181 protein-coding genes, 6 tRNA genes, 6 rRNA genes and 2 pseudogenes (2 of these 195 cut by a window edge) are annotated in these 230686 nt (G+C 62.9%); 82 read left to right on the forward strand and 113 right to left on the reverse strand.

Features of this window, described 5'->3' with window-relative positions; genetic code table 11:
* Positions 1–380, reverse strand: partial view of an aminotransferase-like domain-containing protein gene (locus AC5WNJ_RS14865; protein ID WP_495930082.1) — the beginning only. 1072 nt of this gene lie to the left of the window's left edge; the window shows 380 of its 1452 coding nt (coding positions 1–380); its start codon is at positions 378–380; its stop codon lies beyond the left edge, outside the window.
* A 157-nt stretch (positions 381–537) separates the two neighbouring features.
* Here AC5WNJ_RS14865 and AC5WNJ_RS14870 point away from each other — a divergent pair, with 157 nt between their 5' ends.
* The 6 genes from AC5WNJ_RS14870 (at position 538) to AC5WNJ_RS14895 (ending at position 4587) form a co-directional block, all read left to right on the forward strand.
* Positions 538–1140, forward strand: coding sequence for a LysE family translocator (locus AC5WNJ_RS14870; RefSeq protein ID WP_176677998.1), 603 nt, complete (start codon positions 538–540; stop codon positions 1138–1140).
* Positions 1141–1273: 133 nt separating this feature from the next.
* Entirely contained in the window at positions 1274–1879 is a 606-nt protein-coding gene (locus AC5WNJ_RS14875; RefSeq protein WP_176677999.1) for a glutathione S-transferase family protein, read from the forward strand.
* A gap of 43 nt (positions 1880–1922) precedes the next feature.
* Positions 1923–2366 (forward strand): GNAT family N-acetyltransferase, encoded by a 444-nt coding sequence (locus AC5WNJ_RS14880; protein ID WP_495930083.1) that lies wholly within the window; start codon positions 1923–1925, stop codon positions 2364–2366.
* A gap of 66 nt (positions 2367–2432) precedes the next feature.
* On the forward strand, positions 2433–2837 hold the full coding sequence (locus tag AC5WNJ_RS14885) for a DoxX family protein (RefSeq protein WP_495930084.1): 405 nt from the start codon (positions 2433–2435) through the stop codon (positions 2835–2837).
* Entirely contained in the window at positions 2837–3421 is a 585-nt protein-coding gene (locus AC5WNJ_RS14890; protein WP_495930085.1) for a DNA-3-methyladenine glycosylase I, read from the forward strand. The genes AC5WNJ_RS14885 and AC5WNJ_RS14890 overlap by 1 nt, the downstream gene beginning before the upstream one ends.
* A gap of 50 nt (positions 3422–3471) precedes the next feature.
* Complete coding sequence (locus AC5WNJ_RS14895) at positions 3472–4587, forward strand: metal-dependent hydrolase (protein WP_495930086.1); 1116 nt, start codon at positions 3472–3474, stop codon at positions 4585–4587.
* A gap of 76 nt (positions 4588–4663) precedes the next feature.
* Here the strand turns inward: AC5WNJ_RS14895 and AC5WNJ_RS14900 are convergent, their stop codons facing one another.
* The 3 genes from AC5WNJ_RS14900 to AC5WNJ_RS14910 all read right to left on the reverse strand — a co-directional run bounded on the left by AC5WNJ_RS14900 (position 4664) and on the right by AC5WNJ_RS14910 (position 8361).
* On the reverse strand, positions 4664–5983 hold the full coding sequence (locus AC5WNJ_RS14900; protein ID WP_176678003.1) for a sodium ion-translocating decarboxylase subunit beta: 1320 nt from the start codon (positions 5981–5983) through the stop codon (positions 4664–4666).
* A 70-nt stretch (positions 5984–6053) separates the two neighbouring features.
* Entirely contained in the window at positions 6054–7889 is a 1836-nt protein-coding gene (oadA, locus tag AC5WNJ_RS14905) for a sodium-extruding oxaloacetate decarboxylase subunit alpha (protein WP_495930087.1), read from the reverse strand.
* A 205-nt stretch (positions 7890–8094) separates the two neighbouring features.
* Positions 8095–8361 (reverse strand): OadG family protein, encoded by a 267-nt coding sequence (locus AC5WNJ_RS14910; protein WP_495930088.1) that lies wholly within the window; start codon positions 8359–8361, stop codon positions 8095–8097.
* A gap of 196 nt (positions 8362–8557) precedes the next feature.
* Between AC5WNJ_RS14910 and AC5WNJ_RS14915 the strand changes: the two genes are divergently transcribed.
* Positions 8558–9676 carry a tRNA dihydrouridine synthase gene (locus AC5WNJ_RS14915; RefSeq protein ID WP_495930089.1) on the forward strand — a complete coding sequence of 373 codons (1119 nt, stop codon included), beginning with the start codon at positions 8558–8560 and terminating at the stop codon, positions 9674–9676.
* Between the two features lie 341 nt (positions 9677–10017).
* Here AC5WNJ_RS14915 and AC5WNJ_RS14920 read toward each other — a convergent pair.
* From AC5WNJ_RS14920 to AC5WNJ_RS14960, 9 genes are all read right to left on the reverse strand, one after another.
* Positions 10018–10094 (reverse strand) — tRNA-Arg (locus AC5WNJ_RS14920).
* A 96-nt stretch (positions 10095–10190) separates the two neighbouring features.
* Positions 10191–10267, reverse strand: a tRNA-Arg gene (locus AC5WNJ_RS14925).
* A gap of 22 nt (positions 10268–10289) precedes the next feature.
* Positions 10290–10382 (reverse strand) — tRNA-Ser (locus AC5WNJ_RS14930).
* A gap of 463 nt (positions 10383–10845) precedes the next feature.
* On the reverse strand, positions 10846–11037 hold the full coding sequence (csrA, locus tag AC5WNJ_RS14935) for a carbon storage regulator CsrA (RefSeq protein ID WP_043332937.1): 192 nt from the start codon (positions 11035–11037) through the stop codon (positions 10846–10848).
* A gap of 358 nt (positions 11038–11395) precedes the next feature.
* Complete coding sequence (locus tag AC5WNJ_RS14940) at positions 11396–12643, reverse strand: aspartate kinase (RefSeq protein ID WP_176678005.1); 1248 nt, start codon at positions 12641–12643, stop codon at positions 11396–11398.
* 109 nt (positions 12644–12752) lie between these two features.
* Complete coding sequence (gene alaS, locus AC5WNJ_RS14945; protein WP_495930090.1) at positions 12753–15356, reverse strand: alanine--tRNA ligase; 2604 nt, start codon at positions 15354–15356, stop codon at positions 12753–12755.
* Between the two features lie 242 nt (positions 15357–15598).
* Positions 15599–16243: a regulatory protein RecX gene (locus AC5WNJ_RS14950; RefSeq protein ID WP_495930091.1), complete on the reverse strand. Its 645-nt coding sequence runs from the start codon at positions 16241–16243 to the stop codon at positions 15599–15601.
* A 165-nt stretch (positions 16244–16408) separates the two neighbouring features.
* Positions 16409–17476 (reverse strand): recombinase RecA, encoded by a 1068-nt coding sequence (gene recA / locus AC5WNJ_RS14955; RefSeq protein WP_176678006.1) that lies wholly within the window; start codon positions 17474–17476, stop codon positions 16409–16411.
* A gap of 215 nt (positions 17477–17691) precedes the next feature.
* Positions 17692–18228, reverse strand: a complete 537-nt coding sequence (locus AC5WNJ_RS14960; protein ID WP_495930092.1) for a CinA family protein — start codon at positions 18226–18228, stop codon at positions 17692–17694.
* A 166-nt stretch (positions 18229–18394) separates the two neighbouring features.
* On the opposite strand from AC5WNJ_RS14960, the gene mutS reads away from it, so the two are divergent.
* Both mutS and fdxA read left to right on the forward strand, forming a co-directional pair.
* Positions 18395–20974: a DNA mismatch repair protein MutS gene (gene mutS, locus AC5WNJ_RS14965; protein ID WP_495930093.1), complete on the forward strand. Its 2580-nt coding sequence runs from the start codon at positions 18395–18397 to the stop codon at positions 20972–20974.
* 259 nt (positions 20975–21233) lie between these two features.
* Positions 21234–21557, forward strand: coding sequence for a ferredoxin FdxA (gene fdxA / locus AC5WNJ_RS14970; protein ID WP_043333067.1), 324 nt, complete (start codon positions 21234–21236; stop codon positions 21555–21557).
* A 1253-nt stretch (positions 21558–22810) separates the two neighbouring features.
* Here the strand turns inward: fdxA and eno are convergent.
* The 12 genes from eno to pilM all read right to left on the reverse strand — a co-directional run bounded on the left by eno (position 22811) and on the right by pilM (position 40283).
* The gene (gene eno, locus AC5WNJ_RS14975; RefSeq protein WP_176678008.1) at positions 22811–24100 is read right to left on the reverse strand and encodes a phosphopyruvate hydratase; all 1290 of its coding nucleotides are present in this window, start codon (positions 24098–24100) and stop codon (positions 22811–22813) included.
* 102 nt (positions 24101–24202) lie between these two features.
* Positions 24203–25054: a 3-deoxy-8-phosphooctulonate synthase gene (kdsA, locus tag AC5WNJ_RS14980; protein WP_495930094.1), complete on the reverse strand. Its 852-nt coding sequence runs from the start codon at positions 25052–25054 to the stop codon at positions 24203–24205.
* Between the two features lie 131 nt (positions 25055–25185).
* Positions 25186–26826, reverse strand: coding sequence for a CTP synthase (gene pyrG, locus AC5WNJ_RS14985; protein ID WP_495930095.1), 1641 nt, complete (start codon positions 26824–26826; stop codon positions 25186–25188).
* A gap of 194 nt (positions 26827–27020) precedes the next feature.
* Positions 27021–28436, reverse strand: a complete 1416-nt coding sequence (locus AC5WNJ_RS14990; RefSeq protein ID WP_043332950.1) for an FAD-dependent oxidoreductase — start codon at positions 28434–28436, stop codon at positions 27021–27023.
* Positions 28437–28513: 77 nt separating this feature from the next.
* Positions 28514–32965 (reverse strand): glutamate synthase large subunit, encoded by a 4452-nt coding sequence (gltB, locus tag AC5WNJ_RS14995; protein WP_495930096.1) that lies wholly within the window; start codon positions 32963–32965, stop codon positions 28514–28516.
* 555 nt (positions 32966–33520) lie between these two features.
* Positions 33521–34627 carry a 3-dehydroquinate synthase gene (gene aroB / locus AC5WNJ_RS15000; RefSeq protein ID WP_253064128.1) on the reverse strand — a complete coding sequence of 369 codons (1107 nt, stop codon included), beginning with the start codon at positions 34625–34627 and terminating at the stop codon, positions 33521–33523.
* Positions 34628–34696: 69 nt separating this feature from the next.
* On the reverse strand, positions 34697–35239 hold the full coding sequence (gene aroK, locus AC5WNJ_RS15005) for a shikimate kinase AroK (RefSeq protein ID WP_495930097.1): 543 nt from the start codon (positions 35237–35239) through the stop codon (positions 34697–34699).
* Entirely contained in the window at positions 35239–37302 is a 2064-nt protein-coding gene (locus tag AC5WNJ_RS15010) for a type IV pilus secretin PilQ (RefSeq protein WP_495930098.1), read from the reverse strand. Before AC5WNJ_RS15010 ends, aroK begins: the two co-directional genes overlap by 1 nt.
* Positions 37303–37454: 152 nt before the next feature.
* On the reverse strand, positions 37455–38006 hold the full coding sequence (locus AC5WNJ_RS15015; protein WP_495930099.1) for a pilus assembly protein PilP: 552 nt from the start codon (positions 38004–38006) through the stop codon (positions 37455–37457).
* Positions 38003–38635, reverse strand: a complete 633-nt coding sequence (locus tag AC5WNJ_RS15020; protein WP_176678016.1) for a type 4a pilus biogenesis protein PilO — start codon at positions 38633–38635, stop codon at positions 38003–38005. Before AC5WNJ_RS15020 ends, AC5WNJ_RS15015 begins: the two co-directional genes overlap by 4 nt.
* Entirely contained in the window at positions 38632–39222 is a 591-nt protein-coding gene (locus AC5WNJ_RS15025) for a PilN domain-containing protein (RefSeq protein ID WP_495930100.1), read from the reverse strand. The genes AC5WNJ_RS15020 and AC5WNJ_RS15025 overlap by 4 nt, the downstream gene beginning before the upstream one ends.
* The gene (gene pilM, locus AC5WNJ_RS15030; protein WP_175089640.1) at positions 39219–40283 is read right to left on the reverse strand and encodes a type IV pilus assembly protein PilM; all 1065 of its coding nucleotides are present in this window, start codon (positions 40281–40283) and stop codon (positions 39219–39221) included. The genes AC5WNJ_RS15025 and pilM overlap by 4 nt, the downstream gene beginning before the upstream one ends.
* 248 nt (positions 40284–40531) lie before the next feature.
* Here pilM and AC5WNJ_RS15035 point away from each other — a divergent pair, with 248 nt between their 5' ends.
* Both AC5WNJ_RS15035 and AC5WNJ_RS15040 read left to right on the forward strand, forming a co-directional pair.
* Positions 40532–43048: a penicillin-binding protein 1A gene (locus tag AC5WNJ_RS15035; RefSeq protein WP_495930101.1), complete on the forward strand. Its 2517-nt coding sequence runs from the start codon at positions 40532–40534 to the stop codon at positions 43046–43048.
* Between the two features lie 263 nt (positions 43049–43311).
* Positions 43312–44034, forward strand: a complete 723-nt coding sequence (locus AC5WNJ_RS15040; RefSeq protein WP_253064138.1) for a DUF481 domain-containing protein — start codon at positions 43312–43314, stop codon at positions 44032–44034.
* A gap of 173 nt (positions 44035–44207) precedes the next feature.
* Here the strand turns inward: AC5WNJ_RS15040 and AC5WNJ_RS15045 are convergent, their stop codons facing one another.
* Positions 44208–45476 (reverse strand): malic enzyme-like NAD(P)-binding protein, encoded by a 1269-nt coding sequence (locus AC5WNJ_RS15045; protein WP_495930102.1) that lies wholly within the window; start codon positions 45474–45476, stop codon positions 44208–44210.
* Between the two features lie 513 nt (positions 45477–45989).
* Positions 45990–46202: a 50S ribosomal protein L31 gene (gene rpmE, locus AC5WNJ_RS15050; protein WP_176678021.1), complete on the reverse strand. Its 213-nt coding sequence runs from the start codon at positions 46200–46202 to the stop codon at positions 45990–45992.
* 240 nt (positions 46203–46442) lie between these two features.
* Between rpmE and AC5WNJ_RS15055 the strand changes: the two genes are divergently transcribed.
* The 13 genes from AC5WNJ_RS15055 to tatC all read left to right on the forward strand — a co-directional run bounded on the left by AC5WNJ_RS15055 (position 46443) and on the right by tatC (position 59457).
* Complete coding sequence (locus tag AC5WNJ_RS15055) at positions 46443–48701, forward strand: primosomal protein N' (RefSeq protein WP_495930103.1); 2259 nt, start codon at positions 46443–46445, stop codon at positions 48699–48701.
* 239 nt (positions 48702–48940) lie between these two features.
* On the forward strand, positions 48941–50626 hold the full coding sequence (argS, locus tag AC5WNJ_RS15060) for an arginine--tRNA ligase (RefSeq protein WP_495930104.1): 1686 nt from the start codon (positions 48941–48943) through the stop codon (positions 50624–50626).
* Positions 50627–50629: 3 nt separating this feature from the next.
* A complete protein-coding gene (locus AC5WNJ_RS15065; protein WP_495930105.1) occupies positions 50630–51283 on the forward strand; it encodes an SPOR domain-containing protein in 654 nt (217 codons plus the stop codon).
* Positions 51284–51614: 331 nt separating this feature from the next.
* Positions 51615–52136: an ATP-dependent protease subunit HslV gene (gene hslV / locus AC5WNJ_RS15070; RefSeq protein WP_043332970.1), complete on the forward strand. Its 522-nt coding sequence runs from the start codon at positions 51615–51617 to the stop codon at positions 52134–52136.
* A 1-nt stretch (position 52137) separates the two neighbouring features.
* On the forward strand, positions 52138–53463 hold the full coding sequence (gene hslU, locus AC5WNJ_RS15075) for an ATP-dependent protease ATPase subunit HslU (RefSeq protein WP_495930106.1): 1326 nt from the start codon (positions 52138–52140) through the stop codon (positions 53461–53463).
* Positions 53464–53807: 344 nt separating this feature from the next.
* The gene (locus AC5WNJ_RS15080) at positions 53808–54167 is read left to right on the forward strand and encodes a gamma-butyrobetaine hydroxylase family protein (RefSeq protein ID WP_495931063.1); all 360 of its coding nucleotides are present in this window, start codon (positions 53808–53810) and stop codon (positions 54165–54167) included.
* 146 nt (positions 54168–54313) lie between these two features.
* On the forward strand, positions 54314–55060 hold the full coding sequence (ubiE, locus tag AC5WNJ_RS15085) for a bifunctional demethylmenaquinone methyltransferase/2-methoxy-6-polyprenyl-1,4-benzoquinol methylase UbiE (RefSeq protein WP_043332974.1): 747 nt from the start codon (positions 54314–54316) through the stop codon (positions 55058–55060).
* A 7-nt stretch (positions 55061–55067) separates the two neighbouring features.
* Complete coding sequence (locus tag AC5WNJ_RS15090) at positions 55068–55736, forward strand: ubiquinone biosynthesis accessory factor UbiJ (protein WP_495930107.1); 669 nt, start codon at positions 55068–55070, stop codon at positions 55734–55736.
* Positions 55733–57361: a ubiquinone biosynthesis regulatory protein kinase UbiB gene (gene ubiB / locus AC5WNJ_RS15095; RefSeq protein WP_176678027.1), complete on the forward strand. Its 1629-nt coding sequence runs from the start codon at positions 55733–55735 to the stop codon at positions 57359–57361. Before AC5WNJ_RS15090 ends, ubiB begins: the two co-directional genes overlap by 4 nt.
* Positions 57362–57562: 201 nt before the next feature.
* Positions 57563–57898, forward strand: coding sequence for a phosphoribosyl-ATP diphosphatase (locus AC5WNJ_RS15100; RefSeq protein WP_043332980.1), 336 nt, complete (start codon positions 57563–57565; stop codon positions 57896–57898).
* Between the two features lie 109 nt (positions 57899–58007).
* On the forward strand, positions 58008–58262 hold the full coding sequence (gene tatA / locus AC5WNJ_RS15105; protein ID WP_176678028.1) for a Sec-independent protein translocase subunit TatA: 255 nt from the start codon (positions 58008–58010) through the stop codon (positions 58260–58262).
* A gap of 5 nt (positions 58263–58267) precedes the next feature.
* Positions 58268–58666, forward strand: coding sequence for a Sec-independent protein translocase protein TatB (gene tatB / locus AC5WNJ_RS15110; protein ID WP_131432769.1), 399 nt, complete (start codon positions 58268–58270; stop codon positions 58664–58666).
* The gene (gene tatC / locus AC5WNJ_RS15115) at positions 58666–59457 is read left to right on the forward strand and encodes a twin-arginine translocase subunit TatC (protein WP_253064154.1); all 792 of its coding nucleotides are present in this window, start codon (positions 58666–58668) and stop codon (positions 59455–59457) included. Before tatB ends, tatC begins: the two co-directional genes overlap by 1 nt.
* A 196-nt stretch (positions 59458–59653) precedes the next feature.
* On the opposite strand, the gene elbB is transcribed toward tatC, so the two are convergent.
* Positions 59654–60340 (reverse strand): isoprenoid biosynthesis glyoxalase ElbB, encoded by a 687-nt coding sequence (gene elbB, locus AC5WNJ_RS15120; RefSeq protein WP_176678030.1) that lies wholly within the window; start codon positions 60338–60340, stop codon positions 59654–59656.
* Positions 60341–60993: 653 nt separating this feature from the next.
* Between elbB and hemB the strand changes: the two genes are divergently transcribed.
* Together hemB and ppk1 are read left to right on the forward strand one after the other, a co-directional pair.
* The gene (hemB, locus tag AC5WNJ_RS15125) at positions 60994–62013 is read left to right on the forward strand and encodes a porphobilinogen synthase (protein WP_054556515.1); all 1020 of its coding nucleotides are present in this window, start codon (positions 60994–60996) and stop codon (positions 62011–62013) included.
* Between the two features lie 48 nt (positions 62014–62061).
* Positions 62062–64347, forward strand: a complete 2286-nt coding sequence (gene ppk1, locus AC5WNJ_RS15130; RefSeq protein WP_495930108.1) for a polyphosphate kinase 1 — start codon at positions 62062–62064, stop codon at positions 64345–64347.
* A gap of 200 nt (positions 64348–64547) precedes the next feature.
* Here the strand turns inward: ppk1 and AC5WNJ_RS15135 are convergent, their stop codons facing one another.
* Entirely contained in the window at positions 64548–66689 is a 2142-nt protein-coding gene (locus tag AC5WNJ_RS15135) for a PhoX family protein (RefSeq protein ID WP_495930109.1), read from the reverse strand.
* Positions 66690–66943: 254 nt separating this feature from the next.
* Positions 66944–68104, reverse strand: a complete 1161-nt coding sequence (locus AC5WNJ_RS15140; protein ID WP_495930110.1) for a 3-deoxy-7-phosphoheptulonate synthase — start codon at positions 68102–68104, stop codon at positions 66944–66946.
* Between the two features lie 727 nt (positions 68105–68831).
* On the opposite strand from AC5WNJ_RS15140, the gene AC5WNJ_RS15145 reads away from it, so the two are divergent.
* Both AC5WNJ_RS15145 and AC5WNJ_RS15150 read left to right on the forward strand, forming a co-directional pair.
* The gene (locus AC5WNJ_RS15145) at positions 68832–69386 is read left to right on the forward strand and encodes a sigma-70 family RNA polymerase sigma factor (RefSeq protein WP_176678033.1); all 555 of its coding nucleotides are present in this window, start codon (positions 68832–68834) and stop codon (positions 69384–69386) included.
* Positions 69365–70075 carry an anti-sigma factor gene (locus tag AC5WNJ_RS15150; RefSeq protein ID WP_176678034.1) on the forward strand — a complete coding sequence of 237 codons (711 nt, stop codon included), beginning with the start codon at positions 69365–69367 and terminating at the stop codon, positions 70073–70075. The genes AC5WNJ_RS15145 and AC5WNJ_RS15150 overlap by 22 nt, the downstream gene beginning before the upstream one ends.
* A gap of 152 nt (positions 70076–70227) precedes the next feature.
* Here the strand turns inward: AC5WNJ_RS15150 and folM are convergent, their stop codons facing one another.
* The 5 genes from folM to trxA all read right to left on the reverse strand — a co-directional run bounded on the left by folM (position 70228) and on the right by trxA (position 75663).
* Complete coding sequence (gene folM / locus AC5WNJ_RS15155; RefSeq protein WP_176678035.1) at positions 70228–70941, reverse strand: dihydromonapterin reductase; 714 nt, start codon at positions 70939–70941, stop codon at positions 70228–70230.
* A 29-nt stretch (positions 70942–70970) separates the two neighbouring features.
* On the reverse strand, positions 70971–71765 hold the full coding sequence (locus AC5WNJ_RS15160) for an FAD-binding oxidoreductase (protein WP_176678036.1): 795 nt from the start codon (positions 71763–71765) through the stop codon (positions 70971–70973).
* A gap of 86 nt (positions 71766–71851) precedes the next feature.
* Positions 71852–73321, reverse strand: a complete 1470-nt coding sequence (gene ubiD, locus AC5WNJ_RS15165; RefSeq protein WP_175089660.1) for a 4-hydroxy-3-polyprenylbenzoate decarboxylase — start codon at positions 73319–73321, stop codon at positions 71852–71854.
* A 160-nt stretch (positions 73322–73481) separates the two neighbouring features.
* A complete protein-coding gene (gene rho / locus AC5WNJ_RS15170; protein WP_077377862.1) occupies positions 73482–74741 on the reverse strand; it encodes a transcription termination factor Rho in 1260 nt (419 codons plus the stop codon).
* Positions 74742–75336: 595 nt separating this feature from the next.
* Complete coding sequence (gene trxA / locus AC5WNJ_RS15175; RefSeq protein WP_166018619.1) at positions 75337–75663, reverse strand: thioredoxin; 327 nt, start codon at positions 75661–75663, stop codon at positions 75337–75339.
* 406 nt (positions 75664–76069) lie between these two features.
* Here trxA and ppx point away from each other — a divergent pair, with 406 nt between their 5' ends.
* Entirely contained in the window at positions 76070–77629 is a 1560-nt protein-coding gene (gene ppx, locus AC5WNJ_RS15180; protein WP_495930111.1) for an exopolyphosphatase, read from the forward strand.
* Between the two features lie 41 nt (positions 77630–77670).
* Here the strand turns inward: ppx and tilS are convergent, their stop codons facing one another.
* From tilS to rpsB, 18 genes and pseudogenes are all read right to left on the reverse strand, one after another.
* Positions 77671–79191 carry a tRNA lysidine(34) synthetase TilS gene (gene tilS, locus AC5WNJ_RS15185; protein ID WP_176678039.1) on the reverse strand — a complete coding sequence of 507 codons (1521 nt, stop codon included), beginning with the start codon at positions 79189–79191 and terminating at the stop codon, positions 77671–77673.
* A 159-nt stretch (positions 79192–79350) separates the two neighbouring features.
* The gene (gene accA, locus AC5WNJ_RS15190) at positions 79351–80304 is read right to left on the reverse strand and encodes an acetyl-CoA carboxylase carboxyl transferase subunit alpha (RefSeq protein WP_176678040.1); all 954 of its coding nucleotides are present in this window, start codon (positions 80302–80304) and stop codon (positions 79351–79353) included.
* A 276-nt stretch (positions 80305–80580) separates the two neighbouring features.
* Positions 80581–84081, reverse strand: coding sequence for a DNA polymerase III subunit alpha (dnaE, locus tag AC5WNJ_RS15195; protein WP_495930112.1), 3501 nt, complete (start codon positions 84079–84081; stop codon positions 80581–80583).
* A gap of 350 nt (positions 84082–84431) precedes the next feature.
* A pseudogene (rnhB, locus tag AC5WNJ_RS15200) lies at positions 84432–85076 on the reverse strand (ribonuclease HII); the annotation flags it as partial.
* A gap of 101 nt (positions 85077–85177) precedes the next feature.
* The gene (lpxB, locus tag AC5WNJ_RS15205; RefSeq protein ID WP_253064169.1) at positions 85178–86329 is read right to left on the reverse strand and encodes a lipid-A-disaccharide synthase; all 1152 of its coding nucleotides are present in this window, start codon (positions 86327–86329) and stop codon (positions 85178–85180) included.
* Between the two features lie 2 nt (positions 86330–86331).
* A complete protein-coding gene (gene lpxA, locus AC5WNJ_RS15210; protein WP_043333008.1) occupies positions 86332–87099 on the reverse strand; it encodes an acyl-ACP--UDP-N-acetylglucosamine O-acyltransferase in 768 nt (255 codons plus the stop codon).
* Positions 87096–87539, reverse strand: a complete 444-nt coding sequence (gene fabZ / locus AC5WNJ_RS15215) for a 3-hydroxyacyl-ACP dehydratase FabZ (RefSeq protein ID WP_175089667.1) — start codon at positions 87537–87539, stop codon at positions 87096–87098. The genes lpxA and fabZ overlap by 4 nt, the downstream gene beginning before the upstream one ends.
* A gap of 193 nt (positions 87540–87732) precedes the next feature.
* Positions 87733–88770, reverse strand: a complete 1038-nt coding sequence (gene lpxD / locus AC5WNJ_RS15220; RefSeq protein WP_176678044.1) for a UDP-3-O-(3-hydroxymyristoyl)glucosamine N-acyltransferase — start codon at positions 88768–88770, stop codon at positions 87733–87735.
* 92 nt (positions 88771–88862) lie between these two features.
* Positions 88863–89375, reverse strand: a complete 513-nt coding sequence (locus tag AC5WNJ_RS15225; protein ID WP_175089669.1) for an OmpH/Skp family outer membrane protein — start codon at positions 89373–89375, stop codon at positions 88863–88865.
* A 145-nt stretch (positions 89376–89520) separates the two neighbouring features.
* Positions 89521–91857 (reverse strand): outer membrane protein assembly factor BamA, encoded by a 2337-nt coding sequence (bamA, locus tag AC5WNJ_RS15230; RefSeq protein WP_495930113.1) that lies wholly within the window; start codon positions 91855–91857, stop codon positions 89521–89523.
* Between the two features lie 245 nt (positions 91858–92102).
* Positions 92103–93458, reverse strand: a complete 1356-nt coding sequence (gene rseP, locus AC5WNJ_RS15235; protein ID WP_495930114.1) for a sigma E protease regulator RseP — start codon at positions 93456–93458, stop codon at positions 92103–92105.
* 88 nt (positions 93459–93546) lie between these two features.
* Positions 93547–94800 (reverse strand): 1-deoxy-D-xylulose-5-phosphate reductoisomerase, encoded by a 1254-nt coding sequence (gene ispC / locus AC5WNJ_RS15240; RefSeq protein ID WP_495930115.1) that lies wholly within the window; start codon positions 94798–94800, stop codon positions 93547–93549.
* Positions 94797–95600 carry a phosphatidate cytidylyltransferase gene (locus tag AC5WNJ_RS15245; protein ID WP_054556524.1) on the reverse strand — a complete coding sequence of 268 codons (804 nt, stop codon included), beginning with the start codon at positions 95598–95600 and terminating at the stop codon, positions 94797–94799. Before AC5WNJ_RS15245 ends, ispC begins: the two co-directional genes overlap by 4 nt.
* Positions 95600–96343, reverse strand: coding sequence for a polyprenyl diphosphate synthase (uppS, locus tag AC5WNJ_RS15250; protein ID WP_176678048.1), 744 nt, complete (start codon positions 96341–96343; stop codon positions 95600–95602). The genes AC5WNJ_RS15245 and uppS overlap by 1 nt, the downstream gene beginning before the upstream one ends.
* A 54-nt stretch (positions 96344–96397) precedes the next feature.
* On the reverse strand, positions 96398–96955 hold the full coding sequence (gene frr / locus AC5WNJ_RS15255) for a ribosome recycling factor (protein ID WP_176678049.1): 558 nt from the start codon (positions 96953–96955) through the stop codon (positions 96398–96400).
* A gap of 4 nt (positions 96956–96959) precedes the next feature.
* Positions 96960–97697 (reverse strand): UMP kinase, encoded by a 738-nt coding sequence (pyrH, locus tag AC5WNJ_RS15260; protein ID WP_253064173.1) that lies wholly within the window; start codon positions 97695–97697, stop codon positions 96960–96962.
* A 115-nt stretch (positions 97698–97812) separates the two neighbouring features.
* Positions 97813–98682: a translation elongation factor Ts gene (gene tsf / locus AC5WNJ_RS15265; RefSeq protein WP_176678050.1), complete on the reverse strand. Its 870-nt coding sequence runs from the start codon at positions 98680–98682 to the stop codon at positions 97813–97815.
* A gap of 178 nt (positions 98683–98860) precedes the next feature.
* Complete coding sequence (gene rpsB, locus AC5WNJ_RS15270) at positions 98861–99595, reverse strand: 30S ribosomal protein S2 (RefSeq protein ID WP_175089676.1); 735 nt, start codon at positions 99593–99595, stop codon at positions 98861–98863.
* Positions 99596–99910: 315 nt separating this feature from the next.
* Here rpsB and map point away from each other — a divergent pair, with 315 nt between their 5' ends.
* The 7 genes from map to AC5WNJ_RS15305 all read left to right on the forward strand — a co-directional run bounded on the left by map (position 99911) and on the right by AC5WNJ_RS15305 (position 108082).
* Positions 99911–100702, forward strand: a complete 792-nt coding sequence (gene map, locus AC5WNJ_RS15275; protein WP_176678051.1) for a type I methionyl aminopeptidase — start codon at positions 99911–99913, stop codon at positions 100700–100702.
* Between the two features lie 5 nt (positions 100703–100707).
* Complete coding sequence (locus AC5WNJ_RS15280; protein WP_176678052.1) at positions 100708–103419, forward strand: [protein-PII] uridylyltransferase; 2712 nt, start codon at positions 100708–100710, stop codon at positions 103417–103419.
* A 195-nt stretch (positions 103420–103614) separates the two neighbouring features.
* Positions 103615–104814, forward strand: a complete 1200-nt coding sequence (gene dapC, locus AC5WNJ_RS15285; protein ID WP_495930116.1) for a succinyldiaminopimelate transaminase — start codon at positions 103615–103617, stop codon at positions 104812–104814.
* 39 nt (positions 104815–104853) lie between these two features.
* On the forward strand, positions 104854–105255 hold the full coding sequence (locus AC5WNJ_RS15290) for an ArsC family reductase (RefSeq protein WP_495930117.1): 402 nt from the start codon (positions 104854–104856) through the stop codon (positions 105253–105255).
* Positions 105256–105295: 40 nt separating this feature from the next.
* Positions 105296–106321 carry a 2,3,4,5-tetrahydropyridine-2,6-dicarboxylate N-succinyltransferase gene (dapD, locus tag AC5WNJ_RS15295; protein WP_495930118.1) on the forward strand — a complete coding sequence of 342 codons (1026 nt, stop codon included), beginning with the start codon at positions 105296–105298 and terminating at the stop codon, positions 106319–106321.
* A gap of 154 nt (positions 106322–106475) precedes the next feature.
* Positions 106476–107672 (forward strand): succinyl-diaminopimelate desuccinylase, encoded by a 1197-nt coding sequence (gene dapE / locus AC5WNJ_RS15300; RefSeq protein WP_495930119.1) that lies wholly within the window; start codon positions 106476–106478, stop codon positions 107670–107672.
* Positions 107669–108082, forward strand: coding sequence for a hypothetical protein (locus AC5WNJ_RS15305; protein WP_176678055.1), 414 nt, complete (start codon positions 107669–107671; stop codon positions 108080–108082). The genes dapE and AC5WNJ_RS15305 overlap by 4 nt, the downstream gene beginning before the upstream one ends.
* A 94-nt stretch (positions 108083–108176) precedes the next feature.
* Here the strand turns inward: AC5WNJ_RS15305 and AC5WNJ_RS15310 are convergent, their stop codons facing one another.
* On the reverse strand, positions 108177–108641 hold the full coding sequence (locus AC5WNJ_RS15310; RefSeq protein WP_043333039.1) for a cold-shock protein: 465 nt from the start codon (positions 108639–108641) through the stop codon (positions 108177–108179).
* A gap of 584 nt (positions 108642–109225) precedes the next feature.
* Between AC5WNJ_RS15310 and AC5WNJ_RS15315 the strand changes: the two genes are divergently transcribed.
* Positions 109226–109477: a SlyX family protein gene (locus AC5WNJ_RS15315; RefSeq protein WP_176678056.1), complete on the forward strand. Its 252-nt coding sequence runs from the start codon at positions 109226–109228 to the stop codon at positions 109475–109477.
* Positions 109478–109626: 149 nt separating this feature from the next.
* On the opposite strand, the gene trxB is transcribed toward AC5WNJ_RS15315, so the two are convergent.
* The 3 genes from trxB to AC5WNJ_RS15330 all read right to left on the reverse strand — a co-directional run bounded on the left by trxB (position 109627) and on the right by AC5WNJ_RS15330 (position 112161).
* A complete protein-coding gene (trxB, locus tag AC5WNJ_RS15320; protein ID WP_495930120.1) occupies positions 109627–110583 on the reverse strand; it encodes a thioredoxin-disulfide reductase in 957 nt (318 codons plus the stop codon).
* A 351-nt stretch (positions 110584–110934) separates the two neighbouring features.
* Entirely contained in the window at positions 110935–111537 is a 603-nt protein-coding gene (locus tag AC5WNJ_RS15325) for a peroxiredoxin (protein ID WP_176678058.1), read from the reverse strand.
* 261 nt (positions 111538–111798) lie between these two features.
* The gene (locus tag AC5WNJ_RS15330; RefSeq protein ID WP_176678059.1) at positions 111799–112161 is read right to left on the reverse strand and encodes a zinc ribbon domain-containing protein; all 363 of its coding nucleotides are present in this window, start codon (positions 112159–112161) and stop codon (positions 111799–111801) included.
* A gap of 347 nt (positions 112162–112508) precedes the next feature.
* On the opposite strand from AC5WNJ_RS15330, the gene acnA reads away from it, so the two are divergent.
* A complete protein-coding gene (acnA, locus tag AC5WNJ_RS15335; RefSeq protein ID WP_495930121.1) occupies positions 112509–115268 on the forward strand; it encodes an aconitate hydratase AcnA in 2760 nt (919 codons plus the stop codon).
* Positions 115269–115386: 118 nt separating this feature from the next.
* Here acnA and AC5WNJ_RS15340 read toward each other — a convergent pair whose 3' ends face one another.
* From AC5WNJ_RS15340 to radC, 11 genes are all read right to left on the reverse strand, one after another.
* On the reverse strand, positions 115387–117066 hold the full coding sequence (locus tag AC5WNJ_RS15340; RefSeq protein WP_176678061.1) for an oxaloacetate-decarboxylating malate dehydrogenase: 1680 nt from the start codon (positions 117064–117066) through the stop codon (positions 115387–115389).
* Between the two features lie 311 nt (positions 117067–117377).
* The gene (locus AC5WNJ_RS15345; RefSeq protein WP_495930122.1) at positions 117378–118622 is read right to left on the reverse strand and encodes a YeeE/YedE family protein; all 1245 of its coding nucleotides are present in this window, start codon (positions 118620–118622) and stop codon (positions 117378–117380) included.
* 251 nt (positions 118623–118873) lie between these two features.
* Complete coding sequence (locus AC5WNJ_RS15350) at positions 118874–119887, reverse strand: tryptophan--tRNA ligase (protein ID WP_175089686.1); 1014 nt, start codon at positions 119885–119887, stop codon at positions 118874–118876.
* Positions 119888–120086: 199 nt separating this feature from the next.
* Positions 120087–121208 carry an alanine dehydrogenase gene (ald, locus tag AC5WNJ_RS15355; protein ID WP_495930123.1) on the reverse strand — a complete coding sequence of 374 codons (1122 nt, stop codon included), beginning with the start codon at positions 121206–121208 and terminating at the stop codon, positions 120087–120089.
* A 143-nt stretch (positions 121209–121351) separates the two neighbouring features.
* A complete protein-coding gene (locus tag AC5WNJ_RS15360; protein ID WP_495930124.1) occupies positions 121352–121858 on the reverse strand; it encodes an acyl-CoA thioesterase in 507 nt (168 codons plus the stop codon).
* Entirely contained in the window at positions 121855–122211 is a 357-nt protein-coding gene (locus AC5WNJ_RS15365) for a putative signal transducing protein (protein ID WP_176678065.1), read from the reverse strand. The genes AC5WNJ_RS15360 and AC5WNJ_RS15365 overlap by 4 nt, the downstream gene beginning before the upstream one ends.
* Positions 122212–122421: 210 nt before the next feature.
* Positions 122422–123612, reverse strand: a complete 1191-nt coding sequence (locus tag AC5WNJ_RS15370; RefSeq protein ID WP_495930125.1) for a class I SAM-dependent rRNA methyltransferase — start codon at positions 123610–123612, stop codon at positions 122422–122424.
* A 130-nt stretch (positions 123613–123742) separates the two neighbouring features.
* Positions 123743–124558 carry a bifunctional DNA-formamidopyrimidine glycosylase/DNA-(apurinic or apyrimidinic site) lyase gene (gene mutM, locus AC5WNJ_RS15375; protein ID WP_495930126.1) on the reverse strand — a complete coding sequence of 272 codons (816 nt, stop codon included), beginning with the start codon at positions 124556–124558 and terminating at the stop codon, positions 123743–123745.
* A 156-nt stretch (positions 124559–124714) separates the two neighbouring features.
* Entirely contained in the window at positions 124715–124870 is a 156-nt protein-coding gene (gene rpmG / locus AC5WNJ_RS15380) for a 50S ribosomal protein L33 (RefSeq protein ID WP_016417370.1), read from the reverse strand.
* Between the two features lie 92 nt (positions 124871–124962).
* Positions 124963–125199, reverse strand: coding sequence for a 50S ribosomal protein L28 (gene rpmB / locus AC5WNJ_RS15385; protein ID WP_043336270.1), 237 nt, complete (start codon positions 125197–125199; stop codon positions 124963–124965).
* Positions 125200–125641: 442 nt separating this feature from the next.
* Positions 125642–126316 (reverse strand): RadC family protein, encoded by a 675-nt coding sequence (radC, locus tag AC5WNJ_RS15390; RefSeq protein ID WP_495930127.1) that lies wholly within the window; start codon positions 126314–126316, stop codon positions 125642–125644.
* A gap of 298 nt (positions 126317–126614) precedes the next feature.
* Between radC and coaBC the strand changes: the two genes are divergently transcribed.
* From coaBC to slmA, 5 genes are all read left to right on the forward strand, one after another.
* Positions 126615–127976 (forward strand): bifunctional phosphopantothenoylcysteine decarboxylase/phosphopantothenate--cysteine ligase CoaBC, encoded by a 1362-nt coding sequence (coaBC, locus tag AC5WNJ_RS15395; protein WP_495930128.1) that lies wholly within the window; start codon positions 126615–126617, stop codon positions 127974–127976.
* Complete coding sequence (gene dut / locus AC5WNJ_RS15400) at positions 127977–128435, forward strand: dUTP diphosphatase (RefSeq protein ID WP_043336274.1); 459 nt, start codon at positions 127977–127979, stop codon at positions 128433–128435. It begins immediately after the preceding gene.
* A 170-nt stretch (positions 128436–128605) separates the two neighbouring features.
* On the forward strand, positions 128606–129988 hold the full coding sequence (locus tag AC5WNJ_RS15405) for a phosphomannomutase/phosphoglucomutase (RefSeq protein ID WP_253064195.1): 1383 nt from the start codon (positions 128606–128608) through the stop codon (positions 129986–129988).
* Positions 129989–130218: 230 nt separating this feature from the next.
* Positions 130219–131136: an acetylglutamate kinase gene (argB, locus tag AC5WNJ_RS15410; protein WP_495930129.1), complete on the forward strand. Its 918-nt coding sequence runs from the start codon at positions 130219–130221 to the stop codon at positions 131134–131136.
* Positions 131137–131248: 112 nt separating this feature from the next.
* Complete coding sequence (slmA, locus tag AC5WNJ_RS15415) at positions 131249–131866, forward strand: nucleoid occlusion factor SlmA (RefSeq protein ID WP_176678072.1); 618 nt, start codon at positions 131249–131251, stop codon at positions 131864–131866.
* A 155-nt stretch (positions 131867–132021) separates the two neighbouring features.
* On the opposite strand, the gene AC5WNJ_RS15420 is transcribed toward slmA, so the two are convergent.
* The 5 genes from AC5WNJ_RS15420 to ftsY all read right to left on the reverse strand — a co-directional run bounded on the left by AC5WNJ_RS15420 (position 132022) and on the right by ftsY (position 139121).
* A complete protein-coding gene (locus AC5WNJ_RS15420) occupies positions 132022–134580 on the reverse strand; it encodes a putative bifunctional diguanylate cyclase/phosphodiesterase (protein ID WP_495930130.1) in 2559 nt (852 codons plus the stop codon).
* Positions 134581–134845: 265 nt separating this feature from the next.
* A complete protein-coding gene (gene rpoH / locus AC5WNJ_RS15425; RefSeq protein WP_253064197.1) occupies positions 134846–135721 on the reverse strand; it encodes an RNA polymerase sigma factor RpoH in 876 nt (291 codons plus the stop codon).
* A 258-nt stretch (positions 135722–135979) separates the two neighbouring features.
* On the reverse strand, positions 135980–137059 hold the full coding sequence (gene ftsX, locus AC5WNJ_RS15430; RefSeq protein WP_495930131.1) for a permease-like cell division protein FtsX: 1080 nt from the start codon (positions 137057–137059) through the stop codon (positions 135980–135982).
* Positions 137056–137724, reverse strand: a complete 669-nt coding sequence (ftsE, locus tag AC5WNJ_RS15435; RefSeq protein ID WP_495930132.1) for a cell division ATP-binding protein FtsE — start codon at positions 137722–137724, stop codon at positions 137056–137058. The genes ftsX and ftsE overlap by 4 nt, the downstream gene beginning before the upstream one ends.
* Positions 137721–139121 (reverse strand): signal recognition particle-docking protein FtsY, encoded by a 1401-nt coding sequence (gene ftsY, locus AC5WNJ_RS15440; RefSeq protein WP_495931064.1) that lies wholly within the window; start codon positions 139119–139121, stop codon positions 137721–137723. Before ftsY ends, ftsE begins: the two co-directional genes overlap by 4 nt.
* 406 nt (positions 139122–139527) lie before the next feature.
* On the opposite strand from ftsY, the gene rsmD reads away from it, so the two are divergent.
* Together rsmD and zapB are read left to right on the forward strand one after the other, a co-directional pair.
* Entirely contained in the window at positions 139528–140214 is a 687-nt protein-coding gene (gene rsmD / locus AC5WNJ_RS15445; RefSeq protein WP_253064202.1) for a 16S rRNA (guanine(966)-N(2))-methyltransferase RsmD, read from the forward strand.
* A 182-nt stretch (positions 140215–140396) separates the two neighbouring features.
* On the forward strand, positions 140397–140657 hold the full coding sequence (zapB, locus tag AC5WNJ_RS15450) for a cell division protein ZapB (RefSeq protein ID WP_176678078.1): 261 nt from the start codon (positions 140397–140399) through the stop codon (positions 140655–140657).
* Positions 140658–140811: 154 nt separating this feature from the next.
* Here zapB and AC5WNJ_RS15455 read toward each other — a convergent pair whose 3' ends face one another.
* The 6 genes from AC5WNJ_RS15455 to prfB all read right to left on the reverse strand — a co-directional run bounded on the left by AC5WNJ_RS15455 (position 140812) and on the right by prfB (position 146374).
* The gene (locus AC5WNJ_RS15455; protein WP_495930133.1) at positions 140812–141330 is read right to left on the reverse strand and encodes a GNAT family N-acetyltransferase; all 519 of its coding nucleotides are present in this window, start codon (positions 141328–141330) and stop codon (positions 140812–140814) included.
* Positions 141327–142298 carry a hypothetical protein gene (locus AC5WNJ_RS15460; RefSeq protein WP_495930134.1) on the reverse strand — a complete coding sequence of 324 codons (972 nt, stop codon included), beginning with the start codon at positions 142296–142298 and terminating at the stop codon, positions 141327–141329. The genes AC5WNJ_RS15455 and AC5WNJ_RS15460 overlap by 4 nt, the downstream gene beginning before the upstream one ends.
* A 2-nt stretch (positions 142299–142300) precedes the next feature.
* Positions 142301–142612 carry a BolA family protein gene (locus AC5WNJ_RS15465; RefSeq protein WP_043336297.1) on the reverse strand — a complete coding sequence of 104 codons (312 nt, stop codon included), beginning with the start codon at positions 142610–142612 and terminating at the stop codon, positions 142301–142303.
* Positions 142613–142817: 205 nt separating this feature from the next.
* Complete coding sequence (locus AC5WNJ_RS15470; RefSeq protein ID WP_253064210.1) at positions 142818–143201, reverse strand: hypothetical protein; 384 nt, start codon at positions 143199–143201, stop codon at positions 142818–142820.
* A 367-nt stretch (positions 143202–143568) separates the two neighbouring features.
* Positions 143569–145107 (reverse strand): lysine--tRNA ligase, encoded by a 1539-nt coding sequence (lysS, locus tag AC5WNJ_RS15475; RefSeq protein ID WP_176678082.1) that lies wholly within the window; start codon positions 145105–145107, stop codon positions 143569–143571.
* 168 nt (positions 145108–145275) lie between these two features.
* Positions 145276–146374, reverse strand: a protein-coding gene (gene prfB / locus AC5WNJ_RS15480; RefSeq protein WP_176678083.1) for a peptide chain release factor 2 whose coding sequence is annotated in 2 segments (ribosomal slippage) — positions 145276–146298 and positions 146300–146374 — 1098 coding nt in all. Because the reading frame shifts where the segments join, the coding sequence is not laid out codon by codon here.
* A gap of 430 nt (positions 146375–146804) precedes the next feature.
* On the opposite strand from prfB, the gene AC5WNJ_RS15485 reads away from it, so the two are divergent.
* The 6 genes from AC5WNJ_RS15485 to AC5WNJ_RS15510 all read left to right on the forward strand — a co-directional run bounded on the left by AC5WNJ_RS15485 (position 146805) and on the right by AC5WNJ_RS15510 (position 154442).
* Positions 146805–148430: a peptide ABC transporter substrate-binding protein gene (locus AC5WNJ_RS15485; RefSeq protein ID WP_495930135.1), complete on the forward strand. Its 1626-nt coding sequence runs from the start codon at positions 146805–146807 to the stop codon at positions 148428–148430.
* A 150-nt stretch (positions 148431–148580) separates the two neighbouring features.
* Positions 148581–150227, forward strand: a complete 1647-nt coding sequence (locus AC5WNJ_RS15490) for a peptide ABC transporter substrate-binding protein (RefSeq protein WP_495930136.1) — start codon at positions 148581–148583, stop codon at positions 150225–150227.
* A gap of 59 nt (positions 150228–150286) precedes the next feature.
* Positions 150287–151213, forward strand: coding sequence for an oligopeptide ABC transporter permease OppB (gene oppB, locus AC5WNJ_RS15495; protein WP_253064218.1), 927 nt, complete (start codon positions 150287–150289; stop codon positions 151211–151213).
* Positions 151214–151227: 14 nt separating this feature from the next.
* On the forward strand, positions 151228–152151 hold the full coding sequence (locus AC5WNJ_RS15500; protein WP_495930137.1) for an ABC transporter permease: 924 nt from the start codon (positions 151228–151230) through the stop codon (positions 152149–152151).
* A 147-nt stretch (positions 152152–152298) separates the two neighbouring features.
* A complete protein-coding gene (locus tag AC5WNJ_RS15505; protein WP_495931065.1) occupies positions 152299–153894 on the forward strand; it encodes an ABC transporter ATP-binding protein in 1596 nt (531 codons plus the stop codon).
* A 143-nt stretch (positions 153895–154037) separates the two neighbouring features.
* Positions 154038–154442, forward strand: coding sequence for a hypothetical protein (locus AC5WNJ_RS15510; protein WP_253064228.1), 405 nt, complete (start codon positions 154038–154040; stop codon positions 154440–154442).
* Positions 154443–154619: 177 nt separating this feature from the next.
* Here AC5WNJ_RS15510 and AC5WNJ_RS15515 read toward each other — a convergent pair whose 3' ends face one another.
* On the reverse strand, positions 154620–155888 hold the full coding sequence (locus AC5WNJ_RS15515) for an OmpP1/FadL family transporter (protein WP_253064230.1): 1269 nt from the start codon (positions 155886–155888) through the stop codon (positions 154620–154622).
* 443 nt (positions 155889–156331) lie between these two features.
* Here AC5WNJ_RS15515 and AC5WNJ_RS15520 point away from each other — a divergent pair, with 443 nt between their 5' ends.
* From AC5WNJ_RS15520 to AC5WNJ_RS15530, 3 genes are all read left to right on the forward strand, one after another.
* The gene (locus AC5WNJ_RS15520; RefSeq protein ID WP_253064232.1) at positions 156332–156787 is read left to right on the forward strand and encodes a MerR family DNA-binding protein; all 456 of its coding nucleotides are present in this window, start codon (positions 156332–156334) and stop codon (positions 156785–156787) included.
* Positions 156784–159594: a heavy metal translocating P-type ATPase gene (locus AC5WNJ_RS15525; protein WP_495930138.1), complete on the forward strand. Its 2811-nt coding sequence runs from the start codon at positions 156784–156786 to the stop codon at positions 159592–159594. Before AC5WNJ_RS15520 ends, AC5WNJ_RS15525 begins: the two co-directional genes overlap by 4 nt.
* A 274-nt stretch (positions 159595–159868) precedes the next feature.
* Positions 159869–161125, forward strand: coding sequence for an ISL3 family transposase (locus AC5WNJ_RS15530; protein ID WP_495930139.1), 1257 nt, complete (start codon positions 159869–159871; stop codon positions 161123–161125).
* 385 nt (positions 161126–161510) lie between these two features.
* On the opposite strand, the gene rrf (AC5WNJ_RS15535) is transcribed toward AC5WNJ_RS15530, so the two are convergent.
* From rrf (AC5WNJ_RS15535) to ffh, 13 genes are all read right to left on the reverse strand, one after another.
* Positions 161511–161626 (reverse strand): 5S ribosomal RNA (rrf, locus tag AC5WNJ_RS15535).
* 138 nt (positions 161627–161764) lie between these two features.
* Positions 161765–164652: ribosomal RNA gene (locus AC5WNJ_RS15540) — 23S ribosomal RNA — on the reverse strand.
* Between the two features lie 241 nt (positions 164653–164893).
* Positions 164894–166434 (reverse strand): 16S ribosomal RNA (locus AC5WNJ_RS15545).
* Together the 16S, 23S and 5S rRNA genes form the textbook arrangement of a ribosomal RNA operon.
* 482 nt (positions 166435–166916) lie before the next feature.
* Positions 166917–168722, reverse strand: a complete 1806-nt coding sequence (locus AC5WNJ_RS15550; protein WP_495931066.1) for a single-stranded-DNA-specific exonuclease RecJ — start codon at positions 168720–168722, stop codon at positions 166917–166919.
* Positions 168723–168881: 159 nt separating this feature from the next.
* Positions 168882–170273 carry a threonine synthase gene (gene thrC / locus AC5WNJ_RS15555; protein ID WP_495930140.1) on the reverse strand — a complete coding sequence of 464 codons (1392 nt, stop codon included), beginning with the start codon at positions 170271–170273 and terminating at the stop codon, positions 168882–168884.
* 115 nt (positions 170274–170388) lie between these two features.
* Positions 170389–171705, reverse strand: coding sequence for a homoserine dehydrogenase (locus tag AC5WNJ_RS15560; protein WP_166017814.1), 1317 nt, complete (start codon positions 171703–171705; stop codon positions 170389–170391).
* Between the two features lie 190 nt (positions 171706–171895).
* Positions 171896–172666, reverse strand: a complete 771-nt coding sequence (locus AC5WNJ_RS15565; protein ID WP_176678094.1) for a DsbC family protein — start codon at positions 172664–172666, stop codon at positions 171896–171898.
* A gap of 39 nt (positions 172667–172705) precedes the next feature.
* On the reverse strand, positions 172706–173611 hold the full coding sequence (xerD, locus tag AC5WNJ_RS15570) for a site-specific tyrosine recombinase XerD (RefSeq protein ID WP_176678496.1): 906 nt from the start codon (positions 173609–173611) through the stop codon (positions 172706–172708).
* Positions 173612–173881: 270 nt separating this feature from the next.
* Positions 173882–174238 (reverse strand): 50S ribosomal protein L19, encoded by a 357-nt coding sequence (gene rplS / locus AC5WNJ_RS15575; RefSeq protein ID WP_176678095.1) that lies wholly within the window; start codon positions 174236–174238, stop codon positions 173882–173884.
* 196 nt (positions 174239–174434) lie between these two features.
* A complete protein-coding gene (trmD, locus tag AC5WNJ_RS15580; RefSeq protein WP_175090722.1) occupies positions 174435–175187 on the reverse strand; it encodes a tRNA (guanosine(37)-N1)-methyltransferase TrmD in 753 nt (250 codons plus the stop codon).
* A gap of 25 nt (positions 175188–175212) precedes the next feature.
* Positions 175213–175779: a ribosome maturation factor RimM gene (gene rimM / locus AC5WNJ_RS15585; RefSeq protein WP_495930141.1), complete on the reverse strand. Its 567-nt coding sequence runs from the start codon at positions 175777–175779 to the stop codon at positions 175213–175215.
* A 7-nt stretch (positions 175780–175786) separates the two neighbouring features.
* Positions 175787–176038 carry a 30S ribosomal protein S16 gene (gene rpsP, locus AC5WNJ_RS15590; protein WP_175090724.1) on the reverse strand — a complete coding sequence of 84 codons (252 nt, stop codon included), beginning with the start codon at positions 176036–176038 and terminating at the stop codon, positions 175787–175789.
* Between the two features lie 223 nt (positions 176039–176261).
* A complete protein-coding gene (gene ffh, locus AC5WNJ_RS15595; protein WP_495930142.1) occupies positions 176262–177707 on the reverse strand; it encodes a signal recognition particle protein in 1446 nt (481 codons plus the stop codon).
* A 384-nt stretch (positions 177708–178091) separates the two neighbouring features.
* Between ffh and AC5WNJ_RS15600 the strand changes: the two genes are divergently transcribed.
* The 3 genes from AC5WNJ_RS15600 (at position 178092) to AC5WNJ_RS15610 (ending at position 181772) form a co-directional block, all read left to right on the forward strand.
* Positions 178092–178889, forward strand: a complete 798-nt coding sequence (locus AC5WNJ_RS15600; RefSeq protein ID WP_495930143.1) for a cytochrome C assembly family protein — start codon at positions 178092–178094, stop codon at positions 178887–178889.
* A 99-nt stretch (positions 178890–178988) separates the two neighbouring features.
* A complete protein-coding gene (locus tag AC5WNJ_RS15605; protein ID WP_176678098.1) occupies positions 178989–180266 on the forward strand; it encodes an HlyC/CorC family transporter in 1278 nt (425 codons plus the stop codon).
* A 249-nt stretch (positions 180267–180515) separates the two neighbouring features.
* A complete protein-coding gene (locus tag AC5WNJ_RS15610) occupies positions 180516–181772 on the forward strand; it encodes a multidrug effflux MFS transporter (RefSeq protein WP_495930144.1) in 1257 nt (418 codons plus the stop codon).
* 146 nt (positions 181773–181918) lie between these two features.
* Here the strand turns inward: AC5WNJ_RS15610 and AC5WNJ_RS15615 are convergent, their stop codons facing one another.
* Entirely contained in the window at positions 181919–183811 is a 1893-nt protein-coding gene (locus AC5WNJ_RS15615) for an MFS transporter (RefSeq protein WP_495930145.1), read from the reverse strand.
* Positions 183808–184452 carry a TetR/AcrR family transcriptional regulator gene (locus AC5WNJ_RS15620; RefSeq protein WP_176678101.1) on the reverse strand — a complete coding sequence of 215 codons (645 nt, stop codon included), beginning with the start codon at positions 184450–184452 and terminating at the stop codon, positions 183808–183810. The genes AC5WNJ_RS15615 and AC5WNJ_RS15620 overlap by 4 nt, the downstream gene beginning before the upstream one ends.
* Positions 184453–184747: 295 nt before the next feature.
* Between AC5WNJ_RS15620 and AC5WNJ_RS15625 the strand changes: the two genes are divergently transcribed.
* Both AC5WNJ_RS15625 and AC5WNJ_RS15630 read left to right on the forward strand, forming a co-directional pair.
* Positions 184748–185458, forward strand: coding sequence for an SOS response-associated peptidase (locus AC5WNJ_RS15625; RefSeq protein ID WP_495930146.1), 711 nt, complete (start codon positions 184748–184750; stop codon positions 185456–185458).
* Between the two features lie 140 nt (positions 185459–185598).
* Positions 185599–188583, forward strand: coding sequence for an insulinase family protein (locus tag AC5WNJ_RS15630; protein ID WP_495930147.1), 2985 nt, complete (start codon positions 185599–185601; stop codon positions 188581–188583).
* Positions 188584–188747: 164 nt separating this feature from the next.
* Here AC5WNJ_RS15630 and sbcB read toward each other — a convergent pair whose 3' ends face one another.
* The 4 genes from sbcB to minC form a co-directional block, all read right to left on the reverse strand.
* Entirely contained in the window at positions 188748–190223 is a 1476-nt protein-coding gene (gene sbcB, locus AC5WNJ_RS15635) for an exodeoxyribonuclease I (RefSeq protein ID WP_495930148.1), read from the reverse strand.
* A 165-nt stretch (positions 190224–190388) separates the two neighbouring features.
* Positions 190389–190649, reverse strand: a complete 261-nt coding sequence (gene minE, locus AC5WNJ_RS15640; RefSeq protein ID WP_043336475.1) for a cell division topological specificity factor MinE — start codon at positions 190647–190649, stop codon at positions 190389–190391.
* Positions 190646–191464: a septum site-determining protein MinD gene (gene minD, locus AC5WNJ_RS15645; RefSeq protein WP_176678104.1), complete on the reverse strand. Its 819-nt coding sequence runs from the start codon at positions 191462–191464 to the stop codon at positions 190646–190648. The genes minE and minD overlap by 4 nt, the downstream gene beginning before the upstream one ends.
* A 112-nt stretch (positions 191465–191576) precedes the next feature.
* On the reverse strand, positions 191577–192335 hold the full coding sequence (gene minC, locus AC5WNJ_RS15650; RefSeq protein ID WP_176678105.1) for a septum site-determining protein MinC: 759 nt from the start codon (positions 192333–192335) through the stop codon (positions 191577–191579).
* Positions 192336–192861: 526 nt separating this feature from the next.
* Between minC and AC5WNJ_RS15655 the strand changes: the two genes are divergently transcribed.
* Positions 192862–195714, forward strand: coding sequence for a DUF349 domain-containing protein (locus AC5WNJ_RS15655; RefSeq protein WP_495930149.1), 2853 nt, complete (start codon positions 192862–192864; stop codon positions 195712–195714).
* Between the two features lie 150 nt (positions 195715–195864).
* On the opposite strand, the gene phbB is transcribed toward AC5WNJ_RS15655, so the two are convergent.
* A complete protein-coding gene (gene phbB, locus AC5WNJ_RS15660) occupies positions 195865–196611 on the reverse strand; it encodes an acetoacetyl-CoA reductase (RefSeq protein ID WP_495930150.1) in 747 nt (248 codons plus the stop codon).
* 369 nt (positions 196612–196980) lie between these two features.
* On the opposite strand from phbB, the gene AC5WNJ_RS15665 reads away from it, so the two are divergent.
* The 5 genes from AC5WNJ_RS15665 (at position 196981) to AC5WNJ_RS15685 (ending at position 199045) form a co-directional block, all read left to right on the forward strand.
* Positions 196981–197057 (forward strand) — tRNA-Met (locus tag AC5WNJ_RS15665).
* 53 nt (positions 197058–197110) lie between these two features.
* Positions 197111–197187: transfer RNA gene (locus AC5WNJ_RS15670), tRNA-Met, on the forward strand.
* Positions 197188–197230: 43 nt separating this feature from the next.
* Positions 197231–197307, forward strand: a tRNA-Met gene (locus AC5WNJ_RS15675).
* A gap of 158 nt (positions 197308–197465) precedes the next feature.
* Positions 197466–197945 carry an EVE domain-containing protein gene (locus tag AC5WNJ_RS15680; RefSeq protein ID WP_495930151.1) on the forward strand — a complete coding sequence of 160 codons (480 nt, stop codon included), beginning with the start codon at positions 197466–197468 and terminating at the stop codon, positions 197943–197945.
* Between the two features lie 134 nt (positions 197946–198079).
* The gene (locus AC5WNJ_RS15685; RefSeq protein ID WP_495930152.1) at positions 198080–199045 is read left to right on the forward strand and encodes a tetratricopeptide repeat protein; all 966 of its coding nucleotides are present in this window, start codon (positions 198080–198082) and stop codon (positions 199043–199045) included.
* A gap of 596 nt (positions 199046–199641) precedes the next feature.
* Here AC5WNJ_RS15685 and AC5WNJ_RS15690 read toward each other — a convergent pair.
* Positions 199642–200796, reverse strand: coding sequence for a MalY/PatB family protein (locus tag AC5WNJ_RS15690; RefSeq protein ID WP_495930153.1), 1155 nt, complete (start codon positions 200794–200796; stop codon positions 199642–199644).
* A 120-nt stretch (positions 200797–200916) separates the two neighbouring features.
* Here AC5WNJ_RS15690 and AC5WNJ_RS15695 point away from each other — a divergent pair, with 120 nt between their 5' ends.
* From AC5WNJ_RS15695 to AC5WNJ_RS15735, 9 genes and pseudogenes are all read left to right on the forward strand, one after another.
* Positions 200917–201342, forward strand: coding sequence for a hypothetical protein (locus AC5WNJ_RS15695; protein WP_495930154.1), 426 nt, complete (start codon positions 200917–200919; stop codon positions 201340–201342).
* A gap of 569 nt (positions 201343–201911) precedes the next feature.
* Positions 201912–202349 carry a universal stress protein gene (locus AC5WNJ_RS15700; protein ID WP_495930155.1) on the forward strand — a complete coding sequence of 146 codons (438 nt, stop codon included), beginning with the start codon at positions 201912–201914 and terminating at the stop codon, positions 202347–202349.
* A gap of 80 nt (positions 202350–202429) precedes the next feature.
* Positions 202430–203971: an alanine/glycine:cation symporter family protein gene (locus tag AC5WNJ_RS15705; protein ID WP_495930156.1), complete on the forward strand. Its 1542-nt coding sequence runs from the start codon at positions 202430–202432 to the stop codon at positions 203969–203971.
* A gap of 215 nt (positions 203972–204186) precedes the next feature.
* Positions 204187–205209 carry a zinc-binding dehydrogenase gene (locus AC5WNJ_RS15710; protein WP_495930157.1) on the forward strand — a complete coding sequence of 341 codons (1023 nt, stop codon included), beginning with the start codon at positions 204187–204189 and terminating at the stop codon, positions 205207–205209.
* Positions 205206–206027: a hypothetical protein gene (locus tag AC5WNJ_RS15715; RefSeq protein WP_175090758.1), complete on the forward strand. Its 822-nt coding sequence runs from the start codon at positions 205206–205208 to the stop codon at positions 206025–206027. Before AC5WNJ_RS15710 ends, AC5WNJ_RS15715 begins: the two co-directional genes overlap by 4 nt.
* 46 nt (positions 206028–206073) lie before the next feature.
* Positions 206074–206463 (forward strand): annotated as a pseudogene (locus AC5WNJ_RS15720) (acyl-CoA thioesterase); the annotation flags it as partial.
* A gap of 95 nt (positions 206464–206558) precedes the next feature.
* The gene (locus AC5WNJ_RS15725; RefSeq protein WP_495930158.1) at positions 206559–207038 is read left to right on the forward strand and encodes an aminoacyl-tRNA deacylase; all 480 of its coding nucleotides are present in this window, start codon (positions 206559–206561) and stop codon (positions 207036–207038) included.
* Between the two features lie 106 nt (positions 207039–207144).
* On the forward strand, positions 207145–207474 hold the full coding sequence (locus tag AC5WNJ_RS15730; protein WP_176678116.1) for a hypothetical protein: 330 nt from the start codon (positions 207145–207147) through the stop codon (positions 207472–207474).
* Positions 207452–207979, forward strand: coding sequence for a DUF501 domain-containing protein (locus AC5WNJ_RS15735; protein WP_176678117.1), 528 nt, complete (start codon positions 207452–207454; stop codon positions 207977–207979). Before AC5WNJ_RS15730 ends, AC5WNJ_RS15735 begins: the two co-directional genes overlap by 23 nt.
* 97 nt (positions 207980–208076) lie before the next feature.
* Here AC5WNJ_RS15735 and AC5WNJ_RS15740 read toward each other — a convergent pair whose 3' ends face one another.
* On the reverse strand, positions 208077–209417 hold the full coding sequence (locus AC5WNJ_RS15740; protein ID WP_495930159.1) for a sodium-dependent transporter: 1341 nt from the start codon (positions 209415–209417) through the stop codon (positions 208077–208079).
* 318 nt (positions 209418–209735) lie between these two features.
* Between AC5WNJ_RS15740 and AC5WNJ_RS15745 the strand changes: the two genes are divergently transcribed.
* Positions 209736–210278, forward strand: a complete 543-nt coding sequence (locus AC5WNJ_RS15745; protein WP_495930160.1) for an LOG family protein — start codon at positions 209736–209738, stop codon at positions 210276–210278.
* Positions 210279–210350: 72 nt separating this feature from the next.
* Here the strand turns inward: AC5WNJ_RS15745 and olsF are convergent, their stop codons facing one another.
* Positions 210351–212132, reverse strand: a complete 1782-nt coding sequence (gene olsF, locus AC5WNJ_RS15750; protein WP_495930161.1) for a bifunctional ornithine lipid synthase OlsF — start codon at positions 212130–212132, stop codon at positions 210351–210353.
* 212 nt (positions 212133–212344) lie between these two features.
* Between olsF and AC5WNJ_RS15755 the strand changes: the two genes are divergently transcribed.
* Positions 212345–213313, forward strand: coding sequence for an NAD(P)H-quinone oxidoreductase (locus AC5WNJ_RS15755; protein WP_043336555.1), 969 nt, complete (start codon positions 212345–212347; stop codon positions 213311–213313).
* A 191-nt stretch (positions 213314–213504) separates the two neighbouring features.
* Here AC5WNJ_RS15755 and AC5WNJ_RS15760 read toward each other — a convergent pair whose 3' ends face one another.
* Both AC5WNJ_RS15760 and AC5WNJ_RS15765 read right to left on the reverse strand, forming a co-directional pair.
* Positions 213505–214005 carry a 3'-5' exonuclease gene (locus AC5WNJ_RS15760; protein ID WP_043336558.1) on the reverse strand — a complete coding sequence of 167 codons (501 nt, stop codon included), beginning with the start codon at positions 214003–214005 and terminating at the stop codon, positions 213505–213507.
* Positions 214006–214271: 266 nt separating this feature from the next.
* A complete protein-coding gene (locus tag AC5WNJ_RS15765) occupies positions 214272–214757 on the reverse strand; it encodes a tetratricopeptide repeat protein (RefSeq protein WP_495930162.1) in 486 nt (161 codons plus the stop codon).
* 310 nt (positions 214758–215067) lie between these two features.
* Between AC5WNJ_RS15765 and AC5WNJ_RS15770 the strand changes: the two genes are divergently transcribed.
* From AC5WNJ_RS15770 to yaaA, 3 genes are all read left to right on the forward strand, one after another.
* Positions 215068–216099: an NADP(H)-dependent aldo-keto reductase gene (locus AC5WNJ_RS15770; protein WP_176678121.1), complete on the forward strand. Its 1032-nt coding sequence runs from the start codon at positions 215068–215070 to the stop codon at positions 216097–216099.
* A gap of 81 nt (positions 216100–216180) precedes the next feature.
* Positions 216181–216633, forward strand: a complete 453-nt coding sequence (locus tag AC5WNJ_RS15775) for a DMT family transporter (protein WP_175090767.1) — start codon at positions 216181–216183, stop codon at positions 216631–216633.
* 107 nt (positions 216634–216740) lie between these two features.
* Positions 216741–217529 carry a peroxide stress protein YaaA gene (gene yaaA, locus AC5WNJ_RS15780; RefSeq protein WP_495930163.1) on the forward strand — a complete coding sequence of 263 codons (789 nt, stop codon included), beginning with the start codon at positions 216741–216743 and terminating at the stop codon, positions 217527–217529.
* A gap of 25 nt (positions 217530–217554) precedes the next feature.
* Here the strand turns inward: yaaA and AC5WNJ_RS15785 are convergent, their stop codons facing one another.
* A complete protein-coding gene (locus tag AC5WNJ_RS15785) occupies positions 217555–218160 on the reverse strand; it encodes an isochorismatase family protein (protein WP_495930164.1) in 606 nt (201 codons plus the stop codon).
* 74 nt (positions 218161–218234) lie between these two features.
* On the opposite strand from AC5WNJ_RS15785, the gene AC5WNJ_RS15790 reads away from it, so the two are divergent.
* Complete coding sequence (locus AC5WNJ_RS15790) at positions 218235–219134, forward strand: Tim44 domain-containing protein (protein WP_495930165.1); 900 nt, start codon at positions 218235–218237, stop codon at positions 219132–219134.
* A 776-nt stretch (positions 219135–219910) separates the two neighbouring features.
* Here the strand turns inward: AC5WNJ_RS15790 and rrf (AC5WNJ_RS15795) are convergent.
* The 3 genes from rrf (AC5WNJ_RS15795) to AC5WNJ_RS15805 all read right to left on the reverse strand — a co-directional run bounded on the left by rrf (AC5WNJ_RS15795) (position 219911) and on the right by AC5WNJ_RS15805 (position 224834).
* A 5S ribosomal RNA gene (gene rrf / locus AC5WNJ_RS15795) occupies positions 219911–220026 on the reverse strand.
* A 138-nt stretch (positions 220027–220164) separates the two neighbouring features.
* Positions 220165–223052, reverse strand: a 23S ribosomal RNA gene (locus AC5WNJ_RS15800).
* A gap of 241 nt (positions 223053–223293) precedes the next feature.
* Positions 223294–224834 (reverse strand): 16S ribosomal RNA (locus AC5WNJ_RS15805).
* A 202-nt stretch (positions 224835–225036) separates the two neighbouring features.
* Here AC5WNJ_RS15805 and AC5WNJ_RS15810 point away from each other — a divergent pair.
* Positions 225037–225477: a hypothetical protein gene (locus AC5WNJ_RS15810; RefSeq protein WP_495930166.1), complete on the forward strand. Its 441-nt coding sequence runs from the start codon at positions 225037–225039 to the stop codon at positions 225475–225477.
* A 3-nt stretch (positions 225478–225480) separates the two neighbouring features.
* Here AC5WNJ_RS15810 and pssA read toward each other — a convergent pair whose 3' ends face one another.
* Complete coding sequence (gene pssA / locus AC5WNJ_RS15815; RefSeq protein WP_253064735.1) at positions 225481–226332, reverse strand: CDP-diacylglycerol--serine O-phosphatidyltransferase; 852 nt, start codon at positions 226330–226332, stop codon at positions 225481–225483.
* 208 nt (positions 226333–226540) lie between these two features.
* Entirely contained in the window at positions 226541–227557 is a 1017-nt protein-coding gene (ilvC, locus tag AC5WNJ_RS15820; RefSeq protein ID WP_043337232.1) for a ketol-acid reductoisomerase, read from the reverse strand.
* A 319-nt stretch (positions 227558–227876) separates the two neighbouring features.
* On the opposite strand from ilvC, the gene ilvY reads away from it, so the two are divergent.
* Positions 227877–228806 carry an HTH-type transcriptional activator IlvY gene (ilvY, locus tag AC5WNJ_RS15825; protein WP_176678127.1) on the forward strand — a complete coding sequence of 310 codons (930 nt, stop codon included), beginning with the start codon at positions 227877–227879 and terminating at the stop codon, positions 228804–228806.
* A gap of 91 nt (positions 228807–228897) precedes the next feature.
* Here the strand turns inward: ilvY and ilvN are convergent, their stop codons facing one another.
* Both ilvN and AC5WNJ_RS15835 read right to left on the reverse strand, forming a co-directional pair.
* Complete coding sequence (ilvN, locus tag AC5WNJ_RS15830) at positions 228898–229389, reverse strand: acetolactate synthase small subunit (RefSeq protein ID WP_176678128.1); 492 nt, start codon at positions 229387–229389, stop codon at positions 228898–228900.
* Positions 229389–230686, reverse strand: partial view of an acetolactate synthase 3 large subunit gene (locus AC5WNJ_RS15835; protein ID WP_176678129.1) — the 3' portion only. Its footprint extends 427 nt past the window's final position; only the last 1298 of its 1725 coding nucleotides appear in the window; its start codon lies off the right edge, out of view — the gene reads right to left on this strand; it ends in the stop codon at positions 229389–229391. Before AC5WNJ_RS15835 ends, ilvN begins: the two co-directional genes overlap by 1 nt.

Genomic DNA, 230686 nt, shown 5'->3' on the forward strand with positions numbered 1-230686 from the left:
GGCGGTGGCAGGCTCATGGTGAGATCGATCACGCCGGCCGCTGCCGACAGCACGCCCTCCTGTTCTGACGCCAATCCATAGGCCTTTCTGGCCCGCAGGGCATGCCCGAAGCTGCTGGAGGATCCATGCGCGCTCCGGGTGGCGCCGTTGATGTAGGTGCCGCTCCCGACACGCGCCGATACCAGGCCACTCCGCTCGGCCTCGGCGTAGCCTCGCGTCACCGTGCCGATGGTCACGCCCAGCGCATCCGCCAGCCGACGCTGAGGCGGCAGTCGCTCGCCTTCCTTGAGCTGGCCTGAGGCGATATCGAGGCGGATGGCCTCCGCCAGAGCACGGTAACGCGGCATGGCGGGGTCCAGGGTCGGAATCCACATTGTCATGGTGACAAAAAACCTGTTGACGGTAATTGTCATCAGATTATGCTCAAAACATGCCGCCAACAAGCCATAAAACACAGGAATGTGCCGGCACTCGCAAATTGAATCCATACAATCAGATATGCGACCTCGACAACGCCCACCACGCTGAAGGACACCCATGGAATCCCTCGCCTTTCTGGCCCCCGCCACGCTTTTCATGCTGTCGATGACCCTGACACCCGGCCCCAACAACGTGATGTTGACGGCCTCGGGGGCCAACTATGGTTACTGGCGCACCCTGCCGCATATCTTCGGCATCCTGATCGGCTGCCTGGTGCTGTTCATCGCCATCGCGCTGGGCCTGGGGCTGGTCTTCGAGCGTTATCCCATCGTGCAGACGCTGCTGAAGGTGCTGGGCAGTGCCTACCTGCTCTACCTGGCCTGGAAGATCGCCACCGCCCCGCCACCTGACTTCGCCAGCCAGCAGGATGCACGCCCGATGACCTTTCTCGCGGCAAGCCTGTTCCAGTTCGCCAATCCCAAGGCCTGGGTGATGGGCATGGCGCTGATGGCGAGCTTTCTGCCCGAGGAAGGCCCGGCACTGCTCAACGCCGTATTGCTGGCAGGCTTCGCGGAACTGGTCGCGCTGCCCTGCATCTCGCTATGGGCGGGCTTCGGGACCGCCATCGGGCGCCTGCTGAATACCGAACGCGCCTGGAAGATCTTCAATCGCGTGATGGGCGTACTGACCGCTTCCTGCGTGGTGATGATCCTCGGCTGACCCACAGCCTGCGTCTGGAGCACGCGAATGACACCGATTCGTCGAACACTGTTCGAATGATCACTGTTCATGCAGGCGAGGTTGGTTAGACTGTCGAGACGCCAATTCCACGCTCGCACAGGACGCTCCCTGCATGCTGACACTCTACGGTGATCGCCGCTCCGGCAACTGCTACAAGGTCGAGCTTCTGCTGCACCTGCTCGAACGTCATCATCACTACATCGAGGTCGACATTCTGGCCGGCGACACCCGCACGCCGGAATTTTTGACCCGCAACGTCAATGGCAAGATTCCGCTGCTGGAGCTGCATCGCGGCGAGACGCTGTCAGAGTCGAACGCCATCCTGAATTATCTCGCCGATGGCAGCGACTACCTGCCGAGTGACCCCTTCCTGCGCGCCAAGGTGCTGCAGTGGCAGTTCTTCGAGCAGTACAGCCATGAGCCGTACATCGCCACTGCCCGCTTCATCAATCGCTACCTCGGCCTCCCCGACGAGCGCCGCGCCGAGTATGCCGCCAAGCAGGAAGGCGGCAAGCGCGCCCTGCGCGTGATGGAGCACCATCTCGCCGAGCATGACTGGCTGGCCGGGGATCGATTCACGATCGCCGACATTTCCCTTTATGCTTATACGCATGTCGCCGATGAAGGCGGCTTCGCGCTGGACGACTATCCCGCCATTCAGGCGTGGCTGGCACGTGTCGCGGCGCAGCCGAGACATTTCGATATCCCGCGGGACTGATAGGATAAGGCATCCCCGACGACCGCTGCTGCCAGGACACACAATGCCAACCTTGACCTATCGCCCGATGACACCGGAAGACCACCCTGCCTTCATCGCCATGATGGAGGCGACCCCGGGAGTGGTCATCCGCGATGCCGACCGCCATGCCCCTGTCGCCCGCTATCTGGCGCGCAACCCCGGCATCAGCCACCTGGCCTTTCTCGATGAGCGCCTGGTCGGCTGCGCCATGGCGGGCCATGACGGCAAGCGCGGCTATCTTCAGCATGTGATGACGGCGCCGGACATGCGTGGCCAGGGCATCGCCAGCACGCTGGTCGACCGCTGCCTGGCGGCCTTGGCCTGTGAAGGCATCGACAAGGTGCATCTGGATACCCTGCACGACAACCATGACGCTCATCGCTTCTGGGAGCATCTTGGCTGGTCCAACCGCAATGCCGAGATCGTGCGCTTCTCGCGCATTCTGGTGGACAACCCCAACGCCTGAGGCAGCCGCCTTGTATCCGGACGACCGCTAAGCAAGCCCGACGACCGCTGAGCAAGGAGCTCTACCGTGCAATTTCTCGAAAATGACGACCTCGGCAAGCTGATACTGCGCCTGATGCTGGGCCTGCTGTTGCTGTTTCATGGCCTTTCGAAGCTGCTGGGGGATGGTGGCACGCTGAGCTGGATCGCCGGCGAGCTGGAGAGCATGGGAATCCCGGGCGTGGTGGCCTATGGCGTCTATATCGGCGAGATCATCGCGCCCATCATGCTGGTGCTCGGCGTGCACTCGCGCATCGCCGGGCTGATCGTGGTCGCCAACATGCTATTCGCCTTTGCCGTGGCGCACATGGGCCAGCTGTTGAGCCTGTCACCCTCCGGCGGCTGGGCGCTGGAGCTGCAAGGCTTCTTCCTCGCCAGCGCCCTGGCCATCGTCTTTCTCGGCAGCGGTCGCTACGCGGTACAGGAGGACTGATGGCCGACGTCGTCACCGCCAGCACCTATTGCGAGAATGCTCCTAAGCACCCGATTCATGGCCCATATCATGATCATGAATACGGCTTTCCGGTCAGCGATGACCGGGTGCTGTTCGAACGCTTCGTGCTCGAGATCAATCAGGCCGGCCTCTCCTGGCTGACAGTGCTCAAGAAGCGCGCGGCCTTCCGCGAGGCATTCGAGGATTACGATATCGCGCGCATCGCCGCCTACGGGGACGAGGATCGCGCGCGCCTGCTCAGCAATGCCGGCATCATTCGCAACCGGCTCAAGATCAATGCCGTGATCCACAACGCAGGCGTGGTGATGCAGCTCAAGGATTCCCACGGCAGCTTCAACGGCTGGCTGGATGCCCACCATCCTCAACCGCTGTCAGCCTGGATCAAGCTGTTCAAGAAGACCTTCCGCTTCACCGGCCCCGAGATCGTCAACGAGCTGCTGATGAGCTGCGGCTATCTGCCCGGCTGTCATCGTGATGACTGCCCGGTGCAGGCGCGCGTGCTGGATGCCGGCCCACGCTGGGCCGAGCCGGGCGCCCTGGCGGCGATCCGCGCAGATGACTGACGCCTGCTCCCACGCCTCCCGCTTTCTTCTTCCTCACAGGTAGCCCACGCATGGACTCCCTTACCCAGATCTGCCTCGGGGCCGTCGTTGGCGGCGCCGTCATGACACCGGCCATTCGCCGCCTGCCCAGCCCGAAACGCGGCGCGGCCATCCGCCATGCGCTGCTCGGCGGTGCGGCGCTCGGCACCCTGCCCGACCTCGACGTGATGATCGACTACGGCGACGCGGTCGCCAATTACACCCATCACCGTGGCTTCAGCCATTCCCTGCCGGTATTGGCGCTTCTGGGCATCGTACTCGGCTGGCTGCTGGCTCGCCTGCCACGTCTGGCGAGTCTTGGCCGTGGTCGGCTGATCGCCTACTGCGTACTGTGCCTGATCACCCACCCGCTGCTGGACAGCTTCACCACCTATGGCACCCAGCTGCTGTGGCCGTGGCCCAGCCGCCCCATCAGCCTGGCCAGCATCTTCATCATCGACCCGCTCTACACCCTGCCGCTGCTGATTACCGGCCTGTGGGTGGCGATTCGTGGTCGCGCCGGGCGCCTTCTGACCACGGGCCTCATGCTCTCGAGCCTCTATCTGGGCTGGGGGCTGGCCGCCAAGAGCTGGGTCGAACATCGCGTGGCGCCGCTGCTGGCGAGCCAGGGCTTCGCCGACGCTCCGCGCATGGTGCAGCCGACTCCCTTCAACAGCCTGCTGTGGCGTGTCAGCGCCACCACGCCGCAGGCGGATCACGAGTGGATGGTCAGCGTGTTTGACTCCGACGCGCAGCTGGCGTCTCTCGCACGCCGCGATTTTCCGCGCCATCCGGCGCTGGATGCCGAGGTCGCGAAGCTGGAGGACGGCCAGCGTCTGCGCTGGTTCGCGGCGCCCTATCTACGTGCGAGCCGCGATCGGACACCAGAGGGTGAGACGCTGCTGGCAGTGACCGATACACGCCTGGGCTCACCCGGCTATCACCCCTTCCGCTTTGCCCTCGCACGCCAGAACGCCGCGGGGGAATGGCAAGGGCTCGAGGACAGCCAGCGCCTGCCCAGCCGACGCGTCGATCGCGCCGCCCTGCTAAGCCTCTGGCAGGCCGTCCATGACCCACAGACACGCATGCAGCCGAATCAGCGCACCGTCTCTGCCACGCCCTCAAATCCCGCGGCCGAGACACGATAAAACGCCGCTGATTAAGGCCCGAGATACGACAACGCCCGCCATGGCGGGCGTTGTCGTATCAGTGCAGTGGAGACGATCAGCCGAGGTACTTGATCATCACCCCCGCGGCAACCGCCGAGCCGATCACGCCGGCCACGTTCGGCCCCATGGCATGCATCAGCAGGAAGTTGTGCGGGTTGTACTCGAGCCCGACCTTGTTGGAGACACGTGCCGCCATCGGTACCGCCGAGACACCGGCCGACCCGATCAGCGGATTGATCGGTGTCTTGGAGATCTTGTTCATCAGCTTGGCCATCAGTACCCCGCAGGCCGTGCCAATGCCGAAGGCCACCACGCCGAGGGCCAGAATGCCCAGTGTCTCCACCGCCAGGAACTTGTCGGCCTGCAGCTTGGAGCCCACCGACAGTCCCAGGAAGATGGTGGTGATGTTGATCAGCGCGTTCTGGGCGGTATCCGACAGACGCTCCACCACACCACACTCGCGCATCAGGTTACCGAAACAGAACATGCCCAGCAGCGGTGCAGCGTCCGGCAGCAGCATCGCCACCATGATCAGCAGCACCAGCGGGAAGAGGATCTTCTCGGTCTTGGACACCGGCCGCAGCTGGGTCATGACCAGACTGCGTTCCTTGGCGGTGGTCAGCGCGCGCATGATCGGCGGCTGGATCATCGGCACCAGTGCCATGTAGGAGTAGGACGCCACGGCGATCGCGCCCAGCAGCTCCGGCGCCAGCAGACTGGCGACATAGATGGAGGTCGGACCGTCCGCACCACCGATGATGCCGATGGCCGCCGACTGCTGCAGGCTGAAGTCCATCAGGCCCATCGAGGTCAACGCCACCGCGCCCAGCAGGGTCGCGAAGATGCCGAACTGCGCCGCCGCGCCGAGGAACAGCGTCTTGGGATTGGCCAGCAGCGGGCCGAAGTCCGTCATCGCGCCCACGCCCATGAAGATCACCAGCGGCGCGATGCCGGAGGCGATCGCCACGCTGTAGAAGCTGTAGAGCATGCCGTTGGAGAAGCCGCCATCCAGCGCCATGTTGCTGGCCTGCTGCTTGAGCGCGGCGGGAATCTCGCCATGCAGCGCCTGCTCCACCGCGTGGCGCGCCTCATCCAGCGGCAGGCTGGCGATGTTGACGTTGAGCAGATTGGCCATCGAAGCCAACAGCTCCGGCTTGCCGAGATGGGCCGCCTGCTCGGCGGCAGACAACGCCAGCCCGGCTTCCGGGATGTTGGCAAGAATGCCGCCGAAGCCGATTGGCACCAGCAGCAGCGGTTCGAAGTTCTTGCGGATCGCCAGGTAAAGCAGGCCAAGGCCGATGACGATCATCGCCAGCTGGCCGAAGCTCATGTTGTAGAGCCCCGAGCCGTGCCAGAGGTTGAGTATCTTGTCCATGTCGTGTCGCCTTGCAGAGGAGCATCACAGACCGGCCCGCCGTGCATGACGACGGGCCGGATACACCGGCTCAGAGGGTGATCAGAACGTCGCCGACACTGACACTGTCGCCTTCCTTGACCTTCACCGCGGAGACGGTACCGGCCTGGTGGGCACGGATCTCGGTCTCCATCTTCATGGCCTCGAGGATGATGACCACATCACCCTCGGCCACGCTGTCACCGACACTGACATTGACCTTGAAGATGTTGCCCGCCAACGGGGCACTCACCGGCTCGCCGGAGGCGGCCTGCGCGGCGGGTGCCGCTGCAGGAGCAGGCGCCGCTGGCTCACTGGCCTGCACCTGGGTGATGTCTCCGCCTTCGGCGACCTCGACCACATACTGCTTGCCGTTGACGTTCAGGGTGTAGGTCTGCGGGCCGCTCGATGCGGCTGGAGCACTGGCGACCGGCGATCCGGCGGCCGGCGCTGCGGCGACCGGCGCACTGGCCGCTGCCTTGCCATCGACCGCCTGCGGGGCGGGCTCGAAGGCATTCGGGTTGCCGCGGTTGCGCAGGAACTTGAGGCCGATCTGCGGGAAGAGCGCGTAGGTCAGCACGTCATCGGTCTCGCGCTCGCCGCTCTCCAGCGTGATGCCCTCCTCACGGGCCTTGCCCTTGAGCTCGTCACGCAGGCGCTCCATCTCCGGCGTCAGGTTGTCTGCCGGACGGCAGGTGATCGGCTCGGCTCCCTCCAGCACGCGAGACTGGAGCTCGCTGTCGAAGGCAGCCGGAGCCGCACCATATTCCCCCTTGAGCAACGCCTGCACTTCCTTGGAGATCGACTTGTATCGCTCGCCCATCATCACGTTCATCACCGACTGGGTGCCGACGATCTGCGACGTCGGGGTCACCAGCGGGATATAGCCCAGGTCCTTGCGTACACGCGGAATCTCGGCGAGCACGTCATCCAGCTTTTCGCCGGCGCCCTGCTCCTTGAGCTGATTTTCCATGTTGGTGAGCATGCCACCCGGCACCTGCGCGACCAGGATGCGCGAGTCGATACCGCGCAGACTGCCCTCGAAGGCCGCGTATTTCTTGCGCACTTCGCGGAAATAGCCGGCGATATCCTCGAGTTTCTCGAGATCGAGCCCAGTATCGCGCTCGGTTCCCGCCAGCATCGCGACGACCGATTCCGTCGGGCTGTGGCCATAGGTCATCGACATGGAAGAGATGGAGGTATCGACGTTGTCGATGCCCGCCTCGATGGCCTTGAGCGCCGTGGCGGTAGAAAGGCCGGTGGTGGCATGGGACTGCATGTGGATCGGGATCGACAGGCTCGCCTTGAGGCGCGACACCAGCTCGAAGGCGGTGTACGGCGTCAACAGCCCCGCCATGTCCTTGATCGCCAATGACTGGGCACCCATCGACTCCAGCTGCTGGGCCAGTTCGACCCACATCTCCAGGGTGTGCACTGGGCTCACGGTGTAGGAGATGGTGCCCTGGGCATGCTTGCCCTGGTCCAGCACCGCCTTGAGCGGACGCTCGAGGTTGCGCGGGTCATTCATGGCATCGAAGACACGGAAGACATCGACACCGCTGGTCGCGGCACGCTTGACGAAGGTATCCACCACATCATCGGCGTAATGACGATAGCCGAGCAGGTTCTGGGCGCGCAGCAGCATCTGCTGCTGGGTCTTGGGCATCGCTTCCTTCAAGGCTCGAATGCGCGCCCAGGGGTCTTCGCCCAGGTAGCGAATGCAGGCGTCGAAGGTCGCGCCGCCCCAGCTCTCCAGCGACCAGAAGCCGATATCGTCCAGCTTGGCGGCGATCGGCAGCATGTCATCGAGGCGCATGCGCGTGGCCAACAGTGACTGATGCGCGTCGCGCAGTACCACATCCGTGATGCCCAGCGGTTGCTTGTCCATGAGTGATCCCTTGTTCTTTATATTGTGGATATCGAGTTCTGCGCGCGCTGCAGACAGCCTGTTGCGTCAGCCTGCAACACGGAATATTGCACTCGGGGGGAGGTCTACCCACCGTACTGCTCGTGATAGAATCGCCGCCTGCTACTCTTGGCAGTGGTCAGACGCTCAGCAGAACCCAGACGCTATCGGCGAAGCCGCAAAAGCGTCAGTGCCGGTGCTGGTCCTGCCGGAAGCGGTGAATCGCCGCGGCCATGACGGCCGTCAGTTCGCTGTCGCCCTCTGCCGCAGGTGCCGGGGCAGCCGGCGCCCGCGCGGCACCTGGCGCAGCGGGCACTGGTGCGGGCGAAAAGCGACCCACCAGCCTGGCCATCGCCATCATGGCGACCACCAGCAGACTTAGAAACACGAACACGAACCCCATCCCGAACACCATCAGGTTCAAGCCTTCACCGAGCAGATCATTCTCTTGCATGCCAGTGTCCTCGAGTCTTTCTCGTTATCGAGCCGCACTACGGCGCAGCGCCTGCGCTGAACGCCAATGCCTTCGGTCACGCCGGACACGGCACGACGGATAGACTCCGCCGCCGATAGCCTCTGTCGGTATGCCCATGCAGCTGCATTCAATGCTTGTTGGTCGCTCTAAAGTGCCTGATTCCACGGCAATTGCAATGACACCATCGTTGACCCCACAGGCCCTCGCGCGGGCCGGCCGCATCGGCATCGCGCCGATGGAAGGCGTGATAGATGACATCACGCGCGAATGTCTCACTGGCCTTGGCGGCTACGACTGGTGCGTGACGGAATTCGTGCGCGTGACCCACGTCAAGTTACCGCCGCGCGTCTTCAAGCGCATCTGTCCGGAGCTGCTCGACGCCTCCCCGATACAGACGGCACAAACACGACACGAGACCCCGGTCGCCCTGCAGCTGCTGGGTGCCGATCCCGAGGCGCTGGGCATCAATGCCCGCGTCGCGGCGCGCCTGGGGGCCCCAAGCGTCGATATCAATTTCGGCTGCCCGGCCAAGACCGTCAACCGACATGATGGTGGCGCGGCATTGCTGCGCTCGCCGGAACGCGTCTTCCGCGCAGTGGAAGGCGTGCGCAAGGCACTCGAGGGCACGGGCGTACCGGTCACCGCCAAGATTCGTCTCGGCTTCAATGATCGGCGCCTGGCGCTGGCCTGCGCTCAGGCTGCCGAGGCAGGCGGGGCGACTCAGCTGGTGGTGCATGGCCGCACCAAACAGGAAGGCTATCGCCCACCGGCGCACTGGGAATGGATTGGCAAGATCACCTCCGAGCTCTCCATTCCGGTGGTCGCCAATGGCGATATCTGGGATATGCACTGCTACTGGCGGGCGCGCTCCCTGTCCGGCTGTCGCGATGTCATGCTGGGTCGCGCCGCCCTGGCCGACCCCTTCCTGGCGGCACGCATCAAGCATTGGCAGGCGAGCGGCGAGCTGCTGCCCGAGACGGACTGGACACAGCGTGCGCAGGTGCTGCTCTCTCACGCCGAGCGCTGCGCTCACCTCCCTGACAAGGTGATGGTGCCGCTGCTCAAGCAGTGGATGAACATGATGCGCCAGAGCGGCAACGCGGAAGCCGAAAGCCGTTTCCAGGCCATCAAGCGTCACAAGGGGCGTGCAGAGTTCTTCACCGGCCTGGTGGCCGGCACTGCGCTGGAGCTGGCGCCGAGTCTTCTCACCTCAGTGACTCGCATGGCGGAACCGGCTCAGGCATCGGAATCGACCCAGGCATCGCAAACAGAAGCCGTGAACACCCTAGCCTGAGCCTGAACATCAGCACCGGCCAACACCCGATCCGGCCGCTGCCCCGATCACTGAACCAAAAAAAAGGGCGCCCCTCGCGAAAAGGGCGCCCTGGCGATCGTCCGCCCGAAGGCGTGACATCACAGTCAAGGAAAGCGGTAGAACACCAAGATCGTCGGCAATGCGGGGATCGGGGCCGTGCAGGCAGCGATCACTCGGCGCTGACCTTGCCTCATGGACTTGCTTCAGAGCCTTGTTTCAGAACCTTGTTTCAGAACCTGGCCTCAAAGCCTGGCTTCTTTCATTGCCTGACTTTTCTTCAGACGAAGAAAAACCCGCTTCGTTGAAGCGGGTTTTTCAATTGGCGCGCCCTGGAGGATTCGAACCTCCGACCGCCTGATTCGTAGTCAGGTACTCTATCCAGCTGAGCTAAGGGCGCATAAACCTTGAAATCTGTGGCCTGAGCATTTCAAATGACTTCAGGACTTTATCGTGCGAGTACTGCGTCTTGCCAACTTCATGTCTTGCGTTGCAGTGGCGCGCCCTGGAGGATTCGAACCTCCGACCGCCTGATTCGTAGTCAGGTACTCTATCCAGCTGAGCTAAGGGCGCATCTTACTGCATTTGTACCTAATGGCGGAGAGAGAGGGATTCGAACCCTCGATAGGGCTATAAACCCTATACTCCCTTAGCAGGGGAGCGCCTTCAGCCACTCGGCCACCTCTCCTCATCAGGTACGGCGCATATATTACTCATTTGATTGGGCTTTGTCCAGCCCCTGTGTCGATTTTTTGGCTTCGATGCTGAACATCTCATCACCACTCGACAACAGGCTCGAGGCTGCGCGCCCCCAAGCAATCTCCCCGCATGAACCAGAACATGACGATGGCTAGCCTGTCGTCGCGTCTCGTTCGAGGGAGCGGGCATATTACCGAACCAGAATCGGCTTGTCTCCCCCTTTTTGAGAAAAAAGCCAAATTTTTCCCTTACGGAACACAGACTTGAACATGCCGCCCTCTCATCACCTCGCATGAGCCGCTGCTCATGGAGGTAAGTACGCCGTTTTTCATGAGCTAGGCGGGCCGCCCTCACCTGCCGCAAGCCCACACACGCGAACGCCAGCCATGGGGACAATGGCTGGCGTTCATCGGGTCGTGCAGTGTTGTGCGACGTGCAGGCGCAGCATGCCGTCAGGCAATGGCATCGCCATTGTCTTCTTTCTCACGCTGGATGCGCTGATAGATCTCTTCTCGATGGACGGCAACGTCCTTGGGCGCGTTCACACCGATACGCACCTGATTACCTTTCACTCCGAGAACGGTGACAGTGATGTCGTCTCCGATCATCAGAGTTTCACCCACTCTACGGGTCAGGATGAGCATGACTGATCTCCTTGTCAGAAATTCAAAACAGCTGGGACTTCAACGGGATGTGGAGGCGGCGATCGACCGGGACAAGTCGGCCACCCTGATGCATGAAGCTCGAATTATGCGCCATGCATGCTCCGACGGCCAATGCCATACCTTCATCACACCCGATAGACACGTTGAATGAAAGCGCCCGATGCACAGACTGACATTCAGAAGAATGACAGAAAATGCATCGGGCGCTGTCGACTTCACGTACCGCACGTCTGCCAGACCAATATCCCCGGCCTGGGCACCGACGCTTCACGACTTGGGCAAGTCATTGATTGTCGGTGCCTTTACGACTTACTTGCTGCACGCTCCGTGGTGAGACTCAGGCAGTCTCGTCGCTGATCGCTTCTGCATCCAACCCGAAAGCGGTGTGCAGAGAGCGAACCGCCAGTTCCATGAATTTCTCGTCGATCAGGACGGAAATCTTGATCTCTGAAGTGGAGACCATGCGGATATTGATGCCTTCTTCCGCCAGTACGCGGAACATCTTGGAGGCGACACCGGCGTGAGAACGCATGCCGACACCGACCAGCGAGACCTTGGCGATGTTGTCATCACCGCGCATCTCACCACCACCGACGGACGGAATCACCGTCTCGGTCAGGATGCGCTGGGTCGCCTTGAAGTCGGTCTTGGCGACGGTGAAGGAGAAGTCAGTGGTATTGCCGTCCGGAGAGACGTTCTGGACAATCATGTCGATTTCGATGTTGGAATCGGCGATCGGGCCCAGAATCTTGGAAGCGACACCCGGGATATCCGGCGTGTTGAGCAGAGTCAGCTTGGCTTCGTTGACATTGAAGGCGATGCCGGAGATCAGCGGTTCTTCCATGTTGTCTTCTTCCTCAGCGACGATCAGGGTACCCGGGCCATCCTCGAAGGAAGACAGCACACGCAGGGGAACATTGTACTTGCCGGCGAATTCCACCGAACGGATCTGCAGGATCTTGGAGCCCAGGCTCGCCATTTCCAGCATTTCCTCGACGGTCACCGTTTCCAGACGACGTGCCTTGGAGCACACGCGCGGGTCAGTGGTATAGACACCATCGACATCGGTGTAGATCTGGCACTCATCCGCCTTCAGTGCGGCAGCCAGGGCGACACCGGTGGTGTCAGAGCCACCACGACCCAGCGTCGTGATATTGCCCTCTTCATCGACACCCTGGAAGCCTGCCACCACGACCACCTTGCCATCGTCGAGGTCTTCACGCAGGTCATCGGTATCGATGCGCTGGATACGCGCCTTGGTGTGCGCGCTATCGGTGCGGATGCCCACCTGGGCCCCCGTGTAGGAGGTCGCGTCGACGCCGATCTTCTGCAGCGCCATGGCCAGCAGGGAAATGGTGACCTGCTCGCCAGTGGAGACCAGCATGTCCATCTCGCGCGGTGTCGGGTCATCATTGATCTCGCTGGCGAGACCGATCAGTCGGTTGGTCTCGCCACTCATGGCAGAGACGACCACGACAACCTGATGCCCTTCATCGCGGAATCGCTTGACCTTCTCGGCGACGGCCTTGATCCGCTCCACCGAGCCGACCGAAGTGCCTCCGAACTTCTGAACGTATAGCGCCATGTGCGTTTCCGTTATCCGTGTCCGTTTGCGTTGTCCCCACATGAAGCTCATGTGAGCCCAAAAAGAAGCCGGGTCTCCCCAAGAGGAGCCCGGCCTTCATCTTGTACCGTCAGCCCAGCTGGGCGTCTACCCATGATGGCACACCGGCCAGTGCGCCCGGAAGCGAGGTGGCATCACTGCCACCGGCCTGGGCCATGTCAGCACGACCGCCACCCTTGCCACCGACCTGCTCGGCCACGTGGCGTACCAGGTCACCCGCCTTGACGCGCGAGGTCAGGTCGTCGGTGACACCGGCGATCAGGCTGACCTTGTCACCATCCGCGACGCCGAGCACCAGGATGCCGGAGCCGAGCTTGGACTTGAGGTCATCCATCAGGCCGCGCAGCTCCTTGCCGGAGACGCCTTCGACCTGCTTGGCCAGCACCTTGATGCCCTGGACATTCGCGATGTCGCTGAGCATGTCGCTGGCCGAGGCAGACGCCAGCTTGGCCTTGAGGCGCTCAAGCTCCTTCTCGAGGCCGCGGTTGCGCTCCAGCAGGCTGCCAACGCGCTCCTCGACCTGTTCCGGCTTGGCCTTGAGACGCTCACCGAGGCGAGTCAGGGTCGCTTCCTGCGCAAGCAGGAAGTCACGCGCGGCGCGACCGGTGATGGCCTCGATACGACGCACGCCGGACGCGATACCGGTTTCGGCGAGAATGTGCATCTGGCCGATGTCGCCGCTGCGCTTGACGTGAGTCCCGCCGCACAGCTCGATGGAGAAGGCATCCTGACCGATGGTCAGCACGCGGACTTCCTCACCATACTTGGCATCGAAGAGTGCCGCTGCGCCGCGCGCCTTGGCCTCATCGAGACTCATGAACTCGATGGTGGTCTCGGCATTGGCCAGGATCTGCGCGTTGACGATGCGCTCGACCTCGGACAGCTGCTCGGCCGTCATCGCCTCAAAGTGGCTGAAGTCGAAGCGCAGACGCTCGGCCGTGACCAGCGACCCCTTCTGTTGAACGTGCTCACCCAGCACCAGACGCAGCGCTTCGTGCAGCAGGTGCGTGGCGGAGTGGTTGCGCACGGAAGCCGCCCGCAGCTCGGCATCGACCTGCGGACGTACCTTGTCACCGACCTTGAGAGCGCCTTCGATCAGCACACCGTGGTGCAGGTGATGGCCGGTCTGCTTCTGGGTATCGCTGACCTGAAAGCGGCCGCCATCCAGATGCAGATAGCCAGTGTCACCGGCCTGGCCACCTGACTCGCCGTAGAACGGGGTGGTATCGAGCACCACGATGCCCCTGGTATCCACCTCAAGCTGCTCGACGGCATTGCCTTCGGCGTCGAACAGCGAGGTGACGGTGGCTTCCCCTTCCAACTGGTCGTAACCGGTGAAGACAGTCTCGCCTTCCAGCACCAGGTTGGCGGAGTAGTCGCCGCCGAAGTTGCTGGCGGCACGGGCGCGATCACGCTGTGCTTCCAGGGCCGCCTGGAAACCTGCCTCATCGAGGATCAGCTCGCGCTCGCGGCAGATGTCGGCGGTCAGGTCATACGGGAAGCCGTAGGTGTCATAGAGCTTGAAGATGGTCTCGCCGTCGAGGGTATTGCCCTCGAGGCCAGCGATGGCTTCTTCCAGAAGCTTCATGCCATGTTCCAGCGTACGCGCGAACTGCTCCTCTTCCTTGAGCAGCACCCGTTCGATCTGCTCGCGTGCGGCGCGCAGTTCCGGATAGGCATCGCCCATCTCGCTGTCGAGAGCCGCGACCAGCTTGTAGAAGAAGCTGCCACGCGCGCCCAGCTTGTGACCGTGACGCACGGCGCGACGGATGATGCGACGCAGCACGTAGCCACGGCCTTCGTTGGAGGGCAGCACGCCATCGGCGATCAGGAAGGCGCACGAGCGGATGTGGTCAGCCACCACGCGCAGTGACGGCGTGGCGATGTTGTCGTGACCGATGATCTCGGCCGCGGCGGCCAGCAGATTCTGGAACAGGTCGATCTCGTAGTTGGAGTGCACGCCCTGCATCACGGCCGCGACACGCTCCAGGCCCATGCCGGTGTCGATGGACGGCTTGGGCAGCGGGTGCAGCGTGCCCTCGGCGTCGCGGTCGAACTGCATGAAGACCAGGTTCCAGATCTCGATGTAGCGATCGCCATCTTCGTCCGGGCTGCCCGGCGGGCCACCGGCGACGTCTTCGCCGTGGTCATAGAAGATCTCGGAGGACGGGCCACACGGGCCGGTGTCGCCCATCTGCCAGAAGTTGTCCTCGCCGAGACGCGAGAAGCGGTTCTGATCGATGCCGACCTCGTTGAACCAGATGTCACGGGCTTCGTCATCGCTGACGTGCACGGTGACCCACAGCTTCTCCTTCGGCAGGCCGAGTTCTTCGGTCAGAAACTTCCAGGCGAACTGGATGGCTTCGCGCTTGAAGTAGTCGCCGAAGCTGAAGTTGCCCAGCATCTCGAAGAAGGTGTGGTGGCGGGCGGTATAGCCGACGTTATCCAGGTCATTGTGCTTGCCACCGGCGCGCACGCAGCGCTGCGCGGAGGTCGCACGGCTGTAGCCACGCGGGTCACGGCCCAGGAAGACATCCTTAAAGGGCACCATGCCAGCGTTGGTGAACAGCAGTGTCGGGTCATTGTTCGGCACCAGAGAGCTGGTGGGCACGATGGTATGGCCTTGCTTCTCGAAATAGGTCAGGAAGGCGTTTCTGATTTCTGCGCTTTTCATAAAGGTTCCGTAGCGATGTGCGTAAAGACGCTCCGGGGGTCTTCTGCATGACTTCCGCATGGTTTCTGCATGTTCATCCATGTGGGTATGCATGGAGGTGCAATGAAAAGCATGAAAGAAGGCGCCTGCCCCGTGCCGTCGCAAGACGACCTAGTATAACGCCTGTTCGCGCAAGCTAAAGGGGGGGAAATGTCCTGAAGCGCCGGTTTACGCGCCATGAGAGCCAAACAGTCGCCCGCCAGCTAGCCTTCTTCCCCCTCATCACTCCAGGCGGACTCCATGGCATAGCGCAGCTGCTCATAGTCGAAGCCGCGCTGGAGCAGAAAGCGTTCGCGCCGTGCGCGCTCCTTGTGCCCCTCGCCGGGGCCGGAAAAGCGCCTGGCCAGCGTCTCGCGCGCCAGTTCGAAGAAATCCACCACCTCGACATGACCGAAGACATCCGGCGTCGGGTCACTGGCGGCACGCATCACGGCATTGAGCGTCTCGTTATCGATACCACGCTGGCGCAGCTCCTGCTGAATACGCCTGGGCCCCTGCCCGCGCAGGACGCGCATCCGCAGGAAGCTGGCGGCAAAACGCTCATCGGACTGCAGGCCTTCCTCGGCCATGCGCTCCAGCACCTCCTCGATCAGCAGTTCGACCTCATCGCGACTCAAGGCCGCCGGTGCACCCTCCTCGCCCGCAGCTTGCCGTTCTGCCAACTCGTCATCGCTGAGCGCCCGCAGATAGTCACGCTCTCGGAGATAGTCGTGCAGTTCGCGGCGGCTATGTTCGCGGCGCGCCAGACGCGCGATGGCATCATTGCGCGCACGCCGTTGCGGCGTCATCGCGCCTGAGTCGAGCGGTTGATACTCAGGCCCGCCCAGTGATGTGCTGTCATCGTGCATGGTCATGCTCCCCGGGTTGAGCAGAAGGGCATAGAGGGAGGTGAACGCAAGGCGCCCGCCTCCGAGTCATCGGGGCGGGCGCCTTGGGACCAGCGCAACGGGTCGTTCTCGACCCGCTGCGCTGACGCCAGCCTGGCGGCCGGCGTACTTGCTCAGGAGCGATCCTCAGTCGAGATCGATATCCAGATCGTCCTCACTCTCGGCGGCCGCGGTTTCCTGCGGCTCTTCCTTGGCTTCCGGTGCTGCCAGCAACTGGGCGCGGATCTGGTTTTCAATCTCCTCCATGATGGCGGGATTGTCTTCCAGGTACTGAGCGGAGTTGGCCTTGCCCTGACCGATCTTGCTGCCCTGATAGCTGTACCAGGCACCTGACTTGCCGACCAGACCGCACTGCACACCCAGGTCGATCACCTCACCGGCGTGATAGATGCCCTTGCCGTAGAGAATCTGGAACTCGGCCTGACGGAACGGCGGCGCAACCTTGTTCTTGACGACCTTGACGCGGGTCTCGTTGCCGGTGACTTCATCACCGGACTTCACGGAACCGGTACGGCGGATATCCAGACGCACACTGGAGTAGAACTTCAGGGCGTTGCCGCCAGTCGTGGTCTCGGGGCTGCCGAACATCACGCCGATCTTCATGCGGATCTGGTTGATGAACACCACCATGCAGTTGGCGTTCTTGATGTGCCCCGTCACCTTGCGCAGTGCCTGGGACATCAGACGCGCCTGCAGGCCAACGTGGGAGTCACCCATCTCGCCTTCGATCTCGGCACGCGGCGTCAGTGCCGCCACGGAGTCGACGATGATGACATCGACGCCGCCGGAGCGCACCAGCATGTCGACGATCTCGAGCGCCTGCTCACCGGTATCGGGCTGGGAGACCAGCATCTCATCCAGGTTGACGCCCAGCTTCTCGGCGTAGGACGGATCCAGCGCGTGCTCGGCATCGATGAAGGCACAGACCTTGCCCTGCTTCTGCGCCTGGGCGATGACCGAGAGAGTCAGGGTCGTCTTGCCCGAGGATTCCGGGCCATAGATCTCGACCACGCGCCCGAAGGGCAGGCCGCCGATGCCGAGTGCGATATCCAACCCCAGAGAACCGGTGGAAACCGACGGGATGGCCACACGCGGGGCATCACCCATGCGCATGACGGCGCCCTTGCCGAACTGGCGCTCGATCTGGGACAGCGCCGCGTTCAGCGCCTTGGTACGATTGTCGTCCTTTGCCATGTGGCCTCCTGTCGAACGGCGGAGCCACACGGGCTGCCACCTGGAATAGAGAATTCTGTCACTGGGAGCTGAGCAGACACCGTCAGACTAGCGGCTGAGGTGTCATGGCAAAACCCTGTATACATGGACAGTATAATGCCGCAAGTTGCGTCGCTCTGCCAGTCCGGTGGTGCGCTTTTTCAGGCAGCACCCTCATCGCGGGGCCTGCACCTGGCTCACGCGTCTTCGGTGCCGACCTGCAAGGCCTCCACGCGCTTGATCAAGCCCTGCAACGCCTCCCGCACGGCGGCGTCACGCACTGCCTGTCGGTCGCCGGAAAAGTGACAGCAGCGTGCCTGCTGGCGCGTCTCGCTCCCCCACGCCAGCCATACGGTGCCGACGGGCTTCTCGTCACTTCCCCCGCCGGGGCCGGCCACGCCGCTGATGGCCACCCCCAGCTCAGCGCCGCTTTCGCGACAGGCGCCCCGCACCATCTCGCACACGACCGCCTCGGAGACAGCGCCGAAAGTTTCAAGCGATGCCTCACTGACCCCCAGCAAGCGCTGCTTGGTGGCATTGGAATAAGTCACGTAGCCCGCATCGAAATAGCGGGAGCTGCCGGCAATCGCCGTGATCGCGGCACTCACCCCGCCTCCGGTGCACGACTCGGCGGTGGTGACGCGCACGCCGCGCGCGACTGCCAGTGCCTGCAACTGCTCAGCCAGGGTATTCGCGCACGCAGCCTCGGGGGCCGTACCAGTCAATTGACTCACGAACTTTCTCCTTGTGGAGGTCATCGGGTGAAAAAGGCAGCGAGCATGAGACATCACAGGCATTGGAGCCGGCCGCGCCAGTCCGTAGAATATCGCGCATCCCGCATGCCGTGCTCTCGCATGTGTGCTTTTTCCCATTGCAGTGCAGTCAAGGAAGTCCATGGCCATGGCCAAGAACAGCGCGCCCCAGATGACGCCGATGATGACGCAGTACATGAAGATCAAACGCGAGCACCCCGGCGTGCTGCTGTTCTATCGCATGGGCGACTTCTATGAACTGTTTCATGAGGACGCCAAGCGCGCAGCACAACTGCTCGATATCACGTTGACGGCGCGCGGCAGCTCCGGTGGCTCACCGATTCCCATGGCAGGGGTGCCCTATCACAGCGCCGAAGGCTATCTGGCACGCCTGGTCAAGATGGGTGAATCGGTGGCCATCTGCGAGCAGATCGGTGACCCGGCGACCAGCAAGGGCCCCGTCGAGCGCAAGGTGGTGCGTATCGTCACGCCGGGCACCCTGCATGATGAAGCGCTGCTGGATGCCAACCGCGACAACCTGCTGGTAGCGCTGCACCGCGACGGGGACACCTGGGGCCTGGCGGCACTCGAGCTGTCCTCCGGTCGCTTCAGCGTGCTCGAGGTCAACGGTGATGATGAGCTGCAGGCAGAGATCCAGCGCCTGTCACCTGCCGAGGTCATGGTCGGTGAAAGCCGTACCCTCCCCGCCAGCCTGGCCTCGCGCCCGGGGCTGACGCGTCAGAGCGACTGGCACTTCGATCACGAGACAGCCCTGCGCCTGCTGTGCGACCAGTTCGGCGTCCAGGACCTCAACGGCTTCGGCTGCAGCCATCTGACGCGCGCCGTCACGGCTGCCGGTGCCCTGCTCGACTATGCTCGCGATACCCAGCGCACCGGGCTGCCCCATGTGACCGCACTGGCGGTCGAAAGCCGCGATGACTCGGTGGTGATCGATGCCGCCAGCCGTCGCAACCTCGAGATCGACACCAACCTGGGCGGCACCAGCGACAACACGCTGGCCAACGTACTGGATGTCACCGCGACCGCGATGGGCTCGCGCCTGCTCAAGCGCTGGCTGAATCGTCCGTTGCGCGATCAGCGTCAGATCGGCCAGCGCCAGGCGGCGGTACAACGCCTGCTGGATGGCGACTATCCCTTCGAGCTGCACGGCCTGCTCAAGCGTATCGGTGATGTGGAGCGTATCCTCGCCCGTGTCGCACTGCGCAGCGCACGCCCGCGCGACCTGGCCCGCCTGCGCGATGGCCTCAACACCCTGCCCGAACTGCGCGCCGTGCTCGCCAGCGTCGAGAAAGGCAGCGCCATCGACGACCTGCGCGATGCCATCCGCCTGTTCCCGGCACTTTCCGCGATGCTCAGCGAGGCGCTGGTCGAGAACCCGCCAGTGGTGCTGCGCGATGGCGGCGTGATCGCCGATGGGTACGACGATGAGCTGGACGAGTATCGCGGCCTGTCCGAGAACGCCGGCCAGTATCTGGTCGCACTCGAGACTCGCGAGCGCGAGCGCACCGGCCTGAGCAACCTCAAGGTCGGCTACAACCGCGTGCATGGCTACTTCATCGAACTGCCGCGCTCGCAATCGGCCGAGGCCCCGCCGGAATACATCCGCCGCCAGACCCTCAAGAATGCCGAGCGCTTCATCATCCCCGAGCTCAAGGAATTCGAGGACAAGGCGCTGTCCGCCAAGTCCAAGTCACTGGCGCGCGAGAAGCTGCTGTATGAGCACCTGCTGGATGATCTGAATACCGAACTGGATGGCCTGCAGCAGACGGCCCGTGCGCTGGCATCACTGGATGTGCTGACCGCCTTCGCCGATCGCGCCGCCGCGCTCGATTTCGTGCGCCCCGAACTCAGCGAGACCCCGGGCATCGACATCGAAGGCGGCCGCCATCCGGTGGTCGAACATGTCAGCGATCATCCCTTCGTTCCCAACGATGTGCGCTTCGATGATACGCGGCGCATGCTGGTGATCACCGGCCCCAACATGGGCGGTAAATCCACCTACATGCGCCAGACGGCACTGATCGCTCTGCTCGCGCATACCGGCAGCTTCGTGCCGGCATCACGCGCCTGCATCGGCCCGCTGGATCGCATCTTCACGCGCATCGGCTCCTCGGACGACCTGGCCGGCGGCCGCTCGACCTTCATGGTCGAGATGACCGAGACCGCCAGCATCCTGCACAACGCCACTGACGAGAGCCTGGTGTTGATGGATGAGATCGGCCGCGGCACCTCGACCTTCGATGGTCTGTCACTGGCATGGGCCAGTGCCGAGCATCTGGCGCGCACGCGTGCCTTCACCCTGTTCGCGACCCATTACTTCGAGATGACAGCGCTGCCCGAGCATGCCGATGCCGTCGCCAACGTGCACCTGACGGCCGCTGAGCACGGCGATGGCATCGTCTTCATGCACCGCGTCGAGGAAGGCCCTGCCAGCCAGAGCTATGGCCTGCAGGTAGCCCAGCTGGCCGGGGTGCCGCAGAGCGTCATCCTGCGCGCGCGCGAGAAGCTGACCAGTCTGGAGCAGCAGGAAATCGATCGTCCGCAGGTGGCACGCGAGGATGCGCTGGGCCAGCCGGTACCGCAGCAGAATGACCTGTTCGCGGCACCGCCGCATCCGGTCGTCGAGGCCCTCAACGGCCTTGACCCGGATGACCTGAGCCCCAAGCGAGCGCTGGAGCTGATCTACGAATGGCACCGTCAGCGCTGAGCGCCCTCACACCGAGCCAGCGTTGGCGCGCCTGGCTCGAGAATGAGCGGCAAGGCTCGACAGCAACCTTCGGGCATAGCACCATTCCAAAACGATCCGCCCCAGCTGATTGCGGGGGCGGCAGAGCGCCACTAGAATAACGCCTTATAACATCTGCGCCGCTTATAACCTGAAGGCCATGATGTCGCCGAGACGGCACATGGTGGGCGCCTGGACCACGACCTACGAGAGAGACGCCAATCCGCGTCAGGAGACCTGCATGGCATTCATCGTCACCGAGAACTGCATTCGCTGCAAATACACCGACTGCGTGGAAGTCTGCCCGGTGGATTGCTTCTACGAAGGCCCGAACTTCCTGGTGATCAACCCGGATGAGTGCATTGACTGCGCGCTATGTGAGCCGGAATGCCCCGCCGAAGCCATCTTCTCCGAGGATGAAGTGCCGGAGAACCAGAAGGAATTCATCGAGCTGAATGCCGATCTGGCCGAAGTCTGGCCGAACATCAGCGAGAAGAAGGACGCCATGGAAGACGCCGAGAAGTGGGATGGTGTCGACGGCAAGCTTGAGTATCTGGAGCAGTAACCCCCTCAAGTCACCCGCATCTCGCGTGGCTAGCGGCTTGCCCGCCCTGACCGGGCCAGCTCGGCTCTGACGACAGAAACGGCAGCGATTCCCCCGGGAGCCGCTGCCGTTTCTGTATCTGATGCCTGAAGCCGGTGCCTGAAGAGCTCGCGCTGAGAACTCCTCCCCCCCGACCTCCAGACATAAAAAAGGGCGACCCCGTAAGGTCGCCCGCTCCAAGCGTGTCCCTGTCGATCCATCCTGGATCGCACTCCTGAGTGCTGTCCCTGCCCTTCACGACATCCTGTCATTCGGGGCGCACCGTCACGCGTGGCGGGCATTGCAGCACTGCTCGCGCAGCTGTCCCACCGCAATGCCCGTTAGTGCAGATATTTGCCTGTCCTGCTGTCCTGCCCATGCATTGCCCGGCGTCCTGCCTGTACCGCTCCCTGCCTGTGCAGCTGACAGCCTCACGACATTCCTTGTCCGACTTATCCTTGTCGTGGCTTCCTGCCACTTGATGCTGCCGCTGTCTGCCCCATCATTCCTGACGCGGATGATGTCCCGTCATCCGTCACTTCCTGTGAAGAGCAAGCTTCCTGACTGCATATCAGAGCCTGGGGCTCTTCGACACTCCGTGTCGTTATCGTGCTTCCTGCCTGTGTGGCGCTTCCCATCGCCGACGGATCATCCTGATCTTGACACACTCCGGTGTCATGCCCGCCATCCTTGCTTCCCTGGCATCTCTCGCCTGACTCCTTCAAGCGAAGATATACAGCTCTCTGCTACCGACGTCCATGCCAGGTCCTTTTCCGCCGAGCGTCCTGCTCAGCGGGGCGAAACGTCCTGTCTCGCCATCAAGTCTTTTCTGATCATCCCGTTGGCATCCTGCCGAGATTGCGGTGTCCCGCCGCACCCTCACGTCCATGTAGCCATTCTGGGCAGCATTCGCCGGCGAGGCAACTAGCCAAACCGCTTAACCCGCTATACCTGAACAGGCCGTCAAAGAAAATATTTTCAATAAAAACAGATGCATATTGGAGGACATACGTTCATATCCGCAGGCGACTCGCAGCCAGTGTCTCGATTGTCCTGCGGGATTTGTAAGAGATGACTTACATGAATTCAGTGCCTGAAAGCGGCCTGTTTCCTGCCCCTCCCACAAACGCACTCAATCATCGCCTGCAATGCACAACGGGGCCGTGCCAGAAGGCACGACCCCGTTGCAAGTTACCTCTGCAATGCTAGGCGCTGAGCCCTCACATCACAGGCGATTACTGACCCTTGATCTCTTTCAGGCCGTTGTAAGCCACATCACCCAGCTGCTGCTCGATCACCAGCAGACGGTTGTACTTGGCGACACGGTCAGAGCGGCACAGAGAGCCGGTCTTGATCTGGCCAGCACAGGTACCGACGGCGAGGTCGGCAATGGTGGTGTCTTCGGTCTCGCCACTGCGGTGGGAGATGACCGCGGTGAAGCCGGCGGCCTGCGCCATCTTGATCGCATCCAGGGTCTCGGACAGCGAGCCGATCTGGTTGAACTTGATCAGGATGGAGTTGCCGATGCCTTCCTCGATACCGCGGCTCAGGATGCGCGTGTTGGTGACGAAGAGGTCGTCGCCGACCAGCTGCACCTTGTCGCCCAGCTCGTCGGTCAGCATCTTCCAGCCTTCCCAGTCGGACTCATCCATGCCGTCTTCGATGGAGACGATCGGATATTCCGCGGCCAGGCCGGCCAGATAGTCGACGAAACCACGTGCGTCGAAGCTCTTGCCTTCGCCGGACAGGTTGTACTGACCGTCCTGGTAGAACTCGGAAGACGCGCAATCCAGCGCCAGGGTCACATCGGTGCCCAGGGTGTAGCCCGCATCGCTGACGGCCTGCTTGATGACGGCCAGTGCTTCGGAGTTGGACGCCAGGTTCGGTGCAAAGCCACCTTCATCACCCACGGAGGTGCTCAGCTCGCGACCCTGCAGCACCTTCTTCAGCGCGTGGAAGATCTCGGCACCGGTGCGCAGTGCTTCACGGAAGGTCGGCGCGCCGACCGGCTGGACCATGAACTCCTGGATGTCGACATTGTTGTCGGCATGCTCACCGCCGTTGATGATGTTCATCATCGGCACCGGCATGGAGTACTGACCCGGCTGGCCGTAGAGCTCAGCGATATGAGCGTAGAGCTCGATGCCCTTGGCCTGCGCTGCCGCCTTGGCAGCCGCCAGAGAGACGGCAAGAATCGCGTTGGCACCCAGCGATTCCTTGTTCTCGGTACCGTCCAGCGCCAGCATGGCATCGTCCAGCGCGCGCTGGTCGAGTGCATCCATGCCCACGAGGCGCTCGCGGATCGCGCCATTGACGGCGTCGACTGCCTTCAGCACGCCCTTGCCCAGATAACGGCTCTTGTCGCCATCACGCAATTCCAGCGCTTCACGCGAACCGGTGGAGGCACCGGAAGGCGCGCAGGCACTGGCGCGTTGGCCACCTTCCAGCACGACCTCGGCCTGTACGGTCGGGTTACCACGGGAATCGAGCACCTCAAGGGCGCGGATTTCGACGATATTGGCCATCTTGTGTCGTCCTCTACACGGGGGATTGAAACACCACGACGGGCATCTTGCCCATAGTGCAAAAAGGCCGCTCACACAGGGGTGAACGGCCAGTAGTCCTGCTCAACGAATGTTCAGCGGCGCGAAGCCCTTGACCAGCGCATCCAGCGATTGCAGCTGGCGCAGGAAGGGGTCGAGCTGATCCAGCGGCAGGGCGCAGGGGCCGTCACACTTGGCATTGTCCGGATCCGGGTGCGCCTCGAGGAACAGGCCCGCAAGCCCCAATGCGACACCGGAGCGTGCCAGATCGAAGACCTGCTCGCGGCGTCCGCCAGCGGAGTCGGCTCGCCCGCCCGGGCGCTGCAGCGAGTGGGTGACATCGAACAATACCGGTAGCCCCGTATCCTTCATCTCGGCCATGCCGAGCATGTCGACCACCAGGTTGTTGTAACCGAAGCTGGAGCCACGCTCGCACAGCAGAATCCTGTCATTGCCGGCTTCACCGCACTTGGCGACGATATGGCGCATCTCGTGCGGCGCGAGGAACTGCGGCTTCTTGACGTTGATGACGGCGCCGGTGCGCGCCATGGCCACGACCAGGTCGGTCTGCCGCGCCAGGAAGGCCGGCAGCTGGATGACATCGGCCACTTCCGCCACGGCTGCCGCCTGATGCGGCTCATGCACGTCCGTGATGATCGGCACACCGAAGCGCGACTTGATCTCGGCCAGAATCTCGAGCCCCTTCTCCATCCCGGGGCCACGGTAGGAGTGCATGGAGCTGCGGTTGGCCTTGTCGAAGCTGGCCTTGAAGACGTACGGCATGCCCAGGCGTGACGTCACTTCGACATACTGCTCGGCGACTTCCAGCGCCAGCTCCCTCGATTCGAGCACGTTCATGCCACCGAAAAGCGTCATCGGACGATCGTTGGCGACTTGCAGACCCGCAAATTCGATCACGCGTTGTTCGTTGCTCATCTCTGCACCGTCTCTCAAATCGTTGTCCATCGGCAGTCTGCCGGATGATGTTCTCGCGAGCATCAAGCCCTACGACCATCGCGGAGAAGACCTGCGGGCGCCACCCGAGGTGGCGCCCGCTCAACACCCTATCACTCGCCGCGAGTCCGCGCCGCCTTGTGATTGAGCGCGGCATTCACGAAGCCGGAGAACAGCGGATGGCCATCGCGCGGCGTGGAGGTGAATTCCGGGTGGAACTGACATGCCACGAACCACGGATGATCCGGCAGCTCGACCATCTCGACCAGCGAGTTGTCGACGCTGCGTCCGGAGAAGATCAGGCCCGCTTCTTCCAAGGCCGGCACGAACTGGTCGTTGACCTCATAACGGTGACGGTGACGCTCGACGATCTCGTCGCTGCCATAGGCCTGATGCGCCTTGGAGCCGTTGAGCAGAGTACAGGCCTGGCCGCCGAGACGCATGGTGCCGCCCAGGTCGGACGCCGCGTCGCGGGTCTCGATCTTGCCTTCTGGCGTCAGCCACTCGGTGATCAGACCGACCACCGGGTGCTGGGTGTCATGAGTGAACTCGGTAGAGTTGGCATCGCTCCAGCCCGCCACGTTGCGCGCGAACTCGATGACGGCAACCTGCATGCCCAGGCAGATGCCCAGATACGGCACCTTGTTCTCACGCGCGAAGCGCGCGGTGGCGATCTTGCCTTCCACACCACGCTCGCCGAAGCCGCCCGGTACCAGCACCGCGTCCTTGCCGATCAGACGGTCGGTGCCGTTGCGCTCGATTTCCTCGGAGTCGATGAAGTCGACGTTGACCTTCACACGCCCCTGGATACCGGCGTGGGTCAGCGCCTCGTTCAGCGACTTGTAGGCGTCGAGCAGCTCCATGTACTTGCCGACCATCGCGATGTTGATGGTCTTGAGCGGGTTGAGCTTGGCGTCGAGCACCGCGACCCACTCTGACATGTCGGCCTCTTTGGCCTCCAGGCGGAACTTGTCGCAGACGATCTCGTCGAGGCCGGCTTCGTGGAGCATCAACGGAATGCGATAGATGGTGTCGGCATCCTGCAGGGAGACGACAGCCCGCTCCTCGACGTTGGTGAACAGCGAGATCTTGCGACGCTCGCTTTCCTCGATCTCGACTTCGCTGCGGCAGATCAGGATATCCGGCTGGATACCGATGGAGCGCAGCTCCTTGACGCTGTGCTGGGTCGGCTTGGTCTTGGTCTCGCCGGCCGTCTTGATGTACGGCACCAGTGTCAGGTGCATGAAGAGTGCACGCTCGCCACCCAGCTGCGCACGCAGCTGACGGATGGACTCCAGGAACGGCAGCGACTCGATGTCACCTACGGTACCGCCGATCTCGACCAGTGCGACGTCATAGCCTTCACCGCCGGCGATCACGCGACGCTTGATCTCGTCGGTGATGTGCGGGATGACCTGCACCGTTCCGCCGAGGTAGTCACCGCGGCGCTCCTTGCGCAGCACGTGCTCGTAGACGCGACCGGTGGTGAAGTTGTTGCCCTGGGTCATGCGCGAGCGGATGAAACGCTCGTAGTGACCGAGGTCCAGATCGGTTTCCGCGCCATCTTCGGTGACAAAGACTTCGCCGTGCTGGAACGGGCTCATGGTGCCCGGATCGACGTTGATGTACGGATCCAGCTTGAGAATGGTGACCTTGAGGCCACGGGCCTCGAGAATAGCCGCCAGCGAAGCGGATGCGATGCCCTTGCCAAGCGAGGACACAACGCCGCCCGTCACGAAGATAAATCGTGTCATGGAAACCTGCCGAAAACGTGAGCTGTAGGAGAGACCCGGGGGAACGGATCAGGATGGGTCGCCAGTCTAGCGGAAAGGCTGCTCCGGCTCAATTTGAATGCCACCACCTGCCCATCTCGCGTCACCATCCGATGCACCCGTCATAACGCATCAGACCCGCCGTGGCGGGCCTGATGCGTGACGCCAGATGACCTTTACACTTCCAGGAAATCAAGAATCCCTTCAGCGGCACGGCGACCTTCATCGATGGCGGTCACCACCAGATCGGAGCCGCGCACCATGTCACCGCCAGCGAACACCTTGGCGTTGGTGGTCTGGAAGGCATGACGCTCGGCGCTGGTCGCGATGCGGCCACGCTCATCGACGGCGATGTCGAAGTCGGCGAACCACGGCGCAGGGCTTGCCTGGAAGCCGAAGGCCACGACCACGGCATCCGCCGGCAGAATCTCTTCAGAGCCCGGCACCACTTCCGGACGCTGACGACCATTGGCATCCGGCTCACCCAGACGGGTACGCACGACCTTGACGCCTTCGACCTTGCCATCGCCGACCACTGCCACCGGCTGACGGTTGAAGAGGAAGTCGACGCCCTCTTCGCGAGCATTGGTCACCTCACGGCGTGAGCCCGGCATGTTGGCCTCGTCACGACGGTAGGCACAGGTCACGCTTTCCGCGCCCTGACGGATGGAGGTGCGGTTGCAGTCCATCGCGGTATCACCACCGCCGAGCACCACGACCTTCTTGCCTTCCATGGAAACGTAATCCGCCGGGTCCTTCTCGAAGCCCAGGCAGTGATTGACGTTGGCGATCAGGAAGTCGAGCGCCTTGTGCACGCCCGGCAGATCCTCGCCCGGGAAGCCGCCACTCATGGCATTGTAGGTACCCATGCCCAGGAAGACGGCATCGTATTCCTCGAGCAGCGCATCGAAGGTCACATCACGCCCGACCTCGACGTTGAGACGGAACTCCATGCCCATCTCTTCGAAGATCTCGCGGCGACGCGTCATCACGCCCTTCTCGAGCTTGAACTCCGGGATACCGAAGGTCAGCAGGCCGCCGATTTCCGGATGGCGATCATAGATCACCGGACGCACGCCATTGCGCACCAGAATATCGGCAGCACCGAGCCCCGCCGGACCTGCACCGATGATGGCGACGCGCTTGTCGGTCCAGCTGACCTTGGACATGTCGGGACGCCAGCCCATGGCGAAGGCGGTGTCGGTGATGTATTTCTCCACCGAACCGATGGTGACGGCACCGAAGCCGTCATTCAGGGTGCAGTCGCCCTCGCAGAGACGGTCCTGCGGGCAGACGCGACCACAGACTTCCGGCAGCGAGTTGGTCTGGTGCGAAAGCTCGGCGGCCTCGAGGATATTGCCCTCGGAGACCAGCTTCAGCCAGTTGGGAATGTAGTTGTGTACCGGGCACTTCCACTCACAGTAGGGGTTGCCACAGCCCAGGCAGCGATGTGCCTGGCTGGCGGCTTCTACCGGCTTGAACTCGGCATAGATCTCGTTGAACTCACGTGCGCGTACGCGAGCATCTTTCTTCTGCGGGTCCTGACGACCCACATCGATGAACTGGAAGTCGTTGGCGAGCTGATTGGCCATGATGAATCCTCTCTCAAAATCCGGGCACCGTCGCGGTGCGGGCCCTCACCCGAGGCATGCTGGGGTGAGGGGTGCGATCACTCCGGCTGACGCCGTGACTGGTCCAGCAGGCCGTTGAGGCTTGCCGCCTTCGGCTTGACCAACCAGAAGTGACGCACGAAGTCAGGGAAATCGCGCAGGATGTCGCGCCCGCGCTCGGAGCCGGTCTCGGCCACATATTCCTCGATGACTTCGCGCAGGTGGCGACGATAGGCCTCCATGGCTTCGGTATTGATGCGGTGGATTTCCACCAGCTCGTGGTTGTACTTGTCGACGAAGTCGCGATTCTCGTCCAGCACGTAGGCGAAGCCGCCCGTCATGCCCGCGCCGAAGTTGACGCCTGTCTCGCCCAGCACGCACACCAGACCGCCGGTCATGTACTCACAACAGTGGTCACCCGCACCTTCGATCACGGCGTGCGCACCGGAGTTGCGCACCCCGAAGCGCTCGCCGGCGGTACCCGCGGCATACAGCCGCCCGCCGGTCGCGCCGTACAGGCAGGTGTTGCCGATGATGGCGGTCTTGTGGCTCTCGAAGCGCGAACCACGTGGCGGCACGATGGTCAGCTTGCCGCCGTTCATGCCCTTGCCGACATAGTCGTTGGCGTCGCCTTCCAGATGCATCTCGAGTCCATTCGCGTTCCAGACACCGAAGCTCTGACCGGCCACACCGGTCAGGCTGACCTTGAGCGGTGAGCCTGTCAGTCCGGCCTCGCCATAGCGCTTGGCGATTTCCCCCGAGACACGCGCGCCCACCGAGCGATCGCAGTTGGTGACATGGAAGCTGAACTCGCCACCGCTGCGGCTGTCGATCGCCGATTCCATCGCGGCCAGCATCTCGAGGTTCTTGGCACCGGGATCATGCGGCTCGTTGCGGCTGACCTGGCAGAACTGCGGCGCGTCCTTGGGCACGAAGTCATTGCCCAGCAATGGCGTGAGGTCGAGACGACGCTGTGCGTTGGTCTCGCCTTCCAGCACTGCGAGCAGATCGGTACGACCGATCAGGTCGGTGATCTGACGCACGCCCAGCAGCGCCATCAGCTCACGCACTTCCTCGGCGATGAAGCGGAAGTAATGCTTGACCATCTCGACGGTGCCGCGGAAATGCTCGTCACGCAGCGCCTGGTGCTGGGTCGCGACACCGGTGGCACAGTTGTTCAGGTGACAGATACGCAGGTACTTGCAGCCCAACGCGACCATCGGCGCGGTACCGAAGCCGAAGCTCTCTGCCCCCAGGATCGCGGCCTTGACCACGTCCAGGCCGGTCTTGAGGCCACCATCCGTCTGCAGACGGATCTTGTGGCGCAGCTGGTTGATGCGCAGCGCCTGATGCACCTCGGGCAGCCCCAGTTCCCACGGGGAGCCGGCGTGCTTGATCGAGGTGATCGGGCTGGCCGCGGTGCCGCCGTCATAGCCGGAGACAGTGATCAGGTCGGCATACGCCTTGGCGACACCGGTGGCGATGGTGCCGATCCCCGGCTCGGAGACCAGCTTGACCGAGACCTGCGCCGACGGGTTGACCTGCTTGAGATCGAAGATCAGCTGCGCCAGATCCTCGATGGAATAGATATCGTGGTGCGGCGGCGGCGAGATCAGTGTCACCCCCGGCACGGCGTAGCGCAGACGTGCGATCAGGTCGTTGACCTTGCCGCCCGGCAGCTGACCGCCTTCACCGGGCTTGGCGCCCTGGGCGACCTTGATCTGCAGTACCTCGGCATTGACCAGATACGCCGGTGTGACACCGAAGCGACCGGAGGCGATCTGCTTGATCTTGGAGGAGCGCACGGTGCCGTAACGCGCCGGGTCTTCGCCACCCTCACCGGAGTTGGAGCGCCCACCGGCCTCGTTCATGGCCTGGGCCAGCGCTTCATGTGCCTCGGGAGACAGGGCGCCAAGCGACATGCCGGCGCTGTCGAAGCGCGGCAGCAGTGACTCGACGGACTCGACTTCCTCGATCGGCAGCGGCTCGGCGACCGGCTTGAGGGTCAGCAGATCACGAATGGTCGCCACAGGGCGCTCGTTGACCAGGCGCGCGAATTCCTTCCACTTGCCGTAGTCGCCCTGCTGCACGGCCTGCTGCAGCTTCACCACCACATCCGGGTTGTAGGCGTGGTATTCACCGCCATGCACGTACTTGACCAGCCCGCCCTGCTTGATGCGCTTGCGCGGCAGCCAGGCTTCACGCGCCAGCAGTTCCTGCTGGAACTGCAGCTCGGCGAAGCCGGCACCTTCGATGCGCGAGGCCATGCCGGTGAAACACATGTCCATGACTTCACTGTTGAGGCCGACCGCCTCGAACAGCTGAGAGCCACGGTAGGAGCCGATATGCGAGATACCCATCTTGGACAGGATCTTGTAGAGGCCCTTCTGCATGCCCTTGCGATAGTTCTCGCGAGCATCCGCCGGGTTGCCGGACAGCTCGCCGGTACGATGCATGTCCGCCATCACCTGATAGGCGAGGTACGGATAGACCGCCGTGGCGCCGACCCCGAACAGCACTGCCATCTGGTGTGCATCACGCGCATAGCCGGTCTCGATCACCAGGTTGACGCGCGGGCGCAGGGCCAGCGCACCGAGGTGATGATGGATGGCGCCGGTCGCCAGGGCGGCGTGGATCGGCAGCTGACCCTTCTTCAGGCCACAGTCGCTGAGCACCAGGATCACCTTGCCGTTGCGCGCGGCTTCCTCGGCCTGCTGACAGATACCCTTGAGCGCCTGCTTGAGGGAGTCCTGTGCCGGATCGTAGTGCAGCTTGAGCGTCTGGGAGGTGAAGGCCGGGTCCTCGTGATTGACCAGCGCATTGAACTTGCGCGGTGACAGCACCGGCGTGGTCAGGATCAGGCGATGCGCGTGCTCCGGCGTCGCGTCGAAGATGTTGAGCTCGGCGCCACAGCAGGTCTCCAGCGACATCACGATCGCTTCGCGCAGCGGATCGATCGGCGGGTTGGTCACCTGGGCGAACTTCTGACGGAAGTAGTCAGTCAGCACGCGATTCTGGCGCGACAGCACGGCCATCGGCGTGTCATCGCCCATCGAGCCGACCGCCTCCTGACCGCTCTCGGCCAGCGGGCGCAGCAGCTGATCGCGCTCCTCGAAGCTGACCTGGAACATCTTCTGGTAGACATCCAGCTGATCGGCATCCATCGGCTGGAAGCGTGCCAGCTCGGTCAGTGCAGACTCGAGATAGTTGGCATTCTCGCGCAGCCAGCGCTTGTAGGGGTGGGCACCCTTGAGGCGCTCACTGACCTGGTCGGTGTGCAGCACTTCACCGGTTTCGGTATCGACACCCAGCACCTGACCCGGCCCGACGCGCCCCTTGGCGACGACATCTTCCGGCTTGTAGTCGTAGGTACCGATCTCGGAGGCCAGCGTGATGAAGCCATTGCGCGTGATGACCCAGCGCGCCGGACGCAGGCCGTTGCGGTCCAGCATGCACACGGCGTGGCGACCGTCGGTGAGCACGATGCCCGCCGGACCGTCCCAGGCCTCCATGTGCATGGAGTTGTATTCGTAGAAGGCACGCAGATCGGAGTCCATCTGCTCGACGTTCTGCCACGCCGGCGGCACCATCATGCGGATGGCGCGATAGATATCCATGCCACCGGTGAGCAGGACTTCCAGCATGTTGTCCATGCTGGAGGAGTCGGAGCCGACAGTGTTGACGATCTCGTCCAGCTCGGCGATCTCGGGCAGCTGCTCGGAGACGAAGTTCTCCTTGCGCGCGTTGGCCCAGCCGCGGTTGGCCTCGATGGTGTTGATCTCGCCGTTGTGGGCGAGGAAGCGGAACGGCTGGGCCAGCGGCCAGCGCGGCGCGGTGTTGGTCGAGAAGCGCTGGTGGAAGACACAGATCGCTGTCTCGAGGCGCGGGTCGCCCAGATCCTTGTAGAAGCGCGGAAGATCTTCCGGCATCACCAGGCCCTTGAAGGAGATGACCTTGCCGGAAAGCGAGCAGACGTAGAAGTCCTCTTCACTCTTCAGCGCCTGCTCGGCATAGCGACGCGCCATGAACAGATCGACATTGAAGGCGATGTCAGTGCGCTCGTCGGCGGCACCGACGAAGACCTGACGGATGCGCGGCAGGCAGTCGCGGGCCATCGGGCCGCACACGCTGTCATCTACCGGCATGTCGCGCCAGCCCAGCACCTCGATATTGCGCGCGCTCAGCGCCGACTCGAAGGCGTCACGCGCGGACTGTTCACGCGCGTCATCGTCGGGCAGGAAAAGCGTACCGACGGCATAGCGGGCGCCAAGTTCCAGCCCGAGGGTTTCTCGAGCGATCTGGCGCATGAAGCCGTCCGGCATCTTGAGCAGCAGGCCACAGCCATCGCCGGTCTTGCCGTCAGCGGCAATCCCGCCACGGTGGGTCATGCAGGTCAGGGATTCAATGGCTGTCTGCAGCAGTTCGTGGCTCGCCTGCCCTTCCATATGGGCGATCAGACCGAAGCCGCAGTTGTCGCGGAACTCTCCCGGATGGTGGAGACCTTTGTTCATGGGGCGTGCCTCACGGAGAAATCATGTGTCCAGATGCTTTTTTTCAAGCACTTTCCCGGTTATAGTTATCGGTTATCTTTATTTTTATACCTGCCGATAGTGGCGCCATCAGTGTCGCTACACGACGCCAGATTTCCCTCGAGCATATCCCCCAGCTTCCCGCCTGCGCAATTCTCCACAGGTCGCCCATCGACCAAAAAAACCTGACAAAACCGAAGGTTAGAAGAACCTTCAACCAAAAAACCCTGTAGGCTCAAGCGCTTAGCAGGTAGACATGCCTCATGAATTTCGCCTTGCAACTTTAGTATTGGTTAAATAAAAAACAGCGTTCTTATTCGCATCACCCCATACCGATTGCGCATACGGCATACCAATTCAGGAATCACGCACCTCGATACGCTCCCCGCTGCGAGCCATTCGCTCATCACGACGCGCTGACAGCCGCCAGAGAAAAGCCAGCCGCCAAAAGAAAAGCCGCCACCCGAAGGTGACGGCTTGCATGATCGTCGGCGCCCGTGAATCGACCAATGGCTGGCCAGAGCGCCGGTGTCGATATCAGCGAGAGCTGCGCGGCCAGTGCTCCAGCATGTCGGCCAGCACGCCAGCAGGCGCCTCTTCGCTGATCACCGCGCGGCCGATGCGCTCAAGCAGGATCAGGCGCAGACGACCATCGACATTCTTCTTGTCCAGCTGCATGTGCTTGAGGAAGTCCTCGACGCCCATGTCTTCCGGAGCCGCCAGCGGCAAGCCTGCCTTGGCGATGATGTGCGAGACACGCTCCACATCCGCACTCGACAGCCAGCCCATGCGCGCCGAAAGCTCAGCCGCCATCAGCATGCCGGTGCCGACGGCTTCACCGTGCAGCCAGGCGCCATAGCCCTGATCCGTCTCGATGGCATGCCCGAAGGTGTGGCCCAGATTGAGCAGCGCACGCACACCCTGCTCGGTCTCGTCCTGCGCCACGACATCCGCCTTGATGGCACAGCTGCGGCGAATGGCTTCACCGAGCAGGGTCTCGTCCAGCGCCATCAAGGCCGTCATGTTGTCTTCCAGCCAGCTCAGGAAGCTTTCATCCCACAGCAGACCATACTTGATGACCTCGGCCATGCCCGCCGACAGCTCACGCTGCGGCAATGTCTTGAGACTCGCGGTATCGATCAGCACCAGACGCGGCTGCCAGAAGGCGCCCAGCATGTTCTTGCCACGCGGATGATTGACGCCGGTCTTGCCGCCCACCGAGGAATCCACCTGCGACAGCAGCGTGGTCGGCACCTGGATGAAGGCCGCGCCCCGCTGATAGCAGGCCGCCGCGAAGCCGGTCATGTCACCGATCACACCGCCACCGAGGGCGATCAAGGTGCAGCGGCGATTGAAGCCGGCCTCGAGCAGGGCATCCCAGATCAGGCCGATGCTGGCCATGTGCTTGGTCTGCTCACCGTCGTCGAGGATGACCTCGCGGATATCGAGCCCCTCGCCCAACGAGGCCTTCAGTGCGTCCAGATACAGCGGTGCCACCACGGTGTTGGTGACGATCATCACCTGACGCCCCGCAAGGTGCTCACGAATCAGATCACCACGTGCGGTCAGGCCCGGCCCGATATGAATGGGGTAACTACGCTCGCCGAGCGCGACATCAAGACGATGAGCAGGTGCCAGGGACATCAGAATTCTCCTTGGGCGAAACAGGTGACAGCGACTGATGCCCGCCAGGGCCACCAGCCGCTGATGAGACTAGCCAGGGGCGTGCAACGGGTTCGCCAGTGCCTTGATGCGGCGACGGATCTCGTTGGTGACCGCCCGAGGACTGCGCCGATCGGTACGCACGATGATATCGGCCGTCTCGCGGTAGAGCGGGTCACGCAACTCGAACAGGCGCTTGAGCACCCGCCCGGGGTCATCCTGCTGCAACAGCGGACGATTGCGATCACGGCCGGCTCGCTTGAGCTGCTGCTCGACCGGCGCGTAGAGATACACGACAGTGCCGCGTTCGCGCAGTACGCGCCGATTGGCCTCCGCCATGATGGCGCCACCACCGGTGGCCATCACGACCTCCCTGAGCGAGGTCAGCTCATCGATGACAGCCTGCTCACGCTCACGAAAGCCGGACTCGCCCTCGACGTCGAAAATCCACGGAATGCTGGCTCCGCAGCGGTCTTCAATCACATGGTCGCTATCGCGAAATTCACGATGCAAGTCGGCCGCCAGCAGGCGGCCGATAGTGCTCTTGCCGGCCCCCATGGGGCCGACAAGGAATACGTTGGGAATCACATGCATCAGCGCACCGCCAGGCCGTCCTCGATGATCTTCGGGGTAATGAATACCAGCAATTCTACCTTCTCGTTGGACTCTTCGGTATAGCGGAACAGATTCCCGATCACCGGTAGGTCCCCGAGGAAGGGCGTCTTGAAGACGCTGCGAATCTGCTCGGAGGTCAGAATGCCACCCAGCACCACGGTTTCGCCATCATTGACCAGCACCTGCGTCTCGATTTCATTGGTATCGATGGCCGGTTCGCCATTGAAGCTGTCATCGGAGACATCGTCATTGTTGATCAACAGGTCCATGATGATGCGGTTGTCAGGCGTGATCTGTGGCGTCACTTCCAATGCCAGCACCGCTTCCTTGAACTCGATGTTGGTCGCGCCGCTGGAGGTCGCCTCCTCGTAGGGAATTTCCTGGCCCTGCTTGATGACGGCCTTCTTCTGATTGGCCGTGATGATCTTGGGCTGCGAAATGGTCTGGCTCTTGCCTTCGCTTTCCAGCGCCGAGAGCTCCAGGTCCAACAATACATCGCCGGAGAGATAACCAAAGCTGAAAGTATTGCTCGGACTAATATCATCCCCTAGATTGACGGACAGACCTCCTTCGCTTGCAGTGCCGTCTGATGCTCCAAATCGATCTATTTTACCCTTGGTATCCTCTTTTCCAGATATTCCCCAATTGACCCCTATTTCACTGGAGACACTGCTACGCGCGATGACGATGCGCGCTTCGATCTGCACCTGACGCACCGGGATATCGAGATATTCCAGCGTACCGCGAATGGACTCGAGCGTATCGCGGGTGTCCTGGATCAGCATGGTATTGGTGCGCTCATCGACCATCACGCGGCCCCGCTCGGACAGCAGACCGATACCGCCTTCACCGCGCAGCAACGCCGCCAGGTCCGCCGCCTTGGCATAACGCACCTGGATGTATTCGGTGGTCATCGGCGCCAGTTCCTTGACCTGCTGATTCGCCTCGAGCTCCTTGCGCTCGAGTGCCGCCAGCTCTTCGGCCGGTGCGACCATCAGCACGTTACCCATGCGACGACTGGCCAGACCGTTGGACTTGAGCACCAGATCCAGCGCCTGATCCCAAGGCACTTCCTTCAGGTTCAGGGTCACGTTGCCGGTGACGTTGTCACTGGCGACCAGATTGAGCCCCGTAAAGTCAGCGATGATCTGCAGCACGGAGCGCACTTCGATGTTCTGGAAGTTGAGCGAGATCTTCTTGCCGGTGTAGGGGAACTTGTCCTTGATGCGCTCCGCCTGCTCTTCACGCGTCAGCGGTTTGACCTCGAGCACCAGCTCGTTGCCTGCCTGGGTGGCCAGCTGGGTGTAGTAGCCACTGGCGTCCACCACCATACGCACACCATCACGGGTACGCTGCGGATCGATACGGGTCACCGGCGTGGCGAAATCGCCGACATCCAGCACCTGATTCATCTCCGGCGGCAGCTTCACGCCCTTGATGTCGACGTAGATCTTGCGCCCGCGCTCGGTGACACGTGACTCGACATTGGAGCGATTGAAGTTGATCACGACGCGGCCTTCACCATCCGTGCCACGACGGAAATCGATGCCACTGACGGCCGGCTCGCTTGCCACTTCCAGGGCACGGTTGTCCGGCGGTACGCTGGCGGCGTTCGCCTGGGAGGCAGTCGCAGGCTGAGCGCCCGGCGCACCGCCCTGCTCGCCGACGATGACGTAGAGGCTGTTGCCCTCGGTGCGCGTGACGTAAGGCTTGGACTGGTTGAGCTTCATGACCAGACGCGTGCGCGAGCCGGCCTCCAGCGCCACCAGCTCGTCCACGCCGCTGAGCCCCAGATCGAAGCGACGCTTGTCGAGCTGGCTGCTGGTATCCAGGAGATCGATGGTGATGCGCGGCGGCGTCTCGATACGGTAGCCCTTGACCTCCGGCACTCCGCCGACGAAGTCGAGCTTGAGCTCCATACGGTCGCCTCCGAGGGCGGTGAAGTTGAGGTCCTGCAGCGATGACGCGGCCATCGCCACATTTGCCATCAGACTTCCGACTGCCGCCAGCCCCAGCAGACTCATTCGTTGCAATCGCGTCATGTTCCCTAGTCCCCTGTCTCGCCGTGGCTCCGTTCAACCGTCGGGCTGATCGCGCCTTATTCTTATCGAAGCGTTATGGTGTCGGTCGTGAACTCTTGCGGGTCGACCGTTCGTCTTCCGTGACAATATGGCTACTGCCAACGCCAGTGATCTCAACCACCTGTCGACACGGGCTCTTTCAGCGCCATGGCGCGAGACCGCTCTATCCAACCGCCCTGACCATTGGGTACGATTTCCACCATATCGATCTGCGTATCACCGATACGGGTGATCCTGCCGAAGTTGCTGCCCATATGGTTGCCGACCCGCACACGCTGGATTTCTTGCTCCGGCGTCAGAATCAATGCCGAGCGCGCGCCATCGACATCCAGCGTCCCGACCATACTGAGCTGTTCCATCGGCCAGGCTTCCAGTGGTTCACGAGGGCGATCGAGGTCCGGTCGCACACCGTTGTCGACGGCCGTCAGCTCCTCTTCGGGCTCCGGCAGGCGTGACTGGAAAGGACTGCGTGCATCCGCCATGTCATAGGTGACGGGATGATACTCGGGTTGCGGCGGCAACTCCTGCACCTTGCCGGAAGGACGCCCTCTCAATGACTCGAGCTCCCCTTCCAGCGCGCCCAGCTGCGGGTCTCCACAACCCGCCAGCAGAGTGACCAGCAACACAGTTCCCATCACGGTATTTCGACGTGTCATCAGGCTCATTGCTTGCCTCCTGATGTTGCCGGGGTCTGACGATAATTGTAGGTCTTGGCCAGCAGCGACAGCTCGAGGTCATCGCTGTTGGCGACCGGCGTCAGCACGAAATCATGCAGCGTCACGATGCGTGAAAGCCCCGCGACACCGGAAATGAAGGCGGCGATACGATGATAGTCGCCGCGCACCTTGATATCGAAAGGTTGCTCGACGTAGAAGTTGCGATTCTCCGCCGGCTTCAGACGGATGTACTCGACCGCCAGCTGGTTGTTGATCGCCGTCTCGCTGATGTCATCCAGCAGCGCCGGGACTTCCGCGTCGGTGGGCAGCATTTCCAGCAGCTGGCCCATGCGGGACTCCAGCTCCACCATCTGCTCGCGCATGGCCGGCAGGTTGGCGGCCTTGAACGCCTTGCTCTCGAACTGCTGAAGCAACTGACTTTCCTGGGCACGCAGACGCTCGAGGTCATCCGCCTTGGGCGCCGCAAGAAACCAATGGGACGCCCAGAACAGGGCGCCCAGCACGATGAGCGCCAGCACGGCCTGCAGCGTGACCGGCCAGATGCCGGCTTCCTTCAGATCAAGATCACGAAAATCCGTCGACTTGAGGCGGCGGATTTCAGCATCGATGAAACTCATCGCCGACCTCCTTTCTTGTCATTTTCCGCATCGGAAGCGTTCAGCGCCGCCCCCATCGGGCGCTCCGGGATCATGATATTGAAGCTGCGCTGACCGTCGTCATTGCTCTGCACATCGGAAAGCGTCGGGGTGCCGAAGGAATCCGACAGGGCAATGGCACGCATCAGGCCGGAGACCTGACGCGTGCTTTCCGCCGTGCCATTCGCCTTGAGCTGGCGCCCGCTACGACTGATGCTCTGATACCAGGCGCCGTCCACCAGAGACGTCACCAGCTGATTGAAGATCCGAACCGTTTCCGGACGCGAGAACTGCAGACTTCGGATCAGCTCTATCTGGTCGAGCATCTGGGTGCGTCGTGCCTCGATGTCCTCGACTTCCTTGATATCACGATTGAGGCGGGCCATTTCCTTCTCGATGAAGGCATGGCGCTGCTGCTGCGCCTCGAGCTGGCTCTGGTAATACTCGCTCATGCCATAGCCGCCACCGATGCCGATGATGGCCGCCAACGCCAGTATGCCCATGAAGCGCTTGCTGCGCTTCTCACGCCGATCTTCACGCCAGGAAAGCAGGTTGATCTCGATGGTCATGAGCGCTTCCTCATCGCAAGACCGCAGGCCGTGAGCATCGCCGGGGCATCGCCCGCCAGCGCCTGGATGTCGACGCGCGGATTGACGCTCATGTGAGTGAATGGGTTGGCCATGATCACTTCAAGCCCGGTGTGCTCCGCCAGGCCTTCACGCAGCCCGGCGATGGCGGCCGTACCGCCCCCGAGCAGGATGCGCTGAACCTCGCGGCGCTTGCCAGCGGTGTAATAGAGCTGCAGTGAGCGTGCGATCTGCTGGATGAGCGTCTCGCGGAACGGACCCAGCACTTCGCTGTCATAGGTATCCGGCAGGCCGCCCCGCTTCTTGGCCAGACCCGCCTCATCATTGGAGAGATCGAAGCGATTCATGATCTCGTCCGTCAGCTGACGCCCCCCGAAGACGGCGTCGCGACTGTAGACGATGCGGCCATTCTGGATGACGTGGAAGGCGGTCATCGTCGCGCCGATATCGACGACGGCAACGCACTCTTCGTTGTCGTAGGTCGGCGGCAACTGATGACGCAGCTCGCCGAAGGCGCGCTCAAGGGAGAAGGTCTCGACATCGACGGCAGCCGGCTCGAGGCCGGCCTGGGAGAGTGCCGAGGTCAGCTGATCGACATCCAGGCTGCGACACGCCACCAGCAGCAGATCCTGCTGATCGGGATTGCGCGGATTGACGCCCAGATGCTGGAAGTCGAACGCGACATCGTTCAGCGGAAAGGGAAAGTGCTTCTCGGACTCGAGCGCGATGCGCTGCTCGATCTCATCATCGGCGAGGTTGGCCGGGAAGCTCAGTGTCTTGGTGATGGCAGCACTCGCGGGAACCGCGACCACGGCCCGCTTCGAGCGCGGCTGTGCCTGCTCGACCGCGCGCTTGATGGCGAGCACGACTTCGTCCATGTCCCGTATCCGTCGCTCCACGACTGCGCCTTCCTTGAGTGGACGCACCGCATAGCTATCGATCTGGTATCGATTTCCTTGCCTGGACAGCTCCAGGAGCTTCACCGTGGCCGACGTGATATCGACCCCGATGAGTCCCTTGCCGGCGGATTTGAGTCCCAGCAATTGGCGTTCCCCTGCTCTGATGACGATCTTGCCAGACTGGCTGGCCGCCGGTTCCCTGACGACGTTGCCGCGACACCCTCTATCATTCCAGGATGTTACATTATGTTTCCCAGAATAACACAACAGGCGCGCAAGTCAGGGTTCAACGCTGGCCGCACCTGAACCCGCTACTTATAATGCCCCAGCAATGGAATTGCCAATCACCGCGCAGCCACTCGCTTTTCTTACCCACGGACCCTGTCTTGCCCATGAAGCTATTGAGACGACTATTTTCGCCAGTGTTCTGGCTGCTGCTATCACTATGTGCCGCGGGACTTCTGGCCATCGTTGGCGCTTCGCTGTACTTCTCGCCGGGCCTGCCCGACGTCCATCAGCTTCAGGACACCAAGCTGCAGACGCCGCTGCGCATCTATACCCGCGATGGCAAGCTGATCGGCGAATACGGTGACCAGCGCCGCATCCCGGTCACCTACGACGAGATTCCCGAGACCTTCGTCGACGCCCTCCTCGCCGCCGAGGACAGCAACTTCTTCTCCCACCCGGGCATCGACCCCAAGGGGCTGGCGCGCGCGGCCGTGCAACTGGCCTCCAGCGGCAGCATCCAGTCCGGTGGCAGTACCATCACCATGCAGGTGGCGCGCAACTATCTGCTGACGCTGGACCAGACGTTCACGCGCAAGATTCGCGAGATTCTGCTGTCGCTGCAGATGGAAGAGATCCTCTCCAAGCAGGAGATCATGGAGCTCTACGTCAACAAGATCTTCCTGGGCCATCGCGCCTACGGGATCGCCGCCGCTGCGCGCACCTACTACGACAAGTCCCTGGATGAACTGACACTGGCCGAGCAGGCCATGCTGGCCGGCCTGCCCAAGGCGCCGTCGAGCTTCAACCCGCTGACCAATCCGCAGCGTGCACTGATCCGTCGCAACTGGATCCTGCTGCGCATGAAGGAGCTGGGCTACATCGAGCCGCAGGCCTATGACGAAGCCGTCAAGGCGCCGATCACCGCGGCACGCCACTCCTCCAGACCGGAGGTGCAGGCACCCTACGTCGCGGAAATGGCGCGCAGCTTCGCCGTCGACCGCTTCGGCGACAAGGCCTACACCGACAACGTCCGCATCACCACGACGCTGGACAGCTCGCTGCAGCCAATGGCACGTGATGCGCTGATCAAGGGGCTGATCGCCTACGATACCCGCCACGGTTGGCGCGGGGTCGAGGAATCCGACATCGCAGCCTCCCTGGCGGAAGCCCAGGACCAGACCGATCAGGCCGGCCTCGAGGAAGAACTCTCCAAGTCGCCGGAAGTACTGGAAACCGCCAGGCAGGCAGCCCAAAAGAGCGAGAAGCGCATCGCCGGCATCGACCGAGATGTCTCGAACTGGCTGAAAGTGCTCGACCGTACCCCGGATTACGGCCCGCTGAAGGCCGCCATCGTGGTGGAAAGCACCGGCAAGCAGATGAAGGTACTGCTGGCCGACGCCACAGCCGTGACCCTCGACTGGGACGGTCTGAAGTGGGCGCGTGAGTACAAGAGTGCCAAATGGCGTGGCGGCGTGCCGGGCTCGGCCGCCGAGATCGCCAAGACCGGCGACCTGGTGCGCGTGATCAAGCAGGATGACGGCTACCGTCTGGGCCAGCTGCCGGATGCGCAATCCGCCATCGTCTCACTGGACCCGGAAAGTGGTGCCATCCTCGCCCTGCAAGGTGGCTTCAGCTATTCCGCCAGCAAGTTCAACCGCGCCATCCAGGCACGCCGCCAGGCAGGCTCGATCTTCAAGCCGTTCGTCTATCTGTCCGGGCTCGAGCAGGCCGGCATGTCACCGGCGACCATCATCAACAACGCCCCCGTCGTGCTTCAGGATGGCGGCAAGGTATGGCGCCCGGAAAATGCCGGCGGCAAGTTCACCGGCCCGACCCGCATCCGCGTTGGCCTGTATCGCTCGCTGAACCTGGTCTCCGTGCGTCTGCTGCAGACGGTCGGCCTCGACAAGACCCTCGACTTCCTGGTCAAGCTGGGCTTCCAGCGTGACGAGCTGCCCAATGGCCTGTCACTGGCCCTGGGCAGCGCCTCACTGACCCCGCTGGAGATGGCACGCGGCTACGCCGTGCTCTCCAATGGCGGCTTCCGTGTCGAGCCCTGGTACATCGATACCATCACGCGTGGCGATGACGAGACCGACTACGAGGCACATCCGGCGGTCGCCTGCGCCAACTGTGCACCGGGCATGGTCACCGTCAATCGTGACGGTCGCCAGTACCCGCTGGCCGAGCGTGTCGCCTCCCCCGAAGCCATGTACCTGATCCGTGACATGATGCAGGATGTCATCAAGCGCGGTACTGGCCGTGGCGCGCTGACGCTGGGTCGCGATGATCTGGCTGGCAAGACCGGTACCACCAACGATCAGCGCGATGCCTGGTTCTCCGGCTTCAACAGCAAGCTGGTGGCCACTGTCTGGGTCGGCAAGGACTCCAACGACACCCTGGCCGAGTATGGCGCCCAGGCTGCCCTGCCCATCTGGGTCGACTACATGCGCGGCGCCCTCGAGGGCATGCCGTCCTCCACCATGGAGCGTCCGGACAACATCGTGACGGCGACCATCGACCCGGACTCTGGCAAGCGCCTGCGCAGCGGCCAGTCCGGCGGCATCAGTGAGCTGTTCCGCAAGGATAATCTGCCACCCTACAAGGAACGCACCATCCGCAAGGAACTGGAGCAGGAAAGCGGTTCGGAAGGTACCGGAACTTTCGAGGCCATCTTCTGATCTGATCTCCAGCCCTCGCCCACCAACCTAATCGGCAGGGGGAGAGCCCAAGGAAGAGCGGCCGCTGGTCGCTCTTCTGCCATCTGAGCATTCAAAAGGCTCCCCCGTGTCGCGCCCCACTGGTAGCATGCGGATGATGCGCCAGGCCGCCTCGCTCAGCACGCGTCATCTCGCAAGTCACATTCCCGATGATGATGTCATGCCACAACCATGCCGGAGTTCGCATGCTTCACCCACTGCCCACACTGCGCAGGACCGCGTTTATGTGCCTGGCCCTGCTTCCCCTCGACACGGCTGTCGCAGACGACCTCTTCTATGCACCACCACCCGCCAGCGAGGACTCTGAGCCCTTCAGCGGCCAGGCCGAGCTGGGCTTCACCAAGCTGTCGGGCAACTCGAACAGCGAGACCCTGCTGGGCAAGACAAGCCTGTCCTGGCACCTGAAGCCCTGGACTCACACCTTCCGAGTGGAGGCCAAGCGCGTCTCCAGCAGCGGCGAGACCACGACCGACAAATACCTGGTCGGCCAGCGCGAGCGCTACGACCTCAGCGACGACCACTACGCCTTCGGCCTGCTGCGCTGGGAGAAGGAGCGCTTCTCCGGCTACAACCACCAGGTCACCTCCATCGTCGGTCAAGGCGTCACACTGCTGGATGGCCCCGAACACAACCTATCCCTCGAGGCCGGGCCGGGCTATCGTTTCGATGACATCACAGCGGGGGATCACGAGAACTACCTGCTGGGCTATGGCGCCATGGACTATCGCTGGCAGCTGTCCGACACCTCCAAGTTCGAGCAGCAGTTCTCGGCGGAGGCCACGCGCGAGAACGTGATCAGTCGCAGCTATACCGCGCTGACGGTCGCCATCAATGCAAGCCTCGCCCTCAAGCTCTCGCATGAGATCGAGAACAACACCAACCCGCCCGATGAATCGGACGCCAACACCGATACCACCACGGCGGCCTCCATCCTCTACAGCTTCTAAGCAAAGCCTACCCTCGCCTAGGCACAAACCATGCCTGCCGGTGGCTCATCCCCGCAATGCATGACGGAAAGCAGCCACCAACAAAAAGCCCTCCCCGGAGGCTCCGGCGAGGGCTTTTTCATATCTTGCATCACCTTGGCGACGCTACCAACCGGCCATCAGGCCGTAGGCACTCAACCGTAGACCTGGTCTGTGCTGGTCAGCGGGTAATGCGCCGGGAACGGCTTGCGCGCGACACCGGAATCGATGGCCGCCTGGGCCACAGCAGCCGGCAGACGCTCGAGAAGACGCGAGTCCATCGGCGTCGGGATGATGTAACCCGGGCCGAATTCGAGGCTATCGATCTCGTAGGCATCCAGCACATCCTGGCTGACCGGCTCACGCGCCAGGTCTTTCAGAGCGTGGACGGCAGCCAGCTTCATCTCTTCATTGATACGCGTCGCACGCACATCCAGCGCGCCGCGGAAGATGAACGGGAAGCCCAGCACGTTGTTGACCTGGTTCGGGTAGTCGGAGCGACCTGTCGCCATGATGACGTCCGGGCGTGCTTCGCGAGCGGTATCCGGGTGAATTTCCGGATCCGGATTGGAGCAAGCAAAGACGATCGGGTTGGCGGCCATCTTCTTGAGCTGCTCAGCCTTGAGCAGGTTCGGGCCGGACAGGCCGACGAAGACGTCGGCGCCATCGATGGCGTCGTCCAGCGTGCGCAGCTCGGTCTCGGTGGCAAACATCGCCTTGTACTGGTTCAGGTCGTCCCGGCCGCTGTGGATCACGCCCTTGCGGTCGAGCATGAAGATGTTCTCGACCCTGGCACCACTGGAGACCAGCAGCTTCATGCAGGCGATGGCGGCAGCGCCGGCACCCAGGCAGACGATACGCGCGTCTTCCAGCTTCTTGCCGGCGATATCCAGGGCATTGAGCATGCCGGCCGCGGTGACGATGGCGGTACCGTGCTGATCGTCATGGAAAACCGGGATGTTGCACTGTTCGATCAGCGCCTGTTCGACTTCGAAGCACTCCGGTGCCTTGATGTCTTCCAGGTTGATGCCACCGTAAGTGGTATGGATGCGACGCACGGTGTCGATGAAGGCCTGCGGGCTTTCCGCATCCACTTCGACATCGACGGAGTTGATGCCAGCGAAGCGCTTGAACAGCACGCCCTTGCCTTCCATGACCGGCTTGGAAGCCAGCGGCCCCAGGTTGCCCAGGCCAAGGATGGCAGTCCCGTCAGAGATGACCGCGACCAGATTGCCCTTGCCGGTGTACAGGTAGGCGTTTTCCGGGTCGGCGGCGATTTCGCGGCACGGCTCGGCAACGCCCGGGCTGTAGGCCAGCGCCAGGTGCTTGGCGGTCTCGGTCGGCTTGGTCAGCTCGATGGAGAGCTTCCCGGGAATCGGTTCGGCGTGATATTGCAGTGCTGCTTTCTTCATGGCATCAGACATGCGTGTCATCCGGTATTTTGGCGGGGGTTGGCTGCTCCAGAATATAGAAAAAGACACTTCTGAACAACCGACGCAACTTGCTGTTATGCATGACTTTAAAACGATCGTTTAAAAAATGTTTTAGCCATTCGTCTAACGTTATGGATGCCCTATCCAGCCATAAACCTTTCCTTATCACTGACAGGATTTCTCGTCGATTTTGCCCCTTGCTGACGCCACGATTCGCGCAAGATCCTCGATTTTCGACCGCTCACCGACGCAACCCACCATTCCGGCGCGCTTAATGCAGAGGCAGAGCAGAAAAAGTGCCAAATCGGAAACAATCTTTCCCTTCAGCAAGCGCAGCGCAGAGGTGACATCTTCGCAAGGGCATCTCGAATCAGCTGTCGTGGTCGCGGCCCTCTTCAGAGGGGCCTGAACGACAGGCACAAAAAAACCCGCTCGTGAGCGGGTTTTTCGTCCATGACGCTGCAAGAGGCGCAGCGCCATGAAAGCGACAAGCAGCTGAAGGTATCAGCGCTTGATGGCAGCACCGAAACGCTTGTTGAAGCGCTCGACGCGACCACCGGTGGTAGCCTGCTTCTGCTTGCCGGTGTAGAACGGGTGGCACTCGGAGCACACGTCAAGCGCGAAAGCCTGCTTGGAAGTGGTACCGATTTCGTGCTGCGCGCCGCAGGAGCAAGTTGCGGTCTGTCGCTGGTAGTCCGGATGGATACCCTGTTTCATGATGTGTAACCTCAGGTCGCTGTGCACCGCCACCTGATCACTTGCCAGGCACCGTACACGGGTTTTGGATTGAACCGGTCATTCCGCCGTTTCCGACGGAAGGCCGCGCATTTTACCAGTCATCTGCCGCAAGACCAAACTTTGTGCCGTTTATTGCGAGCAACACTCTGTAGACTGCGTGCCACGGCATATTCCCGTTTTCCTGAATGCTTCATATCACCTCATATCCGGATACCTTGCGTGCCTGACACTACCGACAAGACTGCGACTCACCTGCCGGGACCTGTGCTGGGCATCGCGATTCCCGGCCCGCTGCGCGATCTGTTCGACTACCTGCCATCCCGCCAACCGCCCCGCCACGGCTGGCAGGTGGGCCTGCGCGTGCGCGTCGAATTCGGGCGTCGCCAGCTGGTCGGGGTGATCGCCGAGCTGCGCAGCGACTCAAGCTTCCCCATCGACAAGCTCAAGCCAGTCAGCGAAATCATCGATGACGAGCCGCTGCCGGCCGACTGGTTGTGGATATGTCAGTTTACCGCGCGCTATTACCAGCACTCGCTCGGCGACACCTTCGCCCAGGCGATGCCCTCGCTGCTGCGTCAGGGGCGCGCCCTGGAGGCGCGTACCCGTGAGCGCTGGACGCTGACCGACAAGGGCCGCACCACCGAGCCGGCAAGCCTCGGGCGAGCCACCCGCCAGATCGCGTTGCTGGGACTGCTCGCCCAGCATCGTCATGGCCTGGTGCACAGCGCCATCACCGCCCAGGGCTTCACCCGCCAGCAACTGGAAACCCTGCGCGGTCGCGGCTACATCGAATCCCGCGAGGAGCCGGTGACCGGCGCCACGCCGGAGCAGGCCAGCAAGGGCGTGCTCGCCGAACCCAGCCTGGCCCTCAACGATGAGCAGGGTCGCGCCCTCTCACGTCTGCACGACGGTCTGAGTCAATTCTCACCCACGCTGCTGGAGGGCGTGACCGGCTCCGGCAAGACCGAGGTCTACCTGCAGCTGATCGAGGCGGTGCTGGACCGCGGCGGCCAGGCGCTGGTGCTGGTGCCCGAGATCGGCCTGACGCCCCAGACGCTGGAGCGCTTTCGCAGACGCTTCCGTGTGCCGCAGGTGATGCTGCACTCCGGCGTCAGCGATGGTGAACGCCTCGATGGCTTCGAAGCCGCCCGCAGCGGCCGGGCGCGCATCGTGATCGGTACCCGCTCCGCCATCTTCACGCCGATGGCCAGACTCGGCGTGATCATCGTCGACGAGGAACACGACGGCTCCTTCAAGCAACAGGACGGCCTGCGCTATCACGCTCGCGATCTGGCGCTGGTGCGCGGCAAGCAGGAAGGCATCCCCGTGGTGCTCGGCAGCGCCACGCCATCCCTTGAGAGCCTGCGCCATGCCCGCGAGGGGCGCTTCACGCATCTGCACCTGCATCAGCGCGCCGGACGCAGCCAGCCGGCCCGACTGCATCCGGTCGACCTACGCGGCCGCATGACGCTGGGCGGTCTCTCGACCCAGAGTCTGGAAGCGATCGAGAAGCGCCTCGCCCAGGGCGATCAGGTGCTGGTATTCATCAATCGACGCGGCTTCGCGCCGACCCTGACCTGCCATGCCTGCGGCTGGATCGCCGAATGCGACAACTGCGATGCCCGCATGACCCTGCATCGCCATCCGCCCCAGCTGACCTGCCACCACTGCGAGCGCACCCGCCCGCTGCCGGACGCCTGCCCGGCCTGTGGCAGTGGCGACGTTCGCCCGCAGGGCGCAGGCACCGAGCGTACCGAAGAGCTGCTCGGCGAGAAATTCCCCAACGTGCCGGTGCTGCGCATCGACCGCGACAGCACCCAGCGCAAGGACGCCATGAGCGAGGCGCTGGCGGTGATCCGGCGCGGTGAGCCCTGCCTGCTGGTCGGCACCCAGATGCTGGCCAAGGGCCACCACTTTCCTCACGTCACCCTGGTGGTGGTAGTCAATGCGGACAGCGGCCTCTACGCCGCCGACTTTCGCGCGCTGGAGCAGTCCGCGCAGCTGCTGGTGCAGGTCGCGGGTCGCGCCGGACGTGCCGAGCGCCCCGGCGAGGTATTGATCCAGACCCGCCACCCGGAAGACCCCAACCTGCTGACACTGATCCAGGCCGGCTACCCGCAGCTGGCGGGAGAGTTGCTCGAGGAACGTCGCATCGCCCAGCTGCCGCCCTTCAGCCATCTGGCCTTGCTGCGCGCCGAGGCCAATGATCAGCAGCAGGTCGAACAATGGCTGTTGAAGGTGGGGGGTGCCCTGCGTCAGCACGTCGAGGCAGCCGGGCTCAAGGTGGATTGCCTCGGCCCGGTGCCCGCGCCGATGGAGCGCCGCCAGAATCGCTATCACGCCCAATTGCTGTTGCGCTGTGCGAAACGCGGCCCGCTGCATGAAGCGGCGGCCTGGCTGGTGACACTCTGCGAGCAGGACCGCGACGCACGCCGCCTGCGCTGGTCGCTGGATGTCGATCCCATCGGCATGGCCTGAAGGAAGCGCGAGCACCTCGAGGCCCTCGACGCCGCCCTCGCTGAACTGACCACTCTCCCTGCAGAGCCCGGAATGCGGCGCGATTGATCACGACGGTTTATGCAAGCCGCAGGATCGGTGATAATGCCCGCCATCGTGCAGCGACATCCGCACTCTCCCCTTGCCCGCAGGCCTGATGCCTGCAACCGCCTGCTGATTGGCACGCGGTGCGACCCGAGCCGTGAAGAGACCGATATTCCATGAAAGAGACGATCATCGAACTGCTGGGCCAGGCCCTGGAAACCCTCAAGGCCGACGGCACCCTGCCGGCCGACGCCAGCCCGCAGATCAAGGTCGACCCGACCAAGGACAAGAGCCACGGTGACTACGCCAGCAACCTGGCGATGATGAGCTCCAAGGCCGCCGGCATGAAGCCGCGTGATCTGGCCGAGAAGCTGATCGCGGCGCTGCCGGCCTCCGATGCCGTCTCCAAGGTCGAGATCGCCGGCCCCGGCTTCTTGAACTTCTTCGCCGATACCGGCGCGGTCGCCGATATCGTGCGTCGCGTCTTCAGCGAGAGCGACAGCTTCGGTCACAGCGATGCGGGCGCCGGCGAGAAGGTCCAGGTCGAGTTCGTCTCCGCCAACCCGACCGGCCCGCTGCACGTCGGTCACGGCCGCGGTGCTGCGGTCGGCGACGTGCTGTGCCGCCTGCTGGCCGCGACCGGTCACGATGTCACCCGCGAGTTCTACTACAACGACGCCGGCGCCCAGATCAACAATCTGGCACTCTCCGTCCAGGCACGCGCCAAGGGCCTGGGTCCGGACGACGCCAGCTGGCCGGCCGATGGCTACCGCGGTGACTACATCAGCGAACTGGCCGCCTCCTACATGGCCGGCGACACCGTCGAGGCCGATGGCAAGCAGGTCACCGGCGCCGCGGATACCGACGACCTGGAGGCCATTCGCGTCTTCGCCGTCGCCTATCTGCGTCACGAGCAGGACCTCGACCTCAAGGCTTTCGGTGTCGAATTCGATGTCTACTTCCTCGAGTCCTCCCTCTACAGCGACGGCAAGGTCGAGGAGACCGTCAAGCGTCTGGTCGACAACGGCTATACCTACGAAGACGATGGCGCCATGTGGCTGCGTACCACCGACTTCGGTGACGACAAGGACCGCGTGATGCGCAAGCGTGACGGCGGTTACACCTACTTCCTGCCCGATGTCGCCTACCACCTCGACAAGTGGCAGCGAGGCTTCACTCAGGTCATCAACGAGCAGGGTGCCGACCACCACTCCACCGTGACCCGCGTGCGTGCCGGCCTGCAGGCCTTGCAGGCGGACATCCCCAAGGGCTGGCCGGACTACGTGCTGCACCAGATGGTCACCGTGATGCGCTCCGGCGAGGAAGTGAAGCTCTCCAAGCGTGCCGGCAGCTACGTGACCCTGCGCGACCTGATCGAGGAAGTCGGCCGCGACGCGACCCGCTACTTCCTGGCCGCACGTCGTGCCGACTCCCAGCTGACTTTCGACATCGACCTGGCCCGCTCCCAGTCCAATGACAACCCGGTCTACTACATCCAGTACGCTCACGCCCGTGTGCACAGCGTGCTGCGCAAGGCCGAGCGTGAGGAGAAGCCCTTCGACGAGGCCCTGGCCATGGCGCAGCTCACCCTGCTGACCAGCGATCAGGAAAAGGCCGTGATGAACCGCATGGCGCAGTTCCCGGATGTCGTCGCCCATGCCGCCAAGGTGCGCGAGCCGCAGCAGCTCGCCCAGTACCTGCAGGACCTCTCCTCCGACTTCCACACCTGCTACAACGCGGTGAAGGTGATGGTCGAGGACGATGCGACCCGCAATGCGCGCCTGGCTCTCGGCCTGGCGACCGCTCAGGTCATCCGCAACGGTCTGGCCCTGCTGGGTGTCAGCGCGCCCGAGGAGATGTAAGCCATGGCCGCTCGCCGCTCCGCCAGCAAGAAGCCCGCCTCCCGCCAGGGGGCGAGCCCCCGTCGTCAGCCCGCCGCCAGCCAGAGTCGTGGTCTGCCCGGCTGGCTGTGGGGCATCATCGGTCTGATCGCCGGCTTCGCTCTCGCGCAATACTTCGAGAAACAGGCTCCGCGTCTGCCGGTCGCGGCCATCGTGCCCAAGGCCAACACTCAGCAGAACGGACAGCAGAGCGGGCAGCAGACCGCCAGACAGAGCAACCAGCAGCAGAAGGAAGCCGCCGAAGAGTCCGCCGGCAACATGCCGACCTTCGAGTTCTACACCCTGCTGCCGGAAACCGAGGTGATCGCGCCCAAGGTGGATGAGTACAAGTCCACGCCGCGACCGGGCAGCGCCGAGAGCACCAAGAAGTCCGAGGCCTCGCTGACCAACTACATGTTGCAGGCCGCGTCCTTCCGCGAGATGAGCGATGCCAAGAAGCTGGCCGGCAAGCTCAAGGACCTTGGTCTGCTGGCCAAGGTCAGTGACGTCAATGCCTCCGGCGGCACTGTTTGGCACCGGGTGCAGGTCGGCCCCTACAAGGACACCCGCGAGCTCAATCGCGCCCAGGACCTGATGAACACCCAGGGCATCGAGCCCCTGTTGATCAAGCTGCAGTAAGCCAGGCGTGAGCCTTGCGACAGACGGGCCCGCTCATTTTTGAGCGGGCCCGTTGCATGAGGGCGCAGACCAGGGCCGATCGCAATCAACGCTGAGTCGCCGATGACTTGAAACCCGTATCGGCGCCCCCATCTACAGCATTCCGGTGAGACATCAGGCCCGCGTGCCGCCCATCAGGCGGTGCAGGATCGCGGCAAGCAGTGGCAAGCGCCAGACTGACGATCACCACCCGTTTTACGCGACGAGGCCACGGCCTCGTCTGCCCAGAAATGCCATGCCCGGCCCCGTTCACCTTATTCCAATCGCCGGCATGCTCTCTCAGGAGTTATCCATGACCACGATCGTCTCCGTGCGTCGCAACGGCCAGGTCGCCCTGGCTGGTGACGGCCAGGTATCCCTTGGCAACACTGTCATGAAAGGCAACGCCGCCAAGGTGCGTCGTCTGTATCGCAATCAGGTACTGGCCGGCTTCGCCGGTGGTACCGCCGATGCCTTCACGCTGTTCGAACGCTTCGAAGCGCAGCTCGAGAAGTATCAGGGCCAGCTGGTGAAGTCCGCCGTGGAGCTTGCCAAGGAGTGGCGCTCAGACCGCGCTCTGCGCAAACTTGAGGCCATGCTGGTGGTCGCCGACAAGCATGCCTCCCTGATCATCACCGGCAATGGTGACGTGGTCGAGCCCGAGCACGGCGTGCTGGCCATCGGCTCCGGCGGCAACTACGCCGAGGCCGCCGCGCGTGCCCTGATCGAGAATACCGAGCTTTCCGCCCGCGAGATCACCGAGAAGTCCATCTCCATCGCGGCCGACATCTGCGTCTTCACCAACCACAATGCCATCATCGAGGAGCTGTCCTGAGATGTCCCAGATGACCCCGAAGGAAATCGTCAACGCCCTCGACCAGCACATCGTCGGCCAGCCGGAAGCCAAGCGCGCCGTGGCGGTTGCCATGCGCAACCGCTGGCGCCGCATGCAGCTCGATGACGATCTGCGCCCGGAAGTCACGCCGAAGAACATCCTGATGATCGGCCCGACCGGTGTCGGCAAGACCGAGATCGCCCGTCGTCTGGCCAAGCTGGCCGGCGCGCCCTTCCTCAAGATCGAGGCAACCAAGTTCACCGAGGTCGGCTATGTCGGCCGTGACGTGGAATCCATCATCCGCGACCTGGTCGAGGTCGCGATGAAGCTGGTGCGCGAAGACGCCATGAAGGAAGTGCGCGACAAGGCCGAAGATGCCGCCGAAGAGCGCATCCTCGACGCCCTGCTGCCGCGTGTGCGTGGCGAAGAGTACGACGCTGCCGCCAACAACAGCAGCACGCGCCAGATGTTCCGCAAGAAGCTGCGCGAAGGTCAGCTGGATGACAAGGAAATCGACATCGAGCTGAGCCCGGCCAGCCAGAGTCTCGATTTCGCCACCCCGCCGGGGATGGAAGAGATGACCAGCCAGCTGCAGTCCATGTTCTCCAACATGGGCAAGCAGCAGAAAGAGAGCCGTCGCATCACCGTCAAGGAAGCGCTCAAGCTGGTTCACGAGGAAGAAGCGGCCAGAATGGTCAGCGATGAAGACCTCAAGAGCCGTGCCATCGAGGCCGTCGAACAGAACGGCATCGTCTTCCTCGACGAGATCGACAAGGTCGCCAAGCGTGGCGAATCCGGCAGTGGCGGCGATGTGTCCCGTGAAGGCGTGCAGCGCGATCTGCTGCCGCTGATCGAAGGCTCCACCGTGTCCACCAAGCACGGCATGGTCAAGACCGACCACATCCTGTTCATCGCCTCCGGTGCCTTCCACCTGTCCAAGCCGTCAGACATGATTCCGGAGCTGCAGGGCCGTCTGCCGATCCGTGTCGAGCTCAACGCCCTGACGCCGGAAGACTTCAAGCGCATCCTGACCGAGCCGTCCGCCGCCCTGATCCGTCAGTACAAGGCATTGCTGGCGACCGAAGGCGTCGAGCTGAGCTTCGCGGATGACGCCATCGAGCGCATCGCCCAGATCGCCTATCAGGTCAACGAAGGCACCGAGAACATCGGCGCCCGCCGTCTGCACACCGTGATGGAACGTCTGCTGGAAGAGATCTCCTACGAGGGTGGCGATCAGCCCGGCGAACTCCAGGTCGATGCAGCCTACGTCGATGCCCGTCTGGGTGATCTGGCCCGTGATGAAGACCTGTCGCGCTACATCCTCTGACGACACGCTCACGCGCCCGACAGCCCTTCATGGAAGCCAGTCCCGTTCCTGAGGGGACTTCTGACGCCCGATCCGGCTTGGCCCGGATCGGGCGTCAGTGCATCATGCGCACAAGACACATCGACCGGCCAAGCGCCGCGCTCGACGCCTATCTGCCTTCGCCATGCCGCCCTGCGCCTACACGCCGCCGCGCGGCATGCAAGCCCGAGGATGCCCCGATGAGCCACGACACCCCCAGGAACGCCGCCGCGTCCCACGACGCTGATACCAGCGGCCAGCAACGCGACTACCGCCTCAACGAGCGCCATGCCCGCGATGGCGAAGAGGCCCCGGTACCGACGCGCGTGCACTACCATAAGTCACAGCGCGAACTGGAACTGGGCTACGCCGATGGCCAGAGCTTCCGCCTGAGCACCGAATTCCTGCGCGTGATGTCGCCGTCGGCGGAAGTGCGTGGCCACGGCGTCGGCCAGGAAACCCTGCAGGTCGGCATGCGCTACGTCGGGCTGGCCAACATCACCCAGAGCGGCCGCTACGCGCTGAAGCTGCACTTCGATGATGGCCATGACAGCGGCCTGTATACCTGGGAATACCTGTGGGAACTGGCCAATCGCCGCGACGCCATGTGGGCCTACTACCTGCGCCAGCTGGAAGAGGCCGGCGCCTCGCGCGAGCCACTGGGCATTCCGCTCAACCAGCTGTAAGCCACTGATGTCACTGGCGCGGCAAGATGTCCGAGTCGACGTCTTGCCAAAAGACAGCCCGCTGGCCAGCGGTTACAATCGAGCCACTGCGAAAGCTCACCATATCGTGCTGACGTCGCCACGGCGGCGTCACAACAGGGGAAGTCATGGACAAGCGTACGACTCACTTCGGTTATCAGGAAGTTGCCGTGGACGAGAAGGCAGGCCGCGTCGCGGATGTCTTCCACAGTGTCGCCGCCAAGTACGACGTGATGAATGACCTGATGTCGTTCGGCATCCACCGTCTGTGGAAGCGCATCACCCTGGAGCGTGCCGGCGCCCGTCCCGGCCAGTCGGTGCTGGACATCGCCGGCGGCACCGGTGACCTGACGCTGAAGTTCTCGCGTCTGGTCGGCCCGAAAGGCCGCGTGGTGCTGGCCGACATCAACGCCTCGATGCTCAACGTCGGTCGCGACAAGCTGCTCGACCGTGGCGTCGGTGGCAATGTCGAATACGTACAGGCCAATGCCGAAGCCCTGCCCTTCCCGGACAACACCTTCGACATCATCACCATCGCCTTCGGGCTGCGCAACGTCACCGATCAGGCCAAGGCCCTGCGCTCCATGCAGCGCATCCTCAAGCCGGGTGGCCGCCTGCTGGTGCTGGAATTCTCCAAGCCGGTCAACCCGCTGCTGTCCACCGCCTACGACCAGTACAGCTTCCGACTGCTGCCGAAGATGGGCGAGATGGTCGCCGGAGACGCCGACTCCTACCGCTACCTGGCCGAGTCCATTCGCATGCACCCCGACCAGAAGACCCTGGCCGGCATGATGGAAGAGGCCGGTCTCGAGCGTGTCGAGTACACCAACCTGACGGGCGGCATCGTCGCGTTGCACCGCGGTATCAAGCTCTGAGGCTGTCATGGCATTGCTGACCCCCCTGCTGTTGGCGACCGCTGAGCGGACGCTGAATCAGCTGCTGGCTCGCGACCCGGCCTCGACGTCGCGCCTTGAGGCACTGGCAGGCCGACGCCTGCTGGTACGTGTCGAACGCCCCGCCTTCGACCTGCTCGTGCATTTCGACCTGCAGGGCCTGCACCTGTTGCGCCTGCCCCAGGCCAACGAGAGCGATGGCGACGTGGTGGTGGAGCTCGACATGGAGACCGCCGCCGCCCTGCTGTCCGGTGAATCCATCGAGCGCCTGATGTTCGAGGGCCGCCTCGCGGTGCGTGGCCGCATCCATCTGCTGGAGAGCGCCCGTGACCTGGTGATGGACCTCGACCTGGATTGGGAAGGCGCGCTCAGTGAGTGGTTCGGCGAAGCCCCCGGCCATAGCCTGGCCACCGGCTTGCGCAGTCTCGGGCGTTTCGGCCTGATCAGTCGCCGCGAGCTGGAACTGGACCTGCGCGAATACCTCACCGAGGAAGTGCGCTGGCTGCCCGGTCAGGCGCAGATGCGCGTCGCGCGTGACGAGCTGACCGAGCTGACCCAGTGTCTGGATCGCACCGAAGCGCGTCTGGCGCGGCTGCGCCGTCATCTCGAGGCCGCCACCTCTCATCAACCTGCCGAGCGGGAGTGCCAGCCGTCGTGAGACTCTATCGCCTGCTGAGTATCCTGTGGGTCATCGCCCGCTACCGCCTCGACGACCTGGTGCCGCCGGGGCGCGTGCCGGCCCTGCTGCGCCCGCTGCTCAAGCTGTCGCCGCTGCGTCTGTTCCCCATCGGAAGACGCACGCGCGGCGAGCGTCTGCGTCTCGCGCTCGAGGCCCTCGGCCCGATCTTCATCAAGTTCGGTCAGATGCTCTCGACGCGCCGCGACCTGCTGCCGCCGGACATCGCCGACGAACTCAAGCGCCTGCAGGATCAGGTGCCACCGTTCGAGAACCAGGTCGCGCGGGAGCTGGTCGAGCAGGAACTCGAGATGTCGGTCGAGGAAGCCTTCGCCGAATTCGAGGCCCAACCCCTGGCCTCGGCCTCCATCGCTCAGGTACATGCCGCACGCCTGCACGATGGCTCGGACGTGGTGGTCAAGGTCATACGGCCGCGCATCGAGGAAGTGATGCGCAAGGATATCGGCCTGCTCTACATGTTCGCGCGCCTGTTGATGAAGGCCTCACCGGAGGCCCGCCGCCTGCGCCCGGTCGAAGTCGTCGCCGACTACGAAGCGACGCTGTTCGACGAGCTCGACATGCACAAGGAGGCCGCCAACACCTCCCAGCTCAAGCGCAACTTCCTCGACTCGCCGCTGCTCTACGTCCCGGCCATCCACTGGCCACTGACGGGCCGCCGCGTGATGGTGCAGGAACGCATCCGCGGCATCCCGGTGGCCGATATCGAGGAGCTGACCGCGCAGGGCACCGATCTCAAGAAGCTGGCCGAGCGCGGCGTGGAAATCTTCTTCACCCAGGTATTCCGCGACAACTTCTTCCACGCCGACATGCACCCCGGCAACATCTTCGTCTCGCGCGAGAACCCGCACGACCCGCAGTTCATCGCCATCGACTGCGGCATCGTCGGCAGCCTCACCCGCGAGGACCAGGACTATCTGGCCCGCAACCTGTTGGCCTTCTTCCGCCAGGATTACTACGAGGTCGCGGCGCTGCACATCGAGTCCGGCTGGGTCGGCGAAGGCACGCGCGCCAACGAGTTTGCCGCTGCCATCCGCGCCGTCTGCGAGCCGATTCTCGAGAAGCCGCTCAAGGACATCAGCTTCGGCCAGGTCCTGCTGGGGCTGTTCCAGACCGCGCGCCGCTTCAACATGGAAGTCCAGCCACAGCTGGTGTTGCTGCAGAAGACACTGCTCAACATCGAGGGCCTCGGCCGCCAGCTGTATCCGGACCTCGACCTGTGGGCCACCGCCCGCCCCTATCTGGAGCGCTGGATGAAGGAGCGCGCCGGCCCCAAGGCGTTCTGGGCCGAGATGGTCAAGCAGGCACCGGAGCTGTCACATCAGCTGCCCCAGCTGCCGGCGATGGCCTTCCAGGCCATGCAGCGCATCGAGGACGAGCATCGCGCCCGCCAGCGCCAGACCGAAGCTCTGGCGACCCTGCGGGACCGCGTCAACCACGCCTCCAGCACCGGCTGGCGCCTGCGTGCCGGCGGACTACTGCTCGCCATCGCCTTCGGCTGGCAGCCCCTGATGGCCTGGGCGGAGACCCAGCCCGTGACGGTACTGGTGGGCGCAGGCCTGGGAATCGTGTTATTGCTGTGGCGCTAGCCGCAGGCAGACATGATGGCCTGACTGGCCCGGCGCGCAACGACACTTGCCGCCCCATGGGACGCAGTGCAATATGAATGACATATAACACTTGCATCCTGAGTCGCCTGCCCACGCCGTGCCGTTTGCCTTGCAAGATGTGCCGTCAGCGCAGAACTCGATGACTTAACGCAAGACCCAAGCTTTCAGGAATGATGATTCATGAGTGATATTCTCAACCGTCTGTCAGTGGTACTGGCAGAACGGCGCGACGCTGACCCGACCTCCTCCTATGTCGCGAGCCTGCACCACAAGGGCCTCAACAAGGTACTGGAGAAGATTGGCGAAGAGGCGACCGAAACCGTACTGGCCGCCAAGGATTTCGCTCACGACGACGTGGACTCGCAGCGTGCAGTGATCGGTGAGACCGCTGACCTGTGGTTCCATTCACTGGTCATGCTGTCGCATCTGGGGCTGGATCATCAGGAAGTGCTGGATGAGCTGGCGCGCCGCTTCGGTGTATCCGGCCATGATGAAAAGGCCGCTCGCGGCCAGTGAAGGACCCATATTATTCCGGCGCAAGCCGGCTTTCCGGCAGAGGTGCCAGCACCCTGCAAGTCTCAAGGCCCAATGACCCGGTGTCAGCGGCCCAAATGGAGAATTCCCCATGTTAGGTGGCATCAGTATCTGGCAGCTTCTCATCGTGCTCGGCATCATCATCCTGATCTTCGGAACCAAGAAGCTGCGCAACGTCGGCTCTGATCTCGGCGGTGCCGTGAAGGGCTTCAAGGGCGCGATGAAGGAAGAAGAGAACAAGAGCGACGAGCCGACAGCCCAGCAGAAGGTCGCGCATGAGGAAAAGCGCGGCGACACCATCGATGTCGAGGCCGAGAGCCGCGATACCGCTGACAAGCGCTCGTAACCCGCATGTTCGATATCGGCTTTTTTGAACTGGCATTGATCGCGCTGCTGGCGCTGATCGTGCTCGGCCCGGAGCGTCTGCCCCGGGCCGCCCGCACTGCGGGTCTGTGGCTGGGACGCATCAAGCGCAGTGTCTCGGGCATTCAGCAGGAAATCAGTGCCCAGCTGGAAGCCGAGGAACTGCGTCAGACGCTCAACGAGCAGAAGAAGCAGCTCGATGAGACGCTCGCTCATGCGCGCAACGAGGCACGCGATGTCGAGCGCGGCATCACCGAGTCCAGCACGCCCCGCGATGCAGGCGCTTCCGGCGCTGAGACAAGCCCCCGTCCTGCCGAGAATGGTGCGCCGGCCACCGAGCCGAGTACTGCTTCCGACACCCGTGAATCACGAGAGCCACGTTCCTGATGAGTGATCCACATGCCTCACCGTCAGGTGGTCAGGGCGACGCCGCTCACGCGCCGCTCATCGAGCACCTGATCGAGCTACGCTCGCGCTTGCTGCGCGCCACCCTGGTGGTGCTGGTGGTATTCGCCGCGCTATACGGCTTTTCCAACCAGATCTACCTGTATGTCGCCGAACCGCTGATGGCATTGCTGCCACCGGGTTCGCAGATGATCGCCACCGAAGTGGCCTCACCCTTCCTGGCGCCCTTCAAGCTGACCCTGGTGGTGGCGCTGTTCCTGGCGATTCCCGCCGTGCTCCATCAGGCCTGGGCCTTCATCGCGCCGGGCCTCTACGAGAATGAGAAGGCGTTGGCGTTGCCACTGCTGGCCTCCAGCATCCTGCTGTTCTATGCCGGCGCGGCCTTCGCCTACTATGTCGTCTTCCCACTGTTGTTCCAGTTCTTCACTACCACGGGCCCCGAGAGCGTGGCGATCATGACGGACATCAATCAGTATCTGAATTTTGTCCTCAAGCTGTTCTTCGCCTTCGGGGTCGCCTTCGAGATCCCCATCGCGACCTTCCTGCTGATCTGGACTGGCGCGACGTCCGTGGAAGCCCTGAGCAAGAAGCGTCCCTACATCGTGATCGCCTGCTTCGTGGTCGGCATGCTGCTGACACCGCCGGACGTGATCTCACAGTCACTGCTGGCGATTCCGATGTGGTTGCTGTTCGAGGTCGGTATTCTGGCCTCGCGTCTCTTCAAGCGTCGGCGTGCGGTCTCAGACGATGAGGCATCGCAGGAAGCGCCCTGAACGTGGCTGCCAGCAGTTGGGCATTAGAAACAGGGCGCCAGAAACAGAGTCTCAGAATCAAAGCATCAAAACAGAAAGCCCCGCCGGTGAACCGACGGGGCTTTCTGTTTCTAGGGTTTTTTGTTTCTAGGGCTTTCTGAGGAACTTGCTCATACCAGGCGCGCGCTATCACGCCAGACGCACCGGCGTGTCGAGGTCAGTCCTGCTCGGCGGCACGCGCCTGGTCTTCCTCGATCCAGCTGTCGATACGCTCGACCAGCTTGAAGATGCCTTCGGCCGCCTCGGAGATGCGCTCCGCCAGCATGTAGGCGGGAGTGGTGACGATACGATTGGCGGCGTCGACCACGATATCCGTCACCTCACAGCTCTTGTGCAGGCCGCCCTGAGCGCTGATCGCCCCGGAGACACTGGCGTCGTTGCCGATGGTGAGCGAGATGCCCTCACCCAACAGCTTGGGCACCATCACCGGTGCGATGCACATCACGCCGATCGGCTTGCCGGCCGCGTGGAAGGGCTGTACCGCGTCCTGCAGGCCGTCGACGAGTTCGAGGTCCTCGCCCTTGACGGCAAAGTTGCTGAGGTTCTTGGCGGCGCCGAAGCCACCGGGCAGGATCAGTGCATCGAAGTCGTCCGCTGACAGCTCTTCCAGCGGGCGCACCTTGCCACGTGCCAGACGCGCGGACTCGACCAGCACGTTGCGGGTCTCCTCCATCTCGTCGCCAGTGCCGTGATTGATCACGTGATGCTGCGCGACATCCGGTGCAAAGCACTCATAGGCAATGCCCAGCTGATCGAGACGCAGCAGCGTCAGGGTAGTTTCGTAGATCTCGGAGCCATCAAAGACACCGCAACCGGATAGGATCAGGGCTACCTGCTTAGTCATGGGTTACTCCATTGACGATGAGCTGTGCGCGGCGATTGCCGGACAGGTCAGAAAAGACTAATACAAGCGCGTGACTGATTCGAATACCGAGCCTCATTTCATGCCCGGCGTCATGCCAAGCACAAGACGCTTCAGCGGCACCGAAGCTGCGCGACCGCCACGCGGCAGACAGTGACAGGCGTGCAGGCGAGGCATGTCACTGCGCATCCTCTCAAGACTATGGGCGGCCCTGGCACAACTCAAGTGCTGCTCCTCGTCCACTCGCATGTCATCAAGGCTCTGGTGCCGGAGGCTTGCCGCAGTTGTCCGGAGGGGTCTGTCAGGCCCAACACCCGCCCCATCAGGGCCGTGCATGAGGCGCGACACCGCGACACATCTCCTGCGCCTGTGGCCACAAGTCAACGCTGATATACTCAATTGACCCTGCCACAGGGACGACGGCTTCCGCCACGGGCCACCCACTTGCAGGCCGCAAGCCAGGCCTTCTCGTCGCCCGACAGACACCTTGTCGTCATGTTCAGCCCCTGCTGGCACCTCACGTGACCGGCCTTGCCCCATGACCGCTGGCATCACTGTAATATTAATGAAATATTATAGACCTAGACTGCCTGCGACCATCACGGGAGCGGACCACCCGACCCGGAGAGCATTTCTTGAGCCAACGTACCCCGCGCCAGTTTCCTGCGACTCGTATGCGCCGTATGCGCAAGGACGACTTCTCTCGCCGCCTGATGCGTGAAAATCAGCTGACGGCCGATGATCTGATCCTGCCGGTCTTCGTTCTCGAAGGCTCCCAGCGTCGTGAAGCCGTGCCCAGCATGCCGGGCGTCGAGCGCCTATCCATCGACCTCATGGTCGAAGAATGCCGCGCCGTCCACGCGCTGGGCGTACCGGCCATCGCGCTCTTCCCGGTGGTCGATGCCGAGGCCAAGACGCTGTATGCCGAAGAATCCTACAACGCCAACGGCCTGGTGCAGCGTTGCGTGCGCGCCTTGAAGGAAGCGCTGCCGGAGCTGGGCGTCATCACGGATGTCGCGCTCGACCCCTACACCGTTCACGGTCAGGACGGCATCCTCGACGAAGACGGCTACGTGCTCAACGACCGCACCGTCGAGACCTTGATCAAGCAGGCGCTGTCACACGCGGAAGCCGGTGCCGATGTCATCGCGCCCTCCGACATGATGGATGGCCGCATCGGCTCCATCCGCGCCATGCTGGAGCAGGAAGGCCTGATCAACACGCGCATCATGGCCTACTCGGCCAAATACGCCTCCAACTACTACGGCCCGTTCCGTGACGCGGTCGGTTCGAGCGGCAATCTGGGCAAGGCCGACAAGCAGACCTACCAGATGGACCCCGCCAACAGCGACGAAGCCCTGCATGAGGTGGCGATGGACATCGCCGAGGGCGCTGACATGGTGATGGTCAAGCCGGGCATGCCCTATCTTGATGTGGTAACGCGTGTGAAGCGCGAACTGGAAGTGCCGACCTTCGCCTACCAGGTCAGTGGCGAATATGCCATGCACATGGCGGCCTTCCAGAACGGTTGGCTGGATGCCGACAAGGTCATTCTCGAGTCGCTGATGTGCTTCAAGCGTGCGGGTGCCGACGGCATCCTCACCTATTTTGCTCGCCAGGCGGCCGAGTTGCTGGCGCAGAAAAACCGCCTTTGACAACCCCGGCCATTGCGGATGCGGCTGACCGGGATCATGGAGTTGATGATGGAACAGACGCCCAAGCAAGACACCGACAACGACACGGCGACCCTGCCGAAAGTCGCTGACAGTCGCGACAAGGATGCTGCCCCCAAGGCAGCATCCACCCCACGGGAAGGCGAGATCGAGCTGGCGGCGGATGAGCCGCCGGCTCAGGAACCCCTGCCCCTGCGCGTCAACCGGACGCGTACCGGTATCCATGCCAAGGCCACCCCCTCCCCCGAAGCTGATCTCAGCGATCCGGCGCTGTACTTCAATCGCGAGCTGTCCAACCTGCAGTTCAACATCCGCGTACTCGAGCAGGCCAGGGATACCTCGCATCCGCTGCTCAACCGCTTGATGTTCCTGCTGATCTTCACGTCCAACATGGACGAGTTCTTCGAGATTCGCGTGGCAGGTCTCAAGCATCAGATCGCCTTCGATCGCACCGATCCCGGCTGTGACGGCATGCTGCCGAGCAAGGTACTGGATGAAGTGTCCCGCATCACGCATGAGCAGGTCGAACGCCAGTACCGCATGCTCAACGAGGACCTGATCCCCGCGCTGGAAGAGCAGCACATCCGCTTCCGTCGCCGCAATCAATGGAACGATGCCCAGAAGGCCTGGGTACGCGACTACTTCGAGGAAGAGATCCAGCCGGTCATCAGCCCGATCGGTCTCGACCCGTCGCACCCGTTCCCGCGCCTGGTCAACAAAAGCCTCAACTTCATCGTCGAGCTGGAAGGCAAGGATGCCTTCGGCCGTGAAGGTGGCCTGGCCATCCTGCCGGCCCCGCGCTCGCTGCCGCGCCTGATCCGTATCCCGGATGGCCTCGTCGAGCCGGGGTATACCGAATACGTCTTCCTGTCCTCGATGATCCACGCTCACGCCCAGGAGCTGTTCCCGGGCATGAAGATCAAGGGCTGCTATCAGTTCCGCCTGACCCGCAACGCCGATCTCTCGGTGGATGCCGAGGATGTCTCCGACCTGGCCTCCGCGCTGCGTGGCGAGCTGCTGGCGCGCCGCTACGGCGATGGGGTGCGTCTCGAGGTGGCCGACAACTGCCCGGAAGCGCTCTACACCTTCCTGCTCCAGCAGTTCGATCTGGAAACGCGCGACCTCTATCAGGTCAAGGGCCCGGTCAACCTCAACCGTCTGATGGAAGTCATCGGCGACGTCGGCCGCGAGGACCTGCTCTACGCCCCGTTCACCCCGGGTATTCCGAAGGCGCTCAAGGGCGACAACAGCCTGTTCGATGCGATCCGTCGCGAAGACATCCTGCTGCATCACCCCTTCCAGTCCTTCTCCCCGGTCGAGAACCTGCTCGCCGAGGCGGCACGTGACCCGCACGTGCTGGCCATCAAGCAGACCCTCTATCGCACCGGCGCCGACTCCAACATCGTCTCCTCGCTGGTGGAAGCCGCACGTCAGGGCAAGGAGATCACCGTGGTGATCGAGCTGCGGGCGCGCTTCGATGAGGCCGACAACCTGCAGCTGGCCTCACGCCTGCAGGAAGCCGGCGCCATCGTCATCTACGGCGTGATGGCCTACAAGACCCACGCCAAGATGCTGCATATCGTGCGACGTGAACACGGCGAGCTGCGTCACTACGCGCACCTGGGCACCGGTAACTACCATGCCAAGACGGCGCGTCTGTATACCGATTACAGCCTGCTGACCGCCAACGAGACGCTGTGCGAGGACGTCCACAAGGTCTTCCAGCAACTGACCGGCATGGGCAAGCAGCGCAATATCGAGAAGCTGCTGCACGCGCCCTTCACGCTGCATGAGCGCATGGTGGAGATGATCGACCGTGAAGCGCGCAACGCCGAGAAAGGCAAGCGCGCCCACATCATCATCAAATGCAACTCACTGACCGAGCCCAAGCTGATTCGTGCCCTCTACCGCGCCTCGCGGGCTGGCGTGCAGTGTGACCTGATCATCCGCGGCGTCTGCTGTCTGCGCCCGGGCGTGCCGGGGATTTCCGACAATATCCGCGTACGCTCGGTGATCGGTCGCTTCCTCGAGCACACGCGCACCTTCCACTTCCACAATGCCGGTCAGCCGGAAACCTGGTGCTCCAGCGCGGATTACATGGAGCGCAACATGTTCCACCGCGTCGAGACCTGCTTCCCGCTGCTCGACAAGAAGCTGGCTCAGCGTATCCGCAAGGACCTGGACACCTATCTGGTCGACAACTGCCAGAGCTGGCGTCTGGAAAGCGATGGCCACTACACCCAGCTGGATGCCGGCGACGCGGAACCGATCAGCGTGCAGGAAACCCTGCTGTTCGCCTACGCTGCCAAGGCCTGATCGCGCTCGACGAGGTCAGGACAGAACAAAGCTCATGAACTCTCGGCCCTCACGCTTGCGTGGGGGCCGTTGTCGTTGGCCCTTTCCTTTGTTTGACCGACGCGCGTTCTCAGGCGAAAAGGCGCTAGATCCGGGCACACGAAAAAGCCCCCGTATCATCGATACGGGGGCTTCGCTTTACATCGGATCAGGTACTTGCATCAGACGCCGATCTTGCCGCCATCTTCGCGCTGGATGACCACGGTCGCGGCGCGGGCACGCACACTGCCGTCGGTCTCGGCGGTGGCGTCATCGCTCTGCGGCCAGTTGGCCGGGTGCTGGATGTTGATGAACATCGCGGTCTTGTCCGGGGTGGTGAAGATCCCGGTGACTTCACAGCCGTTCGGGCCCACCGCGAAGCGCTTGAGCTGCGCCTGGTTGTCGGCACCGATCACGGCCGCATCTCCCTCGGCCTGCTCGAGACCGGCCGGCACGACCGCCAGCAGCTGGTCATTGGTGACCTCAGTGATGCCTTCGTAGCCGTTGTCGGTCTGGATCCACAGGATGCCCTGCTCATCGTCACGGGCATCGAAGTAGAGACCATCCGGGCTGGCGAACTCGTTGTCTGCGGTCAGACCCGACAGGTTGTCGGCATCGCTGGCCGCTGCGCCGAACACGAAGATCTCCCAATCGAAGGCGACATTGTCACCGCCCTCACGCCAGCGGATGATCTGCCCCGCCTCGTTGTCGCCCCGCGGATTGGCCGCGTTGGTCGGTGCCGTCGCGTAGCCGACACCCGGCTCCTCGATGGCGGTGCCATCGTTAGTGAAGGCTGCTGCGGTGCCGTCTTCGGTGCGCTTGGAGTTGTTGGTCAGCGTCATGTAGACCTCACCGGATGCCGGGTCCACCGCGCCCCACTCCGGGCGGTCCATCGGAGTCGCGCCCATCAGGTCTGCCGCATCCGTGGTGTGGATGATGATGCCGGCCAGGTCATCGGCTGCCAGCCCCAGTGCCTTGGCCAGGGTGCGGCCATCCTTGGTCACGGCGTCCGGCGTCAGCTTCAGCCACTTGCCGGTGCCATCGGCGGAAAACTGGGCAACGTACAGCGTGCCCTTGTCCAGGTACTTGTCGCCGATCGCCAGACGGTCCTTGACGTCACCGGCGCCACGGGCATCCGCGGCGTCCCACTTGGCATCTGACACGAACTTGTAGATGTACTCGTTACGCGAATCGTGACCGGAGTAGAAGACCACCGGCTCGCCCTCGACCAGCTTGCCCGGCCAGCAACCTTCGTGACGGAAGCGGCCCAGCGCGGTGCGCTTGACGGCCTGCTCGCCGGTATAGGGGTCGATCTCGACGATATAGCCGAAGGTCCGCGGCTCGTTGCGATAATCCTTGTCGGCGCTGTCTGCCGTCGGCGTGTTGTCGAAGCGCGCGAATTCGCCATCGACCTCACTGGCGTCCCCCGCAGCGGTTTCCCAGCCATAACGGCCGCGCTCGGTCTCGATACCGAGACGATCGTCATCGGTATGGCGATCGCTGCGCTTGACGAAGTAACCCGGCCAGTTCTCTTCACAGGTCAGGTAGGTGCCCCACGGGGTGTAGCCGTTGGCGCAGTTGTTGTTGGTACCACGGGTGCGCATGCCATCCGGTGAGAAGGCCGTCTTGACGTAATCGCTGCCCGCCACCGGCCCGCTCAGCGTCATCTCGCTGGCGCTGGTGTAGCGGCGGTTGTAGCGCGAGTCGCCCACCACGTCCCACTTGCCGTTGCTGCCCTTCTTGACCTCGACGATGCTCACGCCGTGGGCATTGATCTCGGTGCGCACTTCATCGGCCGGACGCTTGCCGGAATCCGCATTGGTCGCGCCGCCCTTGGGGGCCCACAGAGCGTCCTGATCGATGTATTCGTTGTTCATGACCAGCAGGAAGTTGCTGGAGGCCGTGTCGTCACTCAAGGCGAAGTTGTGCATGCCATCGTGATGCATGCCGACGGTGTTGAGCTGGATCTCCGGCGTCATCGCCAGGTCCTTGCTCCACTTGGGTGCCTTGGCATTGAGCGGCGTGCCCCACGGCGCCAGTACCTGTGCGGTATACCCCTTGGGAACCACCACCGCATCCGTGCGTGAACCCTTGATCGATTCGAAGGCCAGCGCCAGGGCCGTCTTCTTGCCCGCAGCATCGCTGGCGGCGTTGGCCGTGGTGCTCAGCCCCGCAAGACCGAAACCACCCAGCATGCTGGCAGCCGCCATGCCCAGGCCACCCTGCAGGACACGACGACGCGAGATGTGTCGCTCGATGACGGATGAGAATGTCTCGTTGCTGCTGGGATTCAGCAGGCGATGGTCTTCGATTTCCTTGCTCATGTCGCTTCCCCGTAGTCAGGTATCGGGTTGTTCTGTTCAGGCATGCCGCATGCGGGCTTGCCAAAGGCAACAAGAGTGATACGCGAGCCCGATGACAATTCCGTGACGAACGAGCAACAAAGGCAAGAGACGACAGCGCCCAACGGCCTTTCGACCGTTGGGCGCTGGGGACCTCAGGGACATTCGGTGAATTCAGCAAATAGCGTGCAAGCGCTGAGTCATCTTCGGCCGTGACGAGTGGCTGACACCTGATGTCAGACTTGACGCAGACGCTCGGCGGCCAGGCTCAGCAGATGCTCGGTGGTCTCCCAGCCCAGACATGCATCAGTGACTGACACGCCATGACGCAGCTGGGAGAGCTTCTCTGCCGCCGGCAAGGCCTGCTTGCCTTCATTGAGGTGGCTCTCGAGCATCACGCCGATCAGGGCGTCATCCCCCGCCAGGCGCTGGGAGAGCACATCCAGCATCACTTCGCTCTGGCGGCGATGGTCCTTGCGCGAATTGGCGTGGCTGCAATCGACCATCAGGCGCGGCGTCAGGCCAGCGCCTTCCAGCTCACGCCGGCAGGCGGCCACCGAGGCGGCGTCATGGTTGGGCTGGCCATGGCCGCCGCGCAGCACCACATGGGTATGCGGGTTGCCCGCGGTCTCGATCAGCGCCGGACGTCCGCTGTCGTCCATGCCGAAGTGGCGATGCCCATGCGCCGCCGCCCCGATGGCCTGCACGGCGACCTCGACGCCTCCGTCAGTGCCGTTCTTGAAGCCCACCGCACAGCCGAGGCCGGAGGCCATCTCGCGATGGATCTGCGACTCAGTGGTGCGGGCGCCGATGGCCGCCCAGCCGAGCAGGTCTTCCAGGTAGGCGGCAGTCAGCGGCTGCAGCAGCTCGGTGGCCACCGGCAGGCCCAGCTGGTTGATCTCGCGCATCAGCTCGCGTGCCTGACGCAGGCCGGTGGCCATGTCATCGCTGCCATCCAGATGCGGGTCATAGGCCAGCCCCTTCCAGCCCACCGTGGTGCGCGGCTTCTCGACATAGACACGCATCACCAGCTTGAGACGATCACGTACCTGCGGCTCGATCACCGCCAGGCGCTGGGCGTACTCACGCGCGGCCTTTATGTCATGGATGGAGCACGGCCCGACCACCACCAGCAGACGATCATCGTCGCCGGCGAGAATGGCGTTGATCTCATCGCGATGCTGGCGAATCTGGCCGGCCAGGGCGGCGTCCACCGGCAGCTGCTCGCGCAATTCGCTGGCGCTGGGCAGGGCTTCACGACTGATGCGTCCGGGTGTGGTCAGTGTCTGGGCGGCATCAGAGCGGGTCACGGTGGCGTTCTCGGCAGTCAAGGGGTCAACAGTGGCGTCGGCAGTGTGCGGGTTGGCGGTCAACACGCGTTCAAGGCTGGCGTTCATGGTCTTCTCTCCTGTGATGAAGCCTCGGCTCCATCACGCAATATTCATTCTGACAGACAGGGACTTCGCGAATCGTCACCCCGGTGTTGCTCGCCCTGCCCCGCGGTGACAGCGGAAAGAGGCAGGACGCCGCTAAATCGCCAGCGCCAATAACCATGCACGACCCGAGCGGAGGCAAGAGAAAAGCGGGTAGTCAGGATAGTGGTGCGCATGGTCATTCCTCTCGTCATTCATGCTGCAATCATTGTCGGCACGTTAGGGTGACATGCCTCTCGTCATGGATTTCGCAAGGCCCGAAACGCAAGAACCCCCGGCCGTGGCTGCGACCGGGGGTTCTTCAAGGTGGTGGCAGCCCGTGCGAGACAGGCGCGCCGTAACCTCAGGCGCGCCCCTGTGTAAACCAATACCAATAGCCGGCCGCACACGCCGCCGTCACGACCTGGCCCGAAGGGCAGGCAGCGACAGTGAACGGGCGGTGGCTGGTGGTCTGATTCATGGGGCGGGCCGATATCCAGTGGTGACGATGAAAAAGGTGTTAGGCCTATCCTTGCACTCCAGATCGTCCTGCGCAAGCGTGAACCGGCAACAAACCGTTGCCCGCACGCATAAAGAAGGGCTATCAGCCTGAAGTGGCATCAGTATAATCTTTGGTTGTCGAGCAACATGATCGGCAACACGCATTCGTCCAGCGGTGCCTGACACCGCGCCCACAGCTTGGAATGCATGCATGCAGGATTCCCGAAATGATGCACTGATTGAGTATCTGTCGGGATGCGCCCGGCAGGATGCCAAGGCACTGGATCAGCTCTATCGAGCGACCAGTGCGCATCTATACGCTCAGTTGCTGCGTATCTTGAGACATGAGGCATCCGCGCAGGATTGTCTTCAGCAGGTCTACATCCGGGTATGGGCCGCCGCCAGCCAGTACGACGCCGGCCGCGCCCGCCCGATGACCTGGCTCGGCACCATGACCCGCAACATCGCCATCGACTGGATACGTCGACAGCGACCCAGCGAGCATGACAGCGATGAATTGATCGCCGCCATGCCGGGGCGGAGTGATATCGAGGCAGATGTCGACCTGGCCCAGCACAGTGGTGAACTCCACCAGTGCCTGGCCGAGCTGAATGACGATCAACGCCGCGCCCTGGAACTGGCCTACTTCGAAGGCCTCACCCACCAGGATCTGGCCAATCAACTGGACCAGCCCTTGGGCACCGTCAAGAGCTGGGTCCGTCGTGGACTCGAGAGGTTGAAGACATGCATGAGTCATTTGATCTGAGCGACCCGGAACTGCGCGAAGCCGCAGCGGGCGAGTATGCGCTCGGCACATTGACACGCGACGAGCGCGCGGCATTCGAGTCACTGCTGGCCGTCAGCCACGACCTGCAACGTGATGTGGAGCGCTGGCGCGAGCATCTCAACGTGTTCAATGAACAGCTTCCCCCCGTCACGCCACCGGCCCATGTCTGGCAAGGCATCGCCGAGGCGACGGGGACCGCCCGTCAGCCCTGGTGGCGTCGCCTGGGCCTGTGGCAGGGCATGACCGCCACGGCGTTCAGCCTGGCGCTGGCAGTCACCCTGACCTTCAGCCTGGGGCACAACGCAGGCATGGAGAGCGACTACGTGTTCGTGGTCAACAACCCTGACAGCAGCCCCGGCTGGATCGTCAACGCCTCCCACTCGGGCGAGATGATGGTACAGGCCGTCAGGCCCGAAGCGCCGGCCCCCGGCAAGGTCTGCGAGCTGTGGCTGATGGCCAAGGATGGCAAGGAACCGATGTCACTGGGCATCCTGCCGCACTCCGGCACCATGAAGGTCGAGGTGCCCAAGGAGTATCTGGCCGCCTTCCCCGACAGCGATCTGGTGATCACGCTGGAAAGCCCGCAGGGCGCGCCCTCCGGCAACCAGATGGGCCCGACCCTCAAGAAGGGTCAGCTGACGCCGGTCGAGGGCCGCCACATCCTGTAAGCGCTTCGCCAGTGCAGGATGTCATAACAACGGTCGCAACAACGAAAAAAGCCCCCGCTAAGAAGCGGGGGCTTTTTTGTGCGGTGCTCAGGTCTCGAATGTCACGCCTCGAAAATCAAAAGCGATAACCGAAAGACCACTGACACACGCTATCAGCGCAGGTGGCGCCCCCCATCCACCGGCAGGGTCGTGCCCGTGACATAGGGACTATCCAGCAGATAGCGCAGTGCCTGCCAGATGACGCCTGGCCCGGGCACCTGCTGCATCAACGACTTGGCGCGCGCACGCTCGGCATAGTCATCATCATCGCCTGGGCGCAGCATGATCAGCGCCGGCGCGATGGTATTGACCTGGATGCGCGGCGCGAACATCGACGCGAACGACAAGGTCAGGTTCTCGAGCCCGGCCTTGCTGGCCGCGTAGGCCGCATGCTTGCGCGAGCCCTTCTGGACCACGAAGTCACTCATGTGGACGATATCCGCCTGCGTCTCGACCCCGGCTTCCAGCAGGTCGCGCAATCCCAGGTTGATCAGATAAGGCGCCTGCATATGGACACGGAACAGATGCTCGAATACCTCATCCTGCCCCTCGCCGTCACCATCCGGTGCCCAGTCGCTGGCATTGTGCACGATGGCCCGCAGCGTCGGCGTCAGCTCGCGAATCGCGGCGATGAAAGTTCGGATGCCCGCCTCGCTGGAGAAATCCGCCTGAACGGTGCGGATACCCAGCGCACGCAGAGCATCGAGCTCTTCGCGTTCGCGTCGATAGCTGACGATGACGGGGTGCCCATCATCGATCAGTCGCTCGGCACAGTAACGCCCCAGCCGCTGGGCACCACCGGTGATCAGGATCGGGGACTGACTCATGTCACGCTTTCCTCGTACCGGAAACTCATTCAGGCAGGCATCAGAGCCGGGTCCAGCAGCGGCTCGCGTGGCGCATAGCTGAAGACATCGGAGCTCAGCGCGCTGGCCTCGACTCCCAGGGGCGTCAGTGCGTCGACGCAGGCATAGACCATGCCCGGCGACCCAGACAGATAGACACGCTTGCCTGCCATGCTGTCGGCGTGCTCACGCAGCGCCTGGTCGATACGACCGATATGGCCCTTGAAGCTCGCCTCGACCCCGGCCGCTTCCAGCGCGCGATGATGGGCGTCACCGTGTGTCGGTGCCTCCTCCAGCACCGGCACATAACGGAAATTCGGCTGGCTGGCAGCCCAGTTGAGTGCCGCACTCTCCAGATACAGATCGCGACGCTCACGCGCGGCCCACCACAGCTCGATGGGCTGGGTCAGGCCACGCGCAAACGCCGCCTGCAGCATGGCGTGCATCTGCGAAAACCCGGTGCCGGCACAGATCAGCACGATGGGGCTGGGGTCGTCGAGGTCCAGCACGCACTCACCACTGGGCAAGCGTAGCTCAAGTTGATTGGCCGCGACCAGCAGGCTGCGCAGACGCGCGGAATTACTGCGTTCCGGCCAATGCTGGATATGCAGCTCCAGCACGCCATCATCACTGGCGGCATTGGCGATGGAGAACGGTACCCAGGTGGTGTCATCGAGCTTCATCTCGAGATACTGGCCCGGCGCGTGCGCCAGGGCCTCGGGACGTGCGGCGAAGCGCACACGAAACACGTCCGGGGTCAGATCTTCCACACTCTCGACATGACAGGTCAGGGTCCGCGCCGTCATCGTATCCTCTTGTTGTCTGATGCCTGCCGCCAGCGCGCCGCGCGACGACAGGGTAAATGCATGGGTGTTGATGGTCTGTCGCGGAATCAGTCCAGAATGCCCAGACTGTCCCAGCGTTCATCGACACGGGATGTGATCTCTTCGCTCATCACGATAGGCTCGCCCCACTCGCGGTCCGTCTCGCCGGGCCACTTGTTGGTCGCGTCCATGCCCATCTTGGAGCCAAGCCCCGCCGTTGGCGAGGCGAAGTCCAGATAATCGATCGGCGTATTGTCGACCAGAACGGTATCACGGCTCGGGTCCATGCGCGTGGTGATGGCCCAGATGACATCTTCCCACTTGCGGGCATCGACATCATCATCCAGCACGATCACGAACTTGGTGTACATGAACTGACGCAGGAAGCTCCAGACTCCCATCATCACGCGCTTGGCGTGGCCGGGGTACTGCTTCTTCATCGTCACCACCGCCATGCGGTAGGAGCAGCCTTCCGGCGGCAGATAGAAGTCGACGATTTCCGGGAACTGCTTGCGCAGAATCGGTACGAAGACTTCATTGAGCGCCAGGCCGAGAATCGCCGGCTCATCCGGCGGACGCCCGGTATAGGTGGAGTGATAGATCGGGTCGCGCCGATGGGTGATGCGCTCGATGGTGAAGACAGGGAAGGTCTCCACCTCGTTGTAATAGCCGGTGTGATCGCCGTAGGGGCCTTCCGGTGCCACGTCATCCGGATACAGATAGCCTTCCAGGATGATCTCGGCGCTGGCCGGGACCTCGAGATCCGACAGGCCACATTTGACCAGCTCGGTGCGCGAGCCGCGCAGCAGACCGGCAAAGGCATACTCGGAGAGTGAATCCGGTACCGGCGTGACAGCGCCGAGAATGGTGGCCGGATCGGCACCCAGCGCCACCGCGACGGGGAAGGGTTCGCCCGGATGGGCCTTCTGCCACTCGCGGAAGTCCAGTGCACCGCCACGATGTGCCAGCCAGCGCATGATGAGGCGATTCTTGCCGAGCTTCTGCTGACGATAGATGCCGAGGTTCTGGCGCTCCTTGTGCGGACCGCGGGTGATCACCAGCGGCCAGGTCACCAGCGGCGCGGCATCCCCGGGCCAGCAGTGCTGGATCGGAATCATGTCGAGATCGACATCCTCCCCTTCCAGCACGATCTCCTGACAGGGCGCACGCTTGACCTTCTTCGGCCCCATGCTCATCACCTGCTTGAAGATCGGCAGCTTGTCCCAGGCATCGCGGAAGCCCTTGGGCGGCTCCGGCTCCTTGAGAAAGGCCAGCAGCTCGCCGACTTCACGCAGCGCCTCGACGGACTCCTGGCCCATGCCCAGCGCCACGCGCCGCGGTGTGCCGAACAGATTGCCCAGCACCGGCATGCTGTGGCCCTTGACGTTCTCGAACAGCAACGCCGGCCCCCCTGCCTTCAGGGTGCGATCGCAGATCTCGGTCATCTCCAGATAGGGGTCCACCTCGGCACGAATGCGCTTGAGTTCGCCCTTCTCTTCCAACGCCGCGATGAAATCGCGTAAGTCTCGATACTGCATGGGAGTTTCCGCTCGGCTTGATCAAGCCCCGAGCATACCATTGCCAGCCGGCACTCGGCAGACCAACAACGCAAGACGCCCACTTCCCGGGCGGGAAGTGGGCGTCTCAGGCAGCGCACGTCGTGGACATGGCCCGCCATCGCGGCAGGGCCGGCCTCGATCAGCGGCGCTTCATGGCCTCGAAGAACTCGAGGTTGGTCTTGGTATCTTTCAGGCGATCGATCAGGAACTCGGTGGCAGCCACATCTTCCATCGGGTTGAGCAGCTTGCGCAGGATCCACATGCGCTGCATTTCATCCTCGGACGCGATCAGGTCTTCACGACGCGTGCCGGAGCGACGGATGTTGAGGGCCGGGAAGACGCGTCGCTCGGCCAGCTTGCGGTCGAGGTGAGCTTCCATGTTACCGGTGCCCTTGAATTCCTCGAAGATGACTTCGTCCATCTTGGAGCCGGTATCGACCAGCGCCGTGGCGAGAATCGTCAGACTGCCGCCTTCTTCGATATTGCGCGCGGCACCGAAGAAGCGCTTCGGCTTCTCGAGGGCGTGGGCGTCGACACCACCGGTCAGAACCTTGCCGGAGGACGGCACCACGGTGTTGTAGGCACGTGCCAGACGCGTGATGGAATCGAGCAGGATGACGACATCCTTCTTGTGCTCGACTAGGCGCTTGGCCTTCTCGATCACCATCTCGGCGACCTGGACGTGACGGGCCGGCGGCTCATCGAAGGTGGAGGCCACGACTTCGCCGCGTACGGTACGCGACATCTCGGTGACTTCCTCGGGACGCTCATCGATCAGCAGCACGATGAGGTGACATTCGGGGTTGTTGCGCGTGATGGAGGCGGCGATGTTCTGCAACATCATCGTCTTGCCCGCCTTGGGCGGCGAGACGATCAGGCCACGCTGACCCTTGCCGATCGGTGCGGTCAGATCAAGGATGCGTGAGGTGATGTCTTCGGTGGAACCGTTGCCGATTTCCATCAGCAGACGGGATTGCGGGAACAGCGGCGTCAGGTTCTCGAACAGGATCTTGTGCTTGGCATTCTCGGGGCGGTCAAAGTTGATCTGATTGACCTTGAGCAGCGCGAAGTAACGCTCCCCTTCCTTCGGCGGACGAATCTTGCCGGAGATGGTGTCGCCCTTGCGCAGATTGAAGCGACGGATCTGAGACGGTGAAACGTAGATGTCATCAGGACCCGCGAGGTAGGAAGAGTCTGCACTGCGCAGGAAGCCGAAGCCGTCCTGCAGGATTTCCAGAACGCCGTCGCCGTAGATGTCCTCACCGCTTTTCGCGTGCTTCTTGAGGATGGCGAAGATGATGTCCTGCTTGCGCGAACGTGCCAGATTGTCGATGCCCATCGTCTGGGCAAGTTCCAGCAGTTCGGGGACAGTATTTTGCTTGAGTTGGGTAAGATTCATCGGCTTTGTTTGAACGTGGCTCAGGTCAGCGGAGCTGATAGATAAGAAGGGAATCGAGAAGACGGGCAGAAGGCAAGGACCGGCACTGCAAGGGTGCAGACAGAACTCGACAGCATTCCCGGAGGCAAGCGCCTGAGCTGGATGAAGACAGGTGCCAAAAGTTCAGGAAAGATCACTCACCACGGCGAACAACGGATTCAGCGACGGAGTGTCGAGCTACGGATGTCCAGCGACGACGGACCGGTCGAAGGGACACGGCGCATCATGCTTGCTGACGGAAAAGTCTTCTCGATATGAAATCTAGCGGTATGAATCGCCTGGAGGCTGGCCGGCGAGTCGCGGGCAGCATTACCAGAGGGCTGGCTGACAACTGGGGGACCGTGGGACGGTCGACATGACGCAATCAGAGAGCGTGTAATCAGGCGAACGCCTCGATGGTAGTCAAGCCGGCCCCTGAACGCAAGCCCCGGCGGCCTGGTGGCGCACCCGGCGCTGCCTGAAGCGCTCGCTAGCGGCCAGCCAGCGCTGCGATAGCCGCCGCTGACGTAGCGCTTTCACTGACGCCTCAAGGCCCCCGAGGGCAGCAAGGCCCGATTCACAGATTGGCATCCAGAAAGGCAGCCAGCTGCGCGCGCGGCATGGCGCCCACCTTGCTGGCTTCGACATTGCCGCCCAGAAACAGCATCAATGTCGGCACACCGCGCACGCCGAAGCGGGCAGCGAGCTCAGGGGCTTCATCGACATCGACCTTGACGATCTTGAGCTGCCCTTCGTATTCCTCTGCCAGGGATTCCAGCGTCGGTGCCACGCTCTTGCACGGCCCGCACCAGGAAGCCCAGAAATCTACCAGCACCGGATGCTCGCTTTCCAGCACCACGGATTCGAAGTCCCTTTCTGCAATCGGTACCACACGTTCGCTCATCGCGACGTTATCTCCCAGACCCGGTTGGTCTTGCTGATTTTGCTGCGTGATGGCTTGCGACTCATTGTGCGTGATGATGACCCGCGACTTCGTCGTTCTGTCATATCACGCCGCTAGAATAGCATGCCCCATGCGCTGAATGTGCCGCCAGCCCCTCGTGGTGATGGCTCCGTGGGTGCCACCGGTTTGACACCTCTGGCCAGTCGCCGCAATCTTGCGAGAGTCGCCGCCGCGACCTGCTGCCAGCGTCATCTTCCCGCAGCAGGCTCGCGTCCGGTGACCACCCACGCTCACGACAACTTCATTGCGCCATGGTCGCCACGCAAGGAAGCCGTCGCAGGAGTTGGCGTGAAGGAGGCAGTGCATGATGCCTGCCATGAATGACCCGCCGTAAAGGACTCCGCCCTTGAGTGAATCAGCACCCTTCCAGCACCCGCAACCCGCCACCTCTGATGAAGGCAGCGCCGGCAACGAGGCCCCGCTGCTGAAGCTGGCCGCCATCGATCTGGGTTCCAACAGCTTCCACCTGCTGCTGGCCAACCATCAGGCGGGGCAATTGCAGGTCGTGGCCAAGCAGGGTGAGAAGGTCCAGCTGGCGGCAGGGCTGGACGAAGACGGCATGCTCAGCGAAGAAGCCATGGAGCGCGCCCTCAACTGTCTCGCCCAGTTCGCACCCTTCATCGATGGCATCGAGGCCGACCATCTGCGGGTCGTGGGTACCAATGCCCTGCGCGCCGCGCATAACAGTGAAGAACTGATCGAGCGTGCCGAGGCTCTGCTGGGGCATCCCATCGAGATCATCGCCGGGCGCGAAGAAGCCCGCCTGATCTATCTGGGCGCGGCGCATGCACTGGCCGATGTGCACGGCAAGCGTCTGATCGTCGATATCGGCGGCGGCTCCACCGAGTTCATCATCGGCGAGCAATTCGAGCCACGCTTGCTGGAAAGCCTGCACATGGGCTGCGTTGCCTATACCAAGGCCTTCTTCCAGGATGGCGAGATCAGCGAGAAGCGCATGCGCCGCGCCGAGCTGGCCGCACGCTCGGAACTGGCCAGCATCCAGCGCACCTATCGCGAGATGGGCTGGGATGACCCGGTCGGCTCCTCCGGCACCATCAAGGCCGCCGCCAACGTGCTGGAAGCGCACGGCTGGGCCCCGCATGGCGTGGTCACACGCGAAGGGCTACACAAGTTGCGCGCGGCGCTACTGGAATTCAAACGTCTCGACAAGGTCAGCCTGCCTGGCCTGAAGAGCGATCGCGCCACCGTCTTCCCGGCGGGCATCGCCATTCTGTGCGGTGTCTTCGAGGCACTGGGGCTGGAGCAGATGCGCTACTCCGACGGCGCGCTGCGCGAAGGCGTGCTGTTCGATCTGATCGGGCGCAACACGCCGGAGGATTCACGCCTGTCAGCCATCGAGTCGCTGCAGCGTCGTTATGGCATCGATACCCGCCACGCCAGCAATGTGCGCGACACCGCCCTGCAGCTGTTCGATCAGGTCGCCGGCGACTGGGCGCTGGGGACGACGTCACGTCAACTGCTGAGCTGGGCCGCCGAACTCCACGAAGTCGGCCAGGCGATTTCCCACAGCCAGTTCCATCGCCATGGCGCCTACCTGCTCGAGCATTCCGACCTGCTCGGCTTCTCGCGTCCCGAACAGCGCGCGCTGGCCTTCCTGGTCCGTGCCCACCGTCGCAAGTTCCCCAAGAACGAACTGGCGGCGCTGCCGGGGCCGCAGCAACCGCGTCTGGCGCGCCTGGCGCGCCTGCTGCGCATGGCGGTGATGCTCAACCATTCACGCTCAGAAGCGCCGATACTCGGCATGCATCTCAGCGCCGAAGGCGACGATCTGACGCTCAATCTGACCGAGGAATATCGCGATCACAGCCTGATCAACGATGACCTCAGCCAGGAAAGCGAGTTGCAGAAAGCCGCCGGCATGACGCTGACACTGGCCGATTCCTGAGCGAGCCCCAAGCAAGATATCGGCGAGATCGCCCGCCGGCCTCACTGCGATGTGAGTGAGGCCAGTAGCCACCAGCCCCGCGAGGGGTGCCACAACCCCGCGACTGTCCCATCGTGCATGCGCGCCACTCGCAACTGCTCACGCTGCCAGGGCGGGATGCCGGCTTCCTGCAGCAAACGCTTGATATCGCGCCGCCCCCGCCCTGCCACTCGCAGTACATCTCCCGGCTGACGCGACGTGAAGGCAACATGCTCTTCCCCCCTCCCCAGCGCCCGCCATGCCTTGCGTGCCTCAGAATCCCACTCGCAGGAAGGCGTCTCGCCGGGTTGGCGACCACTTCTCGCGTAGCCGGTATCGCCTTGTCGATGACGCACACCCTGCTCAATAACGGTATCTGACACCTGCCACCACAGCTGACCGCGCCACGCGCGCACGCTGAGGGTGTATTTGGCGTTGGCCCAGTGCACCTCGGCCACCGAGTCGGGCGGCGTGGCGATCAACTGCTGCAGGCTCATCAAGCGACCCCGCGGCGGCACCGGCCAGCCACGCGACTGGCATAGATGGCGCAGGACCAGCCGTTGGCGTGACTCACTCAAGCCTGCCAGCTCCGCCAGTGACAACTGCGTTTCTTGCTCCCGCACCTGATTCAGGCCCTGATCAAGACCCTGTACCTGCCCCTGCCCTTGTCTCTGAGCCAGGTGCTTTGCACCTGATACCTGAACCTTCGCCAGCAGCTCGGCCGCCAGCTCATCAAGCAAGGACTGCTCTTCCTGCAATTGCTGCGCCGAGCGCGCCAGGCTGGCCACGGCCTGCGGCCAGCGCGCCTGCAACAGCGGCACGACACTGTGGCGCAGGTAGTTGCGATCAAACTGCTGATCGACATTGCTGGGGTCTTCGCACCAGTCGCGCCCGGCCTGCAAGCCATGCCGGCTCGCCAGTGTCTGGAGTTCATCGCGCGAGATCCCCAGCAGCGGCCGTAGCAGTCGTGCCCGCTCATGGGCGGACTGGTCTTGCCCGGGGAACGCCTCGCCCACGGCCAGCGCCCGCTCAGGCGGCATGGCCGCCAGCCCGCGCCCGCCACTGCCACGCAGCGTGTTGAGCAACAGCGTCTCGGCCTGATCATCCTGATGCTGCGCCAGCCACAGGCTATCCCCCGCCGCCAGACAGGCGCTCAGCGCCACAAGCCGCCCTTCGCGAGCTGCCGCCTCCAGTCCTCGCGACTTGAGTGCCGTCTCCGCCAGCGCCAGATGACGCACGCTAAGCGGCAGCCCGAGACGCGAGGCCAGCCTGCGCGCCAGCTGCTCGAAATCATCGTTGGCTGCCTGCAGGCCGTGATGCACATGCACCAGCCGCAGTCGACGCGGGCAGTCCTTGACCGCACGTGCCGCCAGGCGCGCCAGCATCACCGAATCCAGCCCACCCGAGAGCGCGACCCATACCGTGCGCCTGGCATCGCTGGCCTCGAGCGCCTCGCGCACGGCGACGAGTGCACGCGACTCTGCCATCTCGCTCAGCGGTTGAGCACGCAGGTACAGCGAATCCAGTGAGGGGGACAGAGACATGTCGGGCTCCTGTCGCGAAGCGGAGGAAGGAAGTGGTGGAGAAGAGGAAGTGGAGGCGAAAACGCCGGCCCTGAACGCAAGAACGCCCCCGGAAGAATCCGGAGGCGTCCTGGTCACGCGGGCATGAGCCGATCGCGCATCACGCGAGAGGCACCGGGATCATGCCGGTGCGCCGTAGCTCATCAGGCGCTGGTAACGACGCTCCAGCAGGGCATCGGTATCCATGGCGCCAAGACGCTCCAGACCCTCACCCAGCGCAGCCTTGATGCTGTCGGCAGCAGACTGCGGGTTGCGGTGCGCACCACCCAGCGGCTCCTTGATCAGGTTGTCGACGAAGCCCAGCTCCTTGAGGCGCGAGGCAGTGATGCCCATCGCATCAGCGGCGTCGGCGGCACGCTCGGCGCTCTTCCACAGGATGGAAGCACAACCTTCCGGCGAGATCACCGAGTAGGTGGAGTACTGCAGCATGTTCAGCTCGTCACACACGCCGATCGCCAGTGCACCGCCGGAACCACCCTCACCGATGACAGTGGAGATGATCGGCGTCTTCAGACGCGACATCACCGCCAGGTTGTAGGCGATGGCCTCGGACTGACCACGCTCCTCGGCACCGATGCCCGGATAGGCACCCGGGGTGTCGATGAAGGTCAGGATCGGCATCTTGAAGCGCTCGGCCATCTCCATCAGACGGCAGGCCTTGCGGTAGCCTTCCGGACGCGGCATGCCGAAGTTGCGACGCACCTTTTCCTTCACGTCGCGGCCTTTCTGGTGACCGATCACCATCACCGGCTTGTCGTCGAGACGCGCGATACCGCCGACCAGCGCTTCGTCGTCCGCGTAGTGACGGTCGCCGTGCAGCTCATCGAAGTCCGTGAACAGGTTCTCGAGATAATCGAGGGTATACGGGCGCTGCGGGTGACGTGCCAGCTGGGAGACCTGCCAGGCGCCGAGGTCCTTGAAGATGGACTCGGTGAGCTTGGTGCTCTTTTCCTGCAGGCGAGCGATCTCGTCAGACAGGTTGACCTGGGAGTCGTTACCGACCAGACGGAGTTCCTCGATCTTGGCCTGCAGCTCGGCGATCGGCTGTTCAAAGTCCAGATAATTGGGATTCATAAGGCGTTTCGTTCGTCGTCTCGGGCAGCCAGGAAAGCGAGTCGGCCGGGTCACTCCCCCTGAGCACACGCTCAGGCGATCTGTGGCTCGCGGCGGTCACAGTCGGCATGGAATTGGGTACGGAAAAGATGGACAGGCATTATCGCACCCTGTTCGACAGGTGCAAACCTTGCCCGCCTGTTAGGCGTGGATTAACTCTGCGCCCACGCCGCTCATCTCGGTGCTGTGCCTGCCCCGCCGCTTGGCGAGGCAGGCATCATCCTGTCGGCCAGCAAGTCAGTCACGGTACTTGAGGCGCACACCTCGCTGACCTTCCATCTCACCCAGCTGGATCAACAACTCATCACTGGGCGCAACGCGCCATTGCTCGCCCAGCTCCAGCCAGGCCTCCGCCGCGGCGTTGCGATAACGCAGGCGCATCGGCAGGCCTTCACTGGCCAGGTGTGGCGTCAGCAAGGTGGTCAGCTGCTGGGTGAAGCGACCGCCGATGTCCTCGGCGGCGATGCTCATCTCGACCGCCTCACCGAAGCGCGCCCGCGCGTCGATGATCGGCGTGACATCCTTGCCGCGCAGACGCAGGCCACCGGAATAGTCATCCTGGCTGACCTCGCCCTCGACGATCACCACGCTGTCAGGTACCAGCTTGTTGCGCACCTGATCGTAGAGCTCACCGAACATCGAGGCCTCGATGCGTCCGGTGCGGTCATCCAGGGTCACGAAGGCCATGGTGTCGCCCCGCTTGGACTTCATGGTGCGCATGGCGATCACCAGCCCGGCTATGCGCTGCGGCTCACGCGACGGTTTGAGATCACTGATGCGCGCATTGATGAAGCGCTTGAGCTCACCCTCATACTCATCGATGGGATGGCCGGTCAGATAGAGCCCCAGCGTGTCCTTCTCGCCGGTGAGGCGCTCCTTGTCGGTCCACTCGCGCGCCTTGCGATAGCCGGCATAGACATCGGTTTCCGGCTCGCTGAAGGCATCGCCGAACATGTCGGTGATGCCGACATCATTGTTGGCGTGATTCTGGGAGGCGGCCTTGAGCGCATCCTCCACTGCCAGCATCAGCACCGCACGCGACGGACCGATGTTGTCCAGCGCGCCAGAGCGGATCAGCGCTTCCAGGGTGCGCTTGTTGATCTTCTTGGCATCGATGCGCTTGCAGAAGTCGAAGATGTCACTGAACGGCCCACCCTGGGCACGCGCACTGACGATGGCATCAATCGGGCCCTCGCCCACGCCACGGATGGCGCCCAGGCCGTAGACGACATGCCCTTCCAGGTCGACGGTGAACTTGTAGCCACCGAGGTTCACATCCGGCGGCGTGACCGTCAGGCCGATATGGCGACACTCCTCGATCAGCGGCACCACCTTCTCGATGGTCTGCATCTCGGTGGAGATCACCGCCGCCATGAACGGCCCCGGATAATGTGCCTTCAGCCAGCCGGTCTGGTAGGAAACGAGACCATAGGCCGCCGAGTGCGACTTGTTGAAACCGTAACCGGCGAATTTTTCCACCAGGTCGAAGATGTTGCCGGCCAGGTCCTTGTCGATACCCTTGTCCGCACACCCTTCCATGAAGCCGGCGCGCTGCTTGGCCATCTCTTCCGGCTTCTTCTTGCCCATCGCGCGGCGCAGCATGTCGGCCTGGCCCAGCGTATAGCCGGCCAGTACCTGCGCGATCTGCATGACCTGCTCCTGGTACAGGATGATGCCGTAGGTCGGCTCCAGTACCGGCTTGAGCAGCTCATGCTGGTAATCCGGGTGTGGATAAGACACTTCGGAGCGGCCGTGCTTGCGGTTGATGAAGTCATCCACCATGCCGGACTGCAACGGACCGGGACGGAACAGGGCCACCAGGGCGATCATGTCTTCCAGGCAGTCGGGCTTGAGCTTCTTGATCAACTCCTTCATGCCGCGGGATTCCAGCTGGAAGACGGCTGTCGTCTCCGCCTTCTGCAGCATGTCGAAGGTCTTGGCGTCATCCAGGGGTATGTCATCGATATCCAGCGGTGCCAGCCCCTCGCGCTCGCGGACCTTGTCGACCATCTCGATCGCCCAGTCGATGATGGTCAGGGTACGCAGGCCCAGGAAGTCGAACTTGACCAGTCCGGCCTCCTCGACGTCATTCTTGTCGAACTGGACCACCAGACCACTGCCGTCCTCATCACACAGCAATGGCGCGAAGTCGGTCAGCTTGGTCGGCGCGATCACTACCCCGCCGGCATGCTTGCCAGTTCCCCGGGTGGTGCCCTCGAGCTTGAGCGCCATCTCCCAGATTTCCTGGGCTTCCTCGTCGTTGTCGATGAATTCCTTGAGCTGCGGCTCCTGCTCAATGGCCTTCTCCAGCGTCATGCCGACCTCGAAGGGAATCAGCTTGGAGAGCTTGTCGCCCAACGAGTACGGCTTGCCCTGGGCGCGCGCCACGTCACGCACCACGGCCTTGGCGGCCATGGTGCCGAAGGTGACGATCTGCGAGACCGCGTTGCGCCCGTAGCGCTCGGCCACGTAGTCAATCACGCGGTCACGCTTCTCCATACAGAAATCGACGTCAAAGTCAGGCATGGAGACACGTTCCGGGTTCAGGAAGCGCTCGAACAGCAGGTCATATTCCAGCGGGTCCAGATCGGTGATCTTCTGAGCGTAGGCTACCAGCGAGCCGGCACCGGAACCGCGCCCCGGACCGACCGGCACGCCGTTGTCCTTGCCCCACTGGATGAAGTCCATGACGATCAGGAAGTAACCGGGGAAGCCCATCTGCAGGATGATGTCGAGCTCGAAATCCAGCCGCGTGCGGTAGCGCTGCTCGATCTCGGCCCAGGCCTCGCTGTCGCGTGGATGCCTGGCGTGCGGATACAGCTTGTCGAGGCGCTCCGTCAGGCCATCATGCGAGACCTTGCGGAAGAACTGGTCCATCGTCATGCCTTCCGGCACCGGGAACTCGGGCAGGAAGTAGGTGCCCAGCTGCACGGTCACCGAGCAGCGCGCCGCGATCAGCACACTGTTCTCGAGCGCTTCGGGAATGTCGGAGAACAGCTCGCTCATCTCCTCGGCGCTCTTCAGGTACTGCTCATCGCTGTAGCGGGTCTCGCGCCGCGGGTCATCCAGCGCCTTGCCTTCGCCGATGGAGACGCGCGTCTCATGGGCCCAGTAGTCTTCACGCTTGAGGAAGCGCACATCATTGGTGGCCACCACCGGCGTATCGGTGGCCTCGGCCAGCGCCACCGACAGATGAAGGCACTCTTCCTCGTACTGACGCTGGGTGCGGGTCAGCTCCAGATAGAAGCGATCCCCGAACACCGCCTTCCATTCGTCGAGAAGTGTCCGCGCGGTATCTTCGTGATCAGAGAGCAGATGGCGGCCGATCTCACCTTCACGACCGCCGGACAGCACGATCAGCCCCTGGGCCTGCTCGAAGACCCACTCTTTCTCGAGGTAGGCGCGGTCCTGCTTCTGGCCATCGGTCCAGCCGCGCGAGATCAGCTCGGTAAGATTGCGATAGCCGGTGTCATTCATCGCCAGCAGCGTGAGGCGATACGGCCGCGCGGCATCCTGGGAATTGGTCATCCACATGTCGGCACCGATGATCGGCTTGATGCCGGCACCGCGTGCATTGGAGTAGAACTTGACCAGTCCGAACAGGTTGGCCTCGTCAGTCACCGCGACAGCCGGCTGGCTCGCCGCGGCGGTCGCCTTGATCAGCGGCTTGACGCCGGGCAGACCATCGACGAGAGAGAACTCGGTGTGAACGCGCAGGTGAACAAAGGGCGTGGTCATGGAATCGGCTCGTGAAGTCGGCGTGACGGTGAAGGATTCGGTTGCGGCTGGGGCTGTCGTCGCTGCGCGTGCTGTCGGCGGCGGCGAGGCTGAAGGCTCGGGCTCGGGCTTCAAGGATAGCCTGTCAGCGCCATCGTCTGAAGGTGTAGCGTCTGGCCGGGCAGGCTCGACTGACGGGGATGCCGTGGTCTCACTGGCATCAGTCAGACCACGGCTGGCGGCTTTTTTGCCGTGGGACGCTGGCTCGGCTCGCTCGGCGTCACCGTCTCTGGCGTCGCGGCCTGCGGGGTCGAGAGCGCGATCAGCGCGTCCGGCGGCACGGCCCGTGGCACGTGACCCGACATGAACAGCCGCTTGACCGGCCCGAAGCTCTTGCGGTGCAGGGTGAGGATGCCATGTTCCTCGATGGCGGCTTGATGCTCGCGGGTCGGGTAGCCCTTGTGACGCGCGAAGCCATAGGCGGGGAAGTGTGAATCCAGCGCCGCCATCTGGGCGTCGCGATGCACCTTGGCCAGAATCGAGGCCGCGCCGATGGCAGCGTGACGCAGATCGCCCTTCACCACCGCCATGCCGGGAATCTCGTGCCCCGGCAGGCGATTGCCATCCACCAGCAGGTATTCCGGGCGCACGCCCAGTGCATCGATGGCGCGACGCATGGCCAGGTGCGTGGCCTGATAGATGTTCAGCTCATCGATCTCGTCACTGGTGGCCTCGGCGATCGCCCACGCCCAGGCGCGCGCTCGAATCTGCTCGTAGAGGGCCAGACGCTTCTTATCGCTGAGCTTCTTGGAGTCGGTGATGCCCTCGATGGGGTCATTCGGGTCCAGAATCACCGCTGCCGCCACCACCGGGCCGACCAGCGGCCCACGCCCGACCTCGTCGATACCGGCCAGCAACTGCCCCTGATAGGGAATCACCAGCGGCGGAAAATTATCGGCGGGTTTACGCTTGCGCGCAGAAGGCGTGGTGGCGTGGCTGTCGGCAGAGTCGGTCATGATATCTCGAGGCGTAAGACAACAGGCAGAGCGCCAATGCGATCTGCCTGTCGAGGTGATTCAATCAAGGGTAGCGCAATGTCTGGCGGCGACACGCGGGATCAGCGTCCGGCCAGTTCACCGATGGCGATGGCGGCCGCGGCGCTGGCATCACAGGTCAGTTCACGATGCATGGCGGTGAAGCGTTCCCGCAGTTCGCGCTGGCGAGCGACGTCACCGGCGGCACGCGACAGCAATGGCGCAAGGCTTTCCTCGATGGACTCCGGCGTGGCGGCGTCCTGGATCAGCTCCGGCACCAGCGTCTCGCGGGCGATCAGGTTGGGCAGGGATATCCACTCGGTCTTGACCATATGCCGCGCGATGCGATGCGTCATCGGCGCCATGCGATAGGCCACCACCATCGGACGATGACAGAGCAGACATTCGAGCGCTGCCGTGCCGGACGCCAGCAGCACGGCATCGGCGGCGGTCATCGCTTCACGCGATTGACCATCCACCAGATGGATGCGACTGCGATCCAGCCCTTCGTGCTCCGCCATCAGGGACTCGAGCTCGGTGCGCCGCAGCGGTGTGGCCGCCGGGATCACCACCTCAAGGCCGGGATAACGCTGACAGAGACGCTCGATGGCGGCCAGGAAGGTCTCGCCGAGGAAGCGGATCTCGTTGGCGCGGGAGCCCGGCAATACCGCCAGCAGCTGCACATCACTGTCGATCCCCAACTGCCCACGGGCAGCAGCACGATCATCCTCGAGCGGCAACTCATCGGCCAGCGGATGGCCGACGAAGGTCACCGGCACCTGATGCTCACGATAGAAGGCGGCCTCGAAGGGCAGGAAGGTCAGCATGCGATCGACGGCGCGGCGAATGGTCTTCACGCGCCCCTGACGCCAGGCCCACACGGAGGGGCTGACGTAGTGCGCGGTGGTGATGCCCTGCTTGCGCAGGCGCAGCTCGAGCCCCAGATTGAAGTCCGGGGCATCGATGCCGATCATCACGTCGGGTTGCCACTCGAGGGCGTCGCGCAACAGATGGCGACGCACCTTGATCAGTGCCGGCAGATGCTTGAGCACCTCGACCAGCCCCATCACCGACAGGGTTTCCAGCGGATAGAGGCTGTCGAAGCCCTCGGCCTGCATGCGCGGGCCGCCGATACCACGGAACTCGACATCGGGATAGCGCGTCTTGAGCGCTCGCATCAGGCTGGCACCGAGGATGTCACCGGAGAGCTCCCCGGCTACCAGGTAGATGCGCATGCTCAGCGAGTCAGACCGCGAGTGGACGCCTTGAGCGAGGCGATGAAGACATCGCGCTCGGCCAGCGGCGGCTCGGCTTCCAGCTGCTCGAGGGCCTGGGCCAGCGTCAGTCCCTGACGGAAGACCGTCTTGTAGGCCGTGTTCAGCGCGGAGATGGTCTCGCGGCTGAAGCCACGACGCTTGAGGCCGACGCTGTTGAGGCCATGCGCTTCCGCCGGATGACCATTGACCATCACGAAGGCCGCGATGTCCTTGGTGATGATGGAGCCACCACCCGCCATGGCATGTTCGCCGATATGGCAGAACTGATGCACCGCCGACAGGCCACCCAGAATGACGTGGTTGCCGAGATGGACATGGCCGCCCAGCGTCGCCTGATTGGCCATGATGCAGTCGTCGCCGATGATGCAATCATGACCGACGTGCGAGTAGGCCATGAACAGGTTGCGACTGCCGATACGCGTGAGGCTGGCATCCTGGACGGTACCGCGATGCAGGGTCACGCCCTCGCGGATGACGTTGTCATCCCCGATTTCCAGACGCGTCGGCTCACCGGCGTACTTCTTGTCCTGACAGTCCTCGCCCACTGACGCGAACTGGAAGATACGATTGCGCTCACCGATGACGGTGGTGCCCTTGATGACGACATGCGGCCCCACCACCGTGCCAGCGCCGATCTCGACATCAGCGCCGATCACGCAGAACGGGCCGACCTCGACATCATCGGCCAGGCGGGCGCCGGGATCGACAATGGCAGTAGGATGTATCAAGCGACCTTCCTCTCGGCACAGATGATTTCGGCCTCGCAGACCACATCGCCATCGACCTTGGCCTGACAGGCGAACTTCCAGATGCCACGCTTCTCGCGCAGCACGCGGGCGCTGATCTCGAGCTGATCACCCGGCATCACCGGGCGCTTGAAGCGCACATTGTCGCTTCCGACGAGATAGTAGATGTAGCCATCGGCGGGACGCTTGTCGACGGTCTTGAAGCCGAGAATACCCGCCGCCTGAGCCATGGCTTCCACGATCAGAACGCCCGGCATGATCGGGTGCTCCGGGAAGTGACCATTGAAGAACGGCTCGTTGATGCTGACGTTCTTGCGCGCAACGATGAACTCGCCAAGGGTCAGGTCCATGACACGATCGATCAGCAGGAAAGGATAGCGGTGCGGGAGATACTCACGGATCTCGTTGACGTCCATAACCATTGGCTTGCAACCTCTGAAATAACGAAATGCCTGCCGCTCGCGGGCAGGCATGTAATGACGGTCCGGACCGCCGTTCGGGCAATGGCGCGCATTATAGCGTCCTTGCGCGTGGCTGGCAGCCGCTCATTGCCCGACAGTGTGCCAAGCAGGTGCGAGCCCCCGCTCTGGACAGGTACTACCCGGGCTTGCAGTACTACTTGTCCTTCAAACTCTTCTCTACCTGATTCAAGCGTCGCGCCAACTGATCCAACTGTTTGAAACGCACGGCATTTCTGCGCCACAGGCCATTGTCCATCGCGCCGGTGCCGGAGGAATAGACGCCCGGCTTGGTGATGGAGTTGGTCACCAGGCTCATGCCGGTCACCTGCACGCCATCGGCGATTTCCAGGTGCCCCGCCAGACCCACACCGCCGCCCATCAGACAGTAGCGCCCGACCTTGGTGGAGCCGGCGATGCCGACACAGCCCGCCAGTGCCGAGTGATCCCCGATCTGGACGTTGTGCGCAATCTGGACCTGGGAGTCGATCTTGACGTCATTGCCGATGATGGTGTCGCCGAGCGCGCCACGATCGATGCTGGTGCAGCTGCCGACTTCGACATCATCGCCGATCAGCACGCCGCCGAGCTGAGCGATCTTGTGCCAGCCCTTGCCATCGTGGGCAAAACCGAAGCCATCGGCGCCGATCACGCAGCTGCTGTGGAGCACCGCGCGCGCCCCGATCACCACGCCATGATAGAGCGTGACATTGGGATGCAGCAGACAGCCCTCGCCCAGCACGCTGTCGGCCCCGATCACGCAACCCGCCTGAATGCGCGTATTGTCACCGATGCTGACGCCCGGGCCGATCACGACCTGCGGGCCGACCTCGACATTGGCCCCCAGGGTTGCGGTCTCGTCGATGACGGCACTGGCGTGCACGCTCGCCTGAGGCTCGACCGCCAACGGATCGAAGAGACGCGACAGCTCAGCGTAGGCCAGATACGGATTGTCCAGCACGAGGGCATTGCCCTTGCACTCTTCAAGATGGCTTTCATGCAGCAGCACGGCAGTCGCGGCGGTTTCCCCGAGATACTTGAGGTAGGCGCGATTGGCGAGGAAGGCGATATCGCCGGGCTCAGCATCGACCAGCGTCGACAGGCCGGTGACCCGGACAGCCGGGTCACCGACGAGACGAGCGCCCAGCCGCTGGGCCAGATCCTCGAGAGTGTAAGAGAATTGTCGCTTTTTCATTCTGTCTCTGGGCGCTGAGCGCCTCTGGCTCGCATTCGCGTTGGCATGCTCGGATGCAACACATCCCGCACGCTTGCACGCGCGGGATGCACTCAGTTGAGCGAGTTGAACACCTGAGTCACTTCATTGGTCAGATCCAGACCATCCTTGCTGTAGACCGTCGCATTGCGGTCGACCAGCAGCTCGATGCCATGCTTGTCGACGACCTGCTGGATGGCCTTGTCGAGCTTCGGCTTGGACTGCTTGAGGAAGGTCTGCTCCGCCTGCTGCTGCTGCTGCTGGACCTGGCCACGCAGCTGCTGGAACTGGCCACCCTTCTGGCGCAGCTGCTGCTGCACGGACTGACGCTCGGAGTCGGACATCACGGCGCCGTCCTTCTGCAGCTTGGCCTGCAGGGATTCCAGTTCCTTGGCGAGTGCCTTGGCCTGATCCTGCTTGCCGGCCAGCTGATTCTTGAGCTGGTTCATGGAAATCTTGGCCGAGTCGGAACTCAACAGCGCCTGGCGCCAGTCGAGGACCGCGACTTCGGTGGCCTGTGCCAGCATCGGAGTCGCCATGGCGGCAAGGCCACCAGCCAGACACAGGGCGCGGGTCAATTTACGCATCACACAAACTCCTTGTAGGCCTGTTGCTCGGTCACTGATGACTCAGCGACCGACGGTGCGAAAACCGGCGACGGAACAGGGACAGCGCCGCCGGTGGTCGTGACGAAGGCCGCACCGGCTCAAGCGGGTGCGGCATCGTACGGCCTTAGAAGGTCTGGCCCAGCGAGAACTGGAAGATCTCGGTGTCATCGTCGTCATCGTCACCGATCGGCTGGGCGACACTGAAGGTCAGCGGGCCCACCGGCGTGATCCACGACAGGCCGATACCGGCACTGTAATTCAGATCTCCAAGGTCCACGCCACTTTCACAACTGCTGGAGTAGTCGGACTCGACATCGTAGCAGGAGGTCAGATAGGTATTGCCGGCATCGACGAAGAACGACGGCTGAACGCTGCGCTTGTCCTTGATGAAGGGCATCGGGAAGATCAGGTCGACCCCACCTTCGATCAGAATATTGCCGCCCAGGGTATCGTCATCACCGTCATCGACCTCGGTGGATGCCTGCCCCAGGGTATTGGAGCTATAGCCCCGCACGCTGCCCAGGCCACCGGCATAGAAGTTCTTGAAGAACGGATAAGTATCGCCGGAGAACGAGTTGGCGTAGCCCAGTTCTGTCCGGAACTTGAGTGACCAATCATCATGCAGTTCGAACAGCTTCTGCCCCTTGTAGCGGAACTTGTAGTAATCCGCATCAGAGCCCGGCACCGCCACTTCCAGCGACAGCAGCTGAGAGCTGCCCGCCGTGGGCAGAATGCCACGGTTGAGGTTGTTGCGTGACCAGCTGGCCGTCAGCTTGTAGAGGTTGAAGTCTTCGCCTTCATCCTCGATGAACTGCGTGACCTCCGCCGGGCTGTCGTCGAAGTCCTTGACGCGCACGAACTCGTAACCGCCGCCGAAGTTCAAGCGCGACAGTTCGTTGATCGGATAACCGAAGTTGATGCCTCCGCCGAAGCTGTCGGTCGCGTAGCTGGCGACGTCATCATCATCGTCGTAATCGACCTTGCGGTAGAACAGATTGTAGCCGCGCGAGATGCCATCCAGCGTCCAGTACGGGTCGGTGTAGCCGAAGCTGACGTTGGTATAGTCATCCGACTTCTGGGCATTGATGTTGACTTCGTTGCCGGTGCCCAGGAAGTTCTTCTGCGACAGGCCCACCCCGTAGATGACACCGTCACCCTGGGAGAAACCGATCGACGCCGAGATGGAACCTGACGGCTGCTCCTCGACGTTGTAGTTGACGTCCAGCTGGTCCGGCTCGCCGGCGACAGGGCGCGTGTCGACATCGACCTGCTTGAAGAAGCCGAGGCGCTCAAGCTTCTGCTTGGACTGCTTGATCTTGTCGGTGGAGGCCGGTGCGCCTTCCAGCTGGGTCATCTCACGACGCAGCACTTCGTCTGCGGTAGTGGTGTTGCCCTTGAAGTTGATGCGACGCACGTAGGCACGCTTGCCGGGGTCGACCGCGAAGGTCAGATCGACGGTGTCGCTCTCCTCGTTGACCTCCGGCACCGCATTGACCTTGGCGAAGGCGAAGCCATCGGCACCCAGTGCCTGGCGCAGCGCCTCGCTGGAAGCGGTCACATCACGCTGGGAATAGAGAGCATCCGGGGCGAGCTTGACCAGATCGCGGGCGCGCTCTTCCTTCATCTTCAGGTCACCGGCAAAGCCGATATTGCCGATCTTGTACGGCTTGCCTTCATCGACGTTGATGGTGACGAAGATCTCGGACTTGTCCGGCGAGATGGACACCTGGGTCGAGCGCACCTGGAAGTTGACGTAACCGCGATCGAGATACCAGGACTTGAGGGTCTCGATATCGCCGGTCAGCTTCTCACGCGAATATTCATCATCCGAGAACCAGCCGAAGAACCAGCTCGGCTTGTCTTCCAGCTCCAGCTGTTCGCGCAGAGTCTCGTCATCGAAGGCATCGTTGCCGACGATGTTGATCTGATGAATCTTGGCGATCGCGCCTTCCTTGACGTCGATATTGACCTGCACGCGATTGCGCTCGAGTTCCTCGACGGAGGTTTCGATACGCGCGCTGTAACGGCCCTGAGCCTGGTAGACACGCTCGAGCTCACGCTGCATTTCTTCCAGCGTGGAGCGCTGCAGCACCTGACCCTCGGCCAGCCCTGCTTCCTTGAGGCCCTTGCGCAGGTCTTCGTCGGGAATCTGCGAGTTGCCCTCAATCTCGATCTTGGAGATCGTCGGACGCTCGACCACATCGATGATCAGGACATCGCCATCGCGCTTGAGGCGGATGTCGTCGAACAGGCCCGTATCGAACAGCTTACGCGCAGCCGACGACAGTTCCTCTTCTTCCACATTCTGATCCGCGGAGACGGGGAAGGCATTGAAGACGGTGCCCGCAGACACGCGCTGGAGACCCTCTACCCGAATGTCCGAAATTTTAAAAGATGCGGCCAAGGCGCCCTGACTGGCCCCGAGCAGCGCAGCTGCCAATCCAATGGTCTTGAGTTTCATGCAGTCGCTTCGCTTCTCTGGATTCCGCCCGCTTGGGTGAACAGGCACCTTATACACAACCCCCTGCAACTGACAAGACAGCGGCGAGTGAGGATCGGCAATCGGGGCCGAAGTCGTGTGGGCATGATGACGGGAGTTGATCGCATTGACCAGCCCGTGCAATGAATTGACCCCCATGGGCATCGACAGTTCAGATTCGGTTCATCCTGCGGGAGCCATCGAGTGCTGATGGCTCCCCGAATCTGTCACCAAAGACGCATGAGATCGAAGTAGATGGCCATCAGCATGAGGGAACCGACCAGCGCCATGCCGATCTTCAGCCCTGCATTCTGGACCTCTTGCGAAAGTGGTTTGCCGCGCACGGCTTCCACCAGATAGAACAGCAGGTGACCGCCATCCAGCACCGGAATCGGCAGCAGGTTCAGGACACCCAGACTGATGGAGAGATAGGCCATGAAGCCGAGGAAGGCCTCGAGGCCGGAGCGCGCCGTGTCGCCGGCGATACGCGCGATGGTGATCGGGCCTGACAGATTGGACGGCGCGATCAGGCCAACCAGCATCTTGCGGATCGAATCCAGCGTCAGCACCGTCATTTCGCCGGTCTTGCCGACGGCCTGCCCGACGGCCGCCAGTGGCCCGAAGCTGAGCTCGCGCTGATACTGCTCGGGCCAGCTGACATTCTGGACGCCGGCACCGACCTGCCCCACGACACGCCCGTCATCGAGCGAATTGCTGGTGGGGGTCAGTGCCAGTGTCTCTTCCTTGCCATCTCGTGCCACCAGTACCGACAGTGTCTCGCCCGGCGCACCACGCACGCGCTCGACGAAATCGATCCAGTCGACCACCAGGGTGCCATTGATGCTGACGATGCGGTCACCGGCCTGCAGACCTGCCGCCTGGGCGGCACCACCGTCCAGCACACGCCCCAGCACCGCTGGCAGCTGAGGGCGCCAGGCCGTGATGCCCAGCGTCACCAGCGGACGCGGCGGATCCTGATCGACCAGAAAGCGTGTCACATCGAGGGACTGCTCACGCGTGGTGCTGGCGCCCTCGGCACGCGTGGTAAGCGTCAGGCTGTCATCGCCGATCGCACCAATCAAGCGCAGGTTGACCTCATCCCATGAGGGAGTGGCTTCACCATTGATGGCGACGATCTCGGTCTTCGGCGCAAGGCCGGCGCGACCAGCCGGCGAGTCCGGCGCCACGGCACCGACCATCGGCACCACCGTGGTGGTACCGGCGACGAACAGCGCCCAGTAGGCGACGATGGCAAGCAGGAAGTTGGCCAGCGGGCCCGCCGAGACCACGGCGATACGCTTCCACACCGACTTGGTGTTGAAGGCCAGATGACGCTCGGCCGGATCGACCGGCCCTTCGCGCTCATCCAGCATCTTGACGTAGCCACCCAGCGGAATGGCGGCGACCCCGTACTCGGTGCCGTGGCGATCGGTCCACGACCAGAAAGGTTTGCCGAAGCCGATGGAGAAGCGCAGCACCTTGATGCCGCAACGACGCGCGACCCAGAAATGACCGTACTCATGGATGGTGATCAACACCCCCAACACGACGATCACGGCAAGAATATTCTGGATCACACCCATCACGCGCTCCTGGAGGTTGGTGCCCGAGATGGGCAGCCTGTCTTGCCACGCTCACCAAGAAAGTGACAAGACAGTGCAAGATAGGATTTCAGGGCCCGGCAAGGGCCAACTCGGCAGCGGCCAGCTCACGCGCCGCCGCGTCTTCGGCGAGAATCACCTCAAGGCCATCCACCGCCAGTGGCGGACGCGCCTGCATCACGGCCTGCACCACTGCCGGAATTCGATCGAAGGCCAGGCGCCCCTCGAGGAAGGCGGCCACGGCCACCTCGTTGGCAGCATTCATCACCGCAGGCCAGGTGCCGCCCGCCGCGATGGCCTCACGGGCCAGGCGCAGACACGGGAAGCGTGTCTCGTCGGCGGCACGGAAATCGAGGCGCGCGACCTGAAACAGGTCCAGCGGCTCGACGCCGGCATCGATACGCTCCGGCCACGCCAGCGCATAGGCGATCGGCGTGCGCATGTCCGGATTGCCCATCTGGGCCAGTACCGAGCCATCACTGTAGGCCGCCATCGAGTGAATCACGCTCTGAGGATGCACGACCACCTGAATGTCGTCCGGCCCGCAGGCGAACAGCCAGCAGGCCTCGATCAGCTCCAGCCCCTTGTTCATCAGGGTGGCGCTGTCGACGGAAATCTTGCGCCCCATCGACCAGTTGGGATGCGCGCAGGCCTCGTCCGGTGTCACCGTCGCCAGTCGCTCGACGGGCCACTCGGCGTCATCGCGGAACGGGCCACCGGAGGCGGTCAGCAACAGCTTCTCGACACCGATCGGCGCCAGGCCATCACGATGCCGAGCCGGCAGGCACTGGAAGATGGCGTTGTGCTCGGAATCGATCGGCAGCAGGGTCGCCCCGTGCTGTTTCACCGCATCCATGAACAGCTGCCCGGCACACACCAGCGCTTCCTTGTTGGCCAGCAGCACGCGCTTGCCGGCCCGCACCGCCGCCAGTGTCGGCAACAGGCCAGCCGCACCGACGATGGCAGCCATCACGCTATCGACTTCAGGCGCCTCACTGATGTCGACCAGCGCCTGCTCACCGTGGCGCACCTCGATGGGCGTGCCCTGATAGCTCTCGACGCCCCTGAGGGCCTCACTGAGCCATGCAGCCGCCTCGCACGAGGCGATCACCGCCACCTGCGGGCGATGCGTCAGACACAGCTCCAGCAGCGCCTCGTGGCGCGTGGCAGCGCTGAGCGCATGCACCCGATAGCGCTCGGGATGGCGCGCGATCACATCCAGGGTACTGGACCCGATGGAGCCGGTCGCGCCGAGGATGGTGATGCGCTGCAACTCAGGTGCATCAGAAGGAGTCTCGTGATTCACGTTCACATTCGTGCTCACGCACCACCTCCCAGCACCCACGGCAACAGCAGGGCAAACAGCGGCACCGCCGCGGTCAGGCTGTCGATGCGATCCATCACGCCACCATGACCGGGCAGCAGATGGCTTGAGTCCTTCATCTGACGCTGGCGCTTGAACATGCTCTCGAGCAGGTCACCCAGCACCGAGACGGCTGTCACGCCCAGCGTGACCAGCAGCAGCGGCAGCCAGTCGGCCAGCCCCGCCAGCGCATAGCCGGTCGCCAGCAGGCCGGTGGCCACCAGACCACCGTAGACGCCCTCCCAGGACTTGCCCGGGCTGACGCGCGGCGCCAGCTTGCGCTTGCCGAAACGCTTGCCGGAGAAGTAGGCACCGATATCCGCCGCCCACACCATCAGCAGCACATACAGCAGCCACTCACCGCCACTGGCCTTGAGCTGCACGAAACCGAACCAGGTCGGCAGCAGCGCCAGCACGCCGACCCCCAATCGCACGCCGGTCGCCTGCCATTCCTGACTGGCGGCCGGATAGCGCATTACCCAGCGCAGATTGACCAGCCATGCCAGTGCCGCCAGATACAGCGGCCAACGCGCAAGAGCGCCATCGAACTGCCAGACCAGCAGCATCAGCACGCTGAGCACCAGCGGAAACAGCAGGCGCGCCATGCCGGCACGCACGCCAGACAGGTTGGACCACTCCCAGGCGGCCAGCGCGACGACAGCGCCGGTGAAGGTGGCAAAGGCAGCGCCGTCGAGGCCGAACAGCCCCCACAGCGCCAGCGGCGCGAGAATGAGCGCGGTGATGATTCGTTGTCTGAGCACTAGAGCCCCTCGGCGTCGAGTTGTTCGCTGGTCATGCCATAACGACGCTGACGCAGGGCGTAGGCGCTGAGCGCTTCATCGAAGGCTGCCGCATCGAAATCAGGCCACAGCACGGGCGAGAAATAGAACTCGGCATAGGCCAGCTGCCAGATCAGGAAGTTGGAGATACGCTGCTCACCGCTGGTGCGGATACACAGATCCACCTCCGGCAGATCGCTCAGGCACACTTCCGCCCCGAGACGTGACTCGTCGATGTCCGCAGCCTTGAGCTCGCCGCGCTCGACCTGCTCCGCCAGACGGCGAGCGGCCTCGGCGATATCCCAACGGCCGCCATAGTTGGCGCAGATCACCACATGCATGCCGCGATTGCCGCGCGTCATGTCTTCGGCGCTCTGGATATGCTTTTGAATCGAATCGGAAAAACGGCTGCGCTCGCCGATGATCGAGAGCCGGATATCGTGGCGATGAAGCTTCTTGACCTCGCGCTTGAGCGCCAGCAGAAACAGCTCCATCAGCGCACTGACTTCATTGGCCGGGCGCTTCCAGTTCTCACTGGAGAAGGCAAACAGGGTCAGCACTTCCACGCCCTGCTCGGCAGCGCGACGGATGGTACTGCGGACGGTTTCGGCACCGGCGCGATGGCCGCGTATGCCAGCCCAGCCGCGGGACTTCGCCCAGCGGTTGTTGCCGTCCATGATGATCGCCACATGGCGTGGCGTGGAGGGGGAATTCGGTGACGTCATGGGGTCTCGCTACGAGCACCGGATGCCGCCGGCAAGCGCCGGCGGCAGACCCGATCAGACCTGCATCAGGTCAGTTTCCTTGTGCTCCAGAGCACTGTCGACTTCCGCCACATACTTGTCGGTCAGCTTCTGGATCTCGTCTTCTCCGCGACGTGCATCGTCTTCAGAGATGTCCTTGTCCTTGAGCAGGCTCTTGATGTCGCCATTGGCGTCACGACGCACATTGCGGAGCGCCACGCGGGCGTTTTCCGCTTCTGCACGCGCCTGCTTGGTATAACCGCGACGCGTCTCTTCCGTCAGCATCGGCATCGGCACGCGAATCACGTCACCGGCGGTGGACGGGTTGAGACCCAGGTCAGAAGTCATGATGGCCTTCTCGACCTTCGGCACCATGGGCTTTTCCCACGGCACGACAGTCAGGGTACGCGCATCTTCGGCGCTGATGTTGGCCACCTGATTCAGCGGCACCGGGCTGCCGTAGTAATCGACCGTCACGGCATCCAGGATACTGGGATGCGCACGACCCGTACGGATCTTGCCGAAGGCGGCACCGAGGGACTCGATGGTCTTCTTCATGCGTGATTCGGCGTCTTTCTTGATGTCGTTGATCACAATCTTACCCTCTATCAATCAGCGTGCCTTCCTTGCCACCCACCACCAGGTTGAGCAGCGCGCCTGCCTTGTTCATGTTGAACACCCGCACCGGCATGTCATGGTCACGCACCAGGCAGATGGCGGTCAAATCCATCACGCCAAGCTTCTGCTCCAGGGCGTCGTCATAGCTGAGGCTGTCGTACTTCACGGCATCCGGGAACTTGACCGGGTCCTTGTCGTAGACACCATCTACCTTGGTCGCCTTGATGACGGCATCCGCGTCGATCTCGATACCGCGCAGACAGGCAGCGGAATCGGTAGTGAAGAACGGGTTGCCGGTACCGGCGGAGAAGATGACCACATCGCCAGACGTCAGATAGCGAATGGCGGTACGGCGGTCGTAATGTTCTACCACGCCACTCATCGGGATGGCAGACATCACGCGAGAACGGATATTGGAGCGCTCCAGTGCATCACGCAGTGCCAGACCGTTCATGACGGTTGCCAGCATGCCCATGTGATCACCGGTCACGCGCTCCATGCCGGCTTCCTGCAGGGCTGCGCCACGGAACAGGTTGCCGCCACCGATCACGATACCGACCTGGACACCGATGCCCACCAGCTGACCGATTTCCAGCGCCATGCGATCCAGCACCTTGGGGTCGATGCCGAAATCGCCATCGCCCATCAGGGCCTCACCGGAAAGCTTGAGCAGTATGCGCTTGTACTTGGCATTGCGTTCAGCGGAAATGGTGGCCATGCGAATTTCTCCTGATACTGACATACGGGGACGGGGCGGCCCGAAGGCGGGGGCCAGATACACGATGGCGTGCGCCTAAGCGCACGCCATCGTGAGAAGCGAAAACAGTCAGCCCTTACGCGCGGCTGGCCTGCTCACGGACTTCAGCTGCGAAGTCCACTTCTTCCTTCTCGATACCTTCACCGACTTCCATGCGCACGAAGGACACCACCTCACCGCCGGCAGCCTTGACGAACTCGGCGACGGTCTGGTTCGGGTCCTTGACGAACGGCTGTTCGGTCAGGCTGTTCTCGGCCAGATACTTCTTCAGACGCCCCTGGGACATCTTCTCGGCGATTTCCGCCGGCTTGCCTGCCATGTCCGGCTGAGCAAGGATGATGGCCTTCTCGGCGTCCATCTGTTCCTGCGGCATGTCTGCCGGACGTGCACAGACCGGGTTGACGGCCGCGACGTGCATGGAAACGTCCTTGGCTGCTTCGCCAGTACCGCCATTCAGCAGAGTCAGCGCAGCGATGCGGCCGCCGTGGACGTAGCCACCGACGACGCCGTCAGCCGGCGCTTCGACCAGCTCGGCACGACGAACGGAGATGTTCTCACCGATCTTCTGGACCAGCTGACCACGGGCGTCTTCCAGCTCACCTTCCATCAGGGAGGCGATGTCGGTGTTCTTGGTAGCGAACACACGATCGGCGATCAGCTGAGTGAAGGCCTTGAAATTGTCATCACGAGCGACGAAGTCGGTCTCGGAGTTGACTTCGACCATCACGCCGTAGCTGGCGTCGTCGGCGACCTTGATGACGATGGCGCCTTCAGCGGCCACGCGGCCAGCTTTCTTGGCGGCCTTCAGGCCGGAGTTCTTGCGCAGGTTCTCGATCGCAAGCTCGATGTCGCCACCGGCTTCGGTAAGAGCCTTCTTGCATTCCATCATGCCGAGCGCAGTACGCTCACGCAGTTCCTTGACCATAGATGCGCTGATAGCTGCCATGGGATGAAACCTCTGTCGTGTCGACGTCTTTGAATACGGGAATTCGGTCACGACCGCGGAACGGTCGCAAATGAGGGGGCCTTGGCCCCCTCATTGCCTGACCTGACTGCCACCTGGCTAGGCCATGCCGCACTCAGTGTAGCGCAGCGTTTGTGACAGTCAGATCAAGCCGCCAGGATCACTCTGCTGCGTCTTCTTCAGACGCAGTTTCGACGAACTCACCGGCCAGCTCTTCTTCCTTGTTCTTGCCACAGGCGCCTGCAATTGCCTGGACATAGATCTGGATGGCACGGATGGAGTCATCGTTACCCGGGATGACGTAGTCCACGCCGTCCGGGTTGGAGTTGGTATCGACGACGCCGATGACCGGGATGCCCAGCTTGTTGGCTTCGTTGATCGCGATGCGCTCGTGGTCAACGTCGATCACGAACATTGCGTCCGGCAGGCCGCCCATGTCCTTGATACCGCCGATGGAACGCTCGAGCTTTTCCTGCTCACGAGTGGCCATCAGGACTTCTTTCTTGGTCAGCTTCGCGAAGGTACCGTCTTCATGCATCTGCTCGATTTCGCGCAGGCGCTTGATGGACTGACGGATGGTCTTGAAGTTGGTCAGCATGCCGCCCAACCAGCGATGGTTGACGTACGGCTGGCCAGCCTTGCGAGCTTCTTCCTTGATGATCTTGCCGGCAGCGCGCTTGGTGCCCACGAACATGATCTTGTTGCCATTGGCAGCCATCTTCTCGACCACTGACACGGCTTCGTTCAGCGCCGGCAGGGTGTGCTCGAGGTTGATGATGTGGATCTTGTTGCGAGCGCCGAAGATGAACTTGGACATCTTCGGGTTCCAGTACTTGGTCTGGTGACCGAAGTGTGCGCCTGCCTTGAGCAGATCGCGCATGTTGACTTGCGCCATGTGAATATCTCCTGGATATCGGGTTGGGCCTCCACGTCCCCCATGGATCCGACCGCTTGCGCGGCACCCGGGACCATGTGACGGAACGTGTGTGGATTGGGGTTATGTACGTCAGTCCTTCAATCTCGCCTCGGCCAGGCGCCCGGAGGTGGCCGATCGAGGAGAATTTGCAGGAAAGCGCGCGGCTTTATACCATAGCTCGACCACGATATGAAGTCGCCACTGCCCGACGCGGCACGCGATGTACCGCGCCATCCCCCCGTCACGCGCGGCCTGGCGGCATTTCATCCCTCTTATCTCCTGCCTCGAGTCCTCATGAACATTCCCATCAAGACAGCTGAAGAAATCGACAAGATGCGCGTCGCCGGCCGTCTGGCGGCTGAAGTGCTGGAGCTGCTCGACGAGCACGTCCGTCCCGGCATCACCACGGGCGAGCTCAACCGCATCGCGCACCACCACATCACCGAAGTTCAGGGCTGCATTCCGGCACCGCTCAACTACCACGGCTTCCCGAAATCGATCTGCACCTCGATCAATCACGTGGTCTGTCACGGCATTCCCGATGACAACAAGAAGCTCAAGAAGGGTGACATCCTCAACATCGACATCACCGTGATCAAGGATGGCTATCACGGCGACACCTCGAAGATGTACTTCGTCGGCGAACCGAGCATCCAGGCCGAGCGTCTGTGCCGCATCACCCAGGAATGCCTCTATAAAGGCATCGAGCTGGTACGTCCGGGCGTACGCCTGTCAGAAATCGGTCGCGCGATCCAGAAGCATGCCGAAGCGGCAGGCTACAGTGTCGTGCGTGACTTCTGCGGCCACGGCATCGGCGCCGGCTTCCATGAAGACCCGCAGGTGCTGCACTATGACGGCTACGAAGCCCGTGCTGACGCCGAGCTTCTGGAAGGCATGTGCCTGACCATCGAGCCGATGGTCAATGTCGGCGGCTACAAGGTGAAGGTCCTCAAGGACGACTGGACGGCTGTCACCAAGGACAAGAGCCTCTCGGCCCAGTGGGAGCACACTCTGCTGGTCACCGCCACCGGCGTTGAGGTGCTGACACGTCGCACGGAAGAGGACCTCTCCTTCCTCGAGGGTTGATCAAGATGCTCCTGCACCACTATCACTTCGTCGAGCGTGAAGCGCTCTACGATGCCGTCACCCTGGACGGCGAGCTGGCCACGACGAAGACCCCCATCCCGCTGTTCAAGCGGGCTCTGGCACAGGTACAGGAGCGTCTCGAGGCTCGCTTCAAGGCGGGCGCCGACATCCGCGACCTCATCCATGGTCGTGCCCGCGCCATCGATCGCCTGCTGGCCATCGCCTGGCAACGTCAGGCCTGGCCGGATGACGGCATCGCCCTGCTCGCCGTGGGCGGCTACGGCCGTGGCGAGCTGCACCCGCATTCCGACATCGACCTGCTGCTGTTGCTGGAGCAGGACGACGACACGCCCTATCGTGAGGCGCTATCCGACTTCATCACCTTCCTGTGGGACATCGGTCTCGAGATCGGCCAGTCCGTGCGCTCGCTGAGTGATTGCGAACGTGAGGCACGCGCCGATGTCACCGTGATCACCAACCTGCTGGAATCCCGCGTCATCGCCGGCCCGCAGCGACTGCGCGAGGCCATGCGCGAACGCCTGGCCACCGACCGCCTGTGGCCGGCCGAAGCCTTCTTCGAGGCCAAGTGGCAGGAGCAGATCGCGCGTCACCACAAGTTCGCCAACACCGAATACCACCTCGAACCCAACATCAAGTCGTCGCCGGGCGGCCTGCGTGACATCCAGATGATCGGCTGGGTCGCCAAGCGCCACTTCGGGGTCGAGCGCTACGACAACCTGGTCGCACTGGGCTTCATGAATGATGCCGAACTGCGCATTCTCAGCCAGGGCCAGGCCTTCCTGTGGCAGGTGCGCTTCGCGCTGCACATGCTGGCCGGGCGTGCCGAGGACCGGTTGCTGTTCGACCACCAGCGCACCATCGCCGAGCTGTTCGGCTTCCGCGACACGCCCGAGCATCTGGCGGTCGAGCAGTTCATGAAGCGCTACTACCGCCATGTCACCGCCCTGGCGGGCCTCAATGACATGCTGCTGCAGCACTTCGACGAGGCCATCCTGCGCCATGACGAACCGGTCAACATCGTACCGCTCAATCCACGCTTCGAGATCCGCAGCGGCTACATCAGCCTGCGCGAGGAAGGCGTGTTCCGCCGCCGCCCCGCCGCGCTGCTGGAGCTGTTCCTGCTGATGGCGCAGCATCCGGAGATCGAGGGCGTGCGCGCCGACACCATCCGCGCGCTGCGTGATCATCGCCACCAGATCGACGACGCCTTCCGCGATGACGTGCGCCACCAGAGTCTGTTCATGGAGCTGATGCGCTGTGGCGGCAACGTGCCCCGCGTACTCAAGCGCATGGCGCGCTACGGCATCCTCGGCAAGTACCTGCCGGCCTTCGGGCGTGCCGTGGGACTGATGCAGCACGACCTCTTCCACGTCTACACCGTCGATGCGCACACCCTGCGCCTGCTCAAGGTCGCCCAGGAATTCCGCGCCCCCGATGCCGAGGAGGAATTCCCGGTCGCCGCGACCCTGATCCGCGAACTGCCCAAGCTGGAGCTGCTGTGGATCGCCGGGCTCTATCACGACATCGGCAAGGGCCGGGGCGGTGACCACTCCGAGATCGGCGCCGTCGAGGTCGAGGACTTCGCGCGCCGCCATGACCTCAGCCCGCGCGACACCCGTACGCTGAGCTGGCTGGTGCGCCACCACCTGCTGATGTCGATGACCGCCCAGAAGCAGGACATCGCCGACCCCGAGATCATCACCCGCTTCGCCGAGATCGTCGGCGACGAGACGCACCTCGATTATCTCTACGTGCTGACGGTGGCCGACATCAACGCCACCAACCCGTCGCTGTGGAACGGCTGGCGTGCGGCATTGCTGCGCCAGCTGCACATGGAGACGCGCCGGGCGCTGCGCCGTGGCCTCGAGCACCCGCCGGAGCGCCACGAGTGGATCACCGAGACCCGTGAGGAGGCACTGTCCCTGCTGGCCGGCATGGGCACCGCCCGCACTGACGCCGAGGCGCTGTGGGCCAGCCTCGGCGACGACTACTTCGTACGCTACGCGCCCAGCGAGGTGGCCTGGCACACCCAGGGCATCCTGGCGCGCCAGGCGGCACCGCAGCTCGACGAGCATGGCGAGCCGCTGCCGCTGGTACTGACCAGCGCGCCCACCGAGGAGATGACCGAAGGCGGCACCAAGGTCTTCATCCATACCCGCTCGGTGGACAACCTGTTCGCGGCCACCGCCGCGGCGCTGGAACAGCTGGGGCTCTCGATCCACGATGCGCGCATCGCCACCTCCAGCCACAACTGGACGCTCAACACCTTCATCCTGCTCGACGATGAAGGTGAGCCGATCCGCGATGCCGCACGCCTGGCCGATATCCGCACCCATCTGGTCGAAGAGCTGGATGACCCGGATGACTACTCGGTGATCGTCAATCGTCACACGCCGCGCCAGCTCAAGCATTTCCGCATCGCGCCGCGCATCACGCTGAGCCAGGACTACACCAACGGCCGCAGCGTACTGGAAGTGATCGCCTCGGACCGCCCGGGCCTGCTGGCGCGCATCGGCCGCGTGTTCATGGAGCACGAGATCGCCATCGACGCCGCCAAGATCGCCACCCTCGGCGAGCGCGTCGAGGATATCTTCTTCATCACCGACCGCGCCGGCGAGCCCATCACCGACCCCGAGCGCCAGACACGCCTGCGTGACGCCCTCACCGAAGTCCTCGAGGTCGGCGAGCGCGGCTGAGACACGTGACGGCACATGACGGCACGTGACGAGAGTACAGAGGGAAAGCGCCGGCCGGCACCCCGCGATTGAGGGGACCGGCCGGCTTCCCTATAATCGCGAGTCGACCTGCATGGCAGTCCAGTGACTCGCGGACGCCTTCCTTCCTGCTCGGCCGGCAGCCTGACTGCCACGGCCATCACCCATGGAACGTGCATGAACCCGGATCTCGACCAGCTCAAGCCCTACCCGTTTGAAACCCTGGCCAAGCTGCGCGAGGGCGTCGTGCCCAACCCCGCCCTGGACCCGATTGCACTGACCATCGGCGAGCCGCGTCATGCGCCGCCCGAATTCGTGCTCGACACCCTGCGCGAGCACATCATGGGCGTGGCCAAATACCCCGCCACCGGCGGGCTGCCGGAATTGCGCCAGGCGATTGCCGACTGGCTCGAAAAGCGCTTCTCGCTCAACGCCACGCCGGATATCGACCAGCAGGTCCTGCCGGTCACCGGCACCCGCGAAGCACTGTTCGCCTTCATCCAGGCCTCGCTGGACAGCACGCGTCCGGCGCGCGTGCTGGTGCCGAATCCCTTCTATCAGATCTACGAAGGCGCGACGCTACTGGCCGGCGGCGATGTCACCTACCTGCCCTGCCCCGCCGAGAATGGCTTCCGCCCTGATTACGCGGCAGTGCCGGCGGACGTGTGGCGCGACACCCAGATCGTCTTCATCTGCTCGCCGGGCAATCCCACCGGTGCCGTGACACCGCTGGCCGATTTCCAGCAGCTGATTCGCCTCGCCGACGAGCATGACTTCCTGATCGCCTCCGATGAGTGCTACTCGGAGCTGTACCTCGACGAAGGCACACCGCCGCCGGGCCTGCTGCAAGCCTGTGCCGCCATGGGCCGCGATGACTATGCGCGCTGTGTGGTCTTCCACTCGCTGTCCAAGCGCTCCAACCTGCCGGGCCTGCGCTCCGGCTTCGTGGCCGGCGATGGCGAGGTGATCCGTCGCTTCCGTCACTACCGCACCTATCACGGCTGCGCGATGCCGCTGCATCACCAGTATGCCTCCATCGCTGCCTGGAATGATGAAGCCCACGTACTGGCCAATCGCGATGCCTACCGCGAGAAGTTTGCCGCCGTGACCGAAATCCTTGCGCCGGTAATGGACTTCCCGACACCGGAAGCCAGCTTCTACCTGTATCCCGCCGTGCCCGGCGGTGACGACGCCGCCTTCACCCGCGACCTGCTGCGTGAAGAGGCGGTCGGCGTGCTGCCGGCAAGCTACATGGCGCGCGAGGTGGACGGCGTGAATCCGGGTGCCGGGCGCATTCGTCTGGCGCTGGTGGCCGAACTGGAACAGACCGTCGAAGCCGCCCAGCGCCTGCGTCGCTTCGTTGAACGCCTGCGCTGAGCGCCAGGCCTGCACGGGCTGACAGCAGCCCAACACTGGATGACAGCCCCGCCCGGCGGGGTGGATTGGCTCAAGGAGACCGCCATGCACGTGCTCTACGGCATCAAGACCTGCGATACCTGCCGCAAGGCGCGCCGCGCCCTCGACGATCGGGGCGTGCCCTACCGCTGGCATGACCTGCGCGAGGATGGCCTCTCCGCCAGCCTGCTGGAATCCTGGCTGGAGCAGGCCGCCTGGAGCAGCCTGCTCAACAAGCGCAGCACCAGCTGGCGCAACCTGAGCGATGAACAACGTGACAGCCTCGATGCCAATTCGGCACGCGCATTGATGCTGGAGCACCCGACCCTGATCAAGCGTCCCATTCTCGAGCGTCATCCCGCCGACAATGAGATGGATCTGGTGATCGGCTATGACAAGGCGGTCTACGAACCGCAGGATTGAGTTACCCCTTACACCACTGGACACCCCGGAGATTGACACGATGTTGAGCCTTGCCCTCGGAATCGGCACCCAGAACACCACCGGCGACTGGCTGGAAGTCTATTATCCTGCCCCGCTGTTCAAGCCGACCGCTGCCGTTGTTGACGCCGCTCGCAAGGCACTGGACGCACCGGCTGGCACCACCGCCACCAGCTTCCTGCCGGAACACTGCGCCGCCCTGGCCAGCGCCCTGCGCGACGCCGGTGACAGCGCCCAGGCCGAACTGGCCGAGAGCCTGGCCACCAGCCAGCGCCCGCTGGTCGCCATGTTCATCGAGGAAGATGCCGCCCCGCAGAGCGTGCCGGAGGTCTACCTCAAGCTGCACCTGCTGTCTCACCGCATGGTGCGCCCGCACGGCATCGACCTGACCGGCATGTTCGGTCTGCTCAAGAATGTCGCCTGGACCAACGAAGGCGCCATCGACATCGAAGAGCTGCCGGCGCGCCGCCTCAAGGCCCGCCTGGAAGGTCGCACCCTGTCCGTGGACTGCGTCGACAAGTTCCCGAAGATGACCGACTACGTGGTGCCGACCGGCATCCGTGTCGCCGATACCGCACGTGTGCGTCTGGGTGCCTACCTGGGCGAAGGCACCACCGTGATGCACGAAGGCTTCTGCAACTTCAATGCCGGCACCGAAGGCCCGGGCATGGTCGAGGGCCGTATCGCTGCGGGCGTCTTCGTCGGCAGGGGGTCTGATCTTGGCGGCGGATGCTCCACCATGGGCACCCTGTCCGGTGGCGGCAACATCGTCATCAAGGTCGGCGAAGGCTGTCTGATCGGCGCCAATGCCGGTATCGGCATCCCGCTGGGCGATCGCTGCACCGTGGAAGCTGGCCTGTACATCACCGCTGGCACCAAGGTCATGGTCTTCGACAACGAAGGCCAGGAAGTCGAGACGATCGCAGCACGTGAGCTGGCGAATCAGGACGACCTGCTGCTGCGTCGCAACTCGATCACCGGTCGTGTCGAATGCCTCACCAACAAGAGCGCCATCGCGCTCAACGATGCCCTGCACGCTCACAACTGATACGTGTGACGGCTGCCTGTCAGCATGACGGGCAGCCGTGGCATTTCCCGGCTCGGGCAGCAGTGTCCGAGCCGGCATGAACACACTTCGTCTCTCCCCCCCCCGAATTTCGCGCTGTCGCTCCTCGCGATGACGCCTGCAGCGATGGCCCATGATGACTGATTCAAACGCACCGCTTCCTCCACGCCCCGCCGATCTGTCTCCGACGCTGGAGCTGGCCTTCGATCTCATCTCACGCCCCTCGGTCACGCCGGACGACCTGGACTGCCAGACCCTGATGATCGAACGCCTCGAGGCGCTGGGCTTCACCATCACGCGGCTGCCCTTCGGCGATGTCGACAACTTCTGGGCGGTGCGTGGACACCATGGTCCGGTGCTGGCCTTCGCCGGCCATACCGATGTCGTGCCGACGGGCCCAGAAGCCAACTGGCAGTATCCGCCGTTCTCGCCGTGCATCGACGATGCCGGCTTCCTGTGTGGCCGTGGCGCCGCCGACATGAAGGGTTCGCTGGCCGCGATGCTGACTGCCACCGAGCGCTTCGTGACCGCCAACCCGGACCACGAAGGCCGCATCGCCTTCCTGATCACCTCCGACGAGGAAGGCCCGGCGGTTCACGGCACTCGTGCGGTGGTCGAGTATCTGCGCGAGCATCATGAGCGCCTCGATTACTGCATCGTCGGCGAGCCGTCCTCCACCGACTACGCCGGGGACGTGATCAAGAATGGCCGTCGCGGCTCGCTGGGTGCAGTCATGCACATCAAGGGCATCCAGGGCCATGTGGCCTACCCGCATCTGGCGCGCAACCCGATCCACGATGCCGCCCCGGCTCTGGCTGACCTGGCCGCCGAGCATTGGGACAACGGCAATGACTTCTTCCCGGCGACCAGCTTCCAGATCTCCAACATCCGTGGCGGTACCGGCGCGACCAACGTCATCCCCGGCGAGCTGGAAGTGGTCTTCAACTTCCGCTACTCAACCGAGCTGACCGCCGATGATCTCAAGCGTCGCACCTATGAGATCCTCGAGAAGCACGGTCTGGACGTCGAGATCGAGTGGAACCTGAGTGGTGAACCCTTCCTGACGCCGGAAGGTGCGCTGGTCGATGCCGCCGTGCACGGCGTGGAACGCGCGCTGGGACGCAAACCCGTCCTGTCCACCTCAGGCGGCACCTCCGATGGTCGCTTCATCGCCACGCTCGGCACTCAGGTCGTCGAGCTGGGGCCGGTCAACGCGACCATCCACAAGATCGATGAACGCGTCATGGCCAGCGATCTGGATCGACTCTCCTGCGCCTACGAGCACATCCTGGAATACCTGTTTGTCCCCGCGACCCAAGAGACCCCGGCATGAGCGACACCCCGCACAATGACGCCGATGAGCAATATCCGGACATCGAGATCTACCTCAAGCCCTTGAGCCTGGAAGCACTGGGCGCCTGGCTGGGCGAGCAGTTCGGTCAGGTCGTCGTCTTCCAGCCGGCCGGCAAGCTGCAGCACCGTACGCGCCTCACGCGTGATGGCGCCGAGATCGCGGTGCTGGTGGTCGAGAAGGTCGCCGATGGCTTCGCCAGCCTGTGGTTCGACAGCGCCAGTACCCCCTGGGCGCGCGATGTCGACTGCGCACGCGACGCCGCCCGGGCCCTGCAGGTCGAGACGCGCTGCTCGCTGGGCAGCTGGCAGCCCGGTGATGAGCCGGACCGCTTCTTCCGCGTCATGGCTGATGGCAGCGAAGAGGCCTTCACCTGGCCGGACAAGGGCTGAGTGACCCGTCTCTTCTGGTGACAGTCCATGAAACGACAACGCCCCGCAGGCTGGCCTGCGGGGCGTTGTCGTCTTTCACTGAGCGAGTCAGCGATCAGGTGATGACTGTCACGTCATCCGCCTGCAGGCCACGCTCATTGCTGATGACGTGGTAACGCACTTTCTGACCTTCGGCCAAGGTACGGTGGCCCTTGCCACGAATGGCACGGAAGTGAACGAAGACATCTTCACCACTTTCACGGGTCACGAAACCGTAGCCCTTGTTGACGTTGAACCACTTGACCTCGCCGATCTCACGATCGTCGTCCTCGACTTCAGCCAGTACCGCAGAGCGCGGAGACAGCACCGGGATGGCAAGCGTCGCGATCAACAGCAGGATGAACACGGCCGCGACGGCAGCCGCGTACGCCAGCTCGAAGCCCTCGACGCTAAGCGCCTGGCTCAGGGTGTCGGCCAGCTGGCCGCCGGTCAGGGTGATGAAGACAGCAATCAGCAACGGTGCCGGCAGTGCCAGCAGCAGGCTGATGATGAAACAACGGAAGAACGTCTTGGAACTCATCAAGATAAACTCTCTAGGTAATGGGTGGAGGTGTAACGCGAGGGCAGAAATGAGTGCTTCGGATGATCCCTATCAGAATGTTCTGCCCTTGATCGCAATGGACAGCGCCTGACCGCACGACAGGGTTACAGCAGCTATCGTCAGTCGGGAAACTGCCTGAATGCAGCGCCTCACGGCGGTGCCCGTCACCGTCACTGATACACGCGAAGATACCTGTGCATCGCTCTGGTGACGTCGTGGCTCGTGATGCAGGTAACTCCACATCAGTCGATGGAACCGGCCCTGTCAATGACGCGCGAAGCGCAGGCAATCGAAGGCCGTCAATGGGTGCGATATACGAAAAACAAGTCAATCGCACTGTCAGCAGTCTATCACGCCTCTTCCTGATGCGTCTGAGGCAACTCAGTGACAATCCTTCAACACTTTGCGGTACTTCGACAACGATCCAGGCAACGACCGCAGCAACGATTCGGCGTGCCATCGCTCAGAAATCGTGGCATGAGTCGTCATCCAACGGCGGCCGCCTTACCCTCCTCCCCCACTGCCCACGCGGACCATTCCCTCACCCTCTGGAACCCAGATGCATGACAACCTCGACTGATCCCAACCTGGAAGCCCGACTGGAAGCACTGGAATCGCGCCTCGCGCATCAGGATGACTGGCTCGAGACCCTCGATCGCACCGTCATCGCCCAGCAGCGCCAGATAGAGACCCTCGAGCGCCTCACCGCGCTGATGGCCAGCCAGCTCCGCACCCTGCGCGAACAGCAAGGCGATGCAGACTCGACAGCACCTTTCAGTGCGCAGCCACACGACGAGCTGCCACCCCATTACTGAGCCTCAGCCCTCCCAGCCAAGTCCTGACAGGGCCTTGAACGCAGGCCGGCCCCGCAGCGAGGCTGCGGGGCCGGTCAGGCAGTGCTGAATCAGGCCTTCTCGAATCAGACTTTCTCGAATAAAACAGTGCCGAAATGGACAGGGCGACCTCAAGCGGTCAGGCCGTCCAGATAACGCTCGGCATCCAGCGCCGCCATGCAGCCGGTACCGGCAGAGGTGATCGCCTGACGGTAGACGTGGTCCATCACATCGCCACAGGCATAGACACCGGGGATGCTGGTCTGGGTGGCATTGCCTTCCAGACCGGACTGGACCTTGAGATAGCCGCCCTGCATCTCGAGCTGGCCTTCGAACAGGCTGGTATTCGGACGGTGGCCGATGGCGATGAACACGCCCATCGAGCTCAACTCCTTGGTGGCGCCGCTTTCGACATGACGCAGACGCACGCCGGTGACGCCGGAGTTGTCGCCCAGCACTTCGTCGAGGGTGTGGTGCCATTCGACCGCCATGTTGCCGTTCTCGACCTTGTCGAACAGCTTGTCCTGCAGGATCTTCTCGGCGCGCAGGCTGTCACGGCGATGCACCAACGTGACCTTGGAGGCGATGTTGGACAGGTACAGCGCTTCCTCGACAGCGGTGTTGCCACCACCGACCACCACGACTTCCTGATTGCGATAGAAGAAGCCGTCACAGGTCGCACAGGCCGAGACGCCCTGGCCCATGAACTGCTGCTCACTCGGCAGGCCCAGGTACTGCGCGCTGGCGCCGGTAGCGATGATCAGGGCGTCACAGCTGTAGCTGCCGTTGTCGCCCTTGAGCAGGAAGGGACGCTCACCGAGGGTCACTTCATTGATGTGATCGAACAGGATCTCGGTCTCGAAGCGCTCGGCGTGACGGCGCATGCGCTCCATCAGCTCCGGTCCCTGCACGCCGGCATCATCACCCGGCCAGTTGTCGACATCGGTGGTAGTGGTCAGCTGGCCACCCATCTGCATGCCGGTGATCAACAGCGGTTTGAGATTGGCACGCGCGGCATAGACGGCAGCGGTGTAACCCGCCGGGCCGGAACCGAGAATGATCAGGCGTTCGTGACGGACATTGCTCATGGATGACCTCAGTGACAGATGAAGGCGGAGAAATTCACCAGCCGCCGCAGCGACGGCTGATGATCAATGTGCTGAGCGATACGGACAGCGAGCGCGATCGGCATGGCTCAGGACACGGTGGTGATGGAACGGAGGACTGCGCAGAGTAGCGCAGACGGGCCAGGCTTTCAGCACTGCGCTCAGACCGGCATCGCAGATGCTTATGACGCAAGCTTCAGATACACGGAAGCCGCCGCCAGGGGCGACGGCTTCCGGTTCGCCTGCCTGTCGATACACTCACGCAGAGGTGTCGGAGGCAGGCGCTCGATCAGTCAGCCATGGAATGCATGAACTGATCTCGTCAGCAGCGACTTACAGGCTGCTGGAGTGGCCTGCCAGGTACTTGGCAACACCTTCAGCGGTGTCCTTCATGCCTTCCTGACCTTCTTCCCAACCTGCCGGGCAGACTTCGCCGTTGGTCTGGTGGAACTGCAGGGCCTTGACCATGCGGACCATCTCGTCGACGTTACGGCCCAGCGGCAGGTTGTTGACGACCTGGTGCTGAACGACACCCTCTTCGTCGATCAGGAAGGAAGCGCGCAGAGCGACGCCAGCTTCCGGATGCTCGATGCCGTATGCCTGGGTGACTTCGTGCTTGACGTCAGCCACGATCGGGAAGCCGACTTCACCGATGCCGCCAGCGTCCGGAGAGGTCTTGCGCCATGCGTGGTGAGTGAACTGGGAGTCGATGGACACACCGATGACCTCGACGCCGAGTTCCTTGAACTTCGCCAGACGGTTGTCGTGGGCGATGATTTCAGACGGGCAAACGAAGGTGAAGTCCAGCGGCCAGAAGAACAGCACGCGCAGCTTGCCGTTGGAATCAGACAGCTTGTAGTTGTCGACGATGGTACCGTCGCCCAGCACTGCTGCGGCTTCGAAATCCGGGGCCTGACGTCCGACCAATACGCTCATGGTGATCTCCTGAGGAATAATGATGATAAAGGCAGCGGACCGCCTTTGTGATGAATCGCCACACAGACTAATCGCCACGTGTGGCAGATGCCAAATGTTTGCTGCAATCACCACCATAGAGATTGCCTATGGCAGCGCGATGACGCTGACAGCGAGTGTCAGGATCATAAGTGACCTCGCCCATAGAATACAGCATCTCCGGTACCCTGCCTTGGAAGCCAGCCACACACGGCGCTCACGTGATCACGCCGTAGGCGGTCATCACAGCACGTCGTCATCCTGGCCGATATCCAGACCTTCGAGTTCCCCGCTGATCGGGTCGACCTGCTGGCGCACCTGAATCGGCTGACAGCAACGCTCGCAGTCGATGATGTTGGTCAGACTGCCCTCGTCCAGATCCAGAAACACCGTGAATGGCGTATCGCAGTAGGGACAGTGGATCTCCACCTCATGCAGCGCCTCATTGACCGGCCCCTCCTCATCGTCCAGCAGCTCATGACCCGGCCATTCATCGGACTGCCCCGAGGAATGCTCCGCCAGCCACTGCTCGACCGCCGCATCCAGAACCTCATCATCTTCCAACAGCTCGCCGGATTCGCTCGGCCTGCGCCCTTGATCGTTCATGACAGCCTCCGTTGTGCCTGATGGTGAACGCGACGGACGTTGCGAGGGGCACCGTTTCGGATGCCATTGCATTGGATACCTCAGAGGCCGCATTCACGCCGCGCGAGAATCGTGACGGCATCCTCTATGGCAGCGAACGCGACGCAGGGTTCCTTGCCCCACACTATCCTCGATACTGGCGTGTGCTTGAATTCCTGTCACATGATGACCATAGCCTTATGTAGGCAATGATCCGCGACCTGGCAGTCGCTCTCGCGACGCGTCGCATCCGGCCACGGCACCTGACGCGCCTGTTGGATGACACTTCAGCAGTCTGGCCGGTGAAGACAACGACAAGGAGGAGAATCATGGGTTCCCAGCGCTCTCAGTCACTGGATTCGCTTGACACCCTCTCCGAGCTGGAAGTCGGAGACAAGCGCTATCACTACTACTCGCTCAAGAAGGCGGCCGACACGCTTGGCGACCTGACGCGACTGCCCTTCACGCTCAAGGTGCTGCTGGAAAACCAGCTGCGCTTCGAGGACGGTGAAACCGCGACCAAGGAAGACATCAAGGCACTGGCCGACTGGCAGAAGACCGCTTCCAGCACCCATGAGATCGGCTATCGTCCAGCGCGCGTGCTGATGCAGGACTTCACCGGCGTGCCCGGTGTGGTCGATCTGGCCTCCATGCGTGACGCCGTCAAGAAGCTCGGCGCCGATCCCGAGAAGGTCAACCCGCTGACTCCGGTGGACCTGGTCATCGACCACTCGGTGATGGTGGATCACTACGGCGATCCGAGCGCCTTCAAGGACAACGTGCGCATCGAGATGGAGCGCAACCGCGAACGTTACGAATTCCTGCGCTGGGGCCAGCAGGCCTTCGACAACTTCTCCGTCGTCCCGCCAGGCACCGGTATCTGCCATCAGGTGAACCTGGAATACCTCGGCCGCGCTGTCTTCACACGTGAAGTGGATGGCAAGACCTTCGCCTACCCCGACACCCTGGTCGGCACCGACTCCCATACCACCATGATCAACGGCCTCGGCGTTCTCGGCTGGGGCGTCGGCGGTATCGAGGCGGAAGCCGCGATGCTCGGCCAGCCGGTCTCGATGCTGATTCCGGAAGTGGTCGGCTTCAAGCTGACCGGCAAGCTCAACGAAGGCATCACCGCGACGGACCTGGTACTGACCGTCACCCAGATGCTGAGAAGCCGTGGCGTGGTCGGCAAATTCGTCGAGTTCTACGGTGATGGCCTGGATGACCTGCCGCTGGCCGACCGCGCGACCATCGCCAACATGGCGCCGGAGTATGGCGCTACCTGCGGCTTCTTCCCGCTGGATGACGAGACGCTCAACTACATGCGTCTGTCCGGTCGCTCCGATGAGCAGGTCGCGCTGGTCGAGGCCTATGCCAAGGAGCAGGGCCTGTGGCGCGAACCGGGCCACGAACCGGTCTTCTCCGATACGCTCGAGCTGGACATGACTGATGTCGTCGCCTCCCTCGCTGGCCCCAAACGCCCGCAGGACCGCGTCGCGCTCACTGACATCAAGCAGACCTTCGAGAAGATTCTCGGTGATCAACTGGGAGAAGTGCCGGACATCGAGGACGGCAAGTGGCTGTCCGAGGGTGGCCAGACCGCCGTCGATGTCAAGCAGAGCTACGACAAGCAGAGCGAGGTGAAGAACGGCGATTACAGCGAGCTGGATGGCGAGACCTTCCGTCTCGACCACGGTGATGTGGTCATCGCCGCCATCACCTCCTGCACCAACACCTCCAACCCCAGCGTGATGCTGGCGGCGGGCCTGGTGGCGCGCAAGGCGCGCGAGAAAGGCCTGAGCAGCAAGCCGTGGGTCAAGACCTCACTGGCGCCGGGCTCCAAGGTCGTCACCGATTACCTGGCGACTGCCGGCGTGCAGGATGACCTCAACGAGCTGGGCTTCAACCTGGTCGGCTATGGCTGCACCACCTGTATCGGCAACTCCGGCCCGCTGCCGGAACCGGTCGAGGACGCCATCAATGCGCGCGACCTGACGGTCGCCTCGGTGCTGTCGGGCAACCGCAACTTCGAGGGTCGCGTGCATCCCAACGTGCGTACCAACTGGCTGGCGTCGCCGCCCCTGGTGGTCGCCTATGCTCTCGCCGGCACCGTACGGGTCGATCTCTCCAAGGAGCCGCTGGGCAAGGACACCGAGGGCAATGACGTCTTCCTCAAGGACATCTGGCCGAGTCAGGCCGAGATCGCCGAGGCCGTCGAGCAGGTACGTACCGAGATGTATCGCAAGGAGTACGCCGAGGTCTTCGACGGTGATGAGACCTGGCAGGCCATCGAGGTACCGGAAGCCGAAGTGTATGAGTGGAAGGATTCCACCTACATCCAGCATCCGCCGTTCTTCGAAGGCATGCAGCGTGAGCCCGAAGCCGTTCAGGATGTCGAGAATGCCCGCGTGCTGGCGATGCTCGGCGACTCGGTGACCACCGACCACATCTCGCCGGCCGGCGCCATCAAGCCGGACAGCCCGGCGGGTCGCTACCTCAAGGAGAACGGGGTCGAGGTCAAGGACTTCAACTCCTACGGCTCGCGTCGCGGCAACCACGAAGTGATGATGCGCGGCACCTTCGCCAACGTGCGTATCCGCAACGAGATGCTCGATGGTGTCGAGGGCGGCGAGACCCGCCACGTACCGTCCGGCGAGCAGATGGCCATCTACGATGCCGCCATGAAGTACGCCGAGGAAGGCACGCCGCTGGTGGTCGTCGCCGGCAAGGAGTACGGCACCGGCTCCTCACGTGACTGGGCCGCCAAGGGCACCCTGCTGCTGGGCGTGCGTGCGGTGATCGCCGAGTCCTACGAGCGCATCCACCGCTCCAACCTGATCGGCATGGGCGTGGTGCCGCTGCAGTTCCCACAAGGCGAGAGCCGCCAGTCGCTGGGGCTGACCGGTGATGAGGAAATCAGAATCAGCGGCCTGAATGACCTGACGGCCGGCGGCAAGGTCGAGGTCACCTTCAAGAGCGACAAGGGTGAGCAGAAGATCGAGGCGCTGTGTCGCATCGATACCGACAACGAGCTGGAGTACTACCGCCATGGCGGCATCCTCCACTACGTGCTGCGCGGCATGCTGTAACCCGCCAGCCGCTCACCGCAGCGCTGACTGCCACACAAAAGCCCCCGCAGGCATGGCCTGTGGGGGCTTCTTCATTTACGCAATCTGTACCATGCGCTCAATGACGGCGCAGGCGCGATCAGAATGCCTTGCGACGGTAGGCGCGGTAACGCGGCTGCCAGAAGTTCTTCTCGATGTTGGCCTGGATGATCTCGTCGCTGGAGGTCAGCGCCACACCATCGGTCTGGGCCTGACGCGCCACGTCGAAGGCGATCTGACGGCTGATATCCTGGATGTCGCCAAGTGACGGCAGCAGCGCGCCCTCGCCCTTCAGGACGATGGGAGCGTTGTTGGCCAGCGCGTTGGCGGCGGCCATCAGCATGTTGTCGGTGATGCGTGAGGCATTGGACGCCAGCACACCCAGACCGATGCCCGGGAAGATGTAGGCATTGTTGCACTGAGCGATCGCGTGGGTATGGCCATTGTGCTCGACCGGCGCGAACGGGCTGCCGGTGGCGACCAGCGCCTTGCCGTCGGTCCACTCGATGACTTCCGCCGGTGTCGCTTCGACGCGTGAGGTCGGGTTGGACAGCGGCATCACCAGCGGGCTCTCGCAGCCGGCCTGCACGGCACGGATCACGTCTTCGCTGAACAGGCCACGTTGGCCGGACACACCGATCAGCACGCTCGGCTTGGCGGCCTTGACCACATCCAGCAGGCCGCGGTCACCGAAGTCGGCCACGCTGTCGACGTCGTGGGCCAGACGGCTCTGGAAGTCGTAGAGGCCTTCCATGTCGCTGGTCAGCAGACCGAAGCGATCGACCATGAAGACGCGCTTGCGGGCCTCGGCCTCGTCCATGCCTTCCTTGACCATCGCCACCACGATCATCTCGGCGATACCGCAGCCGGCGCTACCGGCACCCAGGAAGGTGACGCGCTGGTCGGAGAGCTTCTCGCCCTTGGCCTTGCAGGCCGCCATCAGGGTCGCGACCACCACGGAGGCGGTGCCCTGGATGTCGTCGTTGAAGCAGCACACTTCATCGCGGTAACGCTCGAGCAGCGGCATGGCGTTGGCCTGCGCGAAGTCCTCGAACTGGATCATGGCCTTCGGCCAGCGACGCTTCACGGCAGTGATGAATTCGGCCACGAAGGCGTTGTAGTCATCACCGGTGACGCGCTCGTGACGCCAGCCCATGTAGCGCGGGTCGTCGAGCAGCTTCTGGTTGTTGGTGCCAAGATCCAGCGAGATCGGCAGCGTGTAGGCCGGGCTGATGCCGCCACAGGCGGTGTACAGTGACAGCTTGCCGATGGGGATACCCATGCCGCCGATGCCCTGATCGCCCAGCCCCAGGATACGCTCGCCATCGGTGACGACGATGACCTTGACGTTGTCCTTGGTCGCGGATCGCAGGATGTCATCCATGTGCTCGCGGTCCGGGTAGGAGATGAACAGGCCGCGGTGGTTGCGGTAGATGTTGGAAAACTCCTCGCACGCCTGACCGACGGTCGGGGTGTAGATGATCGGCATCATCTCCTCGAGGTGTTCCTCGATCACACGGAAGAACAGGGTCTCGTTGTCGTCCTGCACCGAGCGCAACAGGATGTGCTTGTCGAGGTCGGTGGCGCACTGCTGATACTGGCTGTAGACACGCGCGACCTGCTCTTCGATGCTCTCGACATTCTGCGGCAGCAAGCCCATCAGATTGAAGCTGACACGCTCCTCGAGGCTGAAGGCGCTGCCCTTGTTGAGCAGCGGCATCTCGAGCAGGCTCGGGCCGGCGTAAGGAACATACAGGGCGCGCTTGGAAGTATCCGTCATGGCGAGACTCTTGAATCAGTGGGGACGACCTCACGCTCGGCAAGCTTCTCGGCATGCCGGCAGACAAGCGCAGCATGCCCGCTGAAGCACCGCAGAAGACCTGCTGGCAACCGGGCGTCCGAGGGACCTTTCGACGTGCAGTTTCCACGTGCGAACAAGGCATGATGATAGCACGCGCAGTGCTATCTCCGGCAGCCTGCGCAAGGGCGGCGTGCGTTGCGCAGACAAGGGTACTGCATGACGAGAAACGCCCCGCTCACCCCCCTGACGGGGAAGGAGCGAGGCGTTCGCGGTCACGTGCGAGGAATGGCTCAAGCCAGATCGGCACGCGATGCCGGCTTGCGCGGCGCAAGGGCGAAGAAGGGACGCAGCTTCACGCCCAGCATGTTGCCGGCGAAGGCCATCACCAGCCACAGCCAGCCATGCAGGCTACCGGAGGAGATGCCGCCGAAGTAGGCGCCGATGTTGCAGCCGAAGGCCAGGCGCGCGCCGTAGCCCAGCAGCAGGCCACCCAGCACGGCAGCCACCAGCGAGCGCAGCGGAATGTTCCACTTCGGTGCGAACTTGCCGGCCAGCAGCGCCGCCGCCAGCGCCCCCACCACGATGCCGATGTTCATTACCGTGGTGATGTCCGTGTAGAGCGGTGCCGCCAGTGCCTTGGCATTGCCCGCCGCCTGCCAGTAACCCCAGTCACTGACATCGAAGCCCAGTGTGGTGTAGACCTTGGTGCCCCACAGCGCGAAGGCCGAGGTGATACCCCACGGACGCCCGGCCAGGGCCAGGGTGGCGAAGTTGAGCAGCGCCAGCGCCACGGCACCCGCCAGCAGTGGCCAGGGGCCGCGCAGGAAACGTGACAGGCCACGCGGCTGACTATCGGTCACGGCGGCCTTCTCGAGCTCACCGTGACGACGCTTCTCCAGCGTGCGTGTCACCAGCACGATGATGGCGAACAGCACCAGGCTGACGATGATGCCGCCCAGTGCACCGAAGCTGTCCACCAGCGAGACGGCGGGCAGCGACGGCAGGCTCTGCCACCAACTGAAGTGCGCGGTGCCGATCACCGAGCCGACGCAGAAGAAAATCAGGGTGATCACCATGCGCGCATTGCCGCCACCGACGGTGAACAGCGTGCCCGAGGCGCAACCGCCACCCAGCTGCATGCCGAGGCCGAACAGGAAGGCGCCGACCACGACGGAGGTGCCCAGCGGCGAGACGAAGCCGGAGACGTCCTGTCCCCACAGGCTGCCCGCTGCCAATACCGGGAAGAACAGCACCACGGCGACCGCCAGCATCAGCATCTGGGCACGCAGGCCGCGACCACGACGCTCGGTGATGAACACTCGCCAGGCGGAGGTGAAGCCGAAGGCCGCGTGGTAGAGCACCACTCCCAGCGCGCCGCCGATCAGCAACAGCAGGCCCTGGCGCCAGCCGGCGATCAGGCTCAGCAGCACGGAGGCAATGACCAGCAGCCCACCCGCCCAGACGGCGCGAGGGTTGATGGTGGTAGACGGCTGGGCAGGCTCACTGGCCTTGCCCGGCATCGCGTGTTGACTCATGTCGTACCCCCTTGTGTATTCAGTATGCTTGAAGCATTGATGCGGCAAGCCTAACGCGTCGCTTTATAGCTGTGAATGAATTTCCAGCATGCTTTTCATTCCCTTCAGGTATATGCCTGACATCACGCCCCGGGCGCCATCAGCCCGACAGCCCCGATGACGCCACCCTCTGAAACGATGGCGCCAACAACAGAAACCCCCGCCATCCGGGAAGATGACGGGGGGCCGAGCGAGCAGCGTGGACAGGCGATCTAGAGGAAGTTGCCCAGACCTACAGCGCGACGCAGACGCTCCATCATCGGTGCGGCCTCTTCGCGGGCCCGCTCGGCGCCACGCTTGAGGATCGCCTCGACATGCGCCGGGTCTTCCATCAGCTCGACGTAACGCTCGCGCGGCGCCTTGAGGTGATCATTCAGGTATTCGAACAGCTGGTTCTTGGCGTCGCCCCAGCCGATGCCGGCCGCGTACTGCTCACGCATGGCGGCGACTTCCGCCTCGGTGGCGAAGGCCGAATAGATCTGGAACAGCGAACAGGTATCCGGGTCCTTCGGCTCGCCCGGCTCCAGCGAGTTGGTCTTGATCTTGCGCACGCTCTTGAGCAGCTGCTTCTCGGTGCCGAACAGCGGAATGGTGTTGTTGTAGCTCTTGGACATCTTGCGGCCATCGAGGCCAAGCAGCAGCTGGGATTTCTCGTCGGTCACCGCCTCGGGCATGGTGAAGTAGTTGCCCTTGAAGAGGTGGTTGAAGCGTCCGGCCATGTCGCGCGCCATCTCGATGTGCTGGATCTGGTCACGCCCCACCGGCACCTTGTGGGCATTGAACATCAGGATGTCCGCCGCCATCAGCACCGGATAGCTGAACAGGCCCATGTTGATGCCGCGATCGAGATCCTCGATGCCCGCTTCCTCATTCTCGGCCACGGCGCCCTTGTAGGCATGCGCACGGTTCATCAAGCCCTTGGCGCACACGCAGTTGAGCAGCCACATCAGCTCCGGGATTTCCGGCACGTCCGACTGGCGGTAGAAGATGGCATTGTCGGTGTCCAGACCCAGTGCCAGCCAAGTGGCGGCGATCTCACGACGCGACTCCTGCACGCGCTTCGGGTCCTGGCACTTGATCAGGGCGTGGAAGTCGGCGAGGAAGTAGAAGGACTGGACCGTCGGGTCCTGACTGGCTTCGATGGCAGGCTTGATGGCGCCGACATAGTTGCCGAGATGAGGGGTGCCGGTGGTCGTGATGCCGGTAAGAACGCGGGTCTTGGTCATGGATGCACTTCTTGGGCGTCTGGGTCGGGAGGTCGTGCCGCGGGGCCGCACTCGCTCACAATGGATCACGACAGGTCGCGGCAGTGCTCGCTCGAATCCCTCGAACGCCGCTACCATGACCTGTCGCTATATGTCCCACATCTTACCCTGAGGCGTGCAGCCTTCGTAAGGGCCGGCGCGCCCGGCTCACTCCTTCGCCTCAATCCTTCACCAGTGCCTCGGCGAGTGCAGTGACGGGCATGTCGAAAACCTCGCCGACTTCCGGCAGGATCAATTGCCCCGCGTGCACATTGAGGCCCGCGGCAAAGTGGCTGTCCCGGCTCAGCACCTCGCGATAGCCGCCATTGGCGAGGCGCACGATATACGGCAGCGTCGCGCTGGTCAGCGCCTGGGTCGAGGTACGTGCCACCGCGCCGGGCATGTTGGCCACGCAGTAATGCACGACGCCATCCACCACGTAGGTCGGCTCGGCGTGGGTGGTCGCCTGGCTGGTCTCGAAGCAGCCGCCCTGATCGATGGCGACATCCACCAGCACGGCGCCTGGCGTCATCTTACGCAGATGCTCGCGGCGAATCAGCTTGGGGGCCGCCGCCCCGGGCACCAGCACGGCACCGATGATCAATGCCGATTGCCGCACCGCTTCCTCCAGCGCCTCGGAGGTCGAGTAGACGGTACGAATCCGGCCCTGATAGCGATGGTCCAGCGTCTCGAGACGCGCCAGTGAGGTATCGAGAATCACCACCTCGGCGCCCAGCCCCAGCGCCATGCGTGCCGCGTTCTCCCCCACTACACCACCACCGATCACCGTGACCCGCGCCGGCGCCACACCGGGCACGCCGGGCAACAGCACACCCATGCCACCCTGCGCCTTCTCCAGTGCGTGCGCGCCGGCCTGGATCGCCATGCGTCCAGCGACACGACTCATGGGTGCCAGCAGCGGCAGGCCCCCGTCGGCATCCGTGATGGTCTCGTAGGCGATGGCCGTCACGCCGCTCTCCAGCAGGCCCTCGGTCAGCTCACGGGCGGCAGCCAGATGCAGATAGGTGAACAGGGTCTGGCCGCGGGTGAGCCGGGCGACCTCGGCAGGCTGCGGCTCCTTGACCTTGAGAATCAGCTCGGCGTCGCGAAAGACCCGCTCGACGTCCGACTCAAGACGCGCGCCCACGCCCTGGTATTCGACATCGGGGTAGCCACTGCCCTCCCCGGCGCCAGACTCGACGATCACCTCATGGCCCTGGGCGATCAGCTCGCGCACACCGGCAGGCGTGAGGGCGACGCGATACTCGTGGTTCTTGATTTCCTTCGGCACGGCAATCTGCATGGTGAACTCCTTGCACTGCTGGCGGAATGCACTGACGTCATCACGACGCCTGCTACAAGCACAGCAGACTCGTCAGCGTCTCGCCAATCAGATACCAGCAAGATTCACCAAAACACGCCAATGATGCAGTGGAATGCGAGGAATCATCGCTGACTGGCAGTTTCCTCACTCACCAGCGCCGCCGAATAGCATTCACGATAGGCGCCGGGCATGCGTCGGGCCCGTCCACTCGAGAGCTCGATGCAGACAAAGCGCGTGCGCGCCTCCAGCAGCGTCTGGCCATCCGAGCACCGGCGCAACTGGAAACGACGCGTCAGACTCAGGCGACCATCGCAATCCACCAGCCAGGTCGCCAGCATCAGTGAATCGCCAAGTCGCGCACTGGCCAGATAGTCGATCTCGTGGCGGTGTACTGCCATGCCGCGGTCCTGCTCACGGTAGTGTGCCAGGCCAAGCCCCAACGCTTCGGAGTGTGCCCAGCTGATGTCCTCCAGCCAGCGCACATACTCGGCATTGTTGACGTGACCATAACCATCCAGCGCCTTCTTATTCACGCTGATCGGCAACAGGAACGGGCGTGGCAGTGCCCAGCCGGGGGAATCTTGCGTCAACGGCGGCGCGTCGCTCGCCTTCGGGGTGCCTTTGCTCATGCCACGAACTCCGGGTCCTCATCGCGCGGGGGCGCCTGTGGTGCGGGCCGCTGCGGCGCACTTGCCCCACACGCCCAGCACTCGCTGAAGCTGCCCTCGAGACGTTCGCCACAGGCACACTGCCAGTCCGGCAGGACCGGCGCGGCCTCGATGCTCGCCAGCAGGCGGCGGGCATGCGCAAGGTCATGCTCTGCCACCCACAGCTGGGGCTCGCAGTCGAGCACCGGCAACTCACCCGCGGCCGAGCCGAGCAGGCGATTGCGCAGCTCACAGGGGATACCCTCGCTTTCCAGCAGGTTGCGCCAGTGATCGAGCAGCACGAGATTGTGATGAGATGTCAGTCGTCTATACATGCCGTCAGACTATCAGAGTCCATGAGCCATGGACGATTAGCCAAAAGCGGGCTGCAGTCGATAGACAGGCCATAGCCGACACTCAAGCCACAGGCGACTCACAAGCCACAGACGACTCACAAGCCACAGACGACAACGCCGCCCCGAAGGGCGGCGTTGTCATCGATGCCGGATGGCACAGCCATCAGTCCTGATATCCGTCAGGCGTCATCAGTCGCGATAGACGCGCACACCGAGGGCCTTGAGGTAGGACGTCTCGGGGATGGACGGATGCACCGGGTGGTCACTAGCCTGATGGCCCTGGAAGATGACCTGACCATGGCGGTCCTGGTGACGCACGGCGCCACGCACCACATCCATCAGGCGCTCCGGCGCCAGATGCATGGAGCAGGAGCCGGACATCAGCAGGCCGTCACGGCCCAGCAGGCGCATGGCTTCACGGTTGAGGCGTGCATAGGCGCGCTCGCCGTTGGTGATGTCCTTGCGCTTGCGGATGAAGGCGGGCGGATCCGCGATGATGACGTCGAACTGCTCGCCTTCCGCACGCAGGGCCGAGAGGGCCTCGAAGACATCCGACTCCGCGATGGAAACGCGGTCCTCGACACCATTGAGCACGGCGTTGTCCGAAACATGCTCGAGCGCCGCGCCGGAAGCATCGACACACAGCACTTCGCTGGCGCCATGCGCCGCCGCCTGCACGCCCCAACCGCCGACGTAGCTGAACAGGTCCAGCACGCGCTTGCCTTCGACCTGACGGTTCAACCAGTCACGGTTGGCGCGGTGGTCGTAGAACCAGCCGGTCTTCTGGCCGTCGAGCACCGGCGCCGTGAACTGGACGCCGTTCTCCTCCAGCAGCACGCTTTCCGGCAGCTCGCCGTAGACGACTTCGACGTTGCGCTCGAGCTGTTCCTGACGGCGACCGCTGGAATCGTTCTTGAACACGATGGCTGTCGGCTTGACGACCTTGAGCAGCGCATCGACGATCACTTCCGCCAGACGCTCCATGCCGAAGGTATTGAGCTGGCAGACCAGCACGTCGCCGAAGCGATCGACGATCAGGCCCGGCAGCAGGTCGCCTTCGCCGTGGACCAGACGATAGAACGGCTTGTCATAAAGGCTCTCGCGCAGCGACAGCGCCTGGTTGAAGCGGTGCACCAGCAGCGAGCGATCCAGACGCTGTTCCGGGTTGCGCGACACGATGCGCGCGCAGATCAGCGAGTTCGGGTTGACGTAGGCAACACCCATCGCACGACCATTGCTGGCCTCGATGATGGCCTGGGCGCCCGGCTCGAAGTTCTTGAGCGGCGTCGCGACGGTATCGACTTCATTGGAGTACAGCCACAGATGGCCGGCCTTGAGGCGGCGATCAGCATTCTTCTTCAGGCGCAGACGTTCAGTCACGGGAAATATCCAGAAAGCAGAGGAAGGGACAGGACGACGACAGGACGCGCCCGAACGGGCCTATTCTAGTCGTCATGGCGGCCCCGGTCACGGAGCCCCCGGTCTAGCAGTGGTCTGATGCGGCTCGCCGCTAGCGCTGACAACAAGGGCAGAAGCAGCTGGCGCGCTGGCCCAGCACCAGACTCATGATCTCGTGGCCGCATTCGCGGCATGGCTCGCCACCCCGTCCGTAGACGTTGAGGCGTTGCGCGAAGTAGCCCGGCTTGCCATCACCGCCGACGAAGTCACGCAGCGTGGTGCCGCCCTGGTCGATCGCCGCGGCCAGCACGCTGCTGGCGGCGTTGGCGAGGCGCTCGCACTCCTCGCGCGTCACTTCACCGGCAGGACGGCGCGGATCGACACCCGCCATGAACAGCGCTTCGCTTGCGTAGATATTGCCTACGCCCACCACATTGGCGTTGTCCATCAGAAACGGCTTGATCGCCACGCGGCGCTTGCGGGAGCGCGCAAAGAGGTGCTCGCCATCGAAGGCATCGGACAACGGCTCCGGCCCGAGTCGCACCAGGCGCTTATCGGCATGCGGGTCACCGCGTACGAAGTCGACGAAGCCGAAGCGACGTGGGTCGTGATAGCGCAGCACATGGCCGTTGTCGAGCACGACATCGACATGATCATGCGTGCGTGGCGGCGTGCCGATGGGCACCAGTCTGAGGCTACCGGACATGCCCAGGTGCCAGAGCAGATGGCCATCGGCGATCGGCAACAGCAGGTACTTGGCGCGACGCGCAAGTGTGCCGAAACGCTGACCCACCAGCCATTCGGCGAGCTCGCCTGGCACGGGGGTGCGCAGACGCGGCTGACGCACGATCACCTCGGTGACCTCCTGGCCCTCGACCAGCGGCGCGATACCGCGGCGGGTCGTCTCGACTTCCGGTAATTCGGGCATGTTCTCTCCTCGACTGACCGCCAGACGCACAACAGGGTGACGACAGAAGCCGCCACCCTGTTGCAGGATGCCCGGAACAGCGACATCCAGATACTCGAAAACCCGGTCAGGACCGGGTTTTCGAGGGTTCCGACAGCACGCTGGCGGGAGACAAGATCACTTGATCTTGGCTTCCTTGTACATCACGTGCTTGCGAACGACCGGATCGTACTTCTTGAATTCAAGCTTGTCCGGAGTGTTACGCTTGTTCTTGTCGGTGGTGTAGAAGTGGCCAGTACCGGCACTTGACACCAGTTTGATCTTGTCACGCATTTTCAGTTTCCTTCCACAGTCGCATTCACCGAGCGATTTAGAGCGTTGCCCTCGGCTCGGTTGCCATTGCTACAGGGGCTGTCTTCTAGTGTTTAGAAGCGCTCGCCACGTGCAGTGAGGTCCTTGAGGACTTCGTCGATACCCTTCTTGTCGATGATGCGCATGCCCTTGGTGGAGACGCGCAGCTTGACGAAGCGCTGCTGGGATTCAACCCAGAAACGATGGGTGTGCAGGTTCGGCAGGAACCGGCGACGAGTCTTGCGCTGGGAGTGAGAAACATTGTTACCAGTCACCGGGCGCTTGCCGGTAACCTGACATACTTTGGACATTGGAGCCTCCAACCGCTGCGTTGGCTAAGTTGTTCAAAACCTGTCGGGCAAACCGGAAGTGGCAGGCGCCGCCTCATGCCCTGATTTCAAAGTGTTTACGTCCGTTCCGGAAGACAAGCTTTCGGGTGCTGGAACGTGCAGGCGCAGCATTTTACCCGAAGAGGAACGTGAAAGCACGTCCTATACGGATTTTTTTCGCCAGCACGCCCATGCCCGACGTGTCGCGTCGGTACAGACGCTTCTCAGCCAAACGCTTCACTCAGCCAATGTCGGCCAGAGTGGTCGCGAATTCTGTGGTGGGTGATACGGGAGGCGCAACATTACCACAACCAGTGCCCTGGTTTGCAATCCCTGCGCATTTCTCACGCCAGTGACGACCGCATCTGGCGGGGGCTGTGCCGTCATCGGGCACTTAGCGCCTCAGCCTCCTCGACACCCCCAACTAGAGCCAGCCGCGCTCGGCAAACGAAACCACCTCGCCGTCCCCGACCACGAAGTGATCCAGCACACGAATATCGAAAAGTCCCAGTGCCTCTTCCAGTCGCTGCGTGATGCGTCGGTCGGCCTCGCTGGGTTCCGCGACGCCAGAGGGATGGTTGTGAGCGAGAATCAGGGCGCCGGCATTGAGGGCCAGTGCCCGCTTGACCACTTCGCGAGGATAGACGGCGGCGGCGTCCAGCGTGCCGGTGAAGAGCGTCTCGAAGCGGATGACGCGATGCTGACTGTCGAGAAACAGCGCGGCGAACACCTCATGCGACAGGTCACGCAGATGCGAGGAAAGATAGCGCCGCACCAACAGGGGCGACGTCAGGGCATCCCCGCGCATCAACAGGCTCTCCAGATGGCGACGCGACAGCTCAAGTGAAGCCTGCAGCTGCACATACTTGGCGTCACCCAGTCCGCGCGCTGCGCAGAAGTCCTGCTGGGTCGCCTCCAGCAACGGCCTGAGACCGCCGAAGGTGTTCAGCAGGTCGCGCGCCAGATCCACCGCCGAACGCCCTTTTATACCCACGCGCAGAAAGATGGCCAGCAGCTCGGCATCTGACAAGGCCCCTGCCCCTGACGACAACAGCTTCTCACGCGGACGCTCTCCGACCGGCCACTCTCGAATCCCCATGCACTCTTCTCCCATCCCCTGTCGCCCGAATGGCTGACAGTCCAAAGCATGAGAAGCGTGGTTAGATGCGGTCTCTTTCGCCATCGCGGGCATCAACGCTTGCCGCCCTGCGGGCCTGCGTCTGGTCCCTGCATGCCATCAGATGACAGCCCCGCCCCATGAAGCGAGCGCTCGCATGGACCAAAGCGACACTCGGCGTCGCGGGCCAGCGGCGCTACGCAAGGTTGCATCACGGTGATATGGTAGAAGGCAAACGCGCGAGCGTAGCAATCGACGCATCAGGGACGCAGGACACACCATGCATTCACTCGCCGGAAGACGCATTCTGCTGGGCATCAGTGGCGGCATCGCGGCCTACAAGGCCGCTCTGATCACCCGCCTGTTGAAAAAGGCGGGCTGTGAGGTGCGCATCGCCATGACCGAAGGAGCTCAAGCCTTCATTACACCGCTGACCTTGCAGGCGTTGTCGGGCAATCCGGTGCACACCTCCCTGCTGGACCCCGAAGCCGAGGCCGGCATGGGGCATATCGAGCTGGCCCGCTGGGCGGAGGTCATCCTGATCGCGCCCGCCACCGCCGACCTGATGGCACGCCTGGTGCATGGTCATGCCGATGATCTGCTCACTACCCTGTGCCTGGCCAACAGCGCGCGCTGGGTGATGGCCCCGGCGATGAATCAGGCCATGTGGGCGCACCCTGCCACCCAGCGCAATGCCCGCCAGCTCAGTGCCGATGGCTGGACGCTGCTCGGCCCCGCCAGCGGCGAACAGGCCTGTGGCGACTTGGGCGCGGGTCGCATGCTGGAGCCGGAAGAGATCGTCACGGCACTGAGCGACCTCATGAGCCAGAGCGACCTCATGAGCCAGAGCAACTCCGGCCGCCAGAACAATGAGATGTCATTGCCGGCCGCAGGCCTGACGGTGACCATCACCGCCGGCCCGACCCGCGAGCCACTGGACCCGGTGCGCTACCTGAGCAATCACAGCTCCGGCAAGATGGGCTATGCGCTGGCCGCCGAGGCCGCGGCGCTGGGCGCCAGCGTGCGCCTGATCAGTGGCCCGGTGGCACTTACGACCCCGGCTGGCGTCGAGCGCATCGATGTCGAATCCGCGCTGGACATGCAGGCCGCCGCCGAGGCCGCCGCCAGCGAGAGCGACCTCTTCATCGGCTGCGCGGCAGTCGCCGATTTCCGCCCGGCCACGGTCGCCGACCACAAGCTCAAGAAGCAGTCAGGCGAGGAGCAGATGCAGGTCACGCTGACCCGCAATCCGGATATCATCGCCGGTATCGCCGCCCAGACGCAGGCACGCCGTGCCGCCGGTCAGCGGGCGCCACTGGTGATCGGCTTCGCCGCCGAGACCCGCGATGTGCTGCGCTATGCACGCGACAAGCTCGCGCGTAAACAGCTCGACATGATCGTCGCCAATGATGTGAGCACGCCGGGCCTTGGCTTCGGCAGCGACAGCAATGCCGCCACCCTGCTGTGGCAACCGCTCGATCAGAACACGCAACACGAACAGGCCATCGCGGCCTGTCCCAAGACGGAACTGGCGCGCGCGATTCTGAAGCGCGCCCTGGCACTCCATCAGCACAGGGTCAGCCTCGACCCTGCCATCCAGACCGTTACACCGACTGTCACCGACGACCAGGAAGCACCTTAGATGACCCGCCCCCGGCTCGAACTCAAGATTCTCGACGAGCGCGTTCGCGATTACCCGCTGCCGCACCACGCCACTCCCGGCAGCGCTGGCATGGACCTGCGCGCACTGCTCGACGCGCCGCTGACCTTGGCACCGGGCGCCTGTGAGCTGGTGCGCACCGGACTGGCGATCCATATCGCCGACCCCGCACTGGCCGGCATGATCCTGCCGCGCTCCGGCCTGGGGCACAAACACGGCATCGTGCTGGGCAATCTGGTCGGCCTGATCGATTCCGACTACCAGGGCGAACTGATGATCTCGGTCTGGAACCGCGGCGAAAGCGAGTTCGTGCTGGAACCCGGCGAGCGTCTGGCACAGTACGTGCTAGTGCCAGTGGTACAGGCGGAACTGGTGGAAGTCTCCGAATTCGAGGCCAGCCAGCGCGGCGAAGGCGGCTTCGGCCACTCCGGTCGCCACTGATTGCCCCGCCATGCCACAGGGCAGCCGGCGGCAGGCTCGCACCGGCAGCCGGGCTTCCGGTCACAAGGAAGCCATGCAGGTTTTCACACTGATCGTCATGCAGCGATAGCGTTCGAGACGCATGACGCCTCAAGCGACTTCACGATTGATTCAACCGACAGGGATGCACCATGAGTCAGGTACCCGCTTCAATTTTCCGCGCCTACGATATCCGTGGCATCGTGGATGAGACCCTCACCGAAGACGGCGTGCGCGCCATCGGCCAATCCATCGGCAGCGAAGCCGCGGCACGCGGTGAATCCACCGTCGTGGTCGCGCGTGACGGCCGTCTCTCCGGCCCGCGCCTGTCCAAGGCGCTGATCGCGGGCCTGCGCGATGCCGGCCGTGATGTCGTCGACATCGGCATGGTGCCGACACCGGTGCTCTACTACGCCACCAATATCCTGGAAGGCACACGCTCCGGCGTGATGCTGACCGGCAGCCACAACCCGGCCAACTACAACGGCCTGAAGATCGTGCTGGCCGGCGAGACCCTGTCCGGCGACACCATCACCGACCTCTATCGTCGCCTGCAGGAAGGCGATCTGGCACAAGGCGAAGGCAGCCTGCGTGAAGAGGACGTGCGTGAGCGCTACCTGGAGCAGATCACCGGTGATGTGGTCGTCAAGCGTCCGCTCAAGGCCGTGGTCGATTGCGGCAACGGCGTGGCCGGCGAGCTGGGCCCGGAGCTGATCCGCCGCCTGGGCGTCGACACCGTGCCGCTGTTCGACGAGATCGACGGCAACTTCCCGAATCACCACCCGGACCCGGGCAAGCCGGAAAACCTGCAGGATCTGATCAAGACCATGCAGGAAACCGGCGCGGACATCGGTCTGGCCTTCGATGGTGACGGCGACCGCCTCGGCGTCGTGACGCCCAAGGGCGAGATTCTCTACCCGGACCGCCTGATGATGGCGCTGTCGGAAGACCTGATCGAGCGCGTGCCGGGCGCGCGCATCATCTTTGACGTCAAGTGCACCGGCAATCTGGCGACCGTGATCGAGAAGGCCGGCGGCACACCGGAAATGTGGCGCACCGGCCACTCGCTGATCAAGGCACGCATGAAGGAAACCGGCGCGGCACTGGCCGGCGAGATGAGCGGCCACATCTTCTTCAAGGAGCGCTGGTTCGGCTTCGATGACGGCATCTACGGCGCTGCACGCCTGCTGGAAATCCTCGCCAAGCAGGATGTCGATGCCGACACCTTCTTCGCCCGTTTCCCGCAGGACCTCGGCACCCCCGAGATCAATGTGGAAGTGACCGACGAGAACAAGTTCGCTATCGTCGAGCGACTGGCCAGTGAAGGCGACTTCGGCAGCGACGGCGTCAAGACCACGCTGGACGGCATTCGTGTCGACTACGCCGATGGCTGGGGCCTGTGCCGCGCCTCCAACACCACGCCGATGCTGGTACTGCGCTTCGAAGGCAAGTCGGAAGCCGCACTGGAGCGCATCAAGGACAGCTTCCGCGCTGCGCTCAAGCAGGCCGAGCCGAGCCTTCAGGCACCGTTCTGATCCCGCATTGGCTCGCCATCGACAGGATGGCATGAGTCGCAACGGGGCGGCGGTCTGCCGCTTGATCGCCGCCCTCTCCTTGCCAGGCACTGCAGCCGCTCCTCCGGGCGCATCAGGTGTCTGAAGCAACCGATTTGCATGACAGCGCGCACCGCGCGTGCTGAAAGACCGTTTCGAGTGACAGTGTCCGGACTCTCTTTCCGGACCATTTTCTGTGGAGTGATACGCTGATGAGCCACGCCAACCGCGACCCGCATCAGGTGGTCGAGGTCCTGTCCGAAGCCCTGCCCTATATCCAGCAGTTCTCGGGCAAGACCGTGGTGGTCAAGTACGGCGGCAACGCCATGACCGAAGAAGCCTTGATCGACTCCTTCGCTCGCGACATGGTGTTGATGAAGGAAGTCGGCATCAATCCGGTGGTCGTGCATGGCGGCGGCCCGCAGATCGGCGCACTGCTCGAGAAGCTGAACATCGAATCACGCTTCGTCGATGGCATGCGCGTCACGGACTCCGAGACCATGGACGTGGTCGAGATGGTGCTGGGCGGCCTGGTCAACAAGGGCATCGTCAACCTGATCAACCAGAGTGGCGGCAAGGCCATCGGCCTGACCGGCAAGGACAGCGGCCAGATTCGCGCCCGTCAACTCAAGGTCAGCGGCCAGACGCCGGGAATGAATGCCTCTGAAATCATCGACATTGGTCATGTCGGTGAGGTCGAGCATGTCTCCACGGACCTGATCGAACTACTGACACGCAACGATTTCATTCCCGTCATCGCCCCCATCGGGGTCGATGCCGAGGGCCGCAGCTACAATATCAATGCCGACCTGGTCGCCGGCAAGGTCGCCGAGGCACTGGGCGCGGAGAAATTGATGCTGCTAACCAACGTGGCTGGCCTGATGAATGCACAAGGCGAAGTCATGACCGGCCTGACCACCGAGGCGGTGGATGGCCTGATCGAGGATGGCACCATCTATGGTGGCATGCTGCCCAAGATCAGCTGTGCACTGGACGCCGTGAAGCAAGGCGTGCGCAGTGCTCACATCATCGATGGCCGCGTGCCACATGCGACCCTGCTGGAAATCTTCACCAATGCCGGGGTCGGCACGTTGATCAGCAACGCGGAAGCAGACATTGACAAGGCGTAAGGTGACAAGCCGGGGCTCGGCCCCGGTGTTTCGCGCGAGGCAAGCGACATGCCTCAGGACACGGACCCGCCCGTAGCACACTGCTGCAGGCCGCGATAAACGACAAGATTCCATGACGCAGGCGAATCCAAAACAATCACGTCGCGAACAGATCCTCCAGGCACTCGCTCTGATGCTGGAAGAGGACAGCGGCAAACGCATCACGACTGCAGCACTGGCACGACAGGTCGGTGTCTCGGAGGCGGCGCTCTATCGTCACTTCCCCAGCAAGGCACGCATGTTCGAAGGACTGATCGAATTCATCGAGAGCACGCTGTTCGAGCGTATCGCGCTGATCATTCAGGACAACGACACCGCGCATGCCAGGGTGCACCACATCCTGAGCCTGCTGCTGGGCTTTGCCGAGAAGAATCCGGGCCTGTGTCGTCTCCTCAACGGTGATGCCCTCACCGGCGAGACGGCACGCCTGCGCACGCGCATGGCGCAGCTGTTCGAGCGTCTCGAGACGCAGATCAAGCAGGTGCTGCGCGAAGCCGAACCTCGCGAAGGACTGCGACCGGCCATCACCGTCACGGCAGCGGCCAACCTGCTGATGGCGTGTGCGGAAGGCCGCATCGCCCAGTATGTGCGCAGCGACTATCGCAAGCGCCCGACCGAGCACTGGGAAGACCAGTGGCAGCTGCTGAGCCGCGACCTGCTGCTGAGCAGTCAGGAGCGCATTGCCGTCTGAGGGTCTTGCCCCGCGCGCATGCACCGCACCAAAAAGAACGCCCCGCCTGCAGTCATTGCAGGCGGGGCGTTCTTTTTGGTGGGTCAGGCCTTCTCATGTCACCACCGGGTGGGGTGGGATGGAGTGGGGGGGGGGCGGACTTCACGGACAGCGCCTCAGGCGTTGACGCTGAAGCGCTCCAGTATGGCCTCGGCGGACATCGGCCGCGCCAGCAGGTAGCCCTGATAGGTGTCGCAGCCCAGTCGCTTGAGCTCCTCGAACTGCACGTCCGTCTCGACTCCCTCGGCGACGATCTCATGGCCCAGCGAGTGCCCCAGGCTGATCACGGCGCCGACCAGCTGGATAGCCTGCTGATTGGGACAGCGGATACCGCCGTCAGAGCCGGCGACCGCATCCATCTTCATCACGAAGCTGCGGTCGACCTTGAGCACATCCAGCGGCAGGAATGACAGATAGGACAGCGACGAATAGCCCTGCCCGAAGTCATCCAGCGCCACACGCACGCCCAGCTCGCGCAGCGCGCCGAGCACGGCAAGCCCCCCTTCCATGTCCTGGATCAGCAGCGTCTCGGTCACCTCGACTTCCAGCCGCGTCGGCGACAGCTTCTGGCTTTCCAGCACGCCGAAGACTTCGTTCTCGTAGCCCGAGGTCAGCTGGCGCGCCGACAGATTGACCGCCATGCGCGGCATGTGAAGGCCGGCGTCCTGCCAGCGCACCATCTGGGCACAGGCCTCCTCGAGCACGAAACGCCCGAGACGGAAGATCAGGCCGGTCTCCTCGGCCAGCGGAATGAACTGGGCCGGCGAGATCATGCCCAGCTCCGGATGCTGCCAGCGCAGCAGCGCCTCGACACCCTGCAGTTCACCGTGGCTATCCAGCTGCGGCTGGTAATGCAGATAGAGCTGCTCGCTGCCGATGGCCTGACGCAGGTCCTGTTCCAGCGTCATGCGCGACGCGACATGCTTGTCCAGCGAAGACTCCCAGCACAGCGCATGATCGCCGCGCGACTTGGCGTGATAGAGCGCCACATCGGCATTCAGCATCAGCGCCTGGGCATCGCCATTGGTCTCGGACAGAACATAGCCGGCCGTCAGACTGATGATCAGCGGGCGACCCAGAATCGTGAAGGGACGCTCGACCTTCTGCTGTATCTCCTCCACCACCTGCGCCGGATCATCATTGCCATGCGGCAGGTAGAGGCCGAACTCATCGGCCCCCAGGCGCGCCACCAGACCGCCCGGTGGCAGCAGACGACGCAGACGCTCGCCAACCGCGACCAGCAGCTGGTCACCCGCTTCATGGCCCAGGCCATCGTTGACGGTCGAGAAACGGTCGATATCGGCGTAGATCATCAAGCCACCCGCCGTGACGCGCTCGTCGGCCGCTGCCATGAAGGCCTTGCGGTTATAGAGCCCCGTCAGGGCATCATGGCGCGCCAGAAAATCGAGCTGACGCTCGGATTCCTTGTGCGCACTGATATCCAGCAGCAGGCCTTCCCAGTAGCGCACGCCATCCTCGCTATCGATCATCACGCTGCGGTCCAGCACCCAACGCTCATGGTCGGCGATGATGCGGAAGACCTGCTCATGGCGCATCTGCGCGCACATCGCCCAGTGGCGGGCGGCGCTGACGGACTGACGGTCTTCCTGATGGATCAGCTCGGTCAGGGTGATGCCGGCGCCGACCAGTGATTCGGCCGAGCGACCGAACAGCTCGGCCGAGCCGTTGCTGATGAAGGTCAGCACTCCAGTATTGACCTCGATGCGATATACCACGCCCGGCAGGTTATCCATCAACGTCACCAGAGTGCGAGAACGCGCCGTCATCGACTCGAGCGCGCCCTCAAGCTCATCGTGGCGCTCAGCGCGCTTGCGCTCGGCACGCGCCACCATGACCACCAGCACGACCAAGAAGATGCCGCCGAGCAGCATGCCGAACCAGATACGATTCCACCACAGCCACCACAGGCTGGAGATCGGCTGACTCACGACGCTGAACAGCTTGAGCGGTGCGATAAAGCTGCCCGCCGCCATGCGCGGCCGGCCGTCGAAGCCCGGCACATGGTAGCGACGCACACCACGTTCGGAGATGTACTTACCCATGTTGGCCATCGAGGACAACGGCAGCTTGCCGGTCACGCCCAGCGCATGCTCCTGGGGGCTCGAGAACAGCAGCAGACCGTTGGTGGAGAACAGGCGCAGGCGCTGCCCATCATCGGAATTCGGGTTGGCCAGCAGACTACGTGACTCGGAGAAATCCAGGCAGCCGATCAGCAGCCAAGACATGCCTTCGATATCCATGTGACGGTAGAACGGCAAGCCCGGCTGACCGGATGCCAGCGGCAGTGCGGAGCCGAACAGCAGGCTGCTGCGCCCGGGCAGCGCCTGGGCTTCCGGCTGGGTCAGCTGCCAGCTGCAACTGCGCCCCACGCCGATCTGACGCAGGCTGCTGCCGCGGTAATCGGCAAACGGCACCACCATCAGCGAGACCAGAGAGGGATGACGGCCCAGCGCGCTATCCAGCGAGCCACGCCATAGCTCCTTGCCTTCGCTGCTCAACACGCGCTCCAGCACCATCATCTCGCGCGAGACATTGGCGATCAGCTGCTCGGTGGAGATATGCAGTTGGGTATCCAGCAGCTCCAAGCGGCGCATTTCCTGTTCACGCACGTCAAACCATTGGCTGGCCAGAAACAGGCCACCCAATACCACCATCAAGGCCGCATTGAGCCCAAAGATTCGCCACAGCGAATGTGTGCTATTGACGTGCGAGGAAATCGGGTCCACAGGGCCACCAGTAGAAATGCTTCATGACTTAGTGTGACAGAATGAAACATTATGTTGCACTGTTCAACCAATAACGACGGATGCCTCGCGATCCACTCTCCCTCAACGAAAAGCCCCGCCGGGAAACCCGGCGGGGCTTTTCACGTGACAGCGAGCCTGAAAATCGCGGGCTCATGTCATGGGGTCATAAAGCTCAGGCAGCGAAGCCTTCGCTCATGTCACCCATCGATTCACGCAGCTTCTTCATCGCGTTCTTCTCGAGCTGACGGATACGCTCGGCAGAGACGCCATAGATGTCAGCAAGCTCGTGCAGAGTCGACTTGTTGTCGCTCAGCCAACGCTGCTGGAGGATGTCGCGTGAGCGCTCATCCAGTGCCGCCAGCGCCTTGAGCAGACGACCGTGGGAGTCGTCTTCCAGATCCTGTTGTTCCACCTGGGCAGCCGGATCGAGGCTGTGATCTTCCAGATAGTTGACCGGCGCCTGATAGGCAGAGCTCTCGTCGTCGCTGGGGCCGGCGTCGAAGCCTGCATCGTGGGCGGAGAGACGGCTTTCCATCTCACGCACCACGGCAGGTTTGACATCCAGATCACCCGCGATGGCATCCACTTCATCGTTGTTCAACCAGGCAAGGCGCTTCTTGGCGCCACGCAGGTTGAAGAACAGCTTGCGCTGAGCCTTGGTGGTCGCGACCTTCACGATGCGCCAGTTGCGCAACACGAATTCGTGAATCTCAGCCTTGATCCAATGCACGGCAAAGGAGACGAGGCGTACGCCCTGATGCGGGTCGAAACGCTTGACCGCCTTCATCAGGCCGACGTTACCTTCCTGGATCAGGTCCGCCTGCTGCAAGCCATAGCCGCTGTAGCTGCGCGCGATATGCACGACGAAGCGCAGGTGCGACATGACGAGTCGACGGGCCGACTCCAGATGATTCTCTTCATGCAACCGCAGGGCCAGCTCATGCTCTTCTTCGGCAGTAAGCACAGCGATACGGTTCACCGACTGAATATAGCCGTTTAGATCTTGACCCGGTGACAGGTGGCCAAGTGGCTGAAGACTGGTGCTCATAGTGCAGATGTCTCCATGGTTGCCTAACACGCATGCAAGTAGTGAGACTGTGAAGGTTGGGACAGGTTCCCGTCAATAGCTGTACATGGCGTGTACAATTGTCATGACGAGTAGCACTTCGTAACGCTGTCGGGTGTGTGGTGCGTTTAACCACCCACCAGCCCCCTTCACTGACGCCCGACGTGAATGTTATCAGAACGTAACTGTTGACCTTCCTGGGCAGAAGTACTGGCTGAAAACCGCGAAAAACAATCGGAATCAGCGCGGAGAAATACTCGCCAGATGACGTCCGACCGCGATCCAGGCCCCTATCCAGCCCAATATTGTACTCGAAAACAGCAGCGTGGCACCCCCTGCAATGCCCAGCGCGGGCAACACATAGTTGCCGCCATAACTTTGTACAAGGGCCGTCACGGGTGCCGCCAGCCAGTTGCCGCCAAGCGCCAGGATCCCGCAGGCCAGCAGCCCCCCTCCCAGACCGTACCAGGCACCGCTGTAGAGGAAGGGACGCCGCACGAAGGCGTGGGTCGCCCCGATCAGCGTCACGACCTCGATCTCCTGGCGGCGACTCTCCACGGACAGGCGGATGGTATTGCCCACCACCAGCAATACGCCCAGCCCGAAGAGTAACGCGAGACCCAGCGTCACTTTCTGACCCAGCTCACCCAATTGGCGCAGACGCTCGAGCCAGGCCAGATCCAGGCGTGCGCTGGCGACACCCGGCTCGCCTTCGAGACGCGTGGCCAGAGCACGCACAGACTCCGGCATGGTGTCCAGCGGCGTGATGACGATGCTGGCCGGCAAGGGGTTGTCATCCAGCAGGCTCAGTGAGCGCTTGAGGTCCAGCGCCTGGGCGAACTCCTGCATGCCCTCGGCGGCGGTGATCAGACGCACTCCTCCGACACCGGCAGCGTCGCGCAGCGAGTCCGACAGCGTCAGCGCCTGGCTCTCATCGACCGAGGTTTCAAGATAGAGGGTGAGCTGAGCGCTGTCATTGAGTTCATTGTCGAGCAGGCGCGCGCTGTCCAGTGCCAGCCACAGCGCCGCCGGCAACGTCAGTGCGATGGCGATGGCCAGCATGGTCAGCAGGCTGGCGATGGGCGCGACCAGCAGGCGGCGTGCGCTGTCGCGCGCCATGGCAGCGTGATGACGCAGCCAGCTGCGGTAGCGGCTCTCGACCGAGACACGACTGGAGCGCGCCCCCTTGCGCGCAGCACGCTCGGTGGCCTCCGGTGATTCAGGTGCCTGCGCGGCGGCCTTGCGGGTACGCGTCTCGGCGCGGGACTGGCCACGCTCGCGTGAAGAAGGAGAATCGTTGCGGGAACGCGGGGGACTCATCGGGCATCCTTGTCGGCGATCAGACGACCATCGGACAGCTCCAGCGTGCGATGGTGCAGGCGGGCGATCAGCGCCAGATCGTGACTGGCAATCATCACCGTGGTACCGATGCGATTGAAGTCCTCGAACAGACGCATGATGTCGGCGGACAGTGCCGGGTCCAGATTGCCGGTCGGTTCATCGGCCAGCAGCAGCGCGGGCTTGTTGACCACGGCACGCGCGATGCCGACCCGCTGCTGCTCACCACCGGACAGCTCGATCGGCAGCGCCTTCTCACGATGCAGCAGACCGACCTTGTCGAGCGCCGCTCGCACCCGCCGCGCCTGTTCACGCGGCGGGACCCCCTGGATCATCAGCGGCAGGGCCACGTTGTGGAAGATGTTGCGGTCACTCAGCAGCTGGTGGTCCTGGAAGACCACGCCGATCTGGCGGCGGTAATATGGCACCTGGGAGGTATGCAGCCGCCCGATATCGTGCCCCGCCACCAGAATGCGCCCACGCGAGGGGCGCTCGAGGAGCATGATCAGCTTGAGCAACGAGCTCTTGCCGGCACCGGAATGGCCTGTCAGAAAGACCATCTCGCCACGCTCGACCCTGAAGTCGAGCCCGGCCAGTGCATCGAAGCGCCCTCCATAGCGCTTGCCGACATGCTCGAAGGCAATCATGCCTCGCGCGACTCGGCGTTGGCCTCTTCGCTTGCCTCATCGCCAGCGCGTGCAAACAGGGCACTGACGAAGTCATCAGCCGCGAAGGGACGCAGGTCATCAACACCTTCCCCGACACCGATATAGCGGATCGGCAGATTGAGCTGCTTGGCCAACGCGAAGATGATGCCGCCCTTGGCGGTCCCATCCAGCTTGGTCAGCGTCAGGCCCGTGATGTTGACTGCTTCATGGAAGGTAGAGGCCTGTGACAGCGCGTTCTGGCCGGTACCGGCATCCAGCACCAGCATCACCTCGTGGGGCGCGGACACATCCAGCTTGGCCATCACGCGCTGCACCTTCTTGAGCTCTTCCATCAGATGGCCCTTGTTGTGCAGGCGGCCCGCGGTATCGGCGATCAGGATATCGACGTTACGCGCCTTGGCGGCTTCCAGGGCGTCATAGATGACCGAGGCACTGTCGGCACCGGTATGCTGAGCGATGACCGGCACCTTGTTGCGCTCGCCCCAGACCTTGAGCTGCTCCACCGCCGCGGCACGGAAGGTATCGCCCGCCGCCAGCATCACGCTGCGCCCCTGGCTCTGATAGCGCTTGGCCAGCTTGCCGATGGTGGTAGTCTTGCCGACGCCGTTGACGCCGATCATCAGGATCACGAAGGGACCGCTGCCCTTGGCCGGCAGCTCCAGGTCCTTGGCGACCGGCGCCAGCATCACGCGCAGCTCTTCCTGCAGCGCTTCGTAGAGCGCCTGCGGCTCCTTCAATTCCTTGCGCGAGATACGCGCGGTCAGGTTGTCGATGATCTCGGTGGTCGCCTCGATGCCCACGTCTGCCATCAGCAGCTGGGTCTCGAGGTCTTCCATCAACTCATCATCGATCTGCTTCTTGCCGAGGAACAGGCTGGCGACGCCCTCGGTCAGATTGGCGCGTGTCTTGCCAAGACCGGCCTTGATGCGCGCGAAGAAGCCACGACGTGGCTTTTCGCGTCCGTCGCGGGCCGTGTCACGCGCCTTGTCGTCCTCGACCACGGCGTCTGCGCCAGCGGCGGCAGCCTCGACGGCACGTGCTTCTTCTTCCTGGCGAGCCTGTTCCAGCGCGGCCTGCTCTTCGGCCTCGATGGCGGCCAGCTGCGCGGCGGCCTGACGCTCTTCTTCCTCGCGAGCCGCGATACGCGCCTCTTCGGCACGCGCTTCACTGGCGGCTTCTTCCGCACGGGCCTGAGCGGCCTGTTCGGCAGCGATGCGCTCGGCCTCTGCCTGGGCGGCCTGCTCGGCAGCCAGACGTTCCGCCTCTTCCCGGGCGGCCTGTTCAGCGGCGACGCGTTCTGCAGCGGCCTGCTCTTGGGAGATACGCTCCGCTTCGTCTCGGGCGGCCTGTTCCTGAGCGGCCTGTTCCTGCGCGATGCGCTCGGCTTCGGCCTTGGCGGCCTGGTCGGCAGCCGCCTGCTCAGAGGCGCGGCGCTCGGCTTCAGCTTCGGCCTTCTGATCTTCGAGCTTCTGAGCCTCGGCCCGAGCCGCCTCTTCACCGGCAAGGCGCTCTGCCTCTACCTTCTCGGCCTCGAGCCGCGCTGCCTGCTCGGCATCGGCTGGCTCGTGGGGCGTGGCGTCTTGTGTCTGTTCAAGAGCCTGTTGCTCGAGGGCCTGCTGCTCGGAGGCTTTCTGCTCCTGAGCCTTGTGTTTCTTGCGCTTGAAAAAACCGAACATGGCGAGACAGTCCTGAACTCGTGAAAGTGGCGTCATCCTACCATCCCTTCGGGGCTGAAGGTACGCACCGCGCGGCATCCGGCGTCGCACATGCTAGACTCGCGGCATGAAAAAACGCGCATCCTCCCAAGGCCCCGCACGGGGCAAATCCAACGCGCCCTCGCGCGCTGACAAGCAGCACGGCAAGCAGAGCGGCAAGCGTGGCCAGGCCGCCGGCGGGCCAGGTCGCCTGCGCATCATCGGCGGACGCTTCAAGCGCCGCCTGCTCAACGTGATCGACGCACCGGGCCTGCGCCCGACGCCCGACCGCGTGCGTGAGACGCTCTACAACTGGCTGGGCTTTCATGTCGGCGGCGCCCGCGTACTTGACCTCTATGCCGGCAGCGGCGCGCTGGGCCTCGAGGCGCTGTCGCGTGAGGCGGCGCATGTCACCTTCGTGGAACGCGACAGCCGCGTCGCGCGTGCGCTCGAAGCCAATCTCGCGACCCTCGCCAACGGTGACAGCCTGCCAACACAGGTGGTGACCGGCGATGTCCTGCACTGGCTCGAGACGGCCACTCCCGCCGCGGGCGGCATGGATCTGGTGCTGCTCGATCCGCCCTTCCGGCTCGAGCTGGCCGCCGCGAGCTGCGCACTGCTCGAAGCGCATGGCTGGCTGAGCGATGACGCCATGATCTATCTGGAAGTGGAATCCGGCCTCGACCCCGTGGTACCTGCCAACTGGCAGCTGCATAGGGAAAGCCGTGCCGGCGACAGTCATGGCCGCCTGTATCGGCGCCATCCGCCCGCCTGAGCCACCTTCCCACTTGTGTCGACTCAGGCGGCGTCGTAGTCTGCCTGCAGGCGGGTATCGCTGCGCCATCCGGCAAGGATTCCCGACATGGCCGATATTCATCGCACCAGCATTTACCGCATACCTTTACCGCCCTCAACGAACCCCCTCGGGCCACGATCGTGACTCGACAAGGAGATAGCATGAGCACCGAACTCTTTACCCAACTTGAGCAGAAAGTCGGCCAGGCCATCGACAGCATCGAGATGCTGAAGATGGAAGTCGAAGAGCTGAAGGAAGAGAACCAGCGCCTGACCGAAACCAAGGGCAGCCAGGGCGAAGAACTGGAACAACTGCGTCAGGCCAATGCTCGCCTGCAGGAAGAGCGTGACCAGTGGGCGAGCCGTCTGGAAGGACTGATCGCACGCTTCAGCGAGACCGAGAGCGAAACCCAGAGCGCCTGACGCCCCTGCGCGGCCTGAGCGCAGGCCCACGTGAACATGCATTCTTGATCAATGACTCTTGAACAGGAGCGCTTGAACAAGAGTTCATGAACAGGGCCTCATGAAAACGCCGCCGACAGGAGACTGTCGGCGGCGTTTTCGTGTCGGCGGGCTTTCACGTCAGCGGCAGCGACATGAGCCAGGCATCCTCACGCCCACCCTCCGCCAGCGGGTAGTAGCCCTTGCGCACTCCATCCCGAGTGAAACCGGCCTTCGCATAGAGGGCTGCGGCGGCGGCATTGCTGGCGCGCACCTCCAGCAGCAGGCGCTCAAGCCCCGAGTCACGCTGCCAGTCACGCGCCCGCGCGATGGCGGCGGCCAAAAGGCGTGCGCCGACGCCCTGCCCGCGCTGCGCGGCGTGTACGGTGATCGCCTCGATCTCGGCCTCGAAGGGCCCGCGCGCCAGCACCACGAAGCCGATCAGCTCTGCAGTCGAGGTCTCATCGTCCGACGGCTCACAGGCCTGCCACCGGGCGCCCAGCACGCAGCGCGCGTCATCGTTGAGCACATCGATCAGCTGTGACTGGCTCAGGCCATGTGCCTGGCTGGCCTCGATGGCCTCAAGCGCCGTCAGAGTCGCTTGATCATCGGCCAGCTCACGCAGCTCGAGACGCCGGGAAACTGACCCTCTCATGAGGCGTCCATCTGCGGCGATGCCGCCTGCCACTCGCGTCCCCAGCGGATCAACAGCGGCCACAGTTTGCGCTTGGCCTCACTGGAGCGCGCCAGCGCCGACAACGCCGGCCCCTGCCAGACCGGCAGATTCAGCAGACTGGAGGTCGCCTCGCCGCGCTCGGAAGCGGTGATGCCAAGCACCTCGTGCAGCGTCTGGCTTGCCTCATCACTACCGAAGATCAACAGCCTCTCCGGCTGCCAACCACGACGCGCCGGGCCACTCAGGAAGGCATGCAACCCTTCGCGGGCTTCCTCAAGTGGCGCACTGGCCTTGAGGTTGGGCAACAGCGGCCAGCGGAAGTGGCTGAAGGTGAGCCCTGATGCCGTCTCAATACCGGCGGCGCGCCACAACGCCTTGAGCAAGGCTTCCCCTTCCAGATGCGGTGCCTCGTCACCGGGCAGCAGGATCAACCAGCGTCCTTCCAGCGCCGCCAGCTGAACGCTGAAGCGCAGTGGCGGCTTGTCTGCCGCGGGCGGTGTCACTGCCTCATCTGCTGCTGGAGCCTCTGCCGTGACCTGCGTCGGCGGCGTCCCCCACGAGGCGGTGCTGCTGGTCTCGGCAGCGCCGGGCGTCGGCGAGGCAGCCGCAGCGGGGGCTTCGACCGCCGCCGGCGCCATGCCCAGCAAGGCGCGTGCACTCGAGGCCGGAGAAGGCCCTGCCGGGCGTGGTGAAGCGCTGCCGGCCATGCCGCCACCCTGAGCAGAGGAGCCATGGCTGGCATCCGCGGTCTGGTGGGCAGCAGGCGGGCGCGGCGCCTCATCGATCAGCGCGTGCAGGCGCGCCTGGGGCGCGACCGCCTCCGCCGCTTGCGGCTCGGGCCAGTCACACGCCTGGGTGGGCAAGGCATTGGGCAGCTGATAGCGACCGACCCAGGCGGTCAGTCCCATCGCGTCCAGATATTGCAGGCGTTGCGGTTCAGGGGTCATGGTCAGTGCTTGCCGCCGCCCAGACAGTTGGGGGAGTCCGGAATCTCGCCGCCGCGTGCCGCCCACTCCTGCGCGGTGTACAGGTGCAGTGCCAGTGCATGTACCGGGCCATCCAGCTCTTCGCTGAGCAAGGCATACAGCTGCTGGTGACGCTTGACCCGCGACAGGCCGCTGAAGCGATCGCTGACCAGGGTCACCTTGAAGTGGGTCTCGGAGTTGGCCGGCACGCTATGCATATGGCTCTCGTTGACGACTTCGACCATCAACGGGTCAAGCGTCGCGAGCTTGGTGTCTATCTGGGTCTGGATGCTCATGCGCAATCTCCTTGAAGGGGGGAAGCCGCACGACGGGCATGCGGAAAATTGAGGGTGACGATGCGATCGTCACAACGCAAATGGCCTCGGGCATTTTGCCCGAGGCCATTGTAGCGTCTGTCGCCATCACTGACAGTCATTGCTGACGGCGCTCGCTGACAGCGCTTGCGGAAAGTGCGGCGACGGCGGCCATCATGCCGAAGAGTCAGTCAAGATCGGCCAACAACTCGTCATCGACTTCGCTGACTTCCAGCGGTGCCTCGTCGTCCAGGTCGACCGCCAGATAGCTGTGCTCGACGGTCAGGAAGCGCTCGAAGAGTGCCTTGTCCATCGGCTCCGGCCAATGGCGGGTGTCTTCTTCCCAGGCACGCAGCTCGCTTTCCAGCACGTCCAGCCAGCGCTCGGTGACGAAGCCATCCAGTGCCTCACGTGTGTCCATCTCGGGAATCAGGTAGACGGTGCTCTCCTGATTGACATCCTCCAGCGCCAGATCCTCGCCTCCCTCGCCTTCGGATTCCAGCGAGTTGATCCAGTCGACAAACGCCTGGGTCGGCTTGACGCTCAGGGCGGAACGGTTAAGCAGCTTCATTCTGCACTCTCCAGGACATTCAGGGACAATTCCGAGACAGGACACACCGTGGATGGCAGCGCCGCTCATGAAGCAGGCACGCGATGCGGGTGAGCCTCGAGGTGTCCAGCGCGTCACCCTGGCAGTACCAGGGCGCCAGCAGACTGGACGCCGACCATTATGGCCGCTCGCGGGCAACAAAGCCAAGCGCCACCTTGCCTCATCGGCACCTATCATGCCCCGCGAGGCACTCGCCATCAGCCATTCGTGTGAGGCAGAGACCACAACGCCCCCGATCAGGGATCGGAGGCGTTGTGGGTGCCCTCAGCGTGGCCCGTCACGATGGCGCGTCACGCCGACACATCATGCGGGGCTGGTGGCCTGCTGCTCAGCCCTGCAGCGGACGCATCGCCGGGAACAGCAGCACGTCGCGGATGGAGGCGCTGTCGGTCAGCAGCATCACCAGACGGTCGATGCCGATGCCTTCACCGGCGGTCGGCGGCATACCGTATTCCAGCGCGCGCACGTAGTCGGCGTCGTAGAACATGGCTTCGTCATCACCGGCGTCCTTCTCGGCCACCTGGGCCTGGAAACGCTCGGCCTGATCTTCGGCGTCGTTGAGCTCCGAGAAGCCATTGGCGATCTCGCGGCCACCGACGAAGAACTCGAAGCGATCGGTCACGTGCGGGTTGGCATCGTTGCGACGCGCCAGCGGGCTGACTTCGGCCGGATATTCGGTGATGAAGGTCGGCTGGTCGAGGCGGTGCTCGGCGACTTCCTCGAAGATCTCGGTCTCGAGCTTGCCCAGCCCCCAGATCGGCTTGACCTGGATACCCAGACGCTCCGCCGTGGCGCGGGCGGCGTCGTAATCTGCCAGATCAGCTTCGGTGATGCCATCGCCGTACTTGATGATCGACTCGCGCATGGTCATCTGGATGAACGGCTGGCTCAGGTCGTACTCGCTGCCCTGACAGGTGATCTGCGTGGTGCCGAGCACTTCCTGGGCCGCGGTGCGGATCATGTCTTCGGTGAGCGCGATCAGGTCACGGTAGTCGGCGTAGGCCCAGTAGAACTCGAGCATGGTGAACTCGGGGTTGTGACGCGTCGACAGCCCTTCGTTGCGGAAGTTGCGGTTGATCTCGAACACGCGCTCGAAGCCACCCACCACCAGACGCTTGAGGTACAGCTCCGGCGCGATGCGCAGGTACATTTCCATGTCCAGCGCATTGTGGTGCGTGATGAATGGGCGTGCGGTCGCGCCACCCGGGATCTGCTGCAGCATCGGCGTCTCGACTTCCATGAAGCCGCGATCGCTGAGGAAGCGACGGATGGAGGCGACGATGCCGGCACGCAGAGCGAAGGTACGGCGTGACTGCTCGTTCATGATCAGGTCGACATAACGCTGGCGATAGCGCATTTCCTGATCGGACAGACCGTGGAACTTGTCCGGCAGCGGACGCAGGTTCTTGGTCATCAGCTGGGCGCTTTCGATCATGACGTACAGATCGCCCTTGCCGGATTTGTGCACCGGGCCACTGGCACCGACGATGTCACCGATATCCCAGCTCTTGATGTCCTCGAGCAGCGCTTCCGGCAGGCCCTTCTTGTCGACGTAGAGCTGAATCTGGCCGGAGACTTCCTGCAGCACGATGAAGGGGCCACGTTTGCGCATGATACGCCCGGCGACGGCGGCCTTGCGGTCCAACGTCTCCAGCTCGGCCTTGTCCTTCTCGCCCAGCTCTTCCATCAGGTCAGCGGCGAGGCTGTCACGACGGAAATCATTCGGAAAGGCACTCTTGCCTTCGGCGGCGGCCTGCTCGCGGCGGGCGTTCAGCTTGGCGCGACGTTCGGCGATCAGACGGTTCTCTTCCTGAGCCTGTTCGGCGGCCTGCTGCTCATCAATGGCGGGGGTCTGCTCTGTCGACATGGAGGGGCCTGTCTCGTGTCAAAGGGTCATGGCCTGGGCCACGACAGATCATGATCAGCCTGACGGACGATAGTGACCATCAGGGCTGACCGCGATACGGGGATTCGTGGCCTCCGCCGGCGAGACCGGCGGAGGCGAATAGGCGCTGGGCCGCGAGGGGACTCGCGCTCAGAGCCCCATCTTGAGGCTGGCGACGATGAAGTCATCGAGGTCGCCGTCGAGCACCTTGTCACAGTTGCTCGACTGGACGCTGGTCCGCAGGTCCTTGATGCGCTGGTCATCGAGGACGTAGGAGCGGATCTGGCTGCCCCAGCCGATATCGGACTTGGAGTCCTCGAGTTCCTGCTTGGCGGCGTTGCGCTTCTGCATCTCGGCTTCGTAGATACGCGCCTTCAGCATCTTCATGGCGCGGTCACGGTTGGAGTGCTGGCTACGCTCGGTCTGGCAGGCCGCCACGATGCCTGTCGGCACGTGGGTGATACGTACCGCGGAGTCGGTGGTATTGACGTGCTGACCACCGGCGCCGGAGGAGCGATAGGTATCGGTGCGCAGGTCGGCCGGGTTGATATCGATCTCGATGTTGTCATCGATTTCCGGCGACACGAACACGGACGCGAACGAGGTGTGACGACGGCCGCCGGAGTCGAAGGGACTCTTGCGGACCAGACGGTGCACGCCAAGCTCGGTGCGCAACCACCCGAAGGCGTATTCGCCCTGGATGTGGATGGTGGCGGACTTGATGCCGGCGACTTCACCGGCGCTCGCCTCGACGATCTCGGTCTTGAAACCGTGATGCTCGGCCCAGCGCAGGTACATGCGCAGCAACATGTTGCCCCAGTCCTGTGCCTCGGTGCCGCCGGAGCCAGCCTGGATATCCAGGTAGGCGTTGTTGGCGTCCATTTCACCGGAGAACATGCGACGGAACTCGAGCTTCTCAAGACTGGCCTTGAGCTGGTCCAGCTCGCGGACGACTTCGTCCACGGTGCCTTCGTCCTCTTCCTCGACCGCCATTTCCAGCAGATCGGAGCAGTCGGACAGACCGTTGCTCATGTCGTCGAGGGTCTTGACGACCAGCTCCAGCGACGCACGTTCCTTGCCGAGCTTCTGCGCGTAGTCCGGGTCATTCCAGACATCCGGATTCTCGAGCTCGCGAGTGACTTCCTCTAGCCGATCCTGCTTTTCGGCATAGTCAAAGGTACCCCCTCAGGACTTCTGCCCTTTCGGACAGGTCCTTGATGAGGTTGGTGATCGGATTGATCTCTTGCATGGTCGTCCTGTCTTGAGGCGATGATGCGTGAATGGGTGCGCGGCGATCCTGTCGCAAGCGACGGGCTTCGCCACATGCCACCCGTAGGGACATGTGCAGATCGACAGCGCGCAAAGCCCGATATTGTAGCCATTTCCCGGCGTGGCGACCATGCCCGGCCCATCATCCAGCGCAAGGTGGGCGATGGCCGCCTGCAGGCCTCTGTCACAACGTGCACAAGCCTCGGTCTGGCTGTCTTTCAGGCGACTGCGACCAAAGTCATCCAGACGTCCGCCAGCCACGAATGCCGCGGCATTCCACGCCCAACATCAGACTTATCGAATGCACGCATAAGCTATCCATTTTTTAACATGGACAACGCACCGCAAAAGATTCAATGGTAGAGGCATCACTCGTACTCCCCCTAACAACAATAGCGAGCTTCCCCACCATGGCACGACTGCACTCCCCCTCTCACACCCCGGCACTCCCCAAGCGCTTCGCGCTCAAGCGTCTGGCAAGCTCCCTGCTGCTGGCCGGAAGTATCGCCGCTTCCCCGGGCATCATGGCCGACACGCTCAAGCTGGCGATCATGGGCGAACCGGCCTCGCTGGACCCGCAGCAGATCTCCGGCACCTGGGAAAATGACGTGGTGGGCGACCTCTTCGAGGGGCTGGTCACCGAAGCCGCCGATGGCGAGCGCATCCCCGGTGCGGCCGAGTCATGGCAGATTTCCGACGATGGCAAGACCTACACCTTCACGCTGCGCCAAGACGGCAAGTGGTCAGACGGTGAGCCAGTGACCGCCGAGGACTTCGTGTACGCGCTCAAGCGCATCATGACGCCGGAAAATGCCTCGGATTACGCCTACATCCTGTATCCGATCAAGAATGCCAAGGCCATCAACAGCGGCGAGGCCGAGCCGGACACCCTCGGCGTGCGTGCCGTGGATGATCACACCCTCGAGATCACCCTCGAGCGTCCGACGCCCTACTTCCTGGACCAGCTGTCGCACTACACCGCCTACCCGCTGCCGAAACATGTCGTGGAGAAGTACGGCAAGGACTGGACCGACCCCGGCAAGATGGTTTCCAACGGTGCCTTCGAGCTGAGCGAGTGGCAGCCGCAGACCCGCATCGTCGCGCTCAAGAATCCTGAGTTCCACGATGCCAGAGAAGTCGCGCTGGATGAGGTGATCTACTACCCCATCGAGGAACGCAACAGCGCCCTGAAGCGCTTCCGCGCCGGCGAGATCGACATCGCGCGCGAATTCCCGACCCAGCAATACGGCTGGCTGAAGAACAACCTGCCGGACGCCACCCACGTCGCGCCCTACCTGGGCATCTACTACTACGTGCTCAACTCGCGCGATGGTCATGCCACGGCAGACCCGCGCGTGCGTGAGGCGCTCAACCTCTCCATCCGTCGCAACATCATCACCGACAAGATCCTCGGCACCGGCGAAGTGCCGGCCTACAGCTTCGTGCCCACCGGCGTGAACCATTACGACATCCAGGAAATGGCCTTCAAGGACATGTCGATGGATGAGCGCATGCAGAAGGCCAGGTCCCTGATGGAAGACGCCGGCTATGGCCCGGACAACCCGCTGGAGCTGACCCTGCGCTACAACACCAGCGAAGACCACAAGAAGGTGGCCATCGCCGCCGCCGCGATGTGGAAGCCGCTGGGCGTGAAGGTCAATCTGCTGAACGCCGAAGTCGCGGTGCACTACGAGGACATGCGCCAGGGCAAGTTCGATGTCGGCCGCGCCGGCTGGATCGGCGACTACAACGACGCCCAGAACTTCCTGAACCTGCTGGAAAGCGGCGTGCCCAACAACTACGGCGCCTATTCCAACAGTGCGCTGGATGACGACATGCAAGAGGCTGCCAATACGCTCGACATGGAGGATCGCGAGGCATTGATGCAAGACGCCGAGCGCAAGGCGCTGGATGACTATGCCGTGCTGCCGATCTACTACTACGTGTCGCGCAATCTGGTGAACCCCAAGCTCAACGGCTGGCAGGACAACATCGAGGATACCCACCGCTCGCGCTGGATCTCGTTCTCCGAGTGAGGCGAGCCCTGTGAGCCTCTGGCCTGGCTCGCAGTTCTCCAGATCGTCATGGGTCCACGCTCGTGTCCGGCAGGGCAGGAGCGTGGCATTTGCCAAGGATGGCACCAGAAGATGACGTCGCGCCCCACGGGCGTGACAAGGAGTTCATGCATGTCCCCCACCTCACCGATGCAATGCGCGGCAAGCCTCGGCGCAGGCCTGCTGCTGTCCATTCTTTCTCTCTCCTTCGGCGCTTCCGGCAGCGCCATGGCCGCACAATCCACAAGCCCTGCAAGCCAAGGCGAGCAGATCCTGCGTATCGCCAATGGCGCCGAGCCGGCGTCACTGGACCCGCAGCAGACCAGCGGCACCTGGGAGACACGCATCACGCGTGATCTGTTCGAGCCGCTGATCGCCTACTCCGCCGACGGCGAGCTGATTCCCGGGCTGGCAGAGCGCTGGGAGTCGTCCGCCGATGGGCTGAGCTGGACCTTTCACCTGCGCGAGGGGCTCGAGTGGTCAGACGGCACGCCGTTGACCGCCCAGGATGCCGTCTTCGCGCTGCGCCGCCTGCTGACACCCGCCACCGCGGCCCACAACGCCACGCTCTACTACCCGATCGTCAATGCTCGCGCGGTAAACACCGGCGCGCTGGCACCGGAGCAACTCGGCGTGACCGCGCCCGATGCGCAGACGCTCACCATCACGCTCAGTCATCCCTCGGCGACGCTTGAGCAGACGCTGGCGATGAGCGAAGCCGCCCCGCTGCCACGCCATGTGATCGCGGCCAATGGCGCTGACTGGATGCGGCCGGCCAACATGGTCACCTCGGGTGCCTTCGTGCTCAACGAATGGGCGCCACAGTCGCATATCACACTGTCACCCAATGCTCGCTATCACGCGGCAGACACGGTCGCGCTCGATGAGGTGGTCTACCTGCCCATCGAGGAGAGTCATGCCGCGCTCAATCGCTTTCGCGCCGGCGAAGTCGAGATCGCCTACGGCGTGCCCGCCAGCCACTACGCCTGGATTCAGGACAATCTGGCCGCTGCCCTGCACACCTACCCGATCCTCGGCGAGTACTTCTATGTCTTCAATCTGCGCGCGGGCTCGCCCGTGGCCGACCAGCGCATTCGCCGCGCGCTGAATCTGGCCACACGCCGTGAGGTGATTACCGAGCGCATTCTCGGCATGGGCCAGATTCCCTCCTGGCACTTCGTGCCGAAGGCATTGAGAGAACATCAGGGCGCGCGCTTCGACTTCGCTGACTGGTCGATGGACCGGAGGATGGCGAAGGCCCGCGAACTGATGGCCGACGTGGGCTACGGCCCGGACACCCAGCTTGAGCTGACCCTGCGCTACAACACCCTGGAAGATCACAAGAAGATCGCCGTGGCCCTCGGGGCGATGTGGAAGCCGCTGGGCGTGAAGGTGACGCTGACCAACACCGAGGCCGCGGTGCATTACCGCGATCTGGCGCTGGGCGATTTCGAGGTCGGGCGTTACGGCATGATCGCCACCATCGCCGATGCCTACGACTTCCTGAACGCCTTCAGCAGCGACAACACCTCCAACGCGCCCGGGCTCAGCTCGCCGACCTACGATGCGCTGATCGAGGCGGCGGCGCGTGAAGGAGACATCGACACCCGCCAGCGCCAGCTCCACGACGCCGAGCAGTATCTGCTCGACAACGATGTGGTGCTGCCGCTCTACGACTATGTCACCTCCAGCCTGGTCGACCCCGCCATCAGCGGCTGGGCGCCCAATGCGCTGGACGTGCACCCGAGTCGCTATCTGCAGCTCGATACCTCGCACTGACAGACGACAGTCACCCATAACAACGACACACCCGGGCAGCGGCCCGAACGGAGCACTGGATGCTGAGCTACACCCTCAAGCGGTTGCTGCAGGCGATTCCTACCCTGCTGATCGTGATCACCCTGTCGTTCTTCCTGATGCGGGTCGCTCCGGGCGGTCCCTTCGATGGAGAGCGCCGTCTCCCCCCGGAAATCGAGCAGAACCTGCGCGCGGCCTATCACCTGGATGAGCCATTGCCGATGCAGTACCTGCGCTATCTGGGCGATCTGGTACAGGGCGATCTCGGTCCGTCCTTCAAGTACAAGGACTTCGACGTCAGCGAGCTGATCAGCCAGGGCTTCCCGGCCAGTCTGGAGCTGGGCATGTGGGCGATTCTGGCCGCGCTGCTGATCGGAGTGCCGCTGGGGGTGATCGCGGCCATCCGGCGCAACTCGACGGCGGATTACCTGGTGATGAGTACGGCGCTGGCGGGAATCGCGGTGCCCAACTTCGTGATCGCCCCGCTGCTGGCGCTGGTGTTCGGCGTGCTGCTCGGCTGGCTGCCGGCCGGCGGCTGGAACGGCGGCGCCTGGCAGAACCTGCTGCTGCCGGTGGTGGCGCTCTCCATCCAGCAGATCGCCTACATCGCCCGCATGATGCGCGCCAGCATGATCGAGGTGCTCGGCAGTCACTACATCCGCACCGCCCGCGCCAAGGGCCTGAGCGAGTGGAAGGTGATTCTGCGCCATGCATTGCGGCCGGCGATGCTGCCGGTGGTCTCGTACCTCGGCCCGGCCATCGCCGGCATCATCACCGGCTCGGTGGTGATCGAGCAGATCTTCGGCATTCCCGGCATCGGGCGCTATTTCGTACAGGGGGCGCTCAATCGTGACTACACCCTGGTGATGGGCACGGTGGTCTTCTATGGCGCCTTGATCCTGCTGCTCAATCTGATCGTCGATCTGCTCTACAGCATGCTCGACCCGCAGATCCGCTACGACGACTGACCCGAGGCCCTGACATGTCACAGACAACTCCCGCTCCCCACGGCACCGGCGGTGCCAGTGCCTTCGACGGCCAGCCGCCTGCCGCGCCGGCAGGCGACAGCCTGACCCGCGACGCCTGGCGTCGTCTCAAGCAGAACCGCGCTGCCATGTGCAGCCTGGTGGTGATGGCCGTCATCGTGCTGGCCTGCCTGATCGGCCCGTGGCTGACGCCCTTCGAACTCGATGAAGTCGACTGGAACGCCATCGGCACCGGTCCGGACCTGGCCTCCGGCCATGTCTTCGGCACCGACGTCAACGGCCGCGACCTGCTGACCCGCACCCTGCATGGCGGCCAGATCTCGCTGTCGGTAGCGCTGGTCGCCACCTTCGTCAGCCTGGTGATCGGCGTGCTCTACGGTGCCGTCTCCGGCTACTTCGGCGGACGCACCGACAACCTGATGATGCGCTTCGTCGACATCATGTATTCGCTGCCGTTCATGTTCTTGGTGATCTTGCTGATGGTGGTGTTCGGTCGCAACATCTTCCTCATCTACGCCGCCATCGGTGCGGTGGAGTGGCTGGACATGTCGCGCATCGTGCGCGGCCAGGTGCTGGCACTCAAGAAGCGCGAATTCGTCGAGGCGGCGCATGCGCTGGGGGTGCGCGACCTGCAGGTGGTCACCCGTCACCTGATCCCCAATGCGCTGGGCCCGGTGATCGTCTACGTCACGCTGACGGTGCCCAAGGTCATCCTGCTGGAGAGCTTCCTGTCATTCCTCGGTCTCGGAGTGCAGGAACCGCTGACCTCGTGGGGCGTGTTGATCTCCGAAGGCAAGGACATGATGGAGACCGCGCCCTGGATGCTGCTGGCGCCCTCGGCCTTCCTCGCCGCGACCCTGTTCTGCCTCAACTTCCTCGGCGATGGGCTGCGTGATGCCCTCGACCCCAAGACTCGCTGAACCGGAGCGCTGATCATGACTTCTTCACCCTCTACCTCCGGCACCTCCTCCAGCCTGCCGCCAGCACGCAACGCCGCTGACCAGGCGCGCGCCGACACCCTGACTCGCCTGGGCCTGGCCGCCGAGGCGCCGGGCACGCCGCCGCTGATGGAGGTCGATGATCTCAAGGTCGACTTCCAGCTGCCGGACGGCGCGGTACCCGCCGTCAAGGGCGTCAGCTTCACCCTCAACAAGGGCGAGACGCTGGCGCTGGTCGGCGAGTCCGGCTCCGGCAAGTCGGTCACGTCCACCGCCATCCTGCGCCTGCTGCCGGAACTCGCCGAGATAAAGGGCGCCATCCGCCTGCGCGGCGAAGACCTGCTGAGTGCCTCGACGCGGCGCATGCGCGAGCTGCGCGGCAACCGCATCGCCACCGTCTTCCAGGAGCCGATGACCTCGCTCAATCCGCTGCACCGCATCGGCCGTCAGATCATCGAGGTACTGGCGCTGCATCGTGACCTCAAGGGTCGCGTGGCTCGCCACAAGGCGCTGGAACTGCTCGAGCAGGTCGGCATCCCGGAGCCGGCGCGACGTATCGACAGCTATCCCCACGAGCTGTCCGGTGGCCAGCGTCAGCGCGTGATGATCGCCATCGCGCTGGCCTGCGAGCCGGACCTGCTGATCGCCGATGAGCCGACCACCGCGCTGGATGTCACGGTGCAGGCGCAGATCCTGCGGCTGCTCAAGTCGCTGCAGCAGCGCTACGGCATGGCGATCCTGTTCATCACCCACGACCTGAGCATCGTGCGCCACTTCGCGGACCGCGTCTGCGTGATGCGTCACGGCGAGCTGCTGGAAACCGGCGCCACCCACGACGTCTTCGAGCGCCCGCACCACGCCTACACCCGCATGCTGATCGATGCCGAACCGGCCGGCGAGAAGGCCCCGGTTGCCGCGGATGCACCAGTGCTGCTGTCGGCGCGCGATGTGCGTGTCAACTTCACCATCAAGCGCCCGCTGTTCGGCCCCAAGGTCGCCTTCGAAGCGGTGCGCGGCATCGATCTCGAAGTGCGACGCGGCCAGACCATCGGCATCGTCGGCGAGTCCGGCTCCGGCAAGTCGACGCTGGGGCGTGCCCTGCTGCGCCTACTCAAGAGCCAGGGCCAGATCAGCTTCGATGGCGCCGATATCATGCCGCTGGACAAATCAGGCATGCGCCCCTTGCGCTCGCGCATGCAGGTCGTCTTCCAGGACCCCTTCGGCTCCCTGTCGCCGCGCCTGACCGTGGGCGAGATCATCAGCGAAGGTCTGCGCGTGCATCACCCTGAGCTCAATCGCGCCCAGCGCGATGCGCGGGTCTGCGACGCCCTGAGCGAGGTCAGCCTCGACCCCGGCATGCGCAATCGCTATCCGCATGAGTTCTCCGGTGGTCAGCGCCAGCGCATCGCCATCGCGCGCGCCCTGGTGCTCAAGCCGGAATTCCTGCTGCTGGACGAGCCGACCTCGGCGCTGGACCGCTCCGTACAGGTCACGGTGATCGACCTGCTGCGCGACCTGCAGGCACGCCACGGCCTGACCTATCTGTTCATCAGCCATGACCTGGCAGTCGTGCGTGCGCTGTCAGACCACCTCATCGTGATGAAGGAGGGCGAGGTGGTGGAAAGCGGCAGTACCCACGCCATCTTCGAGGCGCCCCGGGAGCGTTATACGCGTGAATTGATGCAGGCCGCCTTCGCCCCGGACCTGGGCCAGACGCACCACTGACACCCTAATAAGAAGACATGCCTGATGGGCGCTGCGGCGCCCATCAAGACCCCGCTTTGCCTGAGAAAAGGCGCAGGCAAGGGCAGCCGGGTGCTTGCACCCGACCGAGGCCGGAGCAGGACGCTCCGGCATGACCCACACCGATGGAAAGACAGACACAGAATGACGATGCAACCTACAACAACAGCCAGCACCCCCCTTCACACTCACGACCACGTCACGCGATTGGCGCAGCCCTGCTCGGCACGAGACGCCCGGACAACTCGCTGTACTGGAAGAAGGGTTTCGGAGAGTTCACTGTCGGCCTGCTCTATCAGCTCGGCCATGATGGCCAGCACAGCACCGAAACGCCCCTCTTCGAGGATGGCGTCTTCACCACCGAGACCGAGTACTCGGGCTATGAGCGTGACCACCGCGATGAAGCCGCACTCGACTGGAAACCGAACAAGGACGTCACGCTGGGCAGGGCCTTCCACCATCCCGAAATGAGCGACTACGAGAGCGGCAACAGCGACCAGCTGATGTTCCTGGCGCGTTACGACTTCTGATCGTCATGTCAGACGCTGGTGACGGTTCGCCAATGCTCGCGCTGAGGCGATAGTTCTGCCCTTGCCTGATGAACCCAACAGGACGACAAGAAAACGCCCGGTCATATGACCGGGCGTTTCTGTATCGATTGTATCGGTTGTCCCGAGACCAGCTCAGCGCTTCAGCCGCTGACGTACTCAGAAACGATAGGTCGCACCGAGACCGAAGCCATGCGCTTCATTCTCGTAATCGGCTTCATAGGTGCCACGGTTGGGCTCGTTCAGGCTGACGGTGGCCGTCTCTTCCCACAGGTAGGTGTAGGCCATGTCGATGGTCAGATCCGGCATCGGTGTCCAGCCAGCCCCCAGCGAGAAGATGGTGCGATCACCGGACGGAATACGCGCGCTGCGATGCTCATCCACGGTCGGGCTGTCATCGAAGGCCATACCGGTACGCAGCACCCATTGCGGGTTGAGCTGATAGCTCAGGCCGACCGCATACTGCCAACCGTCCTCATAGCCCTGTTCCTCGACGATGTCATTCATGTTGTCGACTTCCACCGCGATCTCGTCGAAGCGGCTCCAGTGCACCCAGGTCACGCCCGCCATCAGCGTCCAGCGATCATCCAGCTTGTGCGTCACGGAGAAGTCGATGCTTTCCGGCAAGGTCACGTCCAGCGAGGCGTCCTGCTCGGTATTCACAAGGCCTGGCGCGGTCATGCTGCCATTGAAGACATTGTTGTACTTGGCATCACCTTCCAGGCTGTAATCCACCTTGGAGCGATAGGACAGACCGAGACGGGTACTTTCCACCGGCTGGAAGATGACCCCGACGTTGTAGCCCCAGGCGGCATCGTCACCCTTGATCTTGACCTTGCCATCGCCTGCGCCAAGGACATCGGCAGTATTCGACGTCAGCTCACCCTTGATGCTGTTGTAGGTCACACCGGCCCCGATGGCCCACTTGTCATTGATACGGTAGGAGATGGTCGGCTGGGCGGTGACCACCTCGACTTCACTGTAATTGGCGAAATAACGGCCGCGGAAATCAGAACCATAATCGGTGATCACGCCAAAGGGTGCGTAGACCCCGAAGCCCAGTGCTACCCGATCATTCATCGGCTGCACGTAATAGAAGGAAGGCACTGCCGCTCCCGGCACCATGTCACCGTCATCTCCGCCAGAGACTGGCCGACCGAGTGCATCATTCGCGCTGGCGACATCAATATCGGTATTGACGTCCAGATAGGTCACACCGCCGGTAATCTGGGCACGATCCAGGAAGGACATGCCGGCGGGGTTGCCGAACACGGTGGAGGCATCATTGGCATTCGAGGCGCGCCCGGCGAAGGAGGTGCCCTGGGTACTGACACTCTGCTCGTTCAGCTGGAAGGCCCCCGCGTGAACGCCACCGGCATAAGCCGTGGCTACCGTTGCCAGAGCGACCCCGAGGGTGAGTTTGTTCATCTTGTTTTTCATTATGGATGGCGTCCCATTGCAGGTGGCTGGAGAGCCGCATGTTGTTGTTATCATTCGTTGATGCATAGCTCTGTCATCTACGTTTTGGGCGAGTCGTGCGTTCAAGTCAAGGGCGAACGTTTGTTTGAATAGGGAGATTTCTAGTATGCAGGGAACTTTCATTCATGTCTGCACTGTCACGTGCTGCTAAACCCCTGACCTGACGAGGATTTAGTGCCTTGTCGCCAGCGTTTAAAACACGGCAGCCCCCTCTGCTCCCCCCTCTAGCCTATTGGTCGAACATCAGACTTTTCGTATGTATCGGCTCGCTTGACCTATGTGCAACACATAAGTCTTAAACTGATGATCAGTCACGGAACATTGGCTGCCGACAGACCTACAGGGCAGCTGGATGCTCTCTCCGCCACTCTTCATCACGAGGAGGTGTTGCAATGAAAGTCGCTGAACTGGCCCGCGCGGGAGGCGTCACCGCTGAAACCGTTCGCCACTACACGCGCCAAGGGCTGATCACGGCCCGACGTGATCCCGTCAACAACTACCAGCGCTTCGATGAGCAGGCGCTGGTACGCCTCAAATTCATCAGTCAGGCACGCCAGCTGGGCTTCAGCCTTGCCGATATCAAACAGATTCTCGAGCAGGCGGACCAGCACGACTCGCCTTGCCCGCTGGTACGTGACCTGCTGCGACAGCACCTGCCGAGAGTGCGCGAGCGCATTCGTGAGCTGGAAGCCCTGGCAGGGCGCATGGAGCATGCGCTGGATTGCTGGCAGGACCTGCCGGATGGCGTGCCGGACGGCAACAGTGTGTGCTGTCTGATCGAAGGCTTTCCGCAGGACATGCCCGACACCGCTTCCACTTCCAAACGCCGCGACGGGGGGCACTCATGATGACCCCGTCACTTCCCGAGACGCGCCTTCTGCAGGCGCCAGGCATCCATTGTCAGGGCTGTGTCAGCAGGATTCGTCGTGCCCTGCAGGCGCAGGACCCACAGGCCGAGTTGCTCGGGGCACCTGACGCGGAGCTGTTGCTGATGCATAGCCAGCTGTCATCCACGGCACTGCAGGAAGTCGCGGAAGACTGCGGCTATCCCCTCCGGGAGGAAGCCCTGCCAGAACGCGCTCATCACGACCTATCGGTGTATGGTATGCACTGCCAGAAGTGCGTCGCCAGATTGCGCGAGGCCATCCAGCACTGGGATGAGGCTGCGCAAGTCACTGGCACGCCGAAAGAAGACATTCTCGACGTGGACACCTGTCTGCCGCGCGGACTGCTCGAGCGCATCATCCTCGAGACGGACTATTCGCTTGAGGCCCACGCCGAGGTGGATGAAGCTCAAGTCGCGCCGGCTGCGAACGCGTCAAGTGCTGCGAACAAGGCAGCGACTGAGAGCCAGCCAGCCGATAGCGCAAGCACCGAGTTCTCACTGTCCGGCGTCACCTGTGCCAGCTGCGTGGCGACGATCCAGAAGGCACTGGATGGCCTGGATGGAGTTGAGCAGGCGCAGGTCAACTTCGCCTCGCGCACCGCCCAGGTCACGAGCCGCCTCGCTCCCGACGAGATCGTCTCTGCCATCGAAGGTGTCGGCTACGGGGCAAGCCTGGTGGAAGACGCGCAGGCCGGTGAGCAGCAACAGCAGGAAGACGCCGATCAGGAATATCGCTCTCGTGTCCGCGACAGCGTGCTGTCGCTGGGCATCGGTATCCCCCTGATGATCAGCATGTTCTTCCATCACCCCGGCTTCGAGGGGCTCGAGCGCGGGGTGTGGCTGGCGATCGGCGTCGCCGTGCTGGGCGTGCTCGCCACGGCAGGACGCAGCTTCTTCACCAGCGCCTGGAAGGCCTTCACGCACCATCAGGCCAACATGGATACGCTGGTGGCGCTCGGTACCGGGGCCGCTTGGCTCTACTCCATGGGCGTGCTGCTGTTCCCCGACAGCGTGCCCCCGGCGGCGCGCGGGCTCTACTTTGAAGCCTCGACCATGATCATCGGCTTGATCAGCCTGGGGCAGGCGCTGGAAGTCCGCGCCCGGGGCCGCACTCAGCAGGCGCTGCGCGCGCTGCTGGATCTGCAGACTCGCACTGCCCGCGTGATCCGCGACGGTGAAGAGCGCGAGATCGATATCAATGAGGTCCGCAGCGGGGACCAGGTGCGCATTCGCCCCGGTGAGCGCATCCCGGTGGATGGCCGGGTCATCGAGGGCCAGAGCCATATCGATGAATCGATGCTCAGCGGTGAGCCACTGCCCGTGTCACGCAGTATCGGTGATGAGGTAGCCGCCGGTACGTTCAATACGCGTGGCAGTCTGGTCTTCGAGGTCGAGCGCGTCGGTAGCGAGACGCGCCTGGGACGCATCATCAACCAGGTGCGTCAGGCGCAGAATTCGCGCCCGCCGATTGGCCGGCTGGCAGACACCATCTCCGGCGTGTTCGTGCCCAGCGTGATGATCATCGCCATCGTCGCGGCGCTGGTGTGGTTCAACTTCGGGCCGGCGCCGACCGGCGTGCATATGCTGGTGGTCGCGACGGCAGTGCTCGTCATCGCCTGCCCGTGTGCGCTGGGTCTGGCGACGCCGATCTCGACCATGATCGGGGTCGGCAAGGCAGCGGAGCATGGTGTGCTGGTACGCAGCGGTGAGGCACTGCAGACCGCCAGTCGCTTGACCGCGCTGGTGGTCGACAAGACCGGCACCCTGACGCGCGGCAAGCCGGAAGTCGCCGAGGTCTCGCTCCTCGAAGGGGAAGACGAGGAAGCCGTGCTGGATGCAGCATATGCACTGGAGCGGGGCTCCGAGCACCCGCTGGCCGCGGCACTGCTGGCACATATCGAAGACAGACGCCCCGATGCTTCGCGCAGCAAGTCCTTCCATGACTACCAGACCATCAGCGGGCGCGGCATTCAGGCCCAAGACGATGTAGGGCGCACCTGGCGCATGGGCAACGCTGCCATGCTGGAAGAGGCAGGTATCAGCCTGGCCCCTCTCAGCGAGCAGATCACGGCGCTGGAAGACAATGCGCGCACCCTGATTCTGATGGCCCGCGACGATAAATTGCTCGCCGTCTTCGGCCTGGCCGACCCGCTGCGTGACGATAGCCGCGATGCCATCGCTCGCCTGCATGCCATCGGCCTCAAGGTAATCATGCTGACCGGTGACAACCCTCACACGGCAGCGGCCGTGGCGCGCGAGACCGGTATCGATGATTACCGTGCCGGCGCCTCACCGAATGACAAGCATGATGAGATCGCGCGGCTGCAGCGGGAAGGCCATGTCGTCGGAATGGTAGGGGATGGCATCAATGATGCCCCTGCGCTGGCGCTGGCCGATGTCGGCTTCGCCATGGGCGAAGGTACCGACGTCGCCATCGAGACCGCCGGTATCACGCTGATGCAGCCGTCGCTGGGCGGGGTCGCGGATGCGATCGCGATCAGCCAGGCCACCCTGCGCAACATCAAGCAGAACCTGGTCGGGGCCTTCGGCTACAACCTGATCGGCATCCCGATTGCCGCGGGCATCCTCTACCCCTTCACGGGCATGTTGCTGTCGCCGGTCATCGCGGGGCTGGCCATGTCCTTGTCCTCGGTCACCGTCGTGACCAATGCCAATCGCCTGCGTCGATATACGCCCCCGAGCGCAGCTGGATCCGCAACGGGTAGCCCCGAGAATACCGCCACCACCTCACAAGGAGCGTCAGCATGATCTGCATGGCCATCAACCTGCTAGGGCTCGGCCTGATCGCCGCCATTGTCTGGTGGTTCTGGCTCGCCAAGTCATGAAGCACACTCCAGGCCTTGCTCTGTAGTCGCTGAAATCGAGCAAGATGATTGCACAGGACAATCGCGCAAGATCTTCATCTCAAGGCCCTGTCACATCCTGTGTGGCAGGGCTTTTTCGGGCTCTTCGACGCCAGGTGTGGAATTAGTGCCTAGGAATGGTCCAGGATATGGGGCCCCGAACAGACTGGAGAATTGACATGGATGGTACTCAGATCCTGACCCTTGGTTTGGGCTTGCAAGCGCCTTGGAAACTCAAGGACCAGCATCTGGATACCACGTCATCCCCGCATCGCCTCGAGCTTTACGTGGAAGCCGATCGGGGGAGCCTCTATGCCTGCCCAGAATGCGGCAAGGCATGTCCGGCGCATGACTTTGCCGACAAGTCCTGGCGACACCTGAACTTCTTTCAGCATCATTGCTATCTCTATGCTCGTGTTCCTCGCACCCGGTGCCCAGAGCACGGCGTCAAGCGAGTCGAGGTGCCCTGGGCCCGCCCTGATAGCGGCTTCACACTGTTGTTTGAACAGGCTGCCATGTCGTTGGTCAGGGAGATGCCTGTACTCGCCGTCTCTCGGCAATTGGAAGTCACTGACAAGCGTTTGTGGCGCATCGTGCATCATTACGTAGGCCGCATGCTGGGAGACCTGGATCTTTCTCAGGTTGCCAATGTCGGGGTCGACGAAACGGCATCACGTCGAGGGCAACGTTACGTCACCGTATTTCTCGATATGCAACGCCAGCAAGAGCCGGTGATCTTTGCTGTCCAAGGACGTGGCAAAGAGACGATCAAGGCGTTCAGCATCTTTCTAGAGGCACATGGTGGCGCCCCGGGCAATGTGGTTGAAGTCGTGTGTGACATGTCTCCGGCCTTCCTCAATGGCACTGCGGAACATCTTCCTGATGCTCGAGTGACGGTTGACTGGTTCCATATCGTGCAGACGTTCACCAAGGCGCTGGATGAAGTGCGTAAGCGGGAACGTCGAGAAAAAGCCCATCCCAAGGCCCTGCGCTGGGCAGTGCTGAAAAGCATGGATAACCACAACCTGACGGAAAAACAGCTGGTCGCCCTCCGGGAGCTGGTTGCTGATCAAGGGGCTACCGCGAATGCATGGCTCATCAAGGAAAAGCTGAGGTGGATTCGTCGCTCACCGACAGCGCGCGGGGCTCGTTGGCGCATCACGAATTACCTCAAAGTGATGCGTGAGGCAGTCGCTGGTCACACGCTTCTCAAGCCAATGACAAAAGCACTCAATACGTTGGAGCGACATGCCGACCAGGTTGTGAGGCGCTGGTACTCAGGCCTGACGAACGCACGTTTGGAAGGCATGAATGGCCTCTTTCAGGCTGCCAGATCTCGGGCTCGCGGCTACCGAAACGAAAGCAATTTCATTGCGATGATCTACCTGATCGGCAGTCCCGTGGGGCGCATGCTGGATGAAGTCAAATCCACATGAAACGTCGAAGAGCCCTTTTTCGTGACTGTGTCCCGATCAAAATCGCTCCAGACGGCTCTCGCAAGACTCGCAACGATAGCGTTCATGACATGCCGCCCAGTGGCTCCGAGACTCGTGTCACCCGACAGCACACTGGAGGGAAAGCAGCTGTCGCGAGGTCGCATGGGTAGCTCCTGCACTGACGAATCTTGAGTTTTCCACAGCCGCTTTGCTCTTCTTTATCCCGCGTATCACTTCTTTATCCCGCTTGATCAAGGTGCCGAGAATGCAAAAACGCCCCTGCCGCATCAGTGACAGGGGCGTTTCCTTTGGCCTTCTTTCTGCATTTCTCACCACAAAGAGAACCGCCCCTGCAGCAAGGCTGCAGGGGCGGTTCGGGATAAGTGCCTGACGATGACCTACTCTCACATGGAGAAACTCCACACTACCATCGGCGCTAAGCGGTTTCACTTCCGAGTTCGGCATGGGATCGGGTGGTTCACGCTCGCTATGGTCGTCAGGCGAAACGGTGGCATCTTGCGATGCCTGAGTCTCGAGGCTTTTGGCCTCGTGACTCGCAATATGAATCATGCTGACCGATATGTCGTCGATCCTGTCGCAATCCCGGCGGTTTGCCTGGGCAAACCCCTTGGGTGTTATATGGTCAAGCCTCACGGGCAATTAGTACTGGTTAGCTCAACACATTGCTGTGCTTCCACACCCAGCCTATCAACCTTGTCGTCTTCAAGGGCCCTTCAGGAGGCGCAAGGCCTCAGGGAAGTCTCATCTTGAAGGGGGCTTCCCGCTTAGATGCCTTCAGCGGTTATCCCGTCCGAACGTAGCTACCGGGCAATGCCATTGGCATGACAACCCGAACACCAGAGGTTCGTCCACTCCGGTCCTCTCGTACTAGGAGCAGCTCTTCTCAAACTTCCGACGCCCACGGCAGATAGGGACCGAACTGTCTCACGACGTTCTAAACCCAGCTCGCGTACCACTTTAAATGGCGAACAGCCATACCCTTGGGACCGACTTCAGCCCCAGGATGTGATGAGCCGACATCGAGGTGCCAAACACCGCCGTCGATGTGAACTCTTGGGCGGTATCAGCCTGTTATCCCCGGAGTACCTTTTATCCGTTGAGCGATGGCCCTTCCATACAGAACCACCGGATCACTAGAACCTACTTTCGTACCTGCTCGACGTGTCTGTCTCGCAGTCAAGCACCCTTATGCTCTTGCACTCAATGCACGATTTCCAACCGTGCTGAGGGTACCTTCGTGCTCCTCCGTTACTCTTTGGGAGGAGACCGCCCCAGTCAAACTACCCACCATACACTGTCCTCGATCCGGATGACGGACCTGAGTTAGAACGCCAATGATGTCAGGCTGGTATTTCAAGGTTGGCTCCACCGCATCTGGCGATGTGGTTTCAAAGCCTCCCAGCTATCCTACACAGACAACATCAGCATCCAGTGTAAAGCTATAGTAAAGGTTCACGGGGTCTTTCCGTCTAGCCGCGGGTACACAGCATCTTCACTGCGATTTCAATTTCACTGAGTCTCGGGTGGAGACAGCGTGGCCATCATTACGCCATTCGTGCAGGTCGGAACTTACCCGACAAGGAATTTCGCTACCTTAGGACCGTTATAGTTACGGCCGCCGTTTACCGGGGCTTCGATCAAGAGCTTCGGACGAATCCTAACCCCATCAATTAACCTTCCGGCACCGGGCAGGCGTCACACCCTATACGTCCGCTTGCGCGTTTGCAGAGTGCTGTGTTTTTAATAAACAGTTGCAGCCACCTGGTATCTTCGACCGGTAGGAGCTTACGGAGCAAGTCCTTCACTCTAACCGGTGCACCTTCTCCCGAAGTTACGGTGCCATTTTGCCTAGTTCCTTCACCCGAGTTCTCTCAAGCGCCTTGGTATTCTCTACCTGACCACCTGTGTCGGTTTGGGGTACGGTCGCATGTGATCTGAAGCTTAGAGGCTTTTCCTGGAAGCGTGGCATCGATGACTTCCTGACCGTGGTCAGTTCGTCTCGCATCTCGACCTCAGAGGAACCGGATTTGCCTGATTCCTCGGCCTACATGCTTTCACCAGGACAACCAACGCCTGGCTCACCTAGCCTTCTTCGTCCCCCCATCGCAACCACATCCGGTACGGGAATATTAACCCGTTTCCCATCGACTACGCGTTTCCGCCTCGCCTTAGGGGCCGACTCACTCTGCTCCGATTAACGTAGAACAGAAAACCTTGGTCTTCCGGCGGGGGAGTTTTTCACTCCCCTTATCGTTACTCATGTCAGCATTCGCACTCGTGATACCTCCAGCAGACTTCTCAATCCACCTTCATTGGCTTACACGACGCTCCTCTACCGCTCATCCAGAGGATGAACCCGTAGCTTCGGTACCTGATTTAGCCCCGTTATATCTTCCGCGCAGGCCGACTCGACTAGTGAGCTATTACGCTTTCTTTAAAGGATGGCTGCTTCTAAGCCAACCTCCTAGCTGTCTGAGCCTTCCCACATCGTTTCCCACTTAATCAGGATTTTGGGACCTTAGCTGACGGTCTGGGTTGTTTCCCTTTTCACAACGGACGTTAGCACCCGCTGTGTGTCTCCCACGCTGCACTCACTGGTATTCGGAGTTTGCCTCGGGTTGGTAAGTCGGGATGACCCCCTAGCCGAAACAGTGCTCTACCCCCAGCGGTGATACGTGAGGCGCTACCTAAATAGCTTTCGAGGAGAACCAGCTATCTCCGGGCTTGATTAGCCTTTCACTCCGATCCACAGCTCATCCCAGCATTTTTCAACATACTTGGGTTCGGGCCTCCAATTGATGTTACTCAATCTTCACCCTGGCCATGGATAGATCGCCCGGTTTCGGGTCTATACCCTGCGACTGGTCGCCCAGTTAAGACTCGGTTTCCCTACGCCTCCCCTATACGGTTAAGCTCGCCACAGAATATAAGTCGCTGACCCATTATACAAAAGGTACGCGGTCACACCACGAAGGTGCTCCCACTGCTTGTACGCATACGGTTTCAGGATCTATTTCACTCCCCTCGCCGGGGTTCTTTTCGCCTTTCCCTCACGGTACTGGTTCACTATCGGTCAGCCAGGAGTATTTAGCCTTGGAGGATGGTCCCCCCATGTTCAGTCAGGGTTTCTCGTGCCCCGACCTACTCGATTTCACGTGACTCGGACTTCGACTACGGGACTATCACCCTGTATCGTCAAGCTTCCCAGCTTGTTCGCCTGTCGGTTGTCACGCTTAAGGGCTGGTCCCCGTTCGCTCGCCGCTACTTGGGGAATCTCGGTTGATTTCTTTTCCTCCGGGTACTTAGATGTTTCAGTTCCCCGGGTTTGCCTCTATAGGTTATGTATTGGCCTATAGATACTCACCTGATGGTGAGTGGGTTTCCCCATTCGGAAATCGTTGGGTCGCAGGGTATTTGCCACCTCGCCAACGCTTATCGCAGGCTATCACGTCCTTCATCGCCTCTGGCTGCCAAGGCATCCACCGTATGCGCTTAATCGCTTGACCATATAACCCCAAGGGGTCTGTCAAGGATTACGATTGTGTCGGACCTCTCCGACATATCGTTTGATGGAGATGTGCTTGGCGCACATTCCATCGTCAGCATGATTCACATTGTTAAAGAGCGGCTGTTCAGAGAACAGTGAGAAGCGCGCTCTGATGAGCACGCTTGCCACTGCCGGCTAAGCCAGCAATAAGATCAGGTAATTCGTTGTGAGCACTTGCCGCGAGCGATAGACAGTGTCGATAAGGAGGTGATCCAGCCCCAGGTTCCCCTAGGGCTACCTTGTTACGACTTCACCCCAGTCATGAACCACACCGTGGTGATCGCCCTCCCGAAGGTTAGGCTAACCACTTCTGGTGCAGTCCACTCCCATGGTGTGACGGGCGGTGTGTACAAGGCCCGGGAACGTATTCACCGTGGCATTCTGATCCACGATTACTAGCGATTCCGACTTCATGGAGTCGAGTTGCAGACTCCAATCCGGACTGAGGCAAGCTTTATGGGATTGGCTCCACGTCGCCGTATTGCAACCCTTTGTACTTGCCATTGTAGCACGTGTGTAGCCCTACCCGTAAGGGCCATGATGACTTGACGTCGTCCCCACCTTCCTCCGGTTTGTCACCGGCAGTCTCCTTAGAGTTCCCGACATGACTCGCTGGCAAATAAGGATAGGGGTTGCGCTCGTTACGGGACTTAACCCAACATTTCACAACACGAGCTGACGACAGCCATGCAGCACCTGTCTCAGAGTTCCCGAAGGCACCAATCCATCTCTGGAAAGTCCTCTGGATGTCAAGGGTAGGTAAGGTTCTTCGCGTTGCATCGAATTAAACCACATGCTCCACCGCTTGTGCGGGCCCCCGTCAATTCATTTGAGTTTTAACCTTGCGGCCGTACTCCCCAGGCGGTCAACTTATTGCGTTAGCTGCGCCACTAAGTCCTCAAGGGACCCAACGGCTAGTTGACATCGTTTACGGCGTGGACTACCAGGGTATCTAATCCTGTTTGCTACCCACGCTTTCGCACCTCAGTGTCAGTGTCAGTCCAGAAGGCCGCCTTCGCCACTGGTATTCCTCCCGATCTCTACGCATTTCACCGCTACACCGGGAATTCTACCTTCCTCTCCTGCACTCTAGCCAAGCAGTTCCAGATGCCGTTCCCAGGTTGAGCCCGGGGCTTTCACACCTGGCTGACTTAGCCACCTACGCGCGCTTTACGCCCAGTAATTCCGATTAACGCTTGCACCCTCCGTATTACCGCGGCTGCTGGCACGGAGTTAGCCGGTGCTTCTTCTGCGAGTGATGTCTTTCTTGCGGGGTATTAACCCACAAGCGTTCTTCCTCGCTGAAAGTGCTTTACAACCCGAAGGCCTTCTTCACACACGCGGCATGGCTGGATCAGGCTTTCGCCCATTGTCCAATATTCCCCACTGCTGCCTCCCGTAGGAGTCTGGGCCGTGTCTCAGTCCCAGTGTGGCTGATCATCCTCTCAGACCAGCTACGGATCGTCGCCTTGGTGAGCCATTACCTCACCAACAAGCTAATCCGACATGGGCTCATCCGATAGCGCAAGGTCCGAAGATCCCCTGCTTTCTCCCGTAGGACGTATGCGGTATTAGCCTGAGTTTCCCCAGGTTGTCCCCCACTATCGGGCAGATTCCCATGCATTACTCACCCGTCCGCCGCTCGACGCCTCCTAGCAAGCTAGGATCGTTTCCGCTCGACTTGCATGTGTTAAGCCTGCCGCCAGCGTTCAATCTGAGCCATGATCAAACTCTTCAGTTGAAAGCTTGATAGTCTGTTAAGCAGACCAAACTTGGTTCAGAGTCAAACTTCTCGTGAGAGGCTTGCTCCGATATTTGGTGACCTTGTCACCACTCATCGGCAAGCGCTCACACGAATTACCTGATCAAATTTTTAAAGAGCGTCGCTGTGAAGCGAGGAGACATATTCTACTCGGAACGCTTGAGAAGTCAAGCACTTGATGATGAGTCAGTCGACTGCCTCTAAGCATCATCAAGCGGTGAGGAGCCTTGCTCGATCACCTGTTCCACAAGGAGTGCGGCGCATTCTAACGAATCGCCCGCGATTGTCAATCGATGATCTCGAAGCGGACTTCAAAAACATCAAGTAAAACAATCACCTGCAAACCTTTTTTTCACCGCTGGTAACGCCATGCGTCCCCGGCAGCGGATGCGTACTTTACGCACGAACCGCCGTGAGGGCAAGGGCTTTTTGGCCAGATATCGCTGTCAATTCAAACAAACTCATGCAGGCACTGCGTGCTCCAGCATCAACTGCAGTGACTCTCTCCCCCGCCAGCGATTGCGCGACAGCTTGTAAGCACACTTCAGAGAGGCCCCGACGCCGAATGCCGGTGATTCCCCCGGCGACAGCGCACGAAACCAGATCGCCTTGAGGCGCGTACGCCCGAGCGAGAGTTCCAATGACAGGTGCGCGCCATCAGCGCCTACCGGCCTGAGGCTCTCGACCAGGAAGCTGCCCTCGAAGAGAGGCACCTCGAACTCACGCCCGAAGGGCGCCAGGCGCTCGAGCTCATCCAGCGTCTCCAGACTCAGCTGCCCTTCCACCAGCTCACCATCGCTGAGAATCAAGGGATTGAGCGCCCTCTCCCCCAACTGCTCCGCGGCCGCCTGCTGCAGGGCACGAGTGAAGGTATCCTTTTCCGTCAGCGGCAAGCCCACGCCGGCGGCGCCGCGATGCCCACCGAAGCGCGGCAGGCACTGCGGCGCGAGATAATGGGCGCGCTGCAGCGCATCCCGCAGGTGAAATCCTTCGATGGAGCGCCCGGAGCCCGTCAACATGCCGGGCACTGCGGCTGGTGTCAGCACGACGGTCGGTCGCCCGAACTGCTGCACCAGGCGCGAGGCAACAATGCCCTGCACCCCGGGATGGCCATCCTCCAGGTGGACCACGATCACCTGATGCCCTGCCCGCAAGGAGGTGAGCGCCAGGGCACGCGCCGATTCGACCATCTCGGCTTCGATCGCCTTGCGTGACTGGTTGTCCTGGTCGAGCACTTCCAGTGCACGCTGCGCTGCGCCATCTTCCCGCGCCAGCATGAAATGCAGCGCGGCGTACGGGTCATCCAGACGCGAGCGGGCATTGATACGCGGCCCCATCTGGAAGGCCAGCGTCTCGGCATTGAAGGGCACGCTATCCGCCCCGAGCCGCTCTGCCATCGCGCGCCAGCAGGGTTCCTGCATGCGGTTGATCAGCGTGAGGCCCAGATTGACGACCGCACGATTGATCGCACTGCCCCCCAGTGACACACAGTCCGCCACCGTCCCCAGCGCCACATACGACAGCCACGGCGACAACTTGGGGGCATCGCTCGACAACCTGCCCTGTTCGATCAAGACGTTACGGGTCAGTGACATGGTCAGCCAGGCGACCATGCAGCCGGCAATGGTCGCGTCGGGATAGGCGCAGTCATCGCGTGTCGGATTGACGGTCGCGTAGGCGGAAGCCGGCGGCCCTTCCTGAGGCAACGCATGGTGATCCGTCACCACGACATCTATCCCCGCCTCCTTGAGCAACGCCAGACGCGCCTCATCACTGGAGCCGCAGTCCGCGGTCACGATCAATGACGGGCGCGGCGACAGCGTCATGATGCGCTCGACCAGCGGCAGACTGATCCCATAACCATCATGGATGCGATGGCCGATCAGACTGTGCACGCGGTCGTAAGGCACGTCGAACAATTCGGTCAGGGAGCGCAGCATCACCACATGCGAGGTGATGCCGTCCACATCATAGTCGGTGAGGATGCCGATATGCTCACCCTCGGCGACGGCGCGCGCGATGCGCTCTGCCGCGCGCCGGCCATCGGCCAGCCGTTCGGGATGCTCGATATGCCGGAGCGCCGGCGTGACCAGCGCCTCCAGGGGCGCCTTGCAGTTCTCCAGCGTCAGACGCCCTGCCAGCACACGTGCCTGCAATTCGCTGAGCCCGGTCGCGATACCCTGTTGATAGAGACGCTCGTCACGCACGCGCGGCTGAATGACCCGCGCAATGCTGGCCGCAAGCGTGCGCTCGCCCGGACCGCTCATGGAGTCTGGCGAGAATGGGGGCGACACGGGGGAAGTGACAGACATGAGGAACTCCTGACAAACGACATGGCCGTCATCTCGGCAGCGGACTGCAGACATGACGGCCATGAAAAGATGACTGCCGATCACCCCGAACGGGTCAACCGGCAGTTGTTGCAATCACCCGCGGCGATTCTCGCGCACGAAGGCCTGCACTGCCGCCAACTCCGCCGGCAGTACGCTGTAACGCTCCTCGCGCTCCAGCAGGTCATGCAGATGCGGCGGCAGATCGACGCCAGCAAAGCCGGCACGCGCCACGGCTTCGGCAAACTTGGCCGGATGCGCCGTCGCCAGCGTGATCATCGGCGTCGCGCTATCAGTGCGGCAGACCTCAGCCGCACGATAACCGGTTGCCGTATGCGGATCGAGAATCTCGCCGGTGCGATGGTGCGCCTCACGGATAGCCTCGAGGATCGTCTCGTCATCGACACTGTGGCTGGAGAACAGCTCACGCAGCTTCGCCAACGGCGCATCCGCCAGCGCTGCCGGTTCACGCGAGAAGTGCTCGAGCAGCTCACGGATCGCCTGACCATCGCGGCCATACGCCTCGAACAGCAGACGCTCGAAGTTGGAAGACACCACGATATCCATCGACGGTGCCAGCGTCGCCTTCAGCTCCTGACGCGAGAAGTCATTGGAAGAGATGGTGCGATGCAGAATGTCGTTGGCGTTGGTGGCGATCACCAGCTGGCGCACCGGCAGCCCCATGCGCGAGGCCAGATAGCCGGCAAAGATGTTGCCGAAGTTGGCCGACGGCACCGTGAAGCTGACCTGACGCGCCGGAGCGCCCAGTGCCACACCGGCAGCCACGTAGTAGACGGTCTGGGCCATGATACGCGCCCAGTTGATCGAGTTGACCGCGACCAGACGCGTGCCGTTCAGGAAGCCCTGATCGGCGAAGCTGGCTTTCACCATCGCCTGGGCATCGTCGAAGTTGCCTTCGATGGCGATGTTGAAGACGTTGGGCGCCAGCACGGAGGTCATCTGGCGGCGCTGCACTTCGGAGACACGGTTGTGCGGATGCAGAATGAAGATATCCACATGATCGCAGGCACGACAGCCTTCGATGGCGGCGGAGCCGGTATCACCGGAGGTCGCGCCCATGATCACCGCACGCTCGCCGCGCTTGGCAAGGAAGTGATCCAGCAGGCGACCCAGCAGCTGCAGCGCGACATCCTTGAAGGCCAGCGTCGGGCCGTGGAACAGCTCCAGCAGGTAATGGTTGCTGTCGAGCTGATTGAGCGGCACGACGGCATCGTGACTGAAGGTCGCGTAGGTCTCGCGGACGATGTCACGGAGGGTCTCGTCATCGATGGCGCCATCGACGAAGGGCTTCATGACACGGAAGGCGATTTCCGCGTAGGACTCACCGGCCATCGCCGTCAGCTCTTCGGCGCTGAACTGCGGCAGGGTTTCCGGCACGTACAGGCCGCCATCGCTGGCAAGCCCTGCGAGAACCACATCTTCAAAACCGAGCGCCGGCGCCTGGCCGCGCGTGGAGATATAACGCATGTCGTGTCTTCCCGTGGCTCTTGCCACCGTTATGATTCTTGCTCTTCCGGCCTGCGCCGGCTGCCCAGCAGGGCGGCGCCATCACCGTCGATAGCCCCGCCCCGTTTGCCCGCGATCAGGCGTTGTCGTCGAGATCCTCGACACGAATGCGCACCACGGAACCGGCGACATCCACCAGCGCTTCCAGCTGACGAATCGCTTCGTTCATGTGCAGTTCTCGCGCACGGTGCGTGAGCAGAATGATCGGCACCAGCTCCCCTTCAGTGGCTTCCTTCTGGATGATCGCCTCGATGGAGATGCCCTGCTCGGAGAGGATCGACGCAACGCGCGCCAACACGCCCGGGCGGTCCACTGCGTGCAGACGCAGATAACAGGCCGTCTCGATCTCTTCCATCGGCAGGATCGGCAGGGTGTCGCCGTGCTGATTGATCTCGGCGAAGGCCAGATACGGCACGCGGTAGCGGTGGTCGGTGGCGATATCGCGCGCCACGTCGAGCAGATCCGCGACCACGGCAGAGGCCGTCGGCTCGGCGCCGGCGCCGGCGCCGTAGTAAAGAGTCGGACCGACAGCGTCGCCCATCACCTCGATGGCATTCTTGACGCCATGCACGTTGGCCAGCAGACGCTCCTTGGGAATCAGCGTCGGATGCACGCGCAGCTCGAGGCCCTTGGCCGTGGCGCGGGTGATGCCCAGATGCTTGATGATGTAGCCCAGGTTATCGGCCTGCTCGATGTCCTCGGCGGTGATGCGCGAGATGCCTTCGGTGTAGGCCTTGTCGAACTGCAGCGGCACGCCGAAGGCGATCGAGGCCAGGATGGTCAACTTGTGCGCGGCATCGATGCCTTCGACATCGAAGGTCGGATCGGCTTCGGCATAGCCCAGCGCCTGCGCCTCGGCCAGCACGTCCTCGAAGCTGCGACCTTCATCACGCATCGCGCTGAGGATGAAGTTGCCGGTGCCGTTGATGATACCGGCCAGCCACTGGATGCGGTTGGCCCCCAGGCCTTCACGCAGCGACTTGATGACGGGAATGCCACCGGCCACTGCGGCTTCGAAGGCCACCATCACGCCTTTCTCGGCCGCGGCACGGAAGATCTCGTTGCCGTGGACGGCGATCAGCGCCTTGTTGGCGGTCACGACATGCTTGCCGTTGGCGATGGCTTCCATCACCAGCTGATAGGCGACATCGTAGCCGCCGATCAGCTCGACCAGCACGTCGATCTCGGGATTGCGCGCGACCTCGAAGATGTCGTGCGTGCGGCTGACGCCGGTGATATCGCAGTCAGGATTGTCGCGTCGTGCGCCGACCTGTTCGACGATGATCGGGCGTCCAGCACGACGCGCAATCTCATCGGCATTGCGAATCAGCACGTTATAAGTGCCGCCGCCTACGGTCCCTAGACCACAGATTCCTACTTTCACCGGTTTCAACGTCGCTTTCCTCTCTTGTTACGGTATCCAGCCTTGAGGGCCGCGCCACTGTCAGCGACGGCCTTGCCGATCTCACGTCGGTCTATTATCCAGACATCCTGCACGTACGTCTGTCGTGACCACGGTAGCAAGGCAGGACGCCCTGTCAACGCGCAGCCTTGTCGCCTGTGGTTCAGGTGATTCGTGTGGCTCAGTCATCGATCCCCAGCATGGTGGCAAGACGCTCCACCGGCAGGTAGCCCGGCACCATCTGGCCATCCGGCATCACGATGGCCGGGGTACCCTGCACCCCCATGCGTGTGCCCAGCTGATACTGGCTTTGCACCGGCGCATCGCAGCTGGCCGCCTGCTTGGGCACTTCGCCTTCATTCTTGATCTGGTTCATCGCCTCGGTGGGGTTGTCCGCACACCACACCTGCGCCAGTTCACGCGCACCCTGCGAGCGCATGCCACCGCGCGGGAAGGCCAGATAGCGCACTTCGATGCCACGCGCATTGAGCTCCGGCACTTCCTGGTGCAGCTTGCGGCAATACGGGCAGGTGGTATCGGTGAAGACATTGATCACCGCCTTGACCTCACCCGCCGGGGGGAAGATGACCATATCATCTTCACTGACCTCGGCCAGCAGCTTGAGACGCTCGCCATTGGCCTTCTGCTCGCTGAGATTGACCAGCCCCTTGTCGCCATCATTGCGGTACATCTCACCCACGATCAGATGCTTGCCGGCGATATCGGTAAAGAAGCTCTCGCCACTGGTCAGGCGCACCTCATAGAGGCCGTCGATGGGGCTTGAGGCCAGTGATTCGACCGGCAGCGGCTGGCCATTGACGACGAGCTTGTCACGCAGATCATCCAGCGCATCAGCCTGGGCCAATGGCGCCACCAGCGACAGCATGGCGCCGGCGCTCAAGAGGCGGATCGCACGAGACAGGGCCTGCGGACGACGGAAAGACTTGCTCATCAAACACTCCTTGGCGTCCGCGCGCAGAGGGAAGGACACTCAGCCACGCGGATGATGTTCGGCATGCAGACGCTCCAGACGCGCCTGGGCCACATGGGTATAGATCTGGGTCGTGGAAAGATCACGATGTCCCAGCAACAGCTGCACGACGCGCAGATTGGCACCGTGATTGAGCAGGTGCGTGGCGAAGGCATGGCGCAGCGTATGCGGTGACAGAGGCTTGCTGATGGCCGCAGTCACGGCGTGACGCCGGATGCGATGCCAGAAGGTCTGTCGCGTCATGGCCTTGTCGTGTCGGCCGGGAAACAGTGCCGGACGCGTCTGGTCGGCCATCATCGCAGGTCGGCCAACGGACAGCCAGCGTGACAACCAGTCACAGGCCTCCTCACCCAGCGGCACCAGCCGCTCACGATCGCCCTTGCCGCTGACACGCACGACGCCCTGGCGCAGATTGAGCGCATCGACACTCAGGTTGACCAGCTCGCTGATGCGCAGGCCCGCTCCATAGAGCACTTCGAGCATGGTGCGGTCGCGCAGCCCGATGGGCGTCTCGAGATCCGGCGCCTCCAGCAGGCGCTCGACCTCCTCCTCATCCAGCGTGCCCGGCAGGCTGGGAATCACGCGCGGCAGGCGCACCTCATGCAGCGGGTCCGCCTCGATCATGCCTTCGGCCAGCGCCCAGCGATAGAAGCGCCGCAATGCCGACAGCAGACGTGCCGTGGAGCGCAGCGCATGCGACTCACGCCGCGAGTCACAGAAGGCCTGCACCTGCTGCGGTGCCACGCTCAGCAAGGGCACCGTGTCAGCGCCCGTCTCCGCCTGATCGGCCAACCAGCGCCGCCAGGCCGTGAGATCACTGCGATAGGCGCCGAGCGTATTGTCACTGGCACCCCGCTCTAGCCACAACGTATCGAGAAAGGCCTCGACCAACGCATCGTCGTCCATCATTCCCGCTTCCCCGTCCTGAATGACGCGCCATCCGCGCTCGCCTTGGCCGTCATGTACCGCGGCACCTGGCCTGCGTGAGCCTCGATTCTACCGTGATGCCCTGACGATGAAATGAACCCGCTGCAAGTCACACCGGATTTCTCTGGCGCACACACACGAAGACCCCGCCATGCATCGCATGGCGGGGTCTTCGTTTGGCGGAGAAGCAAGTGGCAATTCGCTCCCCCGCAGTACTGCCGAGTTCTGCAGTCAGGGAATGCGGAGCGCTTAGCCCAGCTTTTCCTTGATGCGTGCAGACTTGCCGCTACGCTCACGGAGGTAGTACAGCTTGGCCTGACGGACGTCACCACGACGCTTGACGTCGATAGTGGCAACCTGCGGGCTGTAAGTCTGGAAGGTACGCTCGACGCCCACACCGTGGGAGACCTTGCGGACGGTGAAGGCGGAGTTCAGACCGCGGTTACGCTTGCCGATCACCACGCCTTCGAAGGCCTGCAGACGCTCGCGGGTACCTTCGACAACCTTGACCTGGACGACGATGGTGTCGCCCGGTGCAAAGGCCGGGACTTCCTTGGCCATCTGCTCGTTTTCGATCGCCTGGATCAGTTTATTCTTGCTGCTCATCGCTAGCTCCAAATTCGTTAGCATCAATCCTGGGATTGATGTTCGTCATGACCCCGGCACCGCAAACGGCCTTGAACACGGGGATCGACCTTGTGTGTGACGCGCCACGGAACTCCCGCAAGATGACTCCGGGCCGTGCCGCACCTCCGCCACGGTGGCGGCCTTCTCCTGACAGCAAACCTTCGGTTCGCAGTGGTCAGGCCTTGCCTTTCCGGGCGTGCTGCGCGATGAACTCGTCGAGCAGCTTGCGCTCCTCACGAGTCAACGTGCGACTCTCCAGCAAATCCGGACGCCTGAGCCAGGTACGTCCCAGAGACTGCTGCAACCGCCAGCGCTTGATCAGGGCATGATTGCCACTGAGCAGAACATCCGGCACCCGCTTGCCGTCGATGACTTCAGGGCGGGTATAGTGCGGACAATCGAGCAGGCCATCGGTGAAGGAATCCTCCTCCGCGCTGGCTTCATGCCCGAGTACGCCCGGCACCAGGCGCGCTACCGTATCGATCAGGACCATGGCCGGCAGTTCCCCGCCAGACAGGACGTAATCGCCGATCGACCACTCCTCATCGATCTCCTCTTCCACCACGCGCTCGTCAATACCTTCATAGCGTCCGGCCACCACGATCAGGCGCTCATTCGTCGCCAGTTCGCGGGCACCGGCCTGATCCAGCTTGCGGCCTTGCGGGGAAAGATAGATCACACGGGCGTCGTCACCGCCAGCGGCGCGGGCGTCACGAATGGCACCTCGCAGGGTCTCGACCTTCATCAACATGCCGGGACCACCGCCATAGGGACGATCATCGACCGTACGGTGCCTGTCGGTGGCGTAGTCGCGAGGATTCCAGAAATCGACCTCGAGCAGACCCTTGTCGACCGCTCGGCCGGTCACGCCACTGGCGGTAATCGCCGTGAACATTTCCGGAAACAGGCTCACTACACCAATCCACACAGGCGTCAGCTCTCTGTGCTTAACATCAGAATTCGGGATCCCAGTCGACGCTCATGCGCCCAGTGGTGAGATCCACATCGCGAACCACCTGATCGGGAAGGTACGGCACGAGCCGTTCCTTCTCATCGATGCTGTCGTCGTTCGGCTTTATCACCAGAACGTCGTTGGCACCGGTTTCCATCAGGGTGCTCACTTTCCCGAGGCGCTGGCCATCCAGCGTTACCACCTCGAGACCTTCCAGTTGATGCCAATAGTACTCACCGGCTTCCAGCTGCGGCAGGTGCTGCTTGGGCAGGAGAATCTCCGCCCCGGCCAGTTCCTGTGCGGCTTCGCGACTGTCGATACCTTCGAGCTGTGCCACCAGGCCCTTGCCATGGCGACGTGCCTGAGCGAGGCGGGCGGAAATCTGCTTCCCGTCCAGCTTCAGCATCCAGCCAGCGTAATCGAAGATGCCGTCAATCGGGCTGGTATAGGAATACACCTTGAGCCAGCCTTTGACGCCATAGGGGCTGGTAAGCTTCCCCATTACCACCACATCATCGTCATGCGATGACGCTGCGGTCGGCTGCGGATTGTTCGGTGGAGTAGGCATCCTGGAATCAAGCCTGCTGCTTGCCAGCTTCCTTGATCAGCTGAGCGACACGGTCAGAGACCTGTGCGCCCTGCTGCTGCCAGTGAGCGATGCGCTCGAGATCGACGCGCAGACGCTCTTCCTGGCCGCGAGCGACCGGGTTGAAGAAGCCGACGCGCTCGATGAAGCGGCCATCACGGGCTGTGCGGGAGTCAGCTACAGCCAGGTGGTAGAAGGGACGCTTCTTGGCGCCACCACGTGCCAGACGAATGGTAACCATTGCGTAATCTGTCCTTCGTGTTGAAGTGAAAATCGTGCCACAGAACTCGTCTTCGCATGGAGGGTCCACACGAAGAGGCGACATTCTACGGAAATTGGCAAGCCTTGGAAACCTTTTTCCAAGGCCATACACACGCTCCGTGGCACGGGACGTGCCACGGAGCGCAATTCCTGGTGTCAGCGCCCTTGTCTCATCAGCGCTGCATCGGGCATCGGGTCAGCAATCAGCGACGCGGGAAGCGTCCGCCGCCCATGCCGCCGGGGCCACCCATGCCACCCATACCGCCGGGGCCACCCATACCGCCGGGGCCGCCAGGACCACCGCCACCGCCCATCATGCCGGACATGCCACGCATCATCTTCTGCATGCCACCTTTCTTGCCGGCCTTCTTCATCATCTTGGCCATCTGCTTGTGCTGCTTGAGCAGACGGTTGAGGTCCGGCACCTGGGTACCGGAACCCATGCAGATGCGGCGCTTGCGCGACCCATTGATGAGATCCGGGTTGCGGCGCTCCTTGGGCGTCATGGAGTTGATCATCGCCTCCAGCTTGCCCAGCTCCTTCTCGCTGGCCTGGCTCTGGGCGACTTCCGCCAGCTGCCCCATGCCCGGCAGCTTGGACATCAGGCTACCCATGCCACCCATGTTCTTGAGCTGCTGGAGCTGATCACGGAAGTCCTCGAGATCGAAGCCTTGGCCTTTCTTGACCTTGCTGGCCAGCTGCTCGGCCTTGCTCTTGTCGACGGTGCGCTCGGCTTCCTCGATCAGCGACAGCATGTCGCCCATGCCGAGGATGCGCGAGGCGATACGGTCCGGATGGAAGGGTTCGAGGGCGTCGACCTTCTCCCCCATGCCCATGAACTTGATCGGCTTGCCAGTGATGTGACGTACGGACAGGGCCGCACCGCCACGCGCATCACCGTCGGCCTTGGTCAGCACGACACCGGTCAGCGGCAAGGCTTCGTGGAAGGCCTTGGCGGTGTTGGCGGCATCCTGACCGGTCATCGCATCGACGACGAACAGCGTCTCGTCGGGATTGACACTGCGGTGCAGGGCGGCGATCTCGTCCATCATGTCGGCATCGACATGCAGACGACCGGCGGTATCGACCAGCACCACGTCGTGGAACTGGATACGCGCGTGCTTCATCGCCGCCTCGGCGATGGCCACCGGCTGCTGGGAGGAGTCGGAGGGGAAGAAATCGACCCCGACTTCCTTGGCCAGCGTTTCCAGCTGGTCGATGGCGGCCGGACGATAGACGTCCGCCGAGACCACCAGCACCTTCTTCTTCTCGCGCTCGCGCAGGTAGCGTGCCAGCTTGGCGACGGTGGTCGTCTTGCCCGCACCCTGCAGGCCTGCCATCAGAATGACGGCCGGACTGCCCTTGAGCGTCAGGCCTTCATTGGCTTCGCCCATGATCGCTTCCAGCTCCTGCTGGACGATCTTGACGAACTGCTGGCCCGGCGACAGGCTCTTGGACACTTCCTGACCGACGGCACGTTCGCGCACTCGCTCGATGAAGGCCTTGACCACCGGCAGCGCGACATCGGCTTCAAGCAACGCCTTGCGCACTTCGCGCAGGGTGTCCTTGATATTGTCTTCCGTCAGCTTGGCCTGGCCGGTAATCGACTTCAGCGTATGCGACAGGCGATCACTCAAACTTTGAAACATGGGCCTCTCCGGCTAGGGACGTCTGGGGACCGCGCTGCGGGGACGAGGGCGTAAGCCACCTCGTGACCGGCGCACGGCATGACGCCCCAGCGCGTGAATGGTTATCCTGTCGCGCATTATACGCACAGGGCGGCCGCGTCTCCATGCATGCAAGGCTTGCAAGTCGCCATCCTGGCAATGACATGCCTGCAGGAGACGGTGCCGACAATCGTCATGCAATGCGGAGTCTGTCGCCGCGCAGGCCTCACCGCCCGTGAGAGCACGCGCCGGGGCACCGCGAGTGGATGCAATCCCGGCGGCGCATTCGGTATAGTCTCTGCAGATAGACAGCGTCTCATGCGAGGCCTGATCTCCCGCTTCCCTCCGGCACCTGGACAACAGCACATGCAGGCTCTGCCTTTTGCCTTTCTGGCCATCATCTTCTATCTCGGCGCCGGCCTCTGGCAGGGCCTCACCCTGACACGCCGCGTTCCAGAACGCACGCGACTGGTGCGCAGTCTGGCGCTGGTCGCCATCGCCTGCCATGCCGTCATCGTCTGGGTCACGCTCAACCACGGTGGTGCGCTGCACCTCGGACTGTTCGAGAGCGCTTCGCTGGTCAGCTGGGCCATCTGCCTGCTGCTGGTGACCGCCAGCCTGTTCAAGCCGGTGATCGCCGGGGGCGCGGCGCTGTTCCCGGTCGCCGCCGCCTGCGTGCTCGGCGTGATGAACCTGCCGAGCGCCACCACCGAGAACCCGCTCTCCCCCGGCCTGACCGCCCACATCTTCACCTCGGTGGCGGCGTTGGCCTTCTTCAGCATCGCGGCCATGCAGGCCGGGCTGCTGTCACTGCAACAGCATGCGCTCAAGAAGCGACATACCCGCGGCATCGTCCAGGTGCTGCCAGCACTGACCAGCATGGAGCGCGCGCTGTTCGAGCTGATCTGGGCCGGCATGATCCTGCTCAGCGTATCGATCATCAGCGGCACCATCTATCTGGACAACATGTTCGCCCAGCATCTGGCTCACAAGACGGTGCTCAGCCTCGGCGCCTGGATCATCTTCGCCGTGCTGCTGTTCGGGCATCACGTGCTGGGCTGGCGCGGCCAGCGTGCCGCACGCTGGACACTGGGCGGCTGCCTGGTACTGGCGCTGGCCTTCTTCGGCACCAAGTTCGTGCTGCAAGTGGTATTTTCCCACTAAGCCCTGCCACCCCGACAGAGATCGCTCGCTGCGCCTGATGCATTGCAGCGAGCGTGTCAGTATCATGCGCCTAAATCCGCCACCGAGGACCCTTCACTCTTGAGCGACGACACCCCGTTGGGGCTGCTGTTCGGCCTACTGGTCATCCTGATCATCCTGTCTGCTTTCTTCTCGAGTTCCGAGACCGGCATGATGTCGATCAACCGCTACCGTCTCAGTCACCGTGCCAAGGGCGGCGAGCGCGGCGCCAAGCGTGTTACCCGCCTGCTTTCCCGTCCGGACCGCCTGATCGGCGTCATCCTGATCGGCAACAACTTCGTCAACAACCTTGCCGCCTCGCTGGCGACCATCATCGCGATCCATTATTTCGGTGATGTCTCGGGCCCGGCCGTCTCGACCGCCGTGTTGACCATCGTGGTGCTGATCTTTGCCGAAGTGACGCCCAAGACCATGGCCGCCGTGAACCCGGAGCGCATCGCCTATCCGGCCTCTCTGGTGCTGGAACCGTTGCTCAAGCTGCTCTACCCGCTGGTATGGCTGGTCAATGGCATCTCCAATGGCCTGCTGCGCCTGTTCGGTGTGCGCGATGTCAGCGGCGGCGCCGACAGCCTGACCCGTGACGAGCTGCGCACCGTGGTCCACGAAGCCGGCAGCATGATCCCGCGTCGCCACCAGGGCATGCTGCTGTCGATTCTCGATCTCGAGAACGTCACCGTCGATGACATCATGGTGCCGCGTCAGGAGATCTTCGGCATCGACCTGGACGATGACCTCGACATCATCCTCAGCCATATCCGCGCCAGTCAGCACACGCGGGTGCCGGTCTACAAGGGTGACATCAACAACATCATCGGCATCCTGCACCTGCGCAACGCGGCGCGCTTCCTGTCGCTGGACGAGGTCACCAAGGCCTCCATCATCCAGGAAGCCCGCGAGCCCTACTTCATCCCGGAGTCCACGCCGCTGCATACCCAGCTGCTCAACTTCCAGAAGCAGAAGCGCCGCATCGGCATCGTGGTCGACGAGTATGGCGATGTGCAGGGGCTGGCGACATTGGAGGACATCCTCGAGGAGATCGTCGGCGAGTTCACCACCGATGTCGCCGGTACGCATCAGGAGATCCACCCGCAGGACAACGGCAGCTACGTGATCGAAGGCACCGCCAACATCCGCGAGATCAACAAGGCCATCGGCTGGCAGCTGCCGACTGACGGCCCCAAGACACTCAACGGCCTGATTCTGGAACACCTGGAATCCTTCCCGGATGCCCCGGCCAGTCTCGCCATCGGCACCACGCGCATCGAGATCCAGCAGGTGAAGGATAACCAGATCACCTCAGCACGCTGCTGGCAGGCGGCCCGCACCACACGCACCTGATGCCCTCATTGCCCCTCGGCATCACGACGTGATGCCAAAAAAGAGCCCGCCACCCGGCGGGCTCTTCACGTTCCAGCTCGCTGCAATGCCGTGTTGCATGCCGTGAAGCGGCCAATGGCGAAGACACGCGTTATCCTCTGCCTGCGCCGCGACGAACACGGTGACATCCGGCCTGTTGACTCACGATCACCGCCACCGAATCCGCCGACCGTCTTTCCGCCACGCCCACCACCTGCACAAAGGGCCGACATGACCTCAGCCTCCCCTTCGACGATTGCACTGCAGCACCACCCCGCCCGCTTCACGCTGATGCTGGCGTTGATGGTCGCCCTCGCCCCTCTGGCCATCGACGCCTATCTGCCTGCCATGCCGTCCATGGCAGGCGACTTCGGCGTGGACGAGCACCGTATCGGCCTGACCATCACCATGTTCTTCTTCGGCTACGCGATGGGGCAGCTAGGCGGCGGTCCGCTGTCCGACAGCCTGGGGCGTCGTCCGGTGGCCCTGAGCGGCTTCGTGCTGTTCCTCGTCGCCGGTCTGGGCTGCGCACTGACCCGCGACTTCCATTGGCTGCTGTTGTGGCGAGTGCTGCAGGGCATCGCCACCGGCATGACAGGTGGTGTCTCACGCACCGTGGTGAGGGATGTCGCGACCGGCAAGGACGCCGCTCGCCTGATGACCAACGTCACCATGGTGCTGATGACCGCGCCGTTGATCGCCCCGTCCCTCGGGGCCTTGGTGATCTCGCTGAGCCACTGGACGACAATCTTCTTCGCGCTGGGGGTCTACGGACTGCTGGTCGGCCTGATCATCCATCGCTGGCTGCCGGAAACCCACCCGGCCAGCGAGCGCACGCCCTTCAAGCCCCGCAATGTGCTGCGTAGCTATCGTGACATCCTCTCCACGCGCGGCGTACCCGGCCATCTGATGCTGATCCTGTGCGGCCCCGGCATCATGTTCACCTTCATCACCAATGCCAGCTATCTGTATCAGGGGCTGCTCGGGATGACACCGCCTCAGTTCGCGCTGGCTTTCGGTGCCAACGTGGTGGCGATGTTCGTCGGCAATCGTCTCAATCATGTCGGCCTCAAGCACCTGCGCATGCGCACCCTGGTCAAGCTGGCACTGGGTGTCCAGCTGACAGGCATCTGCTGGCTGCTGGGACTGGGCCTGAGCGGCATGATCAGCGCCGCCACCATGATTCCCGGCATGCTGGTGGTACTTGGCGCAGGCGCCATGATCACTCCCAACGTGATGGCAGACTACCAGTCGCTCTTCGCCCGCGGTCACGGTGTCGCCAATGCCATTTCGGGCACCACGCTCTTCCTGGGCGGCGGGCTCTATGGTGCCATTGCCAGCCTGTGGTTGAACGGCACTGACATGCTGCCGGTGCCCCTGGTGATGCTGACAGCCTGCCTGATCGGCAGCATCGGCTTCTGGATCACACGCCATACCGCCCCGTCCAATCAGCCCAGTGCCCGCAGTGGCGCCACCACGTCTGCTTGAGTAAGCCCACCGGCCGCCCTGGATGAGGCACACGCAAAAAGACGCCGCCCGTGAGATCACGGGCGGCGTCTTGTCTTCAAGGGCAGGGCTGGCTCTCACCAACCGGGGTGACGGCTGAACACGAGGAGCGAGGCCGCTTCATCCTGTCACCGATTGCCTGCCAGGCGTGTCGCCTTGCGATGCAGGTCACGCACCGCTTCCTCGAGCTCCACCGCCTTGGTGCCGACAGGGTCGAAGGTACGTCCTACGCACAGCTCTACCCGCCCGCGCAGACGCCGCGGGAACTTGGCGAAGGCAGGCCCGCCGCCGTGGGAGAACCAGGACCCCCACAGTCCGCCCAGCGCCATCGGAATCACCGGTACCGGGTCACGCGCCAGAATCAACTCCAGCCCGCGCCGGAAGCGGCCGACCTCACCGTCACGCGTCAGCTTGCCCTCGGGGAAGATCATCACGACTTCTCCCTCGCGCAGCGCCTTGCCGACTTCTTCCAGCGAGCGGCGAACGCCGGCCGGGTCCTTGCGTGAGGAATCCACCGGAATCGCCCCGGCGATGCGGAAGAACCACTTCAGCCACGGCGAATGATAGATCTCGGCATCCATCAGGAAACGCAGCGGGCGCGGACTGGCCCCACCCAGAATCAGCGCATCCATGAAGCTGACGTGATTGCACACCACCAGCGCCGCCCCTTCCGCCGGTATCCGCCAGCGTCCCTTGAGGTGCAGGCGATACATCAGGTGGATGAGGATGAAGATATTGAGGCGCAGGAAGGGACGCGGGTCACGCAGCATGCAGACCACCGCGATCAGTCCGCTGATCAGGGACAGCAACAGCAGGAAATCCGGAATATCGCGCCCCATCACGCCCAGCACCAGAATGCCGGCACCGGCCGACAAGACCATCAGCAGGGCATTGAGCACGTTGTTGGCGGCGATCATGCGCGCGCGGTGATCTTCAGGACTGCGGATCTGCAACAGGGTATAGAGCGGCACGATGTAGAGGCCGCCACCGAAGCCGATGACGCCGAGATCCAGCCACATGCGCCAGAAACCGGCGATGCCCAACAGCTCGATCAAGGGCGTGGCCATCTGTGCCTCGGCCAGTACCGGGCGCAGGGCAAGATCCAGTCCGCCAGCGAAGATGATCAGTGCGCCGAAGGGCACCAGTCCCGTCTCGAGACGCCCGCGCGAGACACGCTCACAGGCCAGCGACCCCAGGCCGATACCGATGGCGAAGGCCGCCAGCAAGGCAGAGGTCGCCCCTTCGGCCCCATGCACGATATCGCGCGCATAGGCCGGCAATTGCGTCAGATAGCTGGCGCCGAGGAACCAGAAGGCACTGATGCCCAGCAACGCCCAGCGTAGCCCGCGATTGCTCAGCCCCTCGCGCATCACCGCGATGCTGCCGGAGAGCGGACGCCACGGCACGGGGCCGGGCGAAGCGGAGGGTGCCGGTGGAATCTTGCCGGCCGCCATCACGCCCAGCAGGGACAAGGAAACCAGCGACGCGGAGAGCGCCCAGCGTGCCAGCTCGCCGCCCAGTGCCATCAAGGCCGCGGCGGCAAGGGTGCCGATCAGGATGGCGAGAAAGGTGCCCAGCTCGACCCAGGCATTGCCGCTGACCAGCTCATCCGGCTTGAGATGCTGGGGCAGGATGGCGTACTTGACCGGGCCGAAGAGCGCCGACTGGGTGCCCATCATGAACAGCAGCGCCAGCAGCAACTCCCAGGCTTCGAAGATCAAGGCACCGGCCGCCACGCTCATGGTGGCCAGCTCCAGCCACTTGAGTCGCACGATCAGGCGCTGCTTGTCGAGGCGGTCAGCCAACAGGCCGCCCCAGGCGGAGAACAGCAGAAAAGGCAGGATGAAAAGACCGGCCGCCAGGTTGTTGACGATGCCGGTGTCCCAGCCCCGCTGCTCGATGACCACGAAGGTCATCAGCAGCAGCAAGGCGTTCTTGAACAGATTGTCATTGAAGGCCCCGAGGGCCTGGGTCCAGAAGAAGGGCGCAAAACGGGGTCGCCGGAGCAGTTCTCGACTCATTTGCCAGCTTCCGTGGCATCCCCCGCACACGCAGCCTCGCTGCGTACCTTGAGCCCTGCCAACATGGTATCCAGCAACTGATCGAGAAGCTCCGTCACTTCCAGTGGCTGCCCCTGCCAGAGCCCCAGACGCTCGTTCATGCCCAGCTGTACCAGACCGTGCACGCTACCCCACAGCGTGCGCGCCATGCGCTTGGCCTCGACGGACTCGACGTGTGGGGCGTACTCGACCAAAGCCCCCTCCACACGCTCGAACAGCCCTTCGATCATCGCGTTCTGACGCTGGTCCAGCTCCCCTTCCTGGGCGAGCGGGAAGTCAAACAGCAGCTGCCAGCGATAAGGGTCGCGCTGGGCGAAGCCCCAGTAGGCGCGCGCCAAGGCCTTGAGGCGCTCCGAAGGACTCGGCGTCTCCTGTCCGGCTATCGCATCGCGCAGCCTGTCCAGCGTCGCCAGATTGACGTGCTGGAGCAGGTTGCCGAAGCTGCCGTAGAGCTTGAGCAGGGTGCTGGGCGCACAACCGACTTCGCGAGCCAGGTTGCGCAGAGACAGGGCGTGAACGGGCTGCTCTTTGAGCCATTCATCGCAGGTCTCCATTACCCGCGCATGCAGCGCTTCCGGTGCATGCTGACGTGGACGGGCCATCGAATTCCTCTGATGCTTGAGATGCGTTACCGCGTAGCGAGTCTGACGCGGTGTGTGTTCGGACAGCACGGGTGGGCAAAGGGTTGCGACGCCTGGCGGGCATCTCTTGGAGCACCCCGTATCGGTCATTGAATCGAACAGTGTTTCCGTCCAGCATATCGAGACTGAGCACAAACGCAAGCATCACCAAGGTGTGGCATGCTGGCATCCGTGGCGTGCAGCGCGATCCACACCCCATCTCAGGCAGCAGCTGCCGCTGCATGTTCCCTTCGCCTCATCGCCTCAAAGGATTCCCGTGGCCGGTCGTCTGTATATCCCCCCCTACCCCGCTGACCTGCCCCCCGACGAACTGTTCGGGTCGCTGGCGACTCCCGCGCTCGAACGCCAGTTGCGCAGCGAACTGCTGGTCAGTGCCAATCGCGCCCCGCGCATGCCCGCCTCGATGCTGCGCCTGGAAGGCCCCAGCCTGCGACTGGTGCCGGCACTCTGGGGCCTGACACCCAGCTGGCTGGAGATCATGGACCGCGCCCCGCACGTGGCGCGTGCAGAGTCGCTGGAAACGCGACGCATGTTCCGCGAGTCGTTCATCAGCCAACGGGCACTGATCCCCGTCGGCGGTGTCTATGTGTGGAAGGAACAACCGCGCATGAAGCAGCCGTTTCTGGTCACGCACCCGACCCGCGCTCCGCTTTTGCTGGCCGCCCTCTGGACGCGCCACTTCAGCGCCCCCCTGATGGAGGGGCTACCCCCCGAGGGTCGCGACAGCTTCGCGCTGATCAGTGTCGAGTGCGCCGGGGTCACGTCACGCCTGACCGATCGCATGCCCGCCGTGATCGCGCCGCATCAGGTACGCGACTGGCTGAATGCCGAGACGCCGCTGGAGACAGCGCGCAGCATGCTGACGCCGAACGCCAGCCTGGCCGCCTTCCCGGTCGCACGGCTCGTCAACGACCCCGAGCATCAGGAGTGGAGCGTCGCCCACCCCACCGGCCCGATGCTGACCTGAATCCGCCTGCGCCGACGGCACGTATCGAGGATGGCGGCACTGCATCACTCTACCGCCTCGCGCGCATGTTCGCCCAATGAGAACCATCACCGAATCAGCGCCACCTGCCCGAGCAGCGGTGGCATGAATCAGGAGAGAAGATGTCACTGCCTTCAGGATTTCGTCCGCTTGCAATGAGCACGGCCATTGCCGCCATCGTCATGGGTGGTCTGGCACCGGCCACCAGCCATGCCGATACCCGCCCGGCTTCTGCGCCCGCATCGTCACTCGCGCCGGCCGCCAACTTCGCCTCAAGCACGGCGTCTGTCAGGGCCGAGCAGGCCAGTCCGGTCATCAAGAGCGAGAACGACCAGCGACTCTATCGCAGCCTGATCCTCGACAACGGCCTCAAGGTCCTGCTGGTCAGTGATGCCAAGGCCGACAAGGCCGCCGCCGCCGTCGATGTCGAAGTCGGCAGCGCCCAGGACCCCGACGATGTTCCGGGGCTGGCGCATTTCCTGGAGCACATGCTGTTCCTCGGCACCGATCGCTACCCGAAGCCGGACGCCTACCAGGACTTCATCACCAAGCATGGCGGCCAGCACAACGCCTTCACCGCCAGCCAGGACACCAACTACTTCTTCGACATCGACCCGGACGCCTTCGATGAAGCGCTGCCGCGCTTTGCGCGCTTCTTCGTCGCACCACAGTTCAACGCCGACTACGTGGATCGCGAGCGCCATGCGGTCAATTCCGAGTATCAGGCGCGCCTGCAGGACGATGGCCGGCGCATCTACGAGGCTGTCGAAGCGGCCCTCAATCCGGAACACCCCTTCAACCGCTTCAGCGTCGGCAGTCTCGAGACCCTCAAGGACACCGAGGCCGGTAGCCTGCGCCAGCGTCTGGTCGATTTCTATCAGTCTCACTACGGCGCCAACGTGATGCGCCTGTCACTGGTCGGGCCGCAGTCGCTGGAAACGCTCGAGCAACTGGCCCGTGACAACTTCAGTGATGTGCCAGATCGTGGGTTGTCGCGTCCCGAGATCACCACGCCCCTGGCCAGCGGTGACGATCTGCCGGCACGCCTTGAGGTCAGGGCACTCAAGCAGGAGCGCAAGCTGTCGTTCATGTTCCCCATCGACGACCCGATCGCCCACTACCGCTCACAGCCGGTCAGCTACCTGGCCAACCTGATCGGTCACGAAGGCGAAGGCAGTCTACTGGCAGTGCTCAAGGACAAGGGCTGGGCAGATGGCCTCTCGGCCGGCGGTGGCCTCAGTGATGGCGAGCATGCCCTGCTCAGCGTCGACATCAGCCTGACCCCGGAAGGCGCGCAGCATCAGGCGGAAATCCGCGCCGCGCTGTTCGACTATCTGGCCCTGATCCGCGCTGAGGGCATCAACGACTGGCGCTATACCGAACAGGCACAGCTGGGTGAGCAGAGCTTCCGCTTCCAACAGCGCAGCTCGCCGGTCAATCTGGCCAGCAATCTGGCGATGATGATGACGCGCTACCCGGTCGAGGACGTGCTGGCGGCGCCCTACCTGATGCAGGACTTCGACCCGGACCTGATCAAGGACACCCTCGCTCGCCTGACACCCGACAACCTGCTGGAGGTCTACTCCGGCCCGCAGGTGGAGGGTGACAAACAGGGCGAGTGGTTCAAGGCGCCCTACACCCTGACGCGCCTGACGGCGGATACCGCTGCTCAGACAGCCGGCGACGACACCCTGGCCAGTCAGCTGGCGCTGCCCGGGCCAAATCCCTATCTGGCCAAGGATTTCCGCGTACTCGACCTGGCCGACGCCAAGCCGAGCCAGTTGATCGATGAGCCCGGTGCCGAGCTCTGGTATCAGGGCGACGCAAGCTTCGGCGTGCCGAAGGCCGAATGGCGCTTCGGTCTGCTCAATCCCGACGTCAATCGCTCGGTGGATGACCAGGCCATGAGTCAGGTGCTGGCGGCGTGGCTGAATGACAGCCTCAACGCGCGTCTGTATCCGGCACGTCTGGCCGGGCAGGATGCGCTGGTCTATGCCCATGGGCGTGGCATCACGCTGCAGTTCAGTGGCTGGCGTGATGGTCAGCAGCCGGAAATGCGCGAAGTGCTCGACCAGCTGGTGAATGGCGAGATGGCCCCCGCCACCCTGGAGCGCATCACTCAACGCCTGCGTCGCAGCCTGCAGAATCGCGTTCAGGCACCGCTCTACACGCGCCTGGGCCGCAGCCTCAGCGAAACGCTGGTCGGCCTGCCGAGCACCGCCGAGCAACAGCTGGCGGCCCTGGACAAGATCGACGCCGAATCATTGGACAGCTTCCGCAAGCGCTTTCTTGCCAAGCTGCACGTGCAGGCGATGGTGACCGGCAACCTGACCGCCGACCAGGCCCGCGAGACCGGCCAGCTGGTGATCAACGGGCTTGCGCCGCGCATCACTCGCGAGGCGGTGCCAGACCTGGAAGTGCGTCAGGTCACCCACCACACGGTACTGCGTCCGGACAGCACACGCGGCGATGCCGGCGCCTTGCGCTACCTGCAGGGCAAGGACCGTACGCTGCAGACCCAGGCCCGCATCGCGGTGCTGGGTCAGCTGCTTGAAGCGCCCTTCTACAGCCAGCTGCGCACCGAGGAGCAACTCGGCTATATCGTCTCCGCGCGCTATTCGCCCATGCTCGATGCGCCGGGGCTGAGTCTGCTGGTGCAGTCGCCGTCCAAGGACAGCAAGACGCTGTTTTCGCGCATGGATGCCTTCCTCACCCGCTTCGACAGCCGCGTGCAGTCACTGGATGAGGCCGCGCTTGCCAGCTACCGTGACGCCGTCGTCGACAGCCTGACCCAGAAGCCCCGCAAGCTATCCGAGCTGGCAGCGCGCAACTGGAGCGAGCTGAGCTTCGGCTGGACGGACTTTGACCGCCGTCAGCAACTGGTTGCGGCCGTCGAGCAGGTCAGCGCGCAGGATATCCGCGCCATCTGGCAGCAGATGAATGACGCCAGCGCGCTGGAACTGGCCTTCGACCCCGGCACGCCCAGCGACTTCGACCAGCGTCTCACGGAACTGGACCTGCCGCCGCTGCCCGAGGCGCCGCGCACCGAGACAGGCGCGACCCTGGCGGCCCCCTCAGCCGAGGCCAGCGGCAATGCCCAGCATTGAGTCTCGCCGGCCCGCCAGCGGCTTGACGGGCAAACAAGGCACTGACCCTCACCGGCCGGACGCCTGAAACGACAAGACCCCGACGAGGTGCAGTTCAATCACCGCGTCGGGGTCTTGTTCCTTCATGCCTTGCCGGCAAGCACAGCGGGCCGGCTAGCCCGTCATCAGCCGAAGGCCTGCGGCGGCATGATGCCTTCCACGTACATCGCCAGCTCTTCGAGAATCTGCACGCGCTCCGGGTCCTGCTCGCTCTGGGCCAGCCGCTGGATCTCGCTGACGAAGCCCTTCACGGTCAGGCTCGCGACCTGCTCATCGTTCATGCGCTCCCAGCGCCACTGCTCCCAGCGTTCGCGCTCGGCGGAGTTGAGCGTGTAGCCGTAGCTGCGCGCACGATAGCGGAACAGCATCTCCTCGAGGCGGCCATCCTGGAAGGCGAACGGCGTATCATCCAGCGCCTCGGGATGGGTGGCGCGTACCCGCTCCATCTCCTTGCGGTCCGCGGGCGAGAAGAAGCCGCCGGAGTAGAGCATCAAGTCCGGATCAGCCGGCCCGGCCGGCGGCGCCTCGGCAAATACCTGCGCCACCTTCACGCCGACACCGGCGTTGTCCTTCAGCCACTTCCAGTGCACGCGACACTGGGCGGGGTCGATCTTGAAGCGCGCCGCGATCTCGCCGTACTCGCCCTCATGCGGCCCGGACACATCCTTGAGCGCATTGGCCGGCAGCAGCACCGGACTCTTGTTGAGATGGATGACCTTGAGCGGAATCCGCTCCTCGCCTTCCGCGAGGTCATCGGCACTGGCGAAGACACGGGCACGTATCTCTTCCGGTGACAGTTCCATCAACGGTGCCGGGTCGACCGAGAGGTCATAGACGATCACGCCATTGGCATTCGAAGGATGCTCCGCCAGCGGCACCACCAGCGCGCCGCAGGCCCGCGAGGCCGGATAGCGACGCGAGATGTGCAGCATCGGCTTGCGTGCGCCAATATCCAGCAGGCTGGCGACATGGCGCTTGTTGCGCAGCTTGAGCAGATAATCGAACAGCCGCGCATTGCGCGACTTGAGCAGGCATGCCAGCGCGATAGTGGCGCGCACGTCCACCAGCGCGTCATGCGCGCCGGCGTGCTCGATGCCATTGGCCGCCGTCAGATGCTCCAGACGGAAGCTGGGCGCACCATCTTCACGCTTGGGCCATTCGATGCCTTCCGGGCGCAGGGCATGGAAGGCGCGCACGACATCGATCAGGTCCCAGCGCGAATTGCCGTTCTGCCACTCACGCCCGTAGGGATCGAGGAAGTTGCGGTAGAACAGATGACGGCTGACTTCATCATCGAAGCGCAGGCTGTTGTAGCCCAGCGTGCAGGTCCCCGGCACGCTCATCTCATCATTGATGCGCCCGGCGAACTCGGCCTCGGGAATGCCGCGACGCTCGGCCTGCTGCGGGGTGATGCCGGTGATCAGACACGCCATCGGCTGGGGCAGGAAGTCATCGGCCGGCTTGCAATAGAGGGTCAGCGGCTCGCCGATCTCGTTGAAGTCAGCATCGGTACGGATGGCCGCGAACTGCGAAGGACGGTCACGGCGCGGGTCGGCGCCGAAGGTCTCGTAGTCGTGCCACAGGAAGGTGGGCTCTGCCACAGGATGTCTCCACGCGGGCGGTCGAAAAATGAACGTGCCAGAGCACCGTCTCCAGCAAGGCTGGCACGGTGCTCTGGCAGGCATTGGCATGGGCTGGCTCGGGACGTCGCAGGGGATGCCCGCTCGGCAACGCCTCAGGTGACAAGCACCCGACGCCCCGCGAACTCAGGCCTCGCCGGGGCGCGGCAGAGTGACGTTGAGTTCCAGCACCGAGCAGTCGTCTTCGCGGTCCAGCGAGATGTTGATGGCATCCTGGTCGACCTGCACATACTTGCGAATCACCTCGAGCAGCTCACGCTCCAGCATCGGCATGTAATCCGGCTGGTCACGCTGGCTACGCTGGTGCGCGACGATGATCTGCAGCCGCTCCTTGGCGACATTGGCGGTCTTCTTGCGCTCTCGCTTCAGAAAATCCAGTAATTTCACTTGCGCCCCCCTCCAAACATTCTGGCCAGCAGGCCGCGCTTCTCGACTTCATGGAAACGCAGCTGCACTTCCTCGCCCAACAGGCGGGACACGCAATCCACGTACGCCTGGCCGGCATCGCTCTTCTGGTCATGCGTGACCGGCACACCCTGGTTGGACGCGCGCAGCACGGCGTCGGATTCCGGAATCAGGCCGATCAGCGGGATCGACAGGATTTCCTGGATATCGGTCAGGTTGAGCATGTCTCCGCCGGTGACGCGCGCCGGATGGTAACGGGTGATCAGCAGGTGTTCACGCACCGGGGAGTCGCCATTCTCGGCACGACGTGTCTTGGAGGACAGCAGGCCGATGATGCGGTCGGAGTCACGTACCGAGCTGACTTCCGGGTTGGTCACCACCACGGCCTCGTCAGCGAAGTACATCGCCAGCTGGGCACCGCGCTCGATACCGGCCGGCGAGTCACAGATGACGTAATCGAACTCCTCGCGCAGCGCGTCGAGCACCTTCTCGACGCCTTCCAGCGTCAGCGCGTCCTTGTCACGGGTCTGGGAGGCCGGAAGGATGTGCAGGTTGTCGATGCGCTTGTCGCGGATCAGGGCCTGCTTGAGATTGGCTTCGCCCTGGATGACGTTGACCAGGTCGTAGACCACACGGCGCTCGCAGCCCATGATCAGGTCCAGGTTACGCAGGCCCACATCGAAATCGATCACTACGGTCTTGTTGCCGCGCAAAGCCAGTCCGGTGGCAATGGCGGCGGCGCTGGTCGTCTTGCCGACGCCGCCCTTGCCTGACGTCACTACGATAATCTTGGCCAAAGCTGTCTTCCTTGCTGAGAGTCCCTCGCCGAGCGAGGATCACCGGTAAGTATTGGATATCTAAGTATTGGATATCTAAGTATTGGATATCGTTCTGAACACAGTGCTGGGATCAGCCGAGTCGTGCGATACAGAGTTGGTCATGTTCAAGCACGACTTCGACATTGGCACCCAGCAGGCGATTGTCGATGTCATCGAGTCGCTTGTAGGTTCCGGCCACCGAGAGCAACTCGGCGTGCAGTTCCCTGCAGTAGATGCTGGCGTTGCGATCGCCATGGATACCCGCCAGCGCGCGGCCACGCAGAGCGCCATAGATATGCACACTGCCGGCGGCCAGGATCTCGGCGCCGGCATTCACCGCGCCGATGATGACCAGATCGCCCTCCGGTGCGCTGACCTGCTGGCCCGAACGCACCGTCCCCCGATACACCTTGCTGGCGTGGGCCGGCTCCGCTTTCTCGGCCGCGCTGTCCGTGACCGTCTCGGCAGGTTCGGCGACCGGCTCAGCGGCCACCGGCGGCACGGACTCGAGGGAGCGCCCGCGATTCTCCTGCGGCGGGAACCACCCCAGTCCCAGTGCCCAGGCGGACTGACGCACCGGGTCTCCACCACCACGCACCGCGACCGGCAACAGCTTGTGGCCACGGCAGACGGCACAGATGCGCTCCAGCGCCAGATGCGGCTCGTCGAGCTTCTCGACGCTCAGCACCACCGGCGTATGTTGAAAGAAGGCCGGCGACTGGCTGAGCTTGCTGGCCAGCTGAGCACGGATCTGCTCCGGATCACCGCTGACCAGCTCCATGACCGTCATCGGCAGCATGCCGCCCTTGAAGGTGAAGGCCTGAGGGGCCCTGTCCGTACTGAGACTCATGACCTGACTCCGGTTGCGTAAAGGAGTGTCGAAGCCCTCCGACACTCTCGATGATGCACGTGCTGTTCACGGCATCCTCAAGGCGACCCTCGATGGGAAAGGCCACCTGAATAACATAGCTCGCCGTCGCACACGGCACAGCGACTGCTTGAGAGGCGCCGAGCATGAATGACAGACACTGAATGGCATAGCGGTAACGTACAAAACTATGTGAGCGGACACAGTGCTGCAACTGATGATACGGCCAGCAGCAGGCACTGTCAGGTGTCGCGAGCCTACGACGTACCTCCCTTGCCGACCTGTCACCCGCCGCCGGTTGCCCTGCACGCCGCCGCGCGCGTGCAATAAGACACATCGATCGACATGCGATACCACACAACGGGGGGCTGTGACTGGTAAGATAGCGGGGTGACGAAATTCATGCGCCGTCACTCCGCCCACTCCGCCGTGCCCACCCGATTGCACCCGCCGAGTGTGCGGCCAATTGTTGCGCCCCTCTATTTTTTGCCTGGATAACCGCTCTCTCATGACCGGACTGCTCTCCCGCCTCACTGGCCGCCTGTTCACTCCTCGCTGGCAACACGCCAACCCTGCCATTCGCTCCGCTGCCACTGACCAGCTTGATCCGGAGATTCCAGACCAGCGCAATATCCTGGAGACCCTGATCCTCGAAGATGACGCCTTGGAGGTGCGCCATGCCGCCCTGACGCGCATGCAATCTCCCGAGCGTCTGCTGCCGCTGCTCGACCGCGCCGATGGCCTGGTACGCGAGCGCCTGATCGAACTGTTGAGCGGCGGCCAGGATGCGCCCTCTCTGTTGAGCCGTGAACAGCTGGTCGAGCGCCTGGACGATAGCGAACTGCTCTCCGCCGTGGCAGCTCGCGGCGACAACCAGCAACTGCGTCTGACCGCACTGAGCCGACTGGAAGATGAAGAGGCGCTGATCCACCAGGCCTGCCACAACACCATCGCTGCCGTGCGTCATGCCGCTGCCGCCCGCATCACCAGCCAGGCCGGTCTCGAGCGTCTGGTGCGTGATGCCAAGCGTGATCGTCACGTGCAGCGTCAGGCGCGCGACATCCTCGCTCAGCGTCGTGCCGATGCCCAGCAGGCCGATGCGCTGGCCGCCAGCCGCGACAACCTGCTGCGCCAGATGGAAAAGCTGCCGCGTCAGGCATGGGAAGACAGCGTGCCCTCGCGTTACCGCTCGCTGCTGCGCGAGTGGGAGCGTCTGCCGGCCGCGGACTACGACATCCAGCAGCGCTTCGAAGAGGCACGCCAGCAGGCGCACAAGGTCATCAGCGACCATGAGGCCCGCGAGGAAGCCATTCGCGCCCATGAGCGTCTGAGCGCCAACCTCAATACGCACCTGGAAGAGATTCTCAGCGCCGTGGATCAGGCGCGGGAAGACCTCTACAGCCGCGACTGCGTCAATGATCACGACTTCGCCAGCCTGCAGGCCCAACGCCGACTGCAGGGAGAGCGCTGGCGCGAGCTGACCGACCAGTTCTCGGCCCCGTCCGAACTGCTCGAACGTCAGCAGCGCCTGCAACAGCAGCTGCAGGATGCCCTCGATGCCTGGCATCGCCATCAGCTGTGCCAGGGCGAGCTGGATGCCGCGCTGATCGACAATGACATCGACCAGCTGCGTCGTCTGGAAAGCGAGGTGGCCTGGCCTGCGGGTCTGCCGCAGACCGCCAGCCTGAGCGCGGTGCGTCAGGCGATCAGCGCGGCACAGCCGGAAGAGCCGACGGAGGCAGCGCAAGAGCAGGACGCGGTCGATGAAAGCCCTGCACAAGACACAGAGTCAGCTGACGCCTCCCGCGAGGGCGACGGCACTGCGCGCAAGGCGAGCCTGGACCTGGACGCACTGGACGCCGAACTGGCACGCCTGGAAGCGGATCTCGATGCCGGCAAGCTCAAGCCAGCCAGTCGTCTGCATCGCTCACTGCGCGATCGTACCGAAGGCCAGCTCGACAATGCCCGCCAGACTCGCCTGCGCCAGCTGGGCGCGCGTGTCGCGGAACTCCGTGACTGGCAGAACTTCGTCGCGGCGCCCAAACGCGAGCAGCTGCTCGAGGCCATCACCACCCTGAGCGAGCGTGATGACATCAGCGATGAGCAGCGCGACCGCCAGCACCAGCAGCTGATTCAGCAATGGCGCGAGCTAGGTGATGCAGCCGCCAGCCGCGATGCCAGCCAGGCGTTCCGCACCGCCTCTGACGCCATCAAGCTGCGTCTGCGGGATTACCGCGAATCGCGCAAGCAGCTGCGTGAACACAATCTGGCCATGCGCCAAGCGCTCTGCGAGCAGCTTGAATCGCTCAACGGTCACGCCATGGATGATGCCGACCCCGACTCCCTGCGCCAGATTCGCGATCGCGCCCGTGAGGAATGGCGTCGCCACACGCCGGTACCTGCAGGCCCCGGTCGCCAGCTGTCGCACCGCTTCGGTGAGGCGCTGACGGCACTGCAGGCGCTGATCGACAGCCGCGCGGGTCAGATCGCCGCCGCCAAGCAGGCACTGGTCGACGCCGTCGAGGCGCTGGCCAATGAGGACTCGCCGGCACGCGCCCGCGCCGAACAGGCCAAGGCCCTGCAGAGTCGCTGGCGCGAGATGGGCCGCGCGCCCAAGGGCGAAGAACAACGCCTATGGGCCGCCTTCCGCGCGGCGTGCGACCGCATCTTCGCCGCGCGCGATCAGGACCGCGAAGACCGCGACAGCCGCGAGCAGGCACGCCTGGATCAGTGGCAGGCGTTGATCGAGCGCCTCGACAGCTGGGAGCCGGAGACGCTGGAAGACGCCGCCCTGCTCGATGACGCCTTGAAGGAAGCCGACACCCTCGGCCCGCTGCCGCGTGGCAAGCGGGGTGACGGCATGCGTCGTCGCTGGACCGGCATTCTCAAGCGTCGCGAGCAGCGTCTGGACGAACTGCACGCCCTGCAATTGCGCGAGGAATGGCAGCAATGGCGTGACCTGCTCGAACAGCACGCCGTGGCGGATGCCAGCGCGCGCAACGGCGACGTGCAGGATGTCGCGCTGCCGAGCACCTCGGCCTTCGACGACAACAGCCGTCAGGCCAATGCGGCGCGCAACCAGATGCGTCAGGCCCTGCCGAGCAACTGCAGCGCCGCCAACGAGCGCCTGGCCGAGCTGCGTGTCCACCTGGCCATTCTTTTCGAGGCCCCGCTGGGCAGCGAAGATGAGTCACGCCGCCTGACCGTGCAGGTCGCGCGCATCAACCAGCAGCTGGGTGAGCGCATGGAGCGTGAAGAAGAGCTGGATGAGGTGCTGGATGCGCTGCTCGCCAACGGTCCGCTGGACTGGGACGCCTGGCAGACCGAACTGCCGCGCTTCGATGCGCTGTTCAATCACTGAGTCAGTGCTCTTGAGCTGGTGACGACGCGCTCGCAAGACTGAAGTCATGGCAACGAAAAGCCCCCGCCTCGAGAGAGACGGGGGCTTTTTCATTCTCTTGCCAGAGGGGCCGGGTGCCAACCCTGCACTGGCTCACTCCAGCGCAGAGCATCAGCCCATGAACTGGCCGCCATTGATGTCCAGGTTGGCACCGGTGATGAAGCCGGATTTCTCGTCGGCCAGGAAGGCGACCGCGCGTGCGATCTCATCCGGCTGGCCGTAGCGCTTGACCGGGATGGTCTCGCGGATCGATTCACGGATCTCTTCGGGGATCTTCATGATCATGTCGGTGGCGATATAGCCCGGCGACAGGGTGTTGACGGTGATGCCCTTGGTCGCGGTTTCCTGCGCCAGGGCCATGGTCAGGCCATGCATGCCCGCCTTGGCAGCCGAGTAGTTGACCTGCCCGAACTGCCCCTTGCGGCCATTGATGGAGGAGATGTTCACGATGCGGCCGTACTTGTGCTCCAGCATGTCATTGATGACGGCACGGCAGGTGTTGAAGACGCTGTCGAGGTTGCAGTTGATGACTTCGCGCCACTGCTCATAGCTCATCTTGCGCATGGAGGTATCACGCGTGATACCGGCGCAGTTGACCAGTACCGCGATCGGGCCGAAGCGCTCACGGATTTCGTTGACGCCTGCCTGACAGGCTTCGAAGTTGTCCAGCTCGATACCGGACAGTGCGATGTTCTCGAACCCGGCAGCACACTGTTCCGACAGCCACCCCTCTGCCTTTTCCTTGTTCCTGTAACCCGCAATTACCTGATACCCCTGGTTCGCCAGCTCGCGGCAGATAGCGGAACCAATGCCACCGGTACCACCGGTAACCCATGCGACGGGTGCTGTCTGTGTCATCTTATTGCGTCTCCCTAATCCTGGAACGTCCTGTGTCCTTGGCTTGGGCACAGCTTGGCGAATCTGCGGACACCCCGCCCTGAGAAAACGAGAATGCCTGCAACGACAACAATGACCCGTATCTCTAACAGCCTGATGACAATCGTGCACTCTGTGACGCCTGCCATCCGCCTGTGCGAGACGCGTCCTCCTCAGTATGGACAGGATGCAGAGGGAATGTATGTAGCAGATCTCTCACACAAGATGTCGATAATCGCTCGAGATGCGTAGATGGGTTGGTGACGACTCACCGGACACGAGATGTTTGCGTCAATTACGGGATAACGGTTGACGCAGCACTGTATATCCTTATACTACGCCCCACGTTGATGCGGGGTGGAGCAGTCTGGTAGCTCGTCGGGCTCATAACCCGAAGGTCATCGGTTCAAATCCGGTCCCCGCTACCACTGACAAGTCGTTGCCTATCAAGGTAATTCCCGGTCAGACACCAACGTGATGTTGCGGGATGGAGCAGTCTGGTAGCTCGTCGGGCTCATAACCCGAAGGTCATCGGTTCAAATCCGGTTCCCGCTACCAACCTCTGATGCGTCAGAGTTGGAGCAAAGGCAGTACCCAGTGTTGCGGGGTGGAGCAGTCTGGTAGCTCGTCGGGCTCATAACCCGAAGGTCATCGGTTCAAATCCGGTCCCCGCTACCAAGAATTCGAAAGGCCTGATGCCATGCATCAGGCCTTTTTCGTATGCGTGACATTCCTGTGCGAGGATATCGCTGAGGCCAGCGCCCGGACCTCGCTTGCCCCTTTCTCAACGCCCATCATTTTCACACTCATCGCGTCAGCCCCAAGGAAGTGCCTGCATGCGCCACTGGCTGGTCAAGACCGAACCCGATGCCTTCTCGCTGAATGACCTGCGCCGCGAATCACCGGCGCTCTGGGATGGCGTGCGCAACTATCAGGCGCGTAACTTCCTGCGTGAGATGCAGCTCGGTGATGTCGTGCTCATCCAGCACTCCAGCTGCAAGATACCTGCGGTGGTCGGCCTGGCCGTCGTCAGCGAACTCGCCCTGCCCGACCCGACGGCCAGTGACCCCGAGCACAAGGGCTTCGACCCACGTCAGGTGGCAGATATCGATGCCGGCAAGCCTCCGCGCTGGGTCGCCCCGCGCCTGAGCTACCTTCGCCCGCTGCGCACCTCCCTGCCCATCGCGCGCCTGAAGGCCCGGCCCGAGCTGGCGGACAGCCACCTGGTGCGCCGCGCACGCCTGTCCGTGATGCCGCTCAGCGAGAGCGAAGCCGCCTGCATCGCCAGCCTGGCCGACGACACCCTGCTGCCGTGAACCGACGCGCCCGGGGCGCTCCCGCGAGGAAGTGACCGGCAGCGCCTTGAACTCCACTGCGACGGGCCGCATCATCAGGCCAACCGGCTCGCGCGCGAGCCTTGAATCGCAGACAGAATTTCGGGGCATGCACCATGATCATCGATCCCAATACCGGCCAGCCACTGACCGGCAATGACACCACCGCCGCCCAGCCACAAGGGGTGGTCGGCGGCGGTGCCGCCAGTGCGCCGCGCCAGGCAGAAGACGCCAACACCTACATCATCGATGTGGACATGAGCAATCTTCAGCAGGTGCTGGAAGCCTCACAGCAAGTGCCGGTACTGCTGGATTGCTGGTCGCCGCAGAGCGAGCATTGTCTCGTCCTGACACCGATTCTCGAGAAGCTGGCACGTGAATATGCGGGTGGCTTCATCCTGGCCAAGCTGAACGCCGAGGAGCAGCAGGACATCGCCGCCCAGCTGGGCGTGCGCTCGGTGCCGGATGTCAAGCTGGTCATCCAGGGCGGTCTGGCAGGCAATTTCACCGGCGCACGCCCGGAAGCCGAGATTCGCCAGTTCCTCGAGCAGCACAAGGTCCAGCCGGCGGCCGGCGCAGGACCCAGCCTCACGGAGCAGGCGGCCACTGCGCTGGAAAGCGGCGATCTCGTCACCGCCAAGGCGCTGTATCAGCAACTGGCGCAGGAATCCCCCGAGACACCGGAATACCGCATCCACCTCGCCTCGGTACTGGTCGCCGAAGGCAATGGTGAAGAGGCCCGTCAGCTGCTGGATTCCCTCAAGCCGGAAGACCGTGACGGTGCCCAGGCGCGAGGCGTACGCGCACGCATCGACTTCATCGCCGAGGCACCGTCTCCCGAAGAGGTGCAGGCGATGATCGAGCGGGACGACAGCGAAGCCCGCTACCAGCGCGCCATGCGCGATCTGGCGGATGGCCACTACGAGCTGGCGCTGGATACCCTGATCAGCCTGGTGAAGACCGACCGCCAGTACGGCGATGATCTGGCACGCAAGACGCTGCTGCGCGTCTTCGACGCCCTTGGGGCGACCCATGAGCTGACGGTGCGCTTCCGTCGCCAACTGTTCGCCCTGATGTACTGATTCTGCTGGTGCGCTGACCGTACTGATGAGCTGAACACGCCACGCAGACGACAAGGCCCCGCTTCCGGTCAAGGAAGCGGGGCCTTGTCATTGAGGGCCCGCCGTCGCGCCGACTCAAGGGCTAACGACGGCTCCAGCCCTTGAGAAGCGAGGGGCGAGCACGCGATTCGCGCACACTGGGCGGAAAGTCCACCTCCAGTTCCTGGCCCGCAGACTTCACGGCGTCTGGCGCAGATGGGGTGGCAGATGACGCCGCGGATGCACGGCAGCGTGAAGATGGCGGCGATGAACGCGCCAGCCGCAGGCTCCCGCCCTGACAACACCATTCACGACAGGCCGTCACGCCTGCATCCCTGCTTGCTGGCCGCCCCTGTCGCGGCGTCTCTGCCACCTCATGTCTCATCGTCGCATCTCCTGATGACAAGCCCCTCCCGATGAGCGGCCTGCCCTCAGAGTTGACGATAATGATTCTCAATTCAAGTTTGCGTTGAGCGATAGCTGCCAACGAAACGCCGCAGACTGACCCAGATCAACTCCGGCTCTGTCGACTCCCCTTCCTGGCCGCTTCGCTCGCCCCCTCGATCCCTTCGCCAACCTCAACCTTTCTGCAGGCGCTCATCCATCTGCTGCAGCGCCTGCTCCAGCTGGACGCGCGTGGTGGCGTAGTTCAGGCGAACGAAGCCCGGCCAACCGAAGTCTGCGCCATCCGACAGCGCGACATCACACTCCTCGAGCAGCGTCTGCTGCGGAGACTCCCCGAGCCCTGCCTTGCGCATATCCAACCAGGCCAGATAGGTGGCCTGCGGGCGTGACATGCTGACGCCGTCCCAGCGTGCCACATGGCTTTCCAGCAGATCGAGGTTGTCACGCAGCACGCCCAGCAACTCCTGACGCCACGGCTCACCCTCGCGCCACGCCGCCTCGGTCGCGGCCATGCCCAGCACATTGGTATCGGGCATCAAGCCATTGGCGGCGCCGGTGAAGCGTGCACGCAGCCCGGGATCGGTGATCACCGCGCAGGCGAACGTCAGCCCGGCGGTATTGAAGGTCTTGGAGGGCGCCCATAGGGTCACGCAGCGTGCCGCCAGTCGCTCGTTCAGGCTGGCCAGCGGGATATGGCGGGCCGTCGGATCCACCACCAGATCCGCATGCAGCTCATCGGAGACCACCAGCAGATCGTGACGCTCGACCAGCTCCGCCAGCGCCTCGAGCTCTTCCTCGCACCAGACGCGGCCGGTAGGATTGTGCGGGTGGCACCATAGCAGCAGCTCGGTCTCGGGTGTGATGGCCGCTTCCAGGGCCTCCAGGTCCAGACGCCAGGGGCCGCCTTGCGTCTCGGGCTCTGCCAGCGGCGCCATCTGCGCCACTCGCCCGGTCTTCTGTGCCACCTTGAGGAAGGGCGGGTAGATCGGGGTCGTCGTGACCACGCCCGCGCCGGGAGAGGTCAACGCCAGACTGGCCAGGTGCAAGGCCGGCACCACGCCCGGCAGCCAGACGATGGCATCACGCGGCACCTCCCAGCCATAATGCTCGCGACTCCAGTCACACAGGCTGTCATCGAGGCTCTCCGACGGCTTGGCATAGCCGTAGACCGGATGCGCCACTCGCTCGGCCAGCGCTCGTGTCACGGCGGGCGGGGCGCTGAAGTCCATGTCGGCAATCCAGAGGGGCATGACGTCCGTGGCGTAGCGATCCCACTTCTGGGAAGGGTACTGGCGTCGATCGAGCGGGGTGATGAAATCGAATGGCAAGATGGAGTCTCCCTGTGGCGGGCAAATTTGGCAGGCAACGCGAGCAGTGCGCTCGCCTCACACCGCCTTCTGGCGGCGAGAAGAATACCTGTGGACCAACTACAGCATAAGGCTTTGTGCATGTCTGAAGACACCTTTTACCCACAGGCCCAGCGCGGGCTGCCCGGTCTGTTGCGCGCCTGGCTGACCCATGGCCGTGGCGACAGCGAGCGCCTCGCCGTGCTGCTGGCTGATACCGCGCGCGTCGCGAGTCTTGGCCAACCCGCCAGCAATCCCGATGGCGAGACACTGGAACAGTGGGCCGCCCAAGGCGGTGCGCCGCTGTGGGCGCCCAAAGCAGCGCTGTTCCTGTTGATGCAGATGCCGGCACGCCCGGTGCCGCAGGGGCCGGAGGATGCCTGCGCCTGGGCCTACTGCTGGTTGCGCATGCGCGAACACGACAGTCCCGCGGCCGCCCTGATGGCGCTGCCGGAACATCTGCGTCAGCCGCTGGCCTGGCCCATCGAAGCCGCCTGGCAAGACCTGACGCATCAGCGGCTGATCTAGCCGCGCCGATTGTCGAGCGCCCGCAGCGCTGTTGGTGAGCAGCGCTGCGTTTTTCTCGGCCCTCCTTCCTCCCCCCTCCTCGTATTTCCCTCCCTGCTGACCCGCTCTTGCCCGCTCTATATCCTTGTCCGCTCCCGCCCGTTCCTGTCCGCTGAGCTCTATCTCTGCCCGCACTCTCCTTGCAACTCCTTATCCTTGCGGCTCCTACTCCTTGCCCCTGCGTCACTCCCTGGTCACATCCTCTTCACTCCCGCTCCTCCCTGCCACTGATGGCGATTCTGATGGTGCCCTCAAAGGACAGCTCGTCCCCCTCTCGGCATTGCTGGCAGCCATGGGTAGCAGTTTTCTCAACGAATATTGTCACCACCGACTAGTCGCGTTGCGGAAACCTGAGCCTCGTCAACGCGTAACTGACGCCATTTCGTTTAATCATCGTTTTGTGAAGCGATATACCCGATAGGATTTCTTGTGTGAGCGAGGAGTAAAGTTCTTTCAACCGCAACGAAACGGTAATTCAACAAGAATCCGCTGGCGCGACACGACGACCAGCAAGCTTCAGGAGAAGCTCCATGACCACCTCCCTGATTGTCGGACTAGATGGAACCTCGGGCGGCGACAGTGCCATTGCCTATGCCAAACGCGTCGCCTCTCTGGTGGGCGCGGAAACCAGGATCATTCTCTGCTACGTGGTCGAATGGTCGCCCTACAGCTTCAACACACCGGAGGAGAACGCCCAGCGTGCCAGCCGCCGCGAGAACGAGATCAAGCTGGCGCGCGAACGTGTACTGACGCCCGCCATCAGCGAGCTGGAAAAGGAGGGCTATCAGGTCGAGGGGCGTGTCCGCCACGGCGATGCCGCCGAGATTCTCAGCCTGCTGGCGCGTGAGGTGAATGCCGAGCAGATCATCGTCGGCCGCAAGGGGGAAAGCGTCCGCTCACGCATCTTCGGCAGCGTCACTGCCCATCTGATTCAAGAGGCCTCGGTGCCCGTCACCATCGTTCCCTGAGACAGGCGCCTCCCGCACCAGCCGCCTGCAGAGATTTGCACCCGACAATAACGACAATTCGCTTTTCGAGGTTACCTCTCATGAGTCGATTCCGCTCCCTGGCCCCCTGGGCTGCCGCCATGGCAGCCCTCATGGCCGCAAGCTCTGCCCGTGCCGAAGGCATGGACCAGGCCATCAGTGACATCGTCGGACCGATCGTCAACCCGATCGTCTCGACCATCTTCTATTCCGTACCGGTGGCCGGCACCCAGTTCCCGCTGATCGTCGGCTGGCTGATCATCGCGGCGGTCGTCTTCACGCTCTATTTCGGCTTCGTGCAGTTCCGCCTGTTCGGCCATGCCGTGCGTCTGGTCAAGGGTGACTACACCGACCCGAAGGATGAAGGCGAGGTATCCCACTTCCAGGCACTGGCCACGGCGCTGTCAGGCACGGTTGGCCTGGGCAACATCGCCGGTGTCGCGGTCGCCGTCTCGCTGGGCGGACCGGGCGCGACCTTCTGGATGATTCTGGCCGGTCTGCTCGGCATGGCCTCCAAGTTCTGTGAATGTACGCTTGGCGTGAAGTACCGCAACGTCAACGCGGATGGCTCCATCTCCGGCGGCCCGATGTACTACCTGTCCAAGGGCTTCGCGGAAAATGGCAAGGCGGGGCTGGGCAAGGTACTCGCGGTGTTCTTCGCCATCTGCGCCATCGGCGGCTCCATCGGCGGCGGCAACATGTTCCAGGCCAACCAGTCCTATCAGCAGGCCGTCAACGTCACCGGCGGTGATGCCAGCTTCCTGGTCGGCTACGGCTGGCTGTTCGGTCTGGTGATGGCTGCCATCGTCGGCATGGTCATCATTGGCGGCATCAAGTCCATCGCACGTGTCACCGAGAAGCTGGTGCCGATGATGGCTGTCATCTACGTGATCGCGGCGATCATCATCCTCGGCTTCAACTTCAGCGCGATTCCGGCTGCCTTCGGCGCCATCATCGAAGGTGCCTTCGCACCGGTCGCGGTCGGCGGCGGTATCGTCGGCGTATTGATCCAGGGCTTCAAGCGTGCCGCCTTCTCCAATGAAGCCGGTATCGGTTCCGCGGCCATCGCCCACTCCGCGGTCAAGACTTCCCAGCCGGCCACCGAAGGCATCGTCGCCCTGCTCGAGCCCTTCATCGATACCGTCGTCATCTGCACCATGACCGCGCTGGTCATCGTCATCACCGGCGCCTACCAGGTCGAAGGCCTCGGCGGCGTCCAGCTGACGTCCTACGCCTTCGAGACCGCCTTCCCGTGGTTCCCGTATGTGCTGGCCCTGGCCGTGTTGATGTTCGCCTTCTCCACCATGCTGTCCTGGTCCTACTACGGCCTGAAGGCCTGGACCTACCTGTTCGGCGAGAGCAAGGGCTCCGAGACCGTCTACAAGCTGATCTTCCTCGCCTTCGTGGTCATCGGTGCCTCCATGAGCCTTGGCCCGGTCATCGACTTCTCCGACGCCATGATCTTCGCCATGTCCATCGCCAACATCATCGGCCTCTACTATCTGATGCCGGTCGTGAAGCGTGAGCTGGCCCAGTACATCGCCAAACTGAAGTCCGGCGAGATCGCACCGGTCGACAAGAAAGCCAAGCGCCAGAACGCGTGATCCCCATCACGCCCAGGCGGGCCTGACACACCGTCAGCCGCCGCATCACCCCAGGCCCCTGCCCATCGGCAGGGGCTTTTTCGTTGTCGATCATGCAATTCCGTGCATTGGACGGCTGAAACCACCCAAGTCGGATTGCCGCAACGCAGCGCAATGGGTAGGGTGTGGCGCTCACTGGCCACACTGGCCGGAACCCGTATCAACGAGGACGTCTCATGCTCGCTTCCATGCATGCCATGGTGCTGCGCAATCCCGGCCCGGATGCCGACTTCGTGGCGACCGAATGCCCGCTGCCCACTCCCGGCCCCGGCCAGGTGCGCATTCGTGTCGCTGCCTCCAGCGTCAATCCACTGGATCTCAAGCTGGCCAGCGGTCAGGTGCCTCTCCTGCCGCCAGCGCCCTGTGTGCTGCACGGCGACTTGGCCGGTGTGATCGATGCCGTCGGCGATGACGTGCTGGCCTTCTCGCCCGGCGACGAGGTGCTCGGCTTTGCCGGCGGTGTCGCCGCTCATCCGGGTGCGCTGGCGGAATACATGCTCGCCGATGAACGCCTGATCACCCGCAAGCCGCGCCGCCTGAGCTTCATGGAAGCCGCCGCGTTGCCGGCAGTGTTCATCACCGCCTGGCAGGCACTGGTGGAGCGTGGCCGGCTGGAAGCGGGACAACGCGTGCTGATCCACGGCGGCGCCGGTGGCGTCGGCCATGTGGCATTGCAGATCGCCCGTTGCATCGGCGCGGAAGTCGCCACCACGGTGTCCAGCGATGCCAAGGCCCGGGCAGCACGCGACTGCGGCGCGGACCACGTCATCCGCTACCGCGAGGAAGCCGTGGCCGATTACGTGGCCCGGCTGACGGGTGGCGAGGGCTTCGACCTGGTCTTCGATTGCGTCGGCGGCGACAACCTGGCGGCCAGCTTCGCCGCCAGCAAGCTGGGCGGGCGCATCGTGACCATCAACGCGCGCACCACGGTGGATCTCTCGCCGCTGCACGCCGGCAGCCGCAGCCTGGAAGTGCTGTCGATCCTGCTGCCGCTGACCGCTGGCATCGGACATGAACAGCAGCGCCAGGCGCTGGGCAAGCTGGTGGAGCTGGTCGAGGAAGGCGAATTCAAGGTGCGCCTCGATGAGCGTCAGTTCGACTTCAGCGAGGTCGCCGAGGCCCATCGTCATCAGGCCTCCGGCAAGGCAGTGGGCAAGATCTCGCTGGTGCGCCGTCAGTTCTGGGACGCCGCCCAATGAGCGCAGCACTTCAGGGTGAGCTGGGCCTGCAACTGCTCAAGCTGCTGATCTCGGTGGCGGTGGTGATCGGGCTGTCACTGATCGCGGAGCGCCTCTCGACGCGCATGGCCGGGCTGCTGTCCGGCTACCCGCTGGGTACGGCCATCACGCTGGGCTTCATCGGCGTGGAGATTTCCCCCGAGTTTGCCGGCCAGAGCGCCGTCTATACCCTGGCCGGCTTCTCCTCGACGCTGGCGCTGGGGGTCGGTTACTGGCTATGCGGGCGTGCCCAAGGGCTGCGCGGCGTCATCAACGGCACCCTGGGCGGCCTGCTGGGCTGGCTGATCGCCAGTCTGGCACTGGCGCAGTTCGAGTTCACACGCGTCAGCGGCGTGATCGTGACGCTGATCGCCATCGTGCTGTGCATGCGCCTCTATCGCGGCGTACCGGAAAGCACGGCGCGCAAGTCACCCTTCTCCTGGGTCTCGCTGCTGGCGCGCGCCGGACTGGCCGCCGGCATCGTGTTCGGCATCACCGCGCTGGCCCACCTGCTGCCGCCCTCCTGGGCAGGCCTGGTGGCGGCCTTCCCGGTCACCATGTACCCGCTGCTGGTGATTCTGCATCTCACCCAGGGGCCGGTAGCCGTCGCGACCGTCATCAAGCACTACCCGGCCGGCCTCGGCTCACTATTGTGCTACGCGCTGGTGGTCTCGCTCAGCTACCCCGGCATGGGGGTCGGCCTGGGCACCCTGCTCGGTTTCATCGTGGCGACGGCGTGGCTGGGCGTGTTCACGCCGTTGCAACGTCGACTAGCCTCACGACGTACAGCCAGCGCCTGAGCTTCCTGATAGGCTGAAATGCCGCATGGATGCCCAGGAGCGACGCATGTACTTCAAGACACTGGAACCGGCCTTCTTCGACACCGATGCCCTCGGGCACATCAACAATACGCGCCTGCCGGCCTGGTTCGAGTGGGCGCGCAATGACCTGTTCCGCGTCTTCGTGCCGGACCTCGATCCGCGCAAGTGGCCGCTGATCATGGCGCGCATCGAGGTCGACTTCCTCGCCGAGCTGCAATATGGCCAGCCGGTGGAGATTCGCACCTGGCTGTCGCGCCTCGGCGGCAGCTCCTTCACCGTGACCCAGGAAGCGTGGCAAAGCGGCGTCTGCGGCGCGCGCGGCCACTGCGTGCTGGTGCAGTTCGATCATCATGCCAAGCAATCGCTGCCCATCGAGGGCGAGCTGCGCGCGACCCTGGTCAGCCATGTGCACGAGCACACCGACAGCGCCGAACTGGATGTCCCGGCCCTGCGCAAAGCCGCCCGGGCACTCGGCACGCACAGCGCCACCTCAGAGGGGAGCGTGCCGGCATGACACCCGCGCTCAAGCTGCTCAAGGGCAAGCCACACCGCACACTCGAATATACCCACGACCCGCGAGCCCCCGCCTACGGGGAAGAGGCTGCCCACACGCTGGGGCTGGATCCCGCCCAGGTCTTCAAGACCCTCGTCTGCCAGCTGGAAGGCGGCAACGCACGTCAGCCGCTGGTGGTCGCCGTGGTGCCGGTCAGCGGCACGCTCGACCTCAAGGCACTGGCACGCGCCTGCGGGGCACGCAAGGCGGCACTGGCCGCGCATGATGCCGCCGAACGTGCCACCGGCTATGTGGTCGGCGGCATTAGTCCGCTGGGGCAGAAGAAGCGTCTGCCACTGTGGGTCGATGACAGCGCTGCGACACAGGCGGAAATCTTCATCAGCGGCGGTCGCCGTGGACTGGAGATAGCGCTCGCCCCCGCGTTACTGTGTGAGCTGGGCAATGGTCAGTTCGCCCCGCTGGCCCGTGACGACTGATGGCCGCGGGCCGGGCATTCCAGCACAGGCACTTCATGGCAGGCCCTGCATGATGGACTCTCCACGACGAGCACCCGCCACAGCACCGCGTCAGCGAGGAGGCCCGATGGGCATTCGCTACAGCAAGTGGATCTATCCGGACATGACCGAGCTGCATGCGCAGGTCGAAGCGGCGCTGGAGCAATGGTTCAGTGAGCGCTTCGCCGACTACCCGCACATCAGCTTGCCGGGCCTTGACCCCTACGATTATGATGGCTGGTTCAATCGTCTGGCCCCGGAGCTGATGGCGCGCGGCAGTGACTACTGCGAGCGTGAATGGCATGGCTATGTGCCAAGCCCCCAGCAGCTCAACCAGGCTTTCTTCCGGGCCGTATCCCGGTCCAACAAGTGTGTGCTGGAGCCTGACCGCAAGCATGGTGATCCTGACCAATCATAGTCCCGACGCGCGGGAGCTCGAGATCATCGAGCGCCAGCTCGGGCGCAAGCCGCGCGGCATCCAGGCCGTGGCCGCCACTGATGGCGAGGGCACGCCGCTGGTGCTGCGCATGCATTCGCTGGTGGATGGCAAGCCCTTCCCGACCCTCTACTGGCTGTGCGATGAACGCCTCAAGATCTCGCTGTCACGCATCGAGGCCGAAGGCGTCATCAAGGGGCTGGAAGAACGCCTCAAGACCGACGAGGAACTACTGGCACGCTACCGTGCCAGCCATGAGGCCTACGTCGCCGAACGCTGGAGCTTCATGAGCGAAGCCGAGCGCAACGCCATCGAGACCCAGGGCTTCACTGAGCTGATGCGTGAACGTGGCGTCGGCGGTATCCGTGACTGGAATCAGGTGCGCTGCCTGCACACCCAGTACGCCCAGCATCTCGCCTACGCCGAGGGCAACGCCATCGGTCACTGGGTCGATGCCCATTACGACGTGCTGTCCGAGCTGCCCTGAGCTCTGGCGACGCTCAACCCGATGCCGTCGGCTTGAATGCAGAAGACGAAGAAGCCCGCCAATTGGCGGGCTTCTTGCGTCGGGACGAGCGTCAGGCCTACAGCGAGTGCGCGAAGACCAGCGCGATGCACAGCGGGCAGATCAGGCGCACGTACCACGGCCAGATCTTCCAGAACAGGCTGGACTCGATGTCCGGCGCCCCGCTCTGGATCTCCTTGAGCAGCGCATGGCGCGACATCGCCCAGCCGACCAGCAGGCACATCACCAGCGCGACCAGCGGCTGGCTGTACTGGGTGGTCAACATGATCACCAGGCCGAACAGTGCCCCGAAGTTGGCGGCGATGGTCAGGCTGATGGCCATGATGGCGGCACCGACGGCCAAGGTAGCGGCACGCCGACCCAACCAGCCACGCTCGACCACGAAGGACACCGGCACTTCCAGCATCGAGATGGACGAGGTGATGCCCGCCACGCTCATCAGCGCGAAGAACGCCACCATCAGGGTGCCACCTGCGCCGCCCATCTGGCCGAACAGCGCCGGCAGCGTGTCGAACAGCAGAGTATCCGAGCTCTTGAGCAAGCCCTCGGCATCGAAGATCTCGACGCCCAGATGACGCGCAGCATACATGGCCGGAATCACCAGCAGGCCGGCGAGGAAGGCGATGCCGACATCGATCAGCGTCACCAGCACACCGAGACGCGGCAGGTGCTGCTCCGGCCCCAGATAGGAGCCGTAGATCAGCATCGCGCCCACACCGAGCGACAGCGAGAAGAACGCCTGGCCCATCGCGCTCAGCATCAGGTCGGCATCGAAGATGCGGTCCCACTGCGGCATCAGGTAGACGCTCAGGCCTTCATCGGCGCCCGGCAGGGTCAAAACGTAGCCGATCAATCCGACCAGCAGCATCAGCAACAGCGGCATCAGCCGCGTGGACCATTTCTCGATCCCGCCGCGCACGCCGCCGACCACGATCGCCATCGTCAGGGCGAGGAAAACCGCCGTCAGCGAGACATTGCGCGTGAAGTCGAAGGTGGTCAGCCAGCTGGCGGCGGAACTCATGCCCAGTGCATCAGCGACCGGCGCGGCGGTATAGCCCAGCAGCCAGCCCGCGACGATGGCATAGAAGGCCAGAATCAGGCTGGCGGTCAGCATGCCCGCCCAGCCCGCCAGCGCGCCGAAGCGCTTGGTAATGCCTTGTCCGAGGCTCATGCTGGTGACGATGTTGGCCTGACCATGGCGGCCGATGACAAGCTCAGCCATCAAGGCCGGCCATGCCAACAGGAAGGCCAGCACCAGATACATCACCACGAAGGCCCCGCCTCCGTTGTTGGCCGTCTGGGACGGGAAGCCCCACACGTTGCCAAGTCCTACTGCCGAACCAGCGGCGGCCATCAAGAAGCCCAGCCGACTGGCAAAGCGTCCGCGCACCTGCGCCATCTGCCTCTCCTGCCTTGTTGTTCCGCGTCCGTCGAAGACGACGTCGCGATGAGTTGGGGTGCATCCCGATGCAAGCTCACGGGGCGCCAGCGCCCGCCAGCCGTCGCCTGCGGGGGCGGCAAGGGTAGCAGAGCAGGCCCGCGAATGCAGGCGACAACGCCGAAACTCAGCACGCGACTCGCGTTGGCCACGGGGCAATGCCGAGTTCCTCATGGGCGTCATAGCGTCGCCGCACAACTCGCGTAGGATAGGCAGGACATGACAGCAAGGCACGGCAGCCAGCAGTGAGCGCCGCCGAGCAACCTTCAGGAGAGCAACATGCATCGCATCTGTGTCTATCTGGGCTCCCGCGAGGGCGTCTCCCCACAGCACCGCCAACTGGCCGAAGCCCTGGGCACGGCCATCGCCGAGCGCGGCTGGGGACTGGTCTATGGTGGCGCGCGCGCCGGACTGATGGGCGCACTGGCAGATGCCGCGCTGGCGGCGGGTGGCGAGGTGATCGGCGTGATCCCCCAGGCACTGGTACGCAACGAGAAGGCGCATACCGGCCTCACGCGCCTGATCGAGGTCTCGGACATGCATGAGCGCAAGGCGCAGATGGCCGCATTGGCAGATGCCTTCGTGACCCTGCCCGGCGGGATTGGCACCCTGGAGGAATTGTTCGAGACCTGGACCTGGCAGTATCTGCGCTTCCACGCCAAGCCGATCGCTGTCCTCGACAGTGACGGCTTCTTCGCGCCCCTGCTCGAGTTTCTGGACCGCACCGTCGAGGCGGGCTTCCTCGATGCAGACACTCGCGCGCGCCTGATCAGCGAGCGCGAGATCGCGCCCCTGCTGAAGCGTCTGGCGCCTGAAGCCTGACAGGCTGTCATGTCACTCCCCATCAAGCGCATGATGCCGGCGCCATGGGGAGTGACGATGCAAGCGGCTGTCTCAGCTCAACGCCGTCTCGCCGACAGTCGCGACGCTATCGTCCGAGACGGCCTGTTGCTGAACGGGTTTGCCGATATAGCGCGCCCGCTTGCTGGCGGTGACCTGCTCGACATCGACCATCACCAGGCCGTCGATGCAGTAACCGAAATCGGCGTCGACACTGAAATCGAGGAAGCGGGTACCACCGGGCTCGGTGACCTCGGCGTATTGCTTGTAGAGCGTCGGTACCGTCACGCCCATCGCATCCAGCTGGGCACGCAGGCGGCGGAAATCGCCATCGGCGTCCTGACCATCGAACAGCCGCTCCGCTTCATGGGCGGCGCTGCCCGGCACGCTCTGGGCGACCGGCGCCCGTGCACGCGCCAGCCCCTCATCATCCCCGTAATAATGACGGTAGTAGCTGACGATCAACGCCTTGGCGGCCTCCGGATAGCTGTTGGAGAGCGTGACCGGACCGAACAGCCAGCGAATCTCGGGATGACAGCGCAGATAGGCGCCCAGCCCCTGCCACAGGTAATCGAGGCTGCGCCGCCCCCAGTAACGCGGCTGCACGAAGCTGCGCCCCAGCTCCAGACCGTCCTGCATGCGCTCGAACATTTCCGGCGTGAAGCGGAACAGGGTCGGGCTGTAGAGCCCCTTCTCGCCATGTGCCGCCATGATCTTGCGTACCTCACCGATGCGATAGGCACCGGCGATCTCGAGGTCGGCGTCATCCCACAGCACCAGATGCCGGTAGTGGGCGTCATAGCGATCGATATCACGCCGCTCACCGGTGCCCTCGCCGACCCGCCGGAAGCTGATCTCGCGCAGACGACCGATCTCGCGCATCACGCTGGAGCCGGGGAAGGCATCGAACAGATAGATCTTCTTGCCGTCGCGGGTCTCGCCCAGCAATTCACAGGGCGTCAATTCCTCACGCAGCGCCTGGCGCTCCTCCGGATGGCCGATGGCCTTCTCGGTCACGAACAGGCCACGCTTGCCGCGCCCGATGCGATACAGATGCTTGCGTAGCAGACGCGTCTTGGCGTTGGTATTGAGAGCATCACTGTCGAGGCGCTCCAGCGGAATCAGCTCGCCGATACGCAGCTTGAGCTGCCGCTCGCGCTGGCGAAACATCTCGTGGGCCAGCAGGGGCGTGCCGAAGCTGCGATTGATCGACGACAGCGCATAGAAGAGCGTCGAGTTGCGACCGCTGACGTGGATAGGCAGCACCGGCGCATTGGTCTTGCGCGCGAAATGCAGGAAACCCGACAGCCACTTGCCGTCGCGCGGCCCGGTCGGGCCTGCACGCGAGACCTCGCCGGCCGGAAAGATGATCACGGCCTCTTCATTCATCAGCGCATCGCAGATCTGACCACTGCTCTTGCGATAGCCACGTCGACTGAGGTTGTCCAGTGGCAGCAGCAAGGGTGCCAGCGGCTCGACCTTCATCAGGATGTCATTGGCGACGATCTTGACGTCGCGGCGCACTTCGCCGACCAGCTTGAGCAGTGCGAGGCCATCCAGTGATCCCAGCGGATGGTTGGCAACGATGACGACACGCCCGTAGGCCGGAATGTTCTCGCGCTCCCGCGAGGAGACCGAGTAGCCGAAGGAGAAGTGATCGAGCACGCGGTCAATGAAATCAAAACCGCGCTGGTCCGAGTTCTCGCCGAGGAAGGCATTGATCTCCCCCTCATGCACCAGGCGCCGCAGCATGGCCAGAGCTGGCCGTCGGATCAGCGGGTGACGTTTGGCAAAGGCAGGATACTTGGCAGCGATGACGCGGGCAGTATCGATCATGCTCTCTCCTTGGCCGCACAGAGTGCGGGACGCGATGTCTGGATCATGGGGCTTGATATCACGTCAGGTTCGCGCCACTTCATGACAGATGCGTCACAGTCCCCGTACAGTGAGATGACAGCCGCCCACGTGGGCCGCGGCCGATGCGCCTCGGCACAGAGATCATCCGCGTACGAACAGGCAGCGCGACTGCCACGCCAAGGAGAGAGCGAATGTTTGCGATAGCCGTCGAGAATGAGTCACTGGTCTGGCAGGAAACCGAGGCCCCGCACGGGATCGCCTCGGATGAGGTGCGTATCGAAGTAGCCTGGGCCGGCGTCAATCGCGCCGATCTGATGCAGCGTGCCGGCCAATATCCGCCTCCCGAAGGCGCCAGTCAGATTCTGGGGCTGGAAGTCAGCGGCACCATTCGTGAGGTCGGCCGCCACGTCGAGCGCTTCAAGGTCGGCGATCCGGTCTGTGCGCTGCTGTCCGGTGGCGGCTATGCCGAGGAGGTGGTCGTCAATGCCCTGCAGGTGTTGCCGGTGCCGGAGGGCTATAGCCTGAGAGACGCCGCCGCCCTGCCGGAGATGTTCGCCACCGCCTGGCTGAACCTGTTCATCGAGGGCAATCTCAAGCACAAGGAGCGCGTACTGCTGCACGCCGGTGCCAGCGGTATCGGTACTACCGCCATCCAGCTGTGCGGGCTGTTCGGGCATCCGTGCTTCGTGACCGTCGGCAGCCAGGAGAAGCTGGAGACCTGCCTGCGCCTCGGCGCGGATGCCGGCTGGAACCGCCACGATGGCAGCTTCGTCGAGGCCGTGAACGACTGGGGCGGTGCCGACATGATTCTCGACCCGGTAGGCGGCGGTTATCTGGCCGACAATCAGCAGGTGCTGAAACAGGACGGCCGCATGGTATTGATCGGCCTGATGGGCGGGCGCATGGATGAGCTGGATCTGGGCCGCATGCTGATGAAGCGTCAGCGCCTGATCGGCTCGACCCTGCGTTCGCGCTCCCCCGATGGCAAGGGCATGGTGCTGGATGCGCTCTACGTGCATGTGTGGCCACGCCTGGCGCGAGGTGAGCTGCGCCCGCATATCGACAAGAGCTGGCCGATCCAGGAAGCCGATGCCGCGCATGCCTATGTGCAGGACAACGCCAGCACCGGCAAGGTGCTGCTGGCGGTGACAGGCGCCTGAGCCTCATCATGGCGCTGATGACATCCGCAGCATGAAAAAACGGCAGTATAAAAAAGCGGCAACCCGTTGGGCTGCCGCTTTTTTGACTTCGCTGGGCGCTATCTCGTGCACACTGCCTCACCTGACAGCCCCGCCTGACAGCAGTGTCGCTCATGCCGCCAGGCGTAGACCCCGAGGCGCCTCGCGCAGGCTTATTCGCTGCGTCCGATCGACTGGGCCTTCTGCCAGGTAAGTTGCAGCAGGCGGGCGTCGTCTCCGGCGCGATGGCGCTGGATGCCACCCTCGGCGATCACCGCTTCCTTGAGCTCCGCCCAGCAATTCAGCTGCTCCTCATCAAGCAGCCGTCTGAGCGCCTCGAGACGAAAGCGCGGCAGCATGCCGGCATGATAGAACAGCAGCGAGAGCCAGGTATTGTCGTAGCCCCAGCTGTCGCTATAGGCGATTCCCGCCTCACCCAGCTCATCATTGACCCACTGCGCCACCTCACGCACTGGCCGCCCTTCGCGTGCCAGCCGTGCCCGTGAGATGCCGTGCAACAGCTCCGCCTTGGGGTCCCAATGCACCCACTCATCAAGAGGCTGTATCAGGAAGGCGCAACTGCTGCCGTCGGCACGCGCCAGCCCGATCTCGATCGGATAGCTACCACGGCCAAAGCCGGAGGCTTCAATATCGAGCAGAATAGGCAGCGTCACACGAATCTCCCAAGGTATCTCAGGCAGACAGGGCCCGGGCGAGAAGGGGTTGAATGTCCTCAGGTTACGGGAATTGCCCCCTGCTTGGCGAGTCCTGAGCGCGACGCTGTCAACGCAGGCATCAGGTCGATCTGCGCCATCACGCTGGCATCACGTTCAAGAGACGTGCCCGGGAGGGCCAGAGACGACAACGCCCTCACGAAGAGGGCGTTGTCAGTGGCAGCGAGGGCAGTACAGCAGCTGGTGCATCCGGTCAGTACATCAGCTCAGTGCAGGTCTGCCTCACCACTCGTGCGGGCGTGGGCTTCCCACTGCTCGGCCTTGTGCGGGCAGACCGCCAGACCAAGGGAGCCTTCACGATAGGCTCGCGCCAGGCGCTGGGCCGCGAGAGCGTGGCGGCATTCGGCGGCACGCGCGTACCAGGTCACGGCCTTGGCCGGATCGCTCTGATACTGGGCACAGCCATACTCATAGATACGCGCCGCCTGATACTGGGCATGCACGTCACCGGCCTGCGCGGCCTTGATGACGAAACGCGCACCCTTGGCCTTTTCCTGAGCGGAGTTGCCGCGCTGGAACAGCATGTGCCCGTACAATGACAACGCACCGGTGTGACCGGCGTTGGCGCAGTGATTGAACAGACGCATGGTCAGACGATGCTTCTGCTGAGAGCCGGACAGCCAGGAGGCGTGGAACAGACGCTCCGCCAGGCGGTATTTCAGTCCAGTCATCAGGGTTGGGGCCTGCGGCATGACGAGTAACCTTGATACAGAATAAGAGGGGTGACGCCGTGTCCTGGCCCGATCCTGAGCCCGCGACGCTATTCTCCTTGCCAACACTGTCAGTTTGCCCTTGCGGGCGGCCTAGAAAGACTGCTCCCCTGACAGCGGGGCGCCAAGCATACTCGCGCAATCGGGGGGACTCAAGCCCGCCTTGTGGGTTTTTGTTACGCTGCTAATATGTGCGCCATCCTTGGGGTAAAGTACGCGCGCGAACCACGCGCGTGCTGGAAGCACTCGCCCTGCCCGCTACATTGACACCTACCCGATAGGGGAATCCTGCATGCAACGTAGAGCTCTTGGCCGTACTGGCATCGACGTCAGTCTGCTATGCCTTGGCACCATGACCTTCGGCGAGCAGAACAGCGAAGCCGATGCCCACCAGCAGCTGGACCGCGCGCTCGACGCTGGCATCGACTTCATCGACACCGCCGAGATGTACCCGGTGCCCCCGAATGGCGAGACCCAGGGCCGTACCGAGGAATACATCGGCAGCTGGCTGGCGGCACGCGGCAATCGTGATCAGGTCAAGATCGCCACCAAGGTCACCGGCCCGGGCATGGATTACCTGCGCGGTGGTTCACGCCTGACGCGTGAGCAGATCATCGCCGCCTGTGACGACAACCTGCGTCGCCTGGGCACCGATTACATCGACCTCTATCAGCTGCATTGGCCGGACCGCAAGACCAACTTCTTCGGCAAGCTGGGCTACCAGCCGACCGAAGAGGAAGACATGACGCCGCTGGAAGAAAGCCTGTCTGCCCTCGGCGAGCTGGTCACCGCCGGCAAGATCCGCGCCGTGGGCCTGTCCAACGAGACGCCATGGGGCGTGATGCAGTGCCTGAACCTGGCCGAGCGCCTGAACCTGCCGCGCGTGGCCAGCGTCCAGAACCCGTACAACCTGGTCAACCGCAGCTTCGAAGTGGGCCTGGCCGAGTTCGCGCACCGTGAAGATGTCGGCCTGCTGGCCTACTCGCCGCTGGCCTTCGGCACCCTGTCCGGCAAGTATCTGGACGGTGCCCGTCCACAAGGCGCTCGCCTGACGCTGTTCGAGCGTTTCCAGCGCTACAACGCCGAGCCGGCTCAGCACGTCATCGCCTGCTACGTGGACATCGCCCGCCGTCACGGTCTGAATCCGGCCCAGATGGCCCTTGCCTTCGTCAACACTCGTCCGTTCCTGACCAGCAACATCATCGGTGCCACGACGATGACCCAGCTGGAAAGCAACATCAAAAGCCTCGAGGTGGAGCTGAGCGAAGAAGTGCTGGCCGAGATCGAGATGATCCACAACACCGCGCCCAACCCGTGCCCGTGAATCGCCTCTGACCCGCAGCGGATACACAACCCCCGACAGGCCGGGCATCATGACCGGCCTGCTCGTGACCAAGGACCCCTCATGAATCTCGCTGAATTGAGCATGATCCTCATGGCTGTCGCCGCCGGTGCCATGATGCCGATTCAAGCTGGCGTCAATTCCACACTGGCCCTGCAGACTCACAGCTCGCTCATGGCTGCCATGGTCAGCTTCGTGGTCGGCTCGATCGCGCTCGTCGTCATCGTGCTGGCCATGCGCCTGCCCATGCCGGGCGTCGGCGCCCTCAAGGCAGCCCCCTGGTGGAGCTGGACCGGCGGTCTGCTGGGTGCCTTCTTCGTCGCGGCCAGCGTGATACTGGTCCCCAAGCTGGGCGCTGCCACCATGATGGCCACCTTCCTGGCGGGGCAGCTGACGGCCTCGGTAGTGCTGGACCACTTCGGCTGGGCGACCTTCCCGCAGCATGATCTTTCGCTGGGGCGCGTGGCAGGCGTCCTGCTGCTGTTCGCGGGGGTCTTCCTGATCCGCCGCTATTGATGCCTATGGCGTCACGCAGTGCAATCTATGGCCCCGATAGTTCTGACGGACTCGGGGCCATCTTGTCTGCCTGATATACTGAGACCTTTCCCTGCCAGGAGGTCTACATGCTGAGTGTGATTTCGCCCGCCAAATCGCTGGATTTCGACAGCGCCCCCGTGACCTCTCGTCATAGCCAACCCGATTTTCTCGAGCAGGCTCAACCGCTGATCGACATCCTGCGCGAACAGTCGCCGCAGGACATCGCTAGCCTGATGAAGCTCTCCGACAAGCTGGCCGGCCTCAATGCCGCTCGCTTCCAGGAATGGCAGCCACCCTTCACGCCGGAGAATGCCAAGCAGGCAGTACTGGCCTTCCAAGGGGATGTCTATCAGGGCATGGCGGCAGAGACGTTCAGCGAGGAAGACTTCGAACGCGCACAACACAAGCTGCGCATTCTCTCCGGTCTCTATGGACTGCTGCGCCCGCTGGATCTTATCCAACCTTACCGCCTCGAGATGGGGACGCGTCTGAGCAACCCGGCCGGCAAGGACCTCTACGCCTACTGGCGCAAGACGCTGACACCAGCACTGGAGCAGGCGGTGGAAGACAGCGGCACGCCGATACTGGTCAACCTGGCCTCCAATGAATACTTCAAGGCCATCGATGCCAAGGCGTTCCGCCACCGCATCGTGACGCCGGTCTTCAAGGACGAGAAGAATGGCCAGTCCAAGATCATCAGCTTCTACGCCAAGCGTGCACGCGGCCTGATGAGCGCCTGGATGCTCAAGCACGATATCGAGACAGCCGAGGACCTCAAAGACTTCGACGTAGCCGGTTACCGCTTCTCCAATGCCGCCTCCGAGGGCGATACACTGGTCTTCACGCGCAGTGAGGCCGACGCGGCACGCGCCTGATACGTGATGGCAGGCACTTCACGCCTCATCCCCCCAGCCCCGGGAAAGTCAGGTGTTCCGCGGCGCGCGGTTTGAAGTAACGGCGATGAATATCGCCGAACAGGACGTGGTCTGCACACCCAAGCCATTTATACGCCACCATCTCGGCACTGACGATACTGGCGCCCGCGGCCTCACAGCGGGCCACTCCCAGCGCCGCCTCCCGCGGGCGGCGACTGGCAACTCCATCGGCCACCAGCGCCACTCGATAACCTGCACTGCACAATGAAAGTACCGTCTGCATCACGCAGACGTGCCCCTCGGCACCACAGACCACCAGCTGATCACAGCCACTGCTCTCCAGCGCATGGCGAAATGCCGGCTCTTCCAGCGCACTGAAACTTCGCTTGGTGAAGCAGCGTGTGCGTTCGCTCAACAGGTGCGTCATCGGGGCACTTGCGCCTAACTTGTCGGGGCAATGCTCGGTCAGCCAGACGGGAATTTCCAGCGCCTGGGCGATTCCGCCCAGCCAGATGGCACTGTTGATGGCCTCGGTTCCGCCATTCAGAACCGGCATCAGGCGAGCCTGGAAATCGATCAGCAACAACAATGATCGCCTCGCCACCAGATGTTGAGACTTTTCGTCGTCCATTGGTCCTCCCACGACGATTCTAAGGCTAGAATGGAGCTTCCACTTACACGCTAGCGCATCCAAGGAGATCCCACATGCGCCATCTGTTCATCATGCTGATGGTCGGCTTGCTCGGCTTCGGTCTGAGCGTCGAACACGCAGAGGCCAAGCGCCTCGGCGGCGGCAAGAGTTTCGGTAGCTACTCACGATCCGCTGACAGCGGAAAATCCTCCAGCTCACTGTTCGGCAGCAACAAGGCCACCAACAGCAGCACTGCAGCGAAGTCCAAGCCCTCCAGCGGCTTGTCCAAGTTTGCCGGGCCTCTGGCAGGCCTGCTGGCAGGCGGTTTGCTGGCATCGCTGTTCTTCGGCGGCGCCTTCGATGGTCTGCGTATGACAGACTTCCTGATCATCGCGGTGATCGCCTTCATTGCCTTCAAGCTCCTCAGCGCGCGCAAGAAGGCCGCCATGGCGAGCGGCGGGCCGGCAGGTAGTAGTGGTGGCTCCTCTACACGCCACGATGACCAGCCGCGCAATGTGCAGGCGCGTGAAGCGCATCAGCCGCAAGGCGAGTCGCTGGCTCCTGCCGGTGGTATCGGGGCAGGCCTGACAGGCGGTGCCCCGACCAGCGAGCCGGCCTGGTTCAACAAGGAACAGTTCCTAGGAGGCGCCAAGGAACACTTCATGACCTTGCAGCGCGCGTGGGACAACAACGATCTGCCGCGCATTCAGGAGTACGTCACGCCAGAGCTCTACAATCTGCTGCGGGAAGAGCGCGCTCAGCAACCGGCCAACAACCGTACCGAGATCGTGCGTCTGTTTGCTGAACTGGGCAGCGTGCAGGAGATTGGCAAGCAGGCGGAAGCGACGGTCCTGTTCCACGGCGTGCTGGATGAAAATGGCGAGCAGAACGAGTTCAACGAGACCTGGCACCTGGTCCGTGAGCTGCGCGATGGCGCCGACTGGCACATCCAAGGCATCGAGCAGAACAGCTAAGACGCTCCTCTCACTGACGTGACCTTCACTCCGTGAGGGCCACATCAGATGCCAAAGCGGCCGGATGATCACTCATCCGGCCGCTTTTTTGTGTCTCGCTGCAGATGACCTACCAGGGCTTTGCAACAGCTCGCCCAAGACCACAAAGGCACCGTCAGAATGACAGGCATAAAAAAACCGGCCACTGGGGAAGTGACCGGCGGATAGGCTGCTCGACTGCAAGGCAGGAGCGCCAGATCGCAAAAAGTCTGCTGATGGGATAGCACAGACAAGTTTCTAAGCAAGGGAACGTCGAAACTCACATACTCAGAGTCGCCGATTGAGCTTTAGTTCAGCCTGATCGTAAAAAACATGAGCAACCCTGAGGTGCAGAACCCGCGACGCCTGATCAGTCTTGCCATCAGCCGGCTGCACCCAAGATTTCAGCTAGAGTTGCCTGCCCCTGGAAACTCTTCATGCTCGACAAGCCCTTGTGGATAATTCAGGTGTCACTCCCATGTTCCGGTTGTCCACAGGAGGATCCTTGCGCGCTTCCCTTCATCAGCAAGACTGGTTGCACTTCTACGCTTTGTCACATACTGAACTGCCCCTGCAGCAAGACGACAGGGTCGGCGCGGGACAAGTACCTGAGGAGCTTTTTATAACTGCCCTTGGTGCGGGCTTCTCATGAGGTGGCCATCCATGGGCTTTTTACGCGCCAATTTTCCTGAGCAACTTTTCTCACCACAAAGAGAACCGCCCCTGCAGCAAGGCTACAGGGGCGGTTCGGGATAAGTGCCTGACGATGACCTACTCTCACATGGAGAAACTCCACACTACCATCGGCGCTAAGCGGTTTCACTTCCGAGTTCGGCATGGGATCGGGTGGTTCACGCTCGCTATGGTCGTCAGGCGAAACGGTGGCATCTTGCGATGCCTGAGTCTCGAGGCTTGTGACCTCGCGACTCGCAATATGAATCATGCTGACCGATATGTCGTCGATCCTGTCGCAATCCCGGCGGTTTGCCTGGGCAAACCCCTTGGGTGTTATATGGTCAAGCCTCACGGGCAATTAGTACTGGTTAGCTCAACACATTGCTGTGCTTCCACACCCAGCCTATCAACCTTGTCGTCTTCAAGGGCCCTTCAGGAGGCGCAAGGCCTCAGGGAAGTCTCATCTTGAAGGGGGCTTCCCGCTTAGATGCCTTCAGCGGTTATCCCGTCCGAACGTAGCTACCGGGCAATGCCATTGGCATGACAACCCGAACACCAGAGGTTCGTCCACTCCGGTCCTCTCGTACTAGGAGCAGCTCTTCTCAAACTTCCGACGCCCACGGCAGATAGGGACCGAACTGTCTCACGACGTTCTAAACCCAGCTCGCGTACCACTTTAAATGGCGAACAGCCATACCCTTGGGACCGACTTCAGCCCCAGGATGTGATGAGCCGACATCGAGGTGCCAAACACCGCCGTCGATGTGAACTCTTGGGCGGTATCAGCCTGTTATCCCCGGAGTACCTTTTATCCGTTGAGCGATGGCCCTTCCATACAGAACCACCGGATCACTAGAACCTACTTTCGTACCTGCTCGACGTGTCTGTCTCGCAGTCAAGCACCCTTATGCTCTTGCACTCAATGCACGATTTCCAACCGTGCTGAGGGTACCTTCGTGCTCCTCCGTTACTCTTTGGGAGGAGACCGCCCCAGTCAAACTACCCACCATACACTGTCCTCGATCCGGATGACGGACCTGAGTTAGAACGCCAATGATGTCAGGCTGGTATTTCAAGGTTGGCTCCACCGCATCTGGCGATGTGGTTTCAAAGCCTCCCAGCTATCCTACACAGACAACATCAGCATCCAGTGTAAAGCTATAGTAAAGGTTCACGGGGTCTTTCCGTCTAGCCGCGGGTACACAGCATCTTCACTGCGATTTCAATTTCACTGAGTCTCGGGTGGAGACAGCGTGGCCATCATTACGCCATTCGTGCAGGTCGGAACTTACCCGACAAGGAATTTCGCTACCTTAGGACCGTTATAGTTACGGCCGCCGTTTACCGGGGCTTCGATCAAGAGCTTCGGACGAATCCTAACCCCATCAATTAACCTTCCGGCACCGGGCAGGCGTCACACCCTATACGTCCGCTTGCGCGTTTGCAGAGTGCTGTGTTTTTAATAAACAGTTGCAGCCACCTGGTATCTTCGACCGGTAGGAGCTTACGGAGCAAGTCCTTCACTCTAACCGGTGCACCTTCTCCCGAAGTTACGGTGCCATTTTGCCTAGTTCCTTCACCCGAGTTCTCTCAAGCGCCTTGGTATTCTCTACCTGACCACCTGTGTCGGTTTGGGGTACGGTCGCATGTGATCTGAAGCTTAGAGGCTTTTCCTGGAAGCGTGGCATCGATGACTTCCTGACCGTGGTCAGTTCGTCTCGCATCTCGACCTCAGAGGAACCGGATTTGCCTGATTCCTCGGCCTACATGCTTTCACCAGGACAACCAACGCCTGGCTCACCTAGCCTTCTTCGTCCCCCCATCGCAACCACATCCGGTACGGGAATATTAACCCGTTTCCCATCGACTACGCGTTTCCGCCTCGCCTTAGGGGCCGACTCACTCTGCTCCGATTAACGTAGAACAGAAAACCTTGGTCTTCCGGCGGGGGAGTTTTTCACTCCCCTTATCGTTACTCATGTCAGCATTCGCACTCGTGATACCTCCAGCAGACTTCTCAATCCACCTTCATTGGCTTACACGACGCTCCTCTACCGCTCATCCAGAGGATGAACCCGTAGCTTCGGTACCTGATTTAGCCCCGTTATATCTTCCGCGCAGGCCGACTCGACTAGTGAGCTATTACGCTTTCTTTAAAGGATGGCTGCTTCTAAGCCAACCTCCTAGCTGTCTGAGCCTTCCCACATCGTTTCCCACTTAATCAGGATTTTGGGACCTTAGCTGACGGTCTGGGTTGTTTCCCTTTTCACAACGGACGTTAGCACCCGCTGTGTGTCTCCCACGCTGCACTCACTGGTATTCGGAGTTTGCCTCGGGTTGGTAAGTCGGGATGACCCCCTAGCCGAAACAGTGCTCTACCCCCAGCGGTGATACGTGAGGCGCTACCTAAATAGCTTTCGAGGAGAACCAGCTATCTCCGGGCTTGATTAGCCTTTCACTCCGATCCACAGCTCATCCCAGCATTTTTCAACATACTTGGGTTCGGGCCTCCAATTGATGTTACTCAATCTTCACCCTGGCCATGGATAGATCGCCCGGTTTCGGGTCTATACCCTGCGACTGGTCGCCCAGTTAAGACTCGGTTTCCCTACGCCTCCCCTATACGGTTAAGCTCGCCACAGAATATAAGTCGCTGACCCATTATACAAAAGGTACGCGGTCACACCACGAAGGTGCTCCCACTGCTTGTACGCATACGGTTTCAGGATCTATTTCACTCCCCTCGCCGGGGTTCTTTTCGCCTTTCCCTCACGGTACTGGTTCACTATCGGTCAGCCAGGAGTATTTAGCCTTGGAGGATGGTCCCCCCATGTTCAGTCAGGGTTTCTCGTGCCCCGACCTACTCGATTTCACGTGACTCGGACTTCGACTACGGGACTATCACCCTGTATCGTCAAGCTTCCCAGCTTGTTCGCCTGTCGGTTGTCACGCTTAAGGGCTGGTCCCCGTTCGCTCGCCGCTACTTGGGGAATCTCGGTTGATTTCTTTTCCTCCGGGTACTTAGATGTTTCAGTTCCCCGGGTTTGCCTCTATAGGTTATGTATTGGCCTATAGATACTCACCTGATGGTGAGTGGGTTTCCCCATTCGGAAATCGTTGGGTCGCAGGGTATTTGCCACCTCGCCAACGCTTATCGCAGGCTATCACGTCCTTCATCGCCTCTGGCTGCCAAGGCATCCACCGTATGCGCTTAATCGCTTGACCATATAACCCCAAGGGGTCTGTCAAGGATTACGATTGTGTCGGACCTCTCCGACATATCGTTTGATGGAGATGTGCTTGGCGCACATTCCATCGTCAGCATGATTCACATTGTTAAAGAGCGGCTGTTCAGAGAACAGTGAGAAGCGCGCTCTGATGAGCACGCTTGCCACTGCCGGCTAAGCCAGCAATAAGATCAGGTAATTCGTTGTGAGCACTTGCCGCGAGCGATAGACAGTGTCGATAAGGAGGTGATCCAGCCCCAGGTTCCCCTAGGGCTACCTTGTTACGACTTCACCCCAGTCATGAACCACACCGTGGTGATCGCCCTCCCGAAGGTTAGGCTAACCACTTCTGGTGCAGTCCACTCCCATGGTGTGACGGGCGGTGTGTACAAGGCCCGGGAACGTATTCACCGTGGCATTCTGATCCACGATTACTAGCGATTCCGACTTCATGGAGTCGAGTTGCAGACTCCAATCCGGACTGAGGCAAGCTTTATGGGATTGGCTCCACGTCGCCGTATTGCAACCCTTTGTACTTGCCATTGTAGCACGTGTGTAGCCCTACCCGTAAGGGCCATGATGACTTGACGTCGTCCCCACCTTCCTCCGGTTTGTCACCGGCAGTCTCCTTAGAGTTCCCGACATGACTCGCTGGCAAATAAGGATAGGGGTTGCGCTCGTTACGGGACTTAACCCAACATTTCACAACACGAGCTGACGACAGCCATGCAGCACCTGTCTCAGAGTTCCCGAAGGCACCAATCCATCTCTGGAAAGTCCTCTGGATGTCAAGGGTAGGTAAGGTTCTTCGCGTTGCATCGAATTAAACCACATGCTCCACCGCTTGTGCGGGCCCCCGTCAATTCATTTGAGTTTTAACCTTGCGGCCGTACTCCCCAGGCGGTCAACTTATTGCGTTAGCTGCGCCACTAAGTCCTCAAGGGACCCAACGGCTAGTTGACATCGTTTACGGCGTGGACTACCAGGGTATCTAATCCTGTTTGCTACCCACGCTTTCGCACCTCAGTGTCAGTGTCAGTCCAGAAGGCCGCCTTCGCCACTGGTATTCCTCCCGATCTCTACGCATTTCACCGCTACACCGGGAATTCTACCTTCCTCTCCTGCACTCTAGCCAAGCAGTTCCAGATGCCGTTCCCAGGTTGAGCCCGGGGCTTTCACACCTGGCTGACTTAGCCACCTACGCGCGCTTTACGCCCAGTAATTCCGATTAACGCTTGCACCCTCCGTATTACCGCGGCTGCTGGCACGGAGTTAGCCGGTGCTTCTTCTGCGAGTGATGTCTTTCTTGCGGGGTATTAACCCACAAGCGTTCTTCCTCGCTGAAAGTGCTTTACAACCCGAAGGCCTTCTTCACACACGCGGCATGGCTGGATCAGGCTTTCGCCCATTGTCCAATATTCCCCACTGCTGCCTCCCGTAGGAGTCTGGGCCGTGTCTCAGTCCCAGTGTGGCTGATCATCCTCTCAGACCAGCTACGGATCGTCGCCTTGGTGAGCCGTTACCTCACCAACAAGCTAATCCGACATGGGCTCATCCGATAGCGCAAGGTCCGAAGATCCCCTGCTTTCTCCCGTAGGACGTATGCGGTATTAGCCTGAGTTTCCCCAGGTTGTCCCCCACTATCGGGCAGATTCCCATGCATTACTCACCCGTCCGCCGCTCGACGCCTCCTAGCAAGCTAGGATCGTTTCCGCTCGACTTGCATGTGTTAAGCCTGCCGCCAGCGTTCAATCTGAGCCATGATCAAACTCTTCAGTTGAAAGCTTGATAGTCTGTTAAGCAGACCAAACTTGGTTCAGAGTCAAACTTCTCGTGAGAGGCTTGCTCCGATATTTGGTGACCTTGTCACCACTCATCGGCAAGCGCTCACACGAATTACCTGATCAAATTTTTAAAGAGCGTCGCTGTGAAGCGAGGAGGCATATTCTACCCGGAACGCTTGAGAAGTCAAGCACTTGATGATGAGTCAGTCGACTGCCTCTAAGCATCATCAAGCGGTGAGGAGCGTCGCTCGATCACCTGTTCCACAAGGAGTGCGGCGTATTCTAGCGAATCGCCCGGAATTGTCAATCGATGGTTTCGAAGCGGACTTCAAAAACATCAAGCAAAACAATCACCTGCAAACCTCTTTCACCGCTGGTGACGCCATGCGTCCCCGGCAGCGGATGCGTACTTTACGCACGAACCGCCGTGAGGGCAAGGGCTTTTTGAAGAGATTGTCATTCTCGGGGCATACGGGTGACATCTCTGAAATGCCTTTCTCTTCTCTCCTCATTCTGCTTCTCTTTCTTATTGTCCTCGTCTTGCCGTTGCTTGCTGACATCTTCCCCCGGCCAGAAACACATTCGGCCCCGCCAGGAATGGGGGGGCCGAATATCGATCATCACACTGCTGACAGCTGACGCCTACTTGTTTCCGCGCAGCTTGCGACCCAGCGCCATGATCGGGCCACTGGCGACATAGCAACCGAACAGGCCCAGCAGCATCACGGACGGCTCCAGCGAGATGACCACGAAGGCCAGCACGATGGCGAGCAGCGCCACAAAGGGCACCGGCCCCTTGAGGTCGATCTCCTTGAAGCTGTAGTAGCGAATGTTCGACACCATCAGGATACCGGCAGCCGCAACCACGAAGACCATCAGCGACTTGAAGGCGAAGGTCTCGGCGTCGAAATTGTGCATGGTCCACACGCAGCCGGCCACAAGTGCCGCCGCTGCCGGGCTCGGCAGGCCGATGAACCACTTCTTGTCGGTGGAGCCGATCTGGACGTTGAAGCGCGCCAGACGCAGCGCAGCACCCGCGACGTAGACGAAGGCGGCGATCCAACCGATCTTGCCGACGTCCTGAAGAATCCAGCTGAAGGTGACCAGCGCCGGCGCTACACCGAAGGACAGCATGTCCGCGAGGCTGTCGTACTCGGCACCGAAGGCACTCTGGGTGTTGGTCAGGCGAGCTACACGACCGTCCAGACCGTCGAGCACCATCGAGACGAAGATGGCGATGGAGGCGTTGGCAAATTCCCCGTTCAGCGCACACACCACGGCGAAGAAGCCGGAGAACAGCGCCGAGGTAGTGAACAGGTTGGGCAGCAGGTAGATGCCACGCCGGCGAACGGGCTTGCCGTCCTCGATGGCCTCTTCCACGACTTCACTGTCGTCGGTGAACTCCTCCACCACCTTGTCCAGCACTGAGCTGCTACGGCGCGCCTCTGCTTCGGCGCCGCCTTCTACTCCGGGATGTCGATTTTCGTCAGTCATGGGATTCCTTGCATCATGCCTCGTCGTGGCAGGGTAGCCACATTCTACACCTGCCAGTGAGCGCGAATAGTGGTGACACCCTAGCGACCTCACCGTCGACTGTCACTCCCTCCCCCATTCGATAGCGCTTATGGATCAGCAACGCAAGCGGGGCGCCCTCCTGATGGAGAGCGCCCCGCTCATTTCACGCCAGATCCAGCAGAACGGATCAGTTGCGCGACTTGTCGACCAGCTGGTTGGCCGTGATCCACGGCATCATGCCGCGCAGCTTCTCACCAGTCTGCTCGATCGGATGCTCGGCGTTCTGGCGACGACGGGCCGTCATGGACGGGTAGTTGGTGTTGCCTTCCTGGATGAACATCTTGGCGTATTCACCGCTCTGGATGCGCTTGAGTGCATTGCGCATGGCGACACGGGACTGCTCGTTGATGACTTCGGTACCGGTCACGTACTCGCCATACTCCGCATTGTTGGAGATGGAGTAGTTCATGTTGGCGATGCCGCCTTCGTACATCAGGTCGACGATCAGCTTGAGCTCGTGCAGACACTCGAAGTAGGCCATTTCCGGTGCGTAGCCCGCTTCGGTCAGGGTCTCGAAGCCCATCTTGACCAGCTCGACCGCGCCACCACACAGGACAGCCTGCTCACCGAACAGATCGGTTTCGGTCTCGTCCTTGAAGGTGGTCTCGATGATGCCGGTACGGCCGCCACCGACGCCTGCCGCGTAGGACAGTGCGATGTCCTTGGCCTGGCCAGTCGCATCCTGATGGATGGCGATCAGGTCCGGAATACCGCCGCCCTTCACGAACTCGGACCGCACGGTGTGACCCGGTGCCTTCGGCGCGATCATGATGACGTCGAGGTCAGCACGCGGCACGACCTGGTTGTAGTGGACGTTGAAGCCGTGAGCGAAGGCCAGGGTCGCGCCCTGCTTCAGGTTCGGTTCCACCTGGTTCTCGTAGATGGCCTTCTGGTTCTCGTCCGGCGCCAGGATCATGACCAGGTCAGCCGCCTTGACCGCTTCCTCGACTTCGGCAACCTTCAGGCCCGCCGCTTCGGCCTTGGCCCAGCTGGAGGAAGAACGACGCAGGGCGACAGTGACGTCGACGCCGGATTCCTTCAGGTTGTTCGCGTGGGCGTGACCCTGGGAACCGTAACCGAGGATGACCACTTTCTTGCCCTGGATGAGGGAAAGGTCACAATCCTTGTCGTAATAGAGTTTCATCGTCATTGCTCCTGGCGGCTCACCCCGTCAGCGGGATGCGTGAGATCTTGAAAGAGTGTCTGTTGTTCTTGCGACCCTTCCCACGAGGGAAAGGCGTATGACAGTGTCCAGCGCCGACGGCCATCTGTCTCGGCCGCTCTGCGTCCTGGGGAGGTCGTGCGCCTTGGATCAAGGTCTGCCGCCCTCCTCCTGCGCGGCGATGAGTCCACCTTACCTGTACCTCGACATTGCGTAAAATGCTATATTTGCACCATTATATGCCATATTACGCAATACAAGGCATTTCCCTCTACAGCACTCACCGACAGTGGACTCCGGCATGGACAATCGCCAACTCAAGCAATTCCTGACCCTCGCCGAAACGCTACATTTCGGGCGCGCCAGCACTGCCTGCCACCTGAGCGCCTCTGCCCTGTCACGAGCCATCCGGGCCATGGAGGAAGAGCTGGGCGTCAGCCTGTTCGAGCGCGACAACCGCAGCGTCGCGCTGACACCGGCGGGTGAACGCTTCCGTCGTCATGCTCGCGAACTCCTGAGTCAGTGGGATGACATTCGTCAGTCACTGCTGGAAGACAGCGATGAATTGCGTGGCGAGCTCTCCCTGTATTGCTCGGTGACTGCCAGCTACAGCTTTCTTTACGAGATTCTGGCCACCTTCCGCGCCCGCCACCCGCACGTGGAGCTCAAGCTGCATACCGGTGACCCTGCCGTGGCGCTGGAGCGTGTGCTGATGGGCCATGAGGACCTGGCAATCGCCGCGCGTCCGGATGTGCTGCCTTCCCGCCTGGCCTTTACCGACTTCGCCGAATCGCCGCTACGCTTTATTGCGCCGCGACATGATGGCCCCGGCCAGCGGCTGGAAGGCATCGGGGAGGCCGATGATTCAGTGGCGGGCGACGGTCACATCGACTGGGCCCGCGTGCCGATGATCCTGTCGGAGACCGGCCTGGCACGTGAGCGCTTCGATGCCTGGTGCCACGAGCGCGGCATCAAGCCACGTCTGTATGCTCAGGTTGCCGGCAATGAGGCCATCGTCAGCATGGTCGGGCTGGGCTTCGGGATCGGTGTGGTGCCACAGATCGTGCTCGACAATTCGCCGCTGGCCGATCAGGTGCGCATCCTTGAGGTCGATCCTCCGCTGACCCCCTACAAGGTCGGCCTGTGCGTACAGGAAAAACGCCTGCGTCATCCGCTGGTGCGCGCGTTATGGGAGCAACTGCCCGGCTCGCCGCAGCGACCCGTTGATTGATGCCTGATAGCGAGCCAACAAGAATGGCGCAGCAACGAAAACGGCGCCCCGAGGGGCGCCGTTCTTGTGTTGCGATTCCACTACCACCGTCTTACAGGCTCAACACCTTTTCACCGCGTGCGATGCCGGAGACACCGGTACGTGCCACTTCCATCACGCCCACCGGCTGCATCGCCGCCAGGAAGGCATCCAGCTTGCCGCCGTCACCGGTGATCTGAATGGTATAGAGGCTCGGGGTGATATCGACGATCTGGGCACGGAAGATGTCCGCCGTGCGCTTGATCTCGTCACGCTGGGCGCCCAACGCCTTGACCTTGACCAGCATCAGCTCGCGCTCGATGTGGCTGCCCTCGGTGAGGTCCACCAGCTTGACCACATCCACCAGCTTGTTGAGCTGCTTGGTGATCTGCTCGATGACACGATCTTCACCGACCGTGGTGACGGTCAGACGGGACAGGGTCGCGTCTTCGGTCGGCGCCACGTTGAGGGTCTCGATGTTGAAGTTACGCTGTGAAAACAGGCCGACGACCCGTGACAGCGCGCCCGGTTCGTTTTCCATCAGAATGGAGATGATATGGCGCATCAGGTCCGCTCCGTCTTCGTAAGCAGCATGTCACGCATGGAGCCGAGAGGCACCTGCATCGGGTAGACGTGTTCACGCGGGTCGACATAGATGTCGAGGAACACCAGCTCGTCCTTGTTGCGGAAGGCGTCTTCCAGCGCAGGCTCGAGCTCCTCCACCGTGTGCACCTTGATGGCACGGAAGCCATAGGCACCCGCCAGCTGCACGAAGTCAGGCAGCGACTCCATATAGGAATGCGAGTGACGGGACTTGTAGTTCAGGTCCTGCCACTGACGCACCATGCCCAGCGACTGGTTGTTGAGGTTGATGATCTTGACCCCGATCCCGTACTGCTTACAGGTCGAGAACTCCTGCATCATCATCTGGAAGCTGCCTTCACCGGTGAACAGCACCACATCGTCTTCCGGGTAGGACATCTTGATGCCCATGGCCGCCGGGAAGCCGAAGCCCATGGTGCCCAGACCACCGGAGGTGATCCAGCGGTTGGGCCGCTGGAACTTGTAGTACTGGGCAGCGAACATCTGGTGCTGACCGACATCGGTGGCGACGAAGGCTTCGCCACGCGTCGCACGGTGCACGGCTTCCACCACCTGCTGCGGCTTGAGCGGCTCACCCGGGGCGGACGGCTCGTACAGCTTGCCTTCACGCTCGGCACGCCAGCCATCGATCTGGGACCACCAGGCCTCCAGTGCATCGGGGTTGGCCAGCTCGCGGCCCTGCACGAGGCTGATCATCTCGTTGATCACGGCATCGGCCGGACCGACGATCGGCACATCGGCGCGCACGGTCTTGGAGACCGAGCTCGGGTCGATGTCGACGTGGATGATCTTGGCCGTCGGGCAGAACTTCGAGGTGTTGTTGGTCACGCGGTCATCGAAGCGCGCACCGATGCAGATGATCAGATCGGCGTGGTGCATGGCATTGTTCGACTCGTAGGAGCCGTGCATGCCGGGCCAGCCCAGGCACTGCCGATCCCCCTGCGGGTAGGCACCGATGCCCATCAGCGAAGTGGTGATCGGGAAGTTGAGGCGGCGTACCAGGTCAGTCAGCGCTTCGCTGGCACGCCCGGACACCACACCGCCACCGGTGAAGAACAGCGGGCGACGTGCCTTGAGCATCAGCTCCACGGCTTTCTTGATCTGGCCACTGTGGCCACGGGTGACCGGGCTGTAGGAGCGCATGCGTACCTTCTTGGGGTAGCTGTACTCATAGCGTTCGGTCGGGGCGGTCATGTCCTTCGGGATATCGATGACGACCGGCCCCGGGCGACCACTGGAGGCCAGATAGAAGGCCTTCT

The sequence above is a fragment of the Cobetia sp. PDI-23MA genome (assembly GCF_059507735.1).

What these genes read in the sequence shown, in the direction of transcription:
- rho (WP_077377862.1), bottom strand. Translation starts at nt 74,741, where the DNA reads ATGAATCTTACCCAACTCAAGCAAAATACTGTCCCCGAACTGCTGGAA.
- AC5WNJ_RS15280 (WP_176678052.1), top strand. Translation starts at nt 100,708, where the DNA reads ATGCTCCTGCACCACTATCACTTCGTCGAGCGTGAAGCGCTCTACGAT.
- ffh (WP_495930142.1), bottom strand. Translation starts at nt 177,707, where the DNA reads ATGTTTCAAAGTTTGAGTGATCGCCTGTCGCATACGCTGAAGTCGATT.
- ilvY (WP_176678127.1), top strand. Translation starts at nt 227,877, where the DNA reads ATGGACAATCGCCAACTCAAGCAATTCCTGACCCTCGCCGAAACGCTA.
- trxA (WP_166018619.1), bottom strand. Translation starts at nt 75,663, where the DNA reads ATGAGCGAACGTGTGGTACCGATTGCAGAAAGGGACTTCGAATCCGTG.
- ald (WP_495930123.1), bottom strand. Translation starts at nt 121,208, where the DNA reads ATGCAGATTGCCGTGCCGAAGGAAATCAAGAACCACGAGTATCGCGTC.
- oadA (WP_495930087.1), bottom strand. Translation starts at nt 7,889, where the DNA reads ATGGACAAGCAACCGCTGGGCATCACGGATGTGGTACTGCGCGACGCG.
- AC5WNJ_RS15770 (WP_176678121.1), top strand. Translation starts at nt 215,068, where the DNA reads ATGCAACGTAGAGCTCTTGGCCGTACTGGCATCGACGTCAGTCTGCTA.
- AC5WNJ_RS14910 (WP_495930088.1), bottom strand. Translation starts at nt 8,361, where the DNA reads ATGCAAGAGAATGATCTGCTCGGTGAAGGCTTGAACCTGATGGTGTTC.
- AC5WNJ_RS15140 (WP_495930110.1), bottom strand. Translation starts at nt 68,104, where the DNA reads ATGAACGCCAGCCTTGAACGCGTGTTGACCGCCAACCCGCACACTGCC.
- AC5WNJ_RS15135 (WP_495930109.1), bottom strand. Translation starts at nt 66,689, where the DNA reads ATGAGCAAGGAAATCGAAGACCATCGCCTGCTGAATCCCAGCAGCAAC.
- tsf (WP_176678050.1), bottom strand. Translation starts at nt 98,682, where the DNA reads ATGGCAGCTATCAGCGCATCTATGGTCAAGGAACTGCGTGAGCGTACT.
- coaBC (WP_495930128.1), top strand. Translation starts at nt 126,615, where the DNA reads ATGCATTCACTCGCCGGAAGACGCATTCTGCTGGGCATCAGTGGCGGC.
- slmA (WP_176678072.1), top strand. Translation starts at nt 131,249, where the DNA reads ATGACGCAGGCGAATCCAAAACAATCACGTCGCGAACAGATCCTCCAG.
- AC5WNJ_RS15610 (WP_495930144.1), top strand. Translation starts at nt 180,516, where the DNA reads ATGACCTCAGCCTCCCCTTCGACGATTGCACTGCAGCACCACCCCGCC.
- minC (WP_176678105.1), bottom strand. Translation starts at nt 192,335, where the DNA reads ATGAGTCTCAGTACGGACAGGGCCCCTCAGGCCTTCACCTTCAAGGGC.
- AC5WNJ_RS15305 (WP_176678055.1), top strand. Translation starts at nt 107,669, where the DNA reads ATGAGCGACACCCCGCACAATGACGCCGATGAGCAATATCCGGACATC.
- ftsX (WP_495930131.1), bottom strand. Translation starts at nt 137,059, where the DNA reads ATGAGTCCCCCGCGTTCCCGCAACGATTCTCCTTCTTCACGCGAGCGT.
- AC5WNJ_RS15600 (WP_495930143.1), top strand. Translation starts at nt 178,092, where the DNA reads ATGCAGGCTCTGCCTTTTGCCTTTCTGGCCATCATCTTCTATCTCGGC.
- AC5WNJ_RS15705 (WP_495930156.1), top strand. Translation starts at nt 202,430, where the DNA reads ATGAGTCGATTCCGCTCCCTGGCCCCCTGGGCTGCCGCCATGGCAGCC.
- argS (WP_495930104.1), top strand. Translation starts at nt 48,941, where the DNA reads ATGAAAGAGACGATCATCGAACTGCTGGGCCAGGCCCTGGAAACCCTC.
- ftsE (WP_495930132.1), bottom strand. Translation starts at nt 137,724, where the DNA reads ATGATTGCCTTCGAGCATGTCGGCAAGCGCTATGGAGGGCGCTTCGAT.
- AC5WNJ_RS15405 (WP_253064195.1), top strand. Translation starts at nt 128,606, where the DNA reads ATGAGTCAGGTACCCGCTTCAATTTTCCGCGCCTACGATATCCGTGGC.
- AC5WNJ_RS15315 (WP_176678056.1), top strand. Translation starts at nt 109,226, where the DNA reads ATGACAACCTCGACTGATCCCAACCTGGAAGCCCGACTGGAAGCACTG.
- hslU (WP_495930106.1), top strand. Translation starts at nt 52,138, where the DNA reads ATGTCCCAGATGACCCCGAAGGAAATCGTCAACGCCCTCGACCAGCAC.
- recA (WP_176678006.1), bottom strand. Translation starts at nt 17,476, where the DNA reads ATGGCAAAGGACGACAATCGTACCAAGGCGCTGAACGCGGCGCTGTCC.
- AC5WNJ_RS15460 (WP_495930134.1), bottom strand. Translation starts at nt 142,298, where the DNA reads ATGACCCCTGAACCGCAACGCCTGCAATATCTGGACGCGATGGGACTG.
- csrA (WP_043332937.1), bottom strand. Translation starts at nt 11,037, where the DNA reads ATGCTCATCCTGACCCGTAGAGTGGGTGAAACTCTGATGATCGGAGAC.
- AC5WNJ_RS14890 (WP_495930085.1), top strand. Translation starts at nt 2,837, where the DNA reads ATGGCCGACGTCGTCACCGCCAGCACCTATTGCGAGAATGCTCCTAAG.
- AC5WNJ_RS15790 (WP_495930165.1), top strand. Translation starts at nt 218,235, where the DNA reads ATGCGCCATCTGTTCATCATGCTGATGGTCGGCTTGCTCGGCTTCGGT.
- olsF (WP_495930161.1), bottom strand. Translation starts at nt 212,132, where the DNA reads ATGATCGATACTGCCCGCGTCATCGCTGCCAAGTATCCTGCCTTTGCC.
- bamA (WP_495930113.1), bottom strand. Translation starts at nt 91,857, where the DNA reads ATGAAACTCAAGACCATTGGATTGGCAGCTGCGCTGCTCGGGGCCAGT.
- lysS (WP_176678082.1), bottom strand. Translation starts at nt 145,107, where the DNA reads ATGTCGACAGAGCAGACCCCCGCCATTGATGAGCAGCAGGCCGCCGAA.
- AC5WNJ_RS15775 (WP_175090767.1), top strand. Translation starts at nt 216,181, where the DNA reads ATGAATCTCGCTGAATTGAGCATGATCCTCATGGCTGTCGCCGCCGGT.
- AC5WNJ_RS15785 (WP_495930164.1), bottom strand. Translation starts at nt 218,160, where the DNA reads ATGGACGACGAAAAGTCTCAACATCTGGTGGCGAGGCGATCATTGTTG.
- AC5WNJ_RS15620 (WP_176678101.1), bottom strand. Translation starts at nt 184,452, where the DNA reads ATGGCCCGTCCACGTCAGCATGCACCGGAAGCGCTGCATGCGCGGGTA.
- tatA (WP_176678028.1), top strand. Translation starts at nt 58,008, where the DNA reads ATGTTAGGTGGCATCAGTATCTGGCAGCTTCTCATCGTGCTCGGCATC.
- AC5WNJ_RS15225 (WP_175089669.1), bottom strand. Translation starts at nt 89,375, where the DNA reads ATGCGTAAATTGACCCGCGCCCTGTGTCTGGCTGGTGGCCTTGCCGCC.
- yaaA (WP_495930163.1), top strand. Translation starts at nt 216,741, where the DNA reads ATGCTGAGTGTGATTTCGCCCGCCAAATCGCTGGATTTCGACAGCGCC.
- lpxD (WP_176678044.1), bottom strand. Translation starts at nt 88,770, where the DNA reads ATGAAAAAGCGACAATTCTCTTACACTCTCGAGGATCTGGCCCAGCGG.
- AC5WNJ_RS15710 (WP_495930157.1), top strand. Translation starts at nt 204,187, where the DNA reads ATGCTCGCTTCCATGCATGCCATGGTGCTGCGCAATCCCGGCCCGGAT.
- fabZ (WP_175089667.1), bottom strand. Translation starts at nt 87,539, where the DNA reads ATGGTTATGGACGTCAACGAGATCCGTGAGTATCTCCCGCACCGCTAT.
- AC5WNJ_RS15100 (WP_043332980.1), top strand. Translation starts at nt 57,563, where the DNA reads ATGAGTGATATTCTCAACCGTCTGTCAGTGGTACTGGCAGAACGGCGC.
- AC5WNJ_RS15310 (WP_043333039.1), bottom strand. Translation starts at nt 108,641, where the DNA reads ATGAGTTCCAAGACGTTCTTCCGTTGTTTCATCATCAGCCTGCTGCTG.
- AC5WNJ_RS15065 (WP_495930105.1), top strand. Translation starts at nt 50,630, where the DNA reads ATGGCCGCTCGCCGCTCCGCCAGCAAGAAGCCCGCCTCCCGCCAGGGG.
- AC5WNJ_RS15325 (WP_176678058.1), bottom strand. Translation starts at nt 111,537, where the DNA reads ATGAGCGTATTGGTCGGACGTCAGGCCCCGGATTTCGAAGCCGCAGCA.
- AC5WNJ_RS14900 (WP_176678003.1), bottom strand. Translation starts at nt 5,983, where the DNA reads ATGGACAAGATACTCAACCTCTGGCACGGCTCGGGGCTCTACAACATG.
- AC5WNJ_RS15810 (WP_495930166.1), top strand. Translation starts at nt 225,037, where the DNA reads ATGAGTCAGTCGACTGCCTCTAAGCATCATCAAGCGGTGAGGAGCGTC.
- dapE (WP_495930119.1), top strand. Translation starts at nt 106,476, where the DNA reads ATGACTGATTCAAACGCACCGCTTCCTCCACGCCCCGCCGATCTGTCT.
- xerD (WP_176678496.1), bottom strand. Translation starts at nt 173,611, where the DNA reads ATGGACGACGATGCGTTGGTCGAGGCCTTTCTCGATACGTTGTGGCTA.
- AC5WNJ_RS15150 (WP_176678034.1), top strand. Translation starts at nt 69,365, where the DNA reads ATGCATGAGTCATTTGATCTGAGCGACCCGGAACTGCGCGAAGCCGCA.
- tilS (WP_176678039.1), bottom strand. Translation starts at nt 79,191, where the DNA reads ATGTCTCTGTCCCCCTCACTGGATTCGCTGTACCTGCGTGCTCAACCG.
- AC5WNJ_RS14880 (WP_495930083.1), top strand. Translation starts at nt 1,923, where the DNA reads ATGCCAACCTTGACCTATCGCCCGATGACACCGGAAGACCACCCTGCC.
- rpmE (WP_176678021.1), bottom strand. Translation starts at nt 46,202, where the DNA reads ATGAAACAGGGTATCCATCCGGACTACCAGCGACAGACCGCAACTTGC.
- AC5WNJ_RS14870 (WP_176677998.1), top strand. Translation starts at nt 538, where the DNA reads ATGGAATCCCTCGCCTTTCTGGCCCCCGCCACGCTTTTCATGCTGTCG.
- AC5WNJ_RS15530 (WP_495930139.1), top strand. Translation starts at nt 159,869, where the DNA reads ATGGATGGTACTCAGATCCTGACCCTTGGTTTGGGCTTGCAAGCGCCT.
- AC5WNJ_RS14915 (WP_495930089.1), top strand. Translation starts at nt 8,558, where the DNA reads ATGACACCATCGTTGACCCCACAGGCCCTCGCGCGGGCCGGCCGCATC.
- oppB (WP_253064218.1), top strand. Translation starts at nt 150,287, where the DNA reads ATGCTGAGCTACACCCTCAAGCGGTTGCTGCAGGCGATTCCTACCCTG.
- AC5WNJ_RS15630 (WP_495930147.1), top strand. Translation starts at nt 185,599, where the DNA reads ATGTCACTGCCTTCAGGATTTCGTCCGCTTGCAATGAGCACGGCCATT.
- hslV (WP_043332970.1), top strand. Translation starts at nt 51,615, where the DNA reads ATGACCACGATCGTCTCCGTGCGTCGCAACGGCCAGGTCGCCCTGGCT.
- AC5WNJ_RS15685 (WP_495930152.1), top strand. Translation starts at nt 198,080, where the DNA reads ATGATCATCGATCCCAATACCGGCCAGCCACTGACCGGCAATGACACC.
- lpxB (WP_253064169.1), bottom strand. Translation starts at nt 86,329, where the DNA reads ATGCGCATCTACCTGGTAGCCGGGGAGCTCTCCGGTGACATCCTCGGT.
- AC5WNJ_RS15655 (WP_495930149.1), top strand. Translation starts at nt 192,862, where the DNA reads ATGACCGGACTGCTCTCCCGCCTCACTGGCCGCCTGTTCACTCCTCGC.
- tatC (WP_253064154.1), top strand. Translation starts at nt 58,666, where the DNA reads ATGAGTGATCCACATGCCTCACCGTCAGGTGGTCAGGGCGACGCCGCT.
- AC5WNJ_RS15565 (WP_176678094.1), bottom strand. Translation starts at nt 172,666, where the DNA reads ATGAGCAAGTCTTTCCGTCGTCCGCAGGCCCTGTCTCGTGCGATCCGC.
- AC5WNJ_RS15015 (WP_495930099.1), bottom strand. Translation starts at nt 38,006, where the DNA reads ATGAGCCTGATGACACGTCGAAATACCGTGATGGGAACTGTGTTGCTG.
- dut (WP_043336274.1), top strand. Translation starts at nt 127,977, where the DNA reads ATGACCCGCCCCCGGCTCGAACTCAAGATTCTCGACGAGCGCGTTCGC.
- AC5WNJ_RS15515 (WP_253064230.1), bottom strand. Translation starts at nt 155,888, where the DNA reads ATGAACAAACTCACCCTCGGGGTCGCTCTGGCAACGGTAGCCACGGCT.
- ppk1 (WP_495930108.1), top strand. Translation starts at nt 62,062, where the DNA reads ATGGAACAGACGCCCAAGCAAGACACCGACAACGACACGGCGACCCTG.
- AC5WNJ_RS15730 (WP_176678116.1), top strand. Translation starts at nt 207,145, where the DNA reads ATGGGCATTCGCTACAGCAAGTGGATCTATCCGGACATGACCGAGCTG.
- AC5WNJ_RS15035 (WP_495930101.1), top strand. Translation starts at nt 40,532, where the DNA reads ATGAAGCTATTGAGACGACTATTTTCGCCAGTGTTCTGGCTGCTGCTA.
- tatB (WP_131432769.1), top strand. Translation starts at nt 58,268, where the DNA reads ATGTTCGATATCGGCTTTTTTGAACTGGCATTGATCGCGCTGCTGGCG.
- elbB (WP_176678030.1), bottom strand. Translation starts at nt 60,340, where the DNA reads ATGACTAAGCAGGTAGCCCTGATCCTATCCGGTTGCGGTGTCTTTGAT.
- rplS (WP_176678095.1), bottom strand. Translation starts at nt 174,238, where the DNA reads ATGAGCAGCAAGAATAAACTGATCCAGGCGATCGAAAACGAGCAGATG.
- aroB (WP_253064128.1), bottom strand. Translation starts at nt 34,627, where the DNA reads ATGTCCCTGGCACCTGCTCATCGTCTTGATGTCGCGCTCGGCGAGCGT.
- pssA (WP_253064735.1), bottom strand. Translation starts at nt 226,332, where the DNA reads ATGACTGACGAAAATCGACATCCCGGAGTAGAAGGCGGCGCCGAAGCA.
- folM (WP_176678035.1), bottom strand. Translation starts at nt 70,941, where the DNA reads ATGAGTCAGTCCCCGATCCTGATCACCGGTGGTGCCCAGCGGCTGGGG.
- mutS (WP_495930093.1), top strand. Translation starts at nt 18,395, where the DNA reads ATGGCCAAGAACAGCGCGCCCCAGATGACGCCGATGATGACGCAGTAC.
- AC5WNJ_RS15290 (WP_495930117.1), top strand. Translation starts at nt 104,854, where the DNA reads ATGACAGCCCCGCCCGGCGGGGTGGATTGGCTCAAGGAGACCGCCATG.
- ilvN (WP_176678128.1), bottom strand. Translation starts at nt 229,389, where the DNA reads ATGCGCCATATCATCTCCATTCTGATGGAAAACGAACCGGGCGCGCTG.
- map (WP_176678051.1), top strand. Translation starts at nt 99,911, where the DNA reads ATGAACATTCCCATCAAGACAGCTGAAGAAATCGACAAGATGCGCGTC.
- AC5WNJ_RS14990 (WP_043332950.1), bottom strand. Translation starts at nt 28,436, where the DNA reads ATGGCCAATCAGCTCGCCAACGACTTCCAGTTCATCGATGTGGGTCGT.
- AC5WNJ_RS15470 (WP_253064210.1), bottom strand. Translation starts at nt 143,201, where the DNA reads ATGAAGCTGCTTAACCGTTCCGCCCTGAGCGTCAAGCCGACCCAGGCG.
- radC (WP_495930127.1), bottom strand. Translation starts at nt 126,316, where the DNA reads ATGGGGATTCGAGAGTGGCCGGTCGGAGAGCGTCCGCGTGAGAAGCTG.
- AC5WNJ_RS15350 (WP_175089686.1), bottom strand. Translation starts at nt 119,887, where the DNA reads ATGACCAAGACCCGCGTTCTTACCGGCATCACGACCACCGGCACCCCT.
- AC5WNJ_RS15420 (WP_495930130.1), bottom strand. Translation starts at nt 134,580, where the DNA reads ATGGTGGTATTGGGTGGCCTGTTTCTGGCCAGCCAATGGTTTGACGTG.
- AC5WNJ_RS15700 (WP_495930155.1), top strand. Translation starts at nt 201,912, where the DNA reads ATGACCACCTCCCTGATTGTCGGACTAGATGGAACCTCGGGCGGCGAC.
- AC5WNJ_RS15010 (WP_495930098.1), bottom strand. Translation starts at nt 37,302, where the DNA reads ATGACGCGATTGCAACGAATGAGTCTGCTGGGGCTGGCGGCAGTCGGA.
- uppS (WP_176678048.1), bottom strand. Translation starts at nt 96,343, where the DNA reads ATGACGTCACCGAATTCCCCCTCCACGCCACGCCATGTGGCGATCATC.
- aroK (WP_495930097.1), bottom strand. Translation starts at nt 35,239, where the DNA reads ATGCATGTGATTCCCAACGTATTCCTTGTCGGCCCCATGGGGGCCGGC.
- AC5WNJ_RS15520 (WP_253064232.1), top strand. Translation starts at nt 156,332, where the DNA reads ATGAAAGTCGCTGAACTGGCCCGCGCGGGAGGCGTCACCGCTGAAACC.
- AC5WNJ_RS15345 (WP_495930122.1), bottom strand. Translation starts at nt 118,622, where the DNA reads ATGAGTCAACACGCGATGCCGGGCAAGGCCAGTGAGCCTGCCCAGCCG.
- AC5WNJ_RS14875 (WP_176677999.1), top strand. Translation starts at nt 1,274, where the DNA reads ATGCTGACACTCTACGGTGATCGCCGCTCCGGCAACTGCTACAAGGTC.
- phbB (WP_495930150.1), bottom strand. Translation starts at nt 196,611, where the DNA reads ATGACACAGACAGCACCCGTCGCATGGGTTACCGGTGGTACCGGTGGC.
- AC5WNJ_RS14895 (WP_495930086.1), top strand. Translation starts at nt 3,472, where the DNA reads ATGGACTCCCTTACCCAGATCTGCCTCGGGGCCGTCGTTGGCGGCGCC.
- pyrH (WP_253064173.1), bottom strand. Translation starts at nt 97,697, where the DNA reads ATGGCCACCATTTCCGCTGAACGCAATGCCAAGTACAAGCGCATACTG.
- ubiE (WP_043332974.1), top strand. Translation starts at nt 54,314, where the DNA reads ATGGACAAGCGTACGACTCACTTCGGTTATCAGGAAGTTGCCGTGGAC.
- ilvC (WP_043337232.1), bottom strand. Translation starts at nt 227,557, where the DNA reads ATGAAACTCTATTACGACAAGGATTGTGACCTTTCCCTCATCCAGGGC.
- AC5WNJ_RS15465 (WP_043336297.1), bottom strand. Translation starts at nt 142,612, where the DNA reads ATGAGCATCCAGACCCAGATAGACACCAAGCTCGCGACGCTTGACCCG.
- AC5WNJ_RS15680 (WP_495930151.1), top strand. Translation starts at nt 197,466, where the DNA reads ATGCGCCACTGGCTGGTCAAGACCGAACCCGATGCCTTCTCGCTGAAT.
- AC5WNJ_RS15025 (WP_495930100.1), bottom strand. Translation starts at nt 39,222, where the DNA reads ATGACCATCGAGATCAACCTGCTTTCCTGGCGTGAAGATCGGCGTGAG.
- alaS (WP_495930090.1), bottom strand. Translation starts at nt 15,356, where the DNA reads ATGAAAAGCGCAGAAATCAGAAACGCCTTCCTGACCTATTTCGAGAAG.
- AC5WNJ_RS15715 (WP_175090758.1), top strand. Translation starts at nt 205,206, where the DNA reads ATGAGCGCAGCACTTCAGGGTGAGCTGGGCCTGCAACTGCTCAAGCTG.
- AC5WNJ_RS15090 (WP_495930107.1), top strand. Translation starts at nt 55,068, where the DNA reads ATGGCATTGCTGACCCCCCTGCTGTTGGCGACCGCTGAGCGGACGCTG.
- AC5WNJ_RS15740 (WP_495930159.1), bottom strand. Translation starts at nt 209,417, where the DNA reads ATGGCGCAGGTGCGCGGACGCTTTGCCAGTCGGCTGGGCTTCTTGATG.
- AC5WNJ_RS15040 (WP_253064138.1), top strand. Translation starts at nt 43,312, where the DNA reads ATGTGCCTGGCCCTGCTTCCCCTCGACACGGCTGTCGCAGACGACCTC.
- AC5WNJ_RS15755 (WP_043336555.1), top strand. Translation starts at nt 212,345, where the DNA reads ATGTTTGCGATAGCCGTCGAGAATGAGTCACTGGTCTGGCAGGAAACC.
- eno (WP_176678008.1), bottom strand. Translation starts at nt 24,100, where the DNA reads ATGGCCAATATCGTCGAAATCCGCGCCCTTGAGGTGCTCGATTCCCGT.
- zapB (WP_176678078.1), top strand. Translation starts at nt 140,397, where the DNA reads ATGAGCACCGAACTCTTTACCCAACTTGAGCAGAAAGTCGGCCAGGCC.
- AC5WNJ_RS15020 (WP_176678016.1), bottom strand. Translation starts at nt 38,635, where the DNA reads ATGAGTTTCATCGATGCTGAAATCCGCCGCCTCAAGTCGACGGATTTT.
- mutM (WP_495930126.1), bottom strand. Translation starts at nt 124,558, where the DNA reads ATGCCCGAATTACCGGAAGTCGAGACGACCCGCCGCGGTATCGCGCCG.
- AC5WNJ_RS15360 (WP_495930124.1), bottom strand. Translation starts at nt 121,858, where the DNA reads ATGAGCAAAGGCACCCCGAAGGCGAGCGACGCGCCGCCGTTGACGCAA.
- AC5WNJ_RS15490 (WP_495930136.1), top strand. Translation starts at nt 148,581, where the DNA reads ATGTCCCCCACCTCACCGATGCAATGCGCGGCAAGCCTCGGCGCAGGC.
- dapC (WP_495930116.1), top strand. Translation starts at nt 103,615, where the DNA reads ATGAACCCGGATCTCGACCAGCTCAAGCCCTACCCGTTTGAAACCCTG.
- AC5WNJ_RS15045 (WP_495930102.1), bottom strand. Translation starts at nt 45,476, where the DNA reads ATGTCTGATGCCATGAAGAAAGCAGCACTGCAATATCACGCCGAACCG.
- ubiD (WP_175089660.1), bottom strand. Translation starts at nt 73,321, where the DNA reads ATGCAGTATCGAGACTTACGCGATTTCATCGCGGCGTTGGAAGAGAAG.
- AC5WNJ_RS15330 (WP_176678059.1), bottom strand. Translation starts at nt 112,161, where the DNA reads ATGAACGATCAAGGGCGCAGGCCGAGCGAATCCGGCGAGCTGTTGGAA.
- AC5WNJ_RS15500 (WP_495930137.1), top strand. Translation starts at nt 151,228, where the DNA reads ATGTCACAGACAACTCCCGCTCCCCACGGCACCGGCGGTGCCAGTGCC.
- AC5WNJ_RS15765 (WP_495930162.1), bottom strand. Translation starts at nt 214,757, where the DNA reads ATGCCGCAGGCCCCAACCCTGATGACTGGACTGAAATACCGCCTGGCG.
- rpmB (WP_043336270.1), bottom strand. Translation starts at nt 125,199, where the DNA reads ATGTCCAAAGTATGTCAGGTTACCGGCAAGCGCCCGGTGACTGGTAAC.
- AC5WNJ_RS14950 (WP_495930091.1), bottom strand. Translation starts at nt 16,243, where the DNA reads ATGCACGATGACAGCACATCACTGGGCGGGCCTGAGTATCAACCGCTC.
- AC5WNJ_RS15510 (WP_253064228.1), top strand. Translation starts at nt 154,038, where the DNA reads ATGGAAAGACAGACACAGAATGACGATGCAACCTACAACAACAGCCAG.
- AC5WNJ_RS15695 (WP_495930154.1), top strand. Translation starts at nt 200,917, where the DNA reads ATGTCTGAAGACACCTTTTACCCACAGGCCCAGCGCGGGCTGCCCGGT.
- AC5WNJ_RS15745 (WP_495930160.1), top strand. Translation starts at nt 209,736, where the DNA reads ATGCATCGCATCTGTGTCTATCTGGGCTCCCGCGAGGGCGTCTCCCCA.
- AC5WNJ_RS15550 (WP_495931066.1), bottom strand. Translation starts at nt 168,722, where the DNA reads ATGAGCGGTCCGGGCGAGCGCACGCTTGCGGCCAGCATTGCGCGGGTC.
- accA (WP_176678040.1), bottom strand. Translation starts at nt 80,304, where the DNA reads ATGAATCCCAATTATCTGGACTTTGAACAGCCGATCGCCGAGCTGCAG.
- pyrG (WP_495930095.1), bottom strand. Translation starts at nt 26,826, where the DNA reads ATGACACGATTTATCTTCGTGACGGGCGGCGTTGTGTCCTCGCTTGGC.
- AC5WNJ_RS15455 (WP_495930133.1), bottom strand. Translation starts at nt 141,330, where the DNA reads ATGAGAGGGTCAGTTTCCCGGCGTCTCGAGCTGCGTGAGCTGGCCGAT.
- rseP (WP_495930114.1), bottom strand. Translation starts at nt 93,458, where the DNA reads ATGGGTGTGATCCAGAATATTCTTGCCGTGATCGTCGTGTTGGGGGTG.
- rpoH (WP_253064197.1), bottom strand. Translation starts at nt 135,721, where the DNA reads ATGAGCACCAGTCTTCAGCCACTTGGCCACCTGTCACCGGGTCAAGAT.
- AC5WNJ_RS15505 (WP_495931065.1), top strand. Translation starts at nt 152,299, where the DNA reads ATGGAGGTCGATGATCTCAAGGTCGACTTCCAGCTGCCGGACGGCGCG.
- trxB (WP_495930120.1), bottom strand. Translation starts at nt 110,583, where the DNA reads ATGAGCAATGTCCGTCACGAACGCCTGATCATTCTCGGTTCCGGCCCG.
- AC5WNJ_RS15365 (WP_176678065.1), bottom strand. Translation starts at nt 122,211, where the DNA reads ATGTATAGACGACTGACATCTCATCACAATCTCGTGCTGCTCGATCAC.
- AC5WNJ_RS15735 (WP_176678117.1), top strand. Translation starts at nt 207,452, where the DNA reads ATGGTGATCCTGACCAATCATAGTCCCGACGCGCGGGAGCTCGAGATC.
- AC5WNJ_RS15485 (WP_495930135.1), top strand. Translation starts at nt 146,805, where the DNA reads ATGGCACGACTGCACTCCCCCTCTCACACCCCGGCACTCCCCAAGCGC.
- thrC (WP_495930140.1), bottom strand. Translation starts at nt 170,273, where the DNA reads ATGCGTTATATCTCCACGCGCGGCCAGGCGCCGGCGCTCGGTTTTGAA.
- AC5WNJ_RS14940 (WP_176678005.1), bottom strand. Translation starts at nt 12,643, where the DNA reads ATGGCGCTATACGTTCAGAAGTTCGGAGGCACTTCGGTCGGCTCGGTG.
- acnA (WP_495930121.1), top strand. Translation starts at nt 112,509, where the DNA reads ATGGGTTCCCAGCGCTCTCAGTCACTGGATTCGCTTGACACCCTCTCC.
- AC5WNJ_RS15160 (WP_176678036.1), bottom strand. Translation starts at nt 71,765, where the DNA reads ATGACGGCGCGGACCCTGACCTGTCATGTCGAGAGTGTGGAAGATCTG.
- gltB (WP_495930096.1), bottom strand. Translation starts at nt 32,965, where the DNA reads ATGAACAAAGGTCTCCACCATCCGGGAGAGTTCCGCGACAACTGCGGC.
- dapD (WP_495930118.1), top strand. Translation starts at nt 105,296, where the DNA reads ATGTTGAGCCTTGCCCTCGGAATCGGCACCCAGAACACCACCGGCGAC.
- fdxA (WP_043333067.1), top strand. Translation starts at nt 21,234, where the DNA reads ATGGCATTCATCGTCACCGAGAACTGCATTCGCTGCAAATACACCGAC.
- AC5WNJ_RS15725 (WP_495930158.1), top strand. Translation starts at nt 206,559, where the DNA reads ATGACACCCGCGCTCAAGCTGCTCAAGGGCAAGCCACACCGCACACTC.
- rpsP (WP_175090724.1), bottom strand. Translation starts at nt 176,038, where the DNA reads ATGGTTACCATTCGTCTGGCACGTGGTGGCGCCAAGAAGCGTCCCTTC.
- AC5WNJ_RS15525 (WP_495930138.1), top strand. Translation starts at nt 156,784, where the DNA reads ATGATGACCCCGTCACTTCCCGAGACGCGCCTTCTGCAGGCGCCAGGC.
- AC5WNJ_RS15615 (WP_495930145.1), bottom strand. Translation starts at nt 183,811, where the DNA reads ATGAGTCGAGAACTGCTCCGGCGACCCCGTTTTGCGCCCTTCTTCTGG.
- rimM (WP_495930141.1), bottom strand. Translation starts at nt 175,779, where the DNA reads ATGCCTACTCCACCGAACAATCCGCAGCCGACCGCAGCGTCATCGCAT.
- argB (WP_495930129.1), top strand. Translation starts at nt 130,219, where the DNA reads ATGAGCCACGCCAACCGCGACCCGCATCAGGTGGTCGAGGTCCTGTCC.
- AC5WNJ_RS15145 (WP_176678033.1), top strand. Translation starts at nt 68,832, where the DNA reads ATGCAGGATTCCCGAAATGATGCACTGATTGAGTATCTGTCGGGATGC.
- rsmD (WP_253064202.1), top strand. Translation starts at nt 139,528, where the DNA reads ATGAAAAAACGCGCATCCTCCCAAGGCCCCGCACGGGGCAAATCCAAC.
- AC5WNJ_RS15340 (WP_176678061.1), bottom strand. Translation starts at nt 117,066, where the DNA reads ATGACGGATACTTCCAAGCGCGCCCTGTATGTTCCTTACGCCGGCCCG.
- dnaE (WP_495930112.1), bottom strand. Translation starts at nt 84,081, where the DNA reads ATGACCACGCCCTTTGTTCACCTGCGCGTTCACACCGAGTTCTCTCTC.
- rpmG (WP_016417370.1), bottom strand. Translation starts at nt 124,870, where the DNA reads ATGCGTGACAAGATCAAACTGGTGTCAAGTGCCGGTACTGGCCACTTC.
- kdsA (WP_495930094.1), bottom strand. Translation starts at nt 25,054, where the DNA reads ATGAGCAACGAACAACGCGTGATCGAATTTGCGGGTCTGCAAGTCGCC.
- rpsB (WP_175089676.1), bottom strand. Translation starts at nt 99,595, where the DNA reads ATGGCGCAAGTCAACATGCGCGATCTGCTCAAGGCAGGCGCACACTTC.